Origin of the sequence: Halocalculus aciditolerans, from assembly GCF_014647475.1 — an archaeon.
Lineage (GTDB): Archaea > Halobacteriota > Halobacteria > Halobacteriales > Halobacteriaceae > Halocalculus > Halocalculus aciditolerans.
The window spans coordinates 880,775-1,097,754 of sequence record NZ_BMPG01000001.1 but is presented as its reverse complement, the minus strand read 5'-3'; the positions used below and the strand labels follow the sequence as shown (position 1 = coordinate 1,097,754).

The window sequence follows — 216,980 nt, the reverse complement described above, 5'->3', positions numbered from 1 at the left end:
GTGTTCGTCGCCAGGTGGAGCGTTCGCGACGGGGGCGTGATGGCCTAATGGTGTCGGTCGCCGTCGTGCTCGGTATCGCGCTCGTCGCCGCGCTGTTCATGTCGTTCACGGTGGGTGCGAACAGTAACTCCGCGCCGGTCGCGCCCGCGGTCGGGGCGAACGCCCTGTCCGTTCTCCGCGCGGCGCTCCTCGTGGGCGTCGTCGCGGGGCTCGGCGCGATTCTTCAGGGCGGCAGCATCTCGGAGACAATCGGGAAAGATCTCGTCACGGGCGTCACGATCACGCCGCTCGCCGCCGCGGCCGCCCTGCTCACTGCCGCCACCCTCATCACCATCGGGAACGCCCGCGGCTACCCCATCCCGTCGGCGTTCACGGTGACGGGCGCGATGATCGGGTCGGGGGTGGCGCTCGGCGGCGGGTTCGCCGTCGACGAGTACACGATCATCCTCGGGTTCTGGCTCGCCATCCCACTCGTCGAAGGCGTGCTCGCCTACCTGCTCGCGCGGACGCTCCGTAGCGACCACGTGGCGGAGACGGCGGCGGTTCCCGCGCTCGCGGGTCTGGTCGGATTCGCGCTCGGGAACATCCAGTTGACGGTGATCCCGACCGCGTCGGGTGCGCAGGGGTCGCTCGCGCGGTACGTCGCGACCACGTACGACGTTCTCCCGACGGCGGTCGTCGGGTCGTACACGCTCGGGATGGTCGCGGTGAGCGCGCTCGTGGGTGTCGGCGCGCTCCTCGCAACCCGCGCGTTCGTCGTGCGGGACGAGGCCGCCGGCATCAATCGGTTCCTCGTCGCGCTCGGGCTCGTCGTCGTGTTCACGAGCGGCGGGAGTCAAGTCGGGCTGGCGACAGGACCACTCGAGTCCGTCTTCGAGACCGACCTCGGGCTCCCCGCGCTCTATCTGCTGGCGCTCGGCGGCGTCGGCATCTTGCTCGGCGCGTGGATTCGGGGGCCGCGGCTCGTGCAGGCGGTATCGAACGAGTACGCCACGCTCGGGCCGCGGCGCTCCATCGCCGCGCTCGTCCCCGCGTTCCTCGTCGCGCAGGTCGCCATCGTGTTCGGCATCCCTATCTCGTTCAACAAGGTGATGATCGCGAGCATCGTGGGGAGCGGGCTTGCCGCCGGGTCGTCCGGCGGGGACAACGTCTCTCCGCGGAAGATCGGCGTGACGGTCGGGTCGTGGGTGGGGTCGATGGCGGCCGGGGGCGTGTTGAGCTTCGCGCTCTACCGCGTGCTCGCCGTCGTGTTCGGCGCGAGCTAGGCGAGCAGCTGGTCGACGATCTCCTCGCGGGCGGCCCGCGTCTTCATCGCCTCCCAGTCTGCGAACTCCGTGGTGTCGGCGACGTACGCGTTGAGGCGCGCTCGGGGGACGTCTTGGAGGTCGGCGGCCGATTCGACCTCCCAGGGGCTGTCCGCGCAGAACGCGTCGAAGGAGTCGAATTCGGTGTGTTTGCGCATGAACGCGGGGGCGAAGAACGCGTCCGACTGGACGTGCGTGCCCGCCCGGAGTTCACCGATGCGGTCGATGGCGTCGCCGAGCCGGTCCTCAAGGTCGTCGAGCCCTCGTACCTGGAGGTCCATGGAGGGGCGTGTGTGGCCGGAGCCGGGTAAACGCGTCGTCGACCCCGAGCAGAGACCGCAAGGAGTTCCGACGGGGTCGCCGCCGGACCGGGCACTGCGGGAGTCGTGGCTCGCCGCGGAATCCAAACGAATTTCCTCAGGCCCGCGCTAGCGAGGCGTAATGGACGACGAACTCCGCGAACGAGTGCGGAACGCGGCGGAGGTGAACGCGCTCTACAACGCGTTGAAACACGAGAGCGACGCGCAGGTCGGCGCGATCATGGGGCCGCTCATGGGCGCGAACCCCGAGTTCCGCGAGCACGGCGACGAGATCCCCGGCGTCATCGCGCCCGTCGTGAACGAGGTGAACGCGATGGCCGAGGACGAGAAGCGCGAGCGCCTCGGCGAACTCGCTCCGGAGAAGCTCGAAGAACTCGAAGCCGAGCCCGAAGAGGAGGAGGAGCCGACCCTCCCCGACCTCCCGAACGCCGACGAGTACGAGGAAATTCGGATGCGGTGTGCGCCGAACCCGAACGGCCCGTGGCACATCGGCCACGCCCGCATGCCCTCCGTCATCGGGACGTACGCCGACCTCTACGACGGCGAGTTCATCGTGCGCTTCGACGACACCGACCCGGAGACGAAACGTCCCAAGCTCTGGGCGTACGACCAGATCCTCGAGGACATCGACTACCTCGGCTTCGAGCCGGCGGAGGTCTACCGGGCGAGCGACCGCCTCGAAACCTACTACGAGCACGCCCGCGAGCTCATCGACCTCGGCGGTGCGTACACCTGCTCGTGTCCCGCCGGCGAGTTCAGCGACCTGAAGAACGACGGAGAGGCCTGCCCGCACCGCGAGAAGGACACAGAGACCGTCCACGAGGAGTTCGACGCGATGGTCGACGGCGACTTCTCCTCTGGTGAGATGGTGCTCCGCGTGAAGACCGACATCACGCACAAGAACCCCGCCCTCCGCGACTGGGTGGCGTTCCGCATGATCGACACCCCGCACCCGCGCGAGGAGGCCGAAGACTACCGGTGCTGGCCGATGCTCGACTTCCAGTCCGGCGTCGACGACCACCTGACCGGCGTGACGCACATCATCCGGGGCATCGACCTGCAGGACTCCGCGAAGCGCCAGCGCTTCGTCTACGACTACTTCGACTGGGAGTACCCCGAAGTCCTCCACTGGGGGCACGTCCAGGTGGACGCCTACGACGTGAAGATGAGCACGTCAACCATCTCGGAGCTCATCGACGACGGCGTTCTCGACGGCTGGGACGACCCGCGCGCCCCGACGATTCTGAGCGTCCGCCGGCGCGGCATCCGCGGGCAGGCCCTCGTGGACGCGATGGTCGAACTCGGCGTCTCCACGAGCAACGTCGACCTCGCCATGTCTACCGTCTACGCGAACAACCGCGAACTCGTCGACGACGAGGCCCCGCGCGCGTTCCTCGTCCGCGACGGCTTCACGCCGCGCGGCGACGCCGACGACCGCGAGTTCGAAGCCGTCGAACTCCCCGTCTCGGGCGGCCCCGACGCCGCACATCCGCTCGTCCACCCCGACCACGAGGAGCGCGGCGAGCGCGACATCCCCGTTTCCGGAAGCGTGCTCCTCGAAGCCCGCGACCTCCCCGCAGAGGGCGAGCGTGTCTGGCTGAAGGGCTACGGCCCCGTCCGCTACGAGGGCGACGAACTCGTCTACACGGACGACGACATCGACATCGTCCGCGACGGGACCGCCGACGTCGTCCACTGGGTCCCCGGCGACGAGAACGTCCGCGTCCGCCTCCGCCGGATGGACGGCGACGTCACCGGCTACGCCGAGCCCGGCTACGCCGACTACGAGCCCGACGACGTCGCGCAGTTCGTGCGCGTCGGCTTCGCGCGCTACGACCGCGAAGACGACGACGAGACGGTCGCGTACTACGCCCACCCGTAGCGAACGCACCGCTCACTCTTCGCAGACAGTCCAGGCGAGCCGCGGGAGATACGGGGGCTACGCGAATGCGCGAGATACGGGGCCTACGCGGATGCGCGAGATACGGGGGTTACGCGATTTTCGTGGTGGCGACGAAGACGGCGGAGAAGACGGCGGTCGCGGCGAGCTGGAGGCCGGACGCGACGAGCGTGCGCGTGGTGTCCTCGATGGCCTGGTCCACGCCGTTCGACACGGCCGTTCGGGGGTTCGCTTCCTGCGGGAGTTCGCGGAGGCCGATGTCGTCGGGCGTGTCGTCGAGGTAGTTCTCGACGGCGACGGTGGCGACGACGCCGAGGACGAGGCCGGGGACGCCGCCGACGAGGTAGGCGACGAGCGCGATGCCGAGCGCGACGAGCGCCGTCCGCGGCGTGACGTCGGACTCGACCGGGATGCGGCGGGTGGCGTAGTGCTCGACGGCGACGACGCCGACCGCGCCGACGAGGAGCCCGAAGAGTTCGAGCGGCGACACCATCATGAAGTCCGTCGAGTACCAGTAGAGCGCGAGGCCGCCGAGGACGAACGGGCTGGCGGGGACGCGGGGGACGATGCTCACGACGACCGCGCCGAGGACGAGGAGGAGGGCGAGCGCGGTGTTCGCGTCGAGCATTCCCATGGTTTTGTGCCCGTACGCCCCCTGGTGATTTAACTCCCGGTCTTCGCCGCCGGCTCAGACGGCGAAGAGGACGAAGACGAGGAACATCAAGCCGGTGAGCGCGAGCTCGATGGCGGCGGCGGCGACGACGCCGACGCCCGCGGCGACGCCCGCGGAGACGCTCCCCTCCGCATCTCGGGTCTCGTGGAACTCCGCGGCGAAGACCGCGGCGGCGACGCCGATGACGACGCCGAGCGGGCCGACGAAGAAGAAGAGCACGAGGCCCGCGCCCATCCCGACGAGCGCGGCGCGCGTCGACGCTCCGCCGCCCTTCGAGAAGACGCCGGCGGACAGCGTCTCCGCGACGACGGCGGCGACGCCGAGCACTACGAGAACGACGAGGACGAGTGGCCCGGGCTTCGAGAACCCGGTCGCGATCCAGTAGAACCCGACGCCGGTGAGCGCGACGAGCCCCGCCGGCGCGAGCGGGAGCACGCTCGCGACCATTCCGGCGAGGATGAAGAGCACGGCGACGACAGCCAGCAGGTCCATTACCACATCCTCGCTCTCCGCGCAGTTAAGCCTCAGCCCTCACTCCGCGTACCGCTCGCGTTCCGCCCGCGCCGCCTCCGTCCCGAAGGCGGCCACGAGCGGCACGAGCGCCTCGCCGAGCGCGCGCATCGCCGTCCCCCGCGAGTGATAGTCGAAGTCCTCGACGACCTCGTCCCACGCGCGGAGCTGGAGGAGTTTCGCCACGAGGAGGCGCTGGGCGTCCGGGTCCAGCCGGACGGCGTCGTCGACCAGCCCGTGGAGGGCGAGCTCCCTGAAGGGCCGGGGGTCGACGGCGTACATCGCGGAGCCGTAGGCCGCGCCGGCGACGACGCGCCAGTCCGCGTCGGTGAGCGAGAGCGAGTGGTCGGCGTCGCAGGCGGCGATGGCGGCGCGCGCGACATCCGGGTCGAGGTCGGTGAGCGCGTCCGCGAGCACGTCCGAGACCCGGCGGGCGAACCACTCCGCGTGCCGGTCGTGGAGCGCTTCCCCCTTTTCGGTGAGCGGGTCGAGCATGAGCGCGGAGTACTCGCCGCTGGAGTCGTTCCGCGTCGTCGAGAGATGCACGGTCGAGAATCCGTTCTCCCGCCAGAAGGAGAGGAGGTCGGGGGTCGCGCCGTAGCCGACGCCGTACCAGTCACAGTCGAGGGTGTCTCGCACCGCGCCGAGGAGGTGACTGCCGAGGCCGCGGGAGCGGCAGGCGTGGTGGGCGGCGATGCGCATCACGCGCTCGCCGACGGGTTCGGCGGCGTCCTCGTCGCGGAGTTGGCTCGTGAGGACGTCCGGGAGCATGTTCCCTTTTACTCTCGACCCGGTGTACATCGACGCTCGGAGGTCGGCGTCGAGGCCGCCCTCGCGGGCGAGGAGGTTCACGGCGACGACGTGGTCATCATGCGTGAGCGCGTGGAGGGTGAGGTTCGGGGCGTCGAGGAGGCGCGCGAGGTCATCGGGTTCGGTGCGGTAGTGGGCGTAGACGAGGAGCCCGAAACACTCTCGGAGGAGGTTCTCGTCCGCGGCGAGGTCGGCGGGCGTGACGCGGCGATGTTCGACTGACGCCACGGCAGTGTCCTCGACGAGCGGGTCCACCGGGGGGCGGGCGTCGAGGAGGAGCGCGTGGAACACCCACGCCTCGACGGGGTCGCCGGCGGCGTACCGGATGGGGTCGGTGAGCGTGACGTCGGTGGCGGCGTGGTCGCTCTCGGCGAGGCGGTCGCGGAAGCGGACGTCGAACCCTCTCCCCGCGCCCTCGTAGCCGTGCACGGTGGTCGTGAACGCGACGCGCGAGTAGTCGAGGAACGCTTCGAGGAGGCGGACGGGGAGCGCGGCGGCCTCGTCGACGAGGAGGACGTCGGGGTCGTCGGCGTCCGCGACGTCCGGCGCGCGCTCGAACCAGATGCGGCCGCCCGCCGCCGTCTCGATACTTCGGGGGTTCTCACCGGGGTCACCGGTGAGTTCGTCGAGCGCGTCGAGGAGCGAGCGCGCGCGGCGGAAGGCCTCGCGGGCGTTCCGGTACTCGGGCGCGGTGACGAGGACGTCGTCGCCCGCTGCGGCGAGGCAGGCCGCGGCGATGCCCGCCGCGCTCGACTTCCCTCTGCCTCTGTTCGCCTCGGCGACGACGGCGGTGTCGGCCTCGCGGAGCGCCTCGAACGCGTGTACGGCGTCGACTTGGTCGCCGGTCAGACACGCCTCGTAGGCCGCCGCCGGAAACGCGTGCTCCGCGGGGAACTCGACGCTCCCGCTCGCGAGTCGCGGCGCGGGATGCGTGAGACCGTCGTCCTCGACCACGACGCCCTGGGTATCCACGCCCGCGTCGACGTCCTCGGCGGCTGTCGCTTCGCCTCGCGTGGTGTCCTCGACGGCTGTCGCTTCGCCTCGAACGACGTCGACGAGCGCGACACCGCGATGCGCGCGGAGGGTGTCGGCGAGCCGCTCGCGGAACCGGCCGGTGACGTCCGCCGTCTCGAAGGGCGGGACGGCGAGGCCCTCGTCGAAGCGGTCGTCGTGGCCGGGCCAGTCGTCGAAGCCGGGCGTGCAGAGGACGAGGAGGCCGCCGCCGTCCACCGCGCCGGCGACGCGGCCGAGGGCGTTCGGCCGCGTCTCGTCGTGGCAGTCCACGACGACGACGTCCCGAGTGGTCCCGAGGAGTTCGGCGGAGTGGTGGGGGTCGATGCGCTCGCAGCCGAGTGCGTCGCGGTGGCCGACGAGGGAGGCGTTCGAGCGGTCGACGCCCGCGCGGTCGAGGGCGTCGGCGGCGGCGTCGAGCGTGGCGTCGTGGCCGCCGCGGAGGACGAGGAGGCGGCGTTCGTTCGTCGCGCGCGCCTCCGCGAGGAGGGCGTCGACGGCGTCCGCAAACATACCCGCGCCTTCGCCGGGCGAGGGGAAGGGAGTTACCGTTCGCATTCGGCGTTGCCGCGACGCGCGAAACCCGGGGACGGGCGGTCTGTCGCGGCTTCGCACGGCGGACGGCTTTGAAAGCGTTTTTAACTACGGGACCCACACATACGTATTACAGCCTGCGGGGGTCGATGATGCTCCTAGCCGCACAGGACTCTCCACGGCGGGGGAGCGCAAGCCCGACTGCAGGACTTAGGTGAACAACCAATGTCAGTATACGTAGACTACGACGTGCCGGCCGACCTCGCAGAGCGAGCCCTCGAGGCCCTCGAGGTCGCCCGGGACACCGGTGCCGTGAAGAAAGGAACGAACGAAACCACGAAAGCCGTCGAGCGCGGCAACGCAAACCTCGTCTTCATCGCCGAGGACGTCTCCCCCGAGGAGATCGTCATGCACCTGCCCGAGCTCGCCGACGAGAAGGGCATCGGCTACATCTTCGTCGACACGCAGGACGAGCTCGGCGCGGCAGCCGGCCTCGAAGTCGGCAGCGCCGCCGCGGCCATCACGGACGCCGGCGACGCCGAGGACGACGTGGAAGACATCTCCGCCAAAATCGCGGACCTCCAGTAAGCGATGAGCGCAGAAGAGGACCCGGCGTCTGACTCCACCTCCGCCGAAGTCATCGAGGTCGTCGGTAAGACCGGGATGCACGGCGAAGCGATGCAGGTGAAGTGCCGAATCCGCGAGGGCGAGAACCAGGGCCGCATCATCACGCGGAACGTCCTCGGCCCCGCGCGGGTCGGTGACGTCGTTCAGCTCCGCGAGACGGCCCGCGAAGCCGACTCCATCGGAGGACAATAATGCCTCAGACCAGAGAGTGTGACTACTGCGGCGACGACATCGAGCCCGGCACGGGCACGATGTTCGTCTACAACGACGGAAGCACCATGCACTTCTGCTCCTCGAAGTGCGAGAAGAACGCCGACCTCGACCGCGAACCCCGCGACCTCGAGTGGACCGAGGAAGGCCAGAGCGCAGAGGGCGAATAATGACCGAGCGCACCTTCGTCATGGTGAAGCCCGACGGCGTCCAGCGCGGCCTCATCGGCGACGTCGTCTCCCGCCTCGAACGCAAGGGCCTGAAGATGGTCGGCGGGAAGTTCATGCAGATCGACGAAGACCTCGCGCACGAGCATTACGGCGAGCACGAAGGCAAGCCGTTCTTCGACGGGCTCGTCGAGTTCATCACGTCTGGACCGGTGTTCGCGATGGTCTGGGAGGGCGACGACGCCACCCGTCAGGTCCGCCGCCTCATGGGCGCGACGGACGCACAGGAGGCCGCTCCCGGCACCATCCGCGGTGACTACGGGAACGACCTCGGACACAACATCATCCACGGCAGCGACCACGAGGACGAGGGCGCGAACGAGCGCGAAATCGACCTCTTCTTCGACGAGGAGGAACTCGTCGACTGGGACCTCTCCACCGCGGACTGGGTCTACGAGTAACTCCCCTCTTCGTCTCTCACTATTCGAACGGCGCGGAGCCGCCGGCACGCCGCTCGAAACGCCGCCCGTAGCGCCACGCGTGTAGCGGCACTCGTAACGCCGCTCAAAGCTCGCGGTGTGCCGGCTGGCACACGTTTATACGGCTCGTGGCTGAGGGTCGGGTATGAGCGACGACATGACGCGGCGCGGACTGCTGGGCGCGCTCGCGGCGGGCGGAGCGGCCGCGGGCACGCTCGCGCCGGTCCGCGGCTACCTCCGCGATTTCGCACCGTTCACGGGGTCGACGTGGGCGGCCGCCGACGCCGGGGAGCGCGCGCTCGACTCGCCGCACGGCGCGGCGACGGTGCGCTACGACGACTACGGCGTGCCGCACGTCGAGGGCGAGTCGGAGGCGGCGCTCTTCTACGCGGTCGGATACGCGCAGGCGGCCGACCGGCTCTTCCAACTCGACCTCCAGCGCCGCGTGATGTCGGGTCGGCTCTCGGAAGTCGTGGGCGCGGGAACGCTCGGCTCCGACGAGTTCCACCGCCGCATGGGGTTCACGGAAGCCGCGGAAGCGACGTGGGCTGCGACGGCGGGAACGCCGGCCGGGGACGCCGTCGAAGCGTTCGCGGCGGGCGTGAACGCCTTCATCAGTGACGGGCCGCTCCCGCCGGAGTTCGGCCTGCTCGACTACGAGCCCAGCGAGTGGACGCCCGCGGACACGATGCTGATGGAGAAGCAGATCGCGTGGACGCTCACGGGGAGTTTTCACTCCCTCCGGATGGCGCGCCTCCGCCGGGAGCTCGACGCAGACGTCGTCGAGGCGCTCTACCCGTCCCGGCTGGACGGCGTGACGCCGATTATCCGCGACGGGGCGCGCGAGGACGCCGCGCTCGCGGACCGCCGACCGCCGGACGCGGCCGTCCCGGACGGCGCGCTCGTCGAGTGGCTCTCCGAATTCGAATCACCCGCCGACATCGGGTCGAACTCCTGGGGCGTGCGGGGCGACGCGAACGCCACGGGGCGGGGTGCGCTCGTCGCGAACGACCCCCACCTCTCCCTGATGGCACCGCCCGTCTGGTACGAACAGCACCTCGCGGGCGCGGGGCTGAACGTCCGCGGCGTGACCTTCCCGGGCGTGCCGTTCGTCGTCATCGGCCGGAACGACCGCGGCGCGTGGTCCTTCACGAACGTCGGCGCGGACGTCCTCGACTGCTACACCTACGAGACGCGGGAGGGCGAATACCGCTACCGGGGCGAGTGGCGGGCGTTCGACGCGGCGACGGAGACGATTCCGGTCGCGGGCGAAGGGGACCGGACGATGACGCGGCGAGAGACCGTCCACGGGCCCGTGCTCGAACGCGAGGGCGCGGAGGTCGGCGTGGCGTGGACCGGCCTCGCGGCGACGCGGACGACCGAAGCCATCTACGCGTTCAACGAGAGCGAGGGCGTCGACGACGTCCGGGAGGCGACGCGGAAGTTCGACGAGCCGACGCAGAACCTCGTCTACGGGGACGCCGACGGCCACCTCCTCTACTACGCCACGGGCGCGATACCGATTCGGCGAACCGACGGCGACGTCGTCCGGGGCGACCGGGTCTTCGACGGCTCCGCCGGCGAGGGCGAGTGGCGCGGCTTCACGCCCTACGGGACCGCCGACTGGGAGGGCGACGGCTTCGTGCCGTTCGACGAGAAACCGCACCTCGACGACCCCGCCTACGTCGGCACGGCGAACCAGCGCGTCACGGATGACAGCGAGCACTATCTCGCGGCGGCGTACAGCGACCCCTACCGCGGGAACCGCGTCTACGACCTCCTCGACTCGCGACTCGCGGGTGGCGAGACCGTCGAGCGCGCGTTCGTCCGCGGGATGCAGGCCGACACGCACGACGGCCGGAGCGACGTTCTCCCCCGCTTCCTCGACGCCGCCGGCGGGATGGCCGGCTACGCAGAGGACCTGAGTCGGCTCGCGGGCTGGGACGGCCGCATGGACCGCGAGTCGCGGGCTGCGCTCGTCTTCGCGTTCTGGTTCGACGCGTACCGCGAGGCCGTCGCGGACCGCGTCCTCGCCGACACCGACATCGACGCGAGCGACGAATCCTACTGGCCGCGCGACTGGGTCGTCCACCACCTCACGCCCGACAGCCCCGTCCTCGACGGCGTCGACGACTACGCCGCGCTCGTCCAAGACGCCCTGCAAACCGCAGAAGAGCGTATTGCTGCCGCCGGCTACGAGACCTACGGCGACTACAACACGACGGGCGTCATCACGCACCCCTTCGACCAAGGCTTCCTCAACTACCCCGAACATCCGACCGATGGCTCTCGCGCGACGCTGAACAACTACGCTCGCGAGCGCGCCGACACCGGAAGCCCGACCGGGTCGAGCTGGCGGATGGCCGTCGACGCCGGCGGCGACGCCGAATGCATCGTCCCCGGCGGCAACTCCGGGATATTCCTCTCCCCGCACTACCGCGACCAGCTCCGCGCGTGGGCGGACACGACCTACAAGGACTACGCGCTCGCCGTCGACGGCGACGTGCGCTTCACGTTCACGGAGGCCGAGCGATGACGCTCCGAGACGACGTCCGCGCGCGCCGGGAGACGCGGTGGGCGGCAGTAATCGGTGGGGGCTTCCTCGGCGTCGTCTTCGGGCTCGGCCACCCGCTCGGCTTCTTCCTCGGTGGTGCGGCCGCCGGCCTCGGCCAGCCCTCCGTCTTTCGTGGCGTCGTCGCCGGCGCGCTCGCCGGGCTCCTCGCGTGGGTCGCGTTCCTCGCCGGTCTCGCCTCGACGGGCGCGCTCGAACCCGCGCTCGCCGCGACCGCGCCGCTCGCCGTGAGCCTCGCCGCCCCGCTCGTCCTCGGCGCGTTCGGCGGCCTGCTCCGCGGCGTCGACCGGTAATCGGGAGGTGACCGAGAGCCCGCGAGAAGACACTTAGGGGACGAACGAGAACGCGTCCACGATGCCTGACCGCTCCGTGCTCGCGCTCCTCGTAGTCGGTCTCCTCCTCGTTCCCGGGCCGGCGTACGCCGTCGCGCTCGACGACCTCGGCGGCGAGGACCGCTACCGGTCGTCCGCCGGCTATCAGGCCGAGCGCATCGACGTCTCGAACGACACGCTTCTCACAGAGCGATACGCCATCCGACTCTCCTTCCAGCCCGACGATATGCAGTGGCGACACGTCCGCGCCGACTACCGCGCGCCGAACCAAACGCGAGACGTCCTCGACGCAGCGATGCAGAACGGCTCCGCGTCGACGACGAACGCCTCCGTCACCGCTGACCTCCGGGCTATCGAGCGGAACTACACCCTCCTCACGCACGAGTTCGACACCTACCACGCGTTCAGTGTGGACGTCGCCGGCGAGACGACGACCGTGACCACGAGCGAGGCGAACGCCTCCGAAATCGGGGATATGGTCCGCGAGCGCCTCGTCGTCTCCTACGCGAACATGACCGCCGAAGAGCGAGCGACCTTCCAGAAGATTCGGAACGCGACAGTGAGTGAAGGGGAGTACGACTACCGGCCGTGGCGGGACGAACCCCTCCCGCCGGAGCCCGTCGTCGAGCGAAACGACACCTACTACGCCGTCCGGCACACGTCGAGCACCGACGACTTCGGCTTCCCCGACGGTTTCTTCCTCGGGTTCGTCGCCTCCGGCGTCGGCGTCCTCTGCCTCCTCGCCGCCGCCGCACTCTGGCTCTACCGTCGGGTCCGGGAGTGAGGGTCAGTCCGCGTTCGGTTCGGGGGCGGCGACGTCGATGTCGCCGGCGTCGAGTTTGGCTTCGACGTTCCGGGTGGCTTCGACCATGTTTTCCATCTTGGCGTAGGCGACCGGGCGGGGGAGGAGTTTCAGGCCGCAGTCGGGGCTGACGGTGAGTCGTTCGGGCGGGACGACTTCGAGGCCTTTCTCGATGTTCTCCTCGATCCGGGCGACGGGTTCGGCTTCGGCGGTGTGGGCGTCGACGACGCCGAGCGCGAGGTCCTTGGTGAACGTGGGGTCTTTGAAGACGTCGAGCTGGTCGTAGTCGCCGTTGGCGAGTTCGAGGTCGAGTTCGTCGACGGGGAAGTCGAGGAGTTCGGGATAGATGCGGGAGTAGTCGCCGTAGCAGACGTGGAGGCCGATGCGGACGTCGGTGTCGATGCCGGAGACGATGCGCTCTAAGCATTCGCCGACGATGGCGTGGTCGTCGGGGGTGGTGGCGAGCGCGGGTTCGTCGATCTGGATGTAGCGCGCGCCGGCGGCGACGAGTTTCTCGATCTCCTCGTTGACGAGGTCGGCGAGGTCGTAGGCGAGCGCTTCCTCGTCGGGGTAGTGTTCGTTGAAACTCCAAGAGGCGAGCGTGTAGGGGCCGGTGATGGGGACTTTCACCGGTTTGTCGGTGACAGACGCCGTGAATTCGTACTCGTCGACGAGCCAGGAGTCGGCGTACTCGACCTCGCTGACGACGCTGGGTTTGTCGAAGTAGTTGTGTCCCCAGACTTTGACAGGGCCATTGAACTCGTAGCCGTCGATGCGGTGGGCGAAGAATTCGACCATCTCCTCGCGCCGCATCTCGCCGTCGACGACGACGTCGAGGCCGGCGCGGACGTGCTCGTCGGTGATGAGGCGGCTGGCGTCGTCTTTGGCTTCCTGCCAGTCGCCGGCGTCGAAGTCCGACTCTTCGGATTCGTACTGGTCGCGGGCGCGGTTCACCCACGTCGGTTTCGGGTAGGAGCCGACGACGGTCGTGAGGAGGAAGTTGTCGTGTTCGTGGCCGTCGGGGCGGAACTGCTCGCGGTTGCCGGCCTGTGTGCGGTCGCTCATGCGTCCACCTCCGTGGCGTCGACGCGGTCAGCGGCGGTGGCGAGCGCGTCGAGTTTCGCTTCGAACTTGTTCGTCGGGAGATGGAACAACTCGGTGTTCGGGGTGAGGTAGGTCGTCGTGAAGTCCATGCCGGGGAGGCGCTCCGTGAACCAGTCGAGGCGCTCTTCGATGATGTCGGGGGATTCGACGAGCGTGTTCTGTCCGTCGACGAGGCCGAGCGAGATGGCGTCGGGCGCGCCGTACTCGCCGACGAGGACGGCGTTGTCGTCGGGGGCGGAGACGAGGTCGAGGCCGACGCCGTCGATGTCGGCGTCGAGGAGGTGCGCGTAGACTTTGTCGGGGAGTGCGCCCCAGTAGGACTGGACGATCACGGGCGCGTCGACGGCGGACGCGACCGTGTCGATAGCGTCGCTCGCGCGGGCGTCCGGGCCGTCGCCGGGCGGGTCGGTGGCGAGGCTGGGTTCGAGGAGGAAGAGCGCGTCGACGTCCGGGAACTCGGCTGCCTCGCCGGCGAGGAAGTCGCCGAGGGCGGCGAGGAAGTCGGCGTCGTCCCCGTAGTAGTCGTCGGTGGCGAGTTCGGCGAGCGAGTAGGGGCCGGGGAGGACGGCTTGGAGGGAGTCGGTGTGCTCGCCGGCGCGTTCGAGGTCCCGGGCGACGTCGCCGGACGCCTCGAGGGCGTCGGTGACGATGGGGTCCCGGTAGAAGTTATTGTTGTCGTAGTAGCGGACGATGCCCCCCGTGTCGACGGCGTCGTTGACGGTGAGGGGGTGGGCGAGCATGTCGTCCCAGCGGGCCTGGCCTTCGACGTGGAGGTCGAGGCCGGCGGCCTGCTGAGTGTCGAGGTGCGTCGCGCGAGCGTCGTCGTAGACGGCCTCGATCTCGGGCGGTTCGTCGCCGGAGACGAGGTCGCCTTTCTGGTGGCCTTTCAGGTCGGCCAGCGTCTCCCGCGCGTCGTCGGGGAGCGGGAAGAGGCCGAGCGTCGTCGCGGTTAGTGGCATCTACTCGAACCCTGGTAACGCGCGAGGATAATATTTTCCCTACCGGAGTATACTCGGCAGTTATTCGCCGGGGTGGAGGGCGAGGATGGTCAGCGTCTCGAACGGGAAGGACTCGTCGCGGACCGCCGCCGTCGAGAAGCCGCACTCGCCGGCGTATTCGGCGACCTCGTCGACGCCGGAGAGGGTCGACGCGAGCAGGAAGACGACGCCGCCGGGCGCGAGCACGCGCCCCACGCCGTCGAGGAATACTTCTGTTACTTCCCGTCCCGTCTCCCCGCCGGTGAGCGCCGTCTCCATCCAGTCGTCGCGCGCCGCGACCGGCTCCTCCGGCAGGTAGGGCGGATTGAACACCACCGCGTCGAACGCCCCGTCGCGGAACGGCTCGGTGAGGTCCGCGCGGACCGCCTCGACGCCGCGCTCCCGCGCCTGCCGGCACGCGTGCGGGTTCACGTCGCTTCCCACCACGCGCGCCCCCGTCTCCGCCGCGACGCTCGACGCCACGTATCCCGACCCCGTCCCGACCTCCAGAACGGTGTCCCCGGCGTCGACGCGCTCGACCACGACCTCGGCGAGGAGGTGGGAGTCCTCCGCCGGCTGGTAGACCTCTGTCTCGACCCCGCGGCGTTCGGCGAGCGCGTCGCTCGTCTCCGCGTCGGCCTCGTCACTCACTGCGACCACCCGACTCCCGCTCCGCGTCGCCCGAACCCGCGTCCGCGTCGGCCTCCCGGACGCCGACGCCCTCCGACGGTGAATCCACGTGGAACCCGCCGGCTTCCGGGCGCGACGACATCTCGCGCTGCGGGAACGGGATCTTGATGTTCTCTTCTCTGAACGCCGAGTGGACGGCGGAGATGACGGCGGTCTGCGCGCGCCACTTCCGGCGCGCCGACGGCTTGTCGATCCAGAACCGCAGGCCGATACCGATGGAGGAGCCGCCGAACTCCGTCAGGACGGCCTGCGGGCGCGGCACCGAGAGCACGTCGTCGACCTCCTTCATCGTGTCCGCCGCGACGTCGAGCGCGCGGTCCACGTCCGTATCGTAGTCCACGCCCACTTGGACGTGCAGGCGCAGGCGGCCCTTCCGCGAGCGGTTGATAATCTCCTCGGAACCGACGTAGTCGTTCGGGAGGATGACGTACTCGCCGTCGAACGACTGGATGCGCGTGTTCACGATGGTGATGTCCGTTACGATCCCCTCGTTGTCGCCGATCTCCACCCAGTCGCCGATCTCGAACGGCCGGCTGAACATCAGGACGAAGCCCGCGAGGAGCGCGCCGAGCGTCTGCCTGGCGGCCATCCCGAGGATGATGCCCGCGAACCCCGCCCCGATGAGGAGGCCGGAGAGGTTGATCTCCCAGAGGCCGAGCACGGCGAGGACGAAGGAGAGGTAGATGGTGATCTGGAGGACGCGGAACGACACCTCCGCTTGGTGGTCGGTGATGTCCTCGCGCTCCTTGACGAAGTTGTTCACCATCCGGTGGACGACGCCGGTGGCGACGTAGACGAAGACGAACAGGCCGAGGGAGACGACGACGCGCACGCCGACCTCGATGGACGGCTGGAGCGCCTGCAGGAGTTGGAGGACCTGTGCTTCCACCTCCCAGAACACGACCAGCGTGCCGCTCGTCCCGACGAGCAAGAGGAGGAGGACGACGGCGAGCAGGACGTCGACGAGGCGCTGTGAGAAATCCCCGCGGACCGCCTCGGCGAGCCGCCGCACGCCGACCCAGACGCCGACCGCGACGGCGACGACGAGCGCGGAGAGCAGCGCGCTCTCCAGCGGCGAGAAGTCGACGAGCGCGGCCTGCGCGGGGAGCGCCGTCACGCGGGGTCACCCACGTCCAGCGCGAGGTCCGCGAGCGCCGCGAACCCGGCCGGCGTGAGGTCGCCCGGACGCTTCGACAGCACGTCCTCGCCCGCCGCGTCGACGACCGCGTCCGGCGCGTTGAGACCGGAGATGTGCGCCGTGTTCCGAATCGCGTTCCGCACCGTCTTCCGCCGCTGCGTGAACAGCGCCTTCACGAAGTCGAGGAAGAATTCCTCGTCGGCGACCGCGTAGTCGGGGTCGCGCGGCGTCAACCGCACGATGGCCGACTCGACGCGCGGCTGCGGGGCGAACGCCTCTCGTGGCACTGTCTCCACGACCTCGACGTCCGCGTAGTGCTGTGCCGCCACGGACAGGCGACCGTACTCGCTCGTCCCCGGCTCCGCCGCCATCCGCTCCGCGAACTCCGACTGGTACATCAAGACCAGCGGCCTCCCGAGCGGCAGGAGTCGAAAGGTGATCGGCGACGACGCGCTGTACGGGAGGTTCGAGACACAGCACGTGAAGTCGGGGAGGTCGACGTCGACCGCGTCGCCCTCCAGGACCGTGAGGTCGTCGCCGACGTGCGCCGCGAACTCCTCGCGGAGGAAACCCGCGAAGTCCGGGTCGCGCTCCACGACCGTCACGTGTGCGGCGACGTCGAGCAGGCGGTCGGTGAGCGCGCCCGGCCCCGGCCCGATTTCGAGGACGTGCGAGCGGTCGAACGACTCCGCGTACGTCGGAATCCGGTCGATGACGCGGTCGTCGACGAGGAAGTGCTGGTCGAAATCCGGGTTCCCGCGGCCCGCGCGAGCGATGAGGGCGTCCGGGTCCCTGTCAGTCATTACGCCCGCCTAAGCCCCCGCGGTTCCTAAGTCCTACGAGGAACGGAGAACGGAACGACCACGCGCGGATGCAAGCGGAAACAGGATGCACGCGCGGCGGGGAGAACGCGTCCGCGTTACGACCGCGTGAAGAGGTGGTACTTCAGGGTGTTGTCGGTGATCTCCTCGAAGATGCGTTCCTCGATGACCTCCTCGGGGTCGTGGAGGCCGCTGACGCGCTCTTCGAGTTCCTCGAAGCTCTCGAAGGGCTCGCGGCGGCGTTCGTCGAGGATCTTATCGCGGAGTTTCTGCCCGATACCGGGGAGGAGGTCGAGTTGGTGCTGGCGGAGGCTCACCGCGCCCGCCTCGTTGAAGACGTTCACGAAGCGCTCCTCGTTGTCCTCGATGATCTCCGCGACGACGTAGTCGAGCTCGGAGCGCGCGCCGTCCGTCAGGTCGTCGTAGTCGACGCTGTGTCCGCGGTCGATGCCGTCATCGAACGACGGTTCGACCTGGACGTGATCGCCGATGGAGATGTCCGTGTTCTCGGCGAGCGCGAACTCGTAGAGCGTGAAATCCTCCTCACTGACCCCGTACGCGACCGGAACGTCACGGTACGCGGACCCGGCGGCGTCCGACCGGCCGTGGTGGAGCACGTCGAGAATGACGGCGTACGTGCCGCTGTTGGAATCGGTGTCCGTCTCACTCATGACTCGACCTACACACACCCGACACTTAAAGAGACTGCCAGCGGCCGGGAGTTAGGCGTACTTCGCGACGACGTCGAGGACGTCGTCGAGTTCGTCGCCGGAGAGCGCGTACCGCTCCTGGGCGAAGACCGCGCGGAGCTCGTCGCGGTTCCGCGGCAGCAGATCCGCGATCTTCACCGCGGACTTGGCCTCGATGCCTTCGAGTTCGAGGAGTTCGTCGACGAGCTCGCGTGACTCCTCGCCTTCGAGCACGGCGAAGCGGTTCACGTGCTCGACGGCGCGCGCGAGCTCGTACCGCATCTCGCGGTCCTCCTCGAGCGACCGCTCGGCTTCGACGTCCGCGAGGAGCTCCTTGGCCTCCGAGACCGTCAGGAGTTCCTCGTCCACCGTCTCTTTGAAGATCGTCATCTTATTCCTGCGCTTTCAGGTGCGCGGGGCGAGCGATGACGGTCTTGTCCTTGCCGCCGTCCGAGACCTGGACTTTGTACGCGCGGCCCTGCGTGCCGACGATCTCGCCGGTCAGACCGCTGAAACGCGCGTGGAAGCGACCCTCGGCGACCGAGGGGTCGATCTTGAGGTGGACCTTCTGGCCGTCCTCGAAGTCCTGAACGGCGCGTTGCGGCGGGGACGTCCCGCGCTCCCGGGGGTTGTTCGAGAGTTTCTTCCGCGTACTGTTGAGGGGTCCGTTGGAACTCGGCATAGTCGTATGCCTACGCTACTGGCGACGCCGTTATAAAACGCACGTTCCCGTCTCGACGTGCGTGCGTGTGGCGTGGCGGCGATGGGCGGTTTGCCCACCCACGTCGACGAGGAGGGTGTCGCCGCCGGCCCGAGGCGAGCGTGTGGGTTTGGGTGAGTATCTCGCGCGGGCACGCTGCACGCCGGAACGAACAGACCTAACTCGCGGCCGGGCGGACTCGTGGGTATGAGCGACGAGAACGAGCTGTTCGAGACGCGAGCGGTGCACGCGGGCCAGGAGCCCGACCCGGAGAACGGCGCGCTGATGACGCCCATCTACGCGAACTCGACGTACGCGCAGGCCGCGCCCGGCGAGCACACGGGCTACGAGTACAGCCGAACCGGGAACCCCACGCGGACGGACTTAGAGGACAACCTCGCGGCCCTGGAGGGCGGCGAGTACGGCCGCGCGTTCTCCTCCGGGATGGGCGCGATCAACACCGTGATGAACCTCTTAGAGGCCGGCGACCACGTCGTCACGGGCGACGACGTCTACGGCGGCACGCACCGCCTCTTCACGCAGGTCTACGACAAGTACGACGTCGAGTTCGACTTCGTCGACACCACCGACCACGACGCCGTCGCGGACGCGATGCAGGAGAACACCGAACTCGTCTGGGTGGAGACCCCGACGAATCCGCTGATGCGCGTGAACGACATCGACGCGCTCGCGGACATCGCCCACGACAACGACGCGCTCTGCGTCGTCGACAACACCTTCGCGACGCCCTACCTCCAGCGCCCCCTCGAACACGGCGCGGACATCGTCGCGCACTCCCTCACGAAGTACCTCGGCGGGCACTCCGACCTCGTCATGGGCGCGCTCGTCACCGACAGCGAGGACCTCGACGAACGCATCGCGTTCTACCAGAACTCCGTCGGCGCGACCCCCAGCCCCTTCGACTGCTTCCTCGTCCTCCGCGGCACGAAGACGCTCCCCGTGCGCATGGATCGCCACTGCGAGAACGCGAACGAACTCGCCCACTGGCTCGACGGCCACGACCACGTCGAATCCGTCTACTACCCCGGCCTCGACTCCCACCGCCAGCACGACCTCGCCGCCGAGCAGATGGACGGCTTCGGCGGGATGCTCTCCGTCGAACTCGACGCCACCCTCGCCGAGGTCAGCGACGTCGTCTCGAAGACGCAGGTCTTCACGCTCGCCGAATCCCTCGGCGGCGTCGAATCCCTCATCGAACAGCCCGCCGCGATGACGCACGCCGCCATCCCGAAAGAGGAGCGCGAAGCCGCCGGTCTCACCGACCCGCTCATCCGCATCAGCGTCGGCGTCGAGAACGTCGAAGACCTCAAAGCCGACCTCCAGCAGGCGTTCGAAGCCGCGTTAGAGTAACGCGGTTCGAAACGAGCGCCGAAGGCGCGAGTGAGAACCGCGGAATAACGAGCGGGGAGGGACGACCCGCGAGTAGACGAGATTCGGAGCGAGCAGAGCGAGAACCTCGAAAAGCGAGCGGAGCGACTGGAAGGAGCGACACGCGAGCACGGTCGAAACGAGCGCCGAAGGCGCGAGTGAGAACCGCGGAACGAACGGCGACCAGCGGGAGCCGTGAGTCGCGCGTCGCGAGGAGTGAGCGACCCACGAGCTATGTGCGCGTCGCGCTCCGACGGCCGGCTACCGCCACCTACACGTTTTTGCTTGCGGCGGCCGACCCATCGGGTATGGAGTTCACCGAGGGCGTCTACGATTTGCCTGTTACGCTGGAGACCGACGACGGCGAGCGCGTGTTCCACCCGAGCGCGGTGGAACTCGAAGACGGCGGTCTCCTCCTCGTCGACGCGGGCTTCGGTCACACGCTCGACCAGCTCGAAGCGAACCTCGACGGTCACGGGTTCGGCCTCGCGGACGTCGAGTTCGTCCTCCTCACGCACCAGGACGGCGACCACGTCGGCGGTCTCGCCCCGCTCGTCGACCGCGTGCCGGACGTCACCGTGTTCGCGCACCGCGACGACGCGCCCGCTATCGACGGCCGCGAAGCCCCCATCAAGGGCCAGGGCGACCGGTATCCCGCCGTCCCCGTGGACGTCGAACTCGCCGGGGGCGAGACGTTCCGCACCGCCGCCGGCCCGCTCGACGTCGTCGCCACGCCCGGCCACACCCCCGGCCACGTTTCCCTTCACCTCCCGGAGCGCGACGTTCTCCTCGCCGGCGACGCCCTCACGGCGGACGACACCGGCCTCCGCGGCCCCAAAGAGCACTTCACCCCGAAGTTGTCGCAGGCCATCGACTCCGTCCGGGCGCTCGCCGACCGAGACCCGGAGACGACGCTCGCCTACCACGGCGGCCTCGTCGAACACGGCCACGGCCGCGTCGCCGACCTCCACGACGAACTCGACGCGGACCTCGACTGACCCGCGGACGCTGCCGTCGCCCTCGCTTTTTCGCATCGACTCAAACAGTCGCTTGCGTCCGCGCTACGGGTATAGGCCGGTCGTGCGTAGCGCCGCGTATGCATCGCCGGTCAGTGCTCGCGGCGCTCGGGCTGTCGCTCTCCGCCGGCTGTAGCGGGCCGCTCGGCGCGCTCGGTGTCGAGACCGAGCGCGGCGGCCCGACGGTCACGTCCGATCCAGTGCCCGACGCGCTGCGTGCGGCCGTCGACGTCGCCGTGACCGCCGGCGGGAACCGACGACCGGTCGTGGTGACGGTTGCGGTCACGAACGACACCGCGGAGACGCAGTCCTATCGGTTCGGCGGCGCGGCCCCCTGGTCGGCGCTCGACGCCCAGCGCGGTCCGAACGGCGCGAACGCCGTGCTCGCCCCCGGCGGCCGCGCGAGCGAGTACGCCCCAGACAACGCCGGCCGGTGCGCGCGCGCCACCGGCCACGTCCGAATCCCCGGCGAATCCGTGGTGCGCGACCTCGCTCCCGGGTCGACGCTCACCGGCCGCTACGCCCTCCTCGCTCCCCACGATGCGACCGACTGCCTCCCCGCCGGCACGTACCGCTGGCGCGCGAACACCTACCTCGGGAACGCCGATTGGGGGTTCACGCTCCGGCTCCCCGACTGACCGCGCGCGGCGGAAGAGCCATACCTGTCCCCTGCCTCTCCACGCCGCGTGACAGCCCCACTCACTGCGCCCACGTTCCCGCTCGACGACGCGGACGAACGCCTCGTCGAACGCGCCGCCGACGCGACGCGCCGCGCCTTCGACCCGGACGGATTCGGCGGGTCGCACGCCGTCGGCGCGGCCCTCAGAACGACCGACGGCGACGTCTACACCGGCGTCAACGTCCCCTCGAACGTCCGGCGGACGAGCCTCTGCGCCGAACCCATCGCCCTCGGCAGCGCGCTCGGCGACGGCGCACGCGCCTTCGACGCCATCGTCGCCGTCCGCCACGAAGACACCACCGAGAGCGGCGACCCCGAAGTCGTCCCGCCCTGCGGAGCCTGCCGCGAACTCACCGCCGACTACGGCCGCGACATCGAGACCATCGTCCCCCGCGACGGCGACCTCGTGAAAGTCCGCGCCGTCGACCTCCTCCCCACCCGCACCTGGTAGACGCGGACTCACCCTCCCGTGAAAGTGCGAGCGAGCGACTGAACGAACGTCGTTGAGCATCGGCTGAGACGGTTACCGGGCGTAGAGATTCCCACCGGACTTGCTTCCAGAAGGGGACACGAGCACTCTGCGAGCGTTCGCGCACCGAGTGGCTCGTTAGAGCCCGAGGTGCGCGATTCACTCGCCGTAGGCGAGGCCGACGAGTGACTAACGCGCGGCGGAGCCGCGCGGCTGGAACGAGGAGGCTTTTAGTCCAGGTTTTTATCGAGCATAGCGCGAAGCGCTATGCTCGCAATAAAAAAGTGGGTTTTTAGATCCGACCGACTTCGTCGACGTCGACGGATTCGACGCCGTCGACGCCGCCGAAGGCCTCTTCGACGGCTTCGGTGCCGCCGGCTTCGTCGGGGATGATGACGGTCGGGAAGAGGGCGACGAGGCCGAACGCGACGTCCTCGCGGTCGGTGCGGGAGATTTTGGCACCTTCGGGGAGCGCGGATTCGAGGCGCTCGGTGAGGTCGTCGAGGTCGACGTCGGGGCTCTGCGGCATGACCTTGATGCGGGCGGCGACCTTCCCCATCGTTACGGCCCCCGGAACCCGCAGTCGGGGCATTCGTAGAGGTTACTCTGTTTGCGGCATTTGGCACAGCGGTAGATCTGCTGGCCGCAGTCCGGGCATTTGAACGCGGCGGCGTTCGTGCCGGAGATGTTGATGCCACAGGAGACGCACTTGCGTGCCTGTCGCGCTTCACTCATACTTCACTGTAGCCGACGGAGGCGGTTTAACCGTTGTCCTTCGGCGGCGCTAGCGTGCGGGTGTGGTTAACTGCCGGGGAGGATGTCACCGAGCGCGGCACCGAGCGCGGTGGGTCCCCAGGCGACGGCGATAGTGCCGGCGGCGACGGCGGGATCCGCGGGGAGTTGCCCCCAGCCGGCGAAGACGAGGACCGTGGTGAGGAGACTGGCGGCGATGACGCCGACGAGCCGGCGGGGAATGACGCCGAAGAAGGGGTCGGCGACGCGGACGTCCTGGATGTCGGCGACGTAGAGGACGCCGTAGACGAGGGCGAGCGTGGCGACGAGCGTGCCGGCGAAGGCGAGCGGGCGGGCGGCGACGAACGCGCCGGCGTCCCCGGTGCCGGATTCGACGACCATGGGGATGCAGAAGAGGACGCTGCCGAGGGTGGCTTCGGCGAGGTCGGCGCGGTCGAAGCCGTGGATGACGCGGCCGAAGACGGGGGAGTCTCGCTGGAGGTCGACGGCGGTCTCGATGGCGTCGGCGACCTGCTCGCGGGCGTCGGGGTCGTCGATGGTGTCTTCGAGGGCTTCGAGCTCGTTGAGGAGGTCGCCGACGTCCGGTGCCTCGTCGTCCATACGTGTGCGTGGCGTGCGGTCGGCATAAACGGTCGGAGTCGGTGAGCGGTCGGCGTCGATTGGAAGGCGGCGTCCGGTGGTCGGTGTCTCGCGGCGTCCGGCGGCTCTCGCTTCGGGAACGCCTATACGAAGCCGGCGTTTAGGCGGGAGTAATGACTGACGAAGCCGCGAACGCGGGCTGGTTCGCCGGGGTCGAGCCGGGCGGGGACGGTGCGCGTGAGGCGATACGGAACGGGTCGGCGGCGGAGCCGGATGCGTGGCCGGAGCGCGCCGTCGAGGCGGGCGTCGTGGATTCAGAGGACGACTACTACGAGTGGCTGCACGAGGCGACGGTGGCGGCGACGCGGGAGGCGGTTCGGGAGCGCGAGCGCGCGGACGACCGCCAGCTCGTGCACGCGATTCGGACGGTGGACGACCTGGCGAGTGAGGTGAACGAGCTCGCAGAGCGCCACGCGGAGTGGGCGGGGTCGCTCTTCGAGGGGTCGGGGTCGGGCGTCGAGTACGCGCGGTCGGTCGCGGGCCGGGAGACCGCGACGCCGGTCGAGGAGCGCGTGGTCTCGCTGGCGGAGCGCGTCGTCGACCTCGCCGAGGAGCGCGAGGCGACGCGGGCGTTCATCGAACGGCAAGCGCCGGCGGTCGCGCCGAACCTCGCGGCGCTCGCGGGGCCGGTGCTCGCCGCGCGCCTCGTGGAGCTCGCGGGCGGGCTCGAAGCCCTCGCGAAGATGCCGTCGGGGACGGTGCAGGTGCTCGGCGCGGAGGACGCGCTGTTCGCACACCTCCGCGGGCACGCGCCGTCGCCGAAGCACGGCGTCATCTTCACGCACGAGTACGTCCGCGGCACGCGGCAGGAAGACCGCGGGTCGGCGGCGCGCGCGCTCGCCGGGAAGCTCACCATCGCGGCGCGCATCGACCACTACTCGGGCGACCGGCGGCCCGAGCTGGAAGCCGAGCTGGACGAGCGCATCGCGGCGATTCGCGCTCGCGCCGACGCGGGCGACGGAGGCGAGAGCGATGACTGACCACCTTCCGGCGGGCGTCGAGCGCCGCTCGTTCGACGGCGAGGAACACCTCGCGACGGAAGGCGAGCCGGTGTACGGCGAACCCGTACGCGGCGGATGGCGGGCGTGGAACCCGCATCGGTCGAAGCTCGGTGCGATGCTCGAAGCCGGGATGGACACCGGGCTCGCGGGCGGCGACGCGGTGCTCTACCTCGGCGCGGCGAACGGGACGACGGCGAGTCACGTCGCGGACTTCGCGGGCCCCACCTACGCGGTGGAGTTCGCGCCGCGGTCCGCGCGCGACCTCGTCGACGTCGCGGAGGGGAGGGGAAACCTCTTCCCGCTGCTGAAGGACGCGCGGAAGCCGGAGACGTACGCGCACGTCGTCGAAGCCGACGTGGACGCCGTCGTGCAGGACGTGGCGACCCGCGGACAGGCGCGCGTCGCGGTGGAGAACGCGGAGTTCCTCGCGGACGACGGTCGGCTCGTCGCGGTCGTGAAAGCGCGGAGCGAGGACGTCACCGCCGACCCCGAAGCGGTCTTCGCGGACTTCCGAACCGACCTCGAAGCGGCCTACGAGATACTCGACGCCGAGCGGTTGGAGCCGTTCCACGACGACCACCTCGGCGTCGTCGCGCGACCGAAGTAGGGCGCGGCGAGAGCAGGGCGCGCCGGCTTCCGGAACTATTTACCTCGCGCCGGGGAAATCACGGGCAGATGGTGTCGGGACTGGGTTCGCCGGACGCGTTCGACCGACTCGGGACGCTCGGCGTGGAAGAAGAGTTCTACGTCGTCGACGACGCGGGCCGACCGGTGTCGGGGAGCGACACGCTCGTCTACGGCAACGACCCGTCGGGGATACTCGAAGGGCGCGTGGACCACGAGCTCTTCAAGACGGTGTTGGAGACGCAAACGCCGCTCATTGAGGACCCCGCGGAGGCGGCGGCGACCGTGCGCGACGTCCGTGACGCGCTCGTCGAGTACGCGGGCGAGCACGGGTTCGGCATCGCCGCGGCGGGCCTCCACCCGGCGGCGGAGTGGCGGACGCTCGAACACGCCGAGAAATCGCGGTACCGCTCGCAGCTCGACCGCATCCAGTATCCGCAGCACAGGAACACGACCGCGGGCCTGCACGTGCACGTCGGCGTCGACGACCCGGACGCGGCGGCGTGGGTGGCGAACGAGCTCCGCTGGTACCTTCCGGTTATGCTCGCGCTCTCCGCGAACTCGCCGTTCTGGAACGGCTACGACACGGGGCTCGCGTCCGCTCGCGCCGTCGTCTTCGAGAACCTCCCGAACACGGGGATGCCGACGACGTGGGACTCCTACGCGGAGTTCGCGGAGTTCGAGCGGCTGATGGTGGAGGACGGCTCCGTCGAGGACAGGGGCGAGCTCTGGTGGGACGTCCGCCCGCACTCCGGACACGGGACGGTGGAAGTACGAACGCCGGACGGCCAGTCTGACCCGGCGGTCGTCGACGCGTTCGTCGAGTACGCGCACGCGCTCGTCATCGACCTCGCCGAGCGGTACGCGGACGGCGAGGACGGCTACCGCCACCGCCGCGAACTCCTCGACGAGAACAAGTGGCGGGCCGCCCGCTACGGCCACGACGCCTCCTTCATCGACAGGGACTGCAGCGGAACGATCTCCCTCCCCGAGGCCGTCGAGCGCGAGTGCGACCGGCTCGGCGTCACGGGTCTCCGCGACGTCCTCGACCGGGAGAGCGGCGCGGAACGCCAGCGACGCCTCTGTGAAGAATCCGGGCCTGAAGCGCTCTACCAGTCGCTCACGCTCTGAACCAAGGGTTTTTATCCCGAGCGGTGCTTTTGTTCCTCCAGAGACGACTTATGCCTGAGGATTCATCTGACGCGCCGGAAGAGGGACGGTCCTCCAGAGGGCGCATCGACGAAGGCAAGGAGCGCGCCGTCGCCGGTTTCGACGAGGGCGTCGTCGACATCCTCTCCTGGCTCCTCGACACCGAGACGCGCGCTCGCATCTACGTCTACCTCCGCCAGAACCCGTGGAGCACGAGCGAGGAAGTCGCGGACGGCACCGGCCTCTACCCGAGCACCGTCCGGGAAGCGCTCGCGGAGCTCGCCGACGAGGACACCGTCGACCGCCGGAAGCGCGAGAGCGAGGGCGCGGGGAACAACCCCTACGAGTACACGGCGATTCCGCCGAGCGACCTCGTCGGCGGCGTCGTCGGCCGCGTCCAGGACGAACTGAACACCGTCTTCAATCTCGACTCGAAGCTCGGAAGCGAGGAAGCCGCCGACGAAGAGCCCGTGCGCATCGAAGTCGAGGACGCGCGCGACGAAGATTAATCTAATTCTGAACCCCAACGGCTAAACGCGCGGGACGCTTCCGCGGCCGTATGAACGTCGCCCTCGGCGGGACGTTTGACCCGATACACGACGGCCACCGCGCACTCTTCGAGCGGGCCTTCGAACTCGGCGACGTCACCGTCGGCCTGACGAGCGACGACCTCGCCCCGAAAACTCGTCACACCGACCGGCCGGTCCGCTCCTTCGACGAGCGGAAAACCGACCTCGAAGCCGAACTCGAACCGCTCGCCGCCGACTACGACCGCGACTTCGACGTCCGTGAACTCACCGAACCCACCGGTATCGCCACCGAACCGGGCTTCGACGTCCTCGTCGTCTCCCCGGAGACCGAGGACGGCGCGGAACGCATCAACGAAATCCGCGAAGAACGCGGCCTCGACCCCCTCGACGTCGAAGTCGTCCCGCACGTGAAAGCCGAGGACGGCGACATCATCTCCTCCACCCGCATCGTCAACGGCGAAATCGACGAACACGGCCGCGTCCTCGAGTAATTCGGCTGTCGAATCGGACCCGCTGCGCCGCGTCGTGTTTCGCTCGTGTTACCAGTCGGGCGTGCGGAACCCCGCGCCGTCGAGGAGGTCCTTCCACCGGCTCTGGATGGAGAGCCGGGAGACGTCGGCGGCGTCGGCGACCTCGGTCTGCGCGCGCTGGTCGCCGACGAGCAGCGCCGCCGCGTACACGCTCGCTGCGAGCACCGCGCGCTTCGACCGGTCCTCGTCGGGGAGCTGGGAGAGGAAGAGGTCCTGCGCCGTCGAGCGCGCCTCCGCGTCGAGGTCCAGCCGCTCCGCGACCGCCTCCAACTCCGCCAGCCACTCGCCCTGATCGACCTGGTCACCGGCTCGATACATACCACTCACTCCGTCGGTTTCGTACTTAAACCCACGGCGGGAGCGACACCGTTAACTCGGCCAGTCGGCTACCCCTACTCGCGCACGGGTAGCCAAGCCTGGAAACGGCGTAGCGCTTAGGACGCTATCCCGTAGGGGTCCGCCGGTTCAAATCCGGTCCCGTGCATTTTCTGCGCGAGCGTAGCGAGCGAGAGAATCACCGAGCGGATTCGAAGCAGGGGGTAAATCTCCGATTTGCGACCGTGGTCTGGCGTGACGAACGGACGTGAGGAACGCCAGAGTACGGAGTGAAAGCGCTCATCGTTCAAATCCGGTTGTGTCGTCGCGGTTCGGGCGGCGTGCGGTCAGTCGTCTTCGGCAGTAGGGCGAGCGTCGTTGGCAGGACGGGCGTCGTCGGTGTGGCGGGCGTCGTCGGTGGGGTCGCCGGCGCGGAGTTGGGTGAGTGCGTAGACGTAGGTCGCGCCGCAGTCGCAGTGGGTGATGCCGTCGAGTTCGTCGGCGTCGTCGGTGTCGAGTCGTTCGCCGCAGGGGCAGTCAATCGTGAGCGAGGCCATCGTTCGGTGGACTGTCGGTGAGCGCGCGGTCGGTGGTGGGTTCGGTGTAGGTGAGGTCGCCGTCGTCGTAGACGGCGACGGAGAGGCCGGTGTCGTCGAGGCGGATGGTGGCGTGGTCGAAGTTGGGCTGGTAGACGTTGTAGTGGTTGCCGTCGCGTTCGACGGAGTTGCGTTCGTGGAGGAGGTTGCGCTCGGTGAGGACGGAGATGCGTCGGTAGATGGAGGAGCTACTGGCGTCGAGTTCGTCGATGAGTTCGGTGGCCGACATCGAGCGGCGGGCGGTGAGCTGGAGGATTGCCTGGACGCGTTCGTCGCCGAGGATGTCGAAGATGTCGTTTGGTTGCCATTCGTTCGCCACTACGTACCCCCTCGTATGGTGTGTACCTATCGTCGCGGGTCGCCGTCACGACCGCGCGTTACTGGTTAGGTAATTCTGGTATTGCTTCGGGTAGAAAAATGCACGGCGGTCGTTCCAGCGGTGACTGGAATCGGGTCGAGCCGGTGGTTTTCGGGGCGCGTCGAGGTCACGAGCAGTGGTGTGTCTCGGTGAGTCGAGGTGTGAGGGTGGCACAACCCTTTTGCCGGGTGCACTGGTCGGTTTGAGTAATGACTGAGCCGCGGGAACTGGTGGGTGACATCGTCTCCGATGTCGATGCGCTGATGTTGTTCTCTCCGAGTAGCTCGTACCACGAGCGCGCGGCGGCGGTCGACGGCGTCGAGCTCGTCGTCGTCGCGAAGGAGAACAGCGTGGATGCAGAGCAGTTCGTGGAGCTCCCGCTGGAGTTCGACGAGCTGACCGAGCGCGTGCGGTTCGGGATCGAGGGCGCGCTCGATAACGGCTTCGTGTCTGACGGGGACATCTTGGCGTGTGCGGCGCGCGTGTTCGGCGACGACATCGATACGGTGTCGCGGGTTCGCGCCGACGAGGACCGCCATTCGGGCGTCTACGACCTCTTCGTGAACTCGCGGGCGGACCCGGCGGTCATCCGGGACGTCCTCGACGTGGTCATCGAGCTGGGGAAGAAGGGTCAGAAGGGGAAGCCGGTCGGGGCACTGTTCGTCGTCGGCGACGCGGGGAAGGTGATGAACAAGTCCCGCCCGCTCTCCTACAACCCCTTCGAGAAGAGCCACGTGCACGTCGGCGACCCCATCGTGAACGTGATGTTGAAGGAGTTCAGCCGGCTGGACGGCGCGTTCGTCATCAGCGACGCGGGGAAAATCGTGTCCGCGTACCGCTACCTCGAGGCGTCCGCCGAGGGCGTCGACATCCCGAAGGGGCTGGGGACGCGGCACATGGCGGCGGGCGCGGTGACGCGAGATACGAACGCGATTGCCGTCGTTCTCTCCGAGTCCGACGGGCTGGTGCGCGCGTTCAAGGGCGGTGAACTCGTGCTGGAGTTGGATCCGGAGGGGTTCTAATGTTCGACGTCCAGGGCGTGACGGGCGAGAACTTCCGGTACGTCGTCGCGCTCGCCGTGCTCTTCGTCGGCCTCGTGACGGGCTACCTCGTCGGGCGAGTGAACGAACGCGTCCTGCGCGCCGCGGGGATTCCGTCGGCCGTCGAGGGGACGAGCGTGGAGCGGTCGGCGCGCCGCCTCGGCACGACGACCGTACAGGTGATGGCGCGCGCGAGTTCGTGGTTCATCTATCTCGTCGCCGCCCTCATCGCCCTCCAGATCGCCGAAGTCGTGCCGACGCAGCTTCTCTGGGCGCAGGCCGGCATCCTCCTCCCGCGCGTCGTCGTCGCCGTCGCCGTGTTCGTCGTCGGTCTCGTCGTCTCGGATAAGGCGGAACTCCTCGTCTCCGAGCGACTGCGCGGCGTGAAAGTCCCCGAGATCAACGTCGTGCCGCGCGCCGTGAAGTGGAGCATCGTCTTCGTCGCCTCCCTCGTCTCCCTCGGCCAGCTCGGCGTCGCGACGGACGCGCTCATCGTGCTGTTCGGCGCGTACGCCGTCGCCGTCATCGTCTTCGGCGTCGCGGCGACCCGCGACCTCCTCGCGGCGGCCGCGGCCGGCGTCTACCTCCTCCTCAGCCAGCCGTACGGCATCGGCGACCGCGTCGCCGTCGGCGACCACGAAGGCATCGTTCAGGAGGTCGACGTCTTCGTGACGCGTATCGAGGAGGACGGCCGCGAGTATCTCGTCCCGAACCACCTCGTGATGCGGCGCGGCGCGACGCTCGTCCGGGAGTAGAAGCAGTGTGAGCCGGGTTCGACAGACGACTCGGCCTCGGACTCAGTCTCGTTCTATCGGCTCCGCGGGGACGCCGGCGACCGTCGTTCCCTCGGGCACGTCTTCGGTGACGAGGGAGTTCGCGGCGACCTGTGCGTCCGCGCCGACGGTGACGCCGGGGAGGACGATTGCCCCCGCGCCGACCATCGCGCGCTCGCCGATTTCGACCTCGCCCGTCCGGTATTCGTCCTGGAGGAACTCGTGGCAGAGGAGGGTGGCGTCGTAGCCGACGATGGCGTCCGCGCGGACGGTGACGAGGTCCGGCCAGAAGACGTCGGGCGTCGCTTCGAGGCCGACGGTCGCGCCGGCCTCGACGGTCATGCCGAGTCGCCGGTAGAGCCAGTTCTTCACCGTGAGGCTCGGGCAGTGGCGCGCGAGCACGATGAGGGCGTAGTTGTAGGCGACGCGGAGCGGGTGGCGGGCGTCCGGCCAGTGGCTGAGGGAGTTCCCGCCGCCGGGCGTCGGGTGGCGGTCGAGGGTGTCGTGTCGCCGGGGCACACCTGAATGGGGGCCGTCGAGCCGCTTCAACCCCGTGGATTTCGACTATTGTCGTAGCCCAGATTTATGGTCGTCGAATGGTTGTGGGCGAGTATGCACTCAACGGCTACTCGAATCCCCGCAAGCGTCGACTCGCCGAACGCGAAACTCGTCTACCTCTACCTCGCGACGAACGGCGGCGCGTCGCTCACCGACGCGAAGCGCTCGCTCGACATCCCGCAGATAACGCTCCTCAGCGTCCTCAAGACGCTCCGGAAGCACGACCTCGTCGAACACGACGGCGACACCTACACCGTCGAGGCGGACGGCGCGGCCGCTCCCGGGCGTGAGCGCGTCGAAGCCTGAAAAGGAGAGAAACCTATCGTTCGACGGGCGTGAACGAACCCGTGATGTCCCAGTCGTGGATGCACCGAACGCTTCCGGTCTCCGCGGCGACCTCCCAACTTCCCTGGTCCGGGTTCCATCGCTCGTCTCGGCCGCACTGTACGCAGGACCGCTCGGACGGCGTGCGAATTACACTCATACTCGTTCTTGAGTACCTTCACCCCTATAAACTCATCCACCGACGCGAAAATTCCCTACTCGTCCCAGAAGGCGTCGATCTGCGCGCCGAGGAACTCCGGCGTCATCCGCACGAACTCCGCGCGTTCTTCCGGGCCGAGGTAGGGGTAGACGGAGCGCGGCGCGCCCTTGACGTACCGACCGCCGGCGAGCACGCGCACGCCGCGTTCGTCCGCGCCGCGGATGACGCGCCCGATGGCCTGCCGCGCGCGCCGGACGGCGGGGACGGTGAGCGCGTACTCGAAGGCGTTGTCCTCGCCGAACGCGTCGCCGTACGCCCGCCGGGTCGCGCGGACGCGCGGCGACCCGATCTTGACGAGGGGGACGCCGACGACGCAGCACGCCGCGAGCTTGTCGCCGTCGTAGTCCACACCCTCGGTGAGCGTCCCTCTCGTGGAGGTGACGAGGACCTTCCCGGGACCGCGGAAGAACCGGTCTTTCAGGTCGTCCGTCGCCTCGTTCGACGACGACTCGTCGACGAGCACCGGCTTCTCGACGACGCCACGGAGGTAGTCGGCGGCCCACGCGGCCTCCCGGTAGTTCGGCATGCAGACGAGGACGTTCCCGGGGGAGCGCGCGACGGTACGTAAGACCTGTTCGTACTCGCCGCGCGTCCGCGTGTCCTCGCCGGGGTCGCCGCGGTTCCGCGCCGTGAACGCCGTCGCGTCCACCGTGAAGGACGCGCGGTTCTCCTCGGGGAACGGGAGGTCGTACGTCCGTTCGATGACGGGCCGCGGCTCGTCGCCGTTCGCGAGCCGGTCGAGGCCCGTCACCGCTCGGAAGACGTCGATGGGTTCGAGGGTCGCGCTCATCAGGACGCCGCCGCCGAGCTCGCCGAGGACGCCGGCGACTTCGCGCGCCGGCATGCAGTTGTACTGGACGAGCCCGGGGTTGTACGTCCCGAGGTACGCGCGGGCTTCGCCGACGTCGCCCGGCGAGTGTTCGAGTTCGATTTCGCGGAAGTAGGTCGCGTGGCCGCGCTCCCACCACCGCCCCATGATGACGCCGACGGCCGCGCAGACGCAGTTCCGGTCGTCGCCGAGGGCTTCCTCGACCGCGCCGCCGACCGCGGCGAGCGCGCGCCACAGCCCGCCCGTGTGCCCTTCGCCTTCCGCCCACCGCGTCAGCTCGTCGGGCGCGACCACTTCGGGTTCTCGCAGCGGGATCTCCACGTCCTCCTCCGGGTACTCGTCGAACGCCGCGAGGTGCTCCTCGACGCGCTCGTCCAGCCACCGCGTCACGTCCGCGTAGAAATCCCGTGCGGCCTTCACGTCCTGGAGGCGCACGTCGCGGCCCGCGAGCTCCTCTTGGACTTCGGCTTTCGCCTGCTTCGACTGGTTCGCCTGGCGGACGAGTTCGGAGAGGTCGTTTCGCGCGCGAACGAGGGTCGAGCGGCCGACGCGGTCGGAGAGGAGGCCGCGGACGCGCTCCTCGATGCGGTGGGCTTCGTCGACGACGACGAACGTCGACTCGTCGAGGAGGCCTTCGAGGAGCGGGCGCGTGTCGGCGTCGAAGAGGTGGTTGTAGTTCCCGACGACGACGTCCGCGTGCTCTAAGAGGACGGACTGAACGCGGTGCGGGCAGGTGCCGGCCTCGACGGCCGCGGGGAGGAAATCGTCGCTCGTCACGACGGAGTGCGCTCCGACGGAGAAGTCGACGGGCGAGCCTTTGTCGCGGCCGTACCAGTCGGCTTCGAACGGGCAGAACACGACGTCCTCCTGGCCGTCTGCGAGGTCTGCGGGCGCGGTCGGCTGGTGGCGGACGTACGGGGACTCCGCGCCGGCCGTCGACAGGCTGTTCGCGAGCGTCTCCGGGTCGTCCGCGCGCGCCGACTTCGCGAGCTCGCGCCCTCTCGCGGGGTTCCACCACGGATCGTCCGGCGTCTCCGAGCGCAGCTTCGTCAGCTCCTCGATGCGCTGACCGTCGTGGCCCTCGCCGCCCTCGACGAGCCCCGACGTGGTCTCCCGAAGGTCCTCACAGCGGTCGTTTACGCCCTGCTCGCCGAAGAGGTCCTCGCGGCCGTACGGGCAGAGGTCGCGCTTCCCCACGAGCGAGACGCCGCGGAGCGGGTCGTCGAGCCCGGCGTTCATCGTGCGGAGGTCGTCGACGAACTGCTCCAGTTGTTGTTTCACCGGCGTCACGACGAGCACGCGCTCGAACTGGCTCGGCCCCCGAACCAGGGTCGCGCCCGCCGTCAGCGCCGCCATCGTCTTTCCCGTCCCGCACGGGCCCTCCATCGCGAGGAAGCCCCCGTCGCGCGCCGCGTCGAGCGCCGCCTCGACGGCGTCCGCCTGGTTCTCGTAGGGCTCGTCGAACCCGAAGAACTCCCCCCACTCCGGCGACGTCGCGGCGTCAGACATCTACGATAGTTCTCGCCGCCCTCCCGTATCAACCCCCGGATTCTCGCCGTCCGCGAACTCGACGTCCGTGAACGCGAAGCGCGCGCCGCCCGTCGCCCCCTCCGCGACCGCGACCGTCCACCCGTGGGCGCTCGCGATGTCCCGGACGATAGTCAGTCCGAACCCGGACCCGCCCGAGCGCGTCGAGAACCCGACGTCGAACGCCGACTCCCGCTTCGACTCGGGAATGCCGGAGCCGTCGTCCTCGACGAAGAACCCTGTACGAGCCGGTTCGTCAGACGGCGAGGTGCCGGTGGTCGGTGAGGCCTCGGTTTCGCTGAGGGTGTCGATGTGGATGGTGACGGGGTCGTCGTTGTGCTCGCGGGCGTTCCGGAAGAGGTTGGCGAGGGCCTGTTCGAGGCGGTTCTGGTCGGCCATGACGACGGCGTCTGTGCGGACGTCGAGGGTGATGCCGTCGCCACCGATGTCGCGGTGGACGGCGCGTGCGGCGTCGGCGAGCGAGACGGGGGCGAGGTCGGTGACGGTTTTGCCCTGCCGGGCGAGGAGGAGGAGTTCTTCGAGGAAGTCGTTCATGCGGTCGGTGGTGGCGCGGACGGTGTCGAAGTGCGCTGGGTCCCCGGTCTGTTCGGCGAGGTCGGTGTAGCCGTTGATGACGGTGAGCGGGGTGCGGAGGTCGTGGGCGACGATGCGCGCGAACTCGTCGAGGCGGGTGTTCTGGCGTTCGAGCTTCCGGGTGGCGCGCTCGCCGTCGGTGACGTCCTGAATGAGGACGACCCAGCCGTAGGCCGCGCCGCGCGCGGTGAGCGGGGAGCGCGTGAGTTGGACGATGCGCTCGGCGTCGTCGTTGAGCGCGGTGCGGAGTGTCGGTTCGCGCGTCAGGTCGTCGTAGGCGGGGAGGCAGTCTGCGGCGTCCGCGCCGAGGACGCGGTCGGCGGGGCCGAGGAAGGGTTCGGCGGCGGGGTTCAGGTCGACGACGCGCTCGCGTTCGTCGAGGACGACGACGCCGTCGCGGAGCTGTGCGAGCACGACGTCCCAGGCGACCGGGATGATGTCGAGGGCCTGGTAGCGGAAGACGGCGACGCCGAAGAGGACGGCGGAGCCGGCGAGCGAGACCGGCGTGAGGTTCACGCCGAGGCCGGCGACGGGCGGGAGGTCGAGCACCTCGAAGACGTTGAGTGCGAGCGGGACGAGCGCGCCGACGGCGAGGAGGAGGGATTGCCGGCGGAGCGGCGCGGTCGCGCGGACGGCGTGTCGGACGATGAGCCACGCGCCGGCGAGGATGGCGACGTAGCCGTAGGCGAGGAAGAGGCTGTAGAGCGGCCCGCTCTCGGTGTCGAGGACGACGAGCGAGCCGTGGGTTTCGAGCGACGCGCCGGTGAGCGCGAGCGAGGAGGGGTTCGTCGGGAGCGCGACGAGGAGCGCGAGCGGGACGACGAGGAGCGCGCCGACCGTCCACGGGCGCACCCAGGCGTCGCGGCGGGCGTACGTCAGCGCGAACACCAGCCACGCCGGCGGGACGAACACCGCGCCGACGTGTAAGAGCGCGTAGGCGAGGAGTTTCGCGTCGAGCGTCGTGCTCGCGAGCTGGACGGCGTAGACGCCCGCCCAGACCGTGACGGCGAAGCAGAGCGCGACGAACGGCCGGACGTGTCGCCGGTCGCTCTGCCGCAGGACGGCGAGGCCGTAGACCCCCCAGATGAACGCGGCCGCGGCCGCGCCGAACGACAGGAGGACGAACGGGGACGACTGCCAGTCCATCCGCTCCTCACTCCCCCTCGTCTTTGTCGACGCGCGTCGAACTCACTCGCTGAGACATTCGGTTCCTCGATACCTGTGCGTCGGCAACCCATATCACCGTTTCCCTCCCCGAGAACGCCCGGCGTGCCCGCGCGCCGACGCCACGTCTATCCCCGAGACGCGCGAACGGCGACGTGTGATCGAACGCATCTGGTACGGCTGGACGGAACCCGGAGACGCCGACGCCTACGAAGCACTCCTCGCCGACGAAATCGCGCCGCGCTTCCGCGCGGAGAGCGACATCACGGGCTTTCGCGTCGGCCGCCGCGACCGCGACGACGACGTCGAGTTCGTCACCACCATCACCTTCCCTGATTGGGCCGCCGTCGAATCCTTCGCGGGCGAGCAGTACGCGGAAGCCCACGTCCCCGACGCCGCACGCGAGGTCCTGAAGGACTGGGAGGACACCGCTCGGCACTACGAGGTCCGCGAGCTCTGACTACGAGAAGGGGAGGTCGAGTGGGACGTCGCCGACGGTGTAGCCGTCGACGCTGCCGTCGGGGCGGGTGCGGTAGACGGCGGCGGGGCGGTGGCGGACGCCGGGGGTCTCGCCGCGGACCTGCCGCCAGTCGTCCGCGAAGAAGGAAGAGCAGTCGACGAGGAGGACGACGCCGCCGTGTTCTTTCAGCTGGCCGGTCGCTTTCGACGCCGCGGTCTCCTTGACGGCGGCGACGGGCGTGCTCGCGCGGCGGCGGGACGGCGGCGTCGGGCGCGTGACTTCGACGAGAACGTCGCGGCCGCCGTGTTCGACGGCGTAGTCGAGGGAGTGTCCGGTGTCGACCGGAATCTCGGGGGTGAGGTCGTAGCCGGCGTCGTGGAGGAGGCGGGCGGCGTTGAACTCGCCCATCGCGGCGCTCATCCGCTGATGATCGAGGTATTCGCTCGTCCCGAGTTTCCCCGCCATGACGTGGCGGTGGTCGTCGAGCGCCCCGCTGGAGAGGAAGTCCTCGTAGAAGCCGAGGGCGTCGTCGCGGGAGGCGTCCGGGAAGCCGCCGGCGTGCTCGTCGAAGAAGTTTCGCGTCGTCTCGCGGCCGTCCTTCGAGAGGAAGACGGGGAGGAAGAACCAGGAAACATAAGGATATGGTTCGAGCCACGGCGTCTCCTCGTGGAGCTGTGCCGTGAGTTCGCGGGTCACCCACCGGGAGAGCTTCCACGGAACCTCCTCGAAGCCGTACTTCTCGGTTCGCCAGAGCGCCTTCGGCGTCTCCGTGTTCCCCATCCAGTAGGCGTCGTCGTCGCGCCACGCGAACAGCGCGACGTCGCCGTTCGCCATGTCGAATCGGCGCGCAGTGTATCCTCCGGGGGGTTTGAACCACGGGGTCGACATCTCCGCGCCGATGTTGCTGTCGAGCGAGGAGAGGAGTTGACTTCGCACGCGACCGTCGGACCAGGATTCGGTCGAGTGCCGGAACCGGAGGGGTCGTGCCACACCTAGAAGCATTCGCTCCCGCGACATACGTCTGTCGCGTGCCGATATGGCCCGGTTCGACAGACGGGGCAGTGCCGGTATCCAGTCCTACCGCCAGGGGGCGTCGTCGGGGTCGAAGAACCGCTCGCCGCGGTCGAGTTCGAGGAGGCGCTCGTAGTCTTCGGCGTCGAGGGAGAGGTCGTGGGCGGCGTAGTTGTCGCGGAGGTGCGCGTCGCTCGTCGCTTTCGGGATGGGGGCGACGGTGTCGAGGGAGAGGTGCCAGGCGAGGATGACGCGGGCGGGGCTGACGGCGTGTTTCTCGGCGACGCTCCCGATGATGGGGTCGTCGAGGAGTTCGCGGCGGCCGAGCGGGGCGTACGCGACGAGCGGAATGTTGTGCTCGCGGCCGTACGCGCGGAGGGCGTGCTGCTGGAGGTAGGGGTGGAGTTCGACCTGATTCGCGAACACGGGCGCGTCGAGGACGTCCCGCGCTTCGTCGAGGAGGTCCGTCGTGAAGTTCGAGACGCCGACGTGCCGGGTCTTCCCGTCCGCGTAGAGCTCGTCGAACGCCGGGAGCGTCTCCTCCGGGTCGTACGCGCCCGTCGGCCAGTGGACGTAGAGGAGGTCGACGGAGTCGACGCCGAGGCGGTCGAGGCTCGCCGCGGCGCTCTCGATGACGTCGTCGTACGCGAGGTTGTCGGGGTGAATCTTCGTCGCGAGGAAGACGTCCTTGCGGGGGACGTCGGCGCGGGCGACGCCGTCGCCGACGGCCGCCTCGTTGTCGTACATCTGCGCGGTGTCGACGTGCCGGTAGCCGAGTTCGAGCGCGGTCTTCACGGTCTCCGCGCACTCCGCCGCGTCGTCGTTTCCGGACGTCCCGAGGCCGAGCCGCAGCGCCTGCTCCATGCGGGATTCCTTGTGACGGACAACCAAAGCCGTTCGGGGAGGCAACGTTATTAGTTGCGCGTCGGAAGGCGACTGTATGGAGCGAATCAGCACCGGCGTTTCGGGGCTCGACCGTATCCTCAAGGGGGGTCTCGTCCCGGGCCGGCGCTACCTGCTAGAGGGGGGGCCGGGGACCGGGAAGACGGTGTTCGGCCTGAAGTTCCTCGCGGCGGGCGTCGAGCGGGGCGAGACGGCGCTGTGCGTGAACTTCGAGGAGTCGCCGGACGCCATCCGGGCGAACGCCGCGGAGATCGGCCTCGACCTCGACGGCGTCGACTTCCTCGACCTCAGTCCGAGCCCGGAGGAAGCGCGGAACGAGGAGCCCTACACGGTGTTCGCCGCGGACGAAGTCGAGGGGCCGTCGATAACCGACCGCATCCTCGACGCCGTCGACGACCTCGAACCGGACCGCATCGTCATCGACCCCGTCACCCAGCTCGAACTCCTGTCGCCGGACGAGTACCAGTTCAGGAAGCAGATTCGGTCGCTCGCCACCTACTTGGAGTCGAAGGGCGCGACGGTCGTGTTCACGAGCCAGCCGGACGACACGGGCGGGCAGACCCTCCAGTACGTCACTGACGGCACCATCCTCCTCGAACGCGACCGGGACGTGCGGTACGTCCGCGTGCCGAAGTTCCGCGGGTCGGGCGTTCTCACCGGCGACCACGTCTTCCGCATCACGGACGACGGGCTGAAAGTCGCCCCGGAGCTCATGCCGGAGGCGTACGGGCAGTCGTTCGTCGCGGAACCCATCTCCTCGGGGATTCCGGAGATGGACGAACTCCTGCACGGCGGCCTCGAACGCGGCACGACGTCCGTTCTCAGCGGGCCGACGGGCGTCGGGAAGACGACGACGGGCACGCAGTTCATGAAGGAGGCCGCGGGACGCGGCGAGCGCTCCGTCGTCTACCTCTTCGAGGAGAACGAGGCGACCTTTATGGAGCGCTCGGAGGCCGTCAACATTCCCGTCAAGGAGATGCGGGAACGCGGCACGCTCTCCGTCGAAGTCATGGAGCCCCTCGAAACGACGCCGCAGGAGTTCTGCGAGGAGGTCCGCCGCGAAGTCGAAGAAGAAGACGCGCGCATCGTGATGATCGACGGCATCAAGGGGTACAGCGTCTCGGCTCGCGACGGCGAAGAATCCCACATGCGGCGGCTACACGCCCTCTGTCGATACCTGAAGAACATGGGCGTCACCGTCGTCCTCGTCGACGAAACCGCGTCCGTGACGGGCGAGTTCCGCGCGACCGACTCCAGTCTGAGCTACATCGCGGACAACATCATCTTCCTCCGCCACGTCGAACTCCAGGGAGAGCTCCGGAAGGTCATCGGCGTGCTGAAGAAGCGGACGAGCGGCTACGAGCGCCTCCTCCGCGAACTCGAAATCACGGCGAACGGCATCAAGGTCGGCGAGCCGCTGACGAACCTCCGCGGCATCCTCACGGGCACGCCCGAACTCGCCTCGAACCCAGACCCCGAGGGGCGTCGGCCGCCGTGGGCGAACGCGAACTGGGAGCCGCCGTGGCTGCGCGACGACCGCCGGCCGCCCTGGGAGCGCTGATGGCTGCGCCGGCAGACACGCTGCTCGTCCTCGTCGATCGGCCCCGCGACCGCGAGCTCCTCGCCGAGCGACTGCGGCCGAGACACGACGTCCGAGCGCCGTCGCCGCGGACCTTCGGGAGCGTGTCGGGCGACGTCGCGCTCGTCCTCGTCGACGCGCAGAACGCGACGCGTCACCGGAGCGCGCTCGCCGCGTGGTCGACGGAGACGCGCGTGTTCTCGCCGGTCCTCCTCTTCCTCGGGGACGACGAGCGCGCCGACGACGACGTCTGGCGGTTCGTCACGGACGTCATCCGGACGCCGGTGCGCCGCCGCGAACTCGACGCGCGCGTCGAGACGCTGCTCCGCCACCGCCGCGCGACCGTCGCGCTCCGCGAACGCGAAGCCGAACTCGCCGACCAGGCGACGCGCCTCGACCAGTTCGCCAGCACCGTCGCTCACGACCTCCGCAACCCGCTGAACGCCGCTATGGGCTGGCTGGACACCGCACGGGAGACCGACGATACCGCCGCCTTCGAGCGAGTGGACGCCGCCCACGAGCGCATGCTGACGCTCATCGAGGACGTCCTCGAACTCGCCCGGCAGGGCGACCTCGTCGGCGACCTCGAACCCGTCTCCTTGGACCGCGTCGTCCGCGCGTCGTGGTCGGACGTCGCCACCCCCGACGCCACGCTGACGCTCACCGACGACGCCGCCGACGCCACGCTCCTCGCCGACTTCGACCGCCTCTACGAACTCCTCGGGAACCTCTTCCGGAACGCCGTCCAGCACGCCGGCTCCGACGTCACCGTCACCGTCGGGGCTCTCGACGACACCTCGCACGATGGAGCGTCGACCACGGGGTTCTACGTCGCCGACGACGGCCCCGGGCTCACCGAGGAGGTCCGCGCCCGCCTCTTCCAGCCGGGCGCGCGCGGCGGCCCGAACGCCGGCACCGGCTACGGGCTGAGCATCGTGGCCGCCATCGCGGACGCCCACGGCTGGACCGTCGACGCCACCGAGGGCGACGCCGGCGGCGCGCGCTTCGAGATTCGGGGCGTCGAACGCCCGCCCGAGAACACGGAGGCCCAGTAACGCCGCACGCGACCTCGGGCGACCCGCCGCCGTCGGCATCGGAGTCGCCTCTCTCGTCGACGCCTCGGCCTGACGCGCGCCGGTCGAACCGCGGGTGTTTTAGGCCGCCCTCCGCCACTCGTAGGTATGTACGAGGCCGTCTACCCGTATCCCGTCGGCGACGCGACGGTGTCGCGGTTCGCCGCGACCCTCGACCGCGCCGGGTACGACGGAATGGTCGCCCGGTCGGTCACGTCCGCGGACGACCTGGTCGGCGCGCCCGACGCTCCCGAGGACTTCGACGTGGTCGACGCCGTCGAGGTCGTCGCGTCCGACCCGTCCTCCGCCGCCGGCGCGGTCGGCTCCCGCCGCCCCGAAACCACACTCCTCATCCTCCGCGGCGGCACGCCCGAACTCAACCGGTTCGCCGCCGAAGAACCGAAAGTCGACGTCCTGAGCGCGCCGATGGAGGCCGACGGCGACGTGAACCACGTCGTCGCGAAAGCCGCCCGCGAGCACGGCGTCCGCGTCGAATTCGACCTCGCCCCCGTCCTCCGGAAGACCGGCGGCCCGCGCATCCGCGCGCTCCGCGGCCTCCGGAAACTCCGCGAACTCGTCGAGCAGTACGACACCCCCTACGTCGTCTCCGCCCGCCCCCGCTCACACCTCCACGTCCGCGCCCCCCGCGAACTCCTCGCGCTCGGCGAGGAGATCGGCTTCAGCCGCGAACAGATCCGCCGCGGCCTCCGCGAATGGGGCGTCCTCGCCGAACGCAACCGCGACCGCCTCAACGACGACTACATCGCCCCCGGCGTCCGACGCGGCAGATACGACCCCGACGACTGGGACTAGCGCGCACAACACACCCGCCCGCTCGCCGTCTTCCGGTCTACTGAACCGGGGAATCTCGTGTCCTCCCCCGTCTGTCGAACCGGGGTATCCCGCATCCTCCCCGTCCGTCGAACCGGGGTATCCCGCGTGTAACAGAACGCCTTAACGGCGCGCGGTCGTACGTGGCGTACCGTGAAGCACCTCCCGAAGCACGTCCGGCCGCGCTGGCGGTATCTCGCCGTCGGCATCGAAACCCGGCCGGACGCCGAGCTCTCCCGGCACGGCTTCCAGCGCGCCCTCTGGTACGCCGCCGGGAACCTGCTCGGCGACCCCGGCTCCGCGGACGCCGACCTCCGCTTGCTCTCCTTCGACTCCGACGGGGGGAGCGGGGAGGCGGTCGTTCGCGTTCGCCGCGACGAAGTGGCGTCCGGGCGGGCCGCCCTCGCGTGCGTCGACACCGTCGACGACACCCCCGTGCGCGTCCGCGTTCGAGGGATTTCGGGGACGGTGCGGACTGCGGAAGAAAAGTATTTAGGACGCGCGGCGGAACGTTCAGTCGAAGAAGACGTCGTGTTCCAGGGCCAGTCCTACCGCGCCGTTCGTCGCGACGGCGTTGTCGATCTCGCGGGGGACGGCCAACACGTGGGCGCGACGGCGTCTGACCTAGAGTGATACATTATGCAGGGTCAATCCCAACAGCAGGCATACGACCGAGGAATCACGATCTTCTCCCCGGACGGCCGGCTCTACCAGGTCGAGTACGCACGTGAAGCCGTCAAACGCGGGAGCGCCAGCATCGGCGTTCGCGCGAAGGACGGCGTCGTGCTCGTCGTGGACAAGCGCATCCGGTCGCCGCTCATGGAGGAGACGAGCGTCGAGAAAATCCACAAAGCGGACGACCACATCGGCATCGCGTCCGCCGGGCACGTCGCCGACGCGCGCCAACTCATCGACTTCGCGCGCCGCGACAGTCAGGTGAACCGCCTCCGCTACGGCGAACCGATCTCCGTGGAGACGCTGACGAAGGACGTCACCGACCACATCCAGCAGTACACGCAGGTCGGCGGCGCGCGCCCGTTCGGCGTCGCGCTCGTCATCGGCGGCGTCGACGACGGCCAGCCCTACCTCTACGAGACGGACCCGTCCGGCACGCCGAACGAGTGGAAGGCGCTCGCCATCGGCAGCGGCCGCGACGACGTCCAGGCGTTCTTAGAGGACAACTACTCCGAGGACCTCGAACTCGACCAGGCGGTCGGGCTCGCGCTCGCCGGTCTCGGCGAAGTCCACGAGGAAGGCCTGACGCCGAGCGGCGTCGGCGTCGCGACCGTGGACGCGGAGACGGAGTCCTTCATCGAGCTCACGAACGACGAGATCGAGGAGTACCTCGTCGAGCACGACCTCCAGAAGGACGAATCCGACGAGTCCGCGGAGTAACGACGACACCCGATTCTCACCGTTTTTCGCGCCGCGTAGCGACGCCGCTCTCGCCCGAGTGTCGAATCACCCTCGGACGAGTTCTCGGGTTCGGTGGTGGCAGCAAGTTGTTCGGAGGTCGGTGGAGGCGGCGAGCGTCCGGTGGCGCGGAAAGGGTTTTAGGCGGTCCGGGCGAACGCTTACGCATCCATGATTTCGCTCGACGAAGCCGTCACAGCGCGGTTGGAGTCGCACGGTGAGCGCTTCGAAGTGCTCATCGACCCGGACGCGGCGCTGGCGATGAAGCGCGGCGAGTTCGACGGCGAACTGGAGGACGTCATCGCCGCGCGGGACGTCTTCGAGAACGCGTCCCGCGGGGACCGACCCGCGGAGGAGGACTTAGAGGAGGTGTTCGGGACGACCGACCCGATGGAGATCATCCCCGAAGTCGTGACGCGCGGGGAGATTCAGATCACGGCGGAGCAGCGCCAGGAGATGCAAGAGCAGAAGCGCAAACAGCTCATCAACACCATCGCGCGGAACGCGGTGAATCCGCAGATGGACGATGCGCCGCATCCGCCGGAACGCATCGAGTCCGCGCTCGAGCAGGCGGGATTCACCGTGGATCCGATGGAGCCGGTGGAGGGGCAGGTGGACGACGCGCTGGAGGCGCTCCGGCCCGTCATCCCGATTCGTTTCGAGGAGGTGACGGTCGCCGTGAGCCTCCCGCCCGAGCACGCGGGCTCCGGGCAGGCGCAGATCCGGCAGTTCGGCGAGCTCGAACGCGAAGAGTGGCAGGCCGACGGCTCCTGGGTCGGCGTCCTCACCTTCCCTGCGGGGATGCGGAACGAGCTTTACGACCTCGTCGCCGAACTCACCAGCGGCGAGGGAGAGACGCGCGTCATCAAGGATAAGGACGAGCTGTCGACGAGGTAGGCGGTTCGAAGCGACCGCAGGGAGCGAGAACCGCCGGACACGCGAACGGCGATAGCCGTGAGCCATGCGGACCGAAGGTCCGCCGAACGGGTGAGCGGGAGCGACCGGTAGGGAGCGACACGCGAGGCACGTGGTTCGGACCGAGCGAACGGAGTTCGCGTGAGTGAAACGAACGCGAGCAGGGAGGAGTGCTACGAGAGACGCTTCGCGTCTCTCGGCATGACGAAAGGCGCGTTGCGCCTTTCGAACCACTTGCTCCGACTGAGTGAGCGAGGGAGAACCACGGAGGATCCGAGCGGGAGCGACCGGTAGGGAGCGACACGCGAGGCACGTGGTTCGCCCGAAACGTTTCCTTGGGTGGAAGCCGTGCGTTGAACTGTGACTGGCTACGATGCGGTGCTCTTCGACAACGATGGGGTGTTGGTGACGCCGCCGCGGTACGAGTCGCAGTCGGGGGCGACGCGGGCGGCGTTCGAGGCGGTCGGCGTCGAGGACGCGCGTGACGAGCACGTCGACGCCGTCGTGGACGGGGTGTCGAGCGCGGAGCTCCGCGAGCTCTGTGCGGGCTACGACCTCGACCCGGCGGTGTTCTGGGCGGCGCGCGAGCGCCGCGACCAGCAGTCCCAGTTCGCGGATTTCGAGGCGGGCGAGCGGGACGCCTACGCGGACCTCGCGGCCGTTCGCTCGCTTTCGGTTCCGACGGGAGTGGTGAGTAACAACCACCATTCGACCGTCGAGTACGTCCTCGACCGGTTCGGCCTGCACGACACCGTCGACACCTACTACGGTCGGGAGAAGACGGTCGACGCGCTCGACCGGAAGAAGCCGAACACGCACTATCTCGACCGCGCGCTCGCGGACCTCGACCCGTCGAGCGCGCTCTACGTCGGCGACCGCGAGAGCGACGTGCGCGCTGCGCACGCCGCCGGTCTCGACTCGGCGTTCGTCCGCCGCGACCACAACGCCGACGTCGTCCTCGGTGTCGACCCGACGCACGAACTCGACACGCTCCACGACCTCCGGCGTCTGATCGAGTAGCCGTCAGAAGGCGAGTCGAACCACCGCGCCGGCCGAGTTCGTGATGGAGACGCCCGCGTCGGTGACTGCGACGCCACTCTCTGCGCCCTCTCGACCGTCGCGCCAGATTGTGTCTCCACTCACCGGGTCGAGCGCGTACACACCCTCGTTCGCGGTCGGGACGAGAAGTGCATCGGCCGCGCGGACGGACGGTGTCCACGACTTCCCGAGGTCGCGAGTCCAGGCTCGCTCTCCGTCGGTTGTGAAGGCGTGGGTGCCGGTCGCGTTCCCACCGGAGACGTAGACGCGTTCACTCCCGACGGTCGGTGCCGGCGGGAAGGATCCGTCGACGAGCCGCGTCCACCGCCGCTCGCCCGTCTCGGCGTCGATGGCATGGAGCGTCCCCGTCGCCTCGGTGACGTAGACGACGGTGTCGGCGACGGCGGGGACGGTCTGGACAGCACCGATGTCGGTGTACCGCCAGCGTTCACCGCCGTCCGCGACGTCGAGCGCGACGACGTCGCCGTTCGCGTTTGAAGCGGTCGTCACGAAGACTCGATTTCCCGCGACCGCGACGCCGGAGACGACACCCTCGATGGCGTCGGACCGCCACCGCCGCGTTCCGTCGCGGAGCGAGTACGCTGTCGGCCCGTCGGCGACGTAGAGCACGTCGTCCCGGACGATCGGGGGTGCGTCACCGCTTCCCGCGTCGAACTGGCTGCGTTCGGTACCGTCCTCAGCGTCAAGGACGTGCGTGGCTCGGGTGGTCGCCGCAACGACGCATCCGCAGCCGAACGCGGGTGCCGCGTGCACAACGCTGTCCGTCTCGACCGTCCAGTTCGCTCCGTGGCTCCCGATGGGGACAGCTTTTACTCCGGTCGACGTGCCGCCGACGAGGGTGCCGCCGACGGCGACCGGCGCGGTCTCTACCCCGCTGTCGGCGACTGTCTCGGTGGCAGTCGGCCCGCTGTCGGGGACGGAGACGCTCGTGCGCCCGGTGTTCGCGGCGTCACGCTGGAACGACGGCCAGTCGGTCGCCGCGACGGTGGTGTCGCACTCGCGGACGTTCGGTGCGGTCGTTCTCGTCCGGGTCGACGGGACGCCTGTAGACGAGCAGCCGGAGAGCGCGAGACCTCCGAAGAGCGCCAGCGCGCCGCGGCGCGTCGCGGCCGTGTCGGTCACGGCAGCAAATGGTGTCCGATTCAGAATAGGTCTTCGGGTGTCGGTCCGTCGATACAGGGTCGGGGAGTCGCGTTATCCCTTCTTGAAGCCGGCGAGGAAGCCGAGGCTGAAGCCGCCGGAGACGGAGATGGTGGAGAGGATGCTCATGAGCCAGGAGGGCGGGGTACCGGAGGCGGCCTGCTGGCTGGCGTCGATGAGGCCGGCGGTGAGGCGGTCCCATTTGACGGTGAGGATGCCGCGGGATTCGAGGAAGGCGAAGACGGCGAGTTCGATGCCGACGAGCACGGCGATGATCTTCGCGACCTTCTTCGCGGCGAAGCCGATGATGCCGCCGATGACGGCACCCGTGCCGGCCTGGAGGCCGAGTTGCTGGAGGTTGATGTCGAAGGCCATGCTCGGAAGGTAGCTCCGGTGGCGTATGACTCTTGTGGGACTCGGAATTCCGGCTTGGGCTTAAGTGCCTGGACGCCGTAATCCGGGGCGAGTGACAGGGAAAAGTCTCACGCGTGCGGTGGTGGCGAAGCGAGTGGATTCCGGGGAGCCGGATACGGGCGAGGTTCGCGACCTCGCTCGGGCGGCGGGCTACGACGTCGCGGGCGTCGTGACGCAGTCGCGGAAGGCGGACCCGGCGCTCCAGCTCGGCGAGGGGAAAGTCGAGGAGCTCGCGCGCGTCGTCGCCGACACGGGCGCGAAGACGGTCGTCTTCGACAATCGCCTCGGCCCCTATCAGACCTACAACCTCGGGCAGAAGCTCCCGGAGGGGACGGAGGTCATCGACCGGTTCCGTCTCATCCTCGATATCTTCGGGCAGCGCGCGCAGACGCGGAAGGCGCAGCTACAGGTCGAGTTGGCGGAGCTCCGGTACGAGTTGCCGCGCGCGGAGGCGAAGACGAGCCTCGCGAAGCGCGACGAGCGCCCGGGCTTCATGGGTCTCGGGGAGTACGACGAGAGCCGCGAGCAGGACATCAAGGCCCAGATTTCGCGGATTCGCGACGAGCTCGCGGACATCGAGCAGACGGAGCAACAGCGCCGCGAGCGCCGCCACGAGTCCGGGTTCGACCTCGTCGCGCTCGCGGGCTACACGAACGCCGGGAAATCGACGCTACTCCGGCAGCTCGCCGCGGACATGGACGTCGACGAGAACGAGGACCTCCACCCAGACCTCGACACGACCGCGGAGTCCGAGGACCGCTTGTTCACGACGCTCGGGACGACGACGCGGCGGATGGAGATGGAGCGGCGCGAAATCCTCCTCACCGACACGGTCGGGTTCATCTCCGACCTCCCGCACTGGCTCGTCGAGTCCTTCAAGTCCACATTGGACTCCGTCTATCAGGCGGACCTCGTGCTCCTCGTCGTCGACGCCACGGAGGACATCGCGGACATCCACGAGAAGCTCGTGACGTGTCACGACACGCTCTACGAGCGCAACGAAGCCCCCATCGTCACGGTGCTGAACAAGGTCGACGCCGTGAGCGACGCGGAGCTCGAAGAGAAGCGGGAGGCGCTCTCCGCGCTCGCCCCCGACCCCATCGCCGTCTCCGGGATGGAGGCCGTCAACCTCGACGCGCTCCGCGAGCGCATCGACGACGGCCTCCCCGAGCGCCGCCGCGAACGCCTCGTCCTCCCGATGACGGACGACACGATGAGCGTCGTCTCCTGGGTGCACGACCACGCGCACGTCCGCGACGTCTCCTACACCGACGAGGAGGTCGTCGTCGACTTCGAAGCCCGCCCGAGCATCGTCGATAAGACCCGCGCGAAGGCGAGTTCGCTCGCCGAGGCCTGACCGATTCGCTCGGCGTCTCCGTCGACCGCCCTCAGTTCTCCGCCGATTCACCGCGGGTTCGCCGTCGCGTTACGCCTCCTCGTTAGTGACGGGTGTTCGCCACGCGAGGAGGAGGCCGACGGCCGCGCCGACGACGACCGTGCCGCCGTAAGTTGGAATGAGTCCGAGCGCGCCGAGGAACAGCGGCACGACCAGGAAGGCGGCGGCGTCGCTCAAGACCACGAGCGGCGTGAGCCCGCCGGGGTGTGGGCCGAAGGGGTTCCCGGAGACGAGGAGGACGCCGACTTCGAGGATGTAGAAGGGGACGGGGAGGGCGAGCAGGCCGACGAGCGCGCCGACGACGACGCCCCTGCCGCGTGACCGCGCGCCGCCGAGTCGCCGCCAGAGGAGCGCGGCGAGGAGCGCTCCGCCGGCGAACCCGCCGAGGACGAGCAGCCAGAGAGTGCCGGACGGCGGCGTCACCGGCTCGCCCGCGAGCAGGCCCCGCGCGGCGTCGGTGAGGACGAAGAGGAGCGCGAACGCGCCACCGGCGAGGCCGAACGCCAGTTCGGGACGCCGTCGAGCGACCGCGGAAGCCCACTGTTGCATACGCGAAGAGAGCCCGCCTGGCGGGATACGTATGTCGCGGGCCGCGGAGCCCCGACCGGGACGCGCGCGAGCGCGGTCCGGAAAGACCTACAACGCGCCGCGCGAACCACCGGCCATGCGGACGTTCGTCCCCCAGCGCGTCGCCGACATCTACTTAGAACAGGAGGGCTCTCGCGCGCTCCTGATTCTCGCGAACTGCCTCGCCATCCTCGTCGGCATCAACTTCTACCTCTCCCAGCTCCTCGCTAACCGAAACGTCGTCCTCTGGCCGGTCATCGCCGACAGCCCGCTCTCCGTCGCGTGGATGACGTTCAGCCTCTTCGCGCTCTCCGGCGCGGGCGCGCTCGCGAGCTATCGGAACTCGTGGTTCCACGACCTCGTCGACACGCTCGCGTTCGTCAGCCTCTTCAAGTACGGGATGTGGACGGTCTTCACGCTCAACTACTTCTTCTTCTCCTACTACCCCGACCTCTGGAGTTACTTCGGCATCCTCTTCGCCCACGTCGTCATGGTCGGCGAGGCCTTCCTCCTCCCCTACTACGCGAACACCTCGAAACCGATCCTCGCTGTCGCCCTCGGCTGGCTCCTCCTCGGCGACGTCGCCGACTACGCCTTCGGCCTCTACCCCCACCTCCGCGTCGAAAGTTTGGGGGTTCTCCCCGAGGTAACGGTCTTCCTCTCGTTCGCCTCCGTCGCCCTCGCCTGGTACTGCCTCGACGAGGCGTAATTGGACTCCCGAACCGAGTCAGACGGTTACTGCGCCGTCTGCCGAACCGGCTCAAGCGAGGCGTCAGTCGAGCGTCTTCTTCGTCTTCTCGACGACTTCGACGTCGCCGATTCGCGTCCCGGGATACTGGCCGTCCGCGTCTTTCTCGGCGGCTTTCACCATGTCCCAGACGACGCCGAGACCGGTCGTGACGCCCTGAATCGCCTCCATCTCGCAGCCGGTCTTCCCGGTGGTCTCGACGGCGACGTCGAGCGTTATCGACTCGTCCTCGACGTCGAAGTCGGTGTCGACGTTCGTGATGGGGATCTGGTGGCACATCGGAATCGTCTCCCACGTGTGCTTTACGGCCTGTATCGCGCCGATGCGAGCGGTCGCGAGGACGTCGCCCTTTCCGAGCTCGTCGCCGCGGACCGCGTCGACGGTCGAAGAGCCGAGGTCGATGCGGCCGCGGGCGACGGCGCGCCGCTTCGTGTCGGGCTTCGCGCCGACGTCCACCATCTGGACGTCGCCCTCGTCGGTCGTGTGCGTCAGTTCGTCGTCGCCGTCGGCGTCTGTGTGGTCAGTCATCGTCGTGTTTGAATGCGCGCGGGAGTTCGTCGAGGAGGTCGGAGGCGAGGAGGCCGTAGCCCTGCTCGTCGACGACGGCGTCGCCGGCCTTGCCGTTGGCGTAGGCGGCGAGCGCGCCCGCTTCGACGGGGTCGTGGACGGCGAGCCGTGCGCCCGTCGCGCCCGCAAGGACGTCGCCCGTCCCGCCCACGGTCATCCCGGGGTTCCCCGTTCGATTTACTCTCGTCGTCTCGCCGTCCGTGACGACGTCGTACGCACCCTTCACGAGCACCGTGTGGCCGAGGTCGCGCGCGAAGTTCTCAACCGTCTCGCGGCGCTCGCGCCAGTCGTCGCTCCGCGGCCCGCCCATCTTCACGAGCTCGCCCTGATGGGGCGTGCAGACGAGCGTCGCCTCGGTGTCGACGTCGGGGACGACCTGGAGCGCGTCGGCGTCGACGACCGCTCGCCCCTCGTAGTCTGCGAGGAAGCCGTGGACCGCGTCGAGCGTCGCGTCCGCGCTCCCGAGACCGGGACCGAGGACGACGACGTCGCGCTCGCCGGCGCGGTCGAGGAGCGCGGGGACGTGGTCGGCCGTGAGCACCTCGCCGTCGTAGCTTTCGACAATGAGGTCTTCCGAGTAGCCCTGAACCCGGTCCGCGACGCGGTCGGGCGCGGCGACGTACGCGAGGTCCGCGCCGGCGCGGAGCGCGGCCTGCGCGGCGAGCGCGGGCGCACCCGTGTAGGGGCCGCCGCCGACGACGAACACGCGGCCGAAGTCGCCCTTGTGCGCCTGCGGGTCGCGCGTGACGGCCTGGAGGTCGCCGGGGCCGACGAACGTCTCGGCCGGTGACGGGATGCCGATGTCCGCGACGGTGACGTCGTCGCGGCCGAGGAGTCCCGGCTTCGGCCGGTGGAAGGTCACGATTTCGTCCGCCTCGACGGCGACGTCCGCAGCCTCGCCGGTGTCGGCGTCCGTTCCCGAGGGGACGTCCACGGAGACGACCGTCGCGTCCGTCGCGTTCATCGCTTCGATGGCGGTGCGCTCGGGTTCGCGCGGCGCGCCCGTCACGCCCGTCCCGAGCACGCCATCGATAACGACGTCCGGGTCGCCGAGGGCGACCTGCGCCGAGTCGGTGACGGTCTCCCGGGGGAGCTCCGCCTCGCCGAGCGCGTCCCAGTTCGACCGGGAGATGTCGGTCGTGATGGACTCCCGGCGGCCGAGCAAGAACGTCGAAACCGCGTAGTCGTCGAGGAAGCGCGCGGCGACGAACGCGTCCCCGCCGTTGTTTCCGCGCCCCGCGACGACCGCGACCGACGCGCCCGGGTCGGCGTGCCGGCGGACCGCGCGAGCGACGGCGCTCCCGCTCGACTCCATCAGCTGTTTCGTCGAGACGCCGAGCGCGGCCGCGTTCCGGTCGACGGCCGCCATCCGCCGCGAAGAGATACCGTCCATACTCGGTGGTTCGCTCGGGCCGAGGAAAAACTCCCCGACCGTCCCGGCTGTGCCACTCGCCCGGACACCCAGCACCCGCCTAACTCCACCCCCAAATATTTCCGGTATCTGAGGGTGGCGGTGGTCTCGGATTAGCGGCGAACCTCGAAGCCGTCCTCGCCCTCGGGCGTCGTGTACTCGACCGAGACGTCGTCGACGCGAGCGCGCGAACTCCCCTCGTGACACCACGACACCATCGTCGATACGGCGTCCTCCGGCCCCTCGAAGACCGCCTCCACGCGGCCGTCGTCGAGGTTCCGCACCCAGCCGTCCACGCCGAGCTCGCGGGCGTTGTCCCGCGTCGTATTCCGGAAGAACACGCCTTGGACTTTCCCCGAGACGAAGACGTGTGCACGAGCGCGTGCGTTCTCCTCGTTCATACGCGCTAGCTGCGGGCGCGTGACCTAAGGCTCTAGCCCTCGCGGTTCCGGAGATAGTGGAAGACGTAGGTCTGCGTGTAGCCGGCGTTCGGGCCGAGGCGCTCGCGGATGGCCCGCGACGTCTCGGCGTAGGTCCCGCGGTCGCAGCCCGGGAAGTACTCGGAGATGGCGGTCTGAATCCACGTGTCGAGCGGGACGGCGTCGAGGTAGCCGAGCGAGAAGAGGAGGACGCAGTCCGCGACCTTGTCGCCGACGCCGACGAACCCCGTCGCGGCCTCGCGCGCGGCCTCGTAGTCGAGCCCGCGAACGTCGGACTCGGTCAGCTCGCCCGAGGCGACGAGTTCCGCCGTCGCCGTGACGTAGGGCGCGCGGTAGCCGAGGCCGAGCCCGCGGAGTTCGTCCTCCGTGGCGTCGGCGAGCGCGTCCGGCGTCGGATACGCGTGGTAGGTCTCGCCGTCGAACGTGACGCGCTCGCCGTACGCTTCGCGGAGGGATTCCTGCATCCCGAAGATGCGTTCGACGCGCATCTGCGCCGAGCAGATGAAGGAGACGAGACACGGGAAGAAGGGGTCGTCGACGATGCGCATCCCCGGGTACGCCGCGTACGCCTCCCGAATCACGTCGTCGTCGGGCGCGGCGGCCGCGATGGCGTCGAGGTCGTCGTCGAGTCGCAGGAGTTCGCGGAGGCGGGCGTCGGCGTCCGTCGTCGACTCCCACTCCAGCAGGCCGTCGCGCTGCCGGACGCGGAACACGTCGCCGTCGGCGACGGTGGCGTACCACGCGCCCCCGCCGTGCGCGCCGTCGGTCGTGTACGCCGCACCGTCCGGCCGCCACCAGAGGTAGGACTGCCCGGATTCGAGCGTCGACTGGAGGTCGAACCCGCCCGCGAGCGAGTCGACCGGGATGCTCCCCGTTCGCATTCACGACTCCTACCCGCGGCGTCGTTAGGAGGGTGTCGGTTTCGCGCGGCGAGCCGGCGGCTACGGGACGGGACTTCGGGGAGGTACGCGACTGCGCTGCAGGAATTAGTCGGCTTGCGCGGCGATCTTCTCGGTTTCGGTGTCGTCGGACATCGAGGAAGTAATACTGCCCGCGAGCGCGAAGACCGCTGCCTTGTGGTCGGTCTTCGATTTGTGAATCGATGTCGGTCGTACGCCGAGGTCGTCGTAGTCCGTCAGGTCTACGTCACTGTCCTCGTACTGTTCGTGGTAGCTTTTCACTTCCGCAAGGAGGCCGTGCAGGTGGATGAGCTCCTGCTTCTTCATAACGAATACAGCTAACGGTCCGAGGGTTATAGTATTACCTTGAGTGCCGTTACCACACGTCTTCGAGATGGGCGTTCTAAGCGCCCGAGCCCTTATCGGGTCCCTTCGGTTCGAACGGAAACCGAAACCCGTCGACGACGACCACTCGGATACATCCCTCGGGGAGACAGGTGAAAGGAACGCGCGCGTGAGCCAGTGTGCGTCGGCGAGGACGGGAAGGATGAAACGCTTTTACGCTCGCCAGCCCACTGTCCGGGTATGGATTATCAGGACTCACTCGACAGAGCGATGGCGAAGAAGCCGGAGCAGGACGCCGGCGACAGCCGCTTCTCCGTCCCCGACCCGAACGTCCGCGCCGAGGGGAGCGCCACGGTCTACGAGAACTTTCAGGCGACCGTCGACCGCCTCGACCGCAGCGAACGCCACGTCCTGAAGTTCATCCAGAACGACCTCGGGACGTCCGCGCAGATCGACGAGTCCGGGCGCGCGCGCCTCACCGGCTCCTTCGACGCCGACCGCATCCAGGACGTCCTCGACGCCTACGTCGACAAATACGTCCGCTGTCCGGAGTGCGGCCTCCCGGACACGAAGCTCACGCAGAAAGACGACGTCGAACGCCTCACCTGCGAGGCCTGCGGCGCGCGAACGACCGTCTGAGGAGAACCGAAGCGTCCGGATTCAGGTTCCGTTCGGTTACTGCAGGCGTTTCAGGTTCTCGAGGTCCCGCTCCGTCCGCATGAACTCGGACGTCTTCCGCGTCGCGTGACAGTCGGGACACGAGTAGTTCTTCTGTGGTTTCGGGAGGTCGGACGCGTTCTCCTCCCACTTCTTCTCGCACTCCGGACAGACGAGCTGGATGTATGCTTCACGTGCCATAGTGGGGTAGAACAGTGGGCTCGGGAAAAAACTTCTCGCTGGACGGAGTCAGTAGTAGCTGTCTTCGCCGACGAGCTCGAAGAGTTCGTCGTACGCGTCGGGGAGCTGTGCGGTGACGTCGTCGAGCTCGGTGTCGGGGACCGACTCCGCGACGACGTCGACGACGACTTTCGCGTAGAAGAGCGCGTCCGACTGCTCGGCCTGTGCGCGCTGCGAGACGCGGCTGACGAACTCGTCGAAGTCGAAGAGCTCGCCGGAGTGCGCGTCCTGGAGGAAGTAGTCGATCTCCATCGGGAGCGCGCCCGCGAGGTCCGAGGCCTCGCCCGGCTGGAGGCGCTCGCCGAGCGTCGTCAGCGTCGCGCGAGTCACTCGAATCGCTTCGCCGCGGGATGCGAGGTCTGCTCGGTGCTGGACGGCACCGACGAATTCGTCGTGTTGCATTGCACGACCGGCTACCGGCGGACGCCAATTAGTCGTAGTGGCCAAGGGAGACGGGGCGACGTCGAGAGAACCGGAGAAGGCGACGGGGACGCCCGAGAGCGAGTGCTCGGGTGCCAGTCGGGGCGTTAGTCCTGCCGGCGGAGCGCGACGAGGGCCGCGCCGAGGAGCGCGAGTGCGGCGGCGACGAGGCCGAACCCGGGCGAGTTCGTCTGCGTCGTGTTCTGCATCGTCGTCTCGTCGGTCGCCGTCGTGGTGGACTGCATCGCGGTCGTCGTGCTCTCGACCGTGACGTCGGCGCTCGCCATCACGGGCGCGCCGTTCGCGGTGTAGGGGCCGTCGTTCGCGCCCTCGCTGGTGACGAAGTCGTACATCTCGTTCCCGTTCGAGTCGGCGTGCGCCATCGCGTAGACGGTGGCGGACTCGGAGAGCGGGTCGTCGAGCGCGACGGTGACGTTCTCGTGCGTGCCCGCGGAGAGGTAGGCGGAGGTGCCGCGGACGGAGTCGAAGACCGCGCCGTCGGCGAGCGAGGCGTCGTGAATCGTCACGAACCCGCCGTTCGCGAGCGTGACCGAGTCGACCGTGACGGTCTCGCCGTTCTCGGCGGTCTGCGCGTCGGCGACGACGGTCGCCGTCACGAGGGCCTTCCCGGTGTCGACGACGGCACCGCCGTTCGCGGCGTAGGGGCCGTCGTTCGAGCCCTCACTGGTGACGAAGTCGTACATCTCGTTCCCGTTCGAGTCCAGGTGCGGCATCGCGACGAGCGCCTGGCTCTCGTTCACGGGCGTGTCGAGCGTGACGGTGACGTTGTGGTGGACGCCGGCGTCGAGGTAGGTCGAGTGACCGACGACGCTCCCGAGGACGTTCCCCGCGCCGAGCGAGGGGTCGTGGACGGCGACGAAGCCGCCGTCGGTCATGTCGACGGTGTCGATGACGACGGTGTGTCCGTCGGACTGCTGGGCGTCGAGCGCGACGGACGCCGAGACGGTCGCGGACGCCGTGTCGACGACGGCGGAGCCGTCAGCCGTGTACGGGCCGTCGCTCGCGCCCTCGCTGGTGACGAAGTCGTACGTCTCGTTGTCGTTCGTGTCCTCGTGCGCCATCGGGACGAGCGTGCCGTCGTCCGTGTAGGGCGCGTCGAGCGTGATCTGGACGTTCCGGTGGAGGCCGGGTTCGAGGTACCGCGAGGTCCCCTTGATGGAGTCGAAGACCTTGCCGTCGGTGACGGTACCGTCGTGGACGGTGACGAAGCCGCCGTCGGGGAGGAAGACCGAGTCGACCGTGGCCGCGTGGCCGCCGGTCGTCTGGTTACTCACGGAAACCATCGCGTGCTGGGCGGTCGTCACGGACGCCGTGTCGACGACGGCAGAGCCGTCAGCGGTCGTGAAGGGACCGTCCGCTTCGCCCTCGCTGGTGACGAAGTCGTACATCTCGTTGCCGTTCGTGTCCACGTGCGCCATCGGGACGAGCGTCGTGTTGCCGACCGCGGTGTCGAGGTCGACGCGGACGTTCTCGTGGACGCCCGCGGAGAGGTACGGCGAGGTCCCCTTAATCGACTCGAAGACCTTCCCGTCCGTCACGGACGCGCCGTGGACCGTGACGAAGCCGGGCTGGCTGAGTTCGACGCGGTCGACGACGACGGAGTCGCCGTCGGTCGGCTGCGCGGACATCGAGACGGAGGCGGCGACGGTGACGTTCGCGGTGTCGACGACGGCGGAGCCGTCAGCCGTGTACGGGCCGTCGGCCGCGCCGTTCGCGGAGACGAACTCGTAGACGCGGTCGCCGTCAGTGTCCATGTGCGGCATCGCGACGAACGTGCCGGAGTCGGCGAGCGGTTCGTCGAGGCGCACGGTGACGTTCTGGTGCGTCCCCGCCGCGAGGTACGTCGAGGAGCCGACGACGCTCCCGAGGACGTCGCCATCGGTCACGCTGGCGTCGTGAATCGTCACGAAGCCGCCGTCGGGAAGGGTAACGGAGTCGACGGTGACGGTGGAGCCGCCGGAGGTCTGGTTCGAAATCGTCGCGCTCGCGCCCGCCGACTGCGCGGCCACGGGGGCCGCCACGCCGGCGAGGGAGACGACGAGCAGTGCTGTGAGCGCTATCGCCTGAATGCGTTGCCGCATACTCCCACCGACACCAGTCCACTTAAAGAGGGTTTTCCGGACTCTCACCCAAATCTCTCCCCACTCCGTCCCAAACGACGACTCAAGCCGTGACGAGCGCGATGCTGAAAGCGGCGAGAACGAACGGAGGTATATAAATGGGTTAGTCGAGCGTGACCCACGCGAGGAACGCGAGCGCGGCGAGTTCGAGGACGGGGAGCACCATCAGCGCCGTGCCGGCGACCGGCGGGACGGCAGAGGAGAACCACGCCGCGCGGACCTCGTCGATGGTGAAGAAGTAGAAGCCGAGCGCGTTCTCCGCGAGCAGGAGGACGCCGAAGACCGACAGGCCGAGCGCGTGCTTCGAGCGGAACTGCCAGTAGTTCCGCACCCACACCGCACACAGCGCGAGCAACACGATGACGTTCAGCGCGGATGCGGCCCGAACGACGTCTAGCCAGAGACCCATGCTTGTCTCACCGTACCCCGTCGCCGTGGATATACTCTTTCCCAAATTCGCCCATAATCACTCGACCTCCGCGAGGATTTCCTCGACCGTCTCCCAGTGCGTGCGCGCCTGATCGGTCGGGAGGTAGATGTCGCCGTAGCCGTCGCCGCTCGCCTCCAAGACGTTGTTGTCCACGAGCACGTCGAGGTGGTGGCGGACCGTCTTGTAGTCGAGGTCGAGCGCGTCGGCGAGCTGGTTCGCGTTCCGCGGTCGCTCGTCGACGGCGCGGACGAGCCGCGCGCGGTTCGGGCCGCCCCGCGTACCCGTGAACACGTACCAGAGGACGGCCTCCATCACGCAGAACGTCGCCCGGCAGCCACCTAAAGGGTGCGGGGTTACTGCGTAAACAGGTGGCCCTCGGTGGGGACGTCGAAGACGCCGATGCGCGCGCCCGCGTCCATCCAGCCGTGGCCGTAGGAGAACGACGCGAGCGCGTTCACGAGGTCGCCCTCCGCCTTGAAGTGCCGGCCGTCGTCGAGGTAGGACTGCGCCATCTCCTCGAACTCGGCGGCGGCCTCGCCGAGCGGGGTCTCTGCGGGTGGCGCGACCTCCGCCGCGTCCAGCGCCTCCGCGAGCAGTCGCTCGTACCGTTCCGTCTTCTCTGCTAACTCCGCAGCCATACCCGTAGATGCGGTGAGGCATCGGGTAAGCGTGTCGTCACGCCGTCGGCGACGCCGCCGCGACGCCGCCGCCGACGCTCGCGGTGCGCCCCGCGACAGCGGCACGCGTGCCTGCCAGCACAATCCTCATAGGCGTTCACCGAGAAATACGGGTATGAGCGAGACGCCGACGGTAGAGATATACACGAAGACGGACTGCCCGTACTGCGAGAAGGCGAAGGACCTCTTCGACGCGAAAGGCGTCGACTACGTCACCTACAACGTCACCGGCGACGACGAGCTGTTCGCGGAGATGAAAGAGCGCGCCGACGGCCGCGAGACAGCACCAGAGGTCTTCATCGACGACGAACTCATCGGCGGCTGGGACGACACCAGCGCCCTCGACGCGAAAGGCGAACTCGACGAGAAACTCGGCCTCGCCACCGACGGCGGCGACGACGTCGAGGAGCACCGCAAGCTCATCATCGCCGGTACCGGTATCTCCGCGCTCTCCGCCGCCATCTACGCCGGCCGCTCCGACAACGACCCCCTCCTCTTCGAGGGCGACGAACCCGGCGGCCAGCTCACGCTCACGACCGAGGTCGAGAACTACCCCGGCTTCCCCGAGGGCATCAGCGGCCCCGAGCTCATCAACAACATGAAGGAGCAGGCGAAGCGCTTCGGGGCCGAGATGGAACACGGCATCATCGAGAACGTTGACGACTCCCAGCGCCCGTTCCGCGTCGAGCTCGCGAACGGCGACGTCTACACCGCCGACGCCGTCATCGCCGCGTCTGGTGCATCTGCCCGCACCCTCGGCATCCCCGGCGAGGACGACCTCATGGGATACGGCGTCTCCACCTGCGCCACCTGCGACGGCGCGTTCTTCCGCGGCGAAGACATGATCGTCGTCGGCGGCGGCGACGCCGCCTTCGAGGAAGCCAACTTCCTCACGAAGTTCGCCGACACCGTCTACCTCGTCCACCGCCGCGAGGAGTTCCGCGCCGAAGACTACTGGCAAAAGCGCCTCGACGAGAAAGTCCAGGCCGGCGACATCGAAATCCTCACCAACACCGAACTCACCGAAGTCCACGGCACCCCCGAAGACGGCGTCTCCCACGTCGACCTCGTCCGCAACCCCGACGGCCACCCCAGCGAGAAACTCGACGACCCCGAAACGGAATCCTTCCAGATGGACGTCGGTGCCGTCTTCGTCGCCATCGGCCACACCCCCAACACCGACTACCTCCGGAACACCGCCGTCGAAACCGACGACGACGGCTACCTCATCACCGAAGGCGGCCGCGGAGCCGGCCAGACCAAAACCGGCGTCCCCGGCCTCTTCGGTGCCGGCGACGTCGTCGACTTCCACTACCAGCAAGCCGTCACCGCCGCCGGCATGGGGAGCGAGGCCGCCCTCGACGCCGACGACTACCTCGAAGACCTCCCCGATCAACCCGAAATCGAAGCCACCGACGCCGCGCCCGCGGACGACTAGACCAGTACCTTTTACGCTGCGCTCAGCGGCCTTCGGCCGCTTCGCTCGGTAAAAGCTACGCTAAAAGCATCACCAGAAATCTCCGATTTCTGGTTGGCTCACGAGACGCGAAGCGTCTCGTGAACAGCTCCTCCTTCGGTCCTTTCAGTCCCTCAGTCGTCGGCCCGCGGCTCGCTGGTTCGCGGCTTCGCCGCTCACCCGTTCCGTCGCGCGTAGCGCGACGTGTCGCTCGCCGCGGTGAACCGGCGACCTACCGGGTCCTAACGGACCGCTCGGTCGCCGGACGCTCACCAGGTTTTCGTTTGGACGGCCACAGCTGATTCATCGTTCAGTTCGGGCGGGAAATCGAAAGGGTTCTCGCGAGGGCCGCAGGCCCGAGTGAGAGCAAGCGGGGCGCGAAGCGTCCCGCCCTGGCCGAGTCGTCGGCGGTTCCGAGCGGCCCCTATCCCGAACGAAGTGAGGGATATGTCGCTCAGAACCGCCGAGGGCGAGGGGGCTTTCGGAAGCGACATAGACACTGGTCCGAACTTCTGAGCCCCCTAAACGAAATGCTACCCCAGATAGGAAACCCAGCACCTATACGCGCAGGCGGAGACAGATAGGTATGGCTGAACGCGTGACGTTCACGATTTCGGGTCCGGACGGCGAAGACGAGATCGAGCTTCCGGCGGGGCTCGTGGACATGCTCGGCGAGGAGGACGACGAGTCGCAGGCGCAGGTCGTCGGCGACATCACGACGATGGCGTTCGCGTCCCGCGCGCACATGATCGCGCACCACGGCGAGGGCGAGTCGAGCGAGGGCGTCGAGGACGTCGAGTCCGAGGCGATGGACCTCTTCGAGGAGCGCTTCGGCATGACGTACGGCGAGGCGACCGGCCACCAGCACTAGCAAGCCCTAAACGGTCGCCTTCGGCGACCGTTTACCCCTTGCAGATTCCCACCCGTTGCCGCGGGCGAACGCAGCCGGGCCGCCTCTGGCGGCCCGCGTCATTACGAACACCCATTATGCGTAGAACTACGCCAAGAAGACGAAAAGCGGACGCTAATGACTGAGACGCCGCCGGCCGTCGCGCGGGCGCTCGACGAACTCGCCGACAAGCATGAAGTTCGGGTCGTGCTCGCGCGGGAGGTGGGGAGTCGGGCGTGGGGGTTGGCGGGGCCGGCGAGCGACCACGACGTCGGCGTCGTCTTCGCGCAGGCACCAGTGGAGTACGCGCAGCTCGGGACGGCTACCGAGTCCGTGCACGAGGCGTTCGCGGGCGTGGACGTGAAGGCGTGGAACGTGACCCGGCTCGCGGAACTCGTCGTGGAGTCGAACCCCACGGTTCTGGAGTTCCTGGGGAGCGACGTCGAGTACGTCGAGGCCGTCGACGCCGACGCGCTCGCCGAGCACGCGCACGCGAACTTCGTACCCATCGACCTCTACCACCACTACCGCTCGCTGGCGACGCGCCAGCACGAGAAGTACGTTCGCTCGGGGACGGACGCGACGGTCTCTCGGAACCTCCACCTCGCCCGCGCGGGTCTCTACGCCCGGTACGTCCTCGCGACGCACGCCTTCCCGGCGCTCGACGTTCCGAGATTCCTCGACGACGAGGCCACCGCGCTGGCCGTTTCCGAGGGGGTGCTCGACCGCGTGCGCGACCTCGTCGCGCGGAAGCACGCGGGCGAGGGCGGCGTCGAGGTCGGCGACCCGTTCCCCGAACTCGCCACCGAACTGCCCGGACACGTCGACCCCGACGTCCACAACGTCCGCGGCATCGACGTCGACGTGGTGAACGCGTTCGTCGCGCGGTGTGTCGAGGCCGTTCAGACGTCGTAGGTGAGGAGGACGCCGTCGTCGAGGCGTTCGACGTCGACGAGGTCGAGGTCCGGGAAGCGCTCGACGAAGCCGTCGCCGTCCGCGGGCGTGGGGGCGTCGCGGCCGCCGATGACCATCGAGCCGACGTAAAGGGTGAAACGGTCGACGAGCCCCTCCTCGAAGAGGGAGAAGATGAGTTCGCCGCCGCCCTCCACGAGGAGGCGGTCGACGCCGCGGCCTTCGAGCGTGTCGAAGGCGTCGGCGAGGTCGACCCGGTTCGTGCCGGCGACGACGATTTCTGCACCGACGCCGGCGAGCGACTGCACGTGCTCCGTGGGTTCTTCCTCGGCGACGAGGACGAACGACCGCGCGGCGTCGTCGAGGACGTCGGCGTCCGGCGGGGTGCGGGCGTGCGAGTCGGCGACGACGCGCGCGGGCTGTCGCGGCTTCCTGTCGGCCTCGCGTTCGTCGGCGAGCGCGGGGTCTTTCACGGTGAGCGAGGGGTCGTCGGCGAGAACCGTGCCGACGCCGACCATGACGGCGTCGCTGTCCGCGCGCAGTCGGTCGACGCGCGTCATGTCCTCGGAGCCGCTGATGCGGATCTGTTCGCGTCGCCGCGAGGAGAGTTTCCCGTCCGCGCTCGCGGCGACGTTCACGTGGACGAACATAGCGCCTCTACCGCCGCGGCCCGAAAACGCGTTTCGCTTACGTTCGCGCGTCGACGTTCGGCGCGGGGACGTAGATGTCGTCGGTCAGGCCGGGTTCGGCGAGCGGGAAGTCGCCGTCGAGGCGCTCCGGCGTCTCGGGGGCGTCCGGGAGTCCGCCGGGCGGCGTGAAGTCGCCGAACGGATCGTCGGGGGCGACGCCGTAGCGCTCGAAGAACCCCTCGTAGCGCGCGTAGTAGGCGTCGCGCTCCGCGGGCGGGAACTCGACGAGGTCGCCCCACCCCTTCTCAGTGAAGGCGAATGTCCCCATGATGTGCGTGATTTCGCGGGCTTCGGCCTCCGGGTAGCCCTCGTCGAGCGCGTGCTCGTAGGCGTCGACGCTCGCGTCGAAGAGCGCCTCGAAGAACGCGCGGCGCGCCTCGGCGTCCACCTCGGAGGCGTCGACGAAGAAGTCCGCGTGGAGGTCGACGAGCCACGACCGCGTCCAGTGGCGGGCGACCGGGACGCCGAGGGCGGCCTGTGCGACGTAGTTCTTCCACGACTGGTAGAGACGCATATCCAGCGGTACCCGCGGAGGCCGGTTGGGCGTTGGGGCCGAAAATGGGACGAGCAGTCAGCGGCCGACTTCGTCGCGGACGGCGAAGTAGAGTATCCAGACGACGATGCTCCCGAAGAAGGAGGCGAGCGCCCACGCGAGCGCGTGTCGGCTGTCGAGTCGCTTCGCGTCGCGGTAGACGTAGACGCTGACGCCGACGACGACGAGGAACCAGAGGAGGGAGAGGATCGCTCCGGCCCCGCCGGCGGCGAGCGGGAGGGCTGTGAGCGCCATACCGGTGTCGTCACTCGTCGGATACTTCACCGTTCCGGCCGGTCAGCGAGGAACGTTTTTACTGTCGCGCCTCCGATTCGTACTCGATGGAACTCGACCAACATGCCGAGGAGCTCGCCTCCGACCTCGGTGTCGACAAACAGGAGGTCAAGACCGGACTCGAGAACCTCGTGGAGTATTCGGTGCCGCTCGAGGAAGCGAAGCAGAGCCTCCGCCGGAAGTACGGCGGGGGCGGCGGTGGCGGGTCGTCGTCGACGCCGACGGCGGCGAACGTCGCGGACGTCACCCCGGATTCGGGGAGTCTCACGCTCACCGTGACAGTCCTCACCGTCGGGAAGCGCTCGATCCGCTATCAGGGCGACGACCACGTCATCTTCGAGGGCGAACTCGCCGACGAGACGGGAAAGATCTCCTACACGGCGTGGGACGACTTCGGCCTGGAAGCCGGCGATACGGTGACGATCGGGAACGCGAGCGTCCGCGAGTACGAGGGGAACCCCGAGGTGAACTTCGGGGAGTCCTCGACCGTCGAACCCGCCGGCGAGGATCTCGATATCCCCTACGAGGTCGGCGGGGACAGCGCCCTCGCGGACCTCGACCCCGGCGACCGCGGGCGGAACGTCGACGTCCGCGTCGTCGACGTCGAAACCCGAACCATCGACGGGCGCGACGGCGAGACCGAGATTCTCTCCGGCGTGCTCGCCGACGAGTCCGCGAGCCTCCCCTTTACTGATTGGAACCCCCACCCCGAGCTCGCCGAAGGGACCTCCGTGCGTATCGAGGACGTCTACGTCCGCGAATTTAGAGGCGTCCCCTCGGTGAACGTCTCCGAGTTCTCGACGGTGCGCGAACTCGACGAGGCGGTGGAACCGGGCGGCCCCCAGAAGCTCTCGATCCGCGAGGCCGTCACGGGCGGCGGCGCGTACGACGTCGAACTCCTCGGGAACGTCATCGAGGTGCGGGACGGCTCCGGCCTCATCCAGCGCTGCCCCGAGTGCGGCCGCGTCACCCAGAAGGGCCAGTGTCGGACGCACGGCGAGGTCGACGGCGAGGACGACCTCCGCGTGAAAGCCATCCTCGACGACGGCACCGGGACTGTCACCGTTATCCTCGACGACGAGATGACGGCGGACGTCTACGGCGGCACGCTGGAGGACGCGCTCGAGGCCGCGCGCGAGGCGATGGACCAGGAGGTCGTCGCGGACACGATCCGCGAGCACATCGTCGGCCGCGAGTACCGCGTGCGCGGCCACCTCTCCGTCGACGACTACGGCGCGAACCTCGAAGCGACCGAGTTCGAACGCAGCGAGGACGACCCGGCCGCGCGTGCCGAGGCGCTCATCGAGGAGGTGAACGCATGAGCTCGAACGGGAACGACAACGACGTCATTCCGAGCCGCGAGGTCGCGTGGCGCGTGTTCGCGAGCGAGTTCGACGACGCCGACTTCTCCTACGCCGAATCCGACGAGGAGCGCGCGCCGAACTACGTCGTCACGCCGTCGGGCGCGCGCATCAACCGGCTGTTCGTCGTCGGCGTCCTCACCGAAGTCGAGGACGTGAACGAGGACGTCGTTCGCGCGCGCATCGTCGACCCGACGGGGGCGTTCGTCGTCTACGCCGGTCAGTACCAGCCGGACGCGCTCGCCTCCCTCGAGTCCGCTGAGACGCCGTCGTTCGTCGCGCTCTCCGGGAAAGCGCGGACGTTCGAACCCGACGACGCCGACGTCGTCTACACGAGCATCCGCCCGGAGTCCGTGAACGAGGTCGACGCCGACACCCGCGACCGCTGGGTCGTCAGGACCGCAGAACAGACGCTCGACCGCGTCAACACGATGGCCGCGGCGCTCGACCGCCCGGAGCGCGGCGACGACCTCGCCAGCGTTCTCGAAGACGGCGGCGTCCCCCCGGCGCTCGCCTCCGGGACCGCGCTCGCCATCGACCACTACGGCACCACCGAACACTACCTCGCGGGCCTCCGCGACCTCGCGCTCGACGCCGCGCGCGTCGTCACCGGCGAGAAGAGCGAAGTCGACGGCTTCGACCGCGCGCCCGACACCGACGGCGACGGCACCGTCGAACCCGCTACTCTCGACGTTGACGCAGCCACCGCCGACGAACCTCTCGACGCCGAGAGCGAGCGCGAGGAGCCCGAACCCGGCCCCGACGCCCCCGGCGAGGAACCGGTCGCCGAAGGGCCGACCGCTCGCGCGCTCGACGACGACGAACCCGAACCCGAGGAGTCCGACCTCGAACCCGAACCCGCGGACGCGGAACCGGAGCCGGAACCCCTCGACACGACCGAAGCGGAAGCCGAGAGCGAATCTGAACCGGACGCCGAAGTCGAACCGGATTCCGAGGCCGAAGCGGAAGCCGAGTCCGAAGTCGGGTCCGGGCAGGCGGACACCTCCGAAGTGACCGAGGACGTCGACGCTATCGAGACGGACGAGATGCAGGGGCTCACGGAGGAAGAACGCGAGGAGGTCGAGGAGAACTTCGACGTCGGGTTCAGCACGGGATCGGACATCCCCGACCAGGGCGAGGCGGACATCGAGACGCCGGAGCCCGAAGACGTCGAGGACCTCGAAGCCGCCGAGGAGCCGGGCGAAGGCCCGCTCGGAGACTTCGAGGACGCGAGCGAGGAAGACGAGGACGACCTCGACGACTTCACCGAAGCCGAGTACGACGAGCCGGAGTCCGACGCGGAGGACGAAGCTGCCGGGAAAATCGACGGCGACCTCGAGGACGTCGTCATCGACGAGATGCAGGCGCTCGACGACGGCGACGGCGCTGACCGCGACGAGCTCGTGCGGACGCTCGTCGAGTCCTCCGACGCCGGCGAGGACGAGATCGAGGACGCCATCCAGTCCGCGCTGATGAGCGGGCGGTGCTACGAGTCCGGCGAGGACCACCTGAAGGCCATCTAGCGTGGCTCGCGTCGACCCCGTGCCGGACGCGCCCGCCGCGGTCGCGCACGCGGACGGGGAGCGCGCCCTCGTCGTCGCCGACTACCACGCGGGCATCGAGCGGAGCCTCCGCCGCGACGGACTCGAGGTCCGCTCGCACGCCGCGGAGCGCCGCGAACGACTCCTCGACCTCCTCGACCGGACGGCCCCGGACCGGATGGTGTTCCTCGGCGACCTCGGCCACCACATCGGCGAACCCGACGGCGAGGAACGCGAGGAGCTGGAGGCGCTCGTGGACGCCATCGACGTCCCCGTGACGCTCGTCAAAGGAAACCACGACGGAAAGCTCGACGCCGTCGTCGACAGCGTGACGGCGGGCGACGGAATTCGCGTCGGCGACGTCGGATTCACGCACGGCCACACGTGGCCCGCCCGCCGCGTGCTCGACGCGGACGTCGTCTGCATGGGCCACGAACACCCCACTGTCCGCCTCGCCGACGACGTCGGCGGCTCCAGAGTCGAACGCGTCTGGCTCCGCGGCCCCCTCGACCCCGCGCCGTTCGAAGCGCACTACGACGACTTCAACCTCTCGGGTGACCCGTCTGCCGAACCGGGCCACACGTTCGGTGAACTCGTCGTCTTCCCCGCGTTCAACGACCTCTCGTCGGGGACGTGGGTGAACGTCGACGGGCAGGAGTTCCTCGCGCCGTTCCTCCCCGCGGCGCTCCCGGAGGCGGACGCCTATCTCCTCGACGGCACGCGCCTCGGCCCGTATCGCTCACTCTGAGCGGACGGGCGCGGGCGGGGCGAGCTCCTCCCACTCCCGCTCGGCGAGCCACTCACAGAGCTGCACGAGCTGGTCGGACGCCGCCTCGAACAGCTCCTCGCCCTTCTCGGCCGTCGCGTCCGTCTGGTCGCCGAACACGCCGTTCTCCGAGTTCTCCACCGCGTCGTAGTACGTCCGCGCGCCGTTCTGCATCGTCAGCGCCGGCGTAATCGTCTCCACGCCGCCCGCGTGGGCGTCCTCCAGCCGGTCGTCGTGGACGAGGTCCCCGTGGAGGTACTGAATCAACGCCGTCTCCTTCGGCCCGCCGTGCGGCCCGTTGTGCTCGAAGGCCTCCTCGACTACGTCGGGAATCGACTCGTCCCACATCCACTCGACCGCGTAGGCGACGCCGTCGTCGCGGAGCCGCCGCCCCACTTCTCGGAGGTGCTGGACGTTCCCGCCGTGCGCGTTCACGAAGACGACGCGGTCGACGCCGTGGTAGGCGAGGTTCCGCGTGAAGCTCTCCACGTAGTCGCGGAACGCCGGCGCGTCCACCCACATCGTCCCCGGGAACTGGCGGTGGTGCGGGCTCACGCCGATGTTCACCGTCGGCGTGCAGAGGTAGCCCGTCCGCGCCGCCGCCTCCCGCGCGAACGCCTCCGCGATGACGTGGTCCGTTCCCTCCGGGAGGTGCGGGCCGTGTTGCTCGGTGCTCCCGAGCGGCACGAGCGCCAGCGACTCCGCCTCGAAGTACGACTCCAGGTCCGGCCACGCCTCGTCAGCCAGATACATACGGCGAGCTACGGACTCGGGGGCGAGAAAGATTCGGGTCGGCGAACCGGCCGGACGGCCGGGGAGAAACAGACGAAACGCGCTCTCGGACTACTTCTCGACGATGACGTACTCGTTGCCGTACTCGTCCATCATGATGAGCTTGTGGCCGTCGCCGTCGTACTCCGCGTGGTCGAAGACCTCGTAGCGGTCGTCCTGCTCGTAATGCTCGATGCCGGTGTCGAGGCCCTCAGCGAGCTCGTCGAGGTCCTTCGCCTCGCCGCTACTCCCGTTCTCGTCGGCCCACTCCGGCTCCTCGACGCCCCGCTCGTCCGCGGACGCATCGTCAGCGGACTCGGCGGCCTCGTCGCTCTGCGTCGTCTCCGGGGCGTCGGACGGCTCCGTCTCCTGCACGCTCTCGACGGACTCCGCCTCCGACGCGAGGTCGTCGAGACTCCGCGTGTCCTGCGTCGGCTGCTCGACCGGCTGTGCGCCGGTCGCCTGCACCGACGACGACCCCGCGTCGGCCTGTGCGGACCGCTGGGTCTGTGCGCTCGTCTGTGCGTCGGCCGACTCGGTGGACGCCGCCTCGCTCGTCTGCTCCGGCGAGGACGTCGCCGCGTTCTCGTCCGGCCAGAGCGCGTCGGTCTCCTCCTGCACGTCGTCGAGCGCGTTCTCGGCGTCGTCGATGGCCGCCTCGGCGTCTTCGACTTCCTCGCGGAGGTCCGTGACGCTGTCCGGTCCGGTCGTCACCGGCTCGTCGGCCAACCCGGCTTCCTCCTGCACGTCGTCGAGCGCGTCCTCCGCGTTATCGATGGCCGCCTCGGCGTCTTCGACTTCCTCGCGGAGGTCCGTGACGCTGTCCGGCCCGGTCGTCACCGGCTCGTCGGCCGTCGAATCGGTCTCGGACTCGGAGTCCGCGTCCGCCTCGGACTCCACCGTCTCGGGCGTCGACTCGGTCTCCGTCACGTCCGTGACGTTGTCCGGTCCGCTGGTCGTCGTCGTTTCCGGGGAATCGGCCGTCTCCGTCGACGCCTGTTCAGAGTCGTCGGACGCCGCCGTGTCGTCGCTGTCGGAGGTCTCGCCGTCGGTCGCGTCGGTGACGTTCTCCGGCGAACTCGTCGTCGTCTCAGCGGGCTCGGAGGACTCGGAACCGTCGGAGGACGCCGGGTCGCTGTCCCCGTCGGCGTTCCGGTCCGCCGTCGACTCGGACTCAGACGTCGACTGCTGGCTCGCCTCCGCCTGCGTCTCCACAGACGACTGCGACTGCGCGTCGGCGTCTCCTTCAGTTTCCGTCTCAGTCTCGGACTGCGTGTCGTCCGCTGTGGACTGAGCGGCCGCCGCAGTCTCCGTCTCGGACTGCGTGTCGTCCGTCTGCGTGTCGTCCGTCTGCTGGTCGGCCGAGCGCGTCTCGCTGGCCGTGGTGGTCGAAGCGGCCGCGGAGCCGGCGGCGTCGGCGGTCGCGTCGCCGTCCGCGTTCGCGGTGGTATCAGCGGTCGAATTCGAGGGGGGCTGGCTGTCGCCGTCGAAGGTCTCGCCGCGGCCGTCGTAGTTGTCGCCGTCCGCGCTCGTGCCGGCGGAGCGCGTGTGGCCGCGCGGGCGTTCGATGACGGTGCCGCCGGAGCCGACGGCGACGTCGCCGTTCGAGCCGAGGACGACGTCGTAGAGCGTCTCCTTCGTCGGCGTGTGCGTCTTCTCCCAGCGGTCGCCACCGAACTGGCGCTCGTAGAAGCTCCCGCCGTCGCCGAGAACGACCATCTGCGAGTCGTAGATGTCGAAGGAGTGGAGAGCCGTGTTCCCAACGGCGAGCGGCGTCCACGAGCGGTAGGAGTCGTCGTAGCGGTAGACGCGGCCGTCGCCGCCGGCGACGTAGACTTTGCCGTGCGTGCCGGCGTGGATGTCGTAGAATTTGACCTGCGCGTCGACGACGCCGACGTCTTCCCAGCCGCTGTCGGGTGTGGTCTTGAACGCGTTCCCGGAGGTGTCGACGGCGTAGCCGACGCCCTCGGGGCTGGCGGCGAGGGCGGAAATCTTCGCGGCTTTCCCGCTGACGGGCTTCATCGTCGGCTCCCAGTTGACGTCGAAGCCGTCGATGGTGAACGGGAGGATTTCGCCGGAGCCGTTCGCGGCGAGCCCCTTCTCGCTGCCGGCGGTTCCGGAGACGGCGATTCCCTCCCACGTGCTCGTCATCTCGTGCGGGTACGAGTAGTCGTACTTCCGGCGAGTCTCGACGTCGTAGCAGCCGAGCGCGCCGGAGGAGCCGAGGAACCAGAGGCGCTTCCCGTCGTCCGTGACGTCCATCGCGCGGAGCTGGTTGTCCTTCGCGCCGGGGCCGTCGTCGAAGACGATCTCCCAGCCGTTCTCGTTCCGGTTACCAGCGAGGACGCCACCGCTCCCGATCGCGTACGGGCCGACGGCCGTCTGACAGACCTCCATGAGGTCCGTCTCGAAGTCGGTTTCGACGACGCGCCATTCCGGGTCATCAGCGTCGGGGCCTTGGTCCCACATATATTCCACTTACAGATGCTTGCAAATAAACCCTTTCCCCCACGAAACCAAGCGGCCGGCGGCGGTGCGCTTAACCGCCGTCCGACGGTAGTACAGCCATGAGCGAAACGGGCGTCGTGGAGGCGTTCACGACCCTCGGACCCGCCGTCAGGGACGCACTCGGCGCGCGCGGCTTCACCCGACCGACCGAGCCACAGCAGCGCGCGATTCCGCCGCTCGTCGCCGGCCGCGACGCGCTCGTCGTCGCGCCCACGGGCACCGGGAAGACCGAGACCGCGATGCTCCCCGTGCTCGACGCTATCGCCGAATCGGGGGAAACGTTCGGTATCTCCGCACTCTACGTCACGCCGCTGCGCGCGCTCAACCGCGACATGCGCGAGCGCCTCGACTGGTGGGGCGAACAGTTAGGCATCGAAATCGACGTCCGGCACGGCGACACGACGCAGTACCGCCGCGGCCAGCAGGCCGACGACCCGCCCGACGTGCTCGTGACGACGCCGGAGAGCCTGCAGGCGATGCTCACCGGGTCGAAACTCCGCGTCGCCCTCTCGGACGTCGAGCACGTCGTCGTCGACGAAGTCCACGAGCTCGCGGGCTCGAAGCGCGGCGCGCAGCTCTCGGTCGGCCTCGAGCGCCTCGTCGAAGTCGCGGGCGACTTCCAGCGCATCGGCCTCTCCGCCACCGTGGGCGACCCCGAGGAGGTCGGCGCGTTCCTCACGGGCGGCCGCGGCTGCGAAGTCGTCGAAGTCGACATCGCCTCGAAAGTCGAGTTCGCAGTGCGAGAGCCCGAAGTCACCGCCGCCGACGAGGCGACCGGGAACGAACTCATGACGAGCGCGGACATGGCGAGTCACGTCCGCGCCATCCTCGAACTCGTCGAGGACCACGACTCCACGCTCGTCTTCGTGAACACCCGGCAGACCGCCGAAGCGCTCGGCTCGCGTTTCAAAGAACTCGACGCGAACATCGGCGTCCACCACGGGAGCCTCTCGAAGGACGCGCGCATCGACGTCGAAGACCGCTTCAAAGCCGGCGACCTCGACGCGCTCCTCTGCACGAGTTCGATGGAGCTCGGCATCGACGTCGGCCGCATCGACCACGTCGTCCAGTACCAGAGTCCCCGGGAAGTCGCGCGCCTCCTCCAGCGCGTCGGGCGCGCGGGCCACCGTCAGGACGAGGTCTCCCGCGGGACGATCATCACCGGCCACCCGGACGACACGTTCGAAGCGCTCGCTATCGCCCGACGCGCGGCCGCCGGCGACGTCGAAGTCACGCAGATTCACCACGGGAGCCTCGACACGCTCGCGAACCAGATCGTGGGGTGTGTGATGGACGACGGCGAACTCCCGGCGCGCCGCGCCTACGAGATCTGCACGCGCGCCTACCCCTTCCGCGACCTCGACGAGGAGACGTTCAAGGAGGTCGTGCGAGAGCTCCACGCGAACCGCGTGCTCTACCTCGACGAGGACGCGGACACGCTCAACAAATCGGGCGGGACGTTCCAGTACTTCTACGCGAACCTCTCGATGATTCCCGACGAAGAGACCTACGAGGTCTACGACATGGCGCGCGGGAGACAAATCGGGACGCTCGACGAGCGCTTCGTCGTGAATTTTGCTGAGCCTGGCGCGTCCTTCATCCAGCGCGGCGAGATGTGGCGCATCGCCGAAATCGACGAGGAGGAGTCGAGAGTCCGCGTCTCCCCCATCGAGGACCCGACCGGCGAAGTCCCCTCGTGGACGGGCCGAGAGATTCCCGTCCCGTACGAGGTCGCGCAGGAAGTCGGAGAGATTCGAGGCGTCGCCGGCCCGCAGTTCGCCGCGGGCGCAGACACCGCGAGCGTCGCGCGCGAGTTCACGCAACGATACCCGACCGACCAGTACACCGCCGAACAGGCCCTCGAACAGGTCGAACGGCACGTCGACGCCGACGCGCCTGTCCCCGACCAGGACACGCTCGTCGTCGAGGCGCACGGGAACGACATCGTCGTCAACGCACCGTTCGGTCACCGGGTGAACGAAACCCTCGGACGACTCCTCTCCGCGCTCCTCGGCCAGCAGACCGGCTCCTCTGTCGGCCTCGACGCCGGCCCCTACCGCATCGAACTCGAAGTGCCGGCGAAGACGAGCGCGACCGACGTCATCGACGTCCTCGAAACGACAGACCCCGCGCACGTCAAGCCGCTCCTCGAACTCTCCCTCAAGAAATCCGACGCGCTGAAGTTCACGCTCAGCCACGTCGCCGCGAAGTTCGGCGCGCTCAAACGCTGGAAGGGACGCGACGGCGTCGGCCTCAACCGCGTGCTCGCCGCGCTCGAAGACACGCCGGTGTACGACGAGGCGATACGCGAAATCTTCCACCGCGACCTCGACGTCGAGCGAGCGCGCGAGATACTCGAACGCATCCGATCCGGAGACCTCGCCGTCGAAACCCACCGGGGGCGAACACCCATCGGCGTCGACGGCCGCTCTAGCGGGAAGGAGCTCCTCACGCCCGAGAACGCCGACGCCAGCGTCGTGAGGGCCGTGAAAGAACGCATCGCCGGCGACCGCGTGAAGCTCGTCTGCCTCAACTGCCTCGACTACGAGCACACCACGAAAGTCGGGCGCGTCCGCGACCAGCCCCAGTGCCCGCACTGCGACTCCACTCGCATCGCCGCGCTCTCCCCCTGGGCCGACGACGTCGTCTCCGCCCTCAAACAGGACGACAAAGACCCGGAGGAGGAGAAGATGACCGAGCGCGCCTACCGGAACGCCAGCATCGTCCAGACCCACGGCAAAAAGGCCGTCATCGCGCTCACCGCCCGCGGCGTCGGCCCACAGAACGCCGCCCGCGTCATCAACAACCACCGCGAGGACGAAGCCGACTTCTACCGCGACATCCTCGAACGCGAACGCGAATACGCGAGAACCAAAGCCTTCTGGTAGTCCCTTTTTACTCGTCGGGTTTCCTCGCTCGCTGCGCTCGCTGTGGGAACCCTCCTCGCAAAAAGCTACGCTAAAAACGCTCCGCGAACGCGTCGCGTTCGCGGTGAACGCGCTCGCTCGGGTTCTTGGCGGGACCCACCGGTCCCGCTTGCCCGCACTCGTCTTCGACTCGCGCGGACTCCGAACCACTCGCTCGCGCGATGCTTGTGATTCCCGTTTCACTGGCTGTTCCTGCGAGAGTTTATCCGTGAGAGCGCGGCGAACTCGCGGTATCGCCTGAAAATGGCGGGCGTCGGCCGAGGCGGGAGCGCGGCACACCGACGCCTGAGAGCGCGTGCCGCCTGTTCGCAGCCCGCTCGGCGAGTGTGCGTGTTTATCCGTCGTCGGCGAGAAACGACGGCACCCCCGATGAAACTACTCAGGTTCACCGCCGCCGGGTCCATCACTCTCACCGGACTCGTCCTCCTCGTCCCGAACGCCGCACAGCTCTTCGCCAGCCCGCCGCTCGTCGGCTTCGTCCTCGCGGCGCTCGCCTCCATCATCTCGCTCGGCCTCGTCGCCGTCGGCCCGCTCGTCTACCGCGCCGACATCGACGACGTGAACACCGCTCGGGTCGCCGGCTGGAACCTCCTCGGCCTCGCCGTCCTCGGATTCGTCTTCACGCTCGTCTTCACCTACCAGCCGGTGGACAACACGCCGTTCATCTTCGCCGCCGTCCTCTCCGCCGGCGCGGTCGCACACGTCATCATCGGCGTCTACGACGTCCGGCGTATCCGCGCTGAAGAACTCGCGACCGAACGCGAGAAGCTCGCCGTGTTGAACACGCTCGTCCGCCACAACCTCCGACACGACGCACAGCTCCTGCTCGCCGCCGCGAGCGTCGTCGACACGGACTCCATCCCCGGAGAGCACGTCCGCACGGTCGCGGACGACCTCGCAGAGATGAACGAGAACGTGAAGACCATCGAGCAGTCCCTCGAAGAACACCCGCACGAGATCGACGTCGCCGCGGTCTGCCGCGAGGCCGTCGTCGACGCGCGCGACGAGTACGCGGACCGCGAGTTCGTCCTCGACGCCCCGGACTCGCTCACGGCGACGGCGAACGACCACTTCCGCGCCGCGGTCGACGAGCTCGTCGAGAACGCCGTCGAGCACGGGGCGGGAACCGTCACCGTTCACGCGACCGACGCGGGCGGCTCCGTCGAAGTAAGCGTGAGCGACGACGGGGACGGCATCCCCGCGAAGGAGCGCGAACTCGTCCTCGGCGAACGCCCCATCACGCAGCTCGAACACGGGAGCGGGCTCGGCCTCTGGCTCGTCCGGTGGACGGTCGAGGGCGTCGGCGGTTCGCTCGCCTTCGACGACGCCGGCTCCCGCGCCGTCGTCACGCTCCCCGCCTAATCGCGTAGCTCGCTACCGTGTTTCGAAGTAGCTTTTCACACGAGTAGCGGCAAGTCCGAGTATGGGCCGACCAGACCCACTCGGTCGCGCGATGCTCGACTACGCCCGCGGCGACTACGAGCGCGGCGCGTGCGAGTACGTCACCGCCGAGGCGGACGCCCCGCGAAACGACGCGGAACACGCGAACGGCGAAGGTGTCGGTGGCGAGCGCCGCGAACGCGCTCGGGTCTTCGAGAACTACTTCGACGGGCCGAACCCCGCGAGCGAGGACGTGCCCGCGCGGCTCTCCCGACTCGCCAACGCTGGTGGGCGCGTGCTCGACGTCGGCTGCGGGGCCGGCCAGCACGCGCGCTGGCTGCAAGAACGCGTCACGACGCTGGCCGCGGACGCGTCGCCGAACGCGGTATGCGCGGCGCGCGAGATGGGCGTCGTGCACGCCGCGGAGATGGATCTCTTCGACCTCGCCGTCCCCGCGGACGCGTTCCGCGGCGTCCACTGCATCGGCACGCAGGCGACGCTCAACCGGCCGGGAACGACGTTCACGGACGTCCTCGACGAGTTCGCGCGCGTCACGGACGACGCCGGCGTCGCGTTCGTCGACGCCTTCGACCCCGAGCACGCCGACGCCGACCGCCTCTTCGGCTACCGCGACGACCCCCGCGACGGCCTCGCCTCCCGCGCGTTCCGCGTCGAGTACGACGGCGAGGTCGGGCGCACGCTCGCGTTCACGCTCTACGCGCCCGACCGATTCCGCGATGCCGCCGCCGGGACCGAGTGGCGTGTCGCCGACGCCGAACCGGCCGCCGACACGCCGCACTACGTCGTCGAACTCCGGAAGCAGTTGAGGGGGGACAACGACTAAACCGTCTCCCGACGGAAACGTGAACATGGTGACCGAGACCACGCGTGACGGGATGACGTGGTACGAGTGCGAGAAATGCGGCCTCCTCTTCGACAACGTCGAGGACGCGGAGTCACACGAAGCGAACTGCGACGCCGAAGACCCCTCCTACATCCAGTGACCGACCGCGGTTCGGCGGTCGCCGGCGAGCGTCGTCAGTCAGTCGAGCGGACGATCTCGTAGGCGTACTCGGCGAGGTCGGACTCCTCGAAGACGAAGACGCGGCCGCTGACCTCGTCGAGGTCGGCGGTGATCTCGACCGCGTACCCCTCCTGTCGCGCGACGACGCCCGGGAAGATCGATTCTTCGTCGCCGGCGTCGAGGAGGACGCGGCCCACGCCGGACTCCTCGAGGATGGCGTCGTCGGTCTTCCGGTCGTTCACGTAGACGAGCACGCCTTCTTCGCCTTCGGCGTCGGTGACGAGGACGTGGACGTCGCGTTCGGGGGCGGTGCGCACGCTCCCGTCGCGCTTCTCGGGGACGCCGTTGTAGAAGACGCGACGGCCGTCCGCGTACTCGACGAAGACGCCTTCGGCGTCGAGTTCGACGGTGAGCGGGTCCGGGGCGCGTTCGGTGCGCTGCGTCATACCCGTCGTTCGCTCGCGCGCCGGAAAAGCGCGCCGAGTCGCGTTTGTCACGACCGAAGGCGCTAACTGTCCGCTGTGACTCTCTCCCGCATGGACGGTCGCGCCATCGCGCCCGGAGCCGGAACCGTACTGTGCGCGCTCGCGACGGGCGTCGGGTCGGCGTTCGCCATCGACCTCGACGTGACGGCGTCCGTGACGCTCGAACCCGAGCAGTCGTCGGTCGAGGGCCGGGTCGCCGGCGACGCGGACGCGGACACGTCGCTCGTCGAGCGCTGCGTCGAACTCACTGTCGCGGCGTACGGCGAGAGCGACCCCGGCGGCGTCGTGGAGACGGAGAGCGAGATTCCGATGGCGTCGGGGTTGAAGAGTTCGAGCGCCGCGGCGAACGCGACCGTGCTCGCGACGCTCGACGCGCTCGGCCGCGCGGACGAGGTGTCGCGCGAGGACGCCTGCCGCGTCGGCGTGCGCGCCGCCCGGGAGACCGGCGTGACCGTGACGGGCGCGTTCGACGACGCCTCCGCGAGCATGCTCGGCGGCGTCACCGTCACGAACAACACCGAGGACGCGCTCGTCGCCCGCGACGAACTCGACGCGCACGCGCTCGTCTACACGCCCGACGAGCGCGCGTACAGCGCGGACGCGGACACCGCGCGCTGCCAGCGCGTCGCCGGAACCGCCGACGTCGTGGAGGAGCTCGCGCTCGCCGGCCGGTACGGGGAGGCGATGACCGTCAACGGCTGGGCGTTCTGCGCCGCGCTCGACCGACAGACCGAGCCGATGCTCGCCGCGCTCCCGGAGGCCGACGGCGTCTCCCTCTCCGGGACGGGCCCGAGCTACGTCGCCATCGGCGACGAAGACGCACTCACGGAGATACGCAACTCATGGGACGAAATGACCGGAACGACGAGACTGGTACGGACGAGGAACGACGGCGCGCGGACGACATGAGCCTCGACGAGCTGCGCGCGGAGATCGAGGGGATCGACCACGACATCGTCGAGCTCATCGCGCGGCGCACGTACGTCGCCGACTCCGTCGCGCGCGTGAAAGAGGAACGCGACCTCGCGACCACCGACGAGACCCAGGAGGAAGCCGTCATGGAGCGCGCCGGCAAGTACGCCGAGCGCTACGACGTCGACTCCAACATGGTGAAAGCCATCTTCCGCCTCCTCATCGAACTGAACAAGATCGAACAGCGCGAGAGCCGATAGCCTTTCAACCACCGCGTCGTGTCGCGACGCGGCCGGGAGTCGGCTCCGGGGGCGAGTGTCGCGGTGGCCGGACGAGTTTTATGCCACCCGGTCGTATTGTCGAGTATGAGGCAACGAATTACGCGAGCGGTCGGTCGAGCGAAGTACGCAGCGATCGGTGCCGCGGTCGGCGCGGGCGTCGGCGGCCTCCTCAGCCGGAACGCGGCGAGCACGGGCGGCGCAGTCGGCGGGCTCGTCGGCGCGTTCGTCGGCGAGACGAGCACCACGGCGAAGAGCGCGTACGAGAAGTACTCCGAGAAGGCGGACTGAGTCTCTTCCCGGGTCACCGACCCGGTCTCGTGTCGCAGTGTGTCGGGTCGCCAGTCAGCCGCGGCGTCGCCGCCGCGGTCGTCTCGGTCGCGGGGTCAGTCGTCGGCGACGCTCGGCGTCGGGGCTCCCTTCGCGGTCGGCTCGGCGGTCTTTTCCTCATCGAGCGGCGTCCAGCCCTCGGTTTCGTAGCGGAAGGCGCGGTGGTCGCGGGTCGGGTCGACGACGGTGAGCGAGAGCCACTCGTTGCCGAGCAGTGCAGCGACAGTTTCGTTCGCGGCGACGGCGTCGCGCACCTGTTCTCTGGGCGCGTGGACGACGGCGGAGAGGCGGAGCGGGCGGTGGTAGGGGGTGCCGTCGGCGGCGAAGAGTGACTCGCGCGGGAGGCCGGTGCGGAGGTCGCCGCCGTTCCCCTGATAGACGCCGACGTTCCCGACGGGGTTCTGCGTGATTTTCGACCCGCTGCCGTAGGCGGCGTTGTCGACGGCGGCGAAGTAGTACTGCGTGTTAATCCACTGGGTGACGACGAGCGGGCCGGCGAAGATGGCGGCGAGCGCCTCTCCACTCTCGTCCGTCGTCCAGTCGTAGGAGTGGAGGAAGACGCGGCCGTCGAGGTCGAGGTCGTCGGTGAGAGCGCGCGGGCCGACGACGAGGCCGGCGTTCCCGGCGAGCCCCCACTCCGGCCGTGTCTCCGCCCAGTCGGCGGCGCGGCGCTCGACCTCGCGAACACCCGTCCCGGCGTCGGATTCGTCGATGTCGACGCCCATGTCGCGGGCGCGTTCGGCGGCCGCGTCCGCCTGAGCGGTCGCGAGGTCGGCGCGGAGGGATTCGACGTCGTCGGCGTGGGTCTCGGGGACGTCACCGTCGTAGAGTTCGACGGCGTCCGTGGTGGTGTCGTGTTCGGCGGCGAGGAAGACGGTATCCTCGGGGATGTCGATGCCGCGCTCGCGGAGTTCCCGCTGTACGGCGTCGTCGTTACAGATGGCGGCGAGCACGCGGGCGTTCGGGCCGCCGGGGTTGCCGGCGCACGCGCCGCAGTCGAGACTGGAATCGAAGGGGTTGTTCGTCGTGTCGCTCGCGTGGCCGGTGAAGACGACGAGCCGGGAGAGATCGGTGAGGCCCATGAGCTCGAACGCGTTCGCGGCGTACTCGACCTGTTCGTCGCGTGTGAGGCCCTCGCGGAGGCCGTGGACGCCGTCGGGGTTGTAGTCGACGGTGGGCTCGCAGAACTCGTGGGCGTCGGGCACGCGGTCGTCGACGCGTTCGAGGGCGTCGTAGACGCGGTTGGGGAGGAGCGTCCGCGCGGCGAGCGCCGCGCCGTAGGCAACACCAGTATTCTCGACGAAGCTGAACGCGGTCGCCGCGTTCTTCCGGAGGTCCTCGATAGTTTCCGCGCCGGCTTCGAGGAGGCTCCGGCGCGATTCGGCGGTCTCGTGCGTCTCTGCATCCTCCGGGCGCGGGCGGTCGGCGACGTAGTGTTCGGCGTCGACGATCGGCGGGCAGGCGTCGGTCGCGAGCGCGGCGTCGTACCCCTCGAAGCGCATCGGCACGCCGAAGAAGCCCGCGTAGCCGTAGGTCTCGTAGTCCCCCGCTTCCTCGACGTGCCGGCGGAGAATCTCCGAGCGCGTGTCGATACAGAAGACGAGTTGGGCGTCCGGGCGCTCCCCGTCGCTCCCGTCTTCGCCTGCTCCCGTATCGGCGAGTGCGGCGCTCTCGGCGGCGACGGCGTCGGTGAGGGAGTCGCGGTAGGTGGCCTCCCAGGCGGCGAGCCACGCGTGGGCGAGCGGCACGCCGGACTCGCCGGACTCGTCGGGGTCGTCGGCCGCGGGCGCGTCCGCGTCCTCGGGGGTGAGCGGGGCGTCGAAGCGGTCGACGAGCGCGAGGCGGACGGCGAGGTAGCCTCCGAGCGTGATTGGGTGTGCCTCCTGCCAGTCGCCGTCGGCCTCGGCGCGGTGTTTGACGAACCCCGTCCAGCCGGGGAGCGCGGTGAGGTGGTACTCGAAGACGTCCCGCCACTCTCCGACGGGCACGTCCGCGAGCGCGTCGCGAATCGCGTCCAAGGGGTCGTCCGGGAGGTCGGCGAGCGCGTCGCGCCCGGGGATGTCGCCGTCGTGGGGGGCGACGGTCCGGAACGCCGCGTAGAACCCCTGACTCCGGTTCGGCATCGGCCACTCCGCGCGGCCCTCGTCGAGGAAGGCGGCGAGCCACTTCGACACGACCGCGTCGACGCGGTCAGTCGCCGTCTCGGCGTCGGCGTCGGTCGTGGCGGCGTCGGTCGTGTTGGTGGTCGTCGCTTCGGATTCGGCGTCGGCGAGCCGGTCGAGCGCGGCCTCGGGGTCGGGGGCGTAGCCGGCGTCGGTCAGGCGGTCGCGGAGCTCGTCGCCGTCGATTTCGCCGGCTTCCCAGGCATTGCGGAAGGTGTCGGCGCTGGGGTAGCCGTCGCCGTCGAGGCGGCGTTCGCCGGCGGCGACGGCCTCGTGGAACGGCCGGTCCTCGAAGCCCGCGAGCGGGTTCGCAGTGACGAACGAGTGAATCGGCCACGCGGAGCCGACCGCGTCGGCGGCCGCGTCGATGCTCTCCTCGACTGCGGTGTCAGTAGTCATTGGTAGTCCTCCGTGTCGGTGAGGAGCGTCCCGGCGCTCGGCCGCGCCGCGTTCAGGAGTGCGACGTAGAGCCGGGCGCTGCACCGGTAGAGGCCGGTCTCGACGGCGAGGTAGACGACGAGGAAGGCGGCGGCGACGACGCCGTGGACGGGCGTCAGCGGCTCCGGGTGGCCGACGCCGGGCAGGCCGGCGAGGAGCCCGTGGACGACGGTGTAGACGCCGGCGTAGACGCCGATGGCGGGGAGGGCGACGAGCGGGACGCCGGCGTACCGAATCGCGGCCGGAAGGTCGGCGCGCGCGGCGACGTCGCGCGCGGCCTGCAGGACGGTGAGGACGACGAGGAGCACGAGCAGGAGGCCGCTGCCGCCCTCGGTCCCTTCGCCGGTGAGGAGGGCGAACACGCCGCCGCCGACGAGGCCGGTGAGGGCGACGACGAGGAGCGTGACGGCGCTCGACGAGCGCTCGGCCGAACGCTCCGTCGCCGTCTCCGGTGCTTCGCGGGCGACCGCGCCGCCGGCGGAGAGGAAGTGATAGGCCTTGTAGAAGCCGTGGAGGACGAGGTGGGTGAGCGCGGCGGCGAAGAAGCCGAGGCCGGCCTGCATGAGCATGAAGCTCATCTGGCCGACGGTCGAGCAGCCGAGCGCGCCCTTCACGTCGGGCTGAACGGTCTTCAGGAGTTTCCCGGTCAGCGCGCTCGCGGCACCGATGAGAACGACGAGGAGCGGGAGGGCGTCGTCGGCGGTGACGACGGGAGCGAAGCGGACGAGGAGGACGCCGCCGGCGTTGACGAAGCCGGCGTGCATGAGCGCGGACGCGGGGGTCGGCGCGGTCATCGAGGAGAGGAGCCAGCGGTGGAAGGGGACGAGGGCGGACTGCACCATCGCGGCGAGGACGAGCGCGCCGCCGACGGCGAGGACGACGGACTCCGGGAGCGTCGCGATGGCGGCGGCGACCCCGGAGACGGTGGTCGCGCCGGTCGTCCACCAGAGCGCGCCGAACGCGAGAGCGAGGAGGCCGCTCCCGCCGAGGAAGTACCGGCGGGCGAGCGCGGCCGAGGCGTGCGCGCTCTCCCAGTCGTCGACGTGGCCGATGAGGCGGGCCATCGCGAGACCCATCGCGGTCCAGGCGGCGAGGAAGACGAGGAGGTGGTCGGCGGAGACGAGCACCAGTACGGACGCGGTGAACGCGGCGAGCGTGGCGAAGAAGCGGTCGACGTTCGCGTCGCCCGCCATGTAGCGCCGCGAGTAGCTGTAGACGACGCCGCTGAAGAAGGTGACCGCGACCCACATCACGGCGGTCAGGCCGTCCACGCGGAGGACGCCGCCGAGCGTCAGGTCCGCGCCGGTCCAGAGGCGCGCGCCGAGGACGACGACGCTCGCGAGCCACAGCGCCCAGACGAGTCGCGTCAGCGCCCGCGGGAGCGCGTCGTCGTCGGTCGTCGGGGGCGAGAGCGGTTCGACGGGCGTGTGTTCCTTCGTCATCGATCGGTCGTGGCCGGTCGCGCCGCACCGGCCGGTCTACCGCATTGGACGAACGACTCGGTAATTAATCTTTCTCAACCGAACGAATCGTTCGCAAAAACTGCCGCGGACGCAGGATATGGTAATAGTTCACGTGGGGCGTGGCGGGTGAGTTTCGCCCGGGTTAACCGTCGGGCTCGGCGTGCGCCGCCGGGTCGAACCCGCCGAACGGCGTCGTCTCGTGACTCCGAACGAGCACCTCGTCCGTGACCGTCAACCCCATCTCCAGGAGTTCTTGGGCGACGAGCGTGATGTCGCTGTCCGACTCGCCAACCATCGTCACCAGGAGGTTCTCGTCGCCCGTGACGAGCTCCTGGACGGAGACGACGCCGTCGATGGCGAGGATTTCCGGGACGAGTTCGCCGCGCTCCGGAATCGACGCCGTGCAGAAGAGGAGCATCCGGAGCGGATACCCCGACTTCTCGTAGTCGACCTGCGCGCTGTACCCCTTGATGACGCCGTCGGATTCGAGCCGCCGGATGCGCTTTCGCACGGTGCTGTCGGACGTTCCGGCTCGCTCCGCGATGTCACCCGAGGACGTGTTCCGCGCGTCTTCCTGCAACGCGTACAGAATCGCCTTGTCCACGTCGTCGATGTCTTCGCCGGTCATACAGGGTTGTGCGCGGCACGCCTACTTTATTCGTCCGTCCAGAGGCGGCCGATGCGGTGGGCGAGAGCCGGGTGCGCCTCACGAATCGCCTCCGGCGCGGTCTCGCCGTCGACGTTGACGACGTGCACCTCCCCGCGCGCCCCGTCGTAGACGTCCTGAAAGTCGTAGACGACGCCGAGAACGTCCACGGCGTCGGGGACGTCGTCGCTGGCGAGGAGGAGGTCGACCTGCCGGTCGACGTTGTACTCCACGAGGCGGTTGATGCGCTCGGCGCGCCCGAGGTCGTCGGGGAGCGCGTCGACGCCCGGCGCGAGGTGGGGTTCGAGGAGGGCGAGGCAGCGCGCGATACCCGCGGGTTCGTCGAGGACCCCCTGGACGGCGTCGTACGTCGCGGTGACCGCGCCGCAGCCCGTGTGGCCGACGACGACCGCGACCTCGGTTCCCGTGTGTTCGATGGGGTAGAGGACGTCGCCGGAGACGACGTCTTCCCCGTCGACGCGCTGGAAGACGCGGTTCCCGATGTTGCTACACGTGAAGACGCGGCCCGGTTCGTCGTTCCCCCAGACGTGGTCGTGGAGGACGCGGGAGTCCGCACAGGAGACGCTCACGACGGCGGGCCGCTGGGCGTCCTGCACGTCGTCGAAGCGACCCGCGAACTCGCGTGCGTGCTCGGCGTTCGCGTCGAGGAGGTCGACGACCGCGTCCTGCATACCGGACGGGGGCGGTGCGCGCGCTTAGTGCTTGGTGGTCGGCGACGAGCGCCGTCAGTAGTCGGCGACGAGCGCGTCGAGGTGGTCGTGGTGGCTCGTCGAGTGCGGGGCGGTGAGCGGCGACACGGAGAGGAAGCCGTCGACGACCGCGCGGCGGTCGGTCCCTTCCGGGTCGGTGATGGCGTCGGCGTCGATGCGGTCCCACATCCGGTCGTCGATGCTGATGCGGCCCTTCTGGTGGTTCGCGGTCATGTCGTAGCCGGACGCGGGCGCGGTCACCCGCATCCCGCGGACGTCGCTCTCGGGGTGCGGGGCGTTGAGGTTGAGGTAGTCCGCTTCCTCGAAGACGCCGGAGTCGAACGCGTGCTCGGCGAGGTATCGCGTCGCGTCCGCCGCGGCCGCGTACTCGTCTTTCTCGACGGTTCGCTGGAAGTCCTCGCTCTTGAGGAGCATCGAGGACGCGATGGCGGGCACGTCGCAGAACGCCGCTTCCACCGCCGCGGAGACCGTCCCCGAACGCCCGAGGACGTACGTTCCGATGTTCGCACCGGCGTTACAGCCGGCGACGACGAGGTCCGGGCGGGGGCCGATGGCTTCGACGCCGACGATGACGCAGTCCGCGGGCGTCCCGTCGACCGCGTAGCCGCGCTCGCGCTCCGTGACGGCGACGTCCCGGGAGAGCGCGCGCCCCGTCGCGCTCTTGTTCTCCGCGGGCGCGACCACGGTGACGTCCCCGATCTCGGAGAGCGCGTCGTCGAGCGCGTGGAGCCCGGGACTGTCGATGCCGTCGTCGTTCGTGAGGAGAATGTCGAGCGTCACTGCACGGGGCTTGCGGCGCGCCCGATAAGGAGGTGTCCCTTCCCTTCCCTTCCTCTCCTCACCGCGGGACGGGGTCGACGACCGTTTCGTCGTCGACGACGAGGTTGTACGCGCCCTCGTCGTCGTTCCAGAGGAGGAGCGCGGATTCGACGGAGAGCAGGTCGCCGTATTCGGCCGTGCGGAGCGCGACGTTGAGGCTCGTCTCCTGCACGAGCACGGCGTAGTGGTCGACGCGCTCGGAGCCGTCGGAGACGCGGAAGAGGGGGTTCGCGTCCCCGCCCGCGAGGTTCCGGCTGAGCTTTCCGACTAAGGCGTCGACGCGGTTCGTGACGCGGTCGCCGCTGTCCGCCATCCGCAGCGTCCGCCCCGGCGAGAGCGAGACGTCGTACCGCCGCTCGCCGTCCACGGTGAGGAACGAGTACGCGAACTTTACTGTCTCGTTCAGGAACTCCGACGGGCGCTCCGCGCGCTCCGCGAGTTCGCGCTGAATCCGCGGCGGCTCCACGTCGGGGCGCTCGTCGAACGACCAGCCCGTATCCGTCGGCGCGTACCCCTCCCAGAGCCGCACCGCCGGCGCGAACACGGTCGCAGAGTCGTTCGCCTCCACCTCGCGTTCGACCTCGCGGAGCTGGATGGCGGTGTTCTTGTCCGCCGGCGCGATGGCGACGAGCGTCCCGTCGTCGTCGAGCGCGTCGAGGTACTTCTCGACGACGGCGACGGGGGCGTCGAGCTCGCTGAGGACGTTCCCGAAGAGCACGATATCGTACGTCCCGGGGTCGAAGGCCTCCGCGGTCGTCTCGTGAATCGACGGGTGGACGTTCGTCCCCGTCTCGTCGAGGAGGAGGTCGAGGAGTTCGGTGCTCGCGCTCGGCTCCACGGCCTCGTAGCGCACGAGCGCGTCCTCGGGGAGCGCGTCGAGCAGGCCGAGCGCCGGGCCGCCGACGCCCGCGCCGACGTCGAGCACGCGCAGCGTCCGCGGCACGCGGCCGTCCCGCGCGAGGTCCGCGAAGACGTACCGGCCGGCCGCGTAGAAATCCGGCAGGTGGTAGAGCGCGTAGCCGAACGCCGCGTCTAGGTCGTACTCCACCGGGTTCTCGTGGTAGTAATCCTCCTTCAGCCGGCGAATCGACTCCCGGAGGGTGTCCCCGGTCGCGCCGGCGTACCACTCGCCGCCGTAGCGCTCGACGAGCGCGCCCTCCAGCGCCGCCGCGTACTCGCTCGGCAGCCCCTCGACCGCCGCGTCCTCGATGCGGACCGGGTCGTCGTCCGCCGGAACGAACGTCCCGTCCTCGCGTTCGACCAGCCCGAGGTCCCACGCTTCCTCCCGGAGCACCTGTCGGACGACCGCGCCGTGCGGGTGGCCCTCGACGTACTCCGAAATCTCGTCCGGGTCGACCGGCCGAATGTTCCGCAGGTACTTCGCGTTCGAGACGACGGCGTCCCTATCGACCGGCATCGTCGTACACCTCCGCGAACGCCTCCGGGTCGTCGACGGCGGCGGCGAGGCGCTCCGCCGCCGCGGCCACCTCGCTCGCCCCGCCGAACACCGACTGAATCTCACGGTAGACCTCGGGGTTCCCGCCGCCGACGCGGTCGAGGACGCCCACGAGCTCCTCGTAGACGGGCGTCGCGAGGTCGTCCGGGACGTCGTCAGCCGCGAGACCGAACGCCAGAATCGCGGCGTGCGTCCGCCCCTGAATCGTCTGCATCGCCTCGTCGTGCTCGCCCGGGTCGATATCGACGAGCTCGTTCCCCGCGGCGTCGAGGTCGCGTCTGACGCCGTCCGTCGCCGGCCCCGGCGCGCCCGCCGCCACCGCGATGCGTCCCGGCGCGTGCTCGCCCGCGAAGAGCGGGTGGAAGCTCACGCGCTCGCGGGCCGGCGCGACGCGCGCCATCGCCGCCAGCGGCTCCGCCATCCGCCCCGTCACGTCCACGACGGCTTGCTGTGCGCGCGGCGCGTGCGCCTCGATGGCGTCGACCGCCGCCGACATCGGCACCGCGATGCAGACGACGCCGAACGACTCCTCCCCGTCGAGCGGCACGACGCGCGCGTCGAGCGCCGACGCCGCCGCTTCCGCCGCGTCGCGGTCCGCGTCCGCGAACGCGACCGGCGCGTCCACCGCGTCCGCGAACCACCGCCCCATCTCGCCAGCCCCCACCACGAGTACCTCCATACGCCAGCGACTACCCGCCCGCCCGGCAAAAACCGTTCGTCTCTCCGAAACTGACTCCCGGAAGGGGGAAACTTAACTCCCGGCGTGTGAATGAAGAGAACGGGGATGACGGACAAACCGACAGTCCTCGTCGTCGAAGACGAGGTCGAACTGGCTGAACTCTACGCCACATGGCTCCAGCAGGCCTACGAAGTGCGAACGGCGAACACCGCGGCGGACGCACTCGACCAGTTCGACGACGAGGTTGACGTCGTCCTGCTCGACCGGCGCCTGCCGGAGATGAGCGGCGACGAATTTCTCGAACGCATCCGCGAACGCGGCTTCGATACCCCGGTCGCGATGGTGAGCGCGGTCGACCCCGACTTCGACATTCTCGAGATGGGGTTCGACGCCTACCTCGTGAAGCCCGTCACGCGCGACGACCTCGACGACGTCGTCGACCGCCTGCTCGCCCGCCGCCTCTACGACGACGAGGTCAGCGAATACTTCTCGCTCGCCGCGAAACGCGCCGCGCTCGAATCCGAGAAATCCACGCGAGAGCTCGAATCGAACGACGCCTACATCGAGCTCTGCGAGCGCCTCGACGACCTCAGAAGCGACCTCGACGACCTCGTCGACTCGCTCGACGCGGACGACATGGCGGCGCTCTTCCACGCGCTCGAAGACGGCGAGGGCCAGTGAGTATATAGGACGCGACGACCAGAAACACAGACGGACGCATGGACGAGGGGATCCGCGTGCTCTACGCTGCCGGGGGGACCGAAGGCGAGGCGAGAGCCGACGCCCTCGAAACCACCGGCGAGTTCGATGTTACCGCTGTCACCGACAGCTCCGCCGTTCTCGACGCGCTCTCCGAAGACACCGTCGACTGCCTCGTCAGCGAGTACGCCCTCGACGGCATCGACGGCCTCGGCCTCCTGAACCTCGTCCGCGACACCGACCCCGCCATCCCCTTCGTCCTCTTCGTCGGCGACGGCGACGAAAACGTCGCGAGCGACGCCATCTCCCGCGGCGTCACCGACTACATCCAGATGTACGACGGCGACGACCTCGCCGTCGAAACCCTCGCGAACGCCGTCCGCGACGCCGCCGAACGCTACCAAGCAGAACAGGACGTCGCGATGCTGAACGACCTCGCGCGGAACGTCTACGAACGCATCACGGACGCCTTCTTCGCGCTCGACCGCGACTGGCGCTTCACCTACGTCAACCCCGAAGCCGAACGCCTCCTCGACGCCCGCGCCGAAGCACTCATCGGCGAGAACTTCTGGGAGGTCTTCCCCGAAGCCGTCGGCACCACCTTCTACACCGAATACCACCGCGCCATCGCCACCCAGGACTCCGTCACCTTCGACGAGACCTTTCCCCCCGTCGACGAACACCTCGAAGTCCGCGCGTTCCCCTCCGAAGACGGCCTCTCCGTCCACTTCCGCGCCACCCCCGAAGACGCGAGCTCCGCCGAATCCAGCCACCTGATGGAGCTCACCAACATGCTCTCCTACGACCTCATCGACTCCATCCGACGCGCACAAGACGCGGTCGAACGCGCCAAAGCCAGCGGCGACCGAGACGACCTCGACGAAGTCGAAGCCGCCCTCTCCCGCATGAACGACCTCGTCAACCACTCCGTCACCCTCGCCTCCGAAAACCAACCCCACCAGCGGTAACGCGGTTCGGAGCGAGCGCCGACGGCGCGAGCGAGAACCGCGGGAAAGCGAGCGGTGAACGAAGTGAACCGCGAGCAACGCGATTCTCACTCCCTGTGGTCGCTCGTCGTTTTCTCGTGGTCTATTCGGCCGCGCTGGCTCGCGTGTCGCTCCCGCTCGGTCGCTCCCGTCACCGGAACGCTTCGCGTTCCGGTTGCGAGCGAGAACTCCGTTCTCGCCACCGCTCGCCGTTTCGCGGTTCTCGCCACCGCTCGCCGTTTCGCGGTTCTCACTCACTCGCTCCCTCCGGTCGCTCGTTCGCTCCGGACCGCTTACTCCCTCACCATCTGCATCGTGTAGTCGGTGTAGTTCTCGTACCCCCGGTCGTTGTCGGCGACGACGACGAGGTCCTCCAGTCGAACGCCGCCGACGTCGGGGTCGTAGAGGCCGGGTTCGATGGTGACGACGTGGCCCGGCTGGAGCGGTTCGTCGCTGCGGTGGCTGACGCTGGGGGCTTCGTGGACGTCGAGGCCGATACCGTGGCCGGTGGAGTGGATGTAGCCGGTGTCGGTGTCGGGGTCGCTGCGGAGCGTGGGGTAGCCGGCGTTCTCGTAGACGTCGCAGACCGCGCCGTGGACCTCGGCACCGGTCGCGCCGGGTTCGAGGGCGTCCATCGCGGCGTCGAACGCCTGCTGGGTGAGTTCGTAGAACTCACGGGCCTCGGCGGAGGGATCTCCCTTCACGAACGTCCGCGTCATGTCGCCGTTGTAGTGGGTGTCCTTGTTCTTCGGGAAGACGTCGACGACGATGGTCTCGTTCGCGCGGAGCGGGCCGCTCCCCGAGTTGTGGGGGACGGCGGCGTCCGCGCCGCAGGCGACGATGGTCTCCTCGGCCGCACAGCCCTCGTCGAGGAGCGTCTTGTCGACTTCGCGCTTCACGCGCTCGCTCGTCAACACCCCGCCCTCGTAGTGGAGTTCCCCGCCTTCCACGGTAGCGTCGGTGATGAGTTCGTCGACGCGCGCCATCGCCACCTGGTTCGCGCGCTGTGCCTCTCGAATCGCGTCGAGTTCGTCCTCGGTCTTCACGGCGCGGATGTCCGTCACCGTGTCCTCCGTGTCCGCCGTGACGTCGACGTCGCGGCCGCGCAGGCCGTCCGCCGTCGCGAGCGGGAAGCGCCGGTTCGTCGCCACCGACTCCACGCCGAACTCGTCGAGGAACGCCGCGCGCACCCGCGCTCCGGCTTCCTCCTGCCCGTGCTCTTGCACCAGCTCGGCGTACTCGTAGTCCTGGTGTTTCCGCACCACGTCGGCGCGCGACTCCGCCACCGCCCGCGAATACTCCAAGCCCGACACGAGCAGCGCCGTCTCCTCCGGCGTGTACAGCGTCACGAACGGGTCGTTCGCGAAGAACCCCGAGAGGTAGTACTGGTCGCTCGCCGTCGAATCCGCGTCGAGGAGGTAGCCGTCGAAGCCCTGTTCGTCGAGAAACGCGTCGAGCGCCGAGAAATCCTTCGCCATACTCGCTCTTCCGCTCGCCCGCTCGAAAAACGTACGGGTCGCGGTTAAACGGAGGACGCAGTGTCGGAGCCGCCGAACCGTTGCCGACCCCGGAACGTTTACCGGGGTTCCTGTCGACTCCTCGGACATGCAGGTCACTGTCTCACCGTCGGACGTTCACGGGTCGGCGTACGCGCCGCCGTCGAAGAGTTACACGCACCGGGCGGTGCTCGCCGCGGGCTACACGGCGGGGACGACGCGCGTGAAGAACGCGCTGTGGAGCGCGGACACGCGAGAGACGATGGGCGCGGTGTCGGCGTTCGGCGGGGACACAGTCGACGTCGACGGGACCGCGGAAATCGACGGGTTCGACGGCCGGCCCGGAGTCCCCGAGGACATCCTCGACTGCGGGAACTCGGGGACGACGATGCGCCTCGTCACCGCCGCGGCCGGCCTCGTCGACGGTGCGACCGTCCTCACGGGGGACGCGAGCCTGCGGTCGCGGCCGCAGGGCGCGCTCCTCGACGCGCTCGAACAGCTCGGCGCGCGCGCAATCTCGACGCGCGGGAACGGCCAAGCGCCGCTCGTCGTCGAAGGCCCCATCGCCGGCGGCGACGTCGCGCTTCCCGGCGACGTCTCCAGCCAGTTCGTCACCGCGCTCCTGATGGCCGGTGCCGTGACGGACCGCGGAATCGACATCGAACTGACGACGGAGTTGAAGTCCGCGCCGTACGTCGACATCACGCTCGACGTCCTCGACTCGTTCGGCGTCGACGCCTCGGAGACCGACGAGGGCTACCGCGTGCCCGGCGGACAGTCCTACGCGCCCGACGACGGTGAGTACGACGTGCCCGGTGACTTCTCCTCTGCGTCCTACCTGCTCGCGGCGGGCGCGCTCGCCGGCGATCCGAGCGTCGACGTCCGCGGCCTCTATCCGTCCGTGCAGGGCGACCGCGCCATCCTCGACGTCCTCAAGGAGATGGGCGCGAGCGTCGACTGGAACACGGAGGACGGCGTGGCGACCGTCGAGCGGTCCGCGCTCTCCGGCGTCACGGCGGACGTCGGCGACACCCCCGACCTCCTGCCGACCATTGCCGTGCTCGGCGCGGCCGCCGACGGGACGACGCGCATCGAGAACGCCGAACACGTCCGCTACAAGGAGACGGACCGCGTCGCCGCGATGGCGAGCGAGCTCGCGAAGATGGGCGCGGACGTCGAGGAGGAACCCGACGCGCTCGTCGTCCACGGTGACGGGAGTAACCTCGAAGGCGCTGTCCTCGACGGCCACGGCGACCACCGGATCGTGATGGCGCTCGCGACTGCCGCACTCGTCGCCGACGGGGACTCCACGATCTCGCACGCCGAACACGTCGAGGTCTCCTTCCCGCAGTTCTTCGACGAGCTCTACGACCTCGGCGTCAGCGTCGCACACGAGAACGAGTAGCACGCGAGCAGTAGTTCCATATTCCCGGCGTCCGCGAAGTCGGGTATGCGACGGGATTCGCTGGCCGACGACTTGGCGGACCGCGGCGACGACGCCTACGTTCCGCCCGCCTACGGCGACTACGGCTTCCACCGCGTGCCGAACACGGCGTTCGACGTGCTCGGCGCTGACACCGGCGACACGCTCCCCGGTGACGTCTTCGACGGCGTCGACACCGACGTCTCGAACGTCGTCGTCGTGCTCCTCGACGGCTTCGGCTACGACCAGTGGCGCGCCGCGGAGCCAGCGATTCCCCTCCTCGAACGCCTCGCCGACGCGGGGACGGTGACACCGCTGACGTCGACGTATCCCTCGGAGACCGCGGCGGCGATTACGACGCTCCACACCGGCGTCACCCCGAGAGAGCACGGCGTGCTCGGGTGGTTCCAGTCTCTCGACGCGCTCGGGGCGGTCGTCGCGGCGCTCCCGTGGACGACGTTCGACGGCGACCCGGTCGACGAGGCGTTCCCGGACGCGCCCGAGTGGGCGGACGCGCTCCTCGACGCGTCGACGGTCTACGAGCGCGCCGAGGGGGTCGATTCGGCGGTCGTGGAGCCCGAGAAAATAATCGGGAGCGCGTCCGACGGCGGACTGAGCGTCGGGGCCACCGGAATACCCTACTACGGCGTCGCGGACATGGCCGTCCGCGTGCGGGAGCGGCTGGAAGCCGTCGACGACGGAGCGGCGAGCTACACGCTCGCGTACGTTCCGGACCTTGACGCCGTCGCGCACGAGGACGGGCCGGGGACGGCGGCGACGCGCGCGCAGGCCGAGAGCCTCGCTGCGGCGGTGGAGCGCGAGCTCGTCGGCCGGCTCGACCCGGCTGTCGCGGCGGACACGCTCTTCGTGTTGACCGCCGACCACGGCCACGTCGACACCGGTGGAGAGAACGTCGACCTCCGGGGGTACGACCCGCTCTGGAACCACGTCCGAGCCGGGGCGGACGGCGAGCCGATTCCGCCCGTGGGGAGCCCGCGGAACCTCCAGCTCCACCTGGAAGACGGCACGGTCGGGCGCGTCCGCGAGGCGTTCGAGCGCGACTTCGACTGCCGGACGTACACGCGCGAGGAGTACGTGGACGCCGGGCTGTTCGGGCCAGTACGAGCCGGCTCGGCAGACGGTGAGATACCGGTGCGAGCCGGTTCGACAGACGGTGAGATACCGAGCGGGCTTGGGCGGGCGTTCGCGGAGCGCGCGCCCGACTTCGTCTGCGTCCACGCGTCGAAGGGGATGTGGTACGCGGACGAGCATCTGGGGCTCATCGGGCAGCACGGAGGGCAGACGAGGGCGGAGATGCTCGTGCCGTTCGCGGCCGCGCGGCTGGACGAGGTGGCGTGAGGGCTAACACGACGGCCGTGGGTGGCACCGGGACGGGCGGCCGTCGGGTTTCGCGCGGCCCGCCCCGGTTCTCGCTCACGTCATACGGGGGGGTGGCCGCGTCATCGGGCTTGAACCTTCGCGCGGTCGGTCCGATTTTGCGTGTTGTGCAAGGCCTTTTACTCGGCCGAGATAAGGGAGAGTATGAACGGGAATCGATTCGGGCGGCTCTTTCAGGTGACGACGTACGGGGAGAGCCACGGTCCGGGGATGGGCGTGACGGTGTCGGGGTGTCCGGCGGGGCTCGAGCTCACGGAGGAGGACGTGCAGTACGAACTCGACCGGCGGAAGCCGGGTCAGTCGATGATTACGACCTCGCGCGGGGAGCCGGACGAGGTCACCATTCAGTCCGGGATTCAGGACGGATACACGACGGGGACGCCCATCGGGATGACCATCGAGAACAAGGACGCGCGCTCCGGGAAGTACGAGCCCTTCATCACGGCACCGCGGCCGTCGCACGGCGACTACACGTATTCGGCGAAGTTCGGCACGCGGAACTGGGGCGGCGGCGGGCGGTCGTCGGCGCGCGAGACGGTGAACTGGGTCGCCGCGGGGGCGGTGGCGAAGAAGATTCTGCGCTCGCAGGACATCCAGGTGAAGGCGCACGTGAACCAGATCGGCGACGTCGAAGCCGGCGACGTCACCTGGGAGGACATGCTGGAGCACGCGGAGGAGAACGACGTGCGGTGTGCGGACCCGGACGCCGCCGCGGAGATGCAGGAACTCATCGAGGACTACCAAGAAGAAGGCGACTCCATCGGCGGGAGCATCTACTTCGAGGTTCGCGGTCTCCCCCGAGGGCTGGGCTCGCCGCGGTTCGACAGCTTCGAGGCGCGACTCGGGCAGGCGCTCATGTCGGTGCCGGCGTCGACGGCCTTCGAGTTCGGCCTCGGGACGGAGGCGCGAGAGTACACGGGGAGCGAGCGGAACGAGGACTGGACGTTCTACGAGGGCGAGCGCGAGGAGATCAACGCCGAGGAGGGCGACCCGATCCCGGTCGGAAACGACCACGGCGGCGTCCAGGGCGGCATCACGACCGGACAGCCGGTGTTCGGCGAACTGACGCTGCACGCGCCGACGTCGATTCCGAAGACGCAGACGACGGCGGACTGGGAGACCGGCGAGGAGACGGAAGAACAGGTCATCGGCCGCCACGACCCCGTCCTGCCGCCGCGCGGCGTCCCCGTGGTCGAGGCGATGTGTCGGCTGGTCGCGCTCGACTTCCTCCTGCTCGGCGGCCGCCTGAACCCCGACCGCCTCGACGGCGACGTCGGCGAGTACGACACCGACTACCACCCGAGTAACCCGCGGCGGGAGTAGGTCGGGTCGGCCGGCGGCCAATCACGCGGTGACCGGGGGAGAATGCTTTTCGCGGTTCGGACTCCGGAAGTAGGTATGGCAGAGCGCTGGTCGTCGAATCTCGGGTTCCTCCTCGCGTCCATCGGCGCGGCTGTCGGGCTAGGAAACATCTGGCGGTTCTCGGCGGTGCTGGGGCAGAACGGCGGCGGCGCGTACCTCGTACCCTATCTGATCGCGGCGTTCGCGTTCGCCGTCCCCCTCCTCGTCTTCGAGTTCGCGGTCGGGCGCGCGCTCCGCACCGACGTCGTCTCGGCGTTCCGTGGGGTCGGCGTGAACTACACGGCGCTCGGCTGGGTGGTCGCGGGGAGCGTCCTCGTCATCCTCTCGTACTACCTCGTGCTCACCGGGTGGGTGCTCGGCTTCCTCGTGGCGACGCTCCTCGGCGTCGACCTCTCCTTCGCGGGGTTCACGGGGACGTGGTGGCCGGTGGCCGCGTTCGTCGTCACGACCGTCGCGACCGGCGGCATCGTCTCCCTCGGCGTGAAGGAAGGCATCGAGCGACTCGTGAAAGTCGTGCTGCCGGTCGTCTTCGTCGTCATCGCGGGGCTCGCGGTCTACGCGGCGACGCTCCCCGGGTTCGCCGACGCGCTCGCGTTCCTCTTCACTCCCGACCTCTCGGTGCTCGCCGACCCCGGCGTCTGGTCGGCAGCGGTCGGCCAGGTGTTCTTCTCGCTCTCCGTCGGCCAGGGTATCATGCTCACGTACGCCGCCTACATGGACGAGAACACGGACCTCTGGCGGTCCGCGGTCGTCATCACCGTCGCGGACGTCGCCATCGCCATCACGGCCGGTCTCGTCATCTTCCCCGTCGTCTTCACGCTCGGCCTCGCACCGACCGCGGGGACGGAACTCGCCTTCACGACGCTCCCGCGCGCATTCGCCTCGATGCCCGGGGGTCGCGCCGTCGGCGTCGCGTTCTTCGGTCTGCTCTTCTTCGCCGCGCTCACCTCAGCCGTGAGCCTCCTCGAAGTCGGCGTCGCCGCCGCGACGCGGTCCTTCGAGTGGTCGCGCGCGAAGGCGACGCTCGCCCTCACGACCGGCGTCTTCCTCCTCGGCGTTCCGTCCGCGCTGAGCTACGGCCCGTCCGGGTTCGCGCTCGGCGACGTCCCCTTCCTCGACGTCCTCGACGAGTCCGTGGGGACGCTCGCTCTCCCCGTCACGGCGTTCCTCATCGCCGTCGTCTTCACGTGGGTCGCGCCGAACGACACGGCGGAGCGGGAGCTCGGCCGCGCGTACCCGGTCGTGAAGTACGCGCTCCCCGTGCTCCTCCCCGTACTCGTCGCCCTGAAGGTCGCGGGCGTCGCCCGACCCGCGTGGTCGCTCACCGTCGACCGACTCCTCGCCGGCCTCTGGACGCTTCCCGGACTCCTCGTGACGCTCGCCGTCCTCGGCGCGGCGGGGTGGCTCCTCCGCCGACGCGCCCGCGCGCCGCGCCGCCGGAACCGCCGCGAGTAGCCACACCACTCTTACGCCGCCGGAACGACAACCGAACCGATGCCGGTCGACGTCGCCGACGCCGCCGACAGGATTCGCGAGTTCCTCCGCGAGAGACGCGACGCTGCGGACGCCAGCGGCTACGTGCTCGGCGTGAGCGGCGGCCTCGACTCCGCCGTCGGGGTCACGCTCGCCGCGGCCGCCGTCGGCGTCGAGAACGTCACTGGCCTCCTGATGCCGGGCGCGCCGACCGACCCCGAGAACACGCGTGACGCCCGCGCACTGTGCGAGGACCTCGGCGTCGATTGCGCGGAACACCGCATCGAACCGCTCGTCGAGCCGGCGGTCGACGCGCTCCCCGGAGAGCCGTCGAAGACGACGGTCGGGAACGTTCGCGCGCGCGTCCGCATGGTGCTCTGGTACGAGTACGCGAACGACCGCGACCTGCTCGTGCTCGGCGCGGACAACCGCTCGGAACACCTCCTCGGCTACTACACGAAGTACGGCGACGGCGCGGTCGACGTCGCCGCGCTCGCCGACCTCTACAAGACGGAGGTCCGCGACCTCGCTCGCCACCTCGACCTCCCCGAGAAGCTCGTCGAGAAGACGCCGACCGCCGAGCTCTGGGAAGGCCAGACGGACGAAGCAGAAATCGGGGTGCCCTACGAGGACATCGACCCCGTGCTCCGCGCGTACGTGGACGACGACCGCTCGACCGCGGGGGCGTCCGCGGCCGCCGGCGTCGACGAAGCCACCGTCGAACACCTCGTCGAGCTGCACGAGGCGAGCGCGCACAAGCGCCGTCGGCCGCCGACGCCGGGAATCCGGTGACGCCGGCGTTCGGTAACGCCTAACCCCGTGGCCGAGAGAGCAGTCGGTATGGACGCGGACCAGCAGAGCCCGGGGAACCCGTTCGGGATGGACGAAGCCTGTGAGAACTGCGCGCGCGCCGCCAACCGCGAGCGCGTCGTCCACGGCTACGGCGACGTCGGCGCGGACTTCGTCTTCGTCGGCGACGCCCCCAGCGCGGCCGCCGAAGCCGCCGGCGTTCCCTTCACCGGCGACCCCGCGGGCGAGCGCCTCCAGGACATGCTCGGCCGGCTCGGCTTCAACCGCTCGCTCCCGTCGAGCACCGACCCCGAACTCGACAACGCCTTCCTCACCTACCTCGCGCGCTGCCACGCCCCGACCGAACCCGCGGACCCGGAGGTCGTCGCCTGCGAGCCCTTCCTGAACGCCGAAATCCGGATGATTAACCCCGAGATCATCGTGCCCGTCGGGGAGCGCGCGCTCGCCGCCATCGGCGAGGAGTACACCACCACGCCGGTGGCCGACCTCGACGTCGTCGCACACCACGCCGACCGCATCAGGGGGAGAGGGTTCGAGCTCGTCCCGATGATTCACCCCGCGGAGCTGACCGACGAGCAGGCCGACGCGTTCGTCGACGCCGTCTCCGACATCCTCGACACCGACTACCGGCAGACGAAGGGACGCCGCGGGCGCTGACGCGGGGCTTTCAAGGCCGCCGCACTCCGAGGACCAGACATGACCGTTCACGCCGTGCTCGTCGACCCGCCCCGACCGGGACTCGTCCTCCCCGACCTCACCGACGACCTCCTCAGCGACGCGGAAGCCGCGGACCTCTACGCCGCCATGGCGAGAGACGCCATCGCGGCCGCGGCAGCCAGCGGCGGCGACCTCCTCGTCAACTACCGCCCGACCGACCTCCTCCCCGAAGAGTACGAGGGCGTCGACGCGGAAGCCGGCGTCCGCGCGCTCGCCGCCGACGCCCTCCCCGACCTCGACGACGTCCGCTTCGAGGTCCAGGTCGGCAGCACGCACGCCGCGCGCGTCGGCAACACCGTCACCCACCTCCTCCGCGACGAGGACGCCGCCAGCGTCGCCGCCGTCGACCCCCGTGCTCCCCTCCTCGACCACACCACGCTCGACTCCGCCGCGATGAAACTCCGCCGCTGCGACGTCGTCCTCGGTCCCAGCCAGCGCGGGCGCGTTCACTACGCCGGCTTCGCCGACACCCTCGACTTCGCCGACGCCTACCACCCCCCGGAGGTCGACACCCTCGCCGCGCGCGCCGCCGACGCCGGCCTCGACACCGACTTCGCCCCCGCCTCGCCCGTCGTCACCGACGAAGCCGGCCTCGCCGACCTCCTCCCCCTCCTCTCCGCCCGCGAACGCGCCGGCCGCCGCGTCCCCACTCACACCGCCGCCGTCGTCGACGACCTCGGCCTCCACGTCACCGACGACCGCACCGTCACCCGACACTCCGACTAACCGACAGTCTGAAACCACCCACCTGCAAATACGTACTCGTGGTGAGGTGGCAGAGCGGCCTATTGCGCCGGTCTTGAAAACCGGTGGCTTTCAGCCTCCAGGGTTCAAATCCCTGCCTCACCGCATTCTGGAGAACTGAGACGCGCAGTCACGACTGGGCGTCCCCCGTGAGCGGAAATCGTCACGCCGGGATCTGCATCAGGGAGCGAATCGGAGATTCGCGACTGTGGTTCAAATCCCGCCTCACGGCATCCTACCGAACCCAACGGGCGTAGCGGCGGCCGGCGCGGCTCCGGTCGGTTTCACGGAGCTGTCGTCGACGTCGGGTCGGGTGAGTGGGCTTTCCGAAGGAGAAACCGTTTTGGGTCCTGCCCGTAAGTTCGAGGTATGGACGATATGTACGACGAGTCCGGCCAGGACTGGCCGCACGACCCCGACGGCGAGGAAGGGAGCGAAGGCGGGCGGAAGTACGGGATGGCGGTGCTGTCGAAGAAGGTCGACGAGGGGGAGGATTTCCCGCTGGAGAAGTCCGAGTTCGTCGAGGAGTTCGGCGATCATCCGGTGCGCTTGAACTACCGGAAGGTGGTGAGCGTGGCGGACATCTTCGAGCACGTGGAGTCCGAGGAGTTCGAGACGAAGGTCGAGTTCCACCACGAGACGGGGAAGGGGATGCGGCGCGGTGACCTCTGGGAGTACCACCCGCAGGGGAAGGAGTCGGAGACGACTACGACGCGGTAAGGGTCAGTTCCCGAGGCCGTCTGCTTCCTGGTCGACCCAGGCGTCGAGGCCGCGGGTTTCCGCGTGGACTTTCTCCTCGAGGAGCGTCACGGCGGTCTTGTTCGCGCCTTCGGGGATGATGATGTCGGCGCTCTTCTTCGTGGGTTCGATGAACTGTTCGTGCATCGGCTTGACCGTGGAGAGATACTGGTCCATGACGCCTTCGAGGTCGCGGCCGCGCTGGACGACGTCGCGTTCGATGCGGCGGAGGATGCGGACGTCGGCGTCGGTTTCGACGTAGATGTGGAGGTCGAGCATGTCGTTGATGTCGTCGTCGTAGAGGGCCAGAATCCCTTCGAGGACGATGACGTCGGTGGGTTCGACGTGGAGGGTGTCGTCGCGCCGGAGGTGTTCGGTGAAGTCGTACTGCGGCATCTCGATGGCCTGTCCGGAGAGGAGTCGGTCGAGGTGGTCGTTGAGGAGGTCCCACTCGAAGGCGTTGGGGTGGTCGTAGTTGACGTCTTTCCGGTCGTCGAAGTCGAGGTGGGAGAGGTCTTCGTAGTAGTTGTCGAGGGGGATGAGGGTGACTGATTCACCGACGTTCTCGGTGATTTCGCGGGCGACAGTGGTTTTGCCGGCACCGGTTCCGCCGGCGATGCCGATGGCGAACGACGGGAGAGTCATCGATGGTGTAGAGCGGCGAGACGCGTTTGAATCCCTCGCTTTCGAGCGTGGCGGATGGTCGTGGCGGGGGTTAAGCCTACCGGGGACACGCTTTTGCCGGAGAGCGTGGTACGTTGAATCATGACACAACTGGCAGTGCGTGACGTCGCGAGTCAGCGGTTCGTGGGCGTGAGTGAATCGGACGACCTCGCGGGCGCGGTAGACGTGTTACGGTCGGAGGGCGCGAACGCGGCGCTCGTCCTCCGCGGCGAGTCCGTCGTCGGCCTTCTGACCGCGAGCGACGTGCTCGACCACGTCGGAGCGCTCGACGGGGTGACAGTGGCGGACGCGATGGGCGCGCCGCCGACGGCCGTGCGGCCGGACGCCGCGGTGAGCGAGGCCGCGGAGGTCGTCCGGCAGACGGGCGTCGGCTACGTCGTCGTCCGCGACGACGAGGGCGTGCGGGGGCTCGTGGAGGCGCGCGACCTCGTCGACGCGGGCGCAGAGCCGCGGGAGCCGCTCAATCCGACGCAGAGCGCGCGCGCCGAGGCGACGGACGGCGGTCAGGACGGGGCGTTCTCCACGCAGAGTATCTGCGAAGTCTGCGGGTCGCTCGCGGGGTCGCTCTCGAACGTCAACGGCCAGCTCGTCTGCGCCGACTGCCACGCCGTCTGAGCCGAAACCCCGGAAGGGGGCAGCTTTATATCGAACCGGAGTGCTCCTTGTTGGTATGGCGTACGATACCAACAGACGCTCGTTCTTGAAAGCGACCGGTGCGGCCGGGGCAGTGGGTCTCACCGGGCTCGCTGGCTGCTCGGGCGGTGGCGGGGGGAGTGGCGGTCGTTCGGTGAAACTCGGTCTGCTCTTCCCGGAGACCGGCGACCTCGGGAGCCTCGGCAAACCGATGCGCGACGCGGGGGAGCTCGCGGCGATCATCGTGAACGACGCCGACGTCGACATCACGGTCGACACGCAGTCGGAAGACACGCAGACAGACCCTTCACAGGGCGTGAGCGCGGCGAACTCGCTCGTGAACGCGGGCTACCCGATGGTGAACGGGCCGGCGTCCTCCGGCGTCAACCTCCCGGTCTGTAAGCAGGTGTTCATCCCGAACAACGTCGTCGGGAGTTCGCCGTCCAGCACCGCGCCGAGCGTCACGTCGCTCGACGACAACGACCTCGTCTACCGCACCGCGCCGAGCGACGCGCTCCAGGGCCGCGTGCTCGCGCAGATCGCCTACGAGCGCCAGGAGGACCGGACGGCGTCGACGATGTTCGTGAACAACGACTACGGCCAGCAGCTCTCCGACGCGTTCGTCGGCGCGTTCGAGGACAAGGGGGGGACGGTCCAGCAGACCGTCTCCTTCGAGAAGGGGCAGTCCTCGTACACGTCGCGGCTCCAGAGCGCGCTCTCCGGAAACCCCGACACCCTCATCGTCGTCGGCTACCCGGAGTCCGGCGTCCAGCTCTTCAAGGACTACTACTCGAACTTCTCCGGCGAACACAACATCCTCCTCACGGACGGGATGGCGGAGGCGAGCATGCCGTCGAAGGTCGGGAACCCGATGGACAACGCGAAGGGGAGTGCGCCGCTCCCGTCCGGCCCGGCGAACGACTTCTTCACCCAGCAGTACAAAGACGAGTACGGTTCCGAACCGACCGTCTTCACCCCGCACAGCTTCGACTCGGCGATGGTGATGATTCTCGCGAACGCTCACGCGGGCGAGAACACCGGCTCCGCGGTCAAGGAGTCGATGCGGATGGTCGCGAACCCCGCGGACGGCGCGACCGACGTCGGTCCGGACAACATCGCCGAGGGCATCTCCGAGGTCCTCGACGGGAACCGCGTGAACTACAGCGGCGCGTCCTCTTCCGTCGACTTCGACGAGAACGGCGACATGAGCGCCGTCACCTACCAGTACTGGGGCTTCGGCGACGGCGTCATCGAGACGCTCGCGGAGATCCAGTTCGACCAGTAGTACGACCCCACCGATTCTTTTACGCGGCGCGCGTCGAGTCGACGTATGGAGCTCCCGCCACCCGCGGCGGTCGCCGGCCGCCTCGTCCGCACACTCGCCGTTCGCCCCTATCGCGCGCTCCGCCCGTTCCTCGAGGAGGACGCGACGCCCGCGGACGGCGTGTTCGGACAGCTGCTCGGCGTCGCCGCGGGCGTCCTCTCGTTCGCGTTCGTCACGCTCGGCACGCTCACAGCCGCGCTCGGGTCGATGCTGTACGTGATTGTCTTCACGCTCATCCGCCTCCCCGCGCGACTCCTCGCAGCCGTCACGAGCCGGCGGTGAGGCCCAAACCGTTTTCCATACCGGGCTTGTAGTCTCGAAAAAATGGACGCGGGTACCGGCGGTCGCTGCGCGTACGTACACGACTCGGCGGACAGCGAGTGGTCGTGCCCGCACGACGCCGTCACCGGCCGCGACGTCTGCGCCTTCCACCTGCCGCCGAGCGAGTACGACGCCGTCGGCCTCACCGATGCCGACGTCTCCGAGCGCCTCCTCGCGTGCGTCCGCGACGACACGCAGCGCCACAACGAGTTCGTCGGCGCGCACTTCGGGACGCTCGACGCCCGGAACGTCACGGTCGAATCCGACCACGCCTACCCCGTCCGCCTCACCGACGTCACGGTCGACGGCGACCTCCGAATCGACAGCGCGAACGTCGTCGCCGAACTCATCTTCGACGGCTCGACCGTCCACGGTCAGGTCTGCCTCGATGGCACGCGGTTCGTCACCGACGTCTCCTTCGTCGACTGCACGTTCGGCGGTATCGTCTCCGCCTCCACGACGAAGTTCGAAGGCGGCGTGGTGTTCGCACGCGCCACCTTCGAGGACGCCGCCGCGTTCGACGCCGGCGCGACCTTCCTCGAAGACGCCGTCTTCACCGACACCGACTTCGGGGGCCCCGCGCAGTTCCGCGGCGCGCTCTTCGAGAACCGCGTGTTCTTCCGCGGCGCGCACTTCACCGCCGACGCCGACTTCGCCGGCTCCGTCGTCGAAGCCATCGCCACCTTCGAAGCCGCCGCGTTCGACGGCGAAACCTCCTTCCGGAACTCGCGCTTCGCCGGCCCCGTGAAGTTCGGCGGCCGCACCGACACCGCCACAACGTTCGCCGACGCGCCCGACTTCCGCCGCGTCACCGCCGAGGAATCCCTCGACTTCACCGAAGTGACGTTCGCCGACGGCGTCGACTTCGCCGACGCCGGCTTCGAAGCCGACGTGGATTTCACTGACGCCGAAATCTACGGCGAGGTCGTCCTCGACCAGGCGAGCTGCGGCGAGCAGTTCCGATTCGCGCCCGCCGACGCCGACCTCGACACCTACGTCTCCTGCGACCGGACGACCATCCGCGGCGGCGTCCTCCACCAGCCCCGCGAAGGCCGCCTCCTCTTCGACTTCCGTCAGGGCCGCCTCGGCGACGTCGACGCCCAGGGCACGCCCGCGAACGACGCCATCGACTTCCTCCGCTTCGTCAACACGACCTTCGACGGCTTCGACTTCACCACCTACCGGCCGCGACTCGAACCCGACTACCGCATCCACCGCTTCGACGTCGCCACCGACGTCGCCCCCGTCGACCTCACCGCGCGCGAGGAGGAACTCACCTACATGAAGGCGAAAGCCGGCGCGGACAGGATCGGCGACGGCCGCTGTCAGTCCGGGTTCTTCGTCCGCGAGATGCGCGCCCGCGGCCAGCGCGCCCGCGACCGCCGAAAGGACGCCGGCGGGCCGCGCGAGTGGCTCCGCGCGACGCTCACCCACTCCTACAACCGCGCGTTCGACTGGACCTGCGAGTACGCCGAAGACCCCCATCGCCTCGTCGGCGTGATGTTCGGCGTCATCCTCGCGTACGCCGGCCTCTTCTGGGCGGGCTTCCGCGCCGCCGGCACGACCCTCGAACAGGGGAGCACGACGCCGGACGCCGTCATGCACGCCCCCGTCGCCCTCGACTACATCCTCCTCTCCGGCGAGGCGTTTACCACCATCGTCTACTACCCCGCCGCCGTCCTCCCGTCCTGGCAGGTCCGCCTCATCGCCGTCTCGGAGAGCCTCGTCGGCGTCCTCCTCTCCGCGCTCTTCCTCTTCACGCTCACCCGGGCCGTTCACAGATAACGCGGTTCGGACTGAGGGAGCGAACGCGACCGAAGGAGAACCGAGTCAAGGCGAGCGGGAGCGAACGAACGTGAGCGACACGCGAGCTAGCGCGCGGACCGGAGTCGAATCGGCGCGTTCGGAGCGACGACGCGGTTCGGAACGAGGCCGCCGAAGGCGGTCGAGTGAGAGCCGCGCAGGAACGAACGGCGACCAACGGGAGCCGTGAGTCGACCGCAGGGAGCGAAGAGTGAGAACCGCGTTCCGGTGACGGGAGCGAACGAGCGGGAGCGCGGTCGGAACGGAGTTCCTCCCTGCTCGCGCCTGCGGCGCTCGCTCGTTCGGTCGCGTTCCGCGACGTGCTGCTCGCACTCGCTATCGCTCGCGCGAACGACACGCGGGCCAGCGCGCAGCACAGGAGGCGCGCGGACCTCGTCAGCGCGAGCGGTCGGCTAGCCGAAACGGTAAGGGCGCGCCGTCCGCACGCTCTTCGTATGGCTCGAATCCACGATCTCGGTCTCGGCACCTACCAGAACACCGACCCGGACGAATGCGCGGACGCGGTTTCGACCGCCCTCGACGTCGGGTATCGGCACGTCGACACGGCGCAGATGTACGACAACGAGGCGGCCGTCGGCCGCGGTATCGCCGAGTCCACGGTTCCGCGCGAGGACGTCTTCCTCGCGACGAAGCTCGACACCGACAACCTCGCGTACGACGACGTCATCGAGAGCACCGCGGCGAGCCTCGACCGCCTCGGCGTCGACTCCGTCGACCTCCTCTACGTCCACTGGCCGCTCGACTCCTACGACCCCGAGGAGACGCTCGCGGCGCTCGACGACCTGCGCGACGACGGCGTCATCGACCACGTCGGCCTCTCGAACTTCACGCTGGACCTCCTCGACGAGGCGCGCGACCACCTCGACTCGCCGATTTTCGCCCACCAAGTCGAGATGCACCCGCTCCTCCAGCAGGAGGAGCTCCGCGAGTACGCCCGCACGCACGACCACCACCTCGTCGCCTACTGTCCCATCGCCCGGAATCAGGTGGAGGGCGTCCCCGAACTCGAAGCCGTCGCCCGGAAACACGGCGCGACCGAAGCGCAGGTCGCGCTCGCGTGGCTCCGCGAGAAGAACGTCACCGCCATCCCGAAGGCGAGCAGCGAGGCGCACATCCGCGAGAACTACGAGAGCCTCGACATCGACCTCGACGCCGACGACGTCGACGAAATCGACGGCATCGAGGCGGAAGAGCGCATCGTCGACTTCGACGGCACGCCCTGGTAGCGTCGTCTGCTGCGCTCGGCCGCGCGAAGCGCGCCCGGCGCATACGCTCGTGAACGGGTGACCGGCTGCCTCCAGGGTGGTTCGTTCGATTCGTTCTTTTTCGAAAAAGCGTCGAGAGCGCCGTGAGAGCCGCGTGGGTTAGCCGCCGAGGAACTGCTGGCGGACCTCCTCGTCGGCGAGGAGGACGTCGCCCTCGTCCATGTAGCGGTTCTGGCCCTGCGCGAGGACGTAGCCGCGGTCACAGCGCTGCAGGGCTTCCTTGGCGTTCTGCTCGACCATGAGTATCGCCGTGCCGTCGTCGTTGATTTCGTCGATCCGGTCGAACATGTCGTCGACGAGGTCGGGCGCGAGGCCGGCGCTCGGCTCGTCGAGCATGAGGAGGTCGGGGTCGAGCATGAGCGCGCGGCCCATCGCGAGCATCTGCTGTTGCCCGCCGCTCATCGTCCCGGCCTTCTGGGACTGGCGTTCGTCGAGGATGGGGAAGCGCTCGAAGACGGCGTCGAGGGCGTCCTGCGGGACGTCGTCGAGGATGTACGCGCCCATCTCGAGGTTCTCGCGCACCGAGAGCGTCGGGAAGATGTTGTCGTTCTGCGGGACGTAGCCGAGGCCTTCGTAGATGACCTCCTCGGGCGGCATGCCCGTGATGTCCGTGTCGTCGAAGGTGACGGAGCCGCCCATGTGGGTGGTGAGGCCGAAGACGGACTTCATCACCGTGGACTTCCCCGCGCCGTTCGGCCCGACGATGGTGACGTACTCGCCGTCCGCGACGTCTATGTCGACGCCGTGGAGAATCTGGAGGTCTTCGCCGTACCCCGCGTCGAGGTCGCGAACCGCCAGGAGGCTCACTCCGCGTCACCCCCGAGGTACGCGTCGATGACGCGTTCGTCGCCTTTGATGTCCGCCGGCGTGCCGTCCGCGAGTATCTGGCCCTGGTGCATGACGATGACGCGTTCGCAGTTGTTCATGATGACGTCCATGTCGTGTTCGACGATGAGGACGGTGTAGCCGTCGTCGATGAGGTCGTGGAGGTGTTCGACGAGTTTGTTCTGGAGCGTCGGGTTGACGCCGGCGAACGGCTCGTCGAGGAGGAGCATCTCCGGCTCCGTCATGAGCGCGCGAGCGAGTTCGAGGAGTTTCCGCTGTCCGCCGGAGAGGTTCCCGGCCTGCTCGCGCGCGAGGTGGTCGATGTCGAAGAACTCCAGCATCTCCCACGCCCGCTCGCGGACGTCGTACTCCTGGTCGACGACGCCGGAGCGAACGCCCGGCGTGACGGCCTTCCAGAGCTTCTCGCCCTCCTGTCCGGGCGGGGCGAGCATGAGGTTCTCCAGAACGGTCATCTCGGAGAGTTCCCGGGCGATCTGGAAAGTGCGGACGAGCCCCTGGTTCGCGACCTGGTAGGGTTCCATCCCGGTGACGTCCGTGTCGTCGAAGGTGACGGTGCCCGCGGAGGGCGAGAGCGTGCCGGCGATGCAGTTGAACGTCGTGGACTTCCCCGCGCCGTTCGGCCCGATGAGTCCCGTGAACTCGCCGCGCTCGATGCCGAAGGACGCGCCGTCGACGGCGGTGATGCCGCCGAAATGCTTCTCCAGCGAGTCGACGTCGAGGACGACGTCAGTGGGAGAATCGCTCACTTCGACTCACCCCCGTTCCCCTCGGTGGCGTCGTCGTCGGTCGCGTCGGTGGCGAGCGCTTCGCCGGTGGTCGTCGAGCGCGATTCGTCCCCGCGGTCGCCGAGGATGTTGACGGCGGCGGCGGGCTCCTGACGGTGGCCGAGGAGGCCGTCGGGCCGCCGATGCATCAGGACGACGAGGACGACGCCCGTGAGGATGAGGCGGATGGGGCCGACGTTGTTCATGAAGTAGGAGAGGAAGACGCCGGGGCCGCCGAAGGCCTGGAGGATGGTGTCCGGGCTGGACGGGAGCGCGAGGAACTCGGAGAGGACGTTCGCGACGTAGCGCGGCCCCTCGAAGAGGAGGCCGGCGAAGAGCGCGCCGCCGAGGACGCTCCCCGTGTTCGACCCCGCGCCGCCGATGATGATGGCGATCCAGATGAAGAACGTCACCTGGGGTTTGAACGTCGTCGGGTTGATGAACCCGCGGGAGCCCTGCCAGAGGATGCCCACGAGACCCATGAACGCACAGCCGACGACGAAGGACTTCATCTTGAACTTCGGCGTGTGCTTCCCGAGGCTCTGCGTCGCTTCCTCGTCTTCGCGGATACCGGCGAGCACGCGGCCGAACGGCGAGTTCGCGACGCGCGCGAGGAACCAGTAGAAGACGCCGACCATCACGAGGAGGAAGATGGCGTAGAACCACCCGTTGACGACGGGGGCGCTGACGCCGCCGACTGCGACGTTCGGCGAGAGGTCGGCGACGACGGACGCGGGCGTGGAGTCGAGGGTGAACCCGCTCCCGCCGCCCGTCCACGGCTGGAAGGTCGTCGACTGGTAGGTGAACCGCGCGATCTCGGAGAGACCGATGGTGACGATGGCGAGGTAGTCCGCGCGCAACCGGAGCGCGGGGAGGCTCGCGACGGCCCCGAAGAGGCCGGCGGCGGCCATGCCGGCGAGGATGCCGACCCAGAGCGGGAGTCCGAGGCCGCCCTGGAAGGAGCCTGCAGCGGCACCCGGGACGGGGGCGGCGCTCACCATCGCCATCGTGTAGACGCCGACGGCCATGAAGCCGGCGACGCCGATGTTGAACAGGCCCGTGTACCCCCAGTGGAGGTTCAGGGCGAGGACGGCGAGCGCGTAGACGGCCGCGAGGAACGTGATGCGGCGGAGCGCGTTCGCCGTGCCGTTCGCCCCGTATCCGAGGAGGAGGCCGAACGCGATGTACAGCGCGTAGATGCCGACGAAGAACGCGATGACGAGACCGAGGTCGCCGCCGAGGCGTTCTGCGGCCCGGTCGATGAACGGTTCGTCGCTCATGCTGTCTCCCTCCCTGCGAAGAGGCCCTGCGGGCGCAGGACGAGGATGAGAATCATGACGAGGAACGCGGTCGGCCGGGCGAACGAGCTCTCGGGGAGCCAGAGGAGGCTCACCTTCGCGGCGAGCCCGATGATGAGGCCGCCGCCGATTGCGCCGTAGACGCTCCCGATGCCGCCGAGGATGACGGCGGCGAAGATGAGGAGCAAGAGGAGCCAGCCGAGGTTGTAGCCGAGCGTCCCCTGTTTGAGCGCGATGAGGTAGCCGGCCGCGCCCGCGAGGCCGCCGCCGACGATCCACGTCCACGTGACGACGCGCTCCGTCGGGATACCCGTGATGCGCGCGAGGTCCTCGTTGTCGGCCATGGCGCGCATCGCCTTCCCGAGCTTCGTCGTCTGCAAGAGGAGGTGGATGCCGAGCATCAGTCCGACGGTGATGACGACGAGCGTGATGTCGCTCCAGGAGATCTGGAGGAGGGTCTCGCTGCCGCGCGTCCACGTGAACGCGTTCGTCTCGCCGCTGGTGAGGCCGCGTTTCGACTGCTGCCAGACGAGAACGATGACGTACCGGAGCGCGAGCGCGACACCGATAGAGGCGATGAGGACGGTGATGCCTTCCGCGCTCCGCAGCGGTTTGAAGACGGTGCGGTCGATGAACAGCGAGAGGAGTATCGTCGCGACGACGGCGACGACGAGGCCGGCGACGATGCCGAGCGGCGCGGCGAGGACGTTCACGCCGACGTCACTGGCGTAGGTGTCGCCGCCCGCGCCGAGCAGGATGAGGCTGCCGAGGTCCGCGGAGCCGAAGCCCGCGATCGCCCACGTCGTCGCCCAGCCGGCGAACGCGCCGGTCGTGAGGTAGTCGCCGTGCGCGAAGTTCGCGAAGTTCAGAATGCTGTACGTCATGGAGAGACCGACGCCTGCCAACCCGAGGACGAGGCCGAGCGTGAGCCCGTCCCACGTGTACGTCGCCATCGTCGACACGATACTCGGGTCGGTGGCGAGCCGGAAGGCGAGGTCGAGAAGGAGGCCGACGCCGACGAGGACCAGGAAGACGGTGAGGACCAGCGCGGGCACCGAGTTCTCCGAAATGTACGATTCTAAGGGATTTGCGGCCATTGGTAACCTTGTACACGACAGAGAGTGACTAGCCCGGTTAAAGCTTTCTTTGCCGCGCACGCGACAGTAACGACTAAGCCCGGTCGTCGCCCAGTGCCCCGTAATGCCGGTTCGGACCCTCGACGACCTCGACGTCGACGGCGCGGCCCTCGGCGTCCGCGTCGACATCAACAGTCCAGTGGACGCCGACGGCGGCCTCACAGACGACGCGCGCATCCGCGCGCATCGAGAAACCATCGCCGAGCTCGCCGAGCGCGGCGGCCGCGTCGCCCTCCTCGCCCATCAGGGCCGACCCGGCGGCGACGACTTCGCCCGCCTCGAAGCGCACGCCGAGCGCCTCGACGAACTCCTCGACGCCCCCGTCTCCTACTGCGACGGGACGTTCTCCGCCGACGCCCGCGACGCCGTCGGCGCGCTCGACCCCGGCGAAATCGTCGTCCTCGAGAACACGCGCTTCTACAGCGAGGAGTACATGGAGTTCGAGCCGGCGCGCGCCGCCGAGACCTTCCTCGTCTCCCGGCTCGCCCCCGCCCTCGACGCCTACGTCAGCGACGCGTTCGCCGCCGCCCACCGCAGCCAGCCGAGCCTCGTCGGCTTCCCCGAACGCCTCCCCGCGTACGCCGGGCGCATCCTGGAGCGCGAACTCGACGTGCTGGGAAGCGTCGAAGACACGCCCGAACCCCGCGTCTACGTCGTCGGCGGCGCAAAAGTCCCCGACTCCATCGACGTCGCCGAGCACGCCCTCGAAAACGGCCTCGCCGACACCGTCCTCACCACCGGCGTCGTCGGGAACGTCTTCCTCCTCGCCGCCGGCGTCGACATCGGCACCGCCAGCGAGGAGTTCGTCCGCGACCGCGGCTACTGGGACGAGATCGGGCGCGCCGCCGACCTCCTCGGACGCTACCCCGACCGCATCGACCTCCCCGTCGACGTCGCCGTCGAACGCGACGGCGAACGCGTCGTCCTCTCCAAGACCGACCTCCCGCCCCGCGACGGCGAATCCGCGATGGACATCGGTCCCGCCACCGTCGCCGCCTACACCGACTACTTCGACGCCGCCGGCACCGTCGTCCTCAACGGCCCCGCCGGCGTCTTCGAACACGACCTCTTCGGCGACGGGAGCCGCGACCTCTTCACCGCCGTCGCCGACAGCGACGCCTACAGCATCGTCGGCGGCGGCGACACCGCCGCCGCCATCCGGAAGTTCGACGTCGAGGGGTTCGACCACGTCTCCACCGGCGGCGGCGCGGCGCTCACCATCCTCACCGGCGGCACCCTCCCCGCCGTCGACGCCCTCCGCAGATGACCACCGAGGCGACTATCGAACCCGCGACCACCGACGACCTCGACGCCGTCCTCGACCTCTGGGTCGACCTCGTCGCCGACCAACGCCAACACGGCACCCACCTCCTCGCCGAACCCAACCGCACCACCGCCCGCGACGTCGTCAGCCAGTACATCGTCACCGACAACCTCCTCGTCGCGCGAACCCGCCAAATCGTCGGGTTCGTCATGTTCCACGTCGAAACCGGCCTCTACCAGGAGGACGCCACGCGCGGCCTCATCGACAACGTCTACGTCACCGAACCCTACCGACACGACGGCATCGGCTCCCGCCTCCTCGACGCCGCCGAAACCCGCCTCCGCGACGACGACGTCGACACACTCGCCATCTCCGTCATGGCCGACAACGACGACGCCCGCGCCCTCTACGAGTCCCGCGGCTACACCCCCCACCGCGTCCTCATGGAACGCCCCGCCGAAACCGACACAAACTCAACCCCCGACCGAGAATAGCCACTCGCGCCAGTGGCGCTTGGGTGGTTCAAGCGCTCGACTTGTAATCGAGAGATCGGGGGTTCAAATCCCCCCACTGGCTTAGAAGCTCAGGTTCAGAGCCACAGACGACCTTCTTCGCCCAGCCGGGGTGTTCGGCATGACTCTCACGCGCGTAGTGGGAGACTGTTCTCTTAAAGCCCGACCCCGCGACGTTCGGCGAGGTCGTCGACGCCTTGGAGGACCCGACGCAGCGTTCGTTGATGCGAACCACCGCGACGCTCTCGAAGAGTTCGCGGCCCGTCTTCTTCGGCCGCCCATCCGGGAATCGGTAGGTCTCCGCATCAACTATAGCACCTCCAGTCAAATTGGGTCTGTCTCGTGTTTCAGCGATCGGCAGTCAGAGACTTCTATTGATGGTTGGCGGCTATGGAATAAGGAAACATAGAACGGGAGTTATTCTATCGAATAGACACTTTATCTTAGTAACCCTTCAAATGGCGGAACAGCAGAATCGCGGTGACACCGATTATTAGTCCACACATCAGCGAAAGCGCGGCCATGTATTGCCCGTTCGTATATACGACAGCGATAGTGGAGAGCAAGACGATTCCCAGAAATTTCACAATCGTCTTAGGACCGGACCATTGTTCAATTCTGGGTCCCACAGTCAGGCTAATTACAGCGAGAATGAATCCGAGAACTATCCCGGGCGAGTAGAGAATAATTGACTGAATCATGGTCATCGGTGTACTCCTGTTAGTTAGTAATACACCGTCTGCTATTGTGTCTTTTCGTGGATACTAAGAGGGAGATGGACCCCCACAGTGGTGGTAGATTAGACTACGATGAAAACTGGATCTTTCCACATATGACCTTGATACGTACCAACGCCGATACCATCACCAACACTTGGATGGTGATGGTCATCAACTAAAACATCGATCCTGGGGTAATCTACCCCTGGTGTGTCGGTGTCGTTCACGATGAACGAAAACGTGTCGTCAGTGAATAAGCTCAGAACTTCCCCTGCGATAACTCCCGCCAGAAAACCCCAGCCACCTGATAGACTTAGCCCGATAAGACCGGTCGTGTTTAGTTAGGCAGATTCAGTCGAATGGGGCGGCGACGTCGGCGTTACCGAAAGCCCCCTCGCGCTCGTGGCCTACACCTCGCTGTCGTAAGCAAGACGCGAAGCGTCTTGCGGGATGACGAAAGGCGCGTCGCGCCTTTCGAACCACACCCGCCCTTCGGGCGTGCTTGCGTCGGTTCGGCTCACGACCGCTCGGCCCCTTTCGAATTCCCACCCACAAGCGGTTGACCGGCCAGCTTTCGCTTAACTAAACACCGCCCCCAGGACGGACCGTATACTTATCACCCTGGAGCCGTTACCGCGAGTTGACCGGTGGTTCCGAAACCGGTCTCGTTGTCGATACCGGGCGTCGACGATACCCCCTTCCCCCCCTTTCCCCCATCGTCGACGTCCGCTCTTTACGTTTCGACGCTTACTGCTCCGCGAGCGCGTCCGTCGCGTTCTCGACCGCCGCCTCGCGCTTCGCCGGATACGCCTCCACTTTCGCGCGCAACACGATGCCGTCGCCGAGCCGACTCGCCCCCCGGTAGGCCTCCTGCTTGTCGAAGTGCACGTAGAACTCGCAGTTCTCCGTCACGCGATTCCGCACCTGCTCGCGTACCGTCTCCAGATCCGCGCCCTCGCGAATCGCGTCCAACACCACCCGCATCCCGTCCGCGTTCTCCACGCGCGCCGACAGAATCAGGATGCGGTCGCCGTTGTGCCCCGTCGTCTCCGACGCCTCCAACTCGAACTCCTCCGGCAGGAAATGCCGGAGCGCGCGCTCGACCCGCTCGACGTCCTCCGTCTCGTACGCGAACGCCCGCAGGTCGATGTAGTGGAACGGAACGCTAGCCATTACTCCTCGATAACACCGCGAGCAGTAAAAGGACCGCGTCCCCCGGTCGCGTGTGCAGTGGGTCTCGCCGACTGCCTCACGCCTCGCTATCGCTCGCTTCGAACTAGCTGTGGCTCGCGGGTCGTTCCTCCCCGCTCGCTCGTTCGGTGGCTCTCGCTCGCTAGCGCTCGCTCCGAGCCACCTACGCGATATCCCGGGAGGTGTCGATCCGGACGCGGTCGCCGAGGTTGAGTTTGATGGTCTCGCTGAGGGCGCGGCCGCCGCGGAGTTTCGGAATGGAGATGCGGGTTTCGACGTCGCTCGCGGTGACCGTCTGGCGGAGGTCGATGACGACGTCGGCCATGTGTTCGGTGGTGTCGCGGAGTTCGGGGCTGTGGTCGCTCTTCAGGCAGTGGAGGATCGCGACGCTGTTCGTGTTCCGCATGTGGTTCTGGAGTTCGGAGAGGAAGGTCTGGTAGCGGCTGCGTTCGGTGCGTTCGAGGGCGTCGGCTGGATCGATGATGAGCGTCGAGCCTTCGGGGACGTTGCGGAAGGCGCGGCGGCCGGTGTCGAGGGGTGCGCCCTCGGGGAGGAAGGTGAGCTCGGGTGCGTTGGCGGGGACGGCGGAGGATTCGAAGGCGTCGGCGACGGCGGACTCCGTGCGGTCGGCGGTGAGGTAGTAGGTGGGGCGGGGGATGGAGAGCTCGTAGAGGAGGAGTTCGCCCTGGCTCGCGGGTGGGTCCTGATAGGCGACGACGCTCCCGGCGGGGAAACCGCCGTCGAGCTCCCTGTCGAGCACGTCGATCCCCGTGGGGAGCCGCTCGGCCATGCTCCTAGTCACGGCTCGGTCGTAGTTAAGGATTCGGCCCGAGGAACCCCGATATACCGTCGTAAACTGTCCGAGCGGCCGAAATTTTCATTAGGCGGGTAGCTTCGGGGACCGCGGCGAGGACGGGTGCGTCGAACGCCCGCGCGAGCCGGTCGGGGACGGTGTCGGTCTTCGTGACGAGCACGCCGGCGACGTGCGTGTCGAGCGCGCGCGCCATCGCCGCGGTCTTCACGGTGTCCGCGACGGCGTGTCGGGTTGGCGTCGTGACGAGGAGTGCGCGGTCGGCGGCGCGGAGCGGCGCGACGGCGTCCGGGCCCGCGCCGGCCGGGCAGTCGACGAGGACCGACGCGTTCTCGTCGACGGCGAGTGTGTCGAGGGCGTCCGCGACGGGTGCGCCGGGCCGGGCGGGCGCGACCCAGACGCCGGGCGTCCCCGGTGCGGGTCGCGCGACGGCCCGGGGGTCGCGGCCGGCGGCGAGCGCGCGCACGCCTTCGCCCGCGTCGACGCCGGCGACGAGGTGGAGGTTCGGCGCGTCCGCGTCGGCGTCGACGGCGAGGACGCGGCGGCGTTGTCGGCCGTAGGCGGCCGCGAGCGCGAGCGTCGTCGTCGTCTTCCCGGTGCCGCCCTTCCCACCGGCGATAGCGAGCATACCCGCGTCTCGCCGCGGCCTCGGCGATAAAGGTTCGTGGGCGCTTCGGGAGATTCAAGGCGGCTCCGGCCACGAGGATAGATAATGCTTGGGCGTAGCCTCCTGACCGCGAAACAGCTCTCACGGGAGGACATCGAGACCGTCCTCGACCGGGCGAGCGAGTTCGCGGCCGACCCGTCTGCCGCGGGCGACCGACACCCGGGGAAGCTCCTCGCGCTCTGTTTCTTCGAGCCGAGCACGCGGACGAAGATGAGCTTCGAGACCGCCGCGAAGCGCCTCGGCGGCGACGTCATCGACATGGGCTCAGTCGAGTCCTCCTCCGTGAAGAAAGGCGAGTCGCTCGCTGACACCGTCCGCGTCATCGAGGGGTACGCGGACGGCATCGTCCTCCGCCACCCGAAGCAGGGCGCAGCGAAGATGGCGGCCGAGCACGTCGACGTCCCGCTCGTGAACGCGGGCGACGGCGCGGGCCACCATCCGAGTCAGACGCTCCTCGACCTCTACACGATTCGGGAGAACGCGGGCCTCGACGACCTCACCATCGGTATCATGGGCGACCTGAAGTACGGACGAACGGTCCACTCGCTCGCGCACGCGCTCACGAACTTCGACGTCCGCCAGCACTTCATCAGCCCGCAGAGCCTGAAACTCCCGCGGAGTGTTCGCTACGACCTCCACGAGGCCGGCGCGCACGTCCGCGAGCACGAGGAGTTAGAAGCCGTCCTCCCCGCGCTCGACGTGCTCTACGTGACGCGCATCCAGCGCGAGCGCTTCCCGGACGAAGACGAGTACCAGAAGGTCGCCGGCCAGTACCGCATCACGCCGGAGACGCTCGACGACGCGAAGGACGACGTCGCCGTGATGCATCCCCTCCCGCGGGTCGACGAGATTTCGGCCGCCATCGACGACACCTCGAACGCGACGTACTTCGACCAGGCGCACAACGGCGTCCCCGTCCGCATGGCGCTCCTCGACAGCCTCCTCCAGACCGATGACTGACACAGACACCGAACTCCGCGTCAACAAGATTCGCTCCGGCACCGTCATCGACCACGTCACCGCCGGCGAAGCCCTCCACGTCCTCGCCATCCTCGGCATCGACGGCACCGGCGGCGAGACGGTGAGTCTCGGGATGAACGTCCCGTCGAAACGCCTCGGGAAGAAGGACGTCGTGAAAGTCGAGAGCCGCGAGCTCAGCCAGGGGGAACTCGACGTGCTCTCCCTCATCGCGCCCGACGCCACCATCAACATCATCCGGGAGTACGAGGTCGTCGAGAAGAACCGCGTCACCCGCCCCGCGGAGGTCGTCGGCATCCTCCAGTGCCCGAACCGCGAGTGCATCACGAACGCCGGCGAACCCGTCGACACCGACTTCTCCGTCCTCGACGACGGCGTGCGCTGTGAGTACTGCGAGACCATCATCCGCGACGACCTCACCGCCCACATCGACGTGTAGCGGTCGCGCGACCGCCGCTCGCATCGCCGCTCGCATTCTCGCGTACACTCTCGCTCACATCCCCGAAGACGTATAGGGGAGGCGAACACTCACTCGGATATGGCCCGCTCCATCGTGAAAGTCGCCGTCGCACTGCTCCTGATCGCCCTCATCTGGAAGGTCCTCGTCGGCGAGGACGCCGAACCCGAGGACATCGACCGCATCGACTAGGAGAGTTTCTCGAAAATCGCCGCGACGTCGTCGTGTTCGTCGATGGCCGTGACGGCGTCGTCCAGACGGCGTTCGCGTTCCGCGATCCGTGTCTCTAGCTCCCGGTAGTCCGTGGACGCCGCGAGCTCGCCGTCGGCGTTGGACGTGCGGAGCGTGGCGCGTTTCGTGACGAGCGCGTAGTAGTCGCGGAACGCGTCGTCGTAGCGTCCGCGCCGCCGGAGGCGTTCGACGAGGTCGGTGAGGTCGCTCCGCGTCGCTGGTTTCACGAGGTAGTCGTCGAAGGGGAGCGCGGCGTCGTCGGCGTCGGGTTCGACGCCGGTGACCATGGCGACGGGAACGGTGTAGCCGTCGTCGCGGATGGCTCTGAGGACGTCGCCGCCGGAGGCGTCGGGGAGGTTTCGGTCGAGGAGGATGGCGTCGAGGCCGTCGTGGACGCTCGCTCGCGCGGTCGCGGCGTCGGTCGCCGTCGTCACGTCGTATTCGGCACCGAGCCAGACGGCCATGGCTTCGGCGAGCGCTTCGTCGTCTTCGACGACCAGGATCTCGGGGTTCTCGTTCGGCGTCACGTCCGACTGCGAGTTCGACATGGATTCCCCTGATAGGTCTGCCCGTGGGGGGCTGTCACTATGCACACAGACGGCGCTGGGACCTCTTAGCACTTACTATCGTCACGTCCGCCGACATGTGTGTCGCGGGTGAAAACGAATCGTGCGCCGCCGTCCGCGCTCTCCTCGACGCGCGCAGTCAGACCGTGGGCGTCCGCGATCTCCTCGACGATGGCGAGGCCGTATCCCGTGCCGTCGTCGCGCGTCGTGAACCCCTGTTCGAAGACGGCGTCGCGGTCGGATTCGGGGATACCGTCGCCGTCGTCCTCGACCGCGAACCCGCCGTCGACGGCGGCGAGGCGAACGGTGGACGCGCCGTGGTCGCAGGCGTTCCGGAAGAGGTTCTCGAAGAGTCGGCGCAGGCGCTCCGGGTCGCCGGCGAGTTCGTCGGGGTCGGTGTCGACGACGAACGTCACGTCGGCCGCACCGGACGTCTCCCAGGCCTCCCGTGCGATGGCTGCGGGGTCGACGCGCTCCGGCTCGTCGAGGGCGCGCCCCGCGGTGGCGAGCGTACGCAGGTCGTCGACGAGGGTTTCGAGGCGGTCGTGGGCAGCGTCGACGTCGTCGAGGCGGTCGGGGTCGTCCCGGGCGATGTCGAGGTAGGTTCGCGCGGTCGCGAGCGGCGTGCGGAGGTCGTGGACCGCCTGCGCGACGACGTGCTCGTCGACGGCCGCGTCGCTCGCGTCCCGCATCGTGACGACGAACCCGTTCACGCGGCGGTCGGCACGGCGGTCCGCGACGCGCACTGACGCGCGCCGCCACTCGCCCTCGCCGTCGCGGAGCCGGACGACGACCGAGCCGTCCGAGTCACCGTGCTCGGCGGCCGCGCGGACCGCGTCGGCGTCCGCGTCGTGGACCACGTCGAAGACGGAGTCACCGACTGCGGTCGCGGGTGCGAAGTCGGCCGCGGCGGCGTTTCGGTAGCGGACCGTGTAGTCGCCCGCGAGGAGGAGCGTCGGGTCCGGCGAGGACTCGACGACCGGGCCGAGCGGCGTCCCGGCGTCGGTGAGCGCGCGGATTCGGTCGCGAAGCGCCGCGTCCGCGTCAGTGAGGCGTTCCGCCGAGACGTACTCGGTCGCCCCGGCGCGCGTCACTTCTGCTGCGGCCTCGGCGTCGTCGGCGTCCGTGTACGCGAGCACCGGGAGCGCGGGGTCGCGGTCGCGGACCGCGCGCAGCACGTCGAGGCCGTCCCCGGACGCCGGGTCGACCGCGCAGACCACGCAGTCCACCCTGCTCGCGGCGAGCGCGTCCACGACACCCTCCACGGAGTCGGCGGGTTTCACCGTCACCCCGAACCCGGACGGGTCGAACGACGGCGAGGACGCCCCCGTCCGCGCGTGAACGACGACAGACATCGGAATGACACGTAGTCCGTCAGCCGGCGGTATAACGTTTTCCAGAGAAGCGAATCGCTTACCCCGACCGCACCCCAAGTAGAATCTATGTACGGCGTCGTCACGCGGAACGCCGAGGAACTCGACTGGGCGGAGTTCGACACGGGCTTCTACGAGGTCAAGGACGTCACCGGCCGCCACACCGACCCCGTGCCGAACGCCGTGAACATGGTCTCCTGCTTCGGCGACACCGCCACCGCCGAAACCGACCCCGACCTCGTCCCCGTCGACGCCGACGGCAACCGCGCCACCCGCGACAGCACCTTCTTCGACTGGGGCTACATCTGCCCGAGCGCCGGGCACTACAAGAACGGGCTCCTCGAAGTCGTCAAAGCCTGCGCGGACGCCAACGACGACGTCCGCCTCGACGACGTCGGCTTCCCCCGCGACGGATACTGCCGCTGCGACCGCTGCGAAGACACCTTCGCGGAGAGCGAGTTCGACGACTGGCAGGCGTGGCGAGCCGACGTCATCACCGAGTTCGTCGAGGAAGCCGACAAACGAATTCCTGGAAAGCTCTACCTCACCCTCTACCCCGACCCCTACCCCGGTCACCTCTACGAGCGCGCCGGCCTCGACCTCGACGCCCTCTCCGAGTACGTCGACGAGTTCGTCGTCCCCATCTACGACACCGCCTACGGCACCACCTACTGGCTCGAAACGCTCTGCCGCGGCTTCCGGGACGCCCTCGACATCCCGTTCTCCGTCGAACTGTACGCTGTCGACCCCGACGTCGAAAACCTCATCCACGCCGCCGAAGTCGCCGGCGAATACGCCGACGACGTCTACTTCGGCTACCACGCCTCCAACGCCCGCGCCGCCCTCCGCCGCATGGACGCCGAGACGAGAGACGGGAAAGAGTGGAAGTGACGTGGTTCGGAGGGACGACGCGGTTCGGAACGACCGGAGTTCGCGTGAGTGAGGCGGGACGCGAGCCAGCGCGATTGACAAACGATGAGGAGTGAGAACCGCGTCGAGGCGAGCGGTCGGTGCGGCGTCGGCGACGTGGTCGGAGGCGGAGCGCTGCGTGAGTGAGTCGGGTGGAAATCGGATATCACGCCACTTTTCTCCGGGGTGGTCTAACGGGGAGGTATGAGCTTCGAAGAAGGCGACCACGTCGTCCTGCACGACGAGCACTCCGAGTACGACGGCGAGACCGGGAAGATCACGCAGAAGGTCGAGACGATGTTCGGCGACGCGAACTACACCGTGTCGTTCGACGACGGGCAGGAGGCCGGCGTCCCCGAGGACAACCTCGAGGAAGCCGACGTCGACGAAGAGTAACGAGAGTCGCGGCGAGCCGACGGTTTTTGCGGTCCGTACGCTGGTGGAGTGTCAACGCCGGAGGAGACGGTTTCGTGTGTCCCGTGGCGCGAGGTCTCCGGACGGTGTTTCCGTCAGGCGCGGAGGCGGCGGTTGCGCCACTGGACGAGGGTGTCGCGGTCGCGGGTGTCGCGGGGGAGGTCGGTGAACCAGCGGGCGGCGCTGATCTCCTCGTCGGGGTCGTCGGGGACGGGTGATTGGTCCGTGGTCGCTTCGAAGACGGGGAGGACGCCGGTGGTCCGGTAGTCGCCGCTCTCGATGGTGAGGCGGGTGAGGATGGCGAGGCCGTCGTAGGTCGCGTCGACGCCGGCTTCCTCGCGGAGTTCGCGCTCGGCGGCTTCGCGGTAGGATTCGTGGGATTCGACGCCGCCGCCGGGGAGGACCCAGAGGTCGACGCCGGTGTGGCGGACGAGGAGGAGGTCGCCGTCGGGACGGTAGACGAGGGTGTGTGCGCCGAACGGCGCGCCGGTGGCGTCGATGCGGTCGACCAGCGTCTCGAAGTGGCCGCGGGAGACGCGCTGAGTGCGTTCGCGTTCGGTGAAGTCGTCGTAGCGCTCGCGCAGGTCGTGATAGGCCTGCTCGCCGCGCTGTGCGGACTGCTGGGCGCGGTACCAGCGGTCGTCAACGCGCATCGTCGGGACCCCATTTCTCGAACGCGTTCACTGAACGATGCCCGACCGTCGGCGTGGTGTAGATTCTCATACCACGATATTGGGCGAGGAATCGGATAACCGTTCGGACAGCGGCGACCGGTGGCGTGGTCGACGAAACTCCGCGGCGGACGCGACGGCCGTCGCTGTCGGTCGTGTCGCGAAAGAACGTGAACAGTCGGAGGTCGGGTGGTTTACTCGAGGTCTTCGGCTTCGAGCTCCTCGGCGATTTCGTCGGCGTCGACGTCGGCGTCTTCGAGGGCGTCCTCGAGGTCACCGAGGTCCTCGCCGCCGCCCATGCCGCCCATCATACCGCCCATCCCGCCCATCATGCCGCCCATGCCGGAGCCGTCGATGATCTCCTGGACGATGACGCGGTCGATGCCGGTCTGCTGCATGACCTGCTGGAGGATCTGCTGTTTGCCCATCATCCACTGCTGGTTGAACTGGAGCTGCGGGTCGGATTCGATGTAGAGCGTCTCCTGCTCCACCGTCTCCGTCTCGGGCTCCTCGTCCTCGTCCTCCGCGGGGACTTCCTCCTCGACCTCGTCGGTCTCGATGTGCATGTCGAGTTCGACGTCGAAGTACATCGAGATCATGCCACGGGCCTTCTCGAGGGTGTCCGTGACCTCGTCGACGATCTCGTACTCGTACTCGATGTCCTCGCCGGCGAGGGCGTGGTTGAAGTCGACGCGGGCGCGGCCGCCGATGATGGTCTCGACGTGGCCGTGCTCGCCGTCGATGTCGACGTGCGCGCCGGGGTAGCGGGAGTCCTCGGGGATCTTGTCCGCGCTCACGGTGCGGACTTCGGACTCGTCGTACTCGCCGAACGCGTCGGCGGCGGGGACGACGACGCTGCCGTCGTCGCCGATCTCCTTCCCGATGATGTCCTCTTCGACGGGTTCGAAGATGTGGCCCTCGCCGAGCACGATGGTGCGCGGGGAGAAGTCGCGGTCCTCGACGTCGACGTCGGCTTCCTCGGCCACTTCCTTGTCGGTGGTGTCGACGAGGTCGCCGTCCTCGACGGTTCGTGCGGTGTACGCGAGTTTGATGAAGTCGCCGCGCTGGAATCCGGTCTCTTCCTCGGCCGCTTCGTCGGCCTCGGTCTCGTCGGCCACGTCGGCCTCTTGGTCGTCACTCATACACCAATGGACAGTCGTTCCACCCTTAAGAATCACGTTTCCGCCGCGCGAGCTACCGGTGGTCGTCGAGGTCGCAGAGGACTGACGCGTTGACGGTGAGCCACGTGGTCGTCCGGTCGGCTTCCGGGAGGTCTCGCGGGTAGACCGTGCAGCGGTCGGGGCCGGTGACGCCGGATTCGACGACGGCGGCCAGTGCATCCGCGTCCGGGTCGACGAGGTGGGACTGCGTTGACATCGGCTCGACTATGTATCGTCCCGTGTGGATTATGAAGGTCGCTATGAGGGATAGGGAGAGCTATAGAGCCGCGCGGTTCCGGGCGGTTTATCCAATCGGTCCGCGACCCACGACTATGTACGAGGTCGAAGTGAAAGTCCCCGCGGACCACGACGAGGTCCGCGCGGCGCTCGCGGACACGGACGCCACCGAATCCGACACCGTCCACCAGTCAGACACCTACTACAACGCGCCTCACCGCGACTTCGAAGCGACCGACGAGGCGCTCCGCATCCGACGCGTCCGCTTCGAGGACGACACGGAGCGCACGGAGGCGGCGCGCGTGACGTACAAGGGCCCGAAAGTGGATACGAAGTCGAAGACGCGCCGCGAGATCGAGGTGGGCGTCGGCGACGGCGACGACATGGGCGCGATTCTCGAAGCCCTCGACTTCGACCCCGCGGCGACCGTCAACAAGACGCGCACCCACTTCGACTTCAAGGGGTACACCGTGACGCTCGACACCGTGGAGGGCGTCGGCGAGTTCGTCGAAGTCGAACGGGAGTCAGGGGACGTCGAGTCCGCGCGCGAGGGCGCGTTCGACGTGCTCCGCGACCTCGGCCTCGACCCCGAGAGTCAGGTGACGACGTCCTACCTCGGCCTCCTCCTCGAATAACTGGTAGGTATACTCACAGTCCGTGTGGTTCCGGAAGGTTATAGGCCGGGCGAGCGCCAAGAGCGAGTATGACTGAGCGGAACATCCGCGTGCAGACCCTCGACCGCGGCGCGGTCGAGGACGAGGCCGTCGAAATCGTCGAGCGAAAGGGCATCGGCCACCCCGACTCCATCTGTGACGGCATCGCCGAGCGCGTCTCCCGAGAGCTCGCCCAGACCTACCTCGACCGCGTCGGGAAAGTCCTCCACTACAACACGGACGAGACGCAGCTCGTCGCCGGGAACGCCGCGCCGGCCTACGGCGGCGGCGAAGTCGTCGAACCCATCTACATCCTCATCGTCGGCCGCGCGACGAAGTACTACGTCGACGACGACGGCGTCGAACACCACATCCCCGTGGACTCCATCGCGCTCGAAGCCGCGCGCGACTACCTCCGCGAGCACTTCCCCGACCTCGACCTCGAAACGGACGTCATCGTCGACGTGAAACTCGGCGAAGGATCCGGCGACCTCCAAGACGTCTTCGGCGAGGACGGCAAGCAGGTCCCGATGGCGAACGACACCTCCTTCGGCGTCGGCCACGCGCCCCTCACCGAAACCGAGACGCTCGTCCTCGAAACCGAACGCTACCTCAACCGCGCGTTCCACGACGACCACCCCGGCATCGGTCAGGACGTCAAAGTCATGGGGAAACGCGAAGGCGACCAGATCGACCTCACCGTCGCCGCCGCCGCCGTCGACGCCTACATCGACGGCCTCGACGACTACGAAGCACTCGTCGGCGACATCCAGTCCGCCGTCCTCGACCTCGCCGACGAATACACCACGCGCGACGTCTCCGTCCACGTCAACACCGCCGACGACTACGAAGACGGCTCCATCTACCTCACCACCACCGGCACCAGCGCCGAACAGGGCGACGACGGCTCAGTAGGAAGAGGAAACCGCGCCAACGGCCTCATCACCCCCAACCGCTCCATGAGCATGGAAGCAACCAGTGGAAAGAACCCCGTCAACCACATCGGGAAGATCTACAACCTCCTCTCCACCGAAATCGCGCACTCCGTCGTCGACGAAGTAGAGGGAATCCGCGACCTCCGCGTCCGCCTCCTCTCCCAGATCGGCCGCCCCATCGACGAACCCCACGTCGCCGACGTCCACGTCGTCACCGACGACGACACCGCCATCGCCGACGTCGAAGCCGACATCCAAGCCATCGTCGACGACGAACTCGCCAACGTCACCGACATCACCCAACGCGTCATCGACGGCGAACTCTCTACCTTCTAACGGACCTTTTTATTGCGAGCGCCCGGCGTCGCCGGGCGCTCGATAAAAAGCTCCACCAAAAGCCCTGCGCGACCCCTCTGGGGTCGCTTGGGCCTCGCGCTATCGCGCGAGTGAACCGCTCCGCTCGGGCTCTTCGAGCCGCTCGCTCGCGGACGCTCAACGCTCGTTCGTTTCACCTGCGATAGGAAATTCTCACCGTTCAGTACAGGGTGGGAGGTTACCGGAAGAGTCCTGCGTCACTCCTTCCCGTCGGGATTCATCTGCGGTCATGGAGCTACGGTTCAGTTCCCATTGCTCGATTTGTTCATATCTGCTCCCAGACCGATGCCTGCAGCTGCGACGCCCGTTGCGAGAAACATGAGGGGAACCCGAAACTCGCCGAGCGGGAGGTCGGCGTGAATGGCGAACGGCGGAATACCGACAAGTAACAGAACACATAGCAGTCGATGTACGGTGTCTGAGTGCCGCAGGACTCGGCGATTCTGAGACAGTGACCACCCACCGACTGCCCAGACTGCTCCGAGACACACCAAGAGTTGCACGCTCTCCAGCCCATCGATATAGTTGACGCCAGCTGCAGCCACTCCAGCAAGACCGCCGACCGCCAGCGATTCCGGATCAGTCATGCTGGGACATTCTTCCCTGCCTACAAGAAATCTCGGTCGAGGTCCCGGACTGACGGGCGATAGACTCGCACATCCACCTAACGACCGAACCATCACCGCAAAAGCCCCCATCTCCCCGTCCGACGGCGTCAGTTCTCGGCTTCGACGTTTTCGGGTTCGGGGATGGTGATGTCGGTGAGGCCGGCTTCGATCTGGTCGCGCTGGGCTTCGAACTTACCGGGGAGGACGAGGCGGCCGCCGAGGTCGTCGAGGGGTTCGTCGGCGGTGTATCCCGGTTCGCGGGTGGCGAGTTCGAAGAGGACGCCGCCGTGTTCGCGGAAGTAGACGGAGCGGAACCAGTGGCGGTCGATCTGCGGGGTGGGGTTGAGGCCGCGCGAGCGGACGGCGTTCCGCATCGCGTCCTGGTCGTCGTCCGTGGGGGTCTGGAAGGCGACGTGGTGGACGGTGCCGTGGCCCTGCCGGCCGCCCTGGATGGTCGGGAGGACGTCGACGTATCTTCCGACTTTCCCGGTGGCTTCGAAGCGCGTGCGGACGTCGCCGGGCGTGTCGCCCTCGGCTTCCTCCTCGCCGACCTCCTCGAAGCCCATGACGCCGAGGAGTTCCTCGGTGGGCTGGGTGTCGGCGAGCCAGAGCGTCACGGAGTGGAAGCCGCGGATAGCGTGCTCCTCGGGGACGAACTCCGTCCACGGAACGGTTGGATCGTCGTCGGGAATTTCGACTTCGACGAGTTCGACGGGGAGGCCGTCCGGGTCGCGGAAGGGGAGGACGGTCTCGCCGAAGCGCTCGACGCGGTCGTCGTAGTCGACGCCGTAGGTGTCGAAGCGGCCCTCCCAGTAGTCGAGGCTGCCCTCGGGCACGCGGAACGCCGTTCGAGACACTTGCCCGGAGCCGACCTTCCCCTGCCGCATGTCCTCCCAGGGGAAGAACGTCATGCTCGTCCCCGGCGTCCCCTCCGCGTCCGTGAAGAAGAAGTGGTAGGTCGAGGGGTCGTCCTGATTGATGGAGCGCTTCGCGAGGCGGAGGCCGAGCGTCCCGACGTAGAAGTCGAGGTTCTCCTGCGGGTCGCCCGCGATGCACGTCACGTGATGAATCCCCGGCGTGGGGTTCGGTTCTGCCATACCTCGTCGTAGGGGACGTGGGGACTTGAGTGCGCGCTGACGCGAGTGTAACCGGGTTCCGTCGACGTCAGTATCGAAGACGGGAGAATCCTGCGAGGCGAAGGCGGTTTATTCCCCGGGAGTCTCTCAGTGACTATGCAGCCGCCGGGAGCCGATTGCGTCCTCGTGAGGCACGGGGACGTCGGCGTGAAGAGTAGCCGCGTGCAGGGGAAGATGGAGCAGCGGCTCGCCGAGAACATCGAGGCGCTCCTCGCGGACAGAGGGATTCCGGGGAGCGTCGAACGCCAGTGGGGGCGGCTCGTGATTCGGGAGACCGACCCCGACGCGGCGGCGGACGCCGCGAGCGACGCGTTCGGCGTCGTCTCCGCTAGCCCCGCGCGAAGCGTCACCCCCGAGATGGACGACATCACCGGCGTCCTCGCCGAAACCGCGCGCGACGCCTATACGGAGGGCGCGTTCGCCGTCGACGCCCGCCGCGCCGGCGAGCACGACTTCACGAGCGAGGACGTCGGCCGCGTGGGCGGACAGGCCGTCTGGGAAGCGGTGGAAGACGCCTTCGACCCCGAAGTCGACCTCGACGACCCCGACGTGACGTTCTCCGTCGAAGTCCGAGCGGAAGAGGCGTTCGTCTTCCTCGAAAACCGGGAGGGCCCGGGCGGCCTCCCGCTCGGGACGCAGAACCCGCTCGTCGCGCTCGTCTCCGGCGGAATCGACTCGCCCGTCGCCGCCTACCTCGGGATGAAACGCGGCGCGCCGATTATCCCGGTCTACCTCGACCTCGGCCCGTTCGGCGGCCCCGACCACGAAGCGCGCGCCGTCGAAACCGTCCGCCGCCTCGCCGATTTCGCGCCGAACTACGACATGACCGTCCGCCGCGTTGCTGCCGGCGAGTACGCGCAGCGCCTCCACGACGAGGTCGGCAAGACGAGAATGCTCTCCTACCGCCGCTTCATGTACATGGTCGCCGAGGAGATCGCCCACGAGACCGGGGCCGTCGGCATCGTCACCGGCGAGGCTATCGGGCAGAAGTCGAGTCAGACGACGACGAACCTCGGCGTCGTCGACCGCGCCACCAGCCTCCCCGTCCACCGCCCGCTCCTCACGATGGACAAACAGGAGATTATCGCGCTCGCCCGCGACCTCGACACCTATCGCGACTCCACGATGAACGTCGGTTGCGAGCGCCTCGCACCGAACAGCCCGGAGACGAAGGGCTCGCACGCCGCCACCATCGACGCCGAACCCGACGCCCTCCCCGAGTGGGCGCGAGCGGCCGCCCAGTCAGCGACCACTATCGACCCCCGTGGCGAGCTCGGCGAGGTGGACGCGCGGTGACTCGCGTCTGCCTCCTCGGCAAGGAGGACGTCGACCTCCGCATCGACATCTACTCCTACGAGACCGCGCGCCGCGCCCTCGCCACCTACGACGTCTCCGAACCCTGGACGAACACCCTCCAGCTACGGACGAACAGCCTCGGGAACGCCGTCACCCTCCTCAACGACCTCAACTGGTACCTCGCCCGCCTCACCCGCGACGCCATCATCCGCGAGCCGTCCGTCAGCACCACCGAATGGCTCTCTCGCCCCCTCGCCCGCCAGATCCGCGACGGCGACCTCGACCCCGACGAACCCGTCAACCGCCTCAAAGTCTACGGCGTCGACGACGACCGCCTCGTCGACCCGACTTTCGTCCTCCGCGGCGACGCCCAAGAAGGAACCTACGAACGCGCCGACTACGACGAATCCGTCGTCGTCAGAGTGACGAAAGGCGAATTCTTCGCATGAACTTTTTTATTGCGAGCATGGCGCGCTGCGCCATGCTCGATAAAAACCTTCACTAAAAGCCCTGCGCGCTCCCAGGGTCGGAGCAAAGCTCCTCCTTGCCCGCACTCGCTCCGCTCGCGCGGACTCTGGTCGCGCTTGGGCCTCGCCTACGGCGAGTGAATCGGGTTCTAACGGACCGCTCGGGCGGCGAATGCTAACCGGAGTTGGAGGGATATCCGTCCGGCATCGGTGACCCGAGTGGTTCGAAGAACCCGGAAGGGTCGCCGTTCACTCGCGCGAGCGGCACGTCGCGCGAAGCGCGACGGAATAGGCGAGCGGCGAAGCCGCGAGCCAGCGAGCGCGAGGCCGACGAGCGACCGGAGTCCGCGCGAGCGGAGCGAGTGCGGGCAAGGAGGAGCTTTGCTCCGACCCTGGGAGCGAGGAGGGTTTTGGTGAAGCTTTTTATCGAGCGCTGGCTCCGCCAGCGCTCGTGGTTCGAGACGGCGCTGCCGTCTCGTCATCACGAAAGGCGCGAAGCGCCTTTCGAACGACAATAGAAAAGTTCAGTCGAAGGTCCCGGCGGTGAGGTAGCGTTCGCCGGAGTCGGGGAAGACGGTGACGACGAGGGGGCAGTCGTCGTAGCCGTCGGGGCCGCCGTCGGAGGATGGTCGGTGGTCGTCGAGGTCGCGGCCGCCGTCGGAGCGGAGTTCGGGGGGGTCGCCGGGGTTGTCGAACATTTCGGGGAGTTCGACGTCGGGGCAGTTGAGTTCGGGTTGGGCGATGCGTTCGGCGACGCGGCGGGCGACGATGCTGGCAGCGCCGGAGGACTGGCCGACGAGGATGCCTTCGTCGCGGGCGAGGCGGCGGCATTCGGCTTCGGCGGTGTCGATGTCGACGGTTTCGATGGTGTCGATGAGGTCGACGTCGAGGATGTCGGAGACGAAGCCGGGGCCCATCCCCTGGAACCGGTCGTTCCCGGATTTGCCGGTGGAGAGGACGGCGTTCTCGGTGGGTTCGACGGCGACGACCTCCATGTCGGGGAACTCCTCGAGGAGGCGGGTGGCGGTGCCGGTGATGGTGCCGCCGGTTCCGACGCCGGCGACGAAGGCGTCAATTTCGCGGCCGTCGACCTGGTCGAGGATTTCCTCGGCGGTGGTCTCGTAGTGCGAACGCGGGTTCGCGGGGTTCTTGAACTGGCCGATGAGGAAGGCGTCGGCCTCCGCGGCGATCTGGTCGGCGCGAGCGTTGGCGGTCTGCATCTCGCCCTCGACGAGTTCGAGGTCCGCACCGTACGCGCGGAGGAGGCGGCGGCGTTCTTCGGACATCGAGGCGGGCATGACGATGGTGAGGTCGTAGCCGCGGGCGGCGGCGACGACGGCGAGGCCGATCCCCGTGTTCCCGCTCGTCGCTTCGACGAGGCGGTCGCCGGGTTCGATGTCGCCGGCGCGCTCGGCGGCTTCGACCATCGCTCGCGCGGGGCGGTCTTTCGCGGACCCACCGGGGTTGAAGGATTCCACCTTCGCCGCGACCGTCGCGCCTTCGGGGGAGGCGACGCGGACCAGCGGCGTGCCGATTGCGTCCAGTATGCTATCCTTCATTACTCCCCCGTAGGCAGTTCACGCTTAAGGGAGTGATGGACGCCGGCAGAGGCCGCCGACGACGAGCGATGCCGCCGACGCCGGGAGCGACCCCCGTCGACAGCGCGAGAGTCACCGACGCTGCTGGCGCGCCGCCGAGTGCTGGCGAATCTCTCCGTCCCCGCACGCGTTAAGCCGGTCGAGTGCGTTCTCCCGGGTATGACTGGCACGCTCGAAACGATGCAGCCCGCGGCGGACGCCGACCTCGACGACGACGCGGTGGGGACGCTCCGCTCGCTCAGTGAGAACGTCGTCTTCCGCGTGTGGGGCGGCGACTGGTGCGGCGACTGTCAGAACCAGCTCCCGACGTTCGCGGCCGCGCTCGACGAAGCGGGCGTCGACCCCGCCGGCGACCGCGTCCACCACTACCCCGTCGAGAAGAACGCGGACGGCTCGAAATCCGGCGAGCTCGTCGACGAGTACGACATCGAGTTGATTCCGACGGTCGTCGTCGAACTCGACGGCGAGGAGCTCGCTCGCTTCGTCGAGGACGCCCCGGACTCCATCGCTGTGACGCTCGCGAACCAGCTCTCCACGGCGGACCTCACGGCGTAACGGCGAAGTCCGCCAGCCAGGAGTCGACTTCTGCGGTCTCGTGGAGCGGCGGTGAGCACGCGCGCCGGCAGACGTAGGCGGTGGCGTCCGCGCCGTCCCGCGCCCCGCGGTCCGCCCAGATTGCGGGCGTCTCGGCGACGCCGAGGTCGTCGAGCCACGCGTCGAGTTCGCCGTCGCCGCGCGGGCGACGGGTGAGCAAGAGGTCCGGACGATACGACTCGGTGAGGAGCGCGCGCCACTCGTCGGGGACGCGGTCTGCGGCGACCGTCGTTTCGAGGAGGCCGTTCGCGCGCGTGACGGCGGCGTCGACGAGGGAGACGTGCTGGAGCGGACTGTTCTCGATGGTCTCCGCGTGCGTCGAGAGGACGGCGTCGACGATATCGCCGAACGCCTCGTCGGGCGCGAACGCGTCGAGGCGCTGGAGGACGTCGACGGCGACGCCCGCGGGCGACGGCGTCGACTGGTCGGTGAGGTCCTGCGGACGCGCGAGCAGGTCGTCGCTGGCGGGCGCGGCGTACAGCGCCTCCACATCGGCGTCGTAGAACACCTCACACAGGGCGCGGGCGAGGTCGAGCGCGAACGCGAGGTGGTCGTGGTCGCCGGTCGCCGCGTAGGTGTCGAGCGCGCCGCGCGCGAGGAAGGCGTAGTCTTCGAGGTAGCCGTCGCCCTTCACGTCGCCGTCCTTCCAGCGGCGCGCGAGTCGGTTCTCGTCCTCGCTCCACAGGTGCTCGCGGACGAACCCGAGCGCGTCGGCGGCGCGGGCGGCGTACTCGTCGTCGAAGGCGAGGCCCGCGCGGGCGAACGCCGACACCATCAGGCCGTTCCACGAGCCGATGATTTTCTCGTCGCGCGCCGGTCGCGTTCGCGAGGAGCGCGCCGCGAACAGCGCTTCCCGGGCGTTCTCGACGCGCGCCGCGGCCTCGTCTTCGCTGAGTCCGTACTCGTCGGCGAGCGCCGTGAGCGACGCGTCCGCCGTCAACACCGTCGCGCCCTCGAAGTTCCCCGCGTCCGTGATTCCCCAGCGGTCGCAGGCGAGCGCCGCGAGGTCATCGTCGCCGAGTACCTCTCGAACTTCGCCGGGCGTCCAGACGTAGAACTTCCCCTCGACGCCGTCGCTCCGCGCGTCGAGCGTGCTGAAGAACCCGCCAGCATCGTGTCCGAGTTCGCGGTCGGTGAACGCGAGCGTCGACTCGACGACGTCGGCGTACCGCTCCTCGCCCGTCGCCTGGTAGCCCGCGAGGTACGCCGTGGAGAGTTCGGCCTGGTCGTAGAGCATCTTCTCGAAGTGCGGGACCGTCCAGTCCGAATCCGTGCAGTACCGGTGGAAGCCGCCCCCGAGGTGGTCGTAGAGACCGCCGTTCGCCATCGCGTCGAGCGCGTCGGCCGCGACCTCCCGGTAGTCGTCGCCGCCGAGTTCGCGCGCGGCGCGGAGGAGGAGGCGGACGCGCCCCGGCTGCGGGAACTTCGGCTGCCGGCCGAATCCGCCGTTCGCCCGGTCCGCGCTCCGCACCGCGTCCGCCGCCGCCTCCGAGAGCACCTCGGCTCCGGGCGGGTCGCCGGCTTCGTCCGGTACGGCTTCGAGCTCGCCGCGCGCCGCCGCCGCCCACTGATCCGCGCGCTCCTCGATGGATTCGCGGTCCGTCTCCCACGCCTCGTGGACGTCCTCGAGTAGCTGCTCGAACCCCGGCTGGTTCCGCGTCGCCTCCTTCGGGACGTACGTCCCCACCCAGAACGGCCGGCGGTCGGGAGTGAGGAAGACGGAGAGTGGCCAGCCACCGCCGCCGCGCACGAGCTGTGCGACCGTCATGTAGACGTCGTCGACGTCCGGGCGCTCCTCCCGGTCGACCTTCACGGGGACGAAGTGCTCGTTCACCGTCTCGGCGACGTCGTCGTCCGCGAAGGACTCCTCGGCCATCACGTGACACCAGTGGCAGGCCGAGTAGCCGACGGAGAGGAACACGGGGACGTCGCGCTCCGCGGCAGCCTCGAAGGCGTCGTCGTCCCACGGCTGCCAGTGAACGGGATTGTCGGCGTGCTGGCGGAGGTACGGGCTCGCCTCCTCGTCGAGTCGGTTGCGCCGCGTCGGGTCGCTCATACGGGAGTCGACGTCCGCGAGGCGGAAAAGCCCGCGTGACTCGACGAAACGAAGGCACGTTCGTGTACACTCAGTGTGTTCAGTAGGAGAAGGTTTACACTTCCGTGCGTTCACGGGTCGGGTATGACCGAAACAGTGCTCCTCGTAGGGGGCGGCGGCCGCGAACACGCGATGGCGCGCGCGCTCGCGCCCGACTGCGACCTGCACGCCGCGGCGAGTAACCGGAACCCGGGTATCGACCGCCTCGCGAACTCCGTACACATCGTGGACGAGACGGACGCCGACGCGGTCGTCGAGGCCGCGGAAGCCGTCGGCGCAACGCTCGTCGCCGTCGGCCCCGAAGCCCCGCTACAGGCCGGCGTCGTCGACGCCCTAGAGGACGCCGGTATCTACGCGTTCGCGCCGCGACAGGCCGACGCCCGCCTGGAGACGGACAAGGCCTTCCAGCGCGACTTCATGGCCGAACACGACATCCCCGGCACGCCGGGCTTCGAGACGTTCGACGACGCGAGCGAGGCCGCCGACTACGTCGAATCACTCGAGCGCGACGTCGCCGTCAAACCAACCGGCCTCACGGGCGGAAAAGGCGTGAAAGTCACCGGCGACCAAGTGACGCACGCCGAGGCCGCCGACTACGTCCGCGACAGCGGCCACGGCGAGTGGGTCGTCGAGGACCGCCTCGTCGGCGAGGAGTTCACGATCCAGGCGTTCGTCGCCGACGGCGACCTCCGCACCACGCCCGCCGTCCAAGACCACAAACGCGCCTACGAGGGCGACGACGGCCCGAACACCGGCGGGATGGGGAGTTACAGCGACACGACGCTGGAACTGCCGTTCATGCAGGACGGCGACTACGAGGCCGCCGTCGAGGTACTGGAGGCCGTCGTGGACGCGCTCCCCGAGTATCGCGGCGTGCTCTACGGCCAGTTCATGCTCACCACGGACGGCCCGATGGTCGTCGAGTTCAACGCGCGCTTCGGCGACCCCGAAGCCATGAATACGCTCCCCGTCATGGAGACGCCGTTCATCGACGTCCTCACCGCCGCGCGCGACGGCGACGCCCTCCCCGCCCTCGAGTTCTCGGGCGAAGCGACCGTCTGCAAGTACGCCGTCCCCGCCGGCTACCCCACCGACCCCGAAGCCGGCGCGGAAGTCGTCGTCGACGAGGACTCCGTAGGCGACGCTCTCCTCTTCTACGCGAGCGTCGACGCCCGCGACGGCGGCGTCTACACGACGACCTCCCGGTCGTTCGCGGTCGTCGGTCGCTCCGACAGCATCACCGCCGCCGAGGCCCAGGCGGAAGCCGCACTCGCCGACGTCGACGACGGCTTCCACGTCCGCCACGACATCGGCACCGACGCGCTCGTCCAACGGCGCATCGACCACATGGCGACCCTCCGCGGCGAGTAGCGCGGCGGCACCTAGACCTTTATCGGAGGCGCTCGAAGACCGAAACATGGCAGACGACCAAGTCATCGAGCTACTGCAGAAGGCGTATCAGGACGAGATCGAGACGGTCATGAACTACCTCTCGAACAGCATCGTCCTCGACGGCGTGCGCGCCGAGGAGATCAAGGAGAGCCTCCAGACGGACATCCAGGAGGAACTCGGGCACGCCGAACAGCTCGGCGAGCGACTCAAGCAGCTCGACGCCGCGCCGCCCGGCTCCGCGGCGTTCGAAGCCAGCCAGCACGACCTCCAGCCGCCCGAGGACACCACGGACGTCGTCTCCGTCATCGACGGCGTCGTCGCCGCCGAGAACGACGCCATCGAGACCTACCGCGCGCTCATCACGGCCGCCGAGGAAGCCGACGACCCCGTCACCGAGGACCTCGCGGTCACGCTCCTCGCCGACGAGGAAGCCCACCGCACCGAGTTCAAGGGCTACCGCAAGGAGTACAAGGAGTAACGCGCCGGCACTGGCCCGTCTGTCGACCCGGGCCGTATCTCCCTCGGCAGACGAGTGCGTCCGGTGAATCTCGACCTTTTTGACCGCGGAGCGCGACCCGACGAGTGATGAACACGACTCTCGTCGCCGTCGCGCTCCTCGTCGGCGCGGTGACCGGTGCGGTCTTCGCCGCGCTCCGCGTCCCCATCCCCGCGCCCCCGAACCTCGCGGGCGTGATGGGAATCGTCGGCATCTACCTCGGCTACAAAGCCGTCGAATACACCGGCGTCGGCGTCGACGTCCTCGGCCGGCTCGGCCTCTAAGCGTTCGGACGGCCCGCGCTCTTCGACTCGCCGGGAGGTCGCCGCCACTCACCGAACCCCCTCCCGGGCGCGTTCTCACGTCACGGCCCGAGTTCGCCGCGCTCTCACACTTGAACGTTCGGCGAATCGTCGGCAGGGTAGCGTCCGCGTTACTGTCGAAGTAATTCGGAAGAAACCGAGAACAGCGACGAAACAAGGACGGTGAGCATCCGCGAGGCGAGCGTTAACGAGACGCGAAGCGTCTCGTTCGCCAACCAGAAATCTCAGATTACTGGTGACGCCTTGAAAAGGCCGAGCCGAGCGGTTCACTCGCGCTCCGCGCGAGGCTCAAGCGCGACCACCGCGCCCGAATGGGCGCGACGGGAGCGCGCCGAGCTTTTAGTGCAGGTCTTTATCGAGCGCCCGGCATCGCCGGGCGCTCGCGATAAAAACGTGCGTTAGTAGGACCGTTCTTTCGGTTCGTAGGTCTTGTTCTCGCCGTCGAGGAGGACGGGACGGTACCAGAGTTCGGGGTTCCCGTCGTTCCAGGAGACGCAGGTGTGCTTGAGCCACTCGTCGTCGCGGCGCTCCTGGAACTCCTTGCGCCAGTGCGCGCCGCGGAACTCCTCGCGGGCGAGCGCGCCCATGGCGATGATTTCGGCGGTGTCGATGACGTTCCGTGTCTCGATGGTGTGCTGGAGGTCCGTGTTGAACGTCCGGGATTTGTCGGCGACGTAGACGTCCTGGTACTCCTCGCGGGCTTCCCGGATGACTTCGAGAGCCTCCCGGATGCCGTCTTCTTCGCGGAAGACGTTGACGTTGTCCGTCATCGTCTTCTGAATCTTCGAACGGACTTCGGCGTGGTTGACGCCGTCCTCTTTTTCGAGGAGGCCGTCGATGCGCTCGGTTTCGGCCTCGACGGCGGCGTCGATGACGTCGTCGGGCGTGTCGCCGGAGACGACGGCGGACGTCTCGTCGGCGCTGCCGGGGTCGACGGGGTACTGGACGTCGCTCTCCTCGATGCCGTCGCCGGATTTGCCGACGGGAATCTCGGGTTCGCCGACGTCCGCGCCGGCGGCGTGGCGGCCGGCGCGGCCGCCGAAGACGATGAGTTCGGGGAGCGCGTTGCCCCCGAGGCGGTTGGAGCCGTGGACGGAGACGCAGGCGGCTTCGCCGATCGCGTAGAGGCCGTCGATGCAGGTCTCGCCGTTCTCGTTCGTCTCGATGCCACCCATCTCGTAGTGGTGGCCGGGTTTGACCGGCATGGGGTCTTCGAGGCCGTCGACCCCCTCGAAGTCCTCCGCGAGGTGGAGGATGTTCTCCAAGCGGTCCATGATGCGCTCCTCGCCGAGGTGGCGCATGTCGAGGTGGACGTACTCGTCGTCGACGCCGCGCCCGCTGTTGATCTCGGTGAGCTCGGCGCGGGAGACGACGTCGCGGGAGGCGAGTTCGCCGTCGTTCGTGGCGTATCCGTACTCGAACATGAGGCGTTCGCCCTCGGAGTTGTAGAGGATACCGCCCTCGCCGCGCGTCCCTTCGGAGATGAGGACGCCCGTGGAGGGGAGCGTCGTCGGGTGGAACTGGACGAACTCCATGTCCTCGATGGGGACGCCGGCGCGGTACGCCATCGCGACGCCGTCCGCGGTGTTGGCGACGGCGTTCGTCGTGTGGTCGAAGACCTGGCCGTCACCGCCGGTTGCGAGGATGACGCCGTCGCGCCCGCGGAATCCGGCTATTTCGCCGGTCTGGACGTCCCAGGCGACGCAGCCGTGGCAGCTGCGGTCTTCGGGGTCGTCCTCGTCCGTGACGGCGAGACGCGTGACGTACCACTCGTCGTAGACCGTGATGCCGCGCTTGACGACCTGCTCGTAGAGCGTGTGGAGGAGGTGGTGGCCGGTCTCCGCGCCCGCGTACGTGGTACGTGGGAAGGAGAGCCCGCCGAACGGCCGCTGACTCATCCGGCCGTCGTCTTCGCGACTGAAGGGCATCCCCCAGTTCTCGAGCTGTACTACGTTCTCGGGGGCGTCCTGCGCGAGCGTCTCCGCCGCCGGCGCGTCAGTGAGGTAGTCTCCGCCCTTGACCGTGTCGTAGGCGTGGAGCTCCCAGTCGTCGCCGTCGCGGAGCGCCGCGTTGATACCGCCCTCGGCCGCGCCCGTGTGGGAGCGAACCGGGTGGAGTTTCGTGACGATAGCCACGTCCGCACCCGCCTCGTGCGCGCCGATGGCCGCGCGGAGTCCCGCGCCGCCGCCGCCGACTACGATAACGTCGTGTTCGTACATAGATTACCAGAATTTGAGGTTCTGCTTGACTGCCTCGCGCTTCAGCTCCTGAATGTGCTCCGTGAGCGGGATGTCCTTCGGACACACCGTCGTACAGGAGAACTGGGTCTGACACCGCCAGACGCCGTGTTCTTGCTCGATGATTTCGAGGCGTTCCTGCTGGCGCTGTTCGTCCTCGCGGTCGTCGAAGTAGAAGCGGTAGGCCTTGTTGATCGCGGCCGGCCCGAGGTACTCGTTGTCGCCGGCGGCGATGTTACAGGAGGACATACACGCGCCACACCAGATGCAGCGCGTGCTCATCTTGATCTTCTCGCGGTTCTCGCGGGACTGGAGCTGTTCGCCGTCCGGCTCTTCTGTCGGACTGAAGTACGGCTCCACGGACTCCATCTGGTCGTAGAAGTGGTCCATGTCCACGACGAGGTCTTTCACGACGTCGCGGTGGGGGAGCGGCTCGACGCGAACCGTCTCGGAGTCGTCGAGGTCGGCGACCTGCGTCTGACAGCCGAGGCGCTGGCTGCCGTTGATGAAGAGCGCGTCGCTCCCGCAGACGGCCTGCCGGCAGGAGTGCCGGAAGGTGAGACTGGAGTCGTAGGTGTCGCGCGCGTAGATGAGCGCGTCGAGGACGGTGATACCGGGCTCGAAGGGGACTTCGAAGGTGTCGAAGCGCGGCTCCTGTTTGTCCGGAATCTCCGGGTCGTAGCGGAAGACCTTGAGCGTGATCTGGCGCTCGTCGGCGTCCGTCCCGGCTTTCGCGCGTGCTTCGTCGTCCCGCTCGGCCTTCCGCTCCATCCGCTCGGCCTGCGGCGAGTCCGATTCGGCGTCCGTGTTCGGCGTTTGCGTGCTCATAGTGTTAGAATCCCACCGTCAGCTGCCAGGCGACGCGCGCGCCCTGCACGAAGAGCAGGAGGCTCGCGACGACGAGAATCCACTTCGCCGCCTGTTTCTGCGTCCCCTCGATGCCCTGGTTGACGAGGGCGTTGTAGATGCCGTTCGTCCCGTGGAACGTCGCCGTTGCGAGGAAGAGCACCATCGTCACGAGATAGCCGAGTTGCTGCATGCGGAAGTGCGACCCGGCGAACGTGATTTCTGGTGCGTGCACGGCGAAGTGGAGGAGGAAGAAGTGGAACGCGAGCACCACGACGAGGAACGCGGCGGTGAGGCGCTGAAGCAGCCAGCGCGTGCCACCGTACGCGAAGCTGGAGACGCGTTCCGGGTTGTTCGAGTTCGACATCAGAACACCCCCTCCATGAAGGTCGGGACGCTCGCCACGACGATGACGGCCGTGAGGACGAGCGCCGCGTAGAAACTCTTCTCCTGTACGTCGAGGTCGAGGCCGAGCCCGAGGTCCACGAAGAGGAGGCGGACGCCGTTCAGAATGTGGAAGACGGCGACCGCGAGCAGTCCGACTTCGAGGACGCGGACGACGGCCAGGCTCTCTAGTCCGTGGAGCGTCTGCGTGTACGCCTCCGGACTCTGGAGTGCGGTGCTCAGTACAGCGATATGCGTGAATAGGTACCCGATGAGCACCCAGCCCGTGAATTTATGGAGAACCCAGGCCCACATCCCGGCCGAGAACTCCTTCCACCGGCCGAAGTCCTCGACGAGGCCTCGGTCGTACGACTGGCTCATACCACTTGTCACTCCTTGCCGCCCGCACATAGAAGTTACTAAGCGGGCATGGCCGTCTGCGGGTCAGGCCTGCGGCGTCCCACCGGCCTGCTCGTAGGCGCGAGTCGTCGGTTCGTCGAGTTCGACGAGGTGGCAGAGCGGGTTCCCCGGGTAGACGAGCGGGTTCTCGAGGATGCCGACCAGCAGGCCGGTGAAGGGCGCTTCGACCGTCGTGCGCTCGGTCTTGAAGGGGTTGGCGATGGTGCAGATGGTGTCGCCTTCCTCGACGAGGTCGCCCTGCTCGTGGTGGGTTTCGACGAGGCCGCCGACGTCCGCGCGGAGCCACGTCTTCTCGCCGGATTCGATGACGGTGCGCCAGCCGGGCCAGCGGACGCTCCCGATTTCGCGGAGGCCGTACTCGGCGAGGACGCTGACGACGCCGTCGAGCGCGCGGTCGATGAACGCGCGCTGGAAGCGGTGGGCTTCCCCCATCTCGACGGTGACGGTGGGGACGCCGGCTTCGCTGGCTTCGCGGCGGAGCGTCCCCGACGGCCCGTCGCTGTCGAGGATGACGTTCGATCCGAACGCCCTCGCGAGGCGGGCGACGTCGTCGTCGCTCATGTCGGCGCGGACGTGAATCATGTTCGAGCGGCCGCGAGTCGACGTGTGGAAGTCGAGGCAGACGTCGCCCGGTTCGATGAAGTTCCGGAAGATGGTGTTCGCCATCCGCTTCGCGGACGTCGAATCGGGGTCGCCGGGGAAGGAGCGGTTGAGGTCGCGGTCGTAGATCGGGAGGTAGCGCTGTTGGGCGATGAAGCCCGGGACGTTCACGACGGGGAGGCAGACGAGGGTGCCGCGGAGGTCGGTGTGGTCCCAGTCGGTGGCGACTTCGCGGACGACCTCGATGCCGTTGAGTTCGTCGCCGTGTGTCGCGGCGGTGAGGACGACCGTCGGGCCGTCCCGCTCGCCGTTCACGACGTTGACGGGGAGGCGGACGGGGTCGCCGAGGTAGGTTTCGCTGACGCTGTACCGGAAGTGCTGGGTCTCCCCGGGTGCGACCGAACCGCCGTTGAAGGTGAACGCCCCGTGAGCCATTACTCGAGTGGAGTAGGGGCGCGGGGTAACGCTTTTCGACTCCGTGCGCGGAGTTCGGCAGGCCTTTGGCCGGCGGCTCTGTGCCAGTGAGTATGAACGACGACGTTCGCGTGGGCGTGTTGAGCCTGCACACGAGCCGTGAGACGAAGGCTATCCTGAACGCGGTCGAAGACCTCGGGCACACGGGCGTGTGGCTGCGCGACGACACTATCTCCATCGACATCGCGGACGGAGAGGTGTCGCTCTCACCGGACGTGGACATCGTGGCGAACCGCCTGCTGCTGTCGAACACGGAGCAGCCGGCGGAGCTCCTCGGGCTGGCGAGCACGTACGCGCGGACGCGACCGATGCTGAACCGGCCGTCGAACGTCCTCACCGCCTTCCACAAGTTCGCGACGGCGACGGCGCTCACGGACGCGAACGTCCGCGTTCCCGACGCCCTCCTCTCTCTCGACGCCGACCGCCTGAACGACGAGCGCAGCCGGTACGGCGAGGAAGCGGTCTTCAAGACGGCTATCGGGACGCACGGCGGCGGGACGTGGAAGGTCGGGAGGGACGAGGACGTGAACCCGATGGTCGGCGACCGCTACGCCTTCTTACAGCGGCTCATCGAGCGGGACGAGGACCGCCACCAGGACCTCCGCGTCTACGTCGTCGACGACGAAATCGTCGGCGCGATGCGGCGGTACGCCCCGGATAACGACTGGCGGACGAACGTCGCGCTCGGCGGCGACGTCGAAGGCGTCGAGGACCTCCCGAAGGAGGTCGAGGATATCGCCGTTCGCGCCGCCGAGACCATCGGTCTCGACTACGCGGGCGTCGACGTCATTCAGGGCGACGACGGCTGGTACGTCCTCGAAGTCAACCCGACCGCGGGCTTCAAAGGGCTCTTCTCGGCGACGGGCGTCTGCCCCGCGCCCTACATCGCGCGCGCCGCCATCCGCGAGGCCGGCGGGAGCGTCGACGACGAGCAGGTCGAAGCGCTCTCCGCGCGCATGGACACCTCCACGCCGAAGGGCGTCCCGACGCAGCGCGAGGAAGCGCCCACGGAGGCCGACCAGGTCATCGGCTACACCGAGGAAGTCCTCGTCTCCGGGACCTCGGGGACGCGTCGCGTCCTCGCGAAATCCGACACCGGCGCGTCCCGCACCAGCATCGACACCCGGCTCGCCGCCGAAATCGGCGCTGGCCCCATCAAGTCCATGACGAAGGTGAAATCCGGGAGCGTGAAATCCGGGAAGTCCCGGCCCGTCGTCGACATCGTCGTCGGCGTCGGCGGCGACCGCCACACCGTCGCCGCCAGCCTCGAAGACCGCGGCCACATGGAGTACCCCCTCCTCCTCGGCCGCGACATCCTCAAGAACTACCAGGTCGACGTCCGCCGCCGCGTCGACGCCACCGACGAAGGCGACTCCGAAGAATAACGCGGTTCGGAACGACGAGCGAAACGAGGAGTGAGAACCGCGTTCAGGCGAGCGGTGGCGAGAACTCTGTTCTCGCTCGCAGCCGGAACGCTCTGCGTTCCGGTGACGGGAGCGACCGAGAGGGAGCGACACGCGAGCCGGGCAACGTGGGAACGAGTCAGCCCGGTTCGAGCACGAAATTCGGAGCGGCCGCTCGACGTGGTGAGCGGACGAAGAGATTAGCGTTCGTCGAAGTAGAAGTAGCCGCCGATGGCGAGCGAGCCGAGGACGGCGACGACGAGGCCGCCGAAGCCCTGCTGGGTGAGGAGGGCGAACCAGGAGAGGATGAAGGCGATTTCGACGAGCCAGAGGAGGTCTTCGACGATGGCGTACCAGGAGCGGAGGCGGTCTTCGTATTCGTCGGCGAGGACGTAGCCGGCGATGCCGGCGATGGCGATGGCGGGGACGAAGATGATGAGTGAGAAGGCGCTCACGAGCGATCACCGGGGCGGCGGTCGAGCATCTACCGGCGAGTATGCGGGAAGGGACACTAAAACCACGGGCTCTCGGGGAGAACGCGTCGAATCGCTGTCGCGTCAGTCGACGGCGCGCCAGAGGTAGCGGGCGGCGTGGCTGCGATAGGGCGACCACTCTTCGGCTTTTTCGACCATGGCCGCACGGTCTTCGATGCCGTAGACGGCGGTCATGGCGTTGCGGATGCCGAGGTCGCCGACGGGGAAGACGTCGGGGCGGCCGAGGCAGAAGATGAGGAACATGTCGGCGGTCCAGTCGCCGACGCCGGTGATCTGTGTGAGGTCGGCGCGGACGTCGTCGTCGGTGGCGTCGGCGTAGGTGGCCGTGTCGATGCCGTCGGGGAAGTGGTCGGCGATGTTTCGGACGTAGCGGATTTTCTGCGCGGAGAGTCCGCAGTCGCGGAGGGTGTCGTCGTCGGCGTTCCGGATGCCGTCGGGGGTGACGTCGACGGCGTCGAAGAGGCGGTCGCGGATGGCGGCGGCGGACTGCGTGGAGAGCTGTTGGTTGACGACGGCGACGACGAGGCGCTCGAAGGGGTCGTCGGCGGGTTCGAGAGTGAGGGGGCCGTGTTCGGCGACGAGGTCGGCCATGGCGGGGTCGCGAGTGAGGACGGCACGGGCGTCGCGGGCGTCATCGTCGGTGTCGGTCATGCCGGGAGAGAAGGCGGCGGAGCGGGCTATGTCTGTCGGAAGGTGCGGACGGCCCCGCCGGCGAAGACGGCGGTGGCGAGCGTGACGGTTCCGACGACGGCCTCCCAGACGACGACGAGCGCGGTGGATGGCCCGGTCACGCTCATCCCGTCGGCGACGACCGTCGCGCCGACGACGAACGCGCCTTCACCGACGAAGAACGCGACGAGCGCCGCCGCGGCGACCGCGAGGAGGACGGTCGACCACTCCCGGTCGAACGGCACGCGGCCGCCGAGCCAGTAGCCGGCGGCGAGGGCGAGGATCGGGGAGACGAGCGCCCCGAGGACGTGGACGGCCACGATGACTTGGCCGAGGGTGATCGTGGTCGTGCCGAGGTCGACGAGGAAGGCGGGACCGAACTGCTGGAGGCCGCGGAGGACGCCGTCGACGAGGGCGAGGCCGCCGCTGACGGCGGCCGGGAGGGCGTGACGGGGCATATCGAATCTCTCCGACCGGAGTCAAGTTAATGTTTCGTCAGGTCGTCCGGGAGCGCCACGCACCGGCTGGTTCCCGAGTGAATCCGCGTCAACGCCCGTAAACCCGCCGAGCGTTCCCGACGCGGGAGGGAAACCTTCAATCGGTGGCCCCGAGACGACTCGGTATGGACATCGACGACGTCGATAGCATCGCGGTGCTCGGAGCCGGAAGTATGGGCCACGGCATCGCGGAAGTCGCCGCGCTCGCCGGGTTCGACGTGACGCTCCGCGACATCAAAGCGGAGTTCGTCGAGCACGGCTACGAGCAGGTCGAGTGGAGTCTCGATAAGCTCGTCGACAACGAACAGCTCACGCAGGACGAAGCCGACGCCGCGCTCGACCGCGTCACGCCCGTCGTCGACTTAGAGGAGGCCGTGAGCGACGTGGAGTTCGTCATCGAGGCCGTCCCGGAGAAGATGGACATCAAGAAGAACGTCTACCGGGAGCTCGAACAGTACGCCCCCGAGGACGCCGTGTTCGCGACGAACACCTCCAGCCTCTCCGTCACGGAGCTCTCGGAGGTCACGGACCGCCCGCAGCAGTTCTGCGGGATGCACTTCTTCAATCCGCCCATCCGCATGCAGCTCGTCGAGGTCATCGAGGGCGCACACACCTTAGAGGAGACCGTCGACCTCGCCGTCGACCTCGCGCGAGCGATGGGAAAGACGCCCGTCCGCGTCCACAAGGACTCCCCGGGCTTCATCGTGAACCGCGTGCTCGTCCCGCTCCTCAACGAGGCCGCGTGGATCGTCCACGAGGGCGACGCCACCATCGCCGAAGTCGACTCGACGACGAAGTACGACATCGGCCTGCCGATGGGCGCGTTCGAACTCGCCGACCAAGTCGGCATCGACGTCGCCTACGACGTCCTCGACTACATGCAGTCCGTGCTCGGAGACGCCTACGAGCCCTGCCCGCTCCTCACCGAGAAAGTCGACGCCGGCGACCTCGGGAAGAAATCCGGCCAGGGCTTTTACGACTACGAGGACGGCGGCGCGGACATCTCCGCGGACGCCGTCCGCGGAGACGTGAAGTCGCGCGTGCTCGCCGTGATGGCGAACGAGACGGCGAAGCTCGTCGGGAACGACGTCGCGAGCGCCGACGAGGTCGACGAAGCCGTGATGCTCGGCGCGGGCTTCCCCGAGGGCCCCGCGCGGATGGCCGACGACTACGGCCTGCTCGACCTCTACGAGACGCTCGCCGACCTCTACTCCGAGACGGACGAGGCGCGCTACGAGGCCGCGGACGAACTCGTGCAGCTCGCCAGCGGCGGCGAGAACTTCCACCACGAGGTCAGCACGGAGACCGAGCAGAGCTACTCGAACCTCGAAGTCGCCGTCGACGACCGCGTCGGCCACATCACGCTCGACCGCGCCCACCGAATGAACACCATCTCCGCCGAACTCCTCGAGGAGTTCGAAGCCGCGATGGACGTCCTCGAAGCCGACGAGGAAGTCCGCGCCATCCTCATCACGGGCGCAGGAGAGCAGGCGTTCTCCGCGGGCGCGGACGTCCAGAGCATGGCGGGGAGCGCCGACCCCCTCGACGCCGTCGAACTCTCCCGCACCGGACAGCAGGCGTTCGGCCGCCTCGAAGAGTCCGACAAACCCGTCGTCGCCGGCATCGACGGCTACTGCCTCGGCGGCGGTATGGAGCTCGCCGCCTGCGCCGACATGCGCGTCGCCAGCCAGCGCTCCACGTTCGGCCAGCCCGAGCACAACCTCGGCCTCCTCCCCGGCTGGGGCGGCACGCAACGACTCAAGCATATCGTCGGCGAGGGCCGCGCGAAGGAGATCATCATGACCGCCGAGCGCTACGACGCCGACACCATGGCGGACTACGGCTTCGTGAACGACGTCACGCCGAACGACGAGTTCGCCGAGACCGCGATGGAGCTCGCCCGCGACCTCGCGCGGGGTCCGCCCGTCGCCCAGCGCTACACGAAGCGCGCGTTCCGCGCCGGCCGTGAGAGCACCGAAGCCGGCCTCGAAGCCGAAGCCCTCGCCTTCGGCCAGCTCATGAACACCGAAGACCTCATGGAGGGGCTCACCGCCTTCATGGGCGACCGCGACCCCGACTTCACCGGACAATAACCACGCGCACACGCGGGGGGTATTTTCCCCCGAACCACGCGCTCCAACCCGAATTCTCCGGACACAAACGCCGACACACAGAGACCCATCTTCCGTCTCGTCGTACTCCCGCCCGGCGATGTCCGACGCCGACTCCGACCCAGACACCGACCTCGACGCTGACTCAGGCGTCGATACCGACGCCGATGTCGACACTGACCGCGACGTTGACCCCGACGCCACCTATCGCGACGCCGACTGGCTCACCACCCAGTACCACGACGCCGGCCGCACCCAGCGAGCGCTCGCCGACGCCTGCGGCGTCTCACCCCGCACGATTCGGAAGTGGATGCAGAAACACGGCATCGAAACCCGCGACGTCGACGGCGAGAACCACGGGCTCTACGGCGTCGAACGCGACGACGACGTGAAAGCGAAAATATCGGAGTCGATGCAGGGGCGGGAAGTCAGTGAGGAGACCCGGAAGAAGATGTCCCGAGCACACGAGGGAAAGCGTATTCCTCCGTCTGTCAGAGAGCGAATCTCAGAACGGCTACGTGGACGTGAAAAATCAGAGCGGACCCGAGAGCGGATGAGTGCGTCGACGAGCGGAGAATCGAATCCGAACTGGAAAGGTGGCTACAGCCGACGATACGGACCCGGATGGAGTGTCGCCAGAGAACGCGTAAGGGACAGAGACGCCGTCTGTCGACTGTGCGGGCACGACGGAAGCGACACGCGGTTAGAAGTGCACCACATTGTGCCTGTTCGAACGTTCCGCAACGACCGGGAGAGAGACTTGGGCGACGCACACGACCTGTCGAATCTCGTGTTACTCTGCCGAACGTGCCACCTCGGCGTCGAACACGGCCACATCGATATCTCTGTGTCAGACTAAGACACGGCGTAGCCGATTGATAGGGTTTATTAGCCGGCGGCGATTCGATACGAATGCAGTTGGCTCGGTTGGTGTAGTCCGGCCAATCATGCGGGCCTTTCGAGCCTGCGACAGGGGTTCAAATCCCCTACCGAGCATTCTCGATCGTTCTCCGAGTCGTAGTGGTTACGTCGTTCTACCGGTAGCTCGGGCGTAGACGTAGATAGCGGTGCGTTCGACGGCGAGGGCGAGGAGGAGTGAGAGGGCGGCGAGGGCGAGGTAGGCGGCGGTGAGTTGAAGGCTGTCGCCGGGGGCGAAGCCGGGGAGGACGAGGAGGCCCATGAAGAGGACGGGAATGACGAACCAGCGGACCAGCCAGTGGTCGTCGAGGAAGCGGCTGCTGCGCTGGGCGGCGGCGTGGAGGGGGTCGGTGACACGTCGTGGCAGCATGCGTTCCTGTTTGAATCAAGTCACTATAAGGGTGTGGGGCGGGAGGGCTGTGTCGTCGGTGGGTCGGGAGCGCGTGCGTGTCGGGGTCGACGACGGCGCGGGGTTGTCGCCGAGGGAGACACCGTATTTCGTCTGTTCGTCGGGGGTGAGCCTCCGCGGGGCGTGAGTGCTCTCGGGGTGAGAGCATGCTCGGGGCGCGTGGCGAAGGTGGTCGGAGCCGCGCCCACGGAGCGACTCGCGGAGGTCGACGAGGGACGCACGGCGAGGCCCGGAGTCGGTGCGGTGGTTAGCGCGGACGGAACTGTGCGTTTATCCGCGCGGGCGGCGAACGGTCGGGCGATGAGCGACGGCGACGCGTGGGACGCGCTCCCGGAGTCCTGGGTGGTGTGGAGCGACGCGGACGACGGGCGGGCGGTGCTCGTCTTCCGGCCGGACGTCTTCGACGGTGACGCTTACCCCGCGGCGTGCCTGCCGACGGTCTACGTGAGTCAGCGCCCGCCGGAGCGGCGGATGCGCGGGCCGGGCGCGGAGAGCGACCGGTGGTTCGTCTCGCTCACGCTCGAACCCGAGGTCCGCGTGCGCGAGGTCGAAGCCGACTTCGACTCCCGCGACGCCGCCGTCGACGCCGCCATCGCGCTCGCGTCGGCGTTCGCCGCCGGCGACGTCGACTACCGGAGCGCCTACCAAGTCCCGCGGGAGGACTACTTCGACGCGCTCGACGACCTCACCGACTGACGCTCGGCCCAGCGCTGCCGGGGCTCGCCAGACGCGTCGGCGTGTCGCGGACACCACCCCGGTTGGCGCTCGGCGTGTCGCGGGCACCACGACGTTTTTCCCCTCGTCCCCCGAATTTCGGCGTATGATTACGTTGCTCGGGACGCGACTCGCGGAGGAGGGCGGCGAGTTCGTCTATCGGGGGGAGGCGTCCGCCTGCGAGGGGTGTCCGTACCGGAAGCAGTGTCTGAACCTGGAGGAGGGCGTGCGGTACGAGGTGACGGACGTCCGGGACGGCGGGCAGACGCTCGACTGCGGCGTGCACGACGACGGCGTGCGCGCCGTCGAGGTCGAACCGGCGTCGATTCCGGCGAACGTCCCGTCGAAGGGCGCGTACGCGGGGAGCGCCGGGAAGCTCGCGGGCTCCTGCCCGCACGTCACCTGTCCGAGCCACGAGTACTGCGAACCGCTAGGCGCAGAACAAGGAGAGACGTATCGAATCGACGAGATACTCGGGGAGCCGCCGCACGACTACTGCGAGCTCGACCGGGAGTTGACGCTCGTGGAGTTCGCGCCCTCGACGGGGGACTGACCGAGGTCCGTCTTCGGCCAGCCCTTGTAGCCGAACTGGTTCTCGTAGCCGTACGGGGAGAGGAGGACGGGCCAGAACGCCTCGTCCGCGCGGATGGATTTCCCGTCGGCGGCGGCGAACACCTCGCTGGCTTCGACTTTCTGGAAGTTCTCCGCGAACACTTCGTACTCGTCGGCGGGCGGTTTCGGAATCGGGTCACCCATCGCGAAGACCGGGAGTTCCCGCGCGACGGCGTTCCCGGGGAGCGCGCCGGTCGCGGTGAGGAACTCGCGGGCCAGCGTGTAGGCGTTCGCCGCAGCGGTCTCGGAGCCCTGGAGGCCGGCTTCGACTTCGACGATGTCCGCCGCGGTGGCGAAGAGCCGCCCCGCCTCGAACCCGGCGGTGTCGACGAGCGCGACGACGGAGAGCTTCGGCACGATGTCGCGGACGTGCGGCGCTTGGCCGTCGGAGACCGCGAACGGGTCGGCGTGGCTCTGCGTCGAGTGAATCGAGAACGCCGTGAGCCCCGCGAGCTCCGCGGCGAGCTCCTTCGCCAACCCCCGCTCGTAGGCGTCCTCGGGCGTGTCGTCCGTGAACGCTCGGTTCAAGTCGGCGTCCGTGTACCGGACGCCGCGTTCCAGCGCGCGTTCGTTCGCGACGACGAGTTTCACCGGTCGCTCGACGTCGGGGTCCTCGGCCGCCAAGCGCTCGACCGCTCGAACGCCGCACGGCTCGTCACCGTGGATGCCCCCGACTATGGCGAGCTCCGGGTCACCGTCGCCCAACTGCGTCACTCGCATCTACTCCACTCCACGGGACGGACCGTCAAAGCCCGTTCGCTTCTCGGAGCGGAACGCAGCGTTTTAAAGCGACCGAGGCGAATTTACGCTGCGCGCGGGGGTAGCCAAGCGGTCAACGGCGGCGGATTCAAGTCCCGCTCTCGTAGGAGTTCAAGGGTTCGAATCCCTTCCCCCGCATGTTCTGTCGCGAAGCGACGAACTGAGACGGAAGGGTTCGCATCAGGGAGGAGCTCTGCTCCGACCGTGGTCGACGCGAGCGGTAGCGAGCGTCGAGTTGGGAGCGCAAGCGACCGTCGTTCGAATCCTCTCACTCGCAGAGTGGGATGCGGCGGCAGTGTCGACGTCGCCGGTCGAATCGGCGTCAGGAAGTAGCTCTCCCGAGCGCTTCACTCAACTCACTCGCCGCGTCGAACACGGAGCCGCTGGTTCGTCGCGCGAGAGTGCGGTGATTGCACGAGGGAGAAGGGTAAAGCGGCCGAAACACCGAGGGGGAGTATGGAGATCGACGATACGGACCGGGAGATTCTGCGGGCGTTACAGGAGGACGCGCGGACGCCGTTCTCGGAGATCGCGCGGCGCATCGAGATGTCGAGCGCGACGGTCCACGACCGCGTGAATCGGATGGAGGAGGAGGGGATCATCCGGGGGTATCACGCGGACGTCGACCCGAAAGCAATCGGGTACGAGATTTCGGCGATCGTCGGGCTGCGCGTCGAGCAGGGTCGCGAGGACGAGACGCTGGAGCACCTGAAGGCCGTCGACGGCGTGCAGGAGATCAACCTGACGACGGGCGAGTGGGATATCGTGATGCGGGTGTTCGCGGCGAACACGGAGGATCTCCGGCAGTTGATGTTCGAGGAGGTCTCCCAGCTCGACGGCTTCTCGCGGACGCAGACGATGGTCGTCCTCGGCACCGAGTACGAGACGCACGAACTCCCGGTTCCAGACCGGAACCAGTAAGGGCGGTCTGTCCCACCCTTCGCGCATGACGTTCCCGGAGACCGAACGCGAGCGGCTGTGGACGGCGCTCGTCGGCGGGGCGGCGGCGGTGCTCGTGCTCGGATCGCTCCTCCTGCCGGACCTCGTCTACGCACGGTTCGTCTGGCAGTACTTCTGGGGGCCGGTGTACGCGGACGCGCACGGCGCGCAGTGCGTGGCGTGGGCGAACGGCGCACAGCAGCTCGGCGCGACGTGGAACGCGTGCTCGCAGTACGCGGGGCCGGTGGCGCACCCCGGCTACACGCTCGTGTCCGAGGTGGGCTACGCGGTCACGCTCGTCGGCCTGCTGTCGGGCGTCGTCTTCCTCGTCGACCGCCTCGACATCGGCGACGACTTCGGGCTGCTGTGGGCGCTCTCGCCGTTCCTCTTCTTCGGGGGGGCGCTCCGCGTCGTCGAGGACGCGGACAACGCGCTCGCGGGGACGGGCGCGGCGAGCATCGAGTACCCGCTGAACGCCCTCTTCATCAGCCCCGTCATCTACTTCACGGTGTTCGCGGTGACGGTCGTCGCGCTCGTCGCGGCGGTGTCGCTCGCGCGCCGCGGGGTCGTCGACCGCTACGAGTACCCCCTCGTCGCAGCCGGCGGCGGGCTGTTCGCGCTCTGCATCGCCTACCTCGTCTACCTCGCGGCGACGACCGCGCAGGTGTCGCTTCACCCGGTGTTCACCGTGTTGACGGTCGCGTTCTCCGCGCTCTGTACGGGCGGGCTGTGGTGGGTGACGGAGCGGTTCTGGCCGGAAGTGAACGCGGGGACGGGGTACGCGGGCGCGTTCGTCGTGTTCGCGCACGCGGTCGACGGCGTCGCGAACGTCATCGCGCTCGACTGGGCGCAGGAGCTCGGCCTGCCCTCTGATCTCTACCCGAAACACCCCGTGAACCAGTTCGTCGTCGACGTCACCGGCCGCTTCCAGCCGGCGTGGGTGACACAGCGCATCGGCGACGCGTGGCCGTTCCTCGGCGTGAAGCTCGTCGCCGCCCTCCTCGTCGTCTGGCTGTTCAACGACGAGATGTACGAGGAGAACCCGCGATACACCGTGTTACTCATCGTCGCCGTCGCCGCGGTCGGCCTCGGCCCGGGGACGCGCGATATGCTCCGCGCGACGTTCGGCGTCTGAATCCGGGCTCTCCGGTCGAGCGTCGGTGGAAGCTTTTATTTCTCCGCCCGCGAGTCAACCGCTATGAGCGAATCCGAGTCCGATCTCCGGAACACCCTCGAACGGGTCGGCGAAGCGTTCGACCTCGGGGAGTACGAGATCGAGGCCTACCTCGCGGTGCTCCAGCACGGGGAACTCACGGCGAGCGACATCGCGGCAGAGACGGACATCCCGCAGCCGCGCGTCTACGACACCGTTCGGAGCCTCGGCGAGCGCGGCCTCGTCGAGATTCGGGAGTCCCGGCCGATGAAGGCCATCGCGGTCGAGCCCGCGGTCGCGTTCGAGAACCTCCAGTCGAACGTGACGTCGATGGTAGACGACCTCGAACAGCTCTACACCGCGCCGGCGCGCGACACGGAGGCGGTGAGCCTCGTGAAGAGCCGGTCGACCATCCACCGGTACTTCGGCGACGTCATCGAGGCCGCCGAGTACGAGCTCGTCGCGTCGCTGACGCCGTCGCTCCTCGACCGTTTCAGCGATGAGCTCGAAGCGGCGCGCGAGCGCGGCGTTCACGTCACGCTCGTGCTCACGCCTGCCGTCGAAGCGCCCGACCCCGACGAGTACGACTACGACGCCGTCGCCTCCGTCGTCCGCGGCCGCCGCGGCATCACCACGCCCGTGCTCGCCGTCGCCGACGGCGACTACTCCATCTACGCGACGCAGGACGCCGTCCGCGAAGACCCCGACCGCTACGGCGTCATCTTCCACCGTAGCGCCCTCGGCTTCCTCGTCTCCGGCTTCTTCAACACGGTCATCTGGACGACCGCCGACTTCGACCTGCTCGCCGAGTCCGCGGCGACCGCGCTCCCCCGCCGGTACGCCTCTCTCCGCCGTTGCGTGAAGGACCTCCAGGCCATCGACGGCGACGTCCACGCGACCGTCGAAGGCCGCGACGTCGAAACGGGTGACGCCCGCGTCGTCGCCGGCCCCGTCGTCGACGTCGACTTCGACGAGAGCGAGGAAGTCGCCACCCTCTACGTCGAGGACGGCGGCGAGCGCGTCTCCGTCGGCGGCCGCGTCGCCGCCTACGAGGACGTCGAAGCCCACGAAATCGAACTGCGCGAAAACTGAACCGAGCTATAGCTCGGCGTCGCCTTCGTCGGTGACGACGGCGTCGACGAGGCGAGTCGGCGTCGCGTCGTAGGAGGGGTTGGCGACCGCGAAGCCCTCCGGTGGTTCGCGGATGACCTCGCTCTCCGGGCGGAAGTCGTTCTCGAAGCGGAACCCGGCGTTCACGATTTTCGCGGAGGAGCCGGTGACGACGAGCGGGACGTCGGCGTCGGCGGCGGTCGCGGCGATAGGGTAGGTTCCGACGCGGTTGTAGAGCGTGTCGTCGACGATGCAGTCCATGCCGGTGAGGACGAGGTCGGAGTCGTCGAGGACGTAGCCCGCGGCGGCGTCGACGACGAGCGTCGGTTCGACGCGGTCCATGCCGCCGAGCGCGCGCGCGGTCTTCCGCCCGATCTGTCGCGGGCGGGCTTCCGTGATGTAGACGTCCAGTTCGTTCCCCGCCTCCGCGGCGAGTTCGATGGCTTCCAGCACCGTCGAGGAGTAGTCGTGCGTGAGGAGGGTCGTGCCGTCGTCGAGGCGGTCGGCGACGTTCGCGGCGGCGGCGTGCTTCGCGTTCTCCACCTGCTCGACGACCGCGTCGATGGCCTCCCGTGTCGCGTCCTTCGCCTCCGCGACGGTCGCGGGGTCGGCGTCCTCGACGGCGGCGACGATGTCGCGCTGCGTCGTCACGAGCGACGCGTGCGAGGGGTTCGCGCGCCGGAGCGCCCCCGAGTTCCGTTCGAGCGCGCGCAGGTACTCCTCCGCCGTCGGATACTCCTCGTCGAGGAGGTCCGCGAGCGAGCGAGCGGCCTTCACGGCGACCACGGACGACGAGTGCGTCCGCATCCCCTGAATCTCCGCGACAGTCTCGTCGATCATACCCGGACCGTGACGCGAGGCGAGCAAAGGTCTTTCTCACCCGCGACACACCGACGCGGCAGCCGGTGAGCCGTCGCGCAGCGCGAGCGTGGTCGCGGGTGGGTGTTCGTACCACAGGGTGAACTTATCAACCGGCCGCTTACCCCGGATAGCGGCGTCTTAGTTAAGGGTAACGGCCCCAACGGCCGACAACTTATTTCCCATCCGTCGGGTACGGGAAGTTACGATGCAACGCGCACGACTTCACCTCGCGACGACGCTCCGCGTGCTGGCGGCCGTCACGGGGCTGTTCGCTGCAGAGGAGGCGTCGATGCACGCGACCCTCGGCGACGGCGGGTTCTTCACTCGCCTGACCGCCGGTCTGTCCGGTCGAGCCGAGCGCGTCGAACCCGACGTGAACTCTCTCCCCGGCCACGGCGGCCCCACGCCCCTCTACAAGAAGGCGGGGCGGGCAGCCATCACTGGCCTCGTCGTCGCCGGCGTCTACGCGGTCGACGCCGCGAAGTACGCCGGTGCCGCCGTCGCGGCCGGTGCCGTCGCGCTCGCCGGCTTCGTCCGCCGACACCTCGGCGACGAACCGCGCGGGGACGAGCTCGAAGCCCCGATGGCCTAGGGGGGCGAACCGTTCGACGCATCGCGTATCGAGTACCGAGAGCCGACCACGAGAGCTAACCGTCTTCTCGCCGTTCACGTCGTATGGTCGACGTCCGCTACTACTGCCCGCGCTGTGGCACCGTCGCCGTCCTCGACCGCGACGCCTACCTCGCCGACAAATCCGTTACGCCCTACCCGCTGGAGGGGTGGACGTACGCCGCGCCCGACGAGGAGTACGAGGGCGACGGCGTCGACGGCGTCCGCCTCGTCTGCGGGGAGAGCGACGGCTGTCGCTGGGAGCACGCGGAGACGCGAGCCACGGGAAGTACAGAGAGACAGGCCGATGGGTGTGGCGAGGCGTTCTACCTCAACTTCGTCCGCTACGAGGCGGGCGAGGAGCGCGACGCGAGACCGGAGAGCGAGTACGTCGAACTCGCGGAAGGACGCGTCCCCAGCGGGCCGCGCGGGCCGCAGGGGCCGGGCGGTCCGGGCGGCTTCAGTCGGTAGGGTTCAGCCGATAGGGGTCAGCCCTTGATGTTGCAGACGGGGAAGGTGCGGGCGACGCGGTCGCCGATGCCGAGTTCGTCGGAGACGCGGACGACTTCGTCGACGTCCTTGTAGACGCCGGGGGCTTCCTCGGCGATGGTTTCGCCCGACTGGGCTTTGACGTAGATGTGTTCCTGGTCCTTCAGACCGCCCTGGACGTCGTCGGGGTCGAACTCGCGTTTCGCCTGCGTGCGGCTCATCGTGCGGCCCGCGCCGTGCGCCGTCGAGCCGAACGTGAGGTCCATCGAGTGCTCGCCGCCGCGGAGCACGTAGCTCCCCGCGCCCATGCTTCCGGGAATGATGACGGGCTGGCCGACGTCGCGGTAGGCCTCCGGAACTTCGGGGTGGCCGGCGGGGAACGCGCGCGTCGCGCCCTTCCGGTGGACGTAGAGCTCTTCCTCCTCGCCGTCGACGTCGTGGGTCTCCTTCTTCGCGATGTTGTGCGAGACGTCGTAGAGGAGGTCCATGCCGAGGTCCTCCCAGGGCGTCTCGAAGACGTCCGCGAACGTCTCGCGGACCTGGTGGGTGATGAGCTGGCGGTTCACCCACGCGAAGTTCACGGCGGCGCACATCGCGCCGTAGTACTCCTCGGCGAGCACGCTCCCGGACGGGGCGGCGGCGAGGTTCTTGTCCGGTAACTGCGCGAGGAAGTCCGGGTGGGCGTCCTCGATGCGGCGGAGATAATCGGAACAGACCTGGTGGCCGAGCCCGCGGCTCCCGCAGTGGATGAGGACGACGAGCTGGTCGCGTTCGAGGCCGTAGGCGGCCGCGACGTCGTCGCGATAGACGTCCGTGACGCGCTGGACTTCGAGGAAGTGATTCCCGCTCCCGAGACTCCCGAGCTGATTGACCCCGCGGTCTTTCGCTTTCTGCGAGACGAACCCGGGGTTCGCGTCCGGCCGCACGCCGTTGTCCTCGCAGTGTTCGAGGTCGTCCGAGACGGCGTAACCCTCGTCGAGCGCCCAGTCCATCCCGCGGGAGAGCACGTCCTCGATGTCCGCCTCACCGGCCTCGACGACGCCGCCGCCGCCCAATCCCGAGGGCACGGCGTCGAAGAGCGCGTTCACCAGCTCTTCCTCGCGTCCCTCGAGGTCGCTGTACGTGAGGTTCGTGCGGACCATCCGGACGCCGCAGTTCGAGACGACAAAGCCGTTCGCCACGAAGTTGTGTTCGTCGTGGCGGACACCGATGTCGTAGACGGATTTCTCTCCGAGCTCCGTGATCGACGCGATGGGGGTCGCCACCGCGAGTCCACGTGTTTCGACCGTCTCTGCGAACTCCTCGTAGTCCGGGAAGGACGTCGCCGGCCGCGGGCGGCCGCTTCGCCCCCCGTAGACACTCCGCTCGATGAACCGGTCGTTGATCTCGAACGCACCCTTCACGTCGGAGAGGGTTGCGCCGCCGTCCGCCATCGCTTTCGCTTCCTCAGCGATGCGTGCGCGCTCCGCGACGTGTCGTTCCTTCCGCTTCAGGTAGGCGGTCGCGACCGCTGCCTTCCGCTGTTTCTCTCGGTTGTACCGGTAGCCGATGGTCGAGAAGAACCGGACGAGGTTCTCGTTCCCGTTCGAGACGCCGAACCGGAATCGCACGGTCTCACCGTCCGCGTTCTCCCCGCGTTCGACTTCCTCGAGCACGTTCGTCTTCACGCCGAGCCGGTTCAGGTGTCGCATCAGGCCGCGGAGGAACGCTTCGCCCGCCTCCGCTCGTTCGACGCTCCGGTTGTGGGAGACCGACGGCGCGTACAGCGTCTTCCCCCGCATCTGCGCCGGGGCGCTCATCTCGGCACCGAAGAACGCCGAGAGGTAGAGCGCGACCTGCCAGTCTGCAAGCCGGTCGAGGTAATCAGGAGTGGTGAACCCCGACTGGACTTTCTTCCCAGTTGGGACACCAAGACGAACGAGAAGTTGCTTGAACGCGTTCGACGTCGACCGCACGCTGTACTCTGTCGTCGTGAACTCGTTCCCTCCGACGTCGTGGTCGCGTTCCCGCTCGTAGATTCGGGACGGCGTGAACCCGAGCGCTTCGATATCGTCTCGAATCGACTCGAGGTCCGCGGGATTCGCGTAGAACCACGTCTGGTCGCCGCCGAAACTCCCGTCGCCGGTGTGGAAGCCAACGAGCTTTAGGAGTCTGGCGAACGCTTCGTCAGTCGACTTCAGCGGCAAGAGGTCGCGTTCCTCGAGGGCGCGGGCGAGCTGGGGGTCTTCGTCGGAGAAATCTGACGCGTCGAGGACGGTGAACTCCGCCGGCTCTTCGTCTGGAAGGCCGACGAACTGCCGCTGGAAGACGTCGTCACCGACGTCGAGATCGCCGAGTTCGACCATCCCCTCCGGCGTCGCGAACGGATGGTCGAGGGTTGCTTCGACAGTATCGCCGGATTCCGTTGTCACCTCGTGGACCGTCCGGTTGGACGTCTCAGTGAAGAGTCGGACGTCGGACGGCGTCTCCGCGTCGTCCGTCTGGACGACCGCGCGATCCGTCTCGAGCGCCGAATCCATCGCGCGGATCTGCCGCGACCGACCGAACTCGAGAAGGACTTCCGAATCGCCGGACAGACACGAAATGTCGAACCCCACGCCACCGGGACTGATGCAGCCGTCTTCGACCGATGTGGCGGCGACGCCGCCGACGGGAAAACCGTAGCCCTGGTGGCCGTCCGGCATGCAGAGCGCGTGTTCGGCGACGCCGGGGAGGTGGGTGACGTTCGATATCTGCTCGATGGTGTCGTCGCCCGATATCTGTTCGAGGAGGGGTTCGCTCGCGAGAACGCGCGCGGGCGTCCCCATCTCGCCCGTCTGCTCGACCTCCCAGACGTAGTCGGCGATCTCGCGGAGCGTGACGTCGCCAGCGTCGAACGTAGTCATACCCGAAGGGAAGTCCGGGACGTAGGAGTAGGTTTTGACTCGGCCGCTAGACGTCGAAGACGACGTAGGCGTACCACACGGTCCGACCCGATTCGACAGACGGGTCGGTGTCAGGGTCGCGTTCTTCGACGACCATCTCGCTGTAGGTGACGGCTTTGAGGTCGCGGGCGGCGACGTCGGCGAGGGGGACGCCGCGCGCGGACCCGGAGAGCGTCCACGTGTTCTCGTCCGTCCCGTCGCTCTCGTCGTCGACGGAGACCGTCGCGTGGTTGTCGACGGGGAGGACGCTGCAGACGTCGCGTTCGTAGATGAGGGTGTCGAGGTAGTCGTAGAGGAGGCGTTCGGGGTTCGGCGCGCTCGCGGTGACGTCGAAGCGGTCGCCGGTGTCGGGGACGCTATCGAGGTCGCACATCGCGGCCGCCATCCCCTCTGCCACGGCGGCGAACACCGCGCCGGGCGTCTCGCCGCGCGCTTCGACGGCGACGTCCGCGGTGTGTTCTCGGAGGTCGAATCGGCCGCGGGTCACGGGAGCGGCTCGTCTTCGTCCGTGTCGTTCGTGTTCGTCGCCGCCATCGCGTCCGTGACGTCCGCGCCGGAGAGGCGGGTGAGTTCCTCGCGGGAGAGGCCGGCGCTCGAATCCGTTTCGGCGACGGCGACGCCCGTGGTGATGACGGCGCGCATCCCCTCCTCGACGGACATATCGACGTCCATGATGCGGTCTTCGGGGATGTGGGAGAGGAACCCGCCCATGACGGGGTTTGGTGCGAGCGGGAGGAAGAGCGTCCGTAGCGAGTCGTCGCGGGCGGCCTCCCGAATCGGCTCCGGCGTCTTCGTCGTCTCGAACCCGAGCGTGTACGTCCCCTCGTGGGGGTACTCGACGAGCTTCACTTCCTGGAAGTTGTTCGCGTCCGACTCCACCATCACGTCGCTCATCTGCCGGAAGCTCGTGTAGACGCTCCCGAGCCCCGGAATTCGTTCGATGACCTTATCGAAGTACCCGATAATCTGCTCGCCGGTCTTGAACGTCGCGACGAACCCGAGGCCGAGCGTCAACACCGCGAGCGACGTCACCGCCGCGATTTCGACGATGATACGGGACGTCGTCGGCGTGATGGACGCCTGAATGAGGAGGTCGGCGATAGGGTCGAGAACGTTCGAGAGGAGGTTGACGCCCGTGACGAAAACGTAGAGCGTGATGAGCAACGGAACGATGATAGCGATACCCGTGAGCGCGGACTCTCGGATGCGGTCGGCGATAGACTCGCCCGCTTCCTGCATGCGCTCGCCGGGGCGAGAACGATCAATCGGCATTCGTACCGGAGACACGGCGCGGAGGCGCTAAGGCGTTGTGGGCGACGACGGTGGAATTATATCCACGCGCGAACTACAGTGAGAGTAGTGAGTGTCACGGTCGAACAGCGAACCGTTCCCCGCGGAAGCGACGAGTACCTCGACGCCGCCTGGGACCTCAAAGAGCGCATCCGGGCTGAGGACGGGCTGCTCAAGCAGGAGTACGGCTTTTTCTCCGACGCCTACAGGCGTGCGACGGTCTACGTTTACGTCTCCGGGAACGACGACCTCGTCGGGTTCGCCGCCGCGCGCCGTGACGGCTACATTCTCTTCCTCGCCGTCGACCCCGACCACCGGGGCGAGGGGTACGGTTCGAAGCTCGTCGGCGACGTCGCCGAGGACGCGCGAAGCGTCTCGTGTCACGCCCGCACGACGAACGAGAACGCACTCGAGTTCTACCGTCATCTCGGCTTCCGTATCGAGCGCCGCATCGACAACTACTACGAGGACGGCGGGAGCGCGTACTACCTCCGTCTCGGCGACGCGGAGAAGCTCTCCGAGCGCATCAGTCAGTTCTTCCGCCGGTAGCGAACGACACGCCTATACTCGGCGGCCAGCAAGCAGTGGGTCGTATGGAGGAGCGAACGCGAGCGTACCTCAGGGGCCGCTTCCGCGACTACTACCGGCGGGTCGACGTCGAACTGCCGCCGGGCGCGGAGGCGCGCGAGTGGGGGTACATCCCGTGGACGAGCGGGCCGGACACGACGATGGTCCGGCACAAGTCCGTCCTCGACATCGGTAACGTACAGGAGTTCCTCCAGCGCGAACGCCCGCGGCACGTCTACTTCTCCGGCGGCTACTACGACGACCCCGGCGCGCGAACGATGGGGGAGAAGGGGTGGCGGGGCGCGGACGTCGTGTTCGACATCGACGCCGACCACCTCCCGCAGATCACGCCGGGCGAGGACTCCTACGCGGAGATGCTCGAAGCCGGGAAGCAGGCCCTCCTGAAGCTCCTCGACTTCCTCGAACGCGACTTCGGCTTCACGGACGTCCAGTGCGTCTTCTCCGGCGGCCGCGGCTACCACGCGCACGTCCGCGACGAGCGCGTCCGAAAGCTCGACCGGCAGGAACGCCGCGAAATCGTCGACTACGTCCGCGGAAACGGCATCGAACTCGACGCTCTCTCGGAGAAGCAGATGGTCGGCGGCCGCCGCCTGAAGAACCCCGTCGAGAAGAAGACGCTCCCCACCGACGGCGGGTGGGGGCGGCGCGTGAACGACTACGTCAACGACTACGTCGACGACCTCCGCGAGATGGACGACGACGAGGCGCGCCTCCGCCTCCAGACGTTCGACGGCGTCGGCGAGGGACGCGCGAACGCGATTCTGAACGTCGTGGAGGACCGCCGCGAGGAGATCCGGCAGGGGAACATCGAACTCGGCGGGGCGTACATCAAGCTCGTCCGGCAGCTCCTCGGCGAGGCCGTCGACGAGTACAACGCGCCCATCGACGAGCCGGTGACGACGGACACGAACCGGCTCATCCGGTTCCCCGGAACGCTGCACGGCGGGAGCGGGCTGCGCGTGCTGCGGCTCGACGAGTCGGAGCTCGAGGCGTTCGACCCGCTCGTCGACGCCGTCCCCGATACTTTCGTCGGACACGACATCACCGTCGAAGTCACGGCGAACCGAACCGTCGAACTGCGTGGGGAAACGCTTACAGTCGAACCGGGTGTGGTGTCGATACCCGAGTACGCGGGCATCTACTTGATGGCTCGCGGGTGGGCGGAGAAGGCGAAAGAATGAATCTCGAAGACCTCCGCGCGGCGCAGACGCGCGAGCGCGCGACCGACGGCCTCCAAGAGCTCCGCGAATCGTTCTACGAGGAGGTCGCGGACTACCTCCGCGACCTCGAAGACGAGCGAGACGAGGCGGCCGCGGAAGCCGACGACCCCTTCCGTTCCGAGGAAGTCCAGCAGCTCACGGACGAGATCGAGACGGCCGAGCAGGTCGCGGAAGCCATCTACGAGCGGCGGATGGGGAAGATCGTGAAGCAGGCGAGTCTCGCCGCCGCCGGGATGCGCGCGAACGCCGACGGTCTCACGACCGAGGAGACGGCGCTCTACGACGACCTCGTCGCTCGCATCGAGGAGAACAAACGCCACGTCCTCGACGTCATCGCGGGCGAGGCGACCACCGACCGCGACGCCGCGGCGACGTCAGAGTCGCCTGAGCGGTCGCTCGATCTGGAGCGCGAGAGTGCGTCGAGGACGGCGGAACCGGAACCGGCGTCGACTGACGACGGGGAGACGGTCGCGCCGTCCGCGCCGACCGACCCGGAGCCGGCGGCGTCGAGCGCCGCGGCGGCGATGGGCGACGAGGACCGAGCGGACCCGACGCCGCCGCCCGAGGAGCCGCCGCGCGACGCCGGCGACGTCGACGAGCCCGAGGCGGCTGCGGACGAACCCGCGCTCTCCCGGAAGACCGTGCGCGTCACGCAGGACGTCGGCGAGATCTTCGGCCTCGACGAGCGCACCTACACGCTCGAAGCGGACGACGTCGTCACCCTCCCCAAGGAGAACGCCGACCCCCTCCTCGAACGCGACGCCGCCGAAGAACTTACGCCGGAACAGTAGCGTTCGCTCGTTCTCGCGGTCTCTGGCGTACAGGCGGCGACTGTTACTTCGCGGAACGGGTGCCGCACAACCGTAGACGCTCCGCGGCGATTCTCAGGTCACGACACGGGGTCGCCGCCTAATGACTCGTAAACGTTCGTAGAACGGGAGGGAGACGCTACCAGCGTTCGTCGACCGAGCGGCTCGTGAGAGCCCGGGAGGTCGGGGATTCGCTCGCCGCTTCGCGGTGAGGCCCAAGCGGTCCCGAAGGGGTCGCGCAGGGCTTTTGGTGGAAATGTTTATCGAGCGGGTCGCGTTGCGACCCGCTCGCCTAAAAGGGTCCTACTGGAACCCGCGGCCGGCGACTTCCTGTTCTTCGGGGGATTCGGCTTTTTCGAAGCGCTGTTCGATTTCGTCGTACTGTTCGCGGACGTCTTCGTCGACGCTCGGGGTGACTTCGTCGAGCGCTTGCTCGAAGTGGTCGGCGGTGACGCGGACGTTCCCGACGGATTCGATGGCCTCCTCGGGATCGACGGAGTTGATGAACTCGCGGGTGGCGTTCATCGTGGCTTCGCGGGCGAGGGCTTCGAGGTCCGCGCCGACGAAGCCGTCAGTGCGCCGCGCGACGTCGGCGAGGTCGACGTCGTCGGCGAGCGGTTTGTTCCGCGTGTGGACCTCGAGGATGGCTTCGCGGGCGTCGCGGTCGGGGACCGGAACGTGGACGTGGCGGTCGAGGCGGCCGGGGCGGAGGAGTGCCGAATCGATGAGGTCCGGGCGGTTCGTCGTCGCGATGACGACGACATCCTCTAAGTCCTCGATGCCGTCGAGTTCGGTGAGGAGCTGGCTGACGACGCGTTCGCCGACGCCGGAGTCGCTCTGGTTGCGGCCGCGCTGCCCGGCGATGGAGTCGATCTCGTCGAAGAACACCACGGTGGGTGCGTTCGACCGAGCCTTCTCGAAGACTTCACGGACCCCCTTCTCGGACTCTCCCACATATTTGTTGAGGAGTTCGGGGCCCTTGATGGAGATGAAGTTCGAGTTCGCCTCGTTCGCCACGGCCTTGGCGAGCAGGGTCTTCCCGGTCCCCGGCGGGCCGTACATGAGGACGCCCTTCGCGGACTCGAGGTCCATGGATTCGAAGACCTCGGGGTAGTCGAGCGGCCACTGGATGGTCTCGCGCAGCCGCTCTTTGGTGTCTTCGAGGCCGCCGACCTGATTCCACGTGACGTCGGGGACTTCGACGAAGACCTCGCGCATCGCGCTCGGCTCGATGCCCTTCAGCGCCTCCTTGAAGTCCGATTCGGTGACGTGGATGGACTCGAGGATTTCCGCGTCGATCTCGTCGGATTCGAGGTCGATCTGCGGGCGGATGCGGCGGAGCGCGTTCATCGCGCCCTCCTTCGCGAGGGATTCGATGTCCGCGCCGACGAACCCGTGCGTGTTCTCGGCGAGGTAGTCGACGTCGACGCCCTCGGAGAGCGGCATGCCGCGCGTGTGGACTTGGAGAATCTCCTTCCGGCCGTCCTGGTCGGGGACGCCGATTTCGATCTCGCGGTCGAACCGGCCGCCGCGGCGGAGCGCGGGGTCGATGGCGTCGACGCGGTTCGTCGCCGCGATGACCGTCACGTCGCCGCGCTCTTCGAGGCCGTCCATGAGGCTGAGGAGCTGGGCGACGACGCGGCGTTCGACGTCGCCGCTCGTCTCCTCGCGCTTCGGCGCGATGGAGTCGATCTCGTCGATGAAGATGATCGCCGGCGACTCCTCTTCGGCGTTCTCGAAGACCTCGCGCAGCTGCTCTTCGGACTCCCCGTAGTACTTCGACATGATCTCGGGGCCGGAGATAGTCTCGAAGTGCGCGTCGATTTCGTTCGCCACCGCTTTCGCGATGAGCGTCTTCCCCGTGCCGGGCGGGCCGTGGAGGAGCACGCCCTTCGGCGGCTCGATGCCGAGCTGTTGGAAGAGCTCGGGGTGACGCATCGGCAACTCGATCATCTCCCGCACCTGTTCGAGCTCGCGGTCGAGACCGCCGATGTCCTCGTAGGCGACGTTCGGCGTGCTGTCGCGGCTACCGGCGTCCCCGCCGCTCTGAATCTCCTCGGCGGGCCGCTCGGAGATGTTGATCTCCGTCGAATCCGTCACGACGACCGTGCCGTCGGGGTCCGTTTCAGCGATTTTGAGCGGGACCTGCTGGCCGCTCATGTTCCCGAGACCGCCGAACCCGAGGCTCACGGGGACGGTCTGTCCGGAAGTGACGGGGCGGCCGGAGAGCTTGTCGCGGATGTACGGCGAGATGTTCCCGCGGATGCGGAGGTTCTGCGGGAGCGCGACCGTGACGCTGGTCGCGGGCTTGATGTCCGCTTTCTCGACGGTGACGCGGTCGTCGATGCCGACGTCGGCTTCCTGGCGGAGGCGGCCGTCGATGCGGATGACGCCCTCGCCTTCGTCTTCGGGGTAGCCCGGCCAGACGCGCGCGACGGCGCGACCCTGTCCGGTCCCGTCGATGACGATGTAGTCGCCGTTCTCGAGGTCGAGCTCGCGCATCGCCCCGCGGTCGATGGCCGCGAGTCCGCGTCCCGCGTCCTTCTGCTTGAGGGGCTTGACCGTCAGCTTCATCGTTTCACCTCGACGGTGACGACGCCGTTATTGATAAACGCTTCCGCCTCGCCCTCGGGGAGGTCGAACTCGTACTGGCGTTCGGTGTCGCCGCGGGTCGCGACGACGATGGCGGTCCCGTCGGCGACGTCGACGCTGCCGTCCTCGACACCGAGGTCGGCGGCCACGACGCTCGCATCAGTGTAGTCGTACCGCCGAACGATGCCGCCGTCCTCGCGGACGGCTTCGGAGTGAGACTCGTTCATAGCTAACCCAAAGTAATCGGACTAAGTATTTAAACCTTACTCTAGTTTCGGGGGGTACGTGGGGTGTTTTCCACGCATCGGTAGAATTGCGGTTCACACCCCGTGGGCTTATCGGGTCGCCGGCCCCACACCCGGTATGGAGACGGTCACACACGACGGGCGGACGACGGCGTACCGAACGTCGACGCGTGGTGACGGGCGGCGAATCCTTTGTGTCCACGGAAGCGGCGGCACTCACCAGATCTGGCGCGCGCAGCTCGGCCGACTCGCCGCCGGCCGAACCGTCGCCGCCCTCGACCTCTCCGGCCACGGCGACTCCGCGGACGTCGACGTCCCGCCCGAGGACGCCATCGACGCCTACGTCGACGACGTCGCCGCCGTCGCCGACGCCGTCGACGCCGACGTACTCATCGGGAACTCTCTCGGCGGCGCGGTCGTGCTCTCAGGGTGTCTCGACGGCCGCCTCGACCCGGAGGGAGCGGTTCTCGTCGGCTCCGGCGCGAGGCTCGCCGTCGGCCAACCGCTTAGAGAGTGGCTCGCGCACGACTTCGACCGCGCCGTCGACTTCCTCCACGAACCCGACCGGCTCTTCCACGACCCCGACCCCCGCCTCACCGACGCCTCCCGCGCCGCGATGCGCGACGCCGGCCGCGCCACCGTCGAACGCGACTTCCTCGCCTGCCACAACTTCGACGCCCGCGACCGCCTCCCCGGCCTCGACGTGCCGCTCCTCGCGCTCACCGGCGACCACGACACCCTCACCCCGCCGCGCTTCAGCGAGTACCTCGCCGACCACGTCGACCGCGGCGAGTGGACGACGCTCCCGGACGCCGCCCACCTCGCCTTCCTCGAAACCCCCGACGCCTTCAACCGCGAGGTCGACGCCTTCCTCGCCGCTCTCGACTGACCGCGCGAAGCCGACGCGCATCGCCGGACTTACCGCCGTCGCCGCGAAGAACGAGACATGAGCGACGTCGACTTCCAGTGGGTGATGCAGACCACGTTCTCGCTCACCATCGTCGTGGGCGCGCCCCTCGTAGCCGCCCTCTCCCTGTTCTTCACGCTCCCCGGCTGGGAGGCGTGGGTGAACTTCGCCATCCGCGTCTGCGCGGCCGTCTGGCTCGCCACCGCCCTCTGCGTCTACGGCTACGCGCGCTGGGTCCGCGAACCAACGTCGGTCTGACTCGGCTCGACCGTGTTTATTCGTCTGGTTCTCCCGGGACGAGCGACCGCCGCATTCGGAGTTCCATCCGCTCCATCCGGTCGTCGGCGACGCTGAACCCGCAGGACTTGTAGAGCGCGATGGCGCGCGGGTTCGTCCGCTCGACGTGGAGGACGACGGCGGGGATGCCGTCGGCCGCTCCGGCGTCGAGGAGCGTTCTGAGGAGGTGCGTGCCGACGCCAGCGCCCTGGTAGTCCTGGTGGACGAATATCGCGAGTTCCGCCGCTGCGCTCTCCGTCGGCACGAGCACGGCGTGCCCGACGACGCCGCCGTCGTGCTCGATGACCGCGTGGAGGCCCGGCGCGATCTGGTCGAGCCACGCGTGGATGCGTTCGCGGTCCATCGGGGGAAGCCCCTGTGCGCGCATCGTCGGGTCGAACGCCGCGTACATCGCCGCGAGCTCCGCCTCGTCCACCCGACACAGCCCCCGGAACGACCGAACGCGGAGGTCCCGTCCCGCTTCGTCCGTCACCGTGTGCGGCGGCGGCGCGCGCGTCGACGCGAACGACCCGCTCGAACAAGTAGTGGACGATTGTTCACCAGAATTCGATTTTGGTAGGCTATCTACAGTCATGTCCGGGCGACTAGTTCTCGATCCAGTGCGTAAATACGTGTTTTCGCTAGAGGATGCAAGAGAGCTAGAGGTGTGACGGTCGACTCCGGATACCCCGTTAGAGTGCGGTAGTGTTCTAGGAAAGAGATGGAACCGGTTCGCGTCGCCGCCGCCGACGAGAGGGAGGACGGGGCGTCGGAGGGCTGTGGCCGTCGGAGGGGGGACGAGCGTCGGGGAGGACGGGGCGTCGGAGTAGGCGTGAGTCAGTAGAGGCCGTCGAGGTCGTCGTCGCTGTGCGCGTGCGCTTCGTCCGGGAACTCCCCGTTCTCGACGGCGTTCTTGTACCCGGAGAGCGCGGACTCCATCTCGGATTTGACGTCGCCGAACGCCTCCGCGAAGGGCGGGAGGCGGTCGGAGAGCCCGAGCACGTCGGTGATGACGAGGACCTGGCCGTCGCAGTCCGGGCCGGCCCCGATGCCGATGGTCGGGATGTCGATGGCCTCCGTCACTTGCGCGGCGACGTTCGCCGGGACGTGCTCGAGGACGAGGCTGAACGCGCCCGCGTCCGCGTGCGCCTCCGCGAGGTCGATAATCGCCTGTGCGGCCTCCCGCGTCGTCCCCTGCCGGAAGTAGCCGCCGAGCTGATTCACGTGCTGCGGCGTCAATCCGAGGTGGGCCTGAACGGGAATACCGAGCTGCGTGAGTCGCTCGGTGAGGTCGACGGTGTGTTCGCCGCACTCCAGTTTCACCGCGTCCGCGTCCGCCTCCTTCAGGAGCCGGCCGGCGTTCTCGACGCCCGTCGCCTCGTCCGGCCCGTAGGAGAGGAAGGGCATGTCGGCGACGACGAGCGCGTCGTCCGTCGCCCGCGCCACCGCGGCCGTCCGAGAGAGGACGTCCTCCATCGTCACCGGAACCGTCGTCTCGTACCCCATCACCGCGTTCCCCATGCTGTCGCCGACGAGAACCACGTCGATGCCCGCCTCGTCGACGAGCGCCGCCGTCGGCGCGTCGTATGCCGTCAGCATCGTAATCGCCTCCTCGCCCTTCATCGAGCGAACCGTCTGCACGCTGGTCATACTCTCCTTTCTCGCGCGACCCGTGAAAAACGTAGGCGACCCGGCTATCCGCGGGGGCGACTACACGTACTCGAAGCCGGTGCCCGCGCGCCGCGCCGTCTCCGCGTCCCGGTCCGCGTCGCCGACGAAGAGCACGCGCTCCGGCGGTACGTCCAGCGCCTCGATGGCGCGGTGGAGCGCCGCCGGGTCCGGCTTCCGCGCCGGCACCGTGTCGCGCCCGACGACCGCGGCGAACCGCTCGCCGGCGTCGTGCCGGTCGAGCGCGATGCGGCACGCCGCCTCGCAGTTCAGCGAGCAGACCGCCGCCGGCGTCGCCGACTCCCGGACGTCGGCGAGTAGCGGGAGCGCCGCCGCGTCCGCCGCGCTCGTCCGCTCCGCGCTCGCGATAATCTCCTCCACTTCCGTCGCGACGCCGACCGCCTCCGCGCAGTCGTACAGCTCCCACGTGACGAGGCCCTCCGGGTCTGCGCCCGCGTCCCGGAGCACGGCCTCGACGTCCGTGCGGACCCGCGACCAGTCCACCGGGAGGTCGACGAGCGTCCCGTCGAGGTCGTAGACCACGGCGTCGTACTCACTCACACGCCGGCGTACGCGCCGCATCGGAAAACGGTTTCCGCTCCGTGGGACGAACCGTGAGGCCTATACGGGACGCTTCACTTGGAATCGAAGGTTACCGATGAACGTCCGAACCGGACTCTCCTACGGGGACGTACTGGTCGTCCCGCAACGCTCGCCCGTCGACAGCCGCAGCGACGTCTCGCTCGAAACCGAACTCGCGCCCGGCCTCACGCTCGACGCGCCCGTCCTCAGCGCGCCGATGGACTCCGTCACCGAAGCCGACGCCGCAATCGAGCTCTCGCGCCTCGGCGGCCTCGGCGTCGTCCACCGCTTCCTCCCCGTCGAGAAGCAAGCCGCGGAGGTCGAAGCCGTCGTCGACGCCGGCGAACAGGTCGCCGCCGCGCTCGGCATCGCCGAAGACCACACCGAACGCGCGCAGGCCCTCGTCGACGCCGGCGTCGACGCGCTCGTCCTCGACGTCGCCCACGGCCACATGGAGGCCGCCATCGACGTCACCCGCGAACTCGCCGGCGATTTCCCCGACACGCCGCTCGTCTCCGGGAACGTCGCCACGAAACAGGGCGTGCACGACCTCGCCGACGCCGGCGCGGACTGCGTGAAAGTCGGCATCGGCCCGGGCTCGCACTGCACGACCCGCGAGGTCGCGGGCGCGGGCGTCCCCCAGTTCACCGCCGTCACCGACGCCGCCGAGGCCGCCGACGAAGCCGGCGTCACCACCATCGCCGACGGCGGCATCCAGACCTCCGGCGACGCCGTGAAAGCCCTCGTCGGCGGCGCTGACGCCGTCATGATGGGCGGGTTCTTCATGGGAACGCCCGAGGCTCCCGGTGAAACCGTCGAGGTCGACGGCGTCAAATACAAGCGCACGCGCGGGATGTCCACGGGCGCGGCGATGGAGCGCCGCGAGGACAAGGACGGCCGCCCCGACGCCGACGAGGGCGTCGAGTCGATGGTCGCCCTCAAACGGCCACTGGAGACCGAACTCCGCGAGTTCCTCGGCGGCGTCCGCTCCGGCGTCTCCTACTGCGGCGCACACACCCTCGACGACGCCCGCGAGAACAGCGAGTTCATCCGCCTCACCCCCGAGGGCAAGGCTCGCTCCGGCGCGCACGGCGTCGCGCGCTCCGAAACCACCGGCCGCAGCGACTAGTCAGTCGAGCAGGCCGCGCGCGATGACTTCTTTCTGGATCTCCGAGGTCCCCTCGTAGATAGTGGTGATCTTCGAGTCGCGGTAGTAGCGCTCGACGTCGAAGTCCGTCGTGTAGCCGTAGCCGCCGTGGACCTGCACTGCCTCGTTCGTCACGTCCACCGCCGCCTCGCTCGCGTAAAGTTTCGCCGCCGACGCCGCCTGCCGGAAGTCCTCGCCGGCGTCCGCGAGCTCGGCGGCCTCACGAACGAGCGCGCGGCCCGCCCGCACCTGCGTCTCCATATCCGCGAGCTTGTGCCGGACGCTCTGAATCTCCCCGATAGCCTTCCCGAACTGCTCGCGCTCTCCTGCATATTCGACGGCGTCGTCGAGCGCCGCCTGCGCCAGCCCGACCGCCTGCGACGCGATGCCGATACGACCGGTGGTGAGAATACTGAACGCCGCCGACAGCCCCCGCCCGACCTCCGTCAGCCGGTACTCCGCGGGAATGTGCGCGTCGTCGAACTCCAGGCTCGTCGTGTCGCTCGCCCGCAGCCCGAGCTTCTCCTCCTTCTTCCCCACCGAGAGCCCCGGCGTGTCCTTCGGGACGAGGAACTGCGTGACAGCGTCCGAGTCAGCAGTCGTTCCCTCCGAGCCGTCGTCGACTTTCGCGAACAGGAGGACGACGCCGGAGCGCTCGCCGTTCGTGATCCACTGCTTCGTCCCGTTGATGACGTACTCGTCGCCCTCTCTCCGCGCCGTCGTCGTCATCTGCGCCGGATTCGACCCCGCGCCCGGCTCCGACAACGCGAACGCCCCGACGGGCCGGCCGTCCGCCATCTCCGGCAGCCACTCCTCCTTCACCGATTCGCTCCCGAACTCCGCGATACACGACGTCGCCAGCGAATGCACGGAGAGCGCCGTCGCCACCGCCAGACTCCCGTACGCCACCTGCTCGTTCACCACCGAGTACGTCGTCTTGTCCGCGTCGTACCCGCCGTACGCCTCCGGAACCGTCAAGGAGGTCAAGTCGAGGTCGGCGAGGCCGTCCCAGACGCCCTCCGGGAACCGCGCTTCCTCGTCGCATTCGGCCGCGACCGGCGCGATCTCCTCTTCTGCGAACTCTCGCACGAGGTCGCGCACCGCCGCCTGCTCTCCACTCAAAGGCATACTCCTCCTTCTGCCGCCACCCTCGAAAAAGCGATTGGTTCCCCGCGAACGTTCAAGACAGATACCGCGGCCAAACTGCATATGACCTGACGAGCCGCTCGGGCGGGAACGACGCGACTGTGCAGTACACCCCCCGAGAACGCGCTAGCTGCCTGTTAGCCCCCGAGTGAGTCGACGACGTCCGTCGCGGACGCGTCGAGGCCGCCGCCCTGTGCGAGCGCGCCGCCACCGCCGCCGCCACCCCCGAACTCGGCGGTGACCTCGTCGACGACGCCGCCGGCGTCCACGTCCCCGGTGGACGCCACGACGAGGAACGCGCGTTCGCCGCCGCCGGCGACCGCGACGACGTCCGCGCGGCCGGCCGCGGCCTCGCGCAGCCGGTCGGCGACCGCGTTCGCGTCGAGGGCGTCGACGGTCCCGACGAGCCAGCGCGCGCCGTCACGCTCGAAGCTCGAGAACCCGTCGAGCCGCGCCTCCAAGAGCGCGTCCCGGAGGCGTTCGCGCTCCCCTTCGAGTTCCTCGACGTTCGCGTGCAGGCTGTCGACGCCCGCGTCGAGCTCTTCGCGCGGCACGCCGAGGTCGCGCGCCGCCGCGAACGCTGCCCGGCGCTCCTCCGCGCGCGAGTCGACGGCGGCCTCGCCGACGGAGAACTCGACGCGCGTCAACCCCTCGCCGGGGTTCGACCGGTCGCGCACCGCGACGAGCCCGATTTCTCGGGTGTTCTCGACGTGCGTGCCGCCGCAGGCGGAGACGTCCCAGCCGTCCACGTCGACGACGCGAACCGTGTCGGAGTCGGCCATCACGCCCTCCTCGGTCGCGACGTTGAACGCGATGTCGTCGCGCGCCACCGCGTCCGCCTGCGGGACTTCCTCCCAGGAGACCGCGCGCGAGTCCCAGACCGCTCTGTTCGCGAGTCGCTCCAGTTCGACGAGTACGTCGTCGTCGACGTCCGTCGTCGTCTCGAAGTCCACGCGCACCTTCGTCTCGCCGATGTCGAACCCGCCGTAGCCGAGGTCGGAGAGAAGTCGCCGACCCGCGCCGTAGAGGACGTGGCTCGCGGTGTGCGCCCGCATGCAGTACGTTCGGAACTCCTCGTCTATCTCGCCGGCGACGACCTCGCCGACTTGGACGTCCGGCTCCTCAACGAGGGTGTGAACGACCGCGTCGTCGGCCTCGGCGACGTGTTCGACCGGGACGCCCGCGAGCCGCCCGCGGTCCGCTGGCTGTCCACCGCCGACCGGGTAGAAGTACGTCTCGGAGAGCGTGACGTCACGGCCGTCGACGGCCGTGACCGCGGCCTCGAACCGCGTCGTGTACGGGTCGGTCGGCGCGAGCGACTGCGTCATCGTCTCACAGTGTACGGCCGCGCCGCTAAAACACTACTCCTCGGAGAGGGAGATATCGAACTTCTCTTCGAGCGCGCGGACGACGGAGCCGCCGACGCTCGCCTGCGTCGCCCGGCCCTGCTCGACCGCGAGCAGGTCGTTCTCCTCGATACCGAGCTCCTCGGCGAGCTCTTCTTGCGTGTAGCCCGCGCCCTGTCGCGCGTTCGTCACGCGTTCGCCGTAGTCGGAGACGAGGTAGGGGAGCTGGTCGGCGTCGTAGTTCGAGCCGTGCTCCTCCCAGTAGTTCGACTCGGACTGCGCGGAGTCGAGCTGACGGGCGGTGTTCTGCGCGGCGCGCTTCCGGCGGTCCGCCTCGCTCCGCGACTGGTCTTCGCCGCGGCTGTGGCCGCCGGTCTTCTTCGATTCGTCGAGGTTCGCGCAGTTCGAACAGACGTTGAGCTCCGCGCCGGCGACGGTCGCCGTGGTGAGCGAATCCGTCGTCTGCCCGCAGAGCTCGCAGGTTCCGTCGGAGCTTCCGCCCCGGGACCCGCCCGTCGAGTACTTAGCCATACCAACGTGTATGTGGGGGTGGCCTTTTCAACTGTGCGGTAGCGGGAACGCCTGAGCCGACGGAACCGCCGGGCGCGACGACTGGCGGGGATCGACGACGAGAGAATCCACGACCCGTGCCGGCGGCCACGGCTACGGGGCGTGGTTTCGAAGTGAAGTTGTGCGTGGGTGATGTCCCAGAGGGATATCACCTGCATCGCAGCGGTCGCGGCGGCCTGCCGCGTGTGCGATGCGTGGGGCAGGATTTGAACCTGCGAACCTCTACAGGACAGCGCCCTCAACGCTGCGCCTTTGGCCTAGCTTGGCTACCCACGCTCGCGTCGTGCGATTGCAATCATTCGTAGAACGGGGACTAATAAAAGACCTTCCATTCGACGGCAGCGTGCAAAACTCCCACACGGCGGCGGGGCGCGGGGACTTATGCCGCGCGCCGCCGAACGAGGCGGTATGCGAACGTTCGTCCGTCAGCACGTCCCGGCGACGACGGCCGTGGTGTCCGCGCTCGCGCTCGCGGCGGTCTTCGCCGCCGTCGGCGGTGTGATTCCACCGCGCGCGGTCCCTCACCACCCGTTCGTCGCACTCGCCCCGCACGCGAACGCGGTCGTGAGCGTCACCGCCGTCGCCACTATCCTCGCCGGCGTCCGGTGGGCGCGCCGGAAGGAGTTCGGGAAACACCGCGTCGCGATGCTCGCGAGCACGCTCCTCTTCGTCGCGTTCCTCACGCTCTACCTCTGGCACATCATCCTCGAAGGCACCACCGCGTTCGGCGGTCCGGATAGCGTCTACACCTTCGTCTACCTGCCGCTGCTCGCCGTCCACATCCTCCTCGCAATCGTCTGCATCCCCGTCGTCTTCTACGCGCTCATCCTCGCCGGCACGCATTCGGTCGCAGAACTCGCAGAAACACACCACGCGCGCGCCGGCCGAATCGCCGCCAGCCTCTGGGTCGTCTCCTTCACGCTCGGCACCGTCGTCTACGTCCTCCTCCACCACGCCTACGCCTGATCAGTCGGCGTCGACGGGCTCCGGCCGGACGACGGGGCGCTCGACGTCGCGGTCGGTCATCTCCCCGTCGATGTCGTAGGGGTACTCGCCGGTCACGCAGCCGAGACAGAGGTCGTCGCCGGACTTCCCGACCGCCTCGGTGATGGCGTCGACGGAGAGATAGGAGAGGGAGTCCGCGCCGATATGCTCGCAGATTTCCTCCGTGCTCCGGTTCGCGCCGATGAGCTCCTCGCGCGTCGCCATGTTGATGCCCATGTAGCAGGGCGCGAGGATTTTCGGCGCGCCGATGCGGACGTGGACTTCCTCCGCGCCGGCGTCGTAGAGGAGTTCGACGAGCTGGTCGGAGGTCGTGCCGCGCACGATGCTGTCGTCGATGAGCGTCACCGTCTTCCCCTCCACTGTCGAGCGGATGGGGTTGAGTTTCAGGCGGACGGCGCGCTCGCGCGCCTCCTGTGTCGGCATGATGAACGTCCGGCCGACGTACCGGTTCTTCATCAGGCCCTCGGCGAACTCGACGTCGGCGTCGTCCTCTTGGGCGGCGTCGGCGTACCCGGACGCGAACGCGCGGCCGGAGTCCGGCACCGGCATGACGACGTCCGTGTCCGCGCCGGCTTCCGCCCAGAGCTTTCGCCCCAGCTCTCGGCGGACCTCGTAGACGAGCTCCTCGTCGATGACGGAGTCCGGTCGGGCGAAGTAAACGTACTCGAAGAAGCAGTGTGCGGTGTGCTCGGGGTCCTTGAGCTGGTAGGAGTCGAAGCCGCCGCCGTCCTCGTGGAGGACGACGAGCTCGCCCGGTTTCACGTCCCGGACGAGCTCGCCGCCGAGCGTGTCGATGGCGGCGGATTCGGAGGCGATGACGTGGCCGTCGTCGAGCCGTCCGATGCAGAGCGGGCGGTTCCCCTCGGGGTCGCGAACGCCGAGGACGGTGTCGTCGTGCGTGATGGTGAGCGCGTACGACCCGTGGACGCGCTCCATCGTCCGCTTCACCGCGCGCACGAGGTCTTCCTCTAAGAGGTTGCGCGCGAGGTCGTGCGCGATGACTTCGGTGTCGCCGTCGCTCGTGAACGCGTGGCCCTTGTTCGCGAGGTCGTCGCGGACCTCGGCGGCGTTCACGAGGTTGCCGTTGTGACTGAGGCCGAGCGCGCCGCCCTTGAAGGAGACGGTGAACGGCTGCGCGCAGGACGTGTCGACGCTCCCCGCGGTCGGATAGCGGACGTGCCCGATGCCCGACGAGCCCTTCAGCGACTCGACGTCCGCCTCGTCGAACGCGTCCCCGACGAGCCCCATCTCGACGTGGCTGTGCTGCTGGAAGCCGTCGTGCGTCACGATGCCCGCGGACTCCTGTCCGCGGTGCTGGAGCGCGTACAGCCCGTAGTAGAGGGGGAGTGCGGCATCCTCCTCGTCGAGGCTCATCCCGACGACGCCGCACTTCTCGGTCAACCCGTCCGCGGCCGGCTCGCCCATTGCCATAGCCAGTGGTCGCACACCCAACACCAAAAACCCACTCTTTTGTGCCCTAACGACCGCAAAAACACCGAGTTGATATCCACGTTTGTGCAACGTCTCGTGTATCCGTCTCGGATGGACGTCGACGTCCGCGCCGCTCACCGGTTCGAGGCGTCGAGCGCAGAATCGTCGACGGAGACGTCGAATCCGGAGCCGCGGCTAACGCAGCGGCTCCGCGACGAGAGAGCGAGAGAATACGGCGTTAGTTGTCGCCGTTCTTCGACTGCCAACTGTACGAGCGGCGTTTCGCGGTCTTACCGAATCCGCAGCTCGCGCAGACTTTCTTCCGGGAGTGGTACGACTTCTCGCCGCACCGCCGGCACTTCACGTGCGTCGTCTTGTTCTTCTTCCCCTGGCTCGGGGTTCCTGCCCCAGTCATGGCTGTATCGTGACGACGTTGTCGCCGCGTATAACGATTGTGTCTTCGCCGTCTTCGAGGACGAGATTCATGTGCTGGTCGTAGCCCGTGAGGACGCCCTCGTGGAACTCGCCGTCCTTGAGGTGGACGGTGACGGGCGACTGTAGGGCTTCCTCCAGAACGTCGAGCGGTCGGCCGGTCATACACGATGGCCGTATGCGAAGCGGATAAGCGTACCGGCACAGGCCGAGAAGGCGTCGCCGCGCCTAGAGGTCGACGCGGAAGTCCTCGCGGTCGGACTCGGAGTCCGCGACGGCGGCGAGGAGGTCGGCGGCCGCGTCGAGGTCGCCGGTGTCGATGATTTCGGCGGGCGTGTGCATGTAGCGGTTCGGAACGCCGAGGTTCATCGCGGGGATGCCGCCGCGCTGCGTGAACACCGCGTCGGCGTCCGTCCCCGTCCGGATGCCGTTCGCCTGGAGCTGGACGTCGATGTCCGCCTCGCCGGCGGCGTCGCGCACGGCGCGCACGAGCTCGACGTGGTTCGTCGCGCCGCGCGCGACGACCGGCCCGCTCCCGAGCTCGACCTCGCCGGGCGTGTCGCCTGGGTGGACGGGGTGATCGGTCGCGTGCGTCACGTCGATGGCGACGTAGGCGTCCGGGTCGAGGTCGAACCCGACCATCTCCGCGCCGTTCAACCCGACTTCCTCTTGTACCGTTGAGACGGCGTAGACGGTGGCGTCGACGCCGCGGTCGGCGGCGCGGCGGAGCGCCTCGGCCGCCGTCCAGATGCCGATGCGGTTGTCCATCCCGCGCGCCGCCACCCGCGTCCCCTGGAGGTCGTCGACCGCTTCGGCGATGGTGATCGGGTCGCCGACCTCGACGAGCTCGCGGGCTTCTTCTTCCGATTCCGCGCCGATGTCGACGTACTGCTCGCCGATGTCCTTCGGCGCGTCCGGGTCGTCCTGCGTCATCCGCAGGTGGATGGCGGCCTGCCCGACGACGCCGTTCACCGGACCGTCGTCCGTGTGGATACGGACGTGCCGGCCGAGCGAGACGGTGCGGTCCGCGCCCCCGATGGGCGTCAGGCGGACGAAGCCGTCGTCGTCGATCTCCGCGACCATCAGCCCGATTTCGTCGGCGTGCCCGGCGAACGCGAGCTCGGGACCCGCCTCGTCGCCCTCGTAGACCGCGACCGCGTTCCCGTAGGCGTCCGTGGTGACGTCGTCGGCGAACGCGGACACGTACTCCAGCCAGACGGACTGAGCGGCGGTCTCGAACCCGGACGGGCTCGCGGTCGAAAGGAGGTCGTCGAGGAACGCACGCGGAGCGTCTTCCATACGGACACATCACGGCTACGGGCCAATCAACGGTGCGGTTCCGGAGCGGCGCGCGGTCCCACAACGGCTTTAGTTGTGGCCGCCGCCGAGAGATGTATGGGACTTGTCGACATTCACTTCCACGAATCGGACCTCGACTTCGCCTGCAACATCGGCCCCGGCGCGAGCGACGCAGGAGGAAAACCCGCGACGGAACCGCCCGTCTCGACCGGCGACGACGCCGAGGAGTTGTCCGGCGGACCGGGCGTGGCCGCGCTCGCCGTCGCCGCCCTCGCCGTCGCGGTCGTCGCTACTGGTGTTGCTGTCGCCGTGAAGAAGAAACTCGGCGGATCCGCCGACGACGCCGACGACATCAGCGTCCAGTAACCGGCGTCCAGTAACCGACGTTCAGTATCGCGGTTCCCAGAAGGGCTTTCCCGCTTCACTGGCTCTCTCCGTGTAATGAGTCTCTACGAGAGCGTCCGGGCGGTCGCGTCCGCGTCCGGCAGCGGGCCGCTGGACTGGGACGCCGCCGTCGACGCCGCGAAGGAAGCGACGCCGCCCGGCCGCCTCGACCTCACGCCGGAGATGGAGGCCGCCTACGCGAGCGACGTCCGCGACGCCCGCGAGCGCGTCCGCGAGGTCTCCGGCGTCCACTTCGCCGTCCCGAAGACCCTCGAAATCCAGAACCGCCACCACTGGATGGAGGCGAACGTCCCGACCTTCCGCCGCGCCTTCGAACCCCTCGAAGGCCAAGAGGTCGCGCTCCCCGGCGTCTCCAACACCGTCAACACGGGGACGATGGCGGTCGCGCTCGCCTTCATCGCGCGTCACGTCCTCGGCCAGTACGACCCCCTCCTCCTCGCTGACGGCGACGAGCACGACCTCTACTTCGTCCACCCGAACATCGTGAAAGCCGCCGACACCCTCGACGTCGACTTCCAGCGCTTCCGCCGCTGGATCGCCTTCCACGAGGTCACGCACGCCGCGGAGTTCGGCGCGGCCCCCTGGCTCTCCGACTTCCTCGGCGACCGGATGCGCGCCGGCGTCAGCGACCTCGCCGACGCCAAAGTCGCCAAGGACGCGTTCCGCGACCTGAACGTCGCGATGACCGCCGTCGAAGGCTACGCGGAACTCCTCATGGACGAAGCCTTCGACGACGACTACGACGACTTACGGCGAAAGCTCGACGAACGCCGGAATCGGACGAACGTCAGCAGCCTCGTCGGCCGCCTCCTCGGCTTCCAGCTGAAGCAGAAACAGTACGAGCGCGGCCGCGCGTTCTTCGACGACGTCGTCGACGCCCGCGGCATCGAAGCCGCCGCCCGCGTCTGGGACGGCCCCGACTACCTCCCGACCGACGCCGAACTCGACAACCCCGACGCCTGGCTCGCCCGCATCCCCCGCGAATAACCCCTCTCGACACGCCTGTCGAACCGGGGCAGAACGCTACTGGAAGCCTTTGTTCACGTCGTCGCGTTCGACGAGGTCTTCGAGTTCCTCGGTGAGGAGTTCCTCTGACTCCTCGAACTGCTCGGCGAGGCCGTCGAGGGCGTCGGGGCGGCCGTCGAACTCGTACGCCATCGGGCCGAACGCCGGCGACTCTAACACGTCCATCGCGTCGTCGAAGAGCGCGTCCGGCGTCGTCGGCGCGTCGGCGTGCGTTTTCACGACCTCTTCGAGTCGTTTCGCCCGCGACTTCGCGGTGTCCTCGTCGGGCGCGGGCTCGCGGACCGCGAACCGCCCGCCGGTCTTCTCCGGGAAGAACGAGTCGAGGTCGTCGTCGAGCCGGCGCGCGACTCGCGTCCCCTTCCCTCGCACCTCGTAGGGGTTCTTCGCGTAGGTCTTCAGGTGGTAGACGCCGACGGCGGGGTGGCCGAGGTAGAGGTCCTCGCCGATGCCGTTCGAGCGGTCGCCGGCGACGGCGCGCCAGCCGTCGGGCTCGGCGTTCGTCTCCGTCACGTCCGCGAGCACGTCCTGCCAGTCGCGAACACGCATACCCGGGGGTTGCGACGGCGACGGATTAAGCGTAGCGGACCCGGCGGAGCAGTGGGAAATCCACTCCGGTTCGACAGACGGGGCAGTCGGAGGTCTGACTCGGTTCGGCAGACGAGTCACTCGACCTTGATGGTCTGACCGTCTTCGGCGAAGGAGACGTCGCCGTCGTAGTGGGCTTCGATGCTGGCGCGCATCTCGTCGTGGCGGCCCTCGGTGTGCGGGTAGAGGTGGGTGAGGAAGACGCGGTCGAAGTCGCGGCCGGCGAGCGCGCGGCCGAGCTGGGCGGGCGTCGGGTGGTTGGAGACGTCGACGTCGTCGGGGAAGGAGCAGTCGACGAGGAAGGCCGTGCCTTCGGCGAACGCCGCGAGGCCGTCGTCGGCCTCGGAGTCGCCGCCGTAGGTGAAGGCGTCGTCGAGGCGGTAGGCGTGACACCGCATCGAGTGGTCGGTCTCGTAGGTCTCGACGTCGAGGCCGGCGATGGAGAACTCGCCGACGGCGTCCCGCGGGGTGACGGATGCGTTCTCCCGGAGGTAGTCGTAGCCCGTGAAGACGTCGTCGGCGAAGTCGACGGTCCCCGGGGGGCCGACGACGGGGAGGTCGCCCGCGCCGGCGAGCCAGCGGGCTTTGAGGAGGGCGAGGAGGTCGCTCGTGTGGTCGAGGTGGAAGTGTGTGAGGAGGACGGCGTCGAGGTCCTCGTAGCCGCCGTCGGTCGCGGCGAGGCGTTCGAGCACGCCGCTCCCGCAGTCCACGAGCACGCGCGACTCGGCGGTCTCCACGAGGACGCCCGACTGCGCGCGCCCCGGCGTCGGCATCGCGCTCCCGGTTCCGAGGAACGTGACCTGCATAGTCGGTGAGGGAACCGGGAGAGAGAAAGGTGTGTTGCTCTCGGCGACGCCGAACGGGTCGCGGACGGAGTCGCCTCCTACGACGACTGCAGCGACGCCCACTCGACCATCCGCTCGTAGACGTCGTCGGTCTCCAATGCCTCGCGGTCGCCGACGAGCACGAGCGCGCGCTTCGCCCGCGTGAGCGCGACGTTCACCCGCCGGTAGTCCTCGAAGATCGGCCCGTCGAGTTCGCCGGTGGCGACGAAGGAGACGAGGATGACCTCTTTGCTCGACCCCTGGAAGCGGTCGACCGTGTCGACGGTGACGCCGTCCGGCATGCGCCGGCCGATTTCGGCGACCTGCGCGCGGAACGGCGCGATGACGCCGACGTCCTCAGGGTCGACGCCCGCGTCGAGATAGTCTTCGACGAGTTCGGCGATGCGGTCCGCCTCCTCGCTGTCCGTGTGCCGCGCGTCGGTGCCCGCGACCTGCTCGAAGTCGACGCCGTCCGGCACGCCGGAGACGTCGAGGTCGGCGAGGGTCTGCGTCGCCACGTCGCCGTTCGCGGGCCGAAGCTGGCCGTCGTAGAACTCGCGGGAGGAGAACGCCTGGATACTCTGGCGCATCCGGTACTGGCTGTCGAGCATCACGCCCGCGTCCGCGTAGGTCTCGATGAGGCGCTCGAAGAGCGAGTCCGCGAGCCGGCCGCCGGAGCGAACCACGGGCGGGAGCTGGAGGTGGTCGCCGACGAGCACGAACGTCGCTCCCCGGTTTATCGCGGCGAGCGTGTCGGGCTCGGTGAGCTGGCTGGCCTCGTCGACGAGCACGACGTCGAACTCCTGAGAGCGCATGACGCGCGACCCGCAGGTGGCGGTGGTCGCGGCGACGAGCGGCGCGTCCCGGAGCGCGCCCGCCTGCTCGCCGGGGTCGCCCGACTTCGAGAGCCGGAAGGACTGCATGTCCTCGCGCACGCCCGTCTCCGTGCCGACGCGCACGAAGTCGTCGAACCCCTGGTCGCGGATGGCCTCCAGGGCGTTGTCGACCGCGCGGTTCGTGAACGCCGAGAGGAGCACGCGGTCGCCGCGCGCCACGAACTCCCGCACGAGCGTCGCGATAGTGTACGTCTTCCCGGTTCCCGGCGGCCCGTGTACGAGCGCGAAGTCCTCCGCGTTGAGGGCCTTGTTCACCGCCGCGTTCTGCGCGTCGTTGTTCGGGATGACCTCCTGCTCCTCGTCCGCGAACGCGGGGTCCTCGCGCTCGAAGAGCACGTCCTTCCGGCGCTGGTCGCCCTTGAGGAGGAAGTCGTGGAGCGCCGTGAGCATCCGGTCGACGCCGAGCTCGCTCGGGTAGACGTCGAGCCGCCGGAGCTTCACGGGTTCGTCCGTCGTCACGACCACCTCGTCGGGCGTGAGCACCTCGACGCGCGCCATCTCCGCCGTCCCCGTCACCGGGTTCCCGTCGCTCGCCAGCACGCGGTCGCCCGCCCGAATCTTCGACGTCGCGTCACCCGGCCGAGTCGCGGAAAGCCGCCACCGGCCGTCTTCGAGTTCGTCTTCTGCTTCGGGTTCGAGCCCGACGACCGCCCGGTCGTCGTCGACGCGCTCCTCGGCGCTCTGCTCCCAGAGCTTTCGGTACTCGGCGTGCACCGTCTCCCGCTCCGCCTCGACGGCGTCGTAGAAGTCGTCGAAGTACTCGCGCTCCGCCGCGGGGAGCGGTTTCCCGACTTTCCCGACTTTCGACTCCTGGTCGAGCCGGCCGGAGACCACCATGCAGGTCTCGCGCTCGAAGCAGTACTCGCAGACCGCGTCCGCCTCCTTCCCCGTCGGCGTCTTCTCCTGCGCTTCGAGCGCCGCGAGGTGGTTGCGGGTGCGGACGACGAAGTCGAGAAAGCCCTTCCCGATGCTGAACTCCTTCGCCGGCGAGAGGTCGCCCGTCTCCTCCGCTCTGTCGACGGCGGCGTTCTTCGTGTAGAGGAGCGTCCCCGTGTTCGGCTCGACGCCGCGATCCCGGAGGAGGAGCGCGTAACACGCCGCCTGCACCTTATCGTGGAATCGGGGATCGCGCTTCGTGTTCTTCCCCGTCTTCAGTTCGACCGGCATCCCCTGCCGAATCGCGTCGCACCGCCCCTTGATGCCGAACGTCTCCGAGATGAGCGTGAACTCGGAGCGCCAGTCATCATCACCAGTGAGGGATTCCTGTGCGAGCCACCCCTCGATGGCCGACGCGTGGTCGTAGACGTCTCGACGGACCTCCTCCGGGTCCTCGCCCAGCAGGCCGAGCTCCAGGCCCGCGTCGGTCACGGCGTCGTCGACGGCCGCGTCGAGGTCGCGCCCCCTGAGGAGGTCGCCGAACACCTCGTGCACGATGGTCCCCTTCGTCACCGGATACTTGAGCGGGAGCCCCGAAAGCTTCGAGAGGTAGTACTGGCGGGGGCACTGGACGAACTCGCGAACGCTCGTCACGTCCACGAGGAAGTCCGGTTCGACGACGAGGAACGACTCTTTACCGATACTGTACTGCGTCTCGCCGTTCCACTCGCGTTCTTCGGGGTCGGTGACGAGCACGTCCATGCCCGGCTCGACGTACTCCGCTGTTTCCGCCCACTTCCCCCAGAGCGTCACCGTCACCGGCTCGCCGACGCCGCGCTCCGGACGCACCGTCAACTCGACGAGGTCGCGGTCGCCGTACTTCGTGTTCACCGAGCGCGTCTCCCCCACGTCGGCGACCGGCCCCCGGATAGTCACGCCCTGTGGTAGCCCGCGAGCGCGAAAAACGCTGTCGCTCTCCCCGTGGTTCGGCATGCCACACTACTAAGCGCTCGCTCGCGAAACAACGGGGTATGACCGAGCGACAGCCCTACGGCGAGTGGGACTCCCCGCTCTCGCCCGAGTTCGTGTCGACCGGCGGCGTCTCCTTCGGCGGCGTCGCCGTCGACGGCGACGCGACCGACTGGCTCGAACGCCGCCCCAGCGAGGACGGCCGCGGCGTCGTCGTCCGCGACCGCGACGGCGAACGAATCGACGTCACCCCCGACGACCACGACATCCGCACGCTCGTCCACGAGTACGGCGGCGGCGACTTCGCCGTCCACGACGACACGGTCTACTTCGTCCGCTTCGACGACCAGCGCGTCTACCGAACGTCAGCAGACGGAAGCGACGACGCCGACCCGTTGACGCCCGAACCGCCGAGCGAGAAGGCCGACCGCTACGCCGACTTCGAGGTGTCGCCCGACGGCGACCGTCTCTACGCCGTCCGCGAACGCCACCGCAACGGAGACGTTGAGAACGACCTCGTCGTCATCCCCACCGACGGTGGCGACCCCGTGCAGGTCGCGAGCGGCCACGACTTCTACGCGTTCCCGCGACTCGACAGCGAGGGAGACCGGCTGTGCTGGACGACGTGGGACCACCCGCGGATGCCGTGGGACGGCACGACCCTCCGCGTCGCCGACGTCGAAGACGACGGAACGCTCACGGACGAACGCGCCGTGCTCGGCGGCCCCGAAGAATCGGTCTTCCAGCCGGCGTGGAGCCCTGATGGGACACTCCACGCCGTCTCCGACCGCTCCGGCTGGTGGAATATCTATGCCGTTCCCGACGACTCGGACCTCGCCGTCGGTTCTGATGGGGGTGTGGACGCCGACCCGTCCTGCGTCTTCGCGGCGGAACGCGAGTTCGGGCTGCCGCAGTGGGGGATCGGGATGGCGACCTACGGCTTCCTCGACGCCGAGCGCATCGTCGCCATCTCCGGGAAGCGCAGCGAGTACACCATCGGCGTCCTCGAAGACGGCGACTACGACGCGCTCGACGTGCGCTACGACGCGTTCCCGCACGGGAACCTCGCCGTCGACGACGGCCGCGTCGCCTTCGTCGGCGCGTCACCCGTCCGCCCTCCGCAGGTCGTCGCGTGGGAGTCCGGGGAACGCCGCGTCCTCCGGAGATCCCTCGACCTCCCGTTCGACGACGCCTTCCTCTCCCGCCCCGAGCACGTCGAAGTCCCGACGACCGACGACGAGAAAGCGCACGCGCTCTTCTACCCGCCGAAGAACCGGCACACGCAGGGGCCGCGCGGCGAGGACCCGCCCGTCGTCGTCCGCTCCCACGGCGGGCCGACGAGCGAGACGCTCCCCGTCTGCGACGTCGCCGGCGGCAGCGGCATCCCGCCCGTCCAGTTTCTTACCACGCGCGGTATCGCCGTCCTCGACGTGAACTACCGCGGCAGCACCGGCTACGGCCGCGCGTATAGAGAAAAACTGAACGGCGAGTGGGGCGTCACGGACACCGCCGACTGCGTGAAGGCGGCAGAACACCTGGCCGAGAAGGGCCGCGTCGACTCAGACCGCCTCGCCATCGAGGGCGGGAGCGCCGGCGGTTACGCCACTCTCTGCGCGCTCGCCTTCCACGACACCTTCGACGCCGGCGTCTCCTTCTATGGTGTTGCCGACCTCGAAGCGCTCGCCCGCGACACCCACAAGTTCGAGTCCCGCTACCTCGACGGCCTCGTCGGCGCGCTCCCCGACGCCGAGGAAACGTACCGCGAGCGCTCCCCCGTCCACCACGCCGACGGCATCGCCTGCCCCCTCCTCCTGCTTCAGGGCAGCGACGACACCGTCGTTCCGCCGAGCCAGGCGGAGGCCATGTGTGACGCCCTCGACGCCGACGGCGTCCCCCACGCCTACGTCGAATTCGACGGCGAGCGCCACGGCTTCCACGAGGAGGAGTCGGTCCGGCGCGCCGCCGAACTCGACCTCGCCTTCTACGGCCGGGTCTTCGACTTCACGCCCGCCGACGACGTCCCGAAAATCGACCTCGACTGACTACTGCATCCGATAGCGCAGGAGGGCGGCGATGCCGCCGAGCGCCTCCAGCTGGTCGCCGGGGGCGTACTCGTGGCTGAAGACCGTGACGTCGCCGCCCTGCTGTTCCACGCGAGTGATGAGCTCGTTGATGTCGACTGTCCACTCGCCTTCGCCCGCCCGCTCGCGGCGGAGGCGCTCGTCGAGCACGAGGAGCTCTTCCACCGCGCCGAACTCGACGGCTTCCTCGACCTCCTCGATGCCGTAGGCGGCCGTCCCGTCGGTGGAGATGCGTTTCGTGAGCTCGTCGATCTTCTCGGACTCCTCGCTGATACGCGTCTCCGCCTGCACCTCCTCGATTGCGCCGCGCTTGAGGACCTCGTGGACGCCGCGCCCGCCCACGGCGGAGGTGTCCACGAGCGTGATTTTCTCCGCCGCCTCGGGGTAGTTCTCCTCGACGAAGTCGTAAGCGTCGTCTTTCGTGAACCCCGGGCCGGCGAGGATGATGGCGTCGACGTCGAGCCGAGAGAGCGCCGCTGCGACCTCACCGAAGAGCTCGTCGCGCCCACGGGCGTACTCGCCTTTCCCGGTCGTCCCCGTGAAACTCCCGTACTCGTCCACGCCGTACTGCTGGACGAGGTGGATGTGCGCCTCGCCCTCCTCGATGGTCGCGATGGCGACGTCCACGCCCTCGGTGTCCTCCGCGGCCTCCTCTAAGCGTTCTTCCTGATCGGGCTTCCAGACCTTCTCCACCTCGATCTCCTCGCGCTCCTCGACGTTGAGCGTGTGATGCATGCCGAGTTGGTCCTCGCGGGAGGCGTCCTCGATGACGCCGGACACGCGGAGGCGGTTCGCGAACTTGTGGAACTCGACGTCCTCGACGTCGATGGTGACGTACATGTGTTCGCGCTCCCCGCCGGTGTCCCGCATCTGGTCGTCGGCGCGCTGGATGCGCCGGTGCGTGTCCCCGGAGACGAGGTCACCCGGCTCCAGAATGTAGGCGAGGTGCCAGAGGTCGTCCAGGGACTCCGGCACGAGCGTGACGGCCTCACGACCGTCCTCCCGCCGGTGTCGCTCCTTAATCTGCATGGTCGAAAATCGGGCCCGCCGGGGTAAGTGTCCTGCTATCTTTCTTCAAGGAGAGAATCCCGCCGTTTACGGCGGGAGTGAATCCGACAACTCCTACACAAACCAGCGACGATGGCAGGCCGGATATTCCACGCAAATCCATATCATTAAGTAGATTTGTCTACATAGGCTATGTATGGCGATTCAGGTCACTCGAACCTACGTTGGTTCCATCCAGAACCACCGACAGGTCTGCGATGGCCTTGACTCGCTCGGAGACTCTGCCTCGAAAATCTGGAATGTCGCCCGATGGACAGCCGACCGTATCTGGGATGAGACAGGCGACATCCCAGACGAGGGCGTGCTGAAATCGTACATGAAGAACCAGTCGTGCTGGAAAGACTTGAACGCGCAATCCAGTCAGAAAGTCATCGAAGAACTTTCCGACGCTTTCCAGTCATGGTTCGACCTGCGACACAAGTTTGACGAGGCGAATCCGCCCGGCTACCGCAAACACGGCGACACCCGACCCAAGAGTACGGTCACGTTCAAAGCAGACGGCTTCAAACACGACTCCGAGAACAACCGCGTCAGACTCAGCAAAGGCTCGAATCTCAAGGAGTATTGGTCGGACTTCCTGCTCTGCGAGTACCAGACCCGCCCGGACGTCGACCTCGCAGAAGTCAATAAGGTACAGAACGTTCGAGCCGTCTGGAACGGCGACGAATGGGAACTCCACTTCGTCTGCAAAATCGAACTCGACACTACCGACTCCGCAGGCGACGAAGTGGCAGGCATCGACCTTGGCATCAAGAACATCGCCACGGTCGCGTTCCCCGACGAATACGTCCTGTACCCCGGCAACTCACTCAAGCAGGACAAGCACTACTTCAAGCGAGCCGAGTACGACACCGAAGGTGAGAACGGCCCGTCTGCGAAGTCGATGTGGGCACGTCGGAAACTCGCAGACCGCGAAACCCACTTCTACCACACGCTCACGGACACCATCATCACGGAGTGCGTTGAACGCGGTGTGGGGACGCTCGCGGTGAGTTGGCCTGAAGACGTGCGCGACTCGGACTGGGGGAAGACCGGCAACAAGAAGTTGCACTCGTGGGCGTTCGACCGCATCTACCAGTACCTCGAATACAAGGGCGAGATCCGTGGCGTTGAGGTGTTGAAGGAGAACGAGTGGAATACGTCGAAGACGTGTTCACGATGTGGTGACGACACGAAGTCGAACCGTGTTGAACGTGGGCTGTATGTCTGCTCGTCGTGCGGTTTGGTCGGTAATGCGGATTGTAATGGGGCGGAGAATATGCGCCAGAAGATAACTCCGAGTCCTCACGGCGAGGATAGGAGTAACGGCTGTGTGGCACAGCCATCGACATACTTGTTCGACCGCGAGAGCGGGTTGTTTCACACGAGAGAACAGGTCGTGTCGTAGACCAGCAAATATCCCAACTGCGGTACGGGAAGCCCGGTCGTTCACGACGGGGAGGATGTCACCCCGGGAGAAACGTCCAGCCGAAGAAGACGACGGCGAGGTTGTTCGCGGCGACGACGACGCCCGCGACGACGAGGAGCGCGCTCCATACTTCGAAGCTCGCCGCGACGACCTCGTCGAACGGGCTCGGCGCGCGCACGGCGAGTTCGATGAGCGCGTAGAAGAGCGCGGCGAGCACCGCCAGCACGGCGAGGTGGACGCCGAGCAGCACCGCGAACCCGCTGCCGAGGAGATACGCCATGATGGGGTTCGCCTCCCCGCCGACCCCGTAGGCGCGCACCGCGAGCGCCGTCGTCAGGAGGTCGACGGTGAGGAGCACGAAGAGCGCGAGCCCCGCCCGACGCCAGTACCGACGGCGGCGCTGCTCGCGCGGAACGGCCGAGACCATGCGAAAAGAGAGGACGTCGACGCGTCTAAACCGACCGGTCGTCGCGACGCTCGCCGCCGCCCGCCGAATCGTCGTCATCATCGTCGGCGTCGTCAGCGTCGGAGTCAGCGTCGGTCTCGTCGGCGTCCGCGTTGTCAGCAGCGCCGGCGTCGGACGCGTCTTCGTCGCTCGTCTCGCCGGCCGCGTCCGCCGGCGGCCGGGACTGCTCGACGTCCTTGAGGCTGCTGACGGTGTCGTCGACGTCGCTGTCGGGCTCGACCGTCGTCTGCGCTTCGGGCATCGAGTCGTCGTCTTCGCCCTCGCCGAGGCCGGCGTCGGAGCCGGCGGCTTCGTCGAGCGTGGTCTGGTGGTCGGTGTCGGGGTCGAAGTCGATGCCGCGGACGTCCATGAAGCCGCGCGTGAGGAGGTAGGTGCCGGAGACGCGCGTGTAGAACTGGACGAGCGGCACGAGGAGGAAGCCGACGACGACCGCGCCGAGGATGCTGTTCACGACGCCGCCGAGGAGTTTCACGACGACCGCGAGCAGCCAGCCGACCGCGTAGTCGCCGTCGAGCGCGACGTCGGAGAGCACGGCGAAGTCGAACGCCGCGGCGACGTCGTCCTCGCGCGCCATGTTCACGAGCGAGACCGGGAAGACGTAGGTGACGGCGAGGCTGTAGGCGAACGCCACGAGGAAGAAGACGACGATGACGAGCGCGCCCACGTCGGCCCGCCCGCCGAGCACCGCCACGGCGAGGAAGACGAGGCCGAGCACGAGCAGCGGAAGCCCGTAGACGATACCGACGAGGAAGACCTTCAGGCCGTCGACGAACAACCGCTGCCAGTCCTCGAACGCCGGCATCTCGGGGTCGCTGTCGAGCACGCTCCGCGCGACGTCGAGCGTGTACCCGGCGAGCACGATGCCGGGAACGACGGCGAACCAGATAGTCAGGAAGCCGATACCGACGAACATCAAGAAGACGGAGACGAAGACGATGAAGGCCGCGACCCACTGGAGGCCGCCGCCGATGAGTATCTTCGTCAGCCAGTCGTCTCCCTCGCGGGGGTAGTTCAGGGCGTCTTCGAACACACGAAACACGTCACCGGGTCAGGGGATAAATCCTCGCCTCGCGCGACACTCACACACGAATCCGCCCGACTGCGCCGCCCTCGCTCAGTCCTTGATGCGACTGCCGCCCGGCGGCATGAAGAGCTGAATCTGGTCCGGGCTCGCGACCTTCCGCACGAAGCTCGTGTCCGCGAACGCCTCCCGGAATTTCCGATACACGCGTTTCGCGGCGTCTCCCTGCGCGTACCGCCCGGGCTCGAGTTCGACGGCGAGCTCCGCCTGCTCGGTGATGACGCTCGGCGGGCCGCCGACGACGCGCGTCTCCGGCTCACAAGTGATACCGACCGCACACCCCACGGCGACGTCGCGGAAGTACTCGCGCTCCCCGCGGATGGTGAACCCGCCCTTCGAGAGGTACTCGCCGGACTCCGCGGTCTTCGAGACCTGCTCGGGCATGACCATGTAGGCGTCGCCCGCGCCGCGGCCGTCCTTCCACACCGAGGAGTAGCTGACGGCGAACTGCGCCGCCTCCTCCAGCGACTGCCGGGGGACGTCGATGTCCTGTGCGGGCTCCGACGGCGCGCTCGTCTTCAACACCGTGACCGGGCCGCCGTGCGCCTGCGCGTGGAAGAACCGGTCGTAGTTGTCCATGTACTTCTTCACGATCTCCTCGTTCTGGTCGGCGTTCCGCCCGCCGATGACGAGGAAGCCGTCGGAGGTGCGGAACCAGCGGAAGCGGTCGTACCACCGCTCCGGCTTCCGCACCGGCACCGACGACCGCGACAGCCAGTCGATATCCTCGTCCTCTGCGTCCTCTTCTGCCTCGTCGGACGCCGGCTCCTCCGACCACTCCGCCTTCCGCTTCTTCGCCGCTTCCAGCTCCTCGCGCGTGTTCTCGATGGCCTCGAGCGCGCCCTCTTTCTTCTCCTCGATGCGCTTTGCCTCCGTGTAGAGGCGGTCCGCGTTCTTCTCGACGCCTGACTCCGGCTCCAGCCAGATGGAGTGGTCGCCGAGGCGCACGCGGACGCGGCCGTTCTGCTCGTCGACGCCCTCGAACGGCTGCGCCTCGTCCATCCCCGACTCCTTCGCGTCTTCGAGCGTCTCCTCGACCTCCGCCCACGAGTACCCGGCGTCCCGCGCCTCTCGGACGGTCGTGAGGAAGTCGTCGACGAGGTCGTAGTTCCCGTAGAGCGCCTCGGCCTTCTCTCGCTCCGCCTCCGCCTCCCTCTCGAAGTCCTCGATCGCGCCCTCCTGCTGGGCGATGATGCGCTCGTTCTTCTCGATCTCCGCCTGGAAATCCGGCTTCCCCGCGTTCGCCGCGCTCCCCTCCTCTTCTTCCGTGCCACCGAGGTTCGTGAAGTAGTCGTCGAGCGCCGCGTTGAACGAGTCGAACGCCTCCGACTCCAGCTCCGCGTGCTCCTCCAGCGGGAGCGGCGTCACGTCCACGCGCGTCTCCGAGCCGTCGTCGTCCTCGCTCGGCTCGTAGTAGACGCGCGGGTCGACGTCGCCCGACTTGAGCCGGTCGAACATCGACGTCATCGCGTGATAGATGGCTTCGAACTCGTCGTCGCCGGCGTCCGCGATGTCCTTCGTCTTCTCCACGCCCGCTCGCGTGCAGAGCTCCTCGCCGTAGAGCCCGCCGAAGTTCAACTGCGTCGCCACCGTCCGCACGAGGTCCGTATCGGACTGCTCCATCTGCGCCGCGAACTCCTCGTAGTCGACCTCCAGGGGGTTCAGGCGCGCCTGCGGGAACCCGTACTGGCTCCCCGGCGCGACCGTCCGGCTCTGCAAGCGCACGGTGTCGAGGCAGTCCACGACGGTGCCGTTCTGGTCGAGAACGGCGACGTTCCCGTCCCCGAAGAGCTCCACGACGATGGTCGTGTCCTGGTCCTCGCGGCGGAACTCGAACTCGACGATGCGGTCGAAGCCGTACTGGCGGACGTCCGCGAGGTCCGCGCCCGACAGCCGGTTCCGCAGCATCTTCGCGAAGTTCGGCGGCCGCCCCGGCGCGTCCGGGACGTGCTCCGGCGCGGCGACGTGCGCGCGCTTCGTGTCGCCGACTTCGAGGAGGAGTTCCACGCGGCCCTCGTCGAAATCCCGCATCTTCAGCCGGACGAGGTCGTCGCCGTAGAGATAGGCCTTATCGACCTTCGCCCCCTCGTAGTCGCGGAGCTCCCGCGTGAGCGCCACGAGGTCGACGCTCGTCATCTCCCGTTTCTGATTCATTACCTCCGCTTTGGAGAGTCCCCGCCTTCCCTCCTACGGTCGCCCGCGGCGACGCGACGTCCCACGGGTTCTCTCTCGACCGGCGAGGAACGGCCGGGACGCCAACGCCTTTGCCGGCGCGCGCTCAACCCCGGAGTATGCGAATCGCGATCTACGGCGCGGGCGGCGTCGGCGGCTACTACGGCGGCCGCCTCGCCCAGGACGGACACGACGTCGAACTCATCGCGCGCGGCCAACACCTCGACGCATTGAAAGAAGACGGCCTCACCGTCGAATCAGTCGAGGGCGACTTCCACGTCGACCTCCCCGCGACCGACGACCCGAGCGAGATCGACCCGGTCGACGTCGTCGTCTTCTGCGTGAAATCCTTCGACACCGCCGACGCCGCCGCCGACCTCGACGGCCTCCTCGCCGACGACGGCGCGGTGCTCAGCGTGCAGAACGGCGTCGACAACGAACCCGTCCTCGTCGACGCCGTCGGCAGCGAGCGCGTCTGGGGCGGCGTCACCTACATCTTCTCCACCATCAAGGAACCCGGCGTCGTCGAACACACCGGCGGCCCCGCGCACATCCTCTACGGCCAGTACCACGACATCGACGAGGAACCCCCGGAACGCTCCGCGCTCGCCGACGCCTTCCTCGACGCCTGCGAGGAAGCCACCGGGATGAGCGCGAAGTACACCGAGAACGTCCACGCGACGCTCTGGGATAAGTTCGCGCTCATCTGCGCGCAGGCCGGCCTCACCGCCGCCACCCGCCAGCCGCTCGGCCGCGTCCGCGCGAACGACGAATCCTGGAGCCTCTACCGGCAGGTGATGGAGGAAGTCGTCGCCGTCGCCCACGCGAAGGGCGTCCGCTTCGACTGGGACCCCGTCGGCAAATGGCTCGACGCCATGCAGGAGGGAAGCGACGACCAGTACTCCAGCCTCCACTACGACCTCACCCACGGCAAGCGCATGGAGCTCGACGCCCTCCACGGCAGCGTCGTCGCCCACGGCCGCGACGCCGGCGTCCCCGTCCCCGCCACGCGCGCGATCAACGCCGTCCTCGCCCCGCAGGCCGACGCGAACGCCGAGTGACGAAACCACCACGAGCCACCGAATTCCTCGGCGCGCCTCCGCAGGTCTCCGGACCGCACAGGAGACCTCGATAGACCGCCGCGGACCGGAATCGCTTACCACCCGCGTTCACAAGACCCAGACGTGACCACGTCGCGCTCCGTCCTCCTCACGAACGACGACGGCATCGACGCACCCGGCCTCCAAGCCGTCTACGACCGCCTCTCGGAAACGCACGACGTCACCGTCGTCGCGCCCGCCGAGAACCAGTCCGGCACCGGGCAGACGCGGAGCTGGGGGCACGTCGACTACGACGAACGCCACCGCGGCTACGCCGTCCAAGGCACTCCAGCCGACTGCGTCGCCATCGCCATCGGCGCGCTCGACGTCGAGCCCGACATCGTCGTCTCCGGCTGCAACGACGGCCCCAACCTCGGCGCGCACGTCCTCGCGCGCTCCGGCACCATCGGCGCAGCCATGGAAGCCTCCTTCCTCGGCTACCCCGCCATCGCCGTCTCCATGTACGACTGGGCCTACACCCCCGGTGAACCCTACCACCCCGAACAACCCGACTTCGTCGAGGCCGCCGCCGCCGTCGACGACCTCCTCCCCGGCTTCCTCGACGGCGACGTCCTCCCCACCGCCGACTACCTCACTATCAACGCCCCCGCCGCCGGCCAAGCCGACACCCCCGTCTATCGCGTCACCCGCCCCACCCAGGAGTACGAACTCCAGGCCGAATTCACCGAAGCCGGCGTGAACGTCAACGACCGCTTCTGGACCGACCTCTTCGACCGCGACGTCCCCGACCCCGAAGGCACCGACCGCCGCGCCGTCGTCGACAACGAAACCTCAATCAGCCCCCTCGTCGCCCCCCACAGCATCGCCACCGGCGCGACCGCCGGCGGCATCATCGACGTCTAACCCGCGCTCTCCTCCTTCGCCGCCGCTCCGAACGTTCAAATACGAAACCGCGGCCAACTCGCCGCGTGACCTGAGAACTGCCGCGGCGCGCCAGCGGTTGTGCGACACGCGTGCCGCGGACGAACGCTGTCGCCTGCTCGCCCAGAGCCCGCGTCAGCGCCGAAGCCACAGAGCCGACGCCGCCCTACAGTTTCTTCGAGACGTACGGGCCGTCCTGCTCGTAGCCGTGCTTCTGCTTGTAGTACTGGCGCGCGCCGATGCCGGAGATGACGGCGAGCTTGTCGTAGCCCGCTTCGCGTGCTTTCTCCTCGGCGCGTTGCATGAGCTTGCGGCCGTAGCCGCGGTGTTGGTGCGTGCCGGCGTCGCCGTCGCGACCCACGCCGACTTCGCTCCCGTAGACGTGGAGCTCGCGGACGAGCGCCGCGTTCTCCAGCTCTTCCCGTCGGGCGTCGTTCGGGAAGCGAAGCCGGCAGAAGCCGACGAGGAGGTCGTTGTCGAAGTCCTCGTAGGACATGAAGTGCTCCGTGCCACCGCCGGACTCGTAAGTGAGGACGTCGTAGGTGACGTTCTCCGGCTCTTCGTCGTTCATCCCGGCTTCCCGACAGCGGATGCACTCGCAGGTCCAGCCGTGGTCGTCCATGACCTGCCAGGCGAGCTGGCGGAGGTTCGACTTCCAGACGCCGCCGTCGATGAAGTCCGCGGGGATGTCGCGCTGCACGCGCTGCAGGCGGACGTACCGGGGGAGGTCCTTCATGATCTCGGCGACGAGCCGGGCGGCCTGGTCGTTCGTGAGGGGGTCGAAGTCGTCGCGCCGCCACTGGTCGTAGACTCGCGTTCCTCTGACGACGAGCGTCGGATAGATCTTGAGGTAGTCCGGCCGCCACGCGGGGTCCTCGAAGATGCGGCGGAAGTCCTCGCGCACCATCTCCTCCGTCATCCCGGGCTGCCCGGGCATCATGTGGAAGCCGACCTTGAACGCGGCGTCCCGGAGCCGCTGGTTCGCGTCCATCGACGCCTGCATGCCGTGCCCGCGGTGCATCTCGCGGTTGATACGCTCGTACGTCGTCTGCACGCCCACCTCGACCTTCGTTCCGCCGAGGCGGAGCATCCGGTCGATGGCCTCGTCCGTACACCAGTCGGGCTTCGTCTCGAACGTCGTCCCGATGTTCTTGATGTTCCCGTGCTCGTTCGCCTCCTTGACGTCTTCGAGGTAGCGGTACTCGTACTCCTCGGGGTCTTGTGCGAAGCTCACGCCCTCGGCGGGCTGCGGTTCGGCGTCGGGGTCGAAGTCGTTGAGCGCTTCGAGCGCGCGCTTCGCGAACCACTCCTGGTAGTCGTGGCTGCGCGCGGTCATCGTCCCCCCCATGATGATGAGCTCGACCTTATCCACCGGGTGGCCGATCTCCCGGAGTTGGTTCAGCCGAAGCATCACCTGCCCGTAGGGGTCGTAGTCGTTCTGCTCGCCGCGCGCGGCGGCGGGCTCGTGGCCCGTGTAGGACTGCGCGCTCCCGAAGTCGCTCGCGGGACCGCCCGGACAGTAGAGGCACTTGCCGTGCGGGCAGAGGTGCGGGCTCGTCATGATGGCGACCGGCGTCACGCCGGACGCCGTCCGCACGGGCTTCCGCTGGAGGACCTTCTCGAGCTCCTCGCGCCGTCCGTCGGGCGCGCGGTCGAGCAGCTCGGTGTGCGTCGGCACTTTCGGCGCGGAATACTCCCCGCAGACGTCCATCTTCGCGGACTCGACGTCGTCCTTTCCGACGTCGCCGGCGAGGATGCGGTCGACGAGCTCGTCGCACGCCGCTTCGAACGCGCCCTCGGCCTCAGAACTCATTACCAGGAGACAGCCGACCGCGAGCAAAAAGCATGTCGTTGACTCCGGAGAAAACACTTCCCGTCGGCGCGCCACTCACTCGATGTGAACCGACGAGCCCTCCTCTCGACGCTCGGCGCGTTCGGTGCGGGCGCGCTCGCCGGCTGTGCGACGCCCGTCGAACAGCCGGACGCACCGACGCCGGCGTTCCGCGGGGCGGTCGCGTGGACGAGGCACGACGATATCGTGTTGACGGCGTCGCCGCGAACCGTACGGCCACCGGCGGCGTTGACGTTCACGGTCGAAGCAACGGGAGAGCGCGAGAGCCGCGTCTGCCGGAACGACTGGCGGTTCGTCCGCGACGCGGGGAGTCGGTGGGAGCCGATGGCGGTCGGCGAGACGCCGGGCTACTGCGCGGAGGCGGACGCTCGACGCGGCGTGTCGTGGCGGGCTGTCGTCGCCGCGGACGGCACGTACGTCTTCGACGGCGACGCCTACCGCTACCGAACGGAACTCGAAGGCGGACGCTACGCGTTCTTCGTCGACGTTTCGACCGGTGAGAAGCCCGTATGGCTCGGACGAACGGTCCGCGTGAGCGGCGGCGCGGAGAAGTAGCGGCGTCGGTTCGTCGAGCGCGTTACTCGAGAGTCGCGGCGACGGCATCGAGCGCGGCGTCGAGGACGTCGTCGCGTTCGCCGCGGAGGAACTCGACGTGGCCGTCGCGGCCGCCTTTCGCGGTGACGCCGGCGTCGGGGGCGTCGTCGGCGACGGCTTCGGCGACGGCGCGAACGTCGAGCGTCTCGTCGCTGCGGAAGCGGAGTTCGTCGCTGTCCCAGCCGACCGTCACGTCGCCCTCGCTGCGGCGGCGGTGGAGAGCGTCGAGGAGGAGGTCGACGGGCGGGAAGTCGTAGCGGTGGGTGAACGCGTCCACGTCGAGCACGGTGATGTCGACGCCGTCGATTTCGAGGTCCTCTAAGTGGGGGTCGGCGGTGTCGACCTCGCGGTCGAGACGCGTGCGGAACTGGCCGGCGACGTGCTCGCGGAGGTCACTATCTGTGTCTTCTTCGTCGCTCCAGAGGAGGTCGGCGATGAGTTCGCGCTTCCCCTGATAGGCGTTGTAGAAGGCTTCGAGGGCGACGGCGTCGCGCATCGCGGCGAGGTCGTCGGTGTCGTAGCCGGCGTCGGCGGCGGCGTCCGCGTAGATGTCGGGGACGTCGCTCCAGAAGGGGACGCCGGGGAGGTGCGCGAGGTCGTCGCGGACGTCGGCGTTGACGAGCGCGCCGAGGTGTGCGCCGATGGTACCGGTCGCGGCGGACTGCTCGCCGTAGACGGTCGGGGAGACGAGGACGTCCGCGGCCTCGACGGCTTCGTCGTCGGCCCAGCCGCCGTCGACGACGACTGCGGGGGCGTCGTAGATGTCGAGGAACTGGAGGCCTTCGACGGATTCGGCGGTGCTGCCGGTGCCGACGAGCACGAAGAGCGGGTGGCGCTCGCCGTGGCGGTCGGCGGCCTCGAGCATGTTCGTCACGTCGTCCGTCGCCGCGGACACGTCGTAGAAGTCCTGGTCGAGCGGGCGGCGGTCGACGAAGTGGTATTCGGCGTCGCTCGCCGCGTGCTCCTCGCGGACGAGGGGGAGCACGGCGTGCTCGACGGCGGTGCCGGCGATGTAGCCGTCCACGTCCGCGGTGTGTCGGATGACGACCGGGCGGTCTTCGACGACCGCGCGGCGAATCGCCGTCGCCGCTGCCACGAGGTCGTCGTGGACGGCCTCGACGTCCTCGTCCTCGACGAGGAGCGAGTCGTCGGTCGGCGCGGCGCGCTCGTTCAGCGCCTCCGTGAGCGCCGTGACGACCGCCTCGCGTTCCTCACTGCCGAGGACTTCGAGCTCTTCGGTCTCCACCTGGAGGTCGCCGCGGCGGCGCTCTACTTCGCCGACGAGGCGAACGACCGCGTCCTCGCCGACCTCGGGGTAGGCGCGCACGCCCGCCTCGACGAACGCCGCGCAGTCGACCGCGCCCGTCTCGTCCGTCAGTTCGAAGACCGTCGGCCCGCTCGTCTGCCGCGCGCTCGTGATTCGACCGCGAATCTCGACGACGTCGCCGATGCGCTCTTCGAGGTCCGCGACGGCGACGCGCTCCGGCTCCTCGTCCTCGGCCGATTCGGACGCCGCCTCCGCGGACTCGGTTCCGGTCTCCGCTTCCGCGGATTCCGCTTCGGACGCAGACTCGGAATCTGCTTCTTCAGATGAGGATTCGACGTCTTCGGACTCCTCGACTGCCGGCTCGGACTCGGATTCAGATTCGGGCTCCGGTTCCGGCTCGGGCTCCGTGGACTCGGACTCGACGTCCGGTTCGGGCTCGACGTCCGGTTCGGGTTCCGGCTCCGGTTCGGGTTCCGGCTCCGATGAGGGTTCGGCGGTCTCTTCGGGGAGTTCGGCGTTCGTCGGCGCGTCGGGGTCGTCGATGAGGAGGCCGCGGAACTCGCGTTCACGCTGGCGGATGCTCCAGGAGAGGTCGACGTTCCCGTTGTCGTGGACGGAGTCGACCTGGACGAAGACGGTGTCGCCGGCGTCCCAGTCGAGGGATTCGAGGCGGCCGGGGACTTCGCTCCGGTGGAGGAGGCCGGTGACGGAGGACGCGAGGTTGACGAAGACGCCGAAGTCGGCGAAGCCGTCGACGGTGCCCTTGTAGTAGCGGCCGTTGGTTAGTTCGTCCGGACTCGAACCGCGGAACTCGAACAGGACGTCTTCTTCGTGGGTGTCACAGATGTGGCCGTCGGCGGACGCGCCACAGATAATACACGTACCCATATACTGGGGAAAAAGCAACCCTCGCCTAAACGAGTGTCGAAAGCCCCGCGCTCGCCGCTACTCGAAGACGGTCGACTCCTCGCGCAGTTCGTCGACGTCAGCCGCCAGTGCCGCCACGTCCTCCGGGAAGAGCGCGACTTCCACTTCGTTGCCCTCGTCGTCTTCGAACGCGAGCTTCACGCGTTTATCGCCGAACTCGCGCGCCTCCACGTCCCCGACGTCGAACAGTTTCACGGAGGCGGATTTGTTCGACGGACCGACGTTCTTCAGCGCGCCGTCCTTCAACTCGACCATGAAGTCGCTGAGCGAGAGCGAGAGCATCACTCGGGGTTCTCGCCGCCGAGAGAAATAGGTAGGCGAAAGGACGCAGTTAGTCCCGGTCGACGACGTGGCAGTCCCGGCATCTCGCCTCGTAGGACTCCTGTGCGCCGACCATGATGGTCGGGTCGTCGACGTGCGCGGGTTCGCCCTCGATGAGGCGTTGATTCCGCGTCGCGGGCTCGCCGCAGACCGTACAGATCGCCTGGAACTTCTCGACGTACTCGGCGAGCGCCATGAGCTCGGGGACGGGCGAGAACGGTTCCGCGCGGAAGGTCTGGTCGGTTCCGGAGACGATGACGCGGCGGCCGTCGGCGGCGAGTCCCTCGCAGACGTCGACGATTTCGGCGGGGAAGAAGTTCGCTTCGTCGATGGCGACGACCTGCTCGCCGTTGAGCGCGTCCGGAATCTCCCGGACTCCTTCGGGGGTGTTGTCGACGACTTTCGCCTGCCACGTGCTGCCCGCGTGCGAACCGAGGGTCTCCTCGCCGTAGCGGTCGTCGATGGCGGGCGTGAAGGCCGCGACCTCCTGTTCGGCGATTTCGGCGCGGCGGAGCCGTCGGAGGAGCTCCTCCGTCTTCCCGGAGAACATACAGCCCGTTATCACCTCCACCCAGCCGCTGTTCGTGATGGCGTGCATGCCACGACGGAGGGCCGCCGGGAATCAAAACCGTTGTCCAATCGACCCGCCGGCCGCGAAACCGAGAGCGTCGAACCGTGACGGGGAACGGCCGAGCCTCGAGCTGTCGCTCAGTAGAGGCGGTCGCTGGCGATTTCCGCGCCTTCGACGAGGGCTTCGAGTTTCGCCCAGGCGAGTTCGGGGGAGACCATGCCGAGGCCGGCCTGCGTGCCGAATCCGCAGTCGGGCGCGGCGACGATGGGGGTGTCGTCGGCGGCGGCGTCGGCGACGCGTTCGATGCGGTCGGCGATGGTTTCGGGGTGGTCGATGATGTTCGTCTTCACGTCGACGACGCCGGGGATGAGCGTCCAGCCGTCGGGGAGCGGGTGTTCGGCGAACGCGCGGTACTCGTGCTGGTGGCGGGGGTTCGCCTGCTCGACGCTCAGTCCCGTGATGTCGGCCTCGTAGATGACGGGGAGCATCTCGGCGAGGTCGACGTCGAGGTGGCCGGGACCCTCGTAGCTCCCCCAGCAGGTGTGGAGGCGCACCTGCTCCGCGGGGACGTTCGAGAGCGCTTCGTTGAGCGCTTCGACGTGGAGTTCCGTGACGCCCTTCACCTTCTCCAGGGGTTCGTCGGCCATCGCGGCGGTCTGCGCGGTCGTCAGGAGCTCCGGCGCGTCAATCTGGAGCGTCAGGCCGGCGTCGGCGATGAGCTCGTACTCCTCTTGCATCGCGTCAGCGGCGTCGAAGAGGTACTCCTCGTAGGAGTCGTAGTGCTCGTTCACGTGCGTCGCCGTGACGACGCTCGGCGACGCCGACGTCATGAACGCTCCCTCGAAGTCCGCGCCGGTGTCGTCGAGCGCGGTCTGGAACTCCGCGATTTCGTCTCGGGCTTCCTCGTGGCCGGTGTACTCGATGCGGTCTTGGACGACGGGCTGGACCGCGAGGTCGATGACGTCCGTGCGGAACGTCTCCGACGCGTACTCCGGGTACTCCTGGAGGTCCGCCCAGAGCTCCTGCTCGCGCGTCCCCTCGATGCCGGAGAGCCGGTTCTTCACGTACCAGTTGAAGGAGACGCGGGACTGCTCGCCGTTGTTCGCGAGGTCGAGACCGACCTCCTCTTGGCGCTCGACGACCGTTCGCGTCGCCTCGCTCGTCGCGCGCTCCCACTCGGCTCGGTCGACCTCCTCGCCCTCTTCTCGCCGCTTCAGGAGGTCGAGGAGTTCGGGCGGTCGCGGCAGACTTCCGATGTGCGTCGTCAGAATCTCGTCGGCGTCCTGTGTCATACCACACCCTACCCACACCGCGGGCATATGACTTACGCTCCTACTCCGACCGAGAGAAATGCCCGATAGTAATCTTCGTTATCTTCGGAGGCGGGCCAGCGTCTCCCCGTCGCGTTCCTCGACGTCGACGAGTCCGTCGTCCTCCAAGTCCGCGAGGAGGCCGAGCAGCCACTCGCGGCCGTGCTCCCCGCCGGGGTTGTAGTCCACGCGAACGCGCGGGCCGAGCGTGTCGAGTGTGAGTTCGCCGTGCTGGTCGAGCGCCCCGACGATGCGGCCGCGCATCTGCCGGCGACTCCCCTCGAAACTCGGCTGCGTCGGCACGTCCGGCGCGGTGAAATCCCCCGTCTCGTAGGCGTGACACCACGCCCGCCACGGACAGTCCGCCTCGTCGCAGCGCGGGGTCTTCCCGCACGCCACCCCGCCGAGCTCCATCACCGCGTTGTTCCACACCCGCGACGCGCCCGCCGGCATCAGCTGTCGCGCCGCCTCCTCGAACGCCGCGTCGTCGTCGGGAACCGCGAACGCCCGGTGCAGTACACGTTTCACGTTCGTGTCCACCACCGCGTCCCCGTTGTTGAACGCGAACGACGCCACCGCGTTCGCCGTGTACGGCCCGACGCCCATCAGCTCCTCCAGCTCCGCGGGCTCTTCCGGGAACGCGCCGCCGTACTCCTCGACGACCTGGGCGGCGGCCTCGTGGAGGTAGCGCGCGCGGTTGTTATACCCGAGGCTGTGACTGGTCCAGAACCCCACCACGTCGCTCCGGTCCGCGGCCGCCAGGTCGTCGACGGTCGGCCACTCCGCGAGGAACTCGTGCCACGCCTCCACGACGCGGTCGAGCTGGGTCTGCTGGCTCATCACCTCCGACACCAGAATCTCGTAGGCGTCCTCCGTCTCCCGCCACGGGAACGACCGGTGGTCCGCCTCGTACCACTCGACGAGCGCCTCCCGGACCGCGTCCACGTCGTCCGGGAACCACCCCGAACCCCCTGTCTCCGCCGACTCCGACATACCTCGGCGTCCGCGCGGCGCGCGCTTAGGGGTGGCGAATCACTACTCCTGCACGCTCCGCGCTCGCCCGCTCGGCGACGCTCCCGGCGAACCCACCCCAAAACTCATACCGCGACAGCCACCCTCCCCGAGTATGCCCACCCGCGATACGACCATCGTCCTCCTCTTCGCGCTCGCCGCCGTCGCCCTCCTCCTCGTCAATCCCGCACTCTGGTTCCTCTCCGCGCTCCTCGTCCTCTTCGCCCTCGGCGCTCGCCTCCTCCTCCGCGGCCTCTCAACCGACCAAACCGACCACGCGCCGCCCGCGAACTGCCCGGACTGCGGCGCACCCAACGACCCCGACGCCACCACCTGCCAGTACTGCGACGCCGCCCTCTAACCCCGCGTTCCACCCGAAACCCCCTTCCCTCGCCCGCGAGAAACCCCGCCGATGACTCTCGACGACCTCACCGACGACGTCCACGACGCCTACGGCGACCTCGACGAACTCGACATCGACCTCGACGAAGAGACCCGCGCCGAACTCGCCATGCTCACCGCCGCCCTCGACCCCGACGACACCACCGAACTCGTCCGCCGCGCCGTCCACCTCCTCTTCGACTCCACCATCCAATCCGGCAAACTCGACTTCCACCTCCGCACCCAGTACGACGTCACCTACGACGAATACCTCTCAGGCATGACCTTCGACGACGTCGCCGGACAGGGAAACCCCGGCCAGCCCGCCGACCGCGACGACCAACGCCGCTATCAGTACTAAAGACCCACTTTTTGCCGAGTGGGGTCGCTTCGCGACCCCACTCGGCAAAAACTTGGGGAAAAAGCACTCCTCCTTCGGTCCTTTCAGTCCCTCAGTCGTCGACCCGAGCGCGACCAACGGGAGCGCTCGGTGAACCGGCGACCTACCGGGTCCTTCGGACCGCTCGGTCGCCGGACGTCAACCCCGTGATTCGATGAATCAGCTATCGCTCGAGCAGTGTGACGTGGGAGAGTCTTAGCGACAAGACATTTACCGTCACTCGACGGACATGTGATGATGCGACGCGTCTCCCGTGACAATTACGTTCGGGCGACCGCCCTCCTCGCTGCGCTCGCGACCGTCGGGCTGTGGCTCCCGTGGGTCACGAAGCTGCCCGCCGGCTACACGCAGGGACAGCCGTACTACACAATGGAGTGGGTGGCCGGGCTTGACGCCGGCTTCCAGGCGATTGACGTCCCCGCGCTCATCATTCTCGTCCTCTTAGTCGTCGTCGTTGCCATCCTCCGGAGCGGTCAGTGGTCGGCTGCCCTCCCACTCCTCGCCGTCGGCGCGCTCTCGACGTGGCTCACGGGGAACCAGCTCCTCGGCTACCGCGGCGTCGAGCGTTACGCCGCCCAACCAGGCCTCTACCTCCTCGTCGCCGCGTCCCTCGGACTCTTCATCGTCGGTGTCGTCGCGGCGTCCGACTGGTTCCGACGCAAGTTCCAATCGACCACCGCCGGCTGAGCCGAACGATAGCGTACCCACGACTACTGAACGGACAAATGCATAGACAACCGATTCAGACGATCTCCTATCGTTCGCGCGACGAGCGGCTCGAAGAGCCCGGTAGTCGCGCGATTCACCGCGAACCAGCGAGCGGGCCGACGAGCGACCACGCGCCGGAAGGCGCACGGGAGCGAGGAGCGCTTTTAGTGCAGGTTTTTATCGAGCGGGTCGCGCAGCGACCCGCTCGATAAAAACGTGCTATAAGACGTCCGCGACGTCTTCGCCGGGGTGGGGGCTGGCTTGCTTGACTGCGGGGTCGTCGAGGGCGTCGAAGAGGACGTTCGCGCCGATTTCGATTTCGCGTTCGGTTGCGTCGAGGGGCGGGAGGAGGCGGAGGGTCTTGTAGCCGCAGCCGAGCGTGAGAAGGCCGCGTTCGAGGCAGGCGTCGACGACGGCTTCGCGGCGGTCCTTGGTGTCGAACTCGACGGCGAACATGAGGCCGCGGCCGCGGACGTCGACGATGTAGTCGGAGTCGTGGTCTTCGACGAGCTCGGTGAGTTGGCGGCCGCGGCGCGCGGCGTTCGCGGGGAGGTCGTATTCAGTAATTGCTTCGAGGGTGGCGACGCCCTGCGCGGACGCGATGATGTCGCCAGCGCCCCACGTGGAGGAGAGTCGGCCTTTCTCCTCGGGGAAGAAGTCTTCATTTGCGACCGTTGCGCCGACGCGGAGGCCTTTCGCGCTCGTGATGACGTCGGGGTCGAGGTCGAGGTGGTCGATCCCCCACATCTTGCCTGTGCGGCCGAGGCCGCTCTGGATCTCGTCGGCGATGACGGCGACGTCGTAGGTGTGCTGGATGTGGTTGATGTCGGCGACGAAGTCCTCGTTGGGGACGCGGTAGCCGCCTTCGCCCTGCTGGGGTTCGAGGATGAGGAACGCGACTTCGTCGGGGTCGACGTTCCCGCGGGTGGGGTGGAGTTTGTCGGCGAGGCGATTACCTCCAGGTCCGTCGGTCTGCCAGCCGCAGGTACAGTCGCCCTCGCACGCGCAGTAGGGGACGCTGATGATGCCGGGGACCTCGGGGAACTTCTTGCGGTGGACGGTCTTCGAGCGGTTGAGGGAGAGCGCGCCGAGGGTGCGGCCGTGGAACCCGCCCTCGAAGGTGACGCCGCGGTGGCCGCCCTGATTGTACGCGATCTTGATGGCGTTCTCGACGGCTTCCGCGCCCGAGTTGGAGAGGAAGACCGTGTCGAGGTCGTAGTGCGCGGTCATGTCGGTCAGGCGGTCCATGAGGTGGCTGGGCCCGGGGAGGTCGGGGTTCTCGGGCGTGCCGCCGTTCGAGACGTAGAAGTCCTGACCGGCGATCTTGAGGGGGTCGCGGAGTTCGAACTCGTCGAGTTTGTCGAGGATCTTCGGGTTGTTGTAGCCGAGGGGCGCGGAGGCGACGTGGCTGGTGAAGTCGAGGAGGGTGTTGCCGTCGACGTCCGTGACCCACGGGCCGATGGCGTCCTCGGTGGTGTCCCAGACGAAGTCGTAGACGTAGGTGGAAGGCGCGGCGTGGCGGCGGTGGTACTCAGCCCACTTGCGGGCGTCGGGACCCGGCATCTCGGTGACATCGGGAGTGGCCGTCTCTCGGTCCATGGGTGTAGTAGCCATACTGATTGTATTAGGATGTTGGTTCGTTCGCGCGGCGTGTCAGAACCCGGTGACGGCCGCGACGGCGGCACCGAGGAGGAGGGTGGCGACGGTCCAGGTGACGGTGCGCCGGGCGAACGCGCGGTTGGACGCGGTCGCGGCGAGCACGGCCTTCACGGCGATGCTGGACGCGGTGGCGAGGAGAATGGCGAACGTCGCGGCGTTCGCGGAGAGCTCGCCGCTGCGGTAGAGGACGACGGCGGACGTCGCCGCGCCGGCGCTGGAGACGAGGCCGGAGAGGAGCGCGGTGGCGTAGAATCCGACGTCCCCGAACGTCGACTGGGCGAGGCCGCCGACGACGACGACGGCGAGGAACATCGCGCCGAAGCCGAGCGCGTTCCGCATGGAGAACGGGCTGTCGAGGTCGATGTCGACGCGCTCGCGCCAGTCCGCGGAGAGTCCGGCGACGGCGACGCTCCCGGCGACGACGGCGAGGAGCGGGAGGACGACGCCGGAGAGCGCGGCGATGGGAACGGTGAAGGCGAGCGCGATGACGAGGTTTCGGAGCGCCATCGCGGCGTTCGCGAGGAGGATGCCGGCGGTGGCGTAGGGCGTGGCGTCCTCGCGCTGGCCGACGTGGTCGATGAGGCTGCCGACGACGGCGGTGGAGGAGGCGAGCCCGCCGAAGAACCCCGTTACGGCGATGCCGCGGCCGCCGTAGGTCTGGACGACGACGTAGTTCGCGATGCCGATGCCGGCGACGGAGACCACCATCAGCCAGACGACGCGGGGTTCGACGGCGAGCGACGCGGGGCCGGGGAGGAGGTCGACCGTGCCGGCGGGGAGGAGGGGGTAGACGACGAACGCGAGGATGGCGAACTCGATGGTGGAGCGGAGTTCCTTCCGGGAGAGCCCCCACGCGAACCCGTGGAGTTCGCGCTTGAACGCGAGGAGGACGCTGGACGTGATGGCGACGACGGTCGCCGGCAGGACGTCGCCGAGGCCGACGAGGACGCCGACGCCGTACGCGACGAGAATCGTGACGGCGGTGGTGAGGTGGAGGCCCTGTGACTCTCGGGTGAGTCCGGAGAACATCAGCGCGGCGGCGAGCACGGTCGTGAACACCGCGCCGGCGACGGTGAGCGCAGGGAGGCAGACGACGCGGGACGGCGCGCACGTCGCGGTGTCGTAGAGCGTGAACACCGCGCCGAGCGTCGAGACGAGCGCGAACGTCCGGATGCCCGCGGCCTTCTGCGACCACTCGCGTTCGAGGCCGAGGAAGAGACCGAGCGCGGCCGCGATGGCGATGCGCACGACCTGCGTGTCCGCCGCGACCGTGGAGGCGTCGACCATCGCTTGCCCCGCCGTACGCGGCAGGGCGTGATGAAGGGTTCGCCGCGACGACCGGCGAACCGAGGACAGACTTTTGCCGGGCGGCGACGACCACCTCGGTATGGAGTCCTCGCAGAGTATCGACCGCGCCCGCGCCGGCTGGTGGGCGATGGGGACCGTGCTCGCCGCCGTCCTCGGATTCATCCTCTATCAGTTCATCGGCACGTTCGTCTTCGGCATCTTCCTCTACTACGCCACCCGTCCGGTCTACAAGCGCGTGCGCCGCCGCGTCCGCTCGCGGAGCCTCGCCGCCGCCATCAGCGTGCTCGCGCTCGCGCTCCCCGCGCTCTTCCTCCTCGCGTACACGCTCGCCATCGCCCTCCAGGAGTTCAGCAAGTTCGTCGCGACGCAGGGAATCGACGTCGGTCGCCTCGAAGCCTATCTCTCCCCGTACGTCGACGTCTCCGGCATCGTCCAAGACCCCCAGTCCCTCCTCTCCCAGCCCGACTCCATCGACGCTATCCTCGGGCTGTTCGCCGGTCTGAACCAGTACCTCGGGTTCCTCGGGAGCGTCGCGCTCCACGCGTTCATCATGGTCACCATCGCGTTCTACCTCCTGCGCGACGACCACCGCCTCAGCTCGTGGTTCCTCCGCCGGTTCGCCGACGGCGACGGCATCGTCGAAGTCTACGGCCGCCGCGTCGACCACGACTTCTCCAACATCTTCTTCGGGAACATTTTGAACGCCGTCATCACCGGCATCATCGGCTCCATCGCGTACAGCCTCCTCGACTTCGTCGCGCCGTTCGGCCTGAACATCCCCTACCCCGCGCTCATGGGCGTCCTCACCGGCATCGCGAGCCTGATTCCCGTCGTCGGGATGAAGCTCGTCTACGTCCCCATCACGGGCTGGCTCGGCTTCCGCGTCTTCGAACTCGGCGGCACCGACCTCGTCTGGTTCCCCTTCCTCTTCGTCCTCGTCTCCTTCGTCGTCGTCGACGTCTTCCCCGACCTCGTCCTCCGGCCGTACGTCTCCGGGCGCGGCATCCACCTCGGGATGATCATGCTCGCGTACATCTTCGGGCCGCTCCTCTTCGGCTGGTACGGCATCTTCCTCGGCCCGATGCTCCTCGTGCTCGTCGTCCACTTCGTCAACCTCGTCCTCCCCGAGCTCGTCTCCGGCCAGCCCATCGAGCCGGAAGAGCTCGGCGACGTCATCACGACCGCCGGCGAACACCCGGCGGACGCCGAAGTCCTCGACCGCCTCGAAACCGAAGTCGATGCAGAATCGGCTGGCGGCGACGACGCCGCGCCCACGGATGTCGCGTCCGCGGACTCCGAACGCGACGCGGGAGCCGGGGACGGGGCGAACGCGGACTCGGATGCGGCGAGCGGGGGCGGGGAGGACAGCGAGTCGGACGCGGCGGGCGGAGGGAGTGGGAGTACGAGCGGGTCGCCGAGCGGCGAGTAGCTACTCGAGCGCCGTGCCGTCCCGCGGGCAGTAGTCGTAGTCGGGCGAGCGCGTCTCGAACCCGCAGGCGGGACACGTCCGCGTCTTGGGCTCCGAGTCGTCGCCGGAGCCGCCGCGGAGGAGGAAGGGAACGAACGGAAGAAAGACGAACGCGAACAGCGTGTCGAAGTAGTAGTAGAGGGCGGCGCTGAGCGCGAGGCTGAGCGCGAGCCCGACGAGCGCCGTCGTCCAGCGACTCCACGCCATACTCACTGGTGTGCGGCGGCGGGCTTACCGGTGGCGGTCGAGCCGCGGGGGTTTATCACTCCCGCGCGGTGAGCGTCGGTGAATGGCGTCCCCGCCCGTCGACCCGGACGACATCACCCCGGCCGCGTGGCGACTGCTCCGCGTCGCCGCCGGCTACGAGCAGCGCGCGGTCGAACGCGAACTCGACGGCGTCATGCAGGCGCACGTCTCGATGCTGGAGTCCGGAAGCCGCGCGCTCAGCCGCGAGCGCCGCGAACGCCTGCTCGTGCTCTACGCCGCGGAACTCACCGCCGAGCAGGTCGTGGTGCTCGCCGAACACTTCTAGTGGGAATCAGTGATTATTAATTATCGACCGGGCAACGGCTACGTGTATCAATGATACGGCCCGACGTCTCGACGCAACGCGGCCGACTCGTCGTCGTCGCGTTCGCGGTACTCGCAACGCTCGCCGTCGCGCTCGCACCGACTCCCAGCGGGCTCTCGCTCGCCGGGAAGTACGCGGTCGCGACGATGGTGTTCGCCGCCGTCTGCTGGGTGACGGGCGCGCTCCCGCTCGCCGTCACCGCGCTCAGCATCCCCGTGCTCCTCACCGCCTTCGGCGTCTACGGCGACATCGACGCGGCGCTCGCGCCGTTCGCCGACCACCTCATCTTCCTCTTCATCGCCGGGTTCATGCTGGCGAACGCGCTCCAGAAGTACGACATCGACCGGCGCGTCGCCCTCTGGCTCATGGCGACCATGGGCTCCTCGCCCCGGAAGCTCGTCGCCGCCGTGATGATCGCGACGGCCTTCTTCTCGATGTGGGTGTCGAACACCGCCACGTCGGCGATGATGGCCCCCATCGCCGTCGGCGTCCTCACCCAGGTCATCGGCCGCGACGACCTCAAAGAGCAGGGCGACGACGGCGAGTTCACGAACCTCCAGGTGTCGATGCTCCTCGGGACCGCGTACGCCGCCTCCGTGGGTGGCGTCGGCACGCTCATCGGCACGCCCCCGAACGCCATCGTCGCCGGCCAGCTCGAACAGCTCCTCAACTACGAGATCACGTTCTTCGACTGGCTCCTCATCGGCCTCCCAATCGTCGTCGTCACGCTCCCCATCGTCTGGTTCGTCCTCACGTACGTCCTCTTCCCGCCCGAAGTCGACGACGTGAGTGACGCCCGCGCCCGCGCCGAGGAGTTCCTCCGCGAGGAAGGCGACCTCTCCCGCGACGGGACGGTCGTCGCCGGCATCTTCGCGACGACCGCGCTCCTCTGGGTCGTCGGCGGCCTCGGCGACTTCGTCCAACCCTACCTCTCTCCCGTCACGTACACGACGATCTTCGGCGGGTCCGGCGAGACGCTCCTCGGCACGACGAGCGGCCACCAGGGCCTCCTCTACTACGTCATGGTCGGCCTCTACGCGATTCCCGCGCTCGTCCTCTTCGACACGATGGAGTGGGAGGAACTGGAGGACATCGACTGGGGGACCATCCTCCTCTTCGGCGGCGGCCTCTCGCTCGCCAGCGGCTTCGCGGAGACCGGCGCGACGAAGTGGATCGCCGAGACGGTGTTCAACGCCCTCACCGGCGCGCCCATCGTCCTCATCGTCGCCGTCGTCGTCCTCCTCATCATCTTCCTCACCGAGATGACGTCGAACACCGCGACCGCGACCATCATCGTCCCCGTCCTCATCAGCCTCGGCGGCGTCCTCGCCGCCACCCTCGGCCTCGCCGACTACGCCGCCGCCATCTTCCTCGCCGTCTCCGGTGCCGTCGCCGCCTCCTTCGCGTTCGCCCTCCCCGTCGCCACCCCGCCGAACGCCATCGTCTTCGGCAGCGGCTACCTCGAACAGAAACACATGATGCGCGCCGGCGTCGTCCTCAACCTCGTCATGACCGCCGTCCTCACCCTCCTCATCTACGCCCTCTTCCTCTTCGTCTGGCCGACCCTCCTCTGGTAACCCCAGCCTCCTTCTCCGTCGGCCACAGCCGTCGACGGCAGTTCCCGTCGCCGACTACCAAGAGCCGTGAGCGAACTCGCGGGCAGTCAGCGGTCGCTCACGTCGGCTTCCCACTCGCGGCGCGCTTCGATCTCCTCGACGCCGGCGTCGGTGAGCGAGTAGGCGTTGGAGCGGGCGTCGCGCGTGGACTTATCGATGAGACCGGCGTCGGCGAGCGTGTCGAGGTTCGGGTAGAGGTGGCCGTGCTGAACGGCCGAGTCGTAGTACGCCTCGAGGGCCTCTTGGACGGCCATGCCGTGGGGGTCACCGAGGCCGGCGACGACGAAGAGGATGTCGCGTTGGAATCCCGTCAGCTCGTGCATTCGAAGTCGTCTCTTCGTTTCGGACGGATGACTATAAGCGTATCTCGGTCGCCCACGGGGCGAGAACGCTGTGGCTGGGACGTGTGAAGAGTGGGGGTGCCCGGCCGAAACGGCCGGGCACGAAGTGGACCCGACCCCCGGAAAAGTGGGGGTCGGGGCCGCCCTGAATTGTCCCCGCTGACGCTTCGGCCCTCCAAGCGAAGCGTCACCTGATACAAACGCGGACAGGAGTATAAGTCTGTCGTCGGTGGTTCTCTCTGCCGGGTTCGGGCCGAATCAGATGTGTTCTTCCTCGAGCACCCAGCCGAGCGCGCGCTTGTAGTAAGTGAACATCTCCTTGACGCCGGCGTGCGTCATCTCCTCGGACTCCAGTTGCTCTTCGAGGAACTCGTACTGCTCGCGGATCTCATCCTCGTCACGCATACTCGTAGTTCGTCGTCGCCCCGCAAAAGCATGGGGTACTTCGGTATCCGCTCGCGTTTACTTGCGGTCGAGGCGCTGGAGGCCGTGCCAGATGGCGTTCACAACCCGCTCTTCACCGTCGGCCCCGCCGCCTGTCGACCCGGCGAGTCCGTCCCCGCTCGCGTCGTCCCAGCCGCGCGCGATGGCGTCTTCGAGGACGTCGAGCGAGTGGTTCTCGAAGTTGTTCATCCCGCGAAACGCCTCCAGCGCGTCGCGTTCCGCCTCGCCGAACTCACCGGACGGCGTACCGTCGTAGAACCCGAGGTCCGCGAGCGTCTCCAGCACCGCCTCCGCGGTCTCGCCGGCGAGCTCGCGGGTCTCCTCTGGCTCCTCGCGGGCGAGGAGCGTGATGTCGTAGATGCGGAAGACGCGTTCGAGTTCCTCGATGGGGCGGTCGTGGTCGTCGACGCGGACGTCCACCCAGCGGTCGTTCCGGCCGTCGTAGCCGCCCTCGGGCTTCGCGACGTAGAGCGCCGCGCCCTGCTCGCCGCGGGAGTCCCCGCCCGCGTCGTTCCCCGCGTGGAGCGCCGCGAGCAGCTTCTCCGGCAGCCCGCCCTCGGTCTCCTCGAACGCGTCCGCCATCGCGTCCACGGTCTCCCGGTTCTCCAGAATGTTCCCCTGCACAGTGTAGTTCTCGCCCTGTCGGTCGCCCGCGTGCTCGAAGCAGTCGTCGCCCGTGAACGCCGCGACCGAGCCGTCCTGCCCGACGACGCCGACCTGCCGGTCCGCGGCGTCGTCGTCCGCCGCCGTGAGCCGGTCGATGGTCTCCTCCGCGGTGAGCCCCTCGCGGAGGTAGTCGAGCCCGTCGGGCCCGTAGGCGACGTTCGCGAAGGACTGCGTCGCCACCGCCCCCGCGTCCGCCGACGCGAACGGAACCACGCTGCCCACGCTCACGAACTTCGACTGGACCGCCACTCCGACCGCCTCCGTTTCCGGGTCGCGCGCCACTATCGAGAACGTCATACTCGAAGGCTACGCGGCCGCTCGGTTAAGCCTACGCCTCCCGGTACGCTACGTCACCCAGTCCTCGCGCTCGTGACTGGTGCCGCAGGTGCCGTCGACGTCAACACGTAAACGATGGAGCCTACGCGTCGTCCTCCCCGCCGTCTTTCGCGGCGGTGAGCGGTTGTTTCGACGCGAGCGAGCAGTCGAAGCGGGGGTGCTCGGCGAAGTGCCAGACGAGCATGTGCCGTCGGCTCCCCGTCACGCCCGCCGCGTCGAGGTCGTCCGCCGTGAACGAATCGGGGAGGCGGTCGTAGAGCCGGCAGAGCGCATCGACGGAGTCGAAGACCTTCCGGTGGCCCGCCGAACTCGCGTTCCGCCGCTCGACGACGTAACCCCCGTCCTCCCGATGCTCGCAGGCCGTGTGCAGGAACTCCTCGCGCTCCGTCAGCGCGTCCTCGAGCTCCCCGCACAACGCGGCGGCGTCGCTCCGAGACACTTCGTGCACGTGACCGTCGACTTCGAGCAGAACAGTACCTCGCGCCGGGTCGCCAGTCGCAGAGAGTGGGCTATCGGACGGCGATTTCCCGGCCAGCCGCCTCGCGGCGACTTACTCTATCCTCGTGGGTCGAGAGAGAGCTCGACATACCCGTGTGGTACCGCGCCCCGCACTTAAGCGTCCCGGTCAGACAGGCGTATTTGCCACTCCTCCCACGGGAAGGCGGTCGTCGACGTCCGCTCCCGACGCGGACCCGAGGGCTTTCCCGGCGAGCGCTCGTCGTGTGGGGTATGGAGGTTCGTGGTCGTCGAGAGTGCAAGGCGTGTGGCGCGGAGTGGTCGTACTTCGAGACGGGGAGCGTGGAGTGTCCGGAGTGCGGGAGCGTGGTGAGCGTCGGCGTCGGCGAACGACGAGAACACACGGACCACGCGGCCGACCTCGACCTCGGGGAAGTGCTCGCCGCCCGAGGAGAAAGAGACGTGCGAGCCGGTTCGGCAGACGGCGAGAGAGGCGGCGACATTGTGCTCGCTGCGGAGGCGGCGGAGGAGGCGGCGCGGGCGTACCTCCGGGAGCGCGGGTTCGTGCGCGGCGGGGAGCTGCTCGACCTCGACGACACGTACCTCGCGGCGGCGGAGCTCCGGTTCGTCGCGGGGACGCTCGCGCGGCGGACGGACGTGAGCGAGGGAGAAGAAGCGTACTTCGAGTCGCTCGTCTCGGCGGCGGCGGACGGGGAGCGGCCGGACGCGAGCGAAGTCCCGGATTCGCTCCGGGATTCGCGCGGGCTGGGGTACGCGAACGCGGTGCGGGACTACCGTCAGGAGCTCCGGGAGTGGGGGGAAGAGACAGGACGCGGCCTGCGGGATGTTTTGGAGTCGCTCGGCGACCACGTGAAGCGGGTGCGGGCGCTCGACGGGGACGTCGGCGTCGAGGAGTCGGAGGCGCTCGTTTCGGCGGCGCGCGCGGCGGCGGACGCCGCCCGCGGGGACGAGTCGGGCGTGGAGCGGGCGCGCGACGCGCTCTCGGCCCTCGCGTAGTCAGTGGAGGGCGTCGCGGAGGTCGCCGGCGACGTCGTCGAGGAGATCGTGGCCGCCCTGAACGTCCATGGGCTCCTGGACCATGTTGAGGACGCCGTGGATGAGGTCGTCGTACTCGCGGCGAGTGACGTCGACGCCGTCGGCGTCGAGGGCGTCGGCGTACGCGCGGCCTTCGTCGCGGAGCGGGTCGAACCCGCAGGTGGCGACGGTCGCGGGCGGGAGGTCGGCGTGGCTCTCGGCGAGGAGCGGGCTGAGGTAGGGGTTTCTGTGGTGGACCCACGAGGGCGCGTAGTGGTCGTGGAAGTACTCCATGTCGGCGGCGGTGAGGAAGTAGCCCTCGGCGTTCTCCACGTGGGAGGCGTAGCCGCCGCCCGCGGCGTCCTCGCGGAAGTCGACGACGGGGTAGACGAGCGCCTGGTAGGCGACGTCGGGGCCGTCGTCGCGGTTGCGCGCGGCGAGCGCGGCGACGGCGGCGAGGTTCCCGCCCGCGGAGTCGCCGGCGACGGCAACCGTGCCGTTCCCGCCGACGGCTTCCTGGTTCTCGGCGACCCACCGGAGGGCGGCGTAGGCGTCCTCGACGGGCGCGGGGAAGGGGTGTTCGGGGGCGAGTCGGTAGTCGACGGAGACGACGACGGCGTCCGCGCCGTTCGTCAGGAGGCGCGCGGGCGCGTCGTGGCCGTCGGGGCTCCCGAAGACGAACCCGCCGCCGTGGTAGAAGACGACGACCGGGTGCGGGCCCTCGCTCTCGGGCGTGTAGACGCGCACGGGGATGTCGCCGTCGGGTCCGGGAATCTCGCGGTCCTCGACGGCACCGACGTCGGCGACGGGTTCCGCGCCCGCGAACCGCCCCTCCATGCCCTCGCGGACCTGCTCGGGTTCGAGTTCGTGTATCTCCGGGAGGTCCATCGACTCCATCGCGGCGAGCACCGCCTGCACGTCCTCGCTCGGCTCAGACACCATACTGAACGAGCGGTCAGCCAACAGCATAAACCTGGGGCAGCCGGAAAGCGAACAGAGGGACGTTCCCCCGCCCCACCAGTTAGCACGCGTAACTTTCGTGGACGCTCGCCGGTAGTCACCGCGTGAGCGCCGGTGTGATACCGGGTCGAGACGCCCCGGCGCTTATAGAACCACACGCTGTCACTGCTGACGATGACGTCCCCGACGCGTCGCGCGGCGCTCGCCGTCGCTGTCGCCCTCCTCCTCGTCACCGCCGGCTGTAGCGACGGAACGACCAGCACGACCGGCACCGCGCCGACGACCGGTCCTGCTACGGCGACCAGCACGGACACCGATACGACGACCACCGCGACGTCCGTCGCCTCGGCGTACACCGTCACGGGGAACGCGACGGCTGACCAGTACCCGCCGGGCGTCGCAGCGGACGGCACGCTCACGAACGTCTCCGCCATCCGGCGCGCGCACGAGAGCGCAGTGGCGAACGAGTCGGTAGCGCTCACCGTCGAGGGGACGAACCCGAACGGGAGCACCGCCTTCCGCCACGCACACGCCGCGAACGGGACGTACTACAGCGAGCGAACCAGCACGACGGACGGAGAACGGCGGACGAGCGAGGTCTACCGGACGGGCTCACACGGCTATACCCGGGCCGTCGTCGGTAACGAGACGTACTCCAGCGTCCTGCAGAACGCGACCGGCACGGTCCCCGCCGGTCTGACGCACGGGGTGTTCTCCCCGGACAACGCGCCCGTGGAGCTCCTCGCCGACGGCGATTATACTGTCAATGGGACCGTGGAGCGCGGCGGCCGGACGTTCGTCCGCCTCACCGCCGACGGCGTCCCGCAGCACCGGAGTCACGGGTTCGTCACGGCGTACGAGGGGACGGCGCTCGTCACGCCCGGCGGCGTCGTCGCCGCCGTCCACGCGTCCTTCGAGCGGACCGCCGACAACACCACGGAGCAGTACGAGCAGTCGGTGACGCTCGACACCGACGCGGACTGGTCCGGGCCGCCGCCGTGGGTCGCCGACGTTCCCCGCCTCTCGCTCTCAACGGTCGAGGACAAGCGCGCGTTCGAAATCCGGAACGCCGGCGGCGCGACCCTCCCGGCGAACACGACGTTCCGCGTCGACGCCGCCGAGAGCAGGCAGTGGGTGTTCCAGGCCGACGCCGTCGGGAGTAACGCGACCGTCACCACGGACGCGCCGCTCGAACCCGGCGACGCCGTCTACGTGACCGCGAACGCGGACGCGTCCGCGTTCACGCTCCACGACGAACCCGAGCGCGGCGCTTACACCTTCGAGGACGTCGACGTCCGCGCCCGCCGCGGGGACGCCAACACCACCTACCACTTGTCCTGGGGCGTCCCACCGGGACAGGTCGACTGGTAGTCGGCGCGAATCCGCGAACGCGAACGAATCGAGACGGAGTGGGGCGGCTCGCTAGGGGAGCGGGACGTCGCTGTCGGTGAGGGCAGCGGCGGCCTCGACGGTGTTGACGAGGAGCATCGCGCGCGTCATCGGGCCGACGCCGCCCGGGGAGGGGGAGATGACGCTCGCTTTCTCCTTCGCGCTCTCGAAGTCGACGTCGCCGGTGAGGTGGTAGCCTTTTTCCGAGCTATCCTCGACGCGGTTCGTGCCGACGTCGATGACGACTGCGCCCTCGGCGAGCATGCTGGCGTCGATGAACTCGGGGATGCCGGCGGCGGCGACGACGAGGTCGGCGCTCCGCGTGTGCGCTTCGAGGTCGGTCGTGCGCGAGTGACAGGTCGTCACCGTCGCGTTCTCCTGGAGGAGGAGGTTCGAGAGGGGTTTCCCGACGATGTTCGACCGGCCGACGACGGTCGCGTCCAGCCCGTCGAGGGGGACGTCGGCGTCGTCGAGCAGGCGCATCACGCCGTTCGGCGTGCAGGGGACGAATCGGGGGTCGCCGGCGACGAGGCGGCCGACGTTCTCCGGGTGGAAGCCGTCGACGTCCTTCGCGGGGTCGACGCGCCGCAGGACCTCGCGCTCGTCGACGTGGTCCGGCAGGGGGAGCTGGACGAGGATACCGTGCACGTCCTCGCGCGCGTTCAGGTCGTCGATGGTCTCGTAGAGCTCGCTCGCGGGTTCGTCGGGGTCGATTTCGACGTGGAAGCTCTCGATGCCGACCTCCTCGCAGTCGCGTTGCTTCATCGAGACGTACGTCGAGCTGGCGTCGTCGTCGCTCATCAGGACGGTCGCGAGCCCCGGCGTCACGCCCTCGGCGTCGAGCGCGTCCACGGTCGCCGCGACGTCCGCGCGCACGTCCTCCGCGACGGCGTTCCCATCGATGACGGTGGTCATACCCGAACAGTAGACGCCCGCGCCCTTCAACCCCGCGGAGACGTGCCCAAAACCACAGACGTAAATGGAGAAGTAGTCACGTTCGTGTAGTAGTCGGCAGTGAGTCGGAGGCGGTGTGCGGCGGCGCTACTCGTAGATGGGGTGGTCGTCGCAGAGTTCCTGGACGTCGGCGGCGACCTCGGCGTAGACGTCGGCGTCGCCGATGTTGGAGACGACGCGGGCGATGCAGTCGCCGACGGTGCGCATCGCGTCGGCGTCGAAGCCGCGCGTGGTGAGCGCGGGCGTGCCGGCGCGAATTCCGGAGGGGTTGAACGCGGAGCGCGTCTCGCCGGGGACGGTGTTCGCGTTCAGGACGATGCCGACCTCCTGGAGGGCATCCTCGGCGTCGCCGCCCGTGACGTCGGGGTGGGATTCGCGGAGGTCCGCGAGCACGAGGTGCGTGTCCGTGCCGCCGGAGACGAGGGAGAACCCGTGGTCCTGGAGGGTTTCGGCGAGGACCTCGGCGTTCTCGACGACCTGTGCGGCGTACTCCGCGAACTCGGGCTCTAAGGCTTCGCCGAACCCGACCGCTTTCCCGGCGACGTTGTGCATCAGCGGGCCGCCCTGCGACCCGGGGAAGACCGCGGAGTCGACGGCTTTCGCGTGTTCCTCGTCGCACATGACGATGCCGCCGCGGCCCGCGCGGATGGTCTTGTGCGTCGACCCCGTGACGAAGTCCGCGACGCCGACCGGGTTCGCGTGCTCGCCCGCGGCGACCAGCCCGGTGATGTGCGCGATGTCCGCCATGTGGTAGGCGTCGACGGCGTCCGCGGCCGCCTGAATCGCCGTCCAATCGATCTCGCGCGGGTACGCGGACGCCCCGGAGACGATGATGTCCGGGTCGACGTCCTCGGCGCGCTCGACGATGGCGTCGTAGTCGAGGCGGCCCGTCTCCTCGTCGACCTTGTAGTGCGTGACGTCGTAGAGCTTCCCCGCGAAGTTCACGTGGTGGCCGTGGGAGAGGTGGCCGCCGTGCGTCAGGTCGAGCGAGAGAATCGAATCGCCCGGCTCGAGGACGGAGAAGTAGACCGCCATGTTCGCCGACGACCCGGAGTGCGGCTGGACGTTCACGTGGTCTGCGCCCCAGAGTTCCTTCGCGCGCTCGATGGCGAGGGTCTCCACCTGGTCTGCGTTCTCACAGCCCGCGTAGTACCGCCCGCCCGGGTAGCCTTCCGCGTACTTGTTCGTCAGGACGCTCCCCTGCGCTTCGAGCACGGCTTCGCTGACGTGGTTCTCGCTCGCGATCATCGCGAGGGTGTCCTGCTGGCGTTCGACCTCGCCTTCGAGGGCGTCGGCGACGGCCGGGTCGGTCTCTCGGACGGACGGATACTCCATGTAGAAGGGGCATCTCCCGGCCCAATAAGTCTATACACCGCGGACGATATTCGCAGAATCTATCAGCGAGAACGGAGGTGCTCGACAACTCTATATGTCCGCCGCTGGTTACCTTTCCACTACGTGATCGACTGGGACGTGTCCGGGAACGGCGTTCGTGCGCGGGATAGCGCGAACCGGGAAGTTCTCGTCGAAACCCCGGACTGGACGCCCTGCGGCGAGCCTGCTGACCTCTCCCATCCCGTCGACGCCACCGCCGCGGGCGACCTCTCCTCGTTCTCGCTACCGCCGCTCTACGCGACTATTCTCGACCTCGACACGACGGAGACCAGCGACCTCTCCCGGGACGCCGACGCCGTCGACCTCCCCGCGGGCGCGTACGAACTGAACGTCGACGCCGCCGTGAAGACGTACGTCAAATTCCGCGGCCCCGCGACCATCGAGCGCACCGACGACCGCCTCCACGTCTCTCTCGGCGACGCCGACCGCGTCACCATCGGGTTCCGGTCGCGCATCCGCGCGCCGAGCGCGACCGTCACCGTCCCCGAAACGGTCGAAGGCGTCGCCGCCGCCGTGGCCGCCGCGAGTTCGGCGCTCCGAACCACGCGGCCCGACCGCTCCTTCGAGACGATGCGCGGCCACCCGCCGGAAGTCGAGTTCGGCGACGACTACGACGTCCCGGCCGCCGTCGCCGACGCCGTCCCCGACACCGGCATCGACGTCTGCGTCCCCCGCGACCTCGAAACGCTCCTCACCGTCGCCCCGCTCGCCTACTACCTCGGCGCGGACGTCTCCGTCGAACCCGGCGAGCGCGCGCGCGTTCGAGCGCCCGACGCGGACTTCGCCTACGACCTCGGCCCGAACGTCGTCGAGCGCGCGCCGGCGCTGCTCGCGCGCGTGTTCTGGCTCGACTGCCTCGTCCGGAACGCCGGCCCGCACGGCATGGACGTCGCGGAGACGCGCCTCCTCGACGAGTTCGAGACGACCGCCGCCGAGTTCTACGCGATGGCTCCCGACGAACGCCTGCGGGCGTACGTCGACGCGCCCTACGACCGCATCGCGGACGGCCTCCCGGACTGGCACCTCGCGATGCACGTCGAACCCACGCTCCAGAACGCCGAGACCCTCCCCTTCCTCCTCGACCGCCTCTCCGTCATCTACCCGCCCGAGACCGCCGAGCTGGAGAGCCAGGAGCTGATGAAGCGCTCGCTCGACGACTTCTACCGGGCGGGCGTCGGCCCGGTCGCGCAGGTCGAGATGCTCAAGCCGAGACTCCGCGACGGCCGCGTCTCCGGCTGGCTCGCCGACGGCACCCCCATCGACGTGTTCAAGACGCTCCCGGAGGCCTACGAGAACCACCTCGACTACCTCGACGTCTCCCCGGGCGGCATCTCCGTCGCCGTCGTCCTCAACGACGAAGCGATGCGCGAAGAACACGAACGCGTCGCCGAGATCTACCGGGAGCGCGCCGAGGACGTCGACATGGACCTCCGGCTCGAAAAGAACCTCACGCGCGCCGAACTCGCCGCCCTCCTCGAAGACGACCACGACTTCGTCCACTACATCGGCCACTGTGAGGTGGACGGACTGCGGTGCGCGGACGGGAATCTCGCGGTGTCGACCATCGAGGAGTCGAACGCCCAGACGTTCTTCCTGAACGCCTGTGGCTCCTACCACGAGGGGCTGGAACTCGTGCGGAAGGGGAGCGTCGCGGGCGCGGTGACGTTCCGGAAAGTCCTCGACGAGCAGGCGGCGAAAGTCGGGACGGCGTTCGCGAAACTCCTCGTCAACGGCTTCAGCATCGACCGCGCCGTCCGCCTCGCTCGCCGCCGAATCATGATGGGGAAGGACTACGCGGTCGTCGGCGACGGCACGCAGGTCGTGACGGAGTCCGAGGCCGCGATTCCGGCCACCGTCACCGTCGACTCCGCCGGCGACCGATTCGCCGTCACGTACGACGCGAACAGCATCTGGGTGCACGGCGGCGTCTATCACGCCCGCACGCCGGGACCGAGTTCGCTCCACCTCTGCGGGAACTCCATCGAGACAGAGCTCTCGGCGGGACAGACTGTGAGTTTTCTCGAACAGGAAGAACTCCCCGTTATCCTCGATGGAGAGTTTCACTGGTCCGACGACGCCGCAGAACGCATTCGTGAGATGAGTTAGGACGCTAATACAATGGGTAGCTAACCGCGCCACGACGGATTTAATCCGAGTCTAATTGCCGATAAAATTTTATAGCCCGGTGTGTTAGTGGAGAGTAGGTATGACAGCGAACCTGCTCGGCACGGATGTCGAGGAAGTACTGGGGGAAGTGCTCCGGGGGGAGCCTTCTGAACTCTACGTCGTCAATCCGTCGGCGGACACCGTCGAGCGTGTCGTCGACGCGACGACGAACTACGAGGGGGACCTTCCGACGATCAAACTCGTCGCCGAGAAGGGCTTGCTGAAAGACGTCATGGACGACTTCATCGTCGCGTCCAACACGGCAGACCTCCTCGAATCTGGCACGCTCGAGCTCGCGACGGCCGACGCGTCCAACCGGAGTAGCCTCCTCGTCACCGAGACGCAGACCGTCTCGCTCGTCGAGGCCGGCGGCCAGGTCGGCGGTGTCGCCACCGACGACCCCGACTTCGCCGCCACGTCCTACGACGCGGCCGTCGAAACGTTCGACGACGCCGACGAGTTCTCTCTCCGCACCCCGGCGATCAGCCGCGTCCGGCAGACGCTCGACGACGAAATCAGCCCCGACGTCGAAGGCGACTTCGACGGCGTGATGGCGTCCATGGAGACCGCGCGTGGCGACGGCGACGGCCTCGACGAAGTCACCGTCAGCCTCCTCGTCGCGGCGAAGAACCGCGTCCTCCTCTACGACATCTCGAAATGGGGCGAGGACGTCGGCATCGCCTCCAAGGCGACGTTCAGCCGCACGAAGACCAAGCTCGAGGACAAGGGCCTCATCGACACGGAGAAGGTCCCCATCGACGTCGGCCGGCCGCGCCTCCGCCTGAAGCTCGCGGACGACCGACTCGAAGAAGCGCCGCCGTCCGAACTCGCGAACGTCGCGCAAACGGTCCTCGCGAGCTAACCGCCCCGCCGAACCACCGCGTTTTTTCCCGCGTCACGCTATCGTCCAGTAGAGTTAGCTATGCCGGATTCAGCCACGGTCGCCCTCGTCGGCGACGGACCCGCGGTCGAGGCGGTTCGCGCAGCGGTGAGTGACGTCGACGCCGCCGTCGAAGCCTGCGCGCCCGGCGCTATCGGCGGGTTCGACGCGGCCGTCGTCGCCGGCGTCGCGGGGAGCGACGGCTTCGCCCGCGCGAACGCCGCCGCCGTCGAGAGCGCGACTCCGTGGGTGGCCGTCGAAGCCGGCGGGCTCGGCGGGTACGCGCTCGACGGGACCGCCGCGTCCGTCTCCGTACTCGCACCCGAGGCCGGGTGTTTCGCGTGCCTCCGCGCGCGAATGGAAGCGAACGACGCGCCCGTGGCCGACGCGCCGTCGACGGACCGGGCGACGCTCCGCCTCGCCGGCGCGCACGCCGGGAAAGCCGTCGTTGACGGGCTCAGCGCGGGGTTCGACGGCGGGCGCGTCGAGGAACTCCCGCAGCGGGAGCGAACCTTCCAGCGCGTCCCGTTCTGCGGGGTCTGCGGCGGCGGGCGCGACCGCGCGCTCTCGCTAACCGCGGAGGACGTTTCGTTGGAGGACGCCGTGGGTCGAGCGGAGCGCGCCGTCGACGACCGCGTCGGCGTCGTGCAGGTCGTCGGCGAGCGCGAATCCTACCCCGCGCCGTACTATCTCGCACGGAGCGGTGATACGTCGGGATTCAGCGATGCTGCGGCCGCGCGGCAGGCCGCGGGCGTCGCGGCCGACTGGAACGCCGCCTACATGAAGGCCATCGGAGAGGCCTTAGAGCGGTACTGCGCCGGCGTCTACCGCGCCACCGAGTTCGACGTCGCGCCCGCCGGCCACCCCGACGGCGTCGGCTTCGACGCCTTCGTCCGACCGCAGGACGCAGGAACGCCAGACCACGACGAGCCGATCCGGTGGCTGCCCGGTCTCGACCTCGGCGATGGAAGCGACGTCCGGCTGCCTGCGGACCTCGTGCAGTTCCCGCCGCCGAGCGAGGCGTACGCGCCCGCCATCACGACCGGCCTCGGCCTCGGGAGCGACTCCGTGGACGCCGTGCTCTCCGGCCTCTACGAGTCCGTGGAGCGGGACGCGACGATGCTCGCGTGGTACTCGACGTTCGAGCCGATGGGGCTCGACGTCGCGGACGACGAGTACGCCGAACTGGCGAAGCGCGCACGGAGCGAGGAACTCACGGTGACGGCGCTCCTCGTCACGCAGGACGTGGACGTCCCCGTCGTGGCGGTCGCCGTCCACCGCGAGGAGTGGCCGCGGTTCGCGCTCGGCTCCGCGGCCGACCTCGACGCGAACGCCGCGGCTCGCGGCGCGCTCTGCGAGGCGCTCCAGAACTGGATGGAGCTCCGCGCGATGGGGCCCGAGCAGGCGAGCGGCGAGGAGGGCGCAATCGGCCACTACGCGGATTTCCCGCGGGCGGTCCGGTCGTTCGTCACGCCGGAGACGACGATTCCCGCGGACGCGGTCGGCCCGGACGAGAGCCTCTCCGGCCGCGAGGAACTCGACGCCGTCCTCGACCGACTCGCCGACGCAGACCTCGACGCGTACACCGCGCGCCTCACGACCCCCGACGTCGAGGCGCTCGGGTTCGAGGCGGTCCGCGTGCTCACGCCGGCGACGCAGCCGCTCTTCGTCGACGACCCCTACTTCGGCGAGCGCGCACGCACCGTTCCCGAAGAGCTGGGGTACGAGCCGCGATTCGACCGGGACTTCCACCCGTTCCCGTAAGGGGCTGACAGGCGACGCGTTTCGCGTTCCGCGGGGGGCGCATCGCACTTCCGCCTCGTCCACCCCGCGGCGACTCGCTACCGCATGCGACCGACTGGCCGCGTCATCGTACTTGAACTCGGGGAAGAGTCAGGCGGTGACGGGTGGCGGATGGCGGACGGGCAGCATGGTGACGGGGCGGTAGCGGAAAAGCGTACTCGCCCTCCGGGCGAGTTTCCCCGAGCGACTCCGGCGCTCGGGGGTTTTTGTCGCCAGAGAGCTCTGCTTTCTGGCTGAATAGCGGGAAGCTCCGCTTCGCGCGATGTCGTCAGGCGGCTCCGCCGCCTGACTGCTAACCGGAACGCTTTGCGTTCCGGTAATGTCGCCAGAAACCGTCGGTTTCTGGCTGGACGACGGGAAATCTTCGATTTCCCGTAGTGGTCCAGATTTCTGCTCCGAGCGGTCGGCGGAGCCGATCCGAGGAGGGAAAAGGTGGTTTTAGACGTACATGCGGTCGTCGGGTTTCTGCTGTTCGGCGACGGCTTCGACGCGCCGGGCGAGTTCGGCGTAGTAGTCGGCGACTTCTTTGGCGAAGGCTTCGAGGGGGCTGGTGTCGACGTCGAGGCCGTAGACGTCGCTGACGGTCTGCGTGAGGCGGATGGCGGCCTCGACGTCGGGGACGCGTTCGTGGACGGGGGTGATGTAGACGCCGGCGGCGAGGTCGGAGTCGATGCCGCGCTGGAGGATGCGGCCTTGGACGCCGTCGAGGAAGCCGGTGCCCATCGGGGGGACGTCGTGGCCGGCGAGGCGGTCGTCGACGTAGTCGTCGGTGGCGACGTAGTAGGTGCGGTGTTCGTCGGGGCCGTGGGCGACGGGGACGCCGGAGGCGATGGCGACTTCGCCGACGCCGTTCGCTTCGGTCCAGTCGAGGATGGCGTCGGCGAAGGAGTCGGCGGCGACGGTGGGGACGAAGAGTTCGTTCACGAGGAGGGTGAGGTCGAGGCCGTCGCGGGAGAAGAGACGGGTGTGGTGGCGCGGTGTGCCGTTCTCGAAGGGCGTGATGGCCGGGAGGCTGTCGGCGGCGACGTAGCCGGTCTGTTCGAGGTCGAGGTGGTCGACGAGGAAGTCGACGGCGGTGAGGCCGGCGAGGCCGAACTGGCTGAAGCCGGCGAGGAGGGTGTCGCTCGGTTCGGTGTCCTGCATGACTTCGAACGAGGCCGTGCTGTGCGTGAGCGGGTCGTTGCTGTATCGCGCGTCGTCGGGCATGTCTCGGGGTTGGGCGGCGGCGAGTATTATGGTGTGGGTGAGCGCGTGGGACAACGGTTTTCCCGGGGGGCGTCGTGGAGTCGGAGTGTATGGTGTCGTGGCCGCCCGGAACCGACCCCGCCGTGCTCCTCGAGGAGTACCGACTGGTCGTCGCGGTTCTCTGCTTGCTCGCTGGCTGGTACGGCGGTCGGCTGGTCGTGCGCGTGGCGGGTCGTCGGGTCGCGCGGCGGTTCCAGCGGCCGAGCGTCACGCGGACGATT

228 protein-coding genes, 6 tRNA genes and 1 pseudogene (1 of these 235 cut by a window edge) are annotated in these 216,980 nt (G+C 68.5%); 115 read left to right on the top strand and 120 right to left on the bottom strand.

Going from position 1 to position 216,980, the window contains the following annotated elements:
- Positions 1-47: 47 nt before the first annotated feature.
- The gene (locus tag IEY26_RS05675) at positions 48-1,265 is read left to right on the top strand and encodes an inorganic phosphate transporter (RefSeq protein ID WP_188976703.1); all 1,218 of its coding nucleotides are present in this window, start codon (positions 48-50) and stop codon (positions 1,263-1,265) included.
- Here the strand turns inward: IEY26_RS05675 and IEY26_RS05670 are convergent.
- Positions 1,262-1,585, bottom strand: a complete 324-nt coding sequence (locus IEY26_RS05670) for a hypothetical protein (RefSeq protein ID WP_188976701.1) — start codon at positions 1,583-1,585, stop codon at positions 1,262-1,264. The genes IEY26_RS05675 and IEY26_RS05670 overlap by 4 nt on opposite strands.
- Before the next feature lie 160 nt (positions 1,586-1,745).
- Here IEY26_RS05670 and IEY26_RS05665 point away from each other — a divergent pair, with 160 nt between their 5' ends.
- Positions 1,746-3,506, top strand: coding sequence for a glutamate--tRNA ligase (locus IEY26_RS05665; RefSeq protein WP_188976698.1), 1,761 nt, complete (start codon positions 1,746-1,748; stop codon positions 3,504-3,506).
- Between the two features lie 109 nt (positions 3,507-3,615).
- On the opposite strand, the gene IEY26_RS05660 is transcribed toward IEY26_RS05665, so the two are convergent.
- The 3 genes from IEY26_RS05660 to tmcA are packed head-to-tail and all read right to left on the bottom strand — an operon-like array spanning position 3,616 to position 7,041.
- Positions 3,616-4,158, bottom strand: a complete 543-nt coding sequence (locus tag IEY26_RS05660) for a DUF456 family protein (RefSeq protein ID WP_188976695.1) — start codon at positions 4,156-4,158, stop codon at positions 3,616-3,618.
- Positions 4,159-4,212: 54 nt separating this feature from the next.
- Positions 4,213-4,689 carry a DUF456 family protein gene (locus IEY26_RS05655; RefSeq protein WP_188976693.1) on the bottom strand — a complete coding sequence of 159 codons (477 nt, stop codon included), beginning with the start codon at positions 4,687-4,689 and terminating at the stop codon, positions 4,213-4,215.
- A 39-nt stretch (positions 4,690-4,728) separates the two neighbouring features.
- Positions 4,729-7,041, bottom strand: a complete 2,313-nt coding sequence (gene tmcA, locus IEY26_RS05650) for a tRNA(Met) cytidine acetyltransferase TmcA (protein ID WP_188976691.1) — start codon at positions 7,039-7,041, stop codon at positions 4,729-4,731.
- A 246-nt stretch (positions 7,042-7,287) separates the two neighbouring features.
- On the opposite strand from tmcA, the gene rpl7ae reads away from it, so the two are divergent.
- From rpl7ae to IEY26_RS05615, 7 genes are all read left to right on the top strand, one after another.
- The gene (rpl7ae, locus tag IEY26_RS05645; protein ID WP_188976689.1) at positions 7,288-7,650 is read left to right on the top strand and encodes a 50S ribosomal protein L7Ae; all 363 of its coding nucleotides are present in this window, start codon (positions 7,288-7,290) and stop codon (positions 7,648-7,650) included.
- Positions 7,651-7,653: 3 nt separating this feature from the next.
- On the top strand, positions 7,654-7,881 hold the full coding sequence (locus IEY26_RS05640; RefSeq protein ID WP_188976687.1) for a 30S ribosomal protein S28e: 228 nt from the start codon (positions 7,654-7,656) through the stop codon (positions 7,879-7,881).
- A complete protein-coding gene (locus IEY26_RS05635; RefSeq protein ID WP_188976685.1) occupies positions 7,881-8,069 on the top strand; it encodes a 50S ribosomal protein L24e in 189 nt (62 codons plus the stop codon). Before IEY26_RS05640 ends, IEY26_RS05635 begins: the two co-directional genes overlap by 1 nt.
- Positions 8,069-8,527 carry a nucleoside-diphosphate kinase gene (gene ndk / locus IEY26_RS05630; RefSeq protein WP_188976683.1) on the top strand — a complete coding sequence of 153 codons (459 nt, stop codon included), beginning with the start codon at positions 8,069-8,071 and terminating at the stop codon, positions 8,525-8,527. The genes IEY26_RS05635 and ndk overlap by 1 nt, the downstream gene beginning before the upstream one ends.
- Positions 8,528-8,690: 163 nt before the next feature.
- On the top strand, positions 8,691-11,081 hold the full coding sequence (locus IEY26_RS05625) for a penicillin acylase family protein (RefSeq protein WP_188976681.1): 2,391 nt from the start codon (positions 8,691-8,693) through the stop codon (positions 11,079-11,081).
- Positions 11,078-11,410, top strand: a complete 333-nt coding sequence (locus IEY26_RS05620; protein WP_188976679.1) for a hypothetical protein — start codon at positions 11,078-11,080, stop codon at positions 11,408-11,410. The genes IEY26_RS05625 and IEY26_RS05620 overlap by 4 nt, the downstream gene beginning before the upstream one ends.
- Before the next feature lie 61 nt (positions 11,411-11,471).
- Positions 11,472-12,233 (top strand): hypothetical protein, encoded by a 762-nt coding sequence (locus IEY26_RS05615; RefSeq protein WP_188976677.1) that lies wholly within the window; start codon positions 11,472-11,474, stop codon positions 12,231-12,233.
- Between the two features lie 3 nt (positions 12,234-12,236).
- Here IEY26_RS05615 and IEY26_RS05610 read toward each other — a convergent pair whose 3' ends face one another.
- From IEY26_RS05610 to IEY26_RS05575, 8 genes are all read right to left on the bottom strand, one after another.
- The gene (locus IEY26_RS05610; RefSeq protein WP_188976676.1) at positions 12,237-13,316 is read right to left on the bottom strand and encodes a methionine synthase; all 1,080 of its coding nucleotides are present in this window, start codon (positions 13,314-13,316) and stop codon (positions 12,237-12,239) included.
- The gene (locus IEY26_RS05605) at positions 13,313-14,314 is read right to left on the bottom strand and encodes a 5-methyltetrahydropteroyltriglutamate--homocysteine methyltransferase (protein ID WP_188976674.1); all 1,002 of its coding nucleotides are present in this window, start codon (positions 14,312-14,314) and stop codon (positions 13,313-13,315) included. Before IEY26_RS05605 ends, IEY26_RS05610 begins: the two co-directional genes overlap by 4 nt.
- A 60-nt stretch (positions 14,315-14,374) precedes the next feature.
- Positions 14,375-14,983, bottom strand: a complete 609-nt coding sequence (locus IEY26_RS05600; RefSeq protein WP_188976671.1) for a HemK2/MTQ2 family protein methyltransferase — start codon at positions 14,981-14,983, stop codon at positions 14,375-14,377.
- Positions 14,976-16,139 carry a mechanosensitive ion channel family protein gene (locus IEY26_RS05595; protein ID WP_229773933.1) on the bottom strand — a complete coding sequence of 388 codons (1,164 nt, stop codon included), beginning with the start codon at positions 16,137-16,139 and terminating at the stop codon, positions 14,976-14,978. The genes IEY26_RS05600 and IEY26_RS05595 overlap by 8 nt, the downstream gene beginning before the upstream one ends.
- Entirely contained in the window at positions 16,136-16,963 is an 828-nt protein-coding gene (locus tag IEY26_RS05590; protein WP_188976668.1) for a 16S ribosomal RNA methyltransferase A, read from the bottom strand. The genes IEY26_RS05595 and IEY26_RS05590 overlap by 4 nt, the downstream gene beginning before the upstream one ends.
- A 116-nt stretch (positions 16,964-17,079) precedes the next feature.
- Positions 17,080-17,652 carry a DUF655 domain-containing protein gene (locus tag IEY26_RS05585; RefSeq protein ID WP_188976666.1) on the bottom strand — a complete coding sequence of 191 codons (573 nt, stop codon included), beginning with the start codon at positions 17,650-17,652 and terminating at the stop codon, positions 17,080-17,082.
- 51 nt (positions 17,653-17,703) lie between these two features.
- Positions 17,704-18,060 carry an RNA polymerase Rpb4 family protein gene (locus tag IEY26_RS05580; protein ID WP_188976664.1) on the bottom strand — a complete coding sequence of 119 codons (357 nt, stop codon included), beginning with the start codon at positions 18,058-18,060 and terminating at the stop codon, positions 17,704-17,706.
- A gap of 1 nt (position 18,061) precedes the next feature.
- Positions 18,062-18,352 carry a 50S ribosomal protein L21e gene (locus IEY26_RS05575; RefSeq protein ID WP_188976662.1) on the bottom strand — a complete coding sequence of 97 codons (291 nt, stop codon included), beginning with the start codon at positions 18,350-18,352 and terminating at the stop codon, positions 18,062-18,064.
- Between the two features lie 225 nt (positions 18,353-18,577).
- Here IEY26_RS05575 and IEY26_RS05570 point away from each other — a divergent pair, with 225 nt between their 5' ends.
- The 4 genes from IEY26_RS05570 to IEY26_RS05555 all read left to right on the top strand — a co-directional run bounded on the left by IEY26_RS05570 (position 18,578) and on the right by IEY26_RS05555 (position 21,905).
- Positions 18,578-19,741, top strand: coding sequence for a cystathionine gamma-synthase (locus IEY26_RS05570; protein WP_188976660.1), 1,164 nt, complete (start codon positions 18,578-18,580; stop codon positions 19,739-19,741).
- 326 nt (positions 19,742-20,067) lie between these two features.
- Positions 20,068-20,757: an MBL fold metallo-hydrolase gene (locus IEY26_RS05565; protein WP_188976658.1), complete on the top strand. Its 690-nt coding sequence runs from the start codon at positions 20,068-20,070 to the stop codon at positions 20,755-20,757.
- A gap of 98 nt (positions 20,758-20,855) precedes the next feature.
- Positions 20,856-21,413, top strand: coding sequence for a hypothetical protein (locus IEY26_RS05560; protein WP_188976656.1), 558 nt, complete (start codon positions 20,856-20,858; stop codon positions 21,411-21,413).
- Between the two features lie 48 nt (positions 21,414-21,461).
- The gene (locus IEY26_RS05555) at positions 21,462-21,905 is read left to right on the top strand and encodes a cytidine/deoxycytidylate deaminase family protein (RefSeq protein ID WP_188976654.1); all 444 of its coding nucleotides are present in this window, start codon (positions 21,462-21,464) and stop codon (positions 21,903-21,905) included.
- A 310-nt stretch (positions 21,906-22,215) separates the two neighbouring features.
- Here IEY26_RS05555 and IEY26_RS05550 read toward each other — a convergent pair whose 3' ends face one another.
- From IEY26_RS05550 to IEY26_RS05540, 3 genes are all read right to left on the bottom strand, one after another.
- Positions 22,216-22,482, bottom strand: a complete 267-nt coding sequence (locus tag IEY26_RS05550) for an elongation factor 1-beta (protein WP_188976652.1) — start codon at positions 22,480-22,482, stop codon at positions 22,216-22,218.
- Positions 22,483-22,484: 2 nt separating this feature from the next.
- On the bottom strand, positions 22,485-22,658 hold the full coding sequence (locus IEY26_RS05545) for an HVO_2753 family zinc finger protein (RefSeq protein WP_188976650.1): 174 nt from the start codon (positions 22,656-22,658) through the stop codon (positions 22,485-22,487).
- Between the two features lie 66 nt (positions 22,659-22,724).
- Positions 22,725-23,276 (bottom strand): DUF2391 domain-containing protein, encoded by a 552-nt coding sequence (locus IEY26_RS05540; protein ID WP_188976648.1) that lies wholly within the window; start codon positions 23,274-23,276, stop codon positions 22,725-22,727.
- A gap of 152 nt (positions 23,277-23,428) precedes the next feature.
- On the opposite strand from IEY26_RS05540, the gene IEY26_RS05535 reads away from it, so the two are divergent.
- From IEY26_RS05535 to IEY26_RS05515, 5 genes are all read left to right on the top strand, one after another.
- Positions 23,429-24,295 carry an NOP5/NOP56 family protein gene (locus IEY26_RS05535; RefSeq protein WP_188976646.1) on the top strand — a complete coding sequence of 289 codons (867 nt, stop codon included), beginning with the start codon at positions 23,429-23,431 and terminating at the stop codon, positions 24,293-24,295.
- Positions 24,288-24,923, top strand: coding sequence for a fibrillarin-like rRNA/tRNA 2'-O-methyltransferase (locus tag IEY26_RS05530; RefSeq protein ID WP_188976644.1), 636 nt, complete (start codon positions 24,288-24,290; stop codon positions 24,921-24,923). The genes IEY26_RS05535 and IEY26_RS05530 overlap by 8 nt, the downstream gene beginning before the upstream one ends.
- A 68-nt stretch (positions 24,924-24,991) precedes the next feature.
- Positions 24,992-26,071 carry a glutamate--cysteine ligase gene (locus tag IEY26_RS05525; RefSeq protein ID WP_188976642.1) on the top strand — a complete coding sequence of 360 codons (1,080 nt, stop codon included), beginning with the start codon at positions 24,992-24,994 and terminating at the stop codon, positions 26,069-26,071.
- A 50-nt stretch (positions 26,072-26,121) separates the two neighbouring features.
- Complete coding sequence (locus IEY26_RS05520; protein WP_188976640.1) at positions 26,122-26,598, top strand: helix-turn-helix domain-containing protein; 477 nt, start codon at positions 26,122-26,124, stop codon at positions 26,596-26,598.
- Between the two features lie 50 nt (positions 26,599-26,648).
- Positions 26,649-27,110 carry a phosphopantetheine adenylyltransferase gene (locus IEY26_RS05515; RefSeq protein ID WP_188976638.1) on the top strand — a complete coding sequence of 154 codons (462 nt, stop codon included), beginning with the start codon at positions 26,649-26,651 and terminating at the stop codon, positions 27,108-27,110.
- Between the two features lie 48 nt (positions 27,111-27,158).
- On the opposite strand, the gene IEY26_RS05510 is transcribed toward IEY26_RS05515, so the two are convergent.
- Complete coding sequence (locus IEY26_RS05510) at positions 27,159-27,467, bottom strand: transcription initiation factor IIB family protein (protein ID WP_188976636.1); 309 nt, start codon at positions 27,465-27,467, stop codon at positions 27,159-27,161.
- Between the two features lie 82 nt (positions 27,468-27,549).
- Between IEY26_RS05510 and IEY26_RS05505 the strand changes: the two genes are divergently transcribed.
- Positions 27,550-27,633: transfer RNA gene (locus IEY26_RS05505), tRNA-Leu, on the top strand.
- 178 nt (positions 27,634-27,811) lie between these two features.
- Here the strand turns inward: IEY26_RS05505 and IEY26_RS05500 are convergent.
- Together IEY26_RS05500 and IEY26_RS05495 are read right to left on the bottom strand one after the other, a co-directional pair.
- Positions 27,812-28,021, bottom strand: a complete 210-nt coding sequence (locus tag IEY26_RS05500) for a hypothetical protein (RefSeq protein ID WP_188976634.1) — start codon at positions 28,019-28,021, stop codon at positions 27,812-27,814.
- Positions 28,002-28,379 carry a helix-turn-helix domain-containing protein gene (locus tag IEY26_RS05495; protein ID WP_188976632.1) on the bottom strand — a complete coding sequence of 126 codons (378 nt, stop codon included), beginning with the start codon at positions 28,377-28,379 and terminating at the stop codon, positions 28,002-28,004. Before IEY26_RS05495 ends, IEY26_RS05500 begins: the two co-directional genes overlap by 20 nt.
- A 248-nt stretch (positions 28,380-28,627) precedes the next feature.
- Here IEY26_RS05495 and dacZ point away from each other — a divergent pair, with 248 nt between their 5' ends.
- Together dacZ and IEY26_RS05485 are read left to right on the top strand one after the other, a co-directional pair.
- Positions 28,628-29,440, top strand: a complete 813-nt coding sequence (gene dacZ / locus IEY26_RS05490; protein ID WP_188976630.1) for a diadenylate cyclase DacZ — start codon at positions 28,628-28,630, stop codon at positions 29,438-29,440.
- Positions 29,440-30,213: a mechanosensitive ion channel domain-containing protein gene (locus tag IEY26_RS05485; protein WP_188976628.1), complete on the top strand. Its 774-nt coding sequence runs from the start codon at positions 29,440-29,442 to the stop codon at positions 30,211-30,213. Before dacZ ends, IEY26_RS05485 begins: the two co-directional genes overlap by 1 nt.
- Positions 30,214-30,255: 42 nt before the next feature.
- Here the strand turns inward: IEY26_RS05485 and IEY26_RS05480 are convergent, their stop codons facing one another.
- The gene (locus IEY26_RS05480) at positions 30,256-30,750 is read right to left on the bottom strand and encodes an acyltransferase (protein WP_188976626.1); all 495 of its coding nucleotides are present in this window, start codon (positions 30,748-30,750) and stop codon (positions 30,256-30,258) included.
- 93 nt (positions 30,751-30,843) lie between these two features.
- Here IEY26_RS05480 and IEY26_RS05475 point away from each other — a divergent pair, with 93 nt between their 5' ends.
- Positions 30,844-31,095, top strand: coding sequence for a TrmB family transcriptional regulator (locus IEY26_RS05475; RefSeq protein ID WP_188976624.1), 252 nt, complete (start codon positions 30,844-30,846; stop codon positions 31,093-31,095).
- Between the two features lie 13 nt (positions 31,096-31,108).
- On the opposite strand, the gene IEY26_RS05470 is transcribed toward IEY26_RS05475, so the two are convergent.
- From IEY26_RS05470 to IEY26_RS05460, 3 genes are read right to left on the bottom strand one after another with little or no spacing between them, the layout of a single operon-like run.
- Positions 31,109-31,273, bottom strand: coding sequence for an HEWD family protein (locus IEY26_RS05470; RefSeq protein ID WP_188976623.1), 165 nt, complete (start codon positions 31,271-31,273; stop codon positions 31,109-31,111).
- Positions 31,274-31,328: 55 nt separating this feature from the next.
- The gene (locus IEY26_RS05465) at positions 31,329-33,671 is read right to left on the bottom strand and encodes an ATP-dependent DNA helicase (RefSeq protein WP_188976621.1); all 2,343 of its coding nucleotides are present in this window, start codon (positions 33,669-33,671) and stop codon (positions 31,329-31,331) included.
- Positions 33,672-35,429, bottom strand: coding sequence for a histidine kinase N-terminal 7TM domain-containing protein (locus IEY26_RS05460; RefSeq protein WP_188976619.1), 1,758 nt, complete (start codon positions 35,427-35,429; stop codon positions 33,672-33,674). It abuts the gene before it with no gap.
- A gap of 175 nt (positions 35,430-35,604) precedes the next feature.
- Here IEY26_RS05460 and IEY26_RS05455 point away from each other — a divergent pair, with 175 nt between their 5' ends.
- A complete protein-coding gene (locus tag IEY26_RS05455) occupies positions 35,605-35,907 on the top strand; it encodes an antibiotic biosynthesis monooxygenase (RefSeq protein ID WP_188976617.1) in 303 nt (100 codons plus the stop codon).
- Here IEY26_RS05455 and IEY26_RS05450 read toward each other — a convergent pair whose 3' ends face one another.
- Positions 35,908-36,897, bottom strand: coding sequence for a DUF5784 family protein (locus IEY26_RS05450; protein ID WP_188976615.1), 990 nt, complete (start codon positions 36,895-36,897; stop codon positions 35,908-35,910).
- 87 nt (positions 36,898-36,984) lie between these two features.
- Entirely contained in the window at positions 36,985-37,782 is a 798-nt protein-coding gene (locus IEY26_RS05445) for an aldo/keto reductase (RefSeq protein WP_188976613.1), read from the bottom strand.
- A gap of 76 nt (positions 37,783-37,858) precedes the next feature.
- Between IEY26_RS05445 and IEY26_RS05440 the strand changes: the two genes are divergently transcribed.
- The 7 genes from IEY26_RS05440 to IEY26_RS05410 all read left to right on the top strand — a co-directional run bounded on the left by IEY26_RS05440 (position 37,859) and on the right by IEY26_RS05410 (position 44,652).
- Positions 37,859-39,382, top strand: coding sequence for an ATPase domain-containing protein (locus IEY26_RS05440; protein ID WP_188976611.1), 1,524 nt, complete (start codon positions 37,859-37,861; stop codon positions 39,380-39,382).
- A complete protein-coding gene (locus IEY26_RS05435; RefSeq protein WP_188976609.1) occupies positions 39,382-40,455 on the top strand; it encodes a sensor histidine kinase in 1,074 nt (357 codons plus the stop codon). Before IEY26_RS05440 ends, IEY26_RS05435 begins: the two co-directional genes overlap by 1 nt.
- 126 nt (positions 40,456-40,581) lie before the next feature.
- Positions 40,582-41,286, top strand: coding sequence for an RNase P subunit p30 family protein (locus tag IEY26_RS05430; RefSeq protein WP_188976606.1), 705 nt, complete (start codon positions 40,582-40,584; stop codon positions 41,284-41,286).
- Positions 41,287-41,457: 171 nt separating this feature from the next.
- Positions 41,458-41,937 (top strand): Rpp14/Pop5 family protein, encoded by a 480-nt coding sequence (locus IEY26_RS05425; RefSeq protein ID WP_188976604.1) that lies wholly within the window; start codon positions 41,458-41,460, stop codon positions 41,935-41,937.
- Between the two features lie 6 nt (positions 41,938-41,943).
- Entirely contained in the window at positions 41,944-42,699 is a 756-nt protein-coding gene (gene psmA / locus IEY26_RS05420; RefSeq protein WP_188976603.1) for an archaeal proteasome endopeptidase complex subunit alpha, read from the top strand.
- 189 nt (positions 42,700-42,888) lie between these two features.
- Positions 42,889-43,614 carry a ribosome assembly factor SBDS gene (locus tag IEY26_RS05415; protein ID WP_188976600.1) on the top strand — a complete coding sequence of 242 codons (726 nt, stop codon included), beginning with the start codon at positions 42,889-42,891 and terminating at the stop codon, positions 43,612-43,614.
- A 378-nt stretch (positions 43,615-43,992) separates the two neighbouring features.
- The gene (locus IEY26_RS05410; protein ID WP_188976598.1) at positions 43,993-44,652 is read left to right on the top strand and encodes an HAD family hydrolase; all 660 of its coding nucleotides are present in this window, start codon (positions 43,993-43,995) and stop codon (positions 44,650-44,652) included.
- Positions 44,653-44,655: 3 nt separating this feature from the next.
- Here the strand turns inward: IEY26_RS05410 and IEY26_RS05405 are convergent, their stop codons facing one another.
- Both IEY26_RS05405 and IEY26_RS05400 read right to left on the bottom strand, forming a co-directional pair.
- The gene (locus IEY26_RS05405; protein ID WP_188976596.1) at positions 44,656-45,813 is read right to left on the bottom strand and encodes an outer membrane protein assembly factor BamB family protein; all 1,158 of its coding nucleotides are present in this window, start codon (positions 45,811-45,813) and stop codon (positions 44,656-44,658) included.
- A gap of 72 nt (positions 45,814-45,885) precedes the next feature.
- Positions 45,886-46,206 (bottom strand): FUN14 domain-containing protein, encoded by a 321-nt coding sequence (locus IEY26_RS05400; protein WP_188976594.1) that lies wholly within the window; start codon positions 46,204-46,206, stop codon positions 45,886-45,888.
- A 91-nt stretch (positions 46,207-46,297) separates the two neighbouring features.
- Between IEY26_RS05400 and hflX the strand changes: the two genes are divergently transcribed.
- A complete protein-coding gene (hflX, locus tag IEY26_RS05395) occupies positions 46,298-47,602 on the top strand; it encodes a GTPase HflX (protein WP_188976592.1) in 1,305 nt (434 codons plus the stop codon).
- Positions 47,603-47,671: 69 nt separating this feature from the next.
- Here the strand turns inward: hflX and IEY26_RS05390 are convergent, their stop codons facing one another.
- Entirely contained in the window at positions 47,672-48,190 is a 519-nt protein-coding gene (locus IEY26_RS05390; protein ID WP_188976590.1) for a hypothetical protein, read from the bottom strand.
- Positions 48,191-48,305: 115 nt separating this feature from the next.
- Between IEY26_RS05390 and IEY26_RS05385 the strand changes: the two genes are divergently transcribed.
- Positions 48,306-48,917, top strand: a complete 612-nt coding sequence (locus IEY26_RS05385; RefSeq protein ID WP_188976588.1) for a DUF1405 domain-containing protein — start codon at positions 48,306-48,308, stop codon at positions 48,915-48,917.
- A 63-nt stretch (positions 48,918-48,980) separates the two neighbouring features.
- Here the strand turns inward: IEY26_RS05385 and moaC are convergent, their stop codons facing one another.
- The 5 genes from moaC to IEY26_RS05360 form a co-directional block, all read right to left on the bottom strand.
- A complete protein-coding gene (gene moaC / locus IEY26_RS05380) occupies positions 48,981-49,484 on the bottom strand; it encodes a cyclic pyranopterin monophosphate synthase MoaC (protein WP_188976586.1) in 504 nt (167 codons plus the stop codon).
- Positions 49,477-50,892 (bottom strand): NAD(P)H-hydrate dehydratase, encoded by a 1,416-nt coding sequence (locus tag IEY26_RS05375; protein WP_188977120.1) that lies wholly within the window; start codon positions 50,890-50,892, stop codon positions 49,477-49,479. The genes moaC and IEY26_RS05375 overlap by 8 nt, the downstream gene beginning before the upstream one ends.
- A 155-nt stretch (positions 50,893-51,047) precedes the next feature.
- Positions 51,048-51,335, bottom strand: a complete 288-nt coding sequence (locus tag IEY26_RS05370) for an acylphosphatase (protein ID WP_188976584.1) — start codon at positions 51,333-51,335, stop codon at positions 51,048-51,050.
- Positions 51,336-51,367: 32 nt separating this feature from the next.
- On the bottom strand, positions 51,368-52,255 hold the full coding sequence (locus IEY26_RS05365; protein WP_188976582.1) for a DNA-3-methyladenine glycosylase family protein: 888 nt from the start codon (positions 52,253-52,255) through the stop codon (positions 51,368-51,370).
- Between the two features lie 105 nt (positions 52,256-52,360).
- Positions 52,361-52,600, bottom strand: a complete 240-nt coding sequence (locus IEY26_RS05360) for a UPF0058 family protein (protein WP_188976580.1) — start codon at positions 52,598-52,600, stop codon at positions 52,361-52,363.
- Positions 52,601-52,858: 258 nt separating this feature from the next.
- Between IEY26_RS05360 and IEY26_RS05355 the strand changes: the two genes are divergently transcribed.
- Entirely contained in the window at positions 52,859-53,257 is a 399-nt protein-coding gene (locus tag IEY26_RS05355; protein WP_188976578.1) for a translation initiation factor IF-2 subunit beta, read from the top strand.
- Positions 53,258-53,293: 36 nt separating this feature from the next.
- On the opposite strand, the gene IEY26_RS05350 is transcribed toward IEY26_RS05355, so the two are convergent.
- From IEY26_RS05350 to IEY26_RS05325, 6 genes are all read right to left on the bottom strand, one after another.
- The gene (locus IEY26_RS05350; RefSeq protein ID WP_188976576.1) at positions 53,294-53,476 is read right to left on the bottom strand and encodes a DUF7836 family putative zinc-binding protein; all 183 of its coding nucleotides are present in this window, start codon (positions 53,474-53,476) and stop codon (positions 53,294-53,296) included.
- Positions 53,477-53,524: 48 nt separating this feature from the next.
- A complete protein-coding gene (locus tag IEY26_RS05345) occupies positions 53,525-53,917 on the bottom strand; it encodes a DUF2267 domain-containing protein (protein WP_188976574.1) in 393 nt (130 codons plus the stop codon).
- Between the two features lie 125 nt (positions 53,918-54,042).
- A complete protein-coding gene (locus IEY26_RS05340) occupies positions 54,043-56,037 on the bottom strand; it encodes a DUF7282 domain-containing protein (protein WP_188976572.1) in 1,995 nt (664 codons plus the stop codon).
- A gap of 142 nt (positions 56,038-56,179) precedes the next feature.
- Positions 56,180-56,485, bottom strand: coding sequence for a hypothetical protein (locus IEY26_RS05335; protein ID WP_188976570.1), 306 nt, complete (start codon positions 56,483-56,485; stop codon positions 56,180-56,182).
- A 57-nt stretch (positions 56,486-56,542) separates the two neighbouring features.
- Positions 56,543-56,818, bottom strand: coding sequence for an ArsR/SmtB family transcription factor (locus IEY26_RS05330; RefSeq protein WP_188976568.1), 276 nt, complete (start codon positions 56,816-56,818; stop codon positions 56,543-56,545).
- A gap of 41 nt (positions 56,819-56,859) precedes the next feature.
- Positions 56,860-57,144, bottom strand: a complete 285-nt coding sequence (locus tag IEY26_RS05325) for a DUF357 domain-containing protein (RefSeq protein ID WP_188976567.1) — start codon at positions 57,142-57,144, stop codon at positions 56,860-56,862.
- A 154-nt stretch (positions 57,145-57,298) separates the two neighbouring features.
- Between IEY26_RS05325 and IEY26_RS05320 the strand changes: the two genes are divergently transcribed.
- The 3 genes from IEY26_RS05320 (at position 57,299) to IEY26_RS05310 (ending at position 60,443) form a co-directional block, all read left to right on the top strand.
- A complete protein-coding gene (locus tag IEY26_RS05320; RefSeq protein WP_188976565.1) occupies positions 57,299-58,621 on the top strand; it encodes an FAD-dependent oxidoreductase in 1,323 nt (440 codons plus the stop codon).
- A gap of 604 nt (positions 58,622-59,225) precedes the next feature.
- A complete protein-coding gene (locus tag IEY26_RS05315; RefSeq protein WP_188976563.1) occupies positions 59,226-59,510 on the top strand; it encodes a DUF7545 family protein in 285 nt (94 codons plus the stop codon).
- A 156-nt stretch (positions 59,511-59,666) separates the two neighbouring features.
- Positions 59,667-60,443, top strand: a complete 777-nt coding sequence (locus tag IEY26_RS05310; protein ID WP_188976561.1) for a nucleotidyltransferase domain-containing protein — start codon at positions 59,667-59,669, stop codon at positions 60,441-60,443.
- Here IEY26_RS05310 and IEY26_RS05305 read toward each other — a convergent pair.
- From IEY26_RS05305 to IEY26_RS05295, 3 genes are read right to left on the bottom strand one after another with little or no spacing between them, the layout of a single operon-like run.
- On the bottom strand, positions 60,431-61,090 hold the full coding sequence (locus IEY26_RS05305) for a 2,5-diamino-6-(ribosylamino)-4(3H)-pyrimidinone 5'-phosphate reductase (RefSeq protein WP_188976559.1): 660 nt from the start codon (positions 61,088-61,090) through the stop codon (positions 60,431-60,433). The genes IEY26_RS05310 and IEY26_RS05305 overlap by 13 nt on opposite strands.
- Before the next feature lie 37 nt (positions 61,091-61,127).
- On the bottom strand, positions 61,128-61,643 hold the full coding sequence (locus tag IEY26_RS05300) for a DUF6149 family protein (RefSeq protein ID WP_188976557.1): 516 nt from the start codon (positions 61,641-61,643) through the stop codon (positions 61,128-61,130).
- Positions 61,644-61,700: 57 nt separating this feature from the next.
- Positions 61,701-61,916 (bottom strand): hypothetical protein, encoded by a 216-nt coding sequence (locus IEY26_RS05295; protein WP_188976555.1) that lies wholly within the window; start codon positions 61,914-61,916, stop codon positions 61,701-61,703.
- 86 nt (positions 61,917-62,002) lie between these two features.
- Here IEY26_RS05295 and IEY26_RS05290 point away from each other — a divergent pair, with 86 nt between their 5' ends.
- Genes IEY26_RS05290 through IEY26_RS05280 form a run of 3 tightly spaced genes read left to right on the top strand, consistent with a single transcriptional unit; the run spans position 62,003 to position 65,605 of the window.
- Complete coding sequence (locus tag IEY26_RS05290) at positions 62,003-63,277, top strand: Single-stranded DNA binding protein (RefSeq protein WP_188976553.1); 1,275 nt, start codon at positions 62,003-62,005, stop codon at positions 63,275-63,277.
- Positions 63,274-64,839 carry a hypothetical protein gene (locus IEY26_RS05285; RefSeq protein ID WP_188976551.1) on the top strand — a complete coding sequence of 522 codons (1,566 nt, stop codon included), beginning with the start codon at positions 63,274-63,276 and terminating at the stop codon, positions 64,837-64,839. Before IEY26_RS05290 ends, IEY26_RS05285 begins: the two co-directional genes overlap by 4 nt.
- Before the next feature lies 1 nt (position 64,840).
- Positions 64,841-65,605 carry a metallophosphoesterase gene (locus IEY26_RS05280; protein ID WP_188976549.1) on the top strand — a complete coding sequence of 255 codons (765 nt, stop codon included), beginning with the start codon at positions 64,841-64,843 and terminating at the stop codon, positions 65,603-65,605.
- Here the strand turns inward: IEY26_RS05280 and IEY26_RS05275 are convergent.
- Positions 65,597-66,376, bottom strand: a complete 780-nt coding sequence (locus IEY26_RS05275; protein ID WP_188976547.1) for a creatininase family protein — start codon at positions 66,374-66,376, stop codon at positions 65,597-65,599. The two genes, IEY26_RS05280 and IEY26_RS05275, sit on opposite strands and share 9 nt — an antisense overlap.
- 90 nt (positions 66,377-66,466) lie before the next feature.
- Positions 66,467-68,863, bottom strand: a complete 2,397-nt coding sequence (locus IEY26_RS05270; protein ID WP_188976545.1) for a hypothetical protein — start codon at positions 68,861-68,863, stop codon at positions 66,467-66,469.
- A 98-nt stretch (positions 68,864-68,961) separates the two neighbouring features.
- Between IEY26_RS05270 and IEY26_RS05265 the strand changes: the two genes are divergently transcribed.
- The 4 genes from IEY26_RS05265 to IEY26_RS17645 all read left to right on the top strand — a co-directional run bounded on the left by IEY26_RS05265 (position 68,962) and on the right by IEY26_RS17645 (position 74,213).
- A complete protein-coding gene (locus IEY26_RS05265) occupies positions 68,962-71,790 on the top strand; it encodes a DEAD/DEAH box helicase (RefSeq protein WP_188976543.1) in 2,829 nt (942 codons plus the stop codon).
- Between the two features lie 408 nt (positions 71,791-72,198).
- Positions 72,199-73,191, top strand: coding sequence for a sensor histidine kinase (locus IEY26_RS05260; protein WP_188976541.1), 993 nt, complete (start codon positions 72,199-72,201; stop codon positions 73,189-73,191).
- Between the two features lie 61 nt (positions 73,192-73,252).
- A complete protein-coding gene (locus IEY26_RS05255) occupies positions 73,253-74,053 on the top strand; it encodes a class I SAM-dependent methyltransferase (protein ID WP_188976539.1) in 801 nt (266 codons plus the stop codon).
- A gap of 25 nt (positions 74,054-74,078) precedes the next feature.
- A complete protein-coding gene (locus IEY26_RS17645; protein WP_268239798.1) occupies positions 74,079-74,213 on the top strand; it encodes a DUF7128 family protein in 135 nt (44 codons plus the stop codon).
- Positions 74,214-74,247: 34 nt separating this feature from the next.
- On the opposite strand, the gene IEY26_RS05250 is transcribed toward IEY26_RS17645, so the two are convergent.
- Positions 74,248-74,679, bottom strand: coding sequence for a DUF5796 family protein (locus IEY26_RS05250; protein WP_188976537.1), 432 nt, complete (start codon positions 74,677-74,679; stop codon positions 74,248-74,250).
- 90 nt (positions 74,680-74,769) lie between these two features.
- On the opposite strand from IEY26_RS05250, the gene IEY26_RS05245 reads away from it, so the two are divergent.
- The 3 genes from IEY26_RS05245 (at position 74,770) to IEY26_RS05235 (ending at position 76,199) form a co-directional block, all read left to right on the top strand.
- Positions 74,770-75,627, top strand: a complete 858-nt coding sequence (locus IEY26_RS05245) for a shikimate kinase (RefSeq protein ID WP_188976535.1) — start codon at positions 74,770-74,772, stop codon at positions 75,625-75,627.
- Complete coding sequence (locus IEY26_RS05240) at positions 75,561-75,890, top strand: chorismate mutase (RefSeq protein WP_188976533.1); 330 nt, start codon at positions 75,561-75,563, stop codon at positions 75,888-75,890. Before IEY26_RS05245 ends, IEY26_RS05240 begins: the two co-directional genes overlap by 67 nt.
- A 105-nt stretch (positions 75,891-75,995) precedes the next feature.
- Entirely contained in the window at positions 75,996-76,199 is a 204-nt protein-coding gene (locus IEY26_RS05235; protein ID WP_188976531.1) for a glycine zipper 2TM domain-containing protein, read from the top strand.
- Positions 76,200-76,294: 95 nt separating this feature from the next.
- On the opposite strand, the gene IEY26_RS05230 is transcribed toward IEY26_RS05235, so the two are convergent.
- From IEY26_RS05230 to IEY26_RS05200, 7 genes are all read right to left on the bottom strand, one after another.
- Positions 76,295-78,799 (bottom strand): DUF2309 domain-containing protein, encoded by a 2,505-nt coding sequence (locus IEY26_RS05230; protein ID WP_188976529.1) that lies wholly within the window; start codon positions 78,797-78,799, stop codon positions 76,295-76,297.
- Positions 78,796-80,280 carry a proton-conducting transporter transmembrane domain-containing protein gene (locus IEY26_RS05225; protein WP_188976527.1) on the bottom strand — a complete coding sequence of 495 codons (1,485 nt, stop codon included), beginning with the start codon at positions 80,278-80,280 and terminating at the stop codon, positions 78,796-78,798. The genes IEY26_RS05230 and IEY26_RS05225 overlap by 4 nt, the downstream gene beginning before the upstream one ends.
- Positions 80,281-80,443: 163 nt before the next feature.
- A complete protein-coding gene (locus tag IEY26_RS05220; RefSeq protein ID WP_188976525.1) occupies positions 80,444-80,929 on the bottom strand; it encodes an Lrp/AsnC family transcriptional regulator in 486 nt (161 codons plus the stop codon).
- 26 nt (positions 80,930-80,955) lie between these two features.
- On the bottom strand, positions 80,956-81,639 hold the full coding sequence (locus IEY26_RS05215; protein ID WP_188976522.1) for a carbonic anhydrase: 684 nt from the start codon (positions 81,637-81,639) through the stop codon (positions 80,956-80,958).
- Between the two features lie 54 nt (positions 81,640-81,693).
- Complete coding sequence (gene surE / locus IEY26_RS05210) at positions 81,694-82,458, bottom strand: 5'/3'-nucleotidase SurE (RefSeq protein WP_188976520.1); 765 nt, start codon at positions 82,456-82,458, stop codon at positions 81,694-81,696.
- Positions 82,459-82,516: 58 nt separating this feature from the next.
- Positions 82,517-83,914, bottom strand: coding sequence for a small ribosomal subunit Rsm22 family protein (locus IEY26_RS05205; RefSeq protein ID WP_188976518.1), 1,398 nt, complete (start codon positions 83,912-83,914; stop codon positions 82,517-82,519).
- On the bottom strand, positions 83,901-84,632 hold the full coding sequence (locus IEY26_RS05200; RefSeq protein WP_188976516.1) for a prephenate dehydrogenase/arogenate dehydrogenase family protein: 732 nt from the start codon (positions 84,630-84,632) through the stop codon (positions 83,901-83,903). The genes IEY26_RS05205 and IEY26_RS05200 overlap by 14 nt, the downstream gene beginning before the upstream one ends.
- Positions 84,633-84,737: 105 nt before the next feature.
- On the opposite strand from IEY26_RS05200, the gene IEY26_RS05195 reads away from it, so the two are divergent.
- Positions 84,738-85,313: a HalX domain-containing protein gene (locus IEY26_RS05195; protein WP_188976514.1), complete on the top strand. Its 576-nt coding sequence runs from the start codon at positions 84,738-84,740 to the stop codon at positions 85,311-85,313.
- A gap of 38 nt (positions 85,314-85,351) precedes the next feature.
- On the top strand, positions 85,352-86,299 hold the full coding sequence (locus tag IEY26_RS05190) for a PAS domain-containing protein (protein ID WP_188976512.1): 948 nt from the start codon (positions 85,352-85,354) through the stop codon (positions 86,297-86,299).
- Between the two features lie 311 nt (positions 86,300-86,610).
- On the opposite strand, the gene IEY26_RS05185 is transcribed toward IEY26_RS05190, so the two are convergent.
- Positions 86,611-87,795 (bottom strand): M24 family metallopeptidase, encoded by a 1,185-nt coding sequence (locus IEY26_RS05185; protein WP_188976511.1) that lies wholly within the window; start codon positions 87,793-87,795, stop codon positions 86,611-86,613.
- A 127-nt stretch (positions 87,796-87,922) separates the two neighbouring features.
- On the opposite strand from IEY26_RS05185, the gene aroA reads away from it, so the two are divergent.
- The 9 genes from aroA (at position 87,923) to IEY26_RS05140 (ending at position 96,460) form a co-directional block, all read left to right on the top strand.
- A complete protein-coding gene (gene aroA, locus IEY26_RS05180) occupies positions 87,923-89,218 on the top strand; it encodes a 3-phosphoshikimate 1-carboxyvinyltransferase (protein ID WP_188976509.1) in 1,296 nt (431 codons plus the stop codon).
- Positions 89,219-89,263: 45 nt separating this feature from the next.
- Entirely contained in the window at positions 89,264-90,595 is a 1,332-nt protein-coding gene (locus tag IEY26_RS05175; RefSeq protein WP_188976506.1) for an alkaline phosphatase family protein, read from the top strand.
- A gap of 183 nt (positions 90,596-90,778) precedes the next feature.
- Entirely contained in the window at positions 90,779-91,957 is a 1,179-nt protein-coding gene (gene aroC, locus IEY26_RS05170; RefSeq protein WP_188976505.1) for a chorismate synthase, read from the top strand.
- Positions 91,958-92,032: 75 nt separating this feature from the next.
- Entirely contained in the window at positions 92,033-93,451 is a 1,419-nt protein-coding gene (locus tag IEY26_RS05165) for a sodium-dependent transporter (RefSeq protein ID WP_188976503.1), read from the top strand.
- A 39-nt stretch (positions 93,452-93,490) separates the two neighbouring features.
- Positions 93,491-94,261 (top strand): NAD+ synthase, encoded by a 771-nt coding sequence (locus IEY26_RS05160; RefSeq protein ID WP_188976501.1) that lies wholly within the window; start codon positions 93,491-93,493, stop codon positions 94,259-94,261.
- A 48-nt stretch (positions 94,262-94,309) separates the two neighbouring features.
- Positions 94,310-94,936 carry a uracil-DNA glycosylase gene (locus IEY26_RS05155; RefSeq protein ID WP_188976498.1) on the top strand — a complete coding sequence of 209 codons (627 nt, stop codon included), beginning with the start codon at positions 94,310-94,312 and terminating at the stop codon, positions 94,934-94,936.
- 39 nt (positions 94,937-94,975) lie between these two features.
- On the top strand, positions 94,976-95,722 hold the full coding sequence (locus IEY26_RS05150; protein ID WP_188976496.1) for a type 1 periplasmic-binding domain-containing protein: 747 nt from the start codon (positions 94,976-94,978) through the stop codon (positions 95,720-95,722).
- A 40-nt stretch (positions 95,723-95,762) separates the two neighbouring features.
- A tRNA-Ser gene (locus IEY26_RS05145) sits at positions 95,763-95,845 on the top strand.
- A 264-nt stretch (positions 95,846-96,109) separates the two neighbouring features.
- Positions 96,110-96,460, top strand: coding sequence for a DUF5785 family protein (locus IEY26_RS05140; protein ID WP_188976494.1), 351 nt, complete (start codon positions 96,110-96,112; stop codon positions 96,458-96,460).
- A 3-nt stretch (positions 96,461-96,463) separates the two neighbouring features.
- Here the strand turns inward: IEY26_RS05140 and udk are convergent, their stop codons facing one another.
- Positions 96,464-97,123 carry a uridine kinase gene (gene udk, locus IEY26_RS05135; protein ID WP_188976492.1) on the bottom strand — a complete coding sequence of 220 codons (660 nt, stop codon included), beginning with the start codon at positions 97,121-97,123 and terminating at the stop codon, positions 96,464-96,466.
- A gap of 120 nt (positions 97,124-97,243) precedes the next feature.
- On the opposite strand from udk, the gene IEY26_RS05130 reads away from it, so the two are divergent.
- The 5 genes from IEY26_RS05130 (at position 97,244) to IEY26_RS05110 (ending at position 102,490) form a co-directional block, all read left to right on the top strand.
- Positions 97,244-97,777 carry a CBS domain-containing protein gene (locus IEY26_RS05130; protein WP_188976490.1) on the top strand — a complete coding sequence of 178 codons (534 nt, stop codon included), beginning with the start codon at positions 97,244-97,246 and terminating at the stop codon, positions 97,775-97,777.
- Between the two features lie 55 nt (positions 97,778-97,832).
- Positions 97,833-99,080, top strand: a complete 1,248-nt coding sequence (locus tag IEY26_RS05125; protein WP_188976487.1) for an ABC transporter substrate-binding protein — start codon at positions 97,833-97,835, stop codon at positions 99,078-99,080.
- 45 nt (positions 99,081-99,125) lie between these two features.
- Entirely contained in the window at positions 99,126-99,401 is a 276-nt protein-coding gene (locus IEY26_RS05120) for a hypothetical protein (protein WP_188976485.1), read from the top strand.
- Positions 99,402-99,443: 42 nt separating this feature from the next.
- Positions 99,444-101,225 (top strand): pentapeptide repeat-containing protein, encoded by a 1,782-nt coding sequence (locus tag IEY26_RS05115; protein WP_188976483.1) that lies wholly within the window; start codon positions 99,444-99,446, stop codon positions 101,223-101,225.
- 473 nt (positions 101,226-101,698) lie between these two features.
- Positions 101,699-102,490 (top strand): aldo/keto reductase, encoded by a 792-nt coding sequence (locus IEY26_RS05110; protein WP_188976481.1) that lies wholly within the window; start codon positions 101,699-101,701, stop codon positions 102,488-102,490.
- A 138-nt stretch (positions 102,491-102,628) separates the two neighbouring features.
- Here the strand turns inward: IEY26_RS05110 and IEY26_RS05105 are convergent, their stop codons facing one another.
- The 4 genes from IEY26_RS05105 to IEY26_RS05090 are packed head-to-tail and all read right to left on the bottom strand — an operon-like array spanning position 102,629 to position 106,534.
- On the bottom strand, positions 102,629-103,336 hold the full coding sequence (locus tag IEY26_RS05105) for an ABC transporter ATP-binding protein (RefSeq protein ID WP_188976479.1): 708 nt from the start codon (positions 103,334-103,336) through the stop codon (positions 102,629-102,631).
- Positions 103,333-104,121: an ABC transporter ATP-binding protein gene (locus IEY26_RS05100; RefSeq protein WP_188976477.1), complete on the bottom strand. Its 789-nt coding sequence runs from the start codon at positions 104,119-104,121 to the stop codon at positions 103,333-103,335. Before IEY26_RS05100 ends, IEY26_RS05105 begins: the two co-directional genes overlap by 4 nt.
- Positions 104,118-105,419, bottom strand: a complete 1,302-nt coding sequence (locus tag IEY26_RS05095) for a branched-chain amino acid ABC transporter permease (RefSeq protein WP_188976475.1) — start codon at positions 105,417-105,419, stop codon at positions 104,118-104,120. The genes IEY26_RS05100 and IEY26_RS05095 overlap by 4 nt, the downstream gene beginning before the upstream one ends.
- Complete coding sequence (locus IEY26_RS05090) at positions 105,416-106,534, bottom strand: branched-chain amino acid ABC transporter permease (protein ID WP_188976473.1); 1,119 nt, start codon at positions 106,532-106,534, stop codon at positions 105,416-105,418. Before IEY26_RS05090 ends, IEY26_RS05095 begins: the two co-directional genes overlap by 4 nt.
- Positions 106,535-106,637: 103 nt before the next feature.
- Here IEY26_RS05090 and IEY26_RS05085 point away from each other — a divergent pair, with 103 nt between their 5' ends.
- The 3 genes from IEY26_RS05085 to IEY26_RS05075 all read left to right on the top strand — a co-directional run bounded on the left by IEY26_RS05085 (position 106,638) and on the right by IEY26_RS05075 (position 108,413).
- The gene (locus IEY26_RS05085) at positions 106,638-107,840 is read left to right on the top strand and encodes a phosphoglycerate kinase (protein ID WP_188976471.1); all 1,203 of its coding nucleotides are present in this window, start codon (positions 106,638-106,640) and stop codon (positions 107,838-107,840) included.
- Positions 107,837-108,331 (top strand): GNAT family N-acetyltransferase, encoded by a 495-nt coding sequence (locus IEY26_RS05080; protein WP_188976469.1) that lies wholly within the window; start codon positions 107,837-107,839, stop codon positions 108,329-108,331. The genes IEY26_RS05085 and IEY26_RS05080 overlap by 4 nt, the downstream gene beginning before the upstream one ends.
- 8 nt (positions 108,332-108,339) lie before the next feature.
- A tRNA-Thr gene (locus IEY26_RS05075) sits at positions 108,340-108,413 on the top strand.
- A 1,402-nt stretch (positions 108,414-109,815) separates the two neighbouring features.
- Here IEY26_RS05075 and IEY26_RS05070 read toward each other — a convergent pair.
- The 3 genes from IEY26_RS05070 to IEY26_RS05060 form a co-directional block, all read right to left on the bottom strand.
- Positions 109,816-110,241 (bottom strand): RNA-binding protein, encoded by a 426-nt coding sequence (locus IEY26_RS05070; RefSeq protein ID WP_188976467.1) that lies wholly within the window; start codon positions 110,239-110,241, stop codon positions 109,816-109,818.
- Positions 110,242-110,422: 181 nt separating this feature from the next.
- A complete protein-coding gene (locus IEY26_RS05065) occupies positions 110,423-111,049 on the bottom strand; it encodes an RAD55 family ATPase (protein ID WP_188976465.1) in 627 nt (208 codons plus the stop codon).
- 25 nt (positions 111,050-111,074) lie between these two features.
- The gene (locus tag IEY26_RS05060) at positions 111,075-111,698 is read right to left on the bottom strand and encodes a MinD/ParA family ATP-binding protein (RefSeq protein ID WP_188976463.1); all 624 of its coding nucleotides are present in this window, start codon (positions 111,696-111,698) and stop codon (positions 111,075-111,077) included.
- A gap of 84 nt (positions 111,699-111,782) precedes the next feature.
- Between IEY26_RS05060 and pyrB the strand changes: the two genes are divergently transcribed.
- Positions 111,783-112,697, top strand: coding sequence for an aspartate carbamoyltransferase (gene pyrB / locus IEY26_RS05055; RefSeq protein WP_188976461.1), 915 nt, complete (start codon positions 111,783-111,785; stop codon positions 112,695-112,697).
- Positions 112,690-113,154: an aspartate carbamoyltransferase regulatory subunit gene (gene pyrI / locus IEY26_RS05050; RefSeq protein ID WP_188976459.1), complete on the top strand. Its 465-nt coding sequence runs from the start codon at positions 112,690-112,692 to the stop codon at positions 113,152-113,154. The genes pyrB and pyrI overlap by 8 nt, the downstream gene beginning before the upstream one ends.
- A gap of 206 nt (positions 113,155-113,360) precedes the next feature.
- Here the strand turns inward: pyrI and IEY26_RS05045 are convergent, their stop codons facing one another.
- Together IEY26_RS05045 and IEY26_RS05040 are read right to left on the bottom strand one after the other, a co-directional pair.
- Positions 113,361-113,951 (bottom strand): HalX domain-containing protein, encoded by a 591-nt coding sequence (locus tag IEY26_RS05045; protein WP_188976457.1) that lies wholly within the window; start codon positions 113,949-113,951, stop codon positions 113,361-113,363.
- 65 nt (positions 113,952-114,016) lie between these two features.
- Positions 114,017-115,324, bottom strand: a complete 1,308-nt coding sequence (locus IEY26_RS05040; protein ID WP_188976455.1) for an ATP-binding response regulator — start codon at positions 115,322-115,324, stop codon at positions 114,017-114,019.
- An 87-nt stretch (positions 115,325-115,411) separates the two neighbouring features.
- Between IEY26_RS05040 and IEY26_RS05035 the strand changes: the two genes are divergently transcribed.
- Together IEY26_RS05035 and IEY26_RS05030 are read left to right on the top strand one after the other, a co-directional pair.
- Complete coding sequence (locus IEY26_RS05035) at positions 115,412-116,233, top strand: hypothetical protein (protein ID WP_188976453.1); 822 nt, start codon at positions 115,412-115,414, stop codon at positions 116,231-116,233.
- A gap of 222 nt (positions 116,234-116,455) precedes the next feature.
- Positions 116,456-116,647, top strand: coding sequence for a DUF1918 domain-containing protein (locus IEY26_RS05030; RefSeq protein ID WP_188976451.1), 192 nt, complete (start codon positions 116,456-116,458; stop codon positions 116,645-116,647).
- Positions 116,648-116,760: 113 nt separating this feature from the next.
- On the opposite strand, the gene IEY26_RS05025 is transcribed toward IEY26_RS05030, so the two are convergent.
- The 3 genes from IEY26_RS05025 to IEY26_RS05015 all read right to left on the bottom strand — a co-directional run bounded on the left by IEY26_RS05025 (position 116,761) and on the right by IEY26_RS05015 (position 118,713).
- Positions 116,761-117,318, bottom strand: coding sequence for an NUDIX hydrolase (locus tag IEY26_RS05025; RefSeq protein WP_188976449.1), 558 nt, complete (start codon positions 117,316-117,318; stop codon positions 116,761-116,763).
- 212 nt (positions 117,319-117,530) lie between these two features.
- A complete protein-coding gene (locus tag IEY26_RS05020) occupies positions 117,531-118,478 on the bottom strand; it encodes an FKBP-type peptidyl-prolyl cis-trans isomerase (RefSeq protein ID WP_188976447.1) in 948 nt (315 codons plus the stop codon).
- 52 nt (positions 118,479-118,530) lie between these two features.
- On the bottom strand, positions 118,531-118,713 hold the full coding sequence (locus IEY26_RS05015; RefSeq protein WP_188976445.1) for a DUF7511 domain-containing protein: 183 nt from the start codon (positions 118,711-118,713) through the stop codon (positions 118,531-118,533).
- Positions 118,714-118,828: 115 nt separating this feature from the next.
- On the opposite strand from IEY26_RS05015, the gene cyaB reads away from it, so the two are divergent.
- Positions 118,829-119,368, top strand: coding sequence for a class IV adenylate cyclase (gene cyaB / locus IEY26_RS05010; protein WP_188976443.1), 540 nt, complete (start codon positions 118,829-118,831; stop codon positions 119,366-119,368).
- 68 nt (positions 119,369-119,436) lie between these two features.
- Positions 119,437-120,657, top strand: a complete 1,221-nt coding sequence (locus tag IEY26_RS05005) for a methionine adenosyltransferase (RefSeq protein ID WP_188976441.1) — start codon at positions 119,437-119,439, stop codon at positions 120,655-120,657.
- 754 nt (positions 120,658-121,411) lie between these two features.
- Here IEY26_RS05005 and IEY26_RS05000 read toward each other — a convergent pair.
- Positions 121,412-122,401 carry a ring-cleaving dioxygenase gene (locus IEY26_RS05000; RefSeq protein ID WP_188976439.1) on the bottom strand — a complete coding sequence of 330 codons (990 nt, stop codon included), beginning with the start codon at positions 122,399-122,401 and terminating at the stop codon, positions 121,412-121,414.
- Positions 122,402-122,536: 135 nt separating this feature from the next.
- Here IEY26_RS05000 and IEY26_RS04995 point away from each other — a divergent pair, with 135 nt between their 5' ends.
- The gene (locus IEY26_RS04995) at positions 122,537-123,736 is read left to right on the top strand and encodes a tRNA sulfurtransferase (protein WP_188976437.1); all 1,200 of its coding nucleotides are present in this window, start codon (positions 122,537-122,539) and stop codon (positions 123,734-123,736) included.
- The gene (locus IEY26_RS04990) at positions 123,733-124,185 is read left to right on the top strand and encodes a DUF5804 family protein (protein ID WP_188976435.1); all 453 of its coding nucleotides are present in this window, start codon (positions 123,733-123,735) and stop codon (positions 124,183-124,185) included. Before IEY26_RS04995 ends, IEY26_RS04990 begins: the two co-directional genes overlap by 4 nt.
- 542 nt (positions 124,186-124,727) lie before the next feature.
- On the opposite strand, the gene IEY26_RS04985 is transcribed toward IEY26_RS04990, so the two are convergent.
- Positions 124,728-125,762, bottom strand: a complete 1,035-nt coding sequence (locus IEY26_RS04985) for a PLP-dependent cysteine synthase family protein (RefSeq protein ID WP_188976433.1) — start codon at positions 125,760-125,762, stop codon at positions 124,728-124,730.
- Positions 125,763-125,960: 198 nt separating this feature from the next.
- On the opposite strand from IEY26_RS04985, the gene IEY26_RS04980 reads away from it, so the two are divergent.
- Complete coding sequence (locus IEY26_RS04980) at positions 125,961-126,356, top strand: thioredoxin family protein (RefSeq protein WP_188976431.1); 396 nt, start codon at positions 125,961-125,963, stop codon at positions 126,354-126,356.
- On the opposite strand, the gene IEY26_RS04975 is transcribed toward IEY26_RS04980, so the two are convergent.
- A complete protein-coding gene (locus IEY26_RS04975; RefSeq protein WP_188976429.1) occupies positions 126,346-128,451 on the bottom strand; it encodes a thioredoxin domain-containing protein in 2,106 nt (701 codons plus the stop codon). The two genes, IEY26_RS04980 and IEY26_RS04975, sit on opposite strands and share 11 nt — an antisense overlap.
- A gap of 123 nt (positions 128,452-128,574) precedes the next feature.
- Between IEY26_RS04975 and purD the strand changes: the two genes are divergently transcribed.
- The 3 genes from purD to IEY26_RS04960 all read left to right on the top strand — a co-directional run bounded on the left by purD (position 128,575) and on the right by IEY26_RS04960 (position 130,662).
- On the top strand, positions 128,575-129,861 hold the full coding sequence (gene purD / locus IEY26_RS04970) for a phosphoribosylamine--glycine ligase (protein ID WP_188976427.1): 1,287 nt from the start codon (positions 128,575-128,577) through the stop codon (positions 129,859-129,861).
- A 46-nt stretch (positions 129,862-129,907) separates the two neighbouring features.
- Positions 129,908-130,360: a ferritin-like domain-containing protein gene (locus IEY26_RS04965; RefSeq protein WP_188976425.1), complete on the top strand. Its 453-nt coding sequence runs from the start codon at positions 129,908-129,910 to the stop codon at positions 130,358-130,360.
- Positions 130,361-130,467: 107 nt separating this feature from the next.
- Positions 130,468-130,662 carry a XapX domain-containing protein gene (locus tag IEY26_RS04960; RefSeq protein WP_188976423.1) on the top strand — a complete coding sequence of 65 codons (195 nt, stop codon included), beginning with the start codon at positions 130,468-130,470 and terminating at the stop codon, positions 130,660-130,662.
- Between the two features lie 437 nt (positions 130,663-131,099).
- On the opposite strand, the gene IEY26_RS04955 is transcribed toward IEY26_RS04960, so the two are convergent.
- From IEY26_RS04955 to IEY26_RS04935, 5 genes are all read right to left on the bottom strand, one after another.
- Positions 131,100-132,920, bottom strand: a complete 1,821-nt coding sequence (locus IEY26_RS04955; protein WP_188976421.1) for an FAD-binding protein — start codon at positions 132,918-132,920, stop codon at positions 131,100-131,102.
- Positions 132,921-132,923: 3 nt separating this feature from the next.
- Positions 132,924-133,766, bottom strand: a complete 843-nt coding sequence (locus tag IEY26_RS04950; RefSeq protein WP_188976419.1) for a succinate dehydrogenase/fumarate reductase iron-sulfur subunit — start codon at positions 133,764-133,766, stop codon at positions 132,924-132,926.
- A 4-nt stretch (positions 133,767-133,770) separates the two neighbouring features.
- Positions 133,771-134,151 (bottom strand): succinate dehydrogenase hydrophobic membrane anchor subunit, encoded by a 381-nt coding sequence (locus IEY26_RS04945; protein ID WP_188976417.1) that lies wholly within the window; start codon positions 134,149-134,151, stop codon positions 133,771-133,773.
- On the bottom strand, positions 134,151-134,549 hold the full coding sequence (gene sdhC / locus IEY26_RS04940) for a succinate dehydrogenase, cytochrome b556 subunit (protein ID WP_188976415.1): 399 nt from the start codon (positions 134,547-134,549) through the stop codon (positions 134,151-134,153). Before sdhC ends, IEY26_RS04945 begins: the two co-directional genes overlap by 1 nt.
- A gap of 63 nt (positions 134,550-134,612) precedes the next feature.
- Positions 134,613-135,623: a succinylglutamate desuccinylase/aspartoacylase family protein gene (locus IEY26_RS04935; RefSeq protein WP_188976413.1), complete on the bottom strand. Its 1,011-nt coding sequence runs from the start codon at positions 135,621-135,623 to the stop codon at positions 134,613-134,615.
- Positions 135,624-135,715: 92 nt separating this feature from the next.
- Here IEY26_RS04935 and IEY26_RS04930 point away from each other — a divergent pair, with 92 nt between their 5' ends.
- The gene (locus IEY26_RS04930) at positions 135,716-137,047 is read left to right on the top strand and encodes an ATP-grasp domain-containing protein (protein WP_188976411.1); all 1,332 of its coding nucleotides are present in this window, start codon (positions 135,716-135,718) and stop codon (positions 137,045-137,047) included.
- A 218-nt stretch (positions 137,048-137,265) separates the two neighbouring features.
- On the opposite strand, the gene IEY26_RS04925 is transcribed toward IEY26_RS04930, so the two are convergent.
- The 3 genes from IEY26_RS04925 to IEY26_RS04915 all read right to left on the bottom strand — a co-directional run bounded on the left by IEY26_RS04925 (position 137,266) and on the right by IEY26_RS04915 (position 138,686).
- Positions 137,266-137,520 carry a hypothetical protein gene (locus IEY26_RS04925; RefSeq protein ID WP_188976409.1) on the bottom strand — a complete coding sequence of 85 codons (255 nt, stop codon included), beginning with the start codon at positions 137,518-137,520 and terminating at the stop codon, positions 137,266-137,268.
- Positions 137,521-137,622: 102 nt separating this feature from the next.
- A complete protein-coding gene (locus IEY26_RS04920) occupies positions 137,623-138,210 on the bottom strand; it encodes a DNA-3-methyladenine glycosylase family protein (protein ID WP_188976407.1) in 588 nt (195 codons plus the stop codon).
- Between the two features lie 26 nt (positions 138,211-138,236).
- Complete coding sequence (locus IEY26_RS04915; protein ID WP_188976405.1) at positions 138,237-138,686, bottom strand: hypothetical protein; 450 nt, start codon at positions 138,684-138,686, stop codon at positions 138,237-138,239.
- Between the two features lie 164 nt (positions 138,687-138,850).
- Here IEY26_RS04915 and IEY26_RS04910 point away from each other — a divergent pair, with 164 nt between their 5' ends.
- From IEY26_RS04910 to IEY26_RS04900, 3 genes are all read left to right on the top strand, one after another.
- Positions 138,851-140,818: a 3-hydroxyacyl-CoA dehydrogenase/enoyl-CoA hydratase family protein gene (locus tag IEY26_RS04910; protein WP_188976403.1), complete on the top strand. Its 1,968-nt coding sequence runs from the start codon at positions 138,851-138,853 to the stop codon at positions 140,816-140,818.
- A gap of 118 nt (positions 140,819-140,936) precedes the next feature.
- A complete protein-coding gene (locus IEY26_RS17640) occupies positions 140,937-141,695 on the top strand; it encodes an NUMOD3 domain-containing DNA-binding protein (RefSeq protein ID WP_188976401.1) in 759 nt (252 codons plus the stop codon).
- Positions 141,696-141,757: 62 nt separating this feature from the next.
- Positions 141,758-141,832: transfer RNA gene (locus IEY26_RS04900), tRNA-Glu, on the top strand.
- A gap of 28 nt (positions 141,833-141,860) precedes the next feature.
- On the opposite strand, the gene IEY26_RS04895 is transcribed toward IEY26_RS04900, so the two are convergent.
- Positions 141,861-142,124: a hypothetical protein gene (locus IEY26_RS04895; RefSeq protein ID WP_188976399.1), complete on the bottom strand. Its 264-nt coding sequence runs from the start codon at positions 142,122-142,124 to the stop codon at positions 141,861-141,863.
- Positions 142,125-142,463: 339 nt separating this feature from the next.
- On the opposite strand from IEY26_RS04895, the gene IEY26_RS04890 reads away from it, so the two are divergent.
- Together IEY26_RS04890 and IEY26_RS04885 are read left to right on the top strand one after the other, a co-directional pair.
- The gene (locus tag IEY26_RS04890; protein WP_188976397.1) at positions 142,464-142,859 is read left to right on the top strand and encodes a DUF5820 family protein; all 396 of its coding nucleotides are present in this window, start codon (positions 142,464-142,466) and stop codon (positions 142,857-142,859) included.
- Positions 142,860-142,983: 124 nt separating this feature from the next.
- Positions 142,984-143,430, top strand: coding sequence for a UPF0179 family protein (locus IEY26_RS04885; RefSeq protein ID WP_188976395.1), 447 nt, complete (start codon positions 142,984-142,986; stop codon positions 143,428-143,430).
- On the opposite strand, the gene IEY26_RS04880 is transcribed toward IEY26_RS04885, so the two are convergent.
- Positions 143,370-144,209 (bottom strand): M14 family metallopeptidase, encoded by an 840-nt coding sequence (locus tag IEY26_RS04880; RefSeq protein ID WP_188976393.1) that lies wholly within the window; start codon positions 144,207-144,209, stop codon positions 143,370-143,372. The genes IEY26_RS04885 and IEY26_RS04880 overlap by 61 nt on opposite strands.
- Before the next feature lie 94 nt (positions 144,210-144,303).
- Here IEY26_RS04880 and IEY26_RS04875 point away from each other — a divergent pair.
- The 4 genes from IEY26_RS04875 (at position 144,304) to trmB (ending at position 147,432) form a co-directional block, all read left to right on the top strand.
- Positions 144,304-144,386: transfer RNA gene (locus IEY26_RS04875), tRNA-Leu, on the top strand.
- A gap of 318 nt (positions 144,387-144,704) precedes the next feature.
- Complete coding sequence (locus IEY26_RS04870; RefSeq protein ID WP_188976391.1) at positions 144,705-145,169, top strand: Lrp/AsnC family transcriptional regulator; 465 nt, start codon at positions 144,705-144,707, stop codon at positions 145,167-145,169.
- A gap of 25 nt (positions 145,170-145,194) precedes the next feature.
- Complete coding sequence (locus IEY26_RS04865; RefSeq protein WP_188976389.1) at positions 145,195-146,322, top strand: DUF63 family protein; 1,128 nt, start codon at positions 145,195-145,197, stop codon at positions 146,320-146,322.
- Between the two features lie 63 nt (positions 146,323-146,385).
- Positions 146,386-147,432, top strand: a complete 1,047-nt coding sequence (gene trmB / locus IEY26_RS04860; RefSeq protein ID WP_188976387.1) for an HTH-type sugar sensing transcriptional regulator TrmB — start codon at positions 146,386-146,388, stop codon at positions 147,430-147,432.
- 6 nt (positions 147,433-147,438) lie between these two features.
- Here trmB and IEY26_RS04855 read toward each other — a convergent pair whose 3' ends face one another.
- Positions 147,439-148,290 carry a translation initiation factor eIF-2B gene (locus IEY26_RS04855; protein ID WP_188976385.1) on the bottom strand — a complete coding sequence of 284 codons (852 nt, stop codon included), beginning with the start codon at positions 148,288-148,290 and terminating at the stop codon, positions 147,439-147,441.
- A gap of 226 nt (positions 148,291-148,516) precedes the next feature.
- Between IEY26_RS04855 and IEY26_RS04850 the strand changes: the two genes are divergently transcribed.
- Both IEY26_RS04850 and IEY26_RS04845 read left to right on the top strand, forming a co-directional pair.
- On the top strand, positions 148,517-148,903 hold the full coding sequence (locus IEY26_RS04850) for a hypothetical protein (RefSeq protein ID WP_188976383.1): 387 nt from the start codon (positions 148,517-148,519) through the stop codon (positions 148,901-148,903).
- Positions 148,904-148,986: 83 nt separating this feature from the next.
- Positions 148,987-149,391 carry a hypothetical protein gene (locus IEY26_RS04845; RefSeq protein WP_188976381.1) on the top strand — a complete coding sequence of 135 codons (405 nt, stop codon included), beginning with the start codon at positions 148,987-148,989 and terminating at the stop codon, positions 149,389-149,391.
- Between the two features lie 17 nt (positions 149,392-149,408).
- On the opposite strand, the gene IEY26_RS04840 is transcribed toward IEY26_RS04845, so the two are convergent.
- From IEY26_RS04840 to IEY26_RS04830, 4 genes and pseudogenes are all read right to left on the bottom strand, one after another.
- Complete coding sequence (locus IEY26_RS04840) at positions 149,409-152,006, bottom strand: RtcB family protein (RefSeq protein WP_326838277.1); 2,598 nt, start codon at positions 152,004-152,006, stop codon at positions 149,409-149,411.
- Positions 151,986-152,294: pseudogene (locus IEY26_RS17730) on the bottom strand (RtcB family protein); the annotation flags it as partial. The gene IEY26_RS04840 and the pseudogene IEY26_RS17730, both read right to left, overlap by 21 nt.
- 46 nt (positions 152,295-152,340) lie before the next feature.
- Positions 152,341-152,820, bottom strand: a complete 480-nt coding sequence (locus IEY26_RS04835) for an archease (RefSeq protein WP_188976377.1) — start codon at positions 152,818-152,820, stop codon at positions 152,341-152,343.
- Positions 152,817-153,605, bottom strand: coding sequence for a DUF502 domain-containing protein (locus IEY26_RS04830; protein ID WP_188976374.1), 789 nt, complete (start codon positions 153,603-153,605; stop codon positions 152,817-152,819). The genes IEY26_RS04835 and IEY26_RS04830 overlap by 4 nt, the downstream gene beginning before the upstream one ends.
- Positions 153,606-153,692: 87 nt before the next feature.
- Here IEY26_RS04830 and IEY26_RS04825 point away from each other — a divergent pair, with 87 nt between their 5' ends.
- Genes IEY26_RS04825 through IEY26_RS04815 form a run of 3 tightly spaced genes read left to right on the top strand, consistent with a single transcriptional unit; the run spans position 153,693 to position 156,222 of the window.
- Positions 153,693-154,172, top strand: coding sequence for a GNAT family N-acetyltransferase (locus IEY26_RS04825; protein ID WP_188976372.1), 480 nt, complete (start codon positions 153,693-153,695; stop codon positions 154,170-154,172).
- 44 nt (positions 154,173-154,216) lie between these two features.
- Entirely contained in the window at positions 154,217-155,392 is a 1,176-nt protein-coding gene (priS, locus tag IEY26_RS04820) for a DNA primase small subunit PriS (RefSeq protein ID WP_188976370.1), read from the top strand.
- Complete coding sequence (locus IEY26_RS04815; protein ID WP_188976368.1) at positions 155,389-156,222, top strand: hypothetical protein; 834 nt, start codon at positions 155,389-155,391, stop codon at positions 156,220-156,222. Before priS ends, IEY26_RS04815 begins: the two co-directional genes overlap by 4 nt.
- A gap of 321 nt (positions 156,223-156,543) precedes the next feature.
- Here IEY26_RS04815 and IEY26_RS04810 read toward each other — a convergent pair whose 3' ends face one another.
- Complete coding sequence (locus tag IEY26_RS04810) at positions 156,544-158,814, bottom strand: CDC48 family AAA ATPase (protein ID WP_188976366.1); 2,271 nt, start codon at positions 158,812-158,814, stop codon at positions 156,544-156,546.
- Positions 158,811-159,059, bottom strand: coding sequence for a DUF7127 family protein (locus IEY26_RS04805; protein WP_188976364.1), 249 nt, complete (start codon positions 159,057-159,059; stop codon positions 158,811-158,813). Before IEY26_RS04805 ends, IEY26_RS04810 begins: the two co-directional genes overlap by 4 nt.
- Before the next feature lie 136 nt (positions 159,060-159,195).
- Here IEY26_RS04805 and IEY26_RS04800 point away from each other — a divergent pair, with 136 nt between their 5' ends.
- Both IEY26_RS04800 and IEY26_RS04795 read left to right on the top strand, forming a co-directional pair.
- Positions 159,196-159,966: an alpha/beta fold hydrolase gene (locus IEY26_RS04800; RefSeq protein ID WP_188976362.1), complete on the top strand. Its 771-nt coding sequence runs from the start codon at positions 159,196-159,198 to the stop codon at positions 159,964-159,966.
- Positions 159,967-160,023: 57 nt separating this feature from the next.
- Positions 160,024-160,242, top strand: coding sequence for a DUF5822 domain-containing protein (locus IEY26_RS04795; RefSeq protein ID WP_188976360.1), 219 nt, complete (start codon positions 160,024-160,026; stop codon positions 160,240-160,242).
- Between the two features lie 16 nt (positions 160,243-160,258).
- Here IEY26_RS04795 and IEY26_RS04790 read toward each other — a convergent pair whose 3' ends face one another.
- The 3 genes from IEY26_RS04790 to IEY26_RS04780 all read right to left on the bottom strand — a co-directional run bounded on the left by IEY26_RS04790 (position 160,259) and on the right by IEY26_RS04780 (position 162,489).
- A complete protein-coding gene (locus IEY26_RS04790; RefSeq protein WP_188976358.1) occupies positions 160,259-160,753 on the bottom strand; it encodes a GNAT family N-acetyltransferase in 495 nt (164 codons plus the stop codon).
- Positions 160,754-161,097: 344 nt separating this feature from the next.
- A complete protein-coding gene (gene panB / locus IEY26_RS04785; RefSeq protein WP_188976356.1) occupies positions 161,098-161,910 on the bottom strand; it encodes a 3-methyl-2-oxobutanoate hydroxymethyltransferase in 813 nt (270 codons plus the stop codon).
- A gap of 60 nt (positions 161,911-161,970) precedes the next feature.
- Positions 161,971-162,489 carry an HAD family hydrolase gene (locus IEY26_RS04780; RefSeq protein ID WP_326838275.1) on the bottom strand — a complete coding sequence of 173 codons (519 nt, stop codon included), beginning with the start codon at positions 162,487-162,489 and terminating at the stop codon, positions 161,971-161,973.
- Between the two features lie 97 nt (positions 162,490-162,586).
- On the opposite strand from IEY26_RS04780, the gene IEY26_RS04775 reads away from it, so the two are divergent.
- Complete coding sequence (locus IEY26_RS04775) at positions 162,587-163,639, top strand: guanosine monophosphate reductase (protein ID WP_188976352.1); 1,053 nt, start codon at positions 162,587-162,589, stop codon at positions 163,637-163,639.
- Here IEY26_RS04775 and IEY26_RS04770 read toward each other — a convergent pair whose 3' ends face one another.
- The 4 genes from IEY26_RS04770 to IEY26_RS04755 all read right to left on the bottom strand — a co-directional run bounded on the left by IEY26_RS04770 (position 163,640) and on the right by IEY26_RS04755 (position 166,995).
- Positions 163,640-164,785, bottom strand: a complete 1,146-nt coding sequence (locus IEY26_RS04770) for an acyl-CoA dehydrogenase family protein (RefSeq protein ID WP_188976350.1) — start codon at positions 164,783-164,785, stop codon at positions 163,640-163,642.
- 155 nt (positions 164,786-164,940) lie between these two features.
- Entirely contained in the window at positions 164,941-166,131 is a 1,191-nt protein-coding gene (locus IEY26_RS04765) for an alanyl-tRNA editing protein (protein ID WP_188976348.1), read from the bottom strand.
- A gap of 33 nt (positions 166,132-166,164) precedes the next feature.
- On the bottom strand, positions 166,165-166,680 hold the full coding sequence (locus tag IEY26_RS04760; protein WP_188976346.1) for a helix-turn-helix domain-containing protein: 516 nt from the start codon (positions 166,678-166,680) through the stop codon (positions 166,165-166,167).
- Positions 166,681-166,910: 230 nt separating this feature from the next.
- A tRNA-Leu gene (locus IEY26_RS04755) sits at positions 166,911-166,995 on the bottom strand.
- Positions 166,996-167,127: 132 nt separating this feature from the next.
- On the opposite strand from IEY26_RS04755, the gene IEY26_RS04750 reads away from it, so the two are divergent.
- Positions 167,128-167,685 carry a DUF420 domain-containing protein gene (locus tag IEY26_RS04750; protein ID WP_188976344.1) on the top strand — a complete coding sequence of 186 codons (558 nt, stop codon included), beginning with the start codon at positions 167,128-167,130 and terminating at the stop codon, positions 167,683-167,685.
- On the opposite strand, the gene purF is transcribed toward IEY26_RS04750, so the two are convergent.
- The 4 genes from purF to IEY26_RS04730 all read right to left on the bottom strand — a co-directional run bounded on the left by purF (position 167,686) and on the right by IEY26_RS04730 (position 170,886).
- Positions 167,686-169,155: an amidophosphoribosyltransferase gene (gene purF / locus IEY26_RS04745; RefSeq protein ID WP_188976342.1), complete on the bottom strand. Its 1,470-nt coding sequence runs from the start codon at positions 169,153-169,155 to the stop codon at positions 167,686-167,688.
- 238 nt (positions 169,156-169,393) lie between these two features.
- A complete protein-coding gene (locus tag IEY26_RS04740; protein WP_188976340.1) occupies positions 169,394-169,570 on the bottom strand; it encodes a 50S ribosomal protein L37e in 177 nt (58 codons plus the stop codon).
- The gene (locus IEY26_RS04735; protein WP_188976338.1) at positions 169,567-169,752 is read right to left on the bottom strand and encodes an LSM domain-containing protein; all 186 of its coding nucleotides are present in this window, start codon (positions 169,750-169,752) and stop codon (positions 169,567-169,569) included. The genes IEY26_RS04740 and IEY26_RS04735 overlap by 4 nt, the downstream gene beginning before the upstream one ends.
- A 63-nt stretch (positions 169,753-169,815) precedes the next feature.
- Entirely contained in the window at positions 169,816-170,886 is a 1,071-nt protein-coding gene (locus IEY26_RS04730; protein ID WP_188976336.1) for a M20/M25/M40 family metallo-hydrolase, read from the bottom strand.
- A gap of 96 nt (positions 170,887-170,982) precedes the next feature.
- Between IEY26_RS04730 and IEY26_RS04725 the strand changes: the two genes are divergently transcribed.
- Positions 170,983-171,252: a hypothetical protein gene (locus IEY26_RS04725; RefSeq protein WP_188976334.1), complete on the top strand. Its 270-nt coding sequence runs from the start codon at positions 170,983-170,985 to the stop codon at positions 171,250-171,252.
- Between the two features lie 75 nt (positions 171,253-171,327).
- Complete coding sequence (locus IEY26_RS04720; RefSeq protein ID WP_188976332.1) at positions 171,328-172,278, top strand: zinc-dependent metalloprotease; 951 nt, start codon at positions 171,328-171,330, stop codon at positions 172,276-172,278.
- 36 nt (positions 172,279-172,314) lie between these two features.
- Here the strand turns inward: IEY26_RS04720 and IEY26_RS04715 are convergent, their stop codons facing one another.
- From IEY26_RS04715 to IEY26_RS04705, 3 genes are all read right to left on the bottom strand, one after another.
- Entirely contained in the window at positions 172,315-172,863 is a 549-nt protein-coding gene (locus IEY26_RS04715) for a hypothetical protein (protein ID WP_188976330.1), read from the bottom strand.
- Between the two features lie 116 nt (positions 172,864-172,979).
- Positions 172,980-173,708 (bottom strand): MBL fold metallo-hydrolase, encoded by a 729-nt coding sequence (locus IEY26_RS04710; protein ID WP_188976328.1) that lies wholly within the window; start codon positions 173,706-173,708, stop codon positions 172,980-172,982.
- 77 nt (positions 173,709-173,785) lie between these two features.
- Entirely contained in the window at positions 173,786-176,434 is a 2,649-nt protein-coding gene (locus tag IEY26_RS04705) for an ATP-dependent helicase (protein ID WP_188976326.1), read from the bottom strand.
- 95 nt (positions 176,435-176,529) lie between these two features.
- Here IEY26_RS04705 and IEY26_RS04700 point away from each other — a divergent pair, with 95 nt between their 5' ends.
- The gene (locus IEY26_RS04700) at positions 176,530-178,509 is read left to right on the top strand and encodes a S9 family peptidase (protein ID WP_188976324.1); all 1,980 of its coding nucleotides are present in this window, start codon (positions 176,530-176,532) and stop codon (positions 178,507-178,509) included.
- On the opposite strand, the gene IEY26_RS04695 is transcribed toward IEY26_RS04700, so the two are convergent.
- Complete coding sequence (locus IEY26_RS04695) at positions 178,510-179,577, bottom strand: mRNA surveillance protein pelota (RefSeq protein ID WP_188976322.1); 1,068 nt, start codon at positions 179,575-179,577, stop codon at positions 178,510-178,512.
- A gap of 175 nt (positions 179,578-179,752) precedes the next feature.
- On the opposite strand from IEY26_RS04695, the gene IEY26_RS04690 reads away from it, so the two are divergent.
- Entirely contained in the window at positions 179,753-181,003 is a 1,251-nt protein-coding gene (locus IEY26_RS04690; protein WP_188976320.1) for an RNA-guided endonuclease InsQ/TnpB family protein, read from the top strand.
- A 58-nt stretch (positions 181,004-181,061) separates the two neighbouring features.
- Here IEY26_RS04690 and IEY26_RS04685 read toward each other — a convergent pair whose 3' ends face one another.
- From IEY26_RS04685 to rqcH, 3 genes are all read right to left on the bottom strand, one after another.
- Positions 181,062-181,451: a DUF5658 family protein gene (locus IEY26_RS04685; protein ID WP_188976318.1), complete on the bottom strand. Its 390-nt coding sequence runs from the start codon at positions 181,449-181,451 to the stop codon at positions 181,062-181,064.
- A 25-nt stretch (positions 181,452-181,476) separates the two neighbouring features.
- Positions 181,477-182,520: a DUF4013 domain-containing protein gene (locus IEY26_RS04680; protein ID WP_188976316.1), complete on the bottom strand. Its 1,044-nt coding sequence runs from the start codon at positions 182,518-182,520 to the stop codon at positions 181,477-181,479.
- An 84-nt stretch (positions 182,521-182,604) separates the two neighbouring features.
- Entirely contained in the window at positions 182,605-184,725 is a 2,121-nt protein-coding gene (rqcH, locus tag IEY26_RS04675) for a ribosome rescue protein RqcH (protein ID WP_188976314.1), read from the bottom strand.
- A gap of 137 nt (positions 184,726-184,862) precedes the next feature.
- Between rqcH and IEY26_RS04670 the strand changes: the two genes are divergently transcribed.
- Both IEY26_RS04670 and surE (IEY26_RS04665) read left to right on the top strand, forming a co-directional pair.
- Positions 184,863-185,804: a ketopantoate reductase family protein gene (locus IEY26_RS04670; protein WP_188976313.1), complete on the top strand. Its 942-nt coding sequence runs from the start codon at positions 184,863-184,865 to the stop codon at positions 185,802-185,804.
- Between the two features lie 123 nt (positions 185,805-185,927).
- Positions 185,928-186,707 carry a 5'/3'-nucleotidase SurE gene (gene surE / locus IEY26_RS04665; protein ID WP_188976310.1) on the top strand — a complete coding sequence of 260 codons (780 nt, stop codon included), beginning with the start codon at positions 185,928-185,930 and terminating at the stop codon, positions 186,705-186,707.
- A 184-nt stretch (positions 186,708-186,891) separates the two neighbouring features.
- Here the strand turns inward: surE (IEY26_RS04665) and IEY26_RS04660 are convergent, their stop codons facing one another.
- Positions 186,892-188,538, bottom strand: coding sequence for a tRNA uridine(34) 5-carboxymethylaminomethyl modification radical SAM/GNAT enzyme Elp3 (locus tag IEY26_RS04660; RefSeq protein WP_188976308.1), 1,647 nt, complete (start codon positions 188,536-188,538; stop codon positions 186,892-186,894).
- Positions 188,539-188,622: 84 nt separating this feature from the next.
- Here IEY26_RS04660 and IEY26_RS04655 point away from each other — a divergent pair, with 84 nt between their 5' ends.
- Positions 188,623-189,132: a hypothetical protein gene (locus IEY26_RS04655; RefSeq protein WP_188976305.1), complete on the top strand. Its 510-nt coding sequence runs from the start codon at positions 188,623-188,625 to the stop codon at positions 189,130-189,132.
- 22 nt (positions 189,133-189,154) lie between these two features.
- Here IEY26_RS04655 and IEY26_RS04650 read toward each other — a convergent pair whose 3' ends face one another.
- The 5 genes from IEY26_RS04650 to IEY26_RS04630 form a co-directional block, all read right to left on the bottom strand.
- The gene (locus tag IEY26_RS04650; protein WP_188976303.1) at positions 189,155-191,326 is read right to left on the bottom strand and encodes an OB-fold nucleic acid binding domain-containing protein; all 2,172 of its coding nucleotides are present in this window, start codon (positions 191,324-191,326) and stop codon (positions 189,155-189,157) included.
- A 57-nt stretch (positions 191,327-191,383) separates the two neighbouring features.
- Positions 191,384-191,647, bottom strand: a complete 264-nt coding sequence (locus tag IEY26_RS04645; RefSeq protein WP_188976301.1) for a hypothetical protein — start codon at positions 191,645-191,647, stop codon at positions 191,384-191,386.
- A gap of 49 nt (positions 191,648-191,696) precedes the next feature.
- Positions 191,697-192,284 (bottom strand): thymidine kinase, encoded by a 588-nt coding sequence (locus IEY26_RS04640; RefSeq protein WP_188976299.1) that lies wholly within the window; start codon positions 192,282-192,284, stop codon positions 191,697-191,699.
- A gap of 110 nt (positions 192,285-192,394) precedes the next feature.
- Entirely contained in the window at positions 192,395-193,549 is a 1,155-nt protein-coding gene (locus tag IEY26_RS04635; protein ID WP_188976297.1) for a cobalamin-independent methionine synthase II family protein, read from the bottom strand.
- 78 nt (positions 193,550-193,627) lie between these two features.
- A complete protein-coding gene (locus IEY26_RS04630) occupies positions 193,628-194,560 on the bottom strand; it encodes an A/G-specific adenine glycosylase (RefSeq protein WP_188976295.1) in 933 nt (310 codons plus the stop codon).
- 133 nt (positions 194,561-194,693) lie between these two features.
- On the opposite strand from IEY26_RS04630, the gene IEY26_RS04625 reads away from it, so the two are divergent.
- The 3 genes from IEY26_RS04625 to IEY26_RS04615 all read left to right on the top strand — a co-directional run bounded on the left by IEY26_RS04625 (position 194,694) and on the right by IEY26_RS04615 (position 196,046).
- On the top strand, positions 194,694-194,939 hold the full coding sequence (locus tag IEY26_RS04625; RefSeq protein WP_188977148.1) for a hypothetical protein: 246 nt from the start codon (positions 194,694-194,696) through the stop codon (positions 194,937-194,939).
- A 51-nt stretch (positions 194,940-194,990) separates the two neighbouring features.
- Positions 194,991-195,320, top strand: coding sequence for a hypothetical protein (locus IEY26_RS04620; protein ID WP_188976293.1), 330 nt, complete (start codon positions 194,991-194,993; stop codon positions 195,318-195,320).
- 276 nt (positions 195,321-195,596) lie between these two features.
- Positions 195,597-196,046 carry a hypothetical protein gene (locus tag IEY26_RS04615; protein ID WP_188976290.1) on the top strand — a complete coding sequence of 150 codons (450 nt, stop codon included), beginning with the start codon at positions 195,597-195,599 and terminating at the stop codon, positions 196,044-196,046.
- A gap of 240 nt (positions 196,047-196,286) precedes the next feature.
- Here IEY26_RS04615 and IEY26_RS04610 read toward each other — a convergent pair whose 3' ends face one another.
- Both IEY26_RS04610 and IEY26_RS04605 read right to left on the bottom strand, forming a co-directional pair.
- On the bottom strand, positions 196,287-197,666 hold the full coding sequence (locus tag IEY26_RS04610) for an aminotransferase class III-fold pyridoxal phosphate-dependent enzyme (protein ID WP_188976289.1): 1,380 nt from the start codon (positions 197,664-197,666) through the stop codon (positions 196,287-196,289).
- A gap of 54 nt (positions 197,667-197,720) precedes the next feature.
- Positions 197,721-199,013 (bottom strand): MgtC/SapB family protein, encoded by a 1,293-nt coding sequence (locus IEY26_RS04605; protein WP_188976287.1) that lies wholly within the window; start codon positions 199,011-199,013, stop codon positions 197,721-197,723.
- A 100-nt stretch (positions 199,014-199,113) separates the two neighbouring features.
- Between IEY26_RS04605 and IEY26_RS04600 the strand changes: the two genes are divergently transcribed.
- Positions 199,114-200,463, top strand: coding sequence for an AI-2E family transporter (locus tag IEY26_RS04600; RefSeq protein WP_188976285.1), 1,350 nt, complete (start codon positions 199,114-199,116; stop codon positions 200,461-200,463).
- On the opposite strand, the gene IEY26_RS04595 is transcribed toward IEY26_RS04600, so the two are convergent.
- Positions 200,464-200,709 (bottom strand): hypothetical protein, encoded by a 246-nt coding sequence (locus IEY26_RS04595; RefSeq protein ID WP_188976283.1) that lies wholly within the window; start codon positions 200,707-200,709, stop codon positions 200,464-200,466.
- Positions 200,710-200,791: 82 nt separating this feature from the next.
- Between IEY26_RS04595 and IEY26_RS04590 the strand changes: the two genes are divergently transcribed.
- A complete protein-coding gene (locus tag IEY26_RS04590) occupies positions 200,792-201,034 on the top strand; it encodes an SAM-dependent methyltransferase (protein ID WP_188976281.1) in 243 nt (80 codons plus the stop codon).
- 50 nt (positions 201,035-201,084) lie between these two features.
- Positions 201,085-202,650: an SLC13 family permease gene (locus IEY26_RS04585; RefSeq protein ID WP_188976279.1), complete on the top strand. Its 1,566-nt coding sequence runs from the start codon at positions 201,085-201,087 to the stop codon at positions 202,648-202,650.
- Positions 202,651-202,736: 86 nt separating this feature from the next.
- On the opposite strand, the gene IEY26_RS04580 is transcribed toward IEY26_RS04585, so the two are convergent.
- The 4 genes from IEY26_RS04580 to IEY26_RS04565 all read right to left on the bottom strand — a co-directional run bounded on the left by IEY26_RS04580 (position 202,737) and on the right by IEY26_RS04565 (position 204,924).
- A complete protein-coding gene (locus IEY26_RS04580) occupies positions 202,737-203,012 on the bottom strand; it encodes a PadR family transcriptional regulator (protein WP_188976277.1) in 276 nt (91 codons plus the stop codon).
- Positions 203,013-203,288: 276 nt separating this feature from the next.
- Positions 203,289-203,435 (bottom strand): hypothetical protein, encoded by a 147-nt coding sequence (locus tag IEY26_RS04575; protein WP_188976275.1) that lies wholly within the window; start codon positions 203,433-203,435, stop codon positions 203,289-203,291.
- A 57-nt stretch (positions 203,436-203,492) separates the two neighbouring features.
- Positions 203,493-204,437 carry a DUF1028 domain-containing protein gene (locus IEY26_RS04570; RefSeq protein ID WP_188976273.1) on the bottom strand — a complete coding sequence of 315 codons (945 nt, stop codon included), beginning with the start codon at positions 204,435-204,437 and terminating at the stop codon, positions 203,493-203,495.
- 121 nt (positions 204,438-204,558) lie between these two features.
- A complete protein-coding gene (locus IEY26_RS04565; protein ID WP_229773929.1) occupies positions 204,559-204,924 on the bottom strand; it encodes a DUF7528 family protein in 366 nt (121 codons plus the stop codon).
- 281 nt (positions 204,925-205,205) lie between these two features.
- On the opposite strand from IEY26_RS04565, the gene IEY26_RS04560 reads away from it, so the two are divergent.
- Entirely contained in the window at positions 205,206-205,949 is a 744-nt protein-coding gene (locus IEY26_RS04560) for a DUF7117 family protein (protein ID WP_188976271.1), read from the top strand.
- Here IEY26_RS04560 and IEY26_RS04555 read toward each other — a convergent pair whose 3' ends face one another.
- Complete coding sequence (locus IEY26_RS04555; RefSeq protein WP_229773928.1) at positions 205,950-206,909, bottom strand: alpha/beta hydrolase; 960 nt, start codon at positions 206,907-206,909, stop codon at positions 205,950-205,952.
- A gap of 192 nt (positions 206,910-207,101) precedes the next feature.
- Here IEY26_RS04555 and IEY26_RS04550 point away from each other — a divergent pair, with 192 nt between their 5' ends.
- Positions 207,102-208,298, top strand: coding sequence for a hypothetical protein (locus tag IEY26_RS04550; RefSeq protein WP_188976269.1), 1,197 nt, complete (start codon positions 207,102-207,104; stop codon positions 208,296-208,298).
- Positions 208,299-208,349: 51 nt separating this feature from the next.
- Here the strand turns inward: IEY26_RS04550 and IEY26_RS04545 are convergent, their stop codons facing one another.
- Positions 208,350-209,231 (bottom strand): bifunctional 5,10-methylenetetrahydrofolate dehydrogenase/5,10-methenyltetrahydrofolate cyclohydrolase, encoded by an 882-nt coding sequence (locus IEY26_RS04545; RefSeq protein ID WP_188976267.1) that lies wholly within the window; start codon positions 209,229-209,231, stop codon positions 208,350-208,352.
- 126 nt (positions 209,232-209,357) lie between these two features.
- The gene (glyA, locus tag IEY26_RS04540; RefSeq protein WP_188976265.1) at positions 209,358-210,605 is read right to left on the bottom strand and encodes a serine hydroxymethyltransferase; all 1,248 of its coding nucleotides are present in this window, start codon (positions 210,603-210,605) and stop codon (positions 209,358-209,360) included.
- A gap of 123 nt (positions 210,606-210,728) precedes the next feature.
- Between glyA and IEY26_RS04535 the strand changes: the two genes are divergently transcribed.
- The 3 genes from IEY26_RS04535 (at position 210,729) to IEY26_RS04525 (ending at position 215,475) form a co-directional block, all read left to right on the top strand.
- A complete protein-coding gene (locus tag IEY26_RS04535) occupies positions 210,729-212,771 on the top strand; it encodes a hypothetical protein (RefSeq protein WP_188976263.1) in 2,043 nt (680 codons plus the stop codon).
- 100 nt (positions 212,772-212,871) lie between these two features.
- Entirely contained in the window at positions 212,872-213,693 is an 822-nt protein-coding gene (gene tbsP, locus IEY26_RS04530; protein WP_188976260.1) for a transcriptional regulator TbsP, read from the top strand.
- Between the two features lie 60 nt (positions 213,694-213,753).
- Complete coding sequence (locus tag IEY26_RS04525) at positions 213,754-215,475, top strand: YcaO-like family protein (RefSeq protein WP_188976258.1); 1,722 nt, start codon at positions 213,754-213,756, stop codon at positions 215,473-215,475.
- 477 nt (positions 215,476-215,952) lie between these two features.
- On the opposite strand, the gene IEY26_RS04520 is transcribed toward IEY26_RS04525, so the two are convergent.
- Positions 215,953-216,720, bottom strand: a complete 768-nt coding sequence (locus tag IEY26_RS04520; protein WP_188976256.1) for a proteasome assembly chaperone family protein — start codon at positions 216,718-216,720, stop codon at positions 215,953-215,955.
- An 89-nt stretch (positions 216,721-216,809) separates the two neighbouring features.
- Between IEY26_RS04520 and IEY26_RS04515 the strand changes: the two genes are divergently transcribed.
- On the top strand, positions 216,810-216,980 hold the 5' portion of the coding sequence (locus IEY26_RS04515; RefSeq protein WP_188976254.1) for a mechanosensitive ion channel family protein. The gene runs 720 nt beyond the window's last position; the window shows 171 of its 891 coding nt (coding positions 1-171); the start codon lies at positions 216,810-216,812; its stop codon lies beyond the right edge, outside the window.

Excerpts from the sequence above, each read along its gene's own strand:
- IEY26_RS05675 (WP_188976703.1), top strand. The coding sequence starts at position 48 with ATGGTGTCGGTCGCCGTCGTGCTCGGTATCGCGCTCGTCGCCGCGCTG.
- IEY26_RS05670 (WP_188976701.1), bottom strand. The coding sequence starts at position 1,585 with ATGGACCTCCAGGTACGAGGGCTCGACGACCTTGAGGACCGGCTCGGC.
- IEY26_RS05665 (WP_188976698.1), top strand. The coding sequence starts at position 1,746 with ATGGACGACGAACTCCGCGAACGAGTGCGGAACGCGGCGGAGGTGAAC.
- IEY26_RS05660 (WP_188976695.1), bottom strand. The coding sequence starts at position 4,158 with ATGGGAATGCTCGACGCGAACACCGCGCTCGCCCTCCTCCTCGTCCTC.
- IEY26_RS05655 (WP_188976693.1), bottom strand. The coding sequence starts at position 4,689 with ATGGACCTGCTGGCTGTCGTCGCCGTGCTCTTCATCCTCGCCGGAATG.
- tmcA (WP_188976691.1), bottom strand. The coding sequence starts at position 7,041 with ATGTTTGCGGACGCCGTCGACGCCCTCCTCGCGGAGGCGCGCGCGACG.
- rpl7ae (WP_188976689.1), top strand. The coding sequence starts at position 7,288 with ATGTCAGTATACGTAGACTACGACGTGCCGGCCGACCTCGCAGAGCGA.
- IEY26_RS05640 (WP_188976687.1), top strand. The coding sequence starts at position 7,654 with ATGAGCGCAGAAGAGGACCCGGCGTCTGACTCCACCTCCGCCGAAGTC.
- IEY26_RS05635 (WP_188976685.1), top strand. The coding sequence starts at position 7,881 with ATGCCTCAGACCAGAGAGTGTGACTACTGCGGCGACGACATCGAGCCC.
- ndk (WP_188976683.1), top strand. The coding sequence starts at position 8,069 with ATGACCGAGCGCACCTTCGTCATGGTGAAGCCCGACGGCGTCCAGCGC.
- IEY26_RS05625 (WP_188976681.1), top strand. The coding sequence starts at position 8,691 with ATGAGCGACGACATGACGCGGCGCGGACTGCTGGGCGCGCTCGCGGCG.
- IEY26_RS05620 (WP_188976679.1), top strand. The coding sequence starts at position 11,078 with ATGACGCTCCGAGACGACGTCCGCGCGCGCCGGGAGACGCGGTGGGCG.
- IEY26_RS05615 (WP_188976677.1), top strand. The coding sequence starts at position 11,472 with ATGCCTGACCGCTCCGTGCTCGCGCTCCTCGTAGTCGGTCTCCTCCTC.
- IEY26_RS05610 (WP_188976676.1), bottom strand. The coding sequence starts at position 13,316 with ATGAGCGACCGCACACAGGCCGGCAACCGCGAGCAGTTCCGCCCCGAC.
- IEY26_RS05605 (WP_188976674.1), bottom strand. The coding sequence starts at position 14,314 with ATGCCACTAACCGCGACGACGCTCGGCCTCTTCCCGCTCCCCGACGAC.
- IEY26_RS05590 (WP_188976668.1), bottom strand. The coding sequence starts at position 16,963 with ATGACTGACAGGGACCCGGACGCCCTCATCGCTCGCGCGGGCCGCGGG.
- IEY26_RS05585 (WP_188976666.1), bottom strand. The coding sequence starts at position 17,652 with ATGAGTGAGACGGACACCGATTCCAACAGCGGCACGTACGCCGTCATT.
- IEY26_RS05580 (WP_188976664.1), bottom strand. The coding sequence starts at position 18,060 with ATGACGATCTTCAAAGAGACGGTGGACGAGGAACTCCTGACGGTCTCG.
- IEY26_RS05575 (WP_188976662.1), bottom strand. The coding sequence starts at position 18,352 with ATGCCGAGTTCCAACGGACCCCTCAACAGTACGCGGAAGAAACTCTCG.
- IEY26_RS05570 (WP_188976660.1), top strand. The coding sequence starts at position 18,578 with ATGAGCGACGAGAACGAGCTGTTCGAGACGCGAGCGGTGCACGCGGGC.
- IEY26_RS05565 (WP_188976658.1), top strand. The coding sequence starts at position 20,068 with ATGGAGTTCACCGAGGGCGTCTACGATTTGCCTGTTACGCTGGAGACC.
- IEY26_RS05560 (WP_188976656.1), top strand. The coding sequence starts at position 20,856 with ATGCATCGCCGGTCAGTGCTCGCGGCGCTCGGGCTGTCGCTCTCCGCC.
- IEY26_RS05550 (WP_188976652.1), bottom strand. The coding sequence starts at position 22,482 with ATGGGGAAGGTCGCCGCCCGCATCAAGGTCATGCCGCAGAGCCCCGAC.
- IEY26_RS05545 (WP_188976650.1), bottom strand. The coding sequence starts at position 22,658 with ATGAGTGAAGCGCGACAGGCACGCAAGTGCGTCTCCTGTGGCATCAAC.
- IEY26_RS05540 (WP_188976648.1), bottom strand. The coding sequence starts at position 23,276 with ATGGACGACGAGGCACCGGACGTCGGCGACCTCCTCAACGAGCTCGAA.
- IEY26_RS05535 (WP_188976646.1), top strand. The coding sequence starts at position 23,429 with ATGACTGACGAAGCCGCGAACGCGGGCTGGTTCGCCGGGGTCGAGCCG.
- IEY26_RS05530 (WP_188976644.1), top strand. The coding sequence starts at position 24,288 with ATGACTGACCACCTTCCGGCGGGCGTCGAGCGCCGCTCGTTCGACGGC.
- IEY26_RS05525 (WP_188976642.1), top strand. The coding sequence starts at position 24,992 with ATGGTGTCGGGACTGGGTTCGCCGGACGCGTTCGACCGACTCGGGACG.
- IEY26_RS05520 (WP_188976640.1), top strand. The coding sequence starts at position 26,122 with ATGCCTGAGGATTCATCTGACGCGCCGGAAGAGGGACGGTCCTCCAGA.
- IEY26_RS05515 (WP_188976638.1), top strand. The coding sequence starts at position 26,649 with ATGAACGTCGCCCTCGGCGGGACGTTTGACCCGATACACGACGGCCAC.
- IEY26_RS05510 (WP_188976636.1), bottom strand. The coding sequence starts at position 27,467 with ATGTATCGAGCCGGTGACCAGGTCGATCAGGGCGAGTGGCTGGCGGAG.
- IEY26_RS05500 (WP_188976634.1), bottom strand. The coding sequence starts at position 28,021 with ATGGCCTCGCTCACGATTGACTGCCCCTGCGGCGAACGACTCGACACC.
- dacZ (WP_188976630.1), top strand. The coding sequence starts at position 28,628 with ATGACTGAGCCGCGGGAACTGGTGGGTGACATCGTCTCCGATGTCGAT.
- IEY26_RS05485 (WP_188976628.1), top strand. The coding sequence starts at position 29,440 with ATGTTCGACGTCCAGGGCGTGACGGGCGAGAACTTCCGGTACGTCGTC.
- IEY26_RS05475 (WP_188976624.1), top strand. The coding sequence starts at position 30,844 with ATGCACTCAACGGCTACTCGAATCCCCGCAAGCGTCGACTCGCCGAAC.
- IEY26_RS05470 (WP_188976623.1), bottom strand. The coding sequence starts at position 31,273 with ATGAGTGTAATTCGCACGCCGTCCGAGCGGTCCTGCGTACAGTGCGGC.
- IEY26_RS05465 (WP_188976621.1), bottom strand. The coding sequence starts at position 33,671 with ATGTCTGACGCCGCGACGTCGCCGGAGTGGGGGGAGTTCTTCGGGTTC.
- IEY26_RS05460 (WP_188976619.1), bottom strand. The coding sequence starts at position 35,429 with ATGGACTGGCAGTCGTCCCCGTTCGTCCTCCTGTCGTTCGGCGCGGCC.
- IEY26_RS05445 (WP_188976613.1), bottom strand. The coding sequence starts at position 37,782 with ATGGAGCAGGCGCTGCGGCTCGGCCTCGGGACGTCCGGAAACGACGAC.
- IEY26_RS05440 (WP_188976611.1), top strand. The coding sequence starts at position 37,859 with ATGGAGCGAATCAGCACCGGCGTTTCGGGGCTCGACCGTATCCTCAAG.
- IEY26_RS05435 (WP_188976609.1), top strand. The coding sequence starts at position 39,382 with ATGGCTGCGCCGGCAGACACGCTGCTCGTCCTCGTCGATCGGCCCCGC.
- IEY26_RS05430 (WP_188976606.1), top strand. The coding sequence starts at position 40,582 with ATGTACGAGGCCGTCTACCCGTATCCCGTCGGCGACGCGACGGTGTCG.
- psmA (WP_188976603.1), top strand. The coding sequence starts at position 41,944 with ATGCAGGGTCAATCCCAACAGCAGGCATACGACCGAGGAATCACGATC.
- IEY26_RS05415 (WP_188976600.1), top strand. The coding sequence starts at position 42,889 with ATGATTTCGCTCGACGAAGCCGTCACAGCGCGGTTGGAGTCGCACGGT.
- IEY26_RS05400 (WP_188976594.1), bottom strand. The coding sequence starts at position 46,206 with ATGGCCTTCGACATCAACCTCCAGCAACTCGGCCTCCAGGCCGGCACG.
- IEY26_RS05390 (WP_188976590.1), bottom strand. The coding sequence starts at position 48,190 with ATGCAACAGTGGGCTTCCGCGGTCGCTCGACGGCGTCCCGAACTGGCG.
- IEY26_RS05385 (WP_188976588.1), top strand. The coding sequence starts at position 48,306 with ATGCGGACGTTCGTCCCCCAGCGCGTCGCCGACATCTACTTAGAACAG.
- moaC (WP_188976586.1), bottom strand. The coding sequence starts at position 49,484 with ATGACTGACCACACAGACGCCGACGGCGACGACGAACTGACGCACACG.
- IEY26_RS05375 (WP_188977120.1), bottom strand. The coding sequence starts at position 50,892 with ATGGCGGCCGTCGACCGGAACGCGGCCGCGCTCGGCGTCTCGACGAAA.
- IEY26_RS05370 (WP_188976584.1), bottom strand. The coding sequence starts at position 51,335 with ATGAACGAGGAGAACGCACGCGCTCGTGCACACGTCTTCGTCTCGGGG.
- IEY26_RS05365 (WP_188976582.1), bottom strand. The coding sequence starts at position 52,255 with ATGCGAACGGGGAGCATCCCGGTCGACTCGCTCGCGGGCGGGTTCGAC.
- IEY26_RS05360 (WP_188976580.1), bottom strand. The coding sequence starts at position 52,600 with ATGAAGAAGCAGGAGCTCATCCACCTGCACGGCCTCCTTGCGGAAGTG.
- IEY26_RS05355 (WP_188976578.1), top strand. The coding sequence starts at position 52,859 with ATGGATTATCAGGACTCACTCGACAGAGCGATGGCGAAGAAGCCGGAG.
- IEY26_RS05350 (WP_188976576.1), bottom strand. The coding sequence starts at position 53,476 with ATGGCACGTGAAGCATACATCCAGCTCGTCTGTCCGGAGTGCGAGAAG.
- IEY26_RS05345 (WP_188976574.1), bottom strand. The coding sequence starts at position 53,917 with ATGCAACACGACGAATTCGTCGGTGCCGTCCAGCACCGAGCAGACCTC.
- IEY26_RS05340 (WP_188976572.1), bottom strand. The coding sequence starts at position 56,037 with ATGCGGCAACGCATTCAGGCGATAGCGCTCACAGCACTGCTCGTCGTC.
- IEY26_RS05335 (WP_188976570.1), bottom strand. The coding sequence starts at position 56,485 with ATGGGTCTCTGGCTAGACGTCGTTCGGGCCGCATCCGCGCTGAACGTC.
- IEY26_RS05330 (WP_188976568.1), bottom strand. The coding sequence starts at position 56,818 with ATGGAGGCCGTCCTCTGGTACGTGTTCACGGGTACGCGGGGCGGCCCG.
- IEY26_RS05325 (WP_188976567.1), bottom strand. The coding sequence starts at position 57,144 with ATGGCTGCGGAGTTAGCAGAGAAGACGGAACGGTACGAGCGACTGCTC.
- IEY26_RS05320 (WP_188976565.1), top strand. The coding sequence starts at position 57,299 with ATGAGCGAGACGCCGACGGTAGAGATATACACGAAGACGGACTGCCCG.
- IEY26_RS05315 (WP_188976563.1), top strand. The coding sequence starts at position 59,226 with ATGGCTGAACGCGTGACGTTCACGATTTCGGGTCCGGACGGCGAAGAC.
- IEY26_RS05310 (WP_188976561.1), top strand. The coding sequence starts at position 59,667 with ATGACTGAGACGCCGCCGGCCGTCGCGCGGGCGCTCGACGAACTCGCC.
- IEY26_RS05305 (WP_188976559.1), bottom strand. The coding sequence starts at position 61,090 with ATGTTCGTCCACGTGAACGTCGCCGCGAGCGCGGACGGGAAACTCTCC.
- IEY26_RS05300 (WP_188976557.1), bottom strand. The coding sequence starts at position 61,643 with ATGCGTCTCTACCAGTCGTGGAAGAACTACGTCGCACAGGCCGCCCTC.
- IEY26_RS05295 (WP_188976555.1), bottom strand. The coding sequence starts at position 61,916 with ATGGCGCTCACAGCCCTCCCGCTCGCCGCCGGCGGGGCCGGAGCGATC.
- IEY26_RS05290 (WP_188976553.1), top strand. The coding sequence starts at position 62,003 with ATGGAACTCGACCAACATGCCGAGGAGCTCGCCTCCGACCTCGGTGTC.
- IEY26_RS05285 (WP_188976551.1), top strand. The coding sequence starts at position 63,274 with ATGAGCTCGAACGGGAACGACAACGACGTCATTCCGAGCCGCGAGGTC.
- IEY26_RS05275 (WP_188976547.1), bottom strand. The coding sequence starts at position 66,376 with ATGTATCTGGCTGACGAGGCGTGGCCGGACCTGGAGTCGTACTTCGAG.
- IEY26_RS05270 (WP_188976545.1), bottom strand. The coding sequence starts at position 68,863 with ATGTGGGACCAAGGCCCCGACGCTGATGACCCGGAATGGCGCGTCGTC.
- IEY26_RS05265 (WP_188976543.1), top strand. The coding sequence starts at position 68,962 with ATGAGCGAAACGGGCGTCGTGGAGGCGTTCACGACCCTCGGACCCGCC.
- IEY26_RS05260 (WP_188976541.1), top strand. The coding sequence starts at position 72,199 with ATGAAACTACTCAGGTTCACCGCCGCCGGGTCCATCACTCTCACCGGA.
- IEY26_RS05255 (WP_188976539.1), top strand. The coding sequence starts at position 73,253 with ATGGGCCGACCAGACCCACTCGGTCGCGCGATGCTCGACTACGCCCGC.
- IEY26_RS17645 (WP_268239798.1), top strand. The coding sequence starts at position 74,079 with ATGGTGACCGAGACCACGCGTGACGGGATGACGTGGTACGAGTGCGAG.
- IEY26_RS05250 (WP_188976537.1), bottom strand. The coding sequence starts at position 74,679 with ATGACGCAGCGCACCGAACGCGCCCCGGACCCGCTCACCGTCGAACTC.
- IEY26_RS05245 (WP_188976535.1), top strand. The coding sequence starts at position 74,770 with ATGGACGGTCGCGCCATCGCGCCCGGAGCCGGAACCGTACTGTGCGCG.
- IEY26_RS05240 (WP_188976533.1), top strand. The coding sequence starts at position 75,561 with ATGGGACGAAATGACCGGAACGACGAGACTGGTACGGACGAGGAACGA.
- IEY26_RS05235 (WP_188976531.1), top strand. The coding sequence starts at position 75,996 with ATGAGGCAACGAATTACGCGAGCGGTCGGTCGAGCGAAGTACGCAGCG.
- IEY26_RS05230 (WP_188976529.1), bottom strand. The coding sequence starts at position 78,799 with ATGACTACTGACACCGCAGTCGAGGAGAGCATCGACGCGGCCGCCGAC.
- IEY26_RS05225 (WP_188976527.1), bottom strand. The coding sequence starts at position 80,280 with ATGACGAAGGAACACACGCCCGTCGAACCGCTCTCGCCCCCGACGACC.
- IEY26_RS05220 (WP_188976525.1), bottom strand. The coding sequence starts at position 80,929 with ATGACCGGCGAAGACATCGACGACGTGGACAAGGCGATTCTGTACGCG.
- IEY26_RS05215 (WP_188976522.1), bottom strand. The coding sequence starts at position 81,639 with ATGCAGGACGCGGTCGTCGACCTCCTCGACGCGAACGCCGAGCACGCA.
- IEY26_RS05205 (WP_188976518.1), bottom strand. The coding sequence starts at position 83,914 with ATGCCGGTCGATAGGGACGCCGTCGTCTCGAACGCGAAGTACCTGCGG.
- IEY26_RS05200 (WP_188976516.1), bottom strand. The coding sequence starts at position 84,632 with ATGGAGGTACTCGTGGTGGGGGCTGGCGAGATGGGGCGGTGGTTCGCG.
- IEY26_RS05195 (WP_188976514.1), top strand. The coding sequence starts at position 84,738 with ATGACGGACAAACCGACAGTCCTCGTCGTCGAAGACGAGGTCGAACTG.
- IEY26_RS05190 (WP_188976512.1), top strand. The coding sequence starts at position 85,352 with ATGGACGAGGGGATCCGCGTGCTCTACGCTGCCGGGGGGACCGAAGGC.
- IEY26_RS05185 (WP_188976511.1), bottom strand. The coding sequence starts at position 87,795 with ATGGCGAAGGATTTCTCGGCGCTCGACGCGTTTCTCGACGAACAGGGC.
- aroA (WP_188976509.1), top strand. The coding sequence starts at position 87,923 with ATGCAGGTCACTGTCTCACCGTCGGACGTTCACGGGTCGGCGTACGCG.
- IEY26_RS05175 (WP_188976506.1), top strand. The coding sequence starts at position 89,264 with ATGCGACGGGATTCGCTGGCCGACGACTTGGCGGACCGCGGCGACGAC.
- aroC (WP_188976505.1), top strand. The coding sequence starts at position 90,779 with ATGAACGGGAATCGATTCGGGCGGCTCTTTCAGGTGACGACGTACGGG.
- IEY26_RS05165 (WP_188976503.1), top strand. The coding sequence starts at position 92,033 with ATGGCAGAGCGCTGGTCGTCGAATCTCGGGTTCCTCCTCGCGTCCATC.
- IEY26_RS05160 (WP_188976501.1), top strand. The coding sequence starts at position 93,491 with ATGCCGGTCGACGTCGCCGACGCCGCCGACAGGATTCGCGAGTTCCTC.
- IEY26_RS05155 (WP_188976498.1), top strand. The coding sequence starts at position 94,310 with ATGGACGCGGACCAGCAGAGCCCGGGGAACCCGTTCGGGATGGACGAA.
- IEY26_RS05150 (WP_188976496.1), top strand. The coding sequence starts at position 94,976 with ATGACCGTTCACGCCGTGCTCGTCGACCCGCCCCGACCGGGACTCGTC.
- IEY26_RS05140 (WP_188976494.1), top strand. The coding sequence starts at position 96,110 with ATGGACGATATGTACGACGAGTCCGGCCAGGACTGGCCGCACGACCCC.
- udk (WP_188976492.1), bottom strand. The coding sequence starts at position 97,123 with ATGACTCTCCCGTCGTTCGCCATCGGCATCGCCGGCGGAACCGGTGCC.
- IEY26_RS05130 (WP_188976490.1), top strand. The coding sequence starts at position 97,244 with ATGACACAACTGGCAGTGCGTGACGTCGCGAGTCAGCGGTTCGTGGGC.
- IEY26_RS05125 (WP_188976487.1), top strand. The coding sequence starts at position 97,833 with ATGGCGTACGATACCAACAGACGCTCGTTCTTGAAAGCGACCGGTGCG.
- IEY26_RS05120 (WP_188976485.1), top strand. The coding sequence starts at position 99,126 with ATGGAGCTCCCGCCACCCGCGGCGGTCGCCGGCCGCCTCGTCCGCACA.
- IEY26_RS05115 (WP_188976483.1), top strand. The coding sequence starts at position 99,444 with ATGGACGCGGGTACCGGCGGTCGCTGCGCGTACGTACACGACTCGGCG.
- IEY26_RS05110 (WP_188976481.1), top strand. The coding sequence starts at position 101,699 with ATGGCTCGAATCCACGATCTCGGTCTCGGCACCTACCAGAACACCGAC.
- IEY26_RS05095 (WP_188976475.1), bottom strand. The coding sequence starts at position 105,419 with ATGAGCGACGAACCGTTCATCGACCGGGCCGCAGAACGCCTCGGCGGC.
- IEY26_RS05090 (WP_188976473.1), bottom strand. The coding sequence starts at position 106,534 with ATGGCCGCAAATCCCTTAGAATCGTACATTTCGGAGAACTCGGTGCCC.
- IEY26_RS05085 (WP_188976471.1), top strand. The coding sequence starts at position 106,638 with ATGCCGGTTCGGACCCTCGACGACCTCGACGTCGACGGCGCGGCCCTC.
- IEY26_RS05080 (WP_188976469.1), top strand. The coding sequence starts at position 107,837 with ATGACCACCGAGGCGACTATCGAACCCGCGACCACCGACGACCTCGAC.
- IEY26_RS05070 (WP_188976467.1), bottom strand. The coding sequence starts at position 110,241 with ATGGCTAGCGTTCCGTTCCACTACATCGACCTGCGGGCGTTCGCGTAC.
- IEY26_RS05065 (WP_188976465.1), bottom strand. The coding sequence starts at position 111,049 with ATGGCCGAGCGGCTCCCCACGGGGATCGACGTGCTCGACAGGGAGCTC.
- IEY26_RS05060 (WP_188976463.1), bottom strand. The coding sequence starts at position 111,698 with ATGCTCGCTATCGCCGGTGGGAAGGGCGGCACCGGGAAGACGACGACG.
- pyrB (WP_188976461.1), top strand. The coding sequence starts at position 111,783 with ATGCTTGGGCGTAGCCTCCTGACCGCGAAACAGCTCTCACGGGAGGAC.
- pyrI (WP_188976459.1), top strand. The coding sequence starts at position 112,690 with ATGACTGACACAGACACCGAACTCCGCGTCAACAAGATTCGCTCCGGC.
- IEY26_RS05045 (WP_188976457.1), bottom strand. The coding sequence starts at position 113,951 with ATGTCGAACTCGCAGTCGGACGTGACGCCGAACGAGAACCCCGAGATC.
- IEY26_RS05040 (WP_188976455.1), bottom strand. The coding sequence starts at position 115,324 with ATGTCTGTCGTCGTTCACGCGCGGACGGGGGCGTCCTCGCCGTCGTTC.
- IEY26_RS05035 (WP_188976453.1), top strand. The coding sequence starts at position 115,412 with ATGTACGGCGTCGTCACGCGGAACGCCGAGGAACTCGACTGGGCGGAG.
- IEY26_RS05030 (WP_188976451.1), top strand. The coding sequence starts at position 116,456 with ATGAGCTTCGAAGAAGGCGACCACGTCGTCCTGCACGACGAGCACTCC.
- IEY26_RS05025 (WP_188976449.1), bottom strand. The coding sequence starts at position 117,318 with ATGCGCGTTGACGACCGCTGGTACCGCGCCCAGCAGTCCGCACAGCGC.
- IEY26_RS05020 (WP_188976447.1), bottom strand. The coding sequence starts at position 118,478 with ATGAGTGACGACCAAGAGGCCGACGTGGCCGACGAGACCGAGGCCGAC.
- IEY26_RS05015 (WP_188976445.1), bottom strand. The coding sequence starts at position 118,713 with ATGTCAACGCAGTCCCACCTCGTCGACCCGGACGCGGATGCACTGGCC.
- cyaB (WP_188976443.1), top strand. The coding sequence starts at position 118,829 with ATGTACGAGGTCGAAGTGAAAGTCCCCGCGGACCACGACGAGGTCCGC.
- IEY26_RS05005 (WP_188976441.1), top strand. The coding sequence starts at position 119,437 with ATGACTGAGCGGAACATCCGCGTGCAGACCCTCGACCGCGGCGCGGTC.
- IEY26_RS05000 (WP_188976439.1), bottom strand. The coding sequence starts at position 122,401 with ATGGCAGAACCGAACCCCACGCCGGGGATTCATCACGTGACGTGCATC.
- IEY26_RS04995 (WP_188976437.1), top strand. The coding sequence starts at position 122,537 with ATGCAGCCGCCGGGAGCCGATTGCGTCCTCGTGAGGCACGGGGACGTC.
- IEY26_RS04985 (WP_188976433.1), bottom strand. The coding sequence starts at position 125,762 with ATGAAGGATAGCATACTGGACGCAATCGGCACGCCGCTGGTCCGCGTC.
- IEY26_RS04980 (WP_188976431.1), top strand. The coding sequence starts at position 125,961 with ATGACTGGCACGCTCGAAACGATGCAGCCCGCGGCGGACGCCGACCTC.
- IEY26_RS04975 (WP_188976429.1), bottom strand. The coding sequence starts at position 128,451 with ATGAGCGACCCGACGCGGCGCAACCGACTCGACGAGGAGGCGAGCCCG.
- purD (WP_188976427.1), top strand. The coding sequence starts at position 128,575 with ATGACCGAAACAGTGCTCCTCGTAGGGGGCGGCGGCCGCGAACACGCG.
- IEY26_RS04965 (WP_188976425.1), top strand. The coding sequence starts at position 129,908 with ATGGCAGACGACCAAGTCATCGAGCTACTGCAGAAGGCGTATCAGGAC.
- IEY26_RS04960 (WP_188976423.1), top strand. The coding sequence starts at position 130,468 with ATGAACACGACTCTCGTCGCCGTCGCGCTCCTCGTCGGCGCGGTGACC.
- IEY26_RS04955 (WP_188976421.1), bottom strand. The coding sequence starts at position 132,920 with ATGTACGAACACGACGTTATCGTAGTCGGCGGCGGCGGCGCGGGACTC.
- IEY26_RS04950 (WP_188976419.1), bottom strand. The coding sequence starts at position 133,766 with ATGAGCACGCAAACGCCGAACACGGACGCCGAATCGGACTCGCCGCAG.
- IEY26_RS04945 (WP_188976417.1), bottom strand. The coding sequence starts at position 134,151 with ATGTCGAACTCGAACAACCCGGAACGCGTCTCCAGCTTCGCGTACGGT.
- sdhC (WP_188976415.1), bottom strand. The coding sequence starts at position 134,549 with ATGAGCCAGTCGTACGACCGAGGCCTCGTCGAGGACTTCGGCCGGTGG.
- IEY26_RS04935 (WP_188976413.1), bottom strand. The coding sequence starts at position 135,623 with ATGGCTCACGGGGCGTTCACCTTCAACGGCGGTTCGGTCGCACCCGGG.
- IEY26_RS04930 (WP_188976411.1), top strand. The coding sequence starts at position 135,716 with ATGAACGACGACGTTCGCGTGGGCGTGTTGAGCCTGCACACGAGCCGT.
- IEY26_RS04920 (WP_188976407.1), bottom strand. The coding sequence starts at position 138,210 with ATGACCGACACCGACGATGACGCCCGCGACGCCCGTGCCGTCCTCACT.
- IEY26_RS04915 (WP_188976405.1), bottom strand. The coding sequence starts at position 138,686 with ATGCCCCGTCACGCCCTCCCGGCCGCCGTCAGCGGCGGCCTCGCCCTC.
- IEY26_RS04910 (WP_188976403.1), top strand. The coding sequence starts at position 138,851 with ATGGACATCGACGACGTCGATAGCATCGCGGTGCTCGGAGCCGGAAGT.
- IEY26_RS17640 (WP_188976401.1), top strand. The coding sequence starts at position 140,937 with ATGTCCGACGCCGACTCCGACCCAGACACCGACCTCGACGCTGACTCA.
- IEY26_RS04895 (WP_188976399.1), bottom strand. The coding sequence starts at position 142,124 with ATGCTGCCACGACGTGTCACCGACCCCCTCCACGCCGCCGCCCAGCGC.
- IEY26_RS04890 (WP_188976397.1), top strand. The coding sequence starts at position 142,464 with ATGAGCGACGGCGACGCGTGGGACGCGCTCCCGGAGTCCTGGGTGGTG.
- IEY26_RS04885 (WP_188976395.1), top strand. The coding sequence starts at position 142,984 with ATGATTACGTTGCTCGGGACGCGACTCGCGGAGGAGGGCGGCGAGTTC.
- IEY26_RS04880 (WP_188976393.1), bottom strand. The coding sequence starts at position 144,209 with ATGCGAGTGACGCAGTTGGGCGACGGTGACCCGGAGCTCGCCATAGTC.
- IEY26_RS04870 (WP_188976391.1), top strand. The coding sequence starts at position 144,705 with ATGGAGATCGACGATACGGACCGGGAGATTCTGCGGGCGTTACAGGAG.
- IEY26_RS04865 (WP_188976389.1), top strand. The coding sequence starts at position 145,195 with ATGACGTTCCCGGAGACCGAACGCGAGCGGCTGTGGACGGCGCTCGTC.
- trmB (WP_188976387.1), top strand. The coding sequence starts at position 146,386 with ATGAGCGAATCCGAGTCCGATCTCCGGAACACCCTCGAACGGGTCGGC.
- IEY26_RS04855 (WP_188976385.1), bottom strand. The coding sequence starts at position 148,290 with ATGATCGACGAGACTGTCGCGGAGATTCAGGGGATGCGGACGCACTCG.
- IEY26_RS04850 (WP_188976383.1), top strand. The coding sequence starts at position 148,517 with ATGCAACGCGCACGACTTCACCTCGCGACGACGCTCCGCGTGCTGGCG.
- IEY26_RS04845 (WP_188976381.1), top strand. The coding sequence starts at position 148,987 with ATGGTCGACGTCCGCTACTACTGCCCGCGCTGTGGCACCGTCGCCGTC.
- IEY26_RS04830 (WP_188976374.1), bottom strand. The coding sequence starts at position 153,605 with ATGCCGATTGATCGTTCTCGCCCCGGCGAGCGCATGCAGGAAGCGGGC.
- priS (WP_188976370.1), top strand. The coding sequence starts at position 154,217 with ATGGAGGAGCGAACGCGAGCGTACCTCAGGGGCCGCTTCCGCGACTAC.
- IEY26_RS04815 (WP_188976368.1), top strand. The coding sequence starts at position 155,389 with ATGAATCTCGAAGACCTCCGCGCGGCGCAGACGCGCGAGCGCGCGACC.
- IEY26_RS04810 (WP_188976366.1), bottom strand. The coding sequence starts at position 158,814 with ATGAAGCTGACGGTCAAGCCCCTCAAGCAGAAGGACGCGGGACGCGGA.
- IEY26_RS04805 (WP_188976364.1), bottom strand. The coding sequence starts at position 159,059 with ATGAACGAGTCTCACTCCGAAGCCGTCCGCGAGGACGGCGGCATCGTT.
- IEY26_RS04800 (WP_188976362.1), top strand. The coding sequence starts at position 159,196 with ATGGAGACGGTCACACACGACGGGCGGACGACGGCGTACCGAACGTCG.
- IEY26_RS04795 (WP_188976360.1), top strand. The coding sequence starts at position 160,024 with ATGAGCGACGTCGACTTCCAGTGGGTGATGCAGACCACGTTCTCGCTC.
- panB (WP_188976356.1), bottom strand. The coding sequence starts at position 161,910 with ATGACCAGCGTGCAGACGGTTCGCTCGATGAAGGGCGAGGAGGCGATT.
- IEY26_RS04775 (WP_188976352.1), top strand. The coding sequence starts at position 162,587 with ATGAACGTCCGAACCGGACTCTCCTACGGGGACGTACTGGTCGTCCCG.
- IEY26_RS04770 (WP_188976350.1), bottom strand. The coding sequence starts at position 164,785 with ATGCCTTTGAGTGGAGAGCAGGCGGCGGTGCGCGACCTCGTGCGAGAG.
- IEY26_RS04765 (WP_188976348.1), bottom strand. The coding sequence starts at position 166,131 with ATGACGCAGTCGCTCGCGCCGACCGACCCGTACACGACGCGGTTCGAG.
- IEY26_RS04760 (WP_188976346.1), bottom strand. The coding sequence starts at position 166,680 with ATGGCTAAGTACTCGACGGGCGGGTCCCGGGGCGGAAGCTCCGACGGA.
- IEY26_RS04750 (WP_188976344.1), top strand. The coding sequence starts at position 167,128 with ATGCGAACGTTCGTCCGTCAGCACGTCCCGGCGACGACGGCCGTGGTG.
- purF (WP_188976342.1), bottom strand. The coding sequence starts at position 169,155 with ATGGCAATGGGCGAGCCGGCCGCGGACGGGTTGACCGAGAAGTGCGGC.
- IEY26_RS04740 (WP_188976340.1), bottom strand. The coding sequence starts at position 169,570 with ATGACTGGGGCAGGAACCCCGAGCCAGGGGAAGAAGAACAAGACGACG.
- IEY26_RS04735 (WP_188976338.1), bottom strand. The coding sequence starts at position 169,752 with ATGACCGGCCGACCGCTCGACGTTCTGGAGGAAGCCCTACAGTCGCCC.
- IEY26_RS04730 (WP_188976336.1), bottom strand. The coding sequence starts at position 170,886 with ATGGAAGACGCTCCGCGTGCGTTCCTCGACGACCTCCTTTCGACCGCG.
- IEY26_RS04725 (WP_188976334.1), top strand. The coding sequence starts at position 170,983 with ATGGGACTTGTCGACATTCACTTCCACGAATCGGACCTCGACTTCGCC.
- IEY26_RS04720 (WP_188976332.1), top strand. The coding sequence starts at position 171,328 with ATGAGTCTCTACGAGAGCGTCCGGGCGGTCGCGTCCGCGTCCGGCAGC.
- IEY26_RS04715 (WP_188976330.1), bottom strand. The coding sequence starts at position 172,863 with ATGCGTGTTCGCGACTGGCAGGACGTGCTCGCGGACGTGACGGAGACG.
- IEY26_RS04710 (WP_188976328.1), bottom strand. The coding sequence starts at position 173,708 with ATGCAGGTCACGTTCCTCGGAACCGGGAGCGCGATGCCGACGCCGGGG.
- IEY26_RS04700 (WP_188976324.1), top strand. The coding sequence starts at position 176,530 with ATGACCGAGCGACAGCCCTACGGCGAGTGGGACTCCCCGCTCTCGCCC.
- IEY26_RS04695 (WP_188976322.1), bottom strand. The coding sequence starts at position 179,577 with ATGCAGATTAAGGAGCGACACCGGCGGGAGGACGGTCGTGAGGCCGTC.
- IEY26_RS04690 (WP_188976320.1), top strand. The coding sequence starts at position 179,753 with ATGGCGATTCAGGTCACTCGAACCTACGTTGGTTCCATCCAGAACCAC.
- IEY26_RS04685 (WP_188976318.1), bottom strand. The coding sequence starts at position 181,451 with ATGGTCTCGGCCGTTCCGCGCGAGCAGCGCCGCCGTCGGTACTGGCGT.
- rqcH (WP_188976314.1), bottom strand. The coding sequence starts at position 184,725 with ATGAATCAGAAACGGGAGATGACGAGCGTCGACCTCGTGGCGCTCACG.
- IEY26_RS04670 (WP_188976313.1), top strand. The coding sequence starts at position 184,863 with ATGCGAATCGCGATCTACGGCGCGGGCGGCGTCGGCGGCTACTACGGC.
- IEY26_RS04660 (WP_188976308.1), bottom strand. The coding sequence starts at position 188,538 with ATGAGTTCTGAGGCCGAGGGCGCGTTCGAAGCGGCGTGCGACGAGCTC.
- IEY26_RS04650 (WP_188976303.1), bottom strand. The coding sequence starts at position 191,326 with ATGGGTACGTGTATTATCTGTGGCGCGTCCGCCGACGGCCACATCTGT.
- IEY26_RS04645 (WP_188976301.1), bottom strand. The coding sequence starts at position 191,647 with ATGCTCTCGCTCTCGCTCAGCGACTTCATGGTCGAGTTGAAGGACGGC.
- IEY26_RS04640 (WP_188976299.1), bottom strand. The coding sequence starts at position 192,284 with ATGCACGCCATCACGAACAGCGGCTGGGTGGAGGTGATAACGGGCTGT.
- IEY26_RS04635 (WP_188976297.1), bottom strand. The coding sequence starts at position 193,549 with ATGACACAGGACGCCGACGAGATTCTGACGACGCACATCGGAAGTCTG.
- IEY26_RS04630 (WP_188976295.1), bottom strand. The coding sequence starts at position 194,560 with ATGTCGGAGTCGGCGGAGACAGGGGGTTCGGGGTGGTTCCCGGACGAC.
- IEY26_RS04625 (WP_188977148.1), top strand. The coding sequence starts at position 194,694 with ATGCCCACCCGCGATACGACCATCGTCCTCCTCTTCGCGCTCGCCGCC.
- IEY26_RS04620 (WP_188976293.1), top strand. The coding sequence starts at position 194,991 with ATGACTCTCGACGACCTCACCGACGACGTCCACGACGCCTACGGCGAC.
- IEY26_RS04615 (WP_188976290.1), top strand. The coding sequence starts at position 195,597 with ATGCGACGCGTCTCCCGTGACAATTACGTTCGGGCGACCGCCCTCCTC.
- IEY26_RS04610 (WP_188976289.1), bottom strand. The coding sequence starts at position 197,666 with ATGGACCGAGAGACGGCCACTCCCGATGTCACCGAGATGCCGGGTCCC.
- IEY26_RS04605 (WP_188976287.1), bottom strand. The coding sequence starts at position 199,013 with ATGGTCGACGCCTCCACGGTCGCGGCGGACACGCAGGTCGTGCGCATC.
- IEY26_RS04600 (WP_188976285.1), top strand. The coding sequence starts at position 199,114 with ATGGAGTCCTCGCAGAGTATCGACCGCGCCCGCGCCGGCTGGTGGGCG.
- IEY26_RS04595 (WP_188976283.1), bottom strand. The coding sequence starts at position 200,709 with ATGGCGTGGAGTCGCTGGACGACGGCGCTCGTCGGGCTCGCGCTCAGC.
- IEY26_RS04590 (WP_188976281.1), top strand. The coding sequence starts at position 200,792 with ATGGCGTCCCCGCCCGTCGACCCGGACGACATCACCCCGGCCGCGTGG.
- IEY26_RS04585 (WP_188976279.1), top strand. The coding sequence starts at position 201,085 with ATGATACGGCCCGACGTCTCGACGCAACGCGGCCGACTCGTCGTCGTC.
- IEY26_RS04580 (WP_188976277.1), bottom strand. The coding sequence starts at position 203,012 with ATGCACGAGCTGACGGGATTCCAACGCGACATCCTCTTCGTCGTCGCC.
- IEY26_RS04575 (WP_188976275.1), bottom strand. The coding sequence starts at position 203,435 with ATGCGTGACGAGGATGAGATCCGCGAGCAGTACGAGTTCCTCGAAGAG.
- IEY26_RS04570 (WP_188976273.1), bottom strand. The coding sequence starts at position 204,437 with ATGACGTTCTCGATAGTGGCGCGCGACCCGGAAACGGAGGCGGTCGGA.
- IEY26_RS04560 (WP_188976271.1), top strand. The coding sequence starts at position 205,206 with ATGGAGGTTCGTGGTCGTCGAGAGTGCAAGGCGTGTGGCGCGGAGTGG.
- IEY26_RS04555 (WP_229773928.1), bottom strand. The coding sequence starts at position 206,909 with ATGGTGTCTGAGCCGAGCGAGGACGTGCAGGCGGTGCTCGCCGCGATG.
- IEY26_RS04550 (WP_188976269.1), top strand. The coding sequence starts at position 207,102 with ATGACGTCCCCGACGCGTCGCGCGGCGCTCGCCGTCGCTGTCGCCCTC.
- IEY26_RS04545 (WP_188976267.1), bottom strand. The coding sequence starts at position 209,231 with ATGACCACCGTCATCGATGGGAACGCCGTCGCGGAGGACGTGCGCGCG.
- glyA (WP_188976265.1), bottom strand. The coding sequence starts at position 210,605 with ATGGAGTATCCGTCCGTCCGAGAGACCGACCCGGCCGTCGCCGACGCC.
- tbsP (WP_188976260.1), top strand. The coding sequence starts at position 212,872 with ATGACAGCGAACCTGCTCGGCACGGATGTCGAGGAAGTACTGGGGGAA.
- IEY26_RS04525 (WP_188976258.1), top strand. The coding sequence starts at position 213,754 with ATGCCGGATTCAGCCACGGTCGCCCTCGTCGGCGACGGACCCGCGGTC.
- IEY26_RS04520 (WP_188976256.1), bottom strand. The coding sequence starts at position 216,720 with ATGCCCGACGACGCGCGATACAGCAACGACCCGCTCACGCACAGCACG.